Source organism: Nocardioides faecalis (genome assembly GCF_018388425.1).
Lineage (GTDB): Bacteria > Actinomycetota > Actinomycetes > Propionibacteriales > Nocardioidaceae > Nocardioides > Nocardioides faecalis.
Genome location: NZ_CP074406.1, coordinates 852,486 through 1,081,609, shown reverse-complemented (window position 1 = coordinate 1,081,609; position 229,124 = coordinate 852,486). Strand labels below are relative to the sequence as shown.

The 229,124-nt window shown below is 72.8% G+C and carries 203 protein-coding genes and 1 riboswitch (2 of these 204 cut by a window edge); of the genes, 62 read left to right on the top strand and 141 right to left on the bottom strand.

The annotated features are described in order from the left end of the window. The 7 genes in view from KG111_RS04955 to KG111_RS04925 are tightly spaced (at most 5 nt apart) and all read right to left on the bottom strand, a layout consistent with a single transcriptional unit that may run on beyond the window. Positions 1–457, bottom strand: partial view of a RidA family protein gene (locus tag KG111_RS04955; protein WP_205290485.1) — the 5' portion only. The gene continues 782 nt to the left of window position 1, outside the view; 457 of the gene's 1,239 nt are visible here — the first part of the coding sequence; the start codon lies at positions 455–457; its stop codon lies beyond the left edge, outside the window. Beyond that, on the bottom strand, positions 454–1,848 hold the full coding sequence (locus KG111_RS04950) for an MmgE/PrpD family protein (protein WP_205290486.1): 1,395 nt from the start codon (positions 1,846–1,848) through the stop codon (positions 454–456). Before KG111_RS04950 ends, KG111_RS04955 begins: the two co-directional genes overlap by 4 nt. Further along, positions 1,848–3,065: a CaiB/BaiF CoA transferase family protein gene (locus KG111_RS04945; protein ID WP_205290487.1), complete on the bottom strand. Its 1,218-nt coding sequence runs from the start codon at positions 3,063–3,065 to the stop codon at positions 1,848–1,850. Before KG111_RS04945 ends, KG111_RS04950 begins: the two co-directional genes overlap by 1 nt. Beyond that, the gene (locus tag KG111_RS04940; protein ID WP_205290488.1) at positions 3,062–4,096 is read right to left on the bottom strand and encodes an LLM class flavin-dependent oxidoreductase; all 1,035 of its coding nucleotides are present in this window, start codon (positions 4,094–4,096) and stop codon (positions 3,062–3,064) included. Before KG111_RS04940 ends, KG111_RS04945 begins: the two co-directional genes overlap by 4 nt. Before the next feature lie 5 nt (positions 4,097–4,101). Further along, positions 4,102–4,662 carry a MaoC family dehydratase gene (locus tag KG111_RS04935; RefSeq protein WP_205290489.1) on the bottom strand — a complete coding sequence of 187 codons (561 nt, stop codon included), beginning with the start codon at positions 4,660–4,662 and terminating at the stop codon, positions 4,102–4,104. After that, positions 4,659–5,363, bottom strand: a complete 705-nt coding sequence (locus KG111_RS04930) for an alpha/beta fold hydrolase (RefSeq protein ID WP_205290490.1) — start codon at positions 5,361–5,363, stop codon at positions 4,659–4,661. The genes KG111_RS04935 and KG111_RS04930 overlap by 4 nt, the downstream gene beginning before the upstream one ends. Then, complete coding sequence (locus tag KG111_RS04925) at positions 5,360–5,701, bottom strand: antibiotic biosynthesis monooxygenase family protein (RefSeq protein WP_205290491.1); 342 nt, start codon at positions 5,699–5,701, stop codon at positions 5,360–5,362. Before KG111_RS04925 ends, KG111_RS04930 begins: the two co-directional genes overlap by 4 nt. Before the next feature lie 45 nt (positions 5,702–5,746). Here KG111_RS04925 and KG111_RS04920 point away from each other — a divergent pair, with 45 nt between their 5' ends. Both KG111_RS04920 and KG111_RS04915 read left to right on the top strand, forming a co-directional pair. After that, positions 5,747–6,562, top strand: coding sequence for a hypothetical protein (locus KG111_RS04920; RefSeq protein ID WP_205290492.1), 816 nt, complete (start codon positions 5,747–5,749; stop codon positions 6,560–6,562). After that, a complete protein-coding gene (locus tag KG111_RS04915) occupies positions 6,559–7,401 on the top strand; it encodes an NAD-dependent epimerase/dehydratase family protein (RefSeq protein ID WP_205290493.1) in 843 nt (280 codons plus the stop codon). Before KG111_RS04920 ends, KG111_RS04915 begins: the two co-directional genes overlap by 4 nt. A gap of 154 nt (positions 7,402–7,555) precedes the next feature. Here KG111_RS04915 and KG111_RS04910 read toward each other — a convergent pair whose 3' ends face one another. The 6 genes from KG111_RS04910 to KG111_RS04885 all read right to left on the bottom strand — a co-directional run bounded on the left by KG111_RS04910 (position 7,556) and on the right by KG111_RS04885 (position 16,676). After that, positions 7,556–8,815 carry a hypothetical protein gene (locus tag KG111_RS04910; RefSeq protein WP_205290822.1) on the bottom strand — a complete coding sequence of 420 codons (1,260 nt, stop codon included), beginning with the start codon at positions 8,813–8,815 and terminating at the stop codon, positions 7,556–7,558. After that, positions 8,812–9,438, bottom strand: a complete 627-nt coding sequence (locus KG111_RS04905) for a neocarzinostatin apoprotein domain-containing protein (RefSeq protein WP_205290494.1) — start codon at positions 9,436–9,438, stop codon at positions 8,812–8,814. Before KG111_RS04905 ends, KG111_RS04910 begins: the two co-directional genes overlap by 4 nt. 9 nt (positions 9,439–9,447) lie before the next feature. Then, complete coding sequence (locus KG111_RS04900; RefSeq protein ID WP_205290495.1) at positions 9,448–12,354, bottom strand: branched-chain amino acid ABC transporter permease/ATP-binding protein; 2,907 nt, start codon at positions 12,352–12,354, stop codon at positions 9,448–9,450. Further along, complete coding sequence (locus tag KG111_RS04895) at positions 12,351–13,097, bottom strand: ABC transporter ATP-binding protein (RefSeq protein WP_205290496.1); 747 nt, start codon at positions 13,095–13,097, stop codon at positions 12,351–12,353. The genes KG111_RS04900 and KG111_RS04895 overlap by 4 nt, the downstream gene beginning before the upstream one ends. Beyond that, positions 13,090–14,406: an ABC transporter substrate-binding protein gene (locus KG111_RS04890; protein WP_205290497.1), complete on the bottom strand. Its 1,317-nt coding sequence runs from the start codon at positions 14,404–14,406 to the stop codon at positions 13,090–13,092. Before KG111_RS04890 ends, KG111_RS04895 begins: the two co-directional genes overlap by 8 nt. Before the next feature lie 140 nt (positions 14,407–14,546). Then, positions 14,547–16,676 carry a hypothetical protein gene (locus tag KG111_RS04885; protein ID WP_205290498.1) on the bottom strand — a complete coding sequence of 710 codons (2,130 nt, stop codon included), beginning with the start codon at positions 16,674–16,676 and terminating at the stop codon, positions 14,547–14,549. A gap of 59 nt (positions 16,677–16,735) precedes the next feature. Between KG111_RS04885 and KG111_RS04880 the strand changes: the two genes are divergently transcribed. Both KG111_RS04880 and KG111_RS04875 read left to right on the top strand, forming a co-directional pair. After that, positions 16,736–17,404: a class E sortase gene (locus tag KG111_RS04880; protein ID WP_205290499.1), complete on the top strand. Its 669-nt coding sequence runs from the start codon at positions 16,736–16,738 to the stop codon at positions 17,402–17,404. An 11-nt stretch (positions 17,405–17,415) separates the two neighbouring features. After that, positions 17,416–17,571: a hypothetical protein gene (locus KG111_RS04875; RefSeq protein WP_205290500.1), complete on the top strand. Its 156-nt coding sequence runs from the start codon at positions 17,416–17,418 to the stop codon at positions 17,569–17,571. A 95-nt stretch (positions 17,572–17,666) separates the two neighbouring features. Here KG111_RS04875 and KG111_RS04870 read toward each other — a convergent pair whose 3' ends face one another. From KG111_RS04870 to KG111_RS04805, 14 genes are all read right to left on the bottom strand, one after another. Beyond that, entirely contained in the window at positions 17,667–18,419 is a 753-nt protein-coding gene (locus KG111_RS04870) for a maleate cis-trans isomerase family protein (protein WP_205290501.1), read from the bottom strand. Then, positions 18,416–19,132 (bottom strand): hypothetical protein, encoded by a 717-nt coding sequence (locus KG111_RS04865; RefSeq protein ID WP_205290502.1) that lies wholly within the window; start codon positions 19,130–19,132, stop codon positions 18,416–18,418. Before KG111_RS04865 ends, KG111_RS04870 begins: the two co-directional genes overlap by 4 nt. After that, positions 19,132–19,944, bottom strand: coding sequence for an SDR family oxidoreductase (locus KG111_RS04860; RefSeq protein ID WP_205290503.1), 813 nt, complete (start codon positions 19,942–19,944; stop codon positions 19,132–19,134). Before KG111_RS04860 ends, KG111_RS04865 begins: the two co-directional genes overlap by 1 nt. Then, complete coding sequence (locus KG111_RS04855) at positions 19,941–20,897, bottom strand: calponin homology domain-containing protein (protein ID WP_205290504.1); 957 nt, start codon at positions 20,895–20,897, stop codon at positions 19,941–19,943. Before KG111_RS04855 ends, KG111_RS04860 begins: the two co-directional genes overlap by 4 nt. Next, positions 20,894–21,634, bottom strand: coding sequence for a hypothetical protein (locus KG111_RS04850; protein WP_205290505.1), 741 nt, complete (start codon positions 21,632–21,634; stop codon positions 20,894–20,896). The genes KG111_RS04855 and KG111_RS04850 overlap by 4 nt, the downstream gene beginning before the upstream one ends. Further along, positions 21,631–22,932, bottom strand: coding sequence for an aromatic ring-hydroxylating dioxygenase subunit alpha (locus tag KG111_RS04845; RefSeq protein ID WP_205290506.1), 1,302 nt, complete (start codon positions 22,930–22,932; stop codon positions 21,631–21,633). Before KG111_RS04845 ends, KG111_RS04850 begins: the two co-directional genes overlap by 4 nt. Before the next feature lie 14 nt (positions 22,933–22,946). After that, positions 22,947–23,954, bottom strand: a complete 1,008-nt coding sequence (locus tag KG111_RS04840) for an alpha/beta hydrolase (protein WP_205290507.1) — start codon at positions 23,952–23,954, stop codon at positions 22,947–22,949. 11 nt (positions 23,955–23,965) lie between these two features. Then, the gene (locus tag KG111_RS04835; RefSeq protein ID WP_205290508.1) at positions 23,966–24,778 is read right to left on the bottom strand and encodes a hypothetical protein; all 813 of its coding nucleotides are present in this window, start codon (positions 24,776–24,778) and stop codon (positions 23,966–23,968) included. A gap of 156 nt (positions 24,779–24,934) precedes the next feature. Further along, positions 24,935–26,374 carry an aldehyde dehydrogenase family protein gene (locus tag KG111_RS04830; protein ID WP_205290509.1) on the bottom strand — a complete coding sequence of 480 codons (1,440 nt, stop codon included), beginning with the start codon at positions 26,372–26,374 and terminating at the stop codon, positions 24,935–24,937. After that, positions 26,371–27,603, bottom strand: a complete 1,233-nt coding sequence (locus KG111_RS04825; protein WP_205290510.1) for an FAD-dependent oxidoreductase — start codon at positions 27,601–27,603, stop codon at positions 26,371–26,373. Before KG111_RS04825 ends, KG111_RS04830 begins: the two co-directional genes overlap by 4 nt. A 66-nt stretch (positions 27,604–27,669) precedes the next feature. Further along, positions 27,670–28,557, bottom strand: coding sequence for an isocitrate lyase/PEP mutase family protein (locus KG111_RS04820; protein ID WP_205290511.1), 888 nt, complete (start codon positions 28,555–28,557; stop codon positions 27,670–27,672). Further along, positions 28,554–30,068, bottom strand: a complete 1,515-nt coding sequence (locus tag KG111_RS04815; protein ID WP_205290512.1) for an aldehyde dehydrogenase family protein — start codon at positions 30,066–30,068, stop codon at positions 28,554–28,556. The genes KG111_RS04820 and KG111_RS04815 overlap by 4 nt, the downstream gene beginning before the upstream one ends. Continuing rightward, positions 30,065–31,405 carry an acyl-CoA dehydrogenase family protein gene (locus tag KG111_RS04810; RefSeq protein WP_205290513.1) on the bottom strand — a complete coding sequence of 447 codons (1,341 nt, stop codon included), beginning with the start codon at positions 31,403–31,405 and terminating at the stop codon, positions 30,065–30,067. The genes KG111_RS04815 and KG111_RS04810 overlap by 4 nt, the downstream gene beginning before the upstream one ends. Next, positions 31,402–32,703 (bottom strand): flavin reductase, encoded by a 1,302-nt coding sequence (locus KG111_RS04805; RefSeq protein ID WP_205290514.1) that lies wholly within the window; start codon positions 32,701–32,703, stop codon positions 31,402–31,404. The genes KG111_RS04810 and KG111_RS04805 overlap by 4 nt, the downstream gene beginning before the upstream one ends. Before the next feature lie 144 nt (positions 32,704–32,847). Between KG111_RS04805 and KG111_RS04800 the strand changes: the two genes are divergently transcribed. Further along, positions 32,848–33,552 carry a GntR family transcriptional regulator gene (locus KG111_RS04800; RefSeq protein ID WP_205290515.1) on the top strand — a complete coding sequence of 235 codons (705 nt, stop codon included), beginning with the start codon at positions 32,848–32,850 and terminating at the stop codon, positions 33,550–33,552. Positions 33,553–33,726: 174 nt separating this feature from the next. Here the strand turns inward: KG111_RS04800 and KG111_RS04795 are convergent, their stop codons facing one another. Next, complete coding sequence (locus KG111_RS04795) at positions 33,727–35,394, bottom strand: carbon-nitrogen hydrolase family protein (protein ID WP_205290516.1); 1,668 nt, start codon at positions 35,392–35,394, stop codon at positions 33,727–33,729. Between the two features lie 65 nt (positions 35,395–35,459). Between KG111_RS04795 and KG111_RS04790 the strand changes: the two genes are divergently transcribed. Further along, positions 35,460–36,875, top strand: coding sequence for an MFS transporter (locus KG111_RS04790; protein WP_205290517.1), 1,416 nt, complete (start codon positions 35,460–35,462; stop codon positions 36,873–36,875). Between the two features lie 100 nt (positions 36,876–36,975). On the opposite strand, the gene KG111_RS04785 is transcribed toward KG111_RS04790, so the two are convergent. The 3 genes from KG111_RS04785 to KG111_RS04775 are packed head-to-tail and all read right to left on the bottom strand — an operon-like array spanning position 36,976 to position 39,436. Continuing rightward, positions 36,976–37,563, bottom strand: a complete 588-nt coding sequence (locus KG111_RS04785; RefSeq protein ID WP_205290518.1) for a hypothetical protein — start codon at positions 37,561–37,563, stop codon at positions 36,976–36,978. Further along, complete coding sequence (locus KG111_RS04780; protein ID WP_205290519.1) at positions 37,560–38,225, bottom strand: isochorismatase family protein; 666 nt, start codon at positions 38,223–38,225, stop codon at positions 37,560–37,562. Before KG111_RS04780 ends, KG111_RS04785 begins: the two co-directional genes overlap by 4 nt. Before the next feature lie 8 nt (positions 38,226–38,233). Continuing rightward, positions 38,234–39,436 (bottom strand): CaiB/BaiF CoA transferase family protein, encoded by a 1,203-nt coding sequence (locus KG111_RS04775; protein WP_205290520.1) that lies wholly within the window; start codon positions 39,434–39,436, stop codon positions 38,234–38,236. Positions 39,437–39,498: 62 nt separating this feature from the next. On the opposite strand from KG111_RS04775, the gene KG111_RS04770 reads away from it, so the two are divergent. From KG111_RS04770 to KG111_RS04755, 4 genes are all read left to right on the top strand, one after another. Continuing rightward, positions 39,499–40,434, top strand: coding sequence for a hydroxymethylglutaryl-CoA lyase (locus tag KG111_RS04770; protein ID WP_205290521.1), 936 nt, complete (start codon positions 39,499–39,501; stop codon positions 40,432–40,434). Positions 40,435–40,462: 28 nt separating this feature from the next. Continuing rightward, positions 40,463–41,995 carry a class I adenylate-forming enzyme family protein gene (locus tag KG111_RS04765; protein WP_205290522.1) on the top strand — a complete coding sequence of 511 codons (1,533 nt, stop codon included), beginning with the start codon at positions 40,463–40,465 and terminating at the stop codon, positions 41,993–41,995. A gap of 152 nt (positions 41,996–42,147) precedes the next feature. Then, the gene (locus KG111_RS04760; protein WP_205290523.1) at positions 42,148–43,455 is read left to right on the top strand and encodes a DUF4437 domain-containing protein; all 1,308 of its coding nucleotides are present in this window, start codon (positions 42,148–42,150) and stop codon (positions 43,453–43,455) included. Beyond that, the gene (locus KG111_RS04755; RefSeq protein ID WP_205290524.1) at positions 43,452–44,249 is read left to right on the top strand and encodes a hypothetical protein; all 798 of its coding nucleotides are present in this window, start codon (positions 43,452–43,454) and stop codon (positions 44,247–44,249) included. Before KG111_RS04760 ends, KG111_RS04755 begins: the two co-directional genes overlap by 4 nt. A gap of 121 nt (positions 44,250–44,370) precedes the next feature. On the opposite strand, the gene KG111_RS04750 is transcribed toward KG111_RS04755, so the two are convergent. From KG111_RS04750 to KG111_RS04740, 3 genes are all read right to left on the bottom strand, one after another. Then, positions 44,371–44,604 (bottom strand): hypothetical protein, encoded by a 234-nt coding sequence (locus KG111_RS04750; RefSeq protein WP_205290525.1) that lies wholly within the window; start codon positions 44,602–44,604, stop codon positions 44,371–44,373. A gap of 36 nt (positions 44,605–44,640) precedes the next feature. Beyond that, positions 44,641–46,104, bottom strand: a complete 1,464-nt coding sequence (gene zwf, locus KG111_RS04745) for a glucose-6-phosphate dehydrogenase (RefSeq protein ID WP_205290784.1) — start codon at positions 46,102–46,104, stop codon at positions 44,641–44,643. A gap of 170 nt (positions 46,105–46,274) precedes the next feature. Next, complete coding sequence (locus KG111_RS04740) at positions 46,275–46,892, bottom strand: TetR family transcriptional regulator (RefSeq protein ID WP_205290526.1); 618 nt, start codon at positions 46,890–46,892, stop codon at positions 46,275–46,277. Positions 46,893–47,021: 129 nt separating this feature from the next. Between KG111_RS04740 and KG111_RS04735 the strand changes: the two genes are divergently transcribed. The 3 genes from KG111_RS04735 to KG111_RS04725 are packed head-to-tail and all read left to right on the top strand — an operon-like array spanning position 47,022 to position 48,975. Further along, positions 47,022–47,669, top strand: coding sequence for a biotin transporter BioY (locus tag KG111_RS04735; RefSeq protein WP_205290527.1), 648 nt, complete (start codon positions 47,022–47,024; stop codon positions 47,667–47,669). Further along, positions 47,666–48,367, top strand: coding sequence for an energy-coupling factor ABC transporter ATP-binding protein (locus KG111_RS04730; RefSeq protein WP_249666305.1), 702 nt, complete (start codon positions 47,666–47,668; stop codon positions 48,365–48,367). The genes KG111_RS04735 and KG111_RS04730 overlap by 4 nt, the downstream gene beginning before the upstream one ends. Continuing rightward, the gene (locus tag KG111_RS04725) at positions 48,364–48,975 is read left to right on the top strand and encodes a CbiQ family ECF transporter T component (protein WP_205290528.1); all 612 of its coding nucleotides are present in this window, start codon (positions 48,364–48,366) and stop codon (positions 48,973–48,975) included. Before KG111_RS04730 ends, KG111_RS04725 begins: the two co-directional genes overlap by 4 nt. A 4-nt stretch (positions 48,976–48,979) precedes the next feature. Here KG111_RS04725 and KG111_RS04720 read toward each other — a convergent pair whose 3' ends face one another. Next, positions 48,980–50,413, bottom strand: coding sequence for an amidase (locus KG111_RS04720; protein WP_205290529.1), 1,434 nt, complete (start codon positions 50,411–50,413; stop codon positions 48,980–48,982). Positions 50,414–50,457: 44 nt separating this feature from the next. Next, a complete protein-coding gene (locus KG111_RS04715; protein ID WP_205290530.1) occupies positions 50,458–51,003 on the bottom strand; it encodes an NADPH-dependent FMN reductase in 546 nt (181 codons plus the stop codon). 94 nt (positions 51,004–51,097) lie between these two features. Here KG111_RS04715 and KG111_RS04710 point away from each other — a divergent pair, with 94 nt between their 5' ends. Continuing rightward, a complete protein-coding gene (locus tag KG111_RS04710) occupies positions 51,098–51,688 on the top strand; it encodes a TetR/AcrR family transcriptional regulator (RefSeq protein ID WP_205290531.1) in 591 nt (196 codons plus the stop codon). A gap of 149 nt (positions 51,689–51,837) precedes the next feature. Here the strand turns inward: KG111_RS04710 and cimA are convergent, their stop codons facing one another. The 6 genes from cimA to KG111_RS04680 form a co-directional block, all read right to left on the bottom strand. Further along, entirely contained in the window at positions 51,838–53,469 is a 1,632-nt protein-coding gene (gene cimA, locus KG111_RS04705; protein ID WP_205290532.1) for a citramalate synthase, read from the bottom strand. A gap of 227 nt (positions 53,470–53,696) precedes the next feature. Beyond that, entirely contained in the window at positions 53,697–55,541 is a 1,845-nt protein-coding gene (locus KG111_RS04700; RefSeq protein ID WP_240195461.1) for a serine/threonine-protein kinase, read from the bottom strand. A gap of 35 nt (positions 55,542–55,576) precedes the next feature. Beyond that, the gene (locus KG111_RS04695) at positions 55,577–56,002 is read right to left on the bottom strand and encodes an MmcQ/YjbR family DNA-binding protein (RefSeq protein WP_205290534.1); all 426 of its coding nucleotides are present in this window, start codon (positions 56,000–56,002) and stop codon (positions 55,577–55,579) included. Positions 56,003–56,054: 52 nt separating this feature from the next. Continuing rightward, positions 56,055–57,131, bottom strand: a complete 1,077-nt coding sequence (locus KG111_RS04690) for a branched-chain amino acid aminotransferase (RefSeq protein ID WP_205290786.1) — start codon at positions 57,129–57,131, stop codon at positions 56,055–56,057. A gap of 80 nt (positions 57,132–57,211) precedes the next feature. Beyond that, on the bottom strand, positions 57,212–58,318 hold the full coding sequence (locus KG111_RS04685) for a 3-isopropylmalate dehydrogenase (RefSeq protein ID WP_205290535.1): 1,107 nt from the start codon (positions 58,316–58,318) through the stop codon (positions 57,212–57,214). Between the two features lie 11 nt (positions 58,319–58,329). Further along, complete coding sequence (locus KG111_RS04680; RefSeq protein WP_205290536.1) at positions 58,330–58,506, bottom strand: hypothetical protein; 177 nt, start codon at positions 58,504–58,506, stop codon at positions 58,330–58,332. A gap of 452 nt (positions 58,507–58,958) precedes the next feature. Between KG111_RS04680 and KG111_RS04675 the strand changes: the two genes are divergently transcribed. Then, positions 58,959–59,528 carry an O-methyltransferase gene (locus KG111_RS04675; protein WP_205290537.1) on the top strand — a complete coding sequence of 190 codons (570 nt, stop codon included), beginning with the start codon at positions 58,959–58,961 and terminating at the stop codon, positions 59,526–59,528. A gap of 37 nt (positions 59,529–59,565) precedes the next feature. Here the strand turns inward: KG111_RS04675 and KG111_RS04670 are convergent, their stop codons facing one another. The 11 genes from KG111_RS04670 to yczE all read right to left on the bottom strand — a co-directional run bounded on the left by KG111_RS04670 (position 59,566) and on the right by yczE (position 73,053). After that, the gene (locus KG111_RS04670) at positions 59,566–60,432 is read right to left on the bottom strand and encodes a double zinc ribbon and FHA domain-containing protein (RefSeq protein WP_205290538.1); all 867 of its coding nucleotides are present in this window, start codon (positions 60,430–60,432) and stop codon (positions 59,566–59,568) included. Beyond that, a complete protein-coding gene (locus tag KG111_RS04665; RefSeq protein WP_205290539.1) occupies positions 60,429–61,715 on the bottom strand; it encodes a vWA domain-containing protein in 1,287 nt (428 codons plus the stop codon). Before KG111_RS04665 ends, KG111_RS04670 begins: the two co-directional genes overlap by 4 nt. Further along, positions 61,708–62,958, bottom strand: a complete 1,251-nt coding sequence (locus KG111_RS04660) for a PP2C family protein-serine/threonine phosphatase (protein ID WP_307855879.1) — start codon at positions 62,956–62,958, stop codon at positions 61,708–61,710. Before KG111_RS04660 ends, KG111_RS04665 begins: the two co-directional genes overlap by 8 nt. After that, positions 62,955–65,357: a serine/threonine-protein kinase gene (locus tag KG111_RS04655; protein WP_205290540.1), complete on the bottom strand. Its 2,403-nt coding sequence runs from the start codon at positions 65,355–65,357 to the stop codon at positions 62,955–62,957. The genes KG111_RS04660 and KG111_RS04655 overlap by 4 nt, the downstream gene beginning before the upstream one ends. Further along, a complete protein-coding gene (locus tag KG111_RS04650; protein ID WP_205290541.1) occupies positions 65,354–66,484 on the bottom strand; it encodes a hypothetical protein in 1,131 nt (376 codons plus the stop codon). The genes KG111_RS04655 and KG111_RS04650 overlap by 4 nt, the downstream gene beginning before the upstream one ends. Before the next feature lie 20 nt (positions 66,485–66,504). Further along, positions 66,505–67,458 (bottom strand): glutamate ABC transporter substrate-binding protein, encoded by a 954-nt coding sequence (locus tag KG111_RS04645; protein WP_205290542.1) that lies wholly within the window; start codon positions 67,456–67,458, stop codon positions 66,505–66,507. Then, on the bottom strand, positions 67,455–68,768 hold the full coding sequence (locus KG111_RS04640) for a GlnX family signal transduction membrane protein (protein ID WP_205290543.1): 1,314 nt from the start codon (positions 68,766–68,768) through the stop codon (positions 67,455–67,457). The genes KG111_RS04645 and KG111_RS04640 overlap by 4 nt, the downstream gene beginning before the upstream one ends. Further along, a complete protein-coding gene (locus KG111_RS04635) occupies positions 68,765–70,540 on the bottom strand; it encodes an AAA family ATPase (protein WP_240195439.1) in 1,776 nt (591 codons plus the stop codon). Before KG111_RS04635 ends, KG111_RS04640 begins: the two co-directional genes overlap by 4 nt. Beyond that, positions 70,537–71,049, bottom strand: a complete 513-nt coding sequence (locus KG111_RS04630) for a hypothetical protein (protein ID WP_205290544.1) — start codon at positions 71,047–71,049, stop codon at positions 70,537–70,539. The genes KG111_RS04635 and KG111_RS04630 overlap by 4 nt, the downstream gene beginning before the upstream one ends. A 38-nt stretch (positions 71,050–71,087) precedes the next feature. After that, positions 71,088–72,314, bottom strand: a complete 1,227-nt coding sequence (locus tag KG111_RS04625; protein ID WP_205290545.1) for a toxic anion resistance protein — start codon at positions 72,312–72,314, stop codon at positions 71,088–71,090. 64 nt (positions 72,315–72,378) lie between these two features. Beyond that, positions 72,379–73,053, bottom strand: coding sequence for a membrane protein YczE (yczE, locus tag KG111_RS04620; RefSeq protein ID WP_205290546.1), 675 nt, complete (start codon positions 73,051–73,053; stop codon positions 72,379–72,381). Between the two features lie 96 nt (positions 73,054–73,149). On the opposite strand from yczE, the gene yczR reads away from it, so the two are divergent. Then, a complete protein-coding gene (gene yczR, locus KG111_RS04615) occupies positions 73,150–74,604 on the top strand; it encodes a MocR-like transcription factor YczR (RefSeq protein ID WP_205290547.1) in 1,455 nt (484 codons plus the stop codon). 17 nt (positions 74,605–74,621) lie between these two features. Next, on the top strand, positions 74,622–75,440 hold the full coding sequence (locus tag KG111_RS04610; RefSeq protein ID WP_205290548.1) for a hypothetical protein: 819 nt from the start codon (positions 74,622–74,624) through the stop codon (positions 75,438–75,440). Positions 75,441–75,578: 138 nt separating this feature from the next. On the opposite strand, the gene KG111_RS04605 is transcribed toward KG111_RS04610, so the two are convergent. The 3 genes from KG111_RS04605 to KG111_RS04600 all read right to left on the bottom strand — a co-directional run bounded on the left by KG111_RS04605 (position 75,579) and on the right by KG111_RS04600 (position 78,519). After that, a complete protein-coding gene (locus tag KG111_RS04605) occupies positions 75,579–77,747 on the bottom strand; it encodes a hypothetical protein (protein ID WP_205290549.1) in 2,169 nt (722 codons plus the stop codon). Between the two features lie 138 nt (positions 77,748–77,885). Continuing rightward, positions 77,886–78,152: a MerR family transcriptional regulator gene (locus KG111_RS18545; RefSeq protein WP_372440135.1), complete on the bottom strand. Its 267-nt coding sequence runs from the start codon at positions 78,150–78,152 to the stop codon at positions 77,886–77,888. Then, positions 78,133–78,519, bottom strand: coding sequence for a hypothetical protein (locus KG111_RS04600; RefSeq protein WP_205290550.1), 387 nt, complete (start codon positions 78,517–78,519; stop codon positions 78,133–78,135). The genes KG111_RS18545 and KG111_RS04600 overlap by 20 nt, the downstream gene beginning before the upstream one ends. A 903-nt stretch (positions 78,520–79,422) precedes the next feature. Between KG111_RS04600 and KG111_RS04595 the strand changes: the two genes are divergently transcribed. Genes KG111_RS04595 through KG111_RS04580 form a run of 4 tightly spaced genes read left to right on the top strand, consistent with a single transcriptional unit; the run spans position 79,423 to position 87,651 of the window. Continuing rightward, entirely contained in the window at positions 79,423–81,168 is a 1,746-nt protein-coding gene (locus tag KG111_RS04595) for a hypothetical protein (RefSeq protein ID WP_205290551.1), read from the top strand. Beyond that, the gene (locus tag KG111_RS04590; protein ID WP_205290552.1) at positions 81,165–82,109 is read left to right on the top strand and encodes a hypothetical protein; all 945 of its coding nucleotides are present in this window, start codon (positions 81,165–81,167) and stop codon (positions 82,107–82,109) included. Before KG111_RS04595 ends, KG111_RS04590 begins: the two co-directional genes overlap by 4 nt. Further along, positions 82,106–86,536, top strand: a complete 4,431-nt coding sequence (locus tag KG111_RS04585; protein ID WP_205290553.1) for a coiled-coil domain-containing protein — start codon at positions 82,106–82,108, stop codon at positions 86,534–86,536. Before KG111_RS04590 ends, KG111_RS04585 begins: the two co-directional genes overlap by 4 nt. Next, positions 86,533–87,651: a hypothetical protein gene (locus tag KG111_RS04580; RefSeq protein ID WP_205290554.1), complete on the top strand. Its 1,119-nt coding sequence runs from the start codon at positions 86,533–86,535 to the stop codon at positions 87,649–87,651. Before KG111_RS04585 ends, KG111_RS04580 begins: the two co-directional genes overlap by 4 nt. Positions 87,652–87,714: 63 nt before the next feature. Here the strand turns inward: KG111_RS04580 and KG111_RS04575 are convergent, their stop codons facing one another. Further along, positions 87,715–87,852 (bottom strand): hypothetical protein, encoded by a 138-nt coding sequence (locus KG111_RS04575; RefSeq protein WP_205290555.1) that lies wholly within the window; start codon positions 87,850–87,852, stop codon positions 87,715–87,717. 458 nt (positions 87,853–88,310) lie between these two features. Beyond that, entirely contained in the window at positions 88,311–89,909 is a 1,599-nt protein-coding gene (serA, locus tag KG111_RS04570) for a phosphoglycerate dehydrogenase (protein WP_205290556.1), read from the bottom strand. Between the two features lie 192 nt (positions 89,910–90,101). Between serA and KG111_RS04565 the strand changes: the two genes are divergently transcribed. After that, entirely contained in the window at positions 90,102–90,554 is a 453-nt protein-coding gene (locus KG111_RS04565) for a MaoC family dehydratase (protein WP_205290557.1), read from the top strand. 33 nt (positions 90,555–90,587) lie between these two features. Here KG111_RS04565 and KG111_RS04560 read toward each other — a convergent pair whose 3' ends face one another. Then, positions 90,588–91,226, bottom strand: coding sequence for a DsbA family oxidoreductase (locus KG111_RS04560; RefSeq protein ID WP_205290558.1), 639 nt, complete (start codon positions 91,224–91,226; stop codon positions 90,588–90,590). 141 nt (positions 91,227–91,367) lie between these two features. On the opposite strand from KG111_RS04560, the gene KG111_RS04555 reads away from it, so the two are divergent. Together KG111_RS04555 and KG111_RS04550 are read left to right on the top strand one after the other, a co-directional pair. Continuing rightward, positions 91,368–92,300, top strand: coding sequence for an ABC transporter ATP-binding protein (locus tag KG111_RS04555; RefSeq protein WP_205290559.1), 933 nt, complete (start codon positions 91,368–91,370; stop codon positions 92,298–92,300). Further along, positions 92,297–93,124 (top strand): ABC-2 transporter permease, encoded by an 828-nt coding sequence (locus KG111_RS04550; protein ID WP_205290560.1) that lies wholly within the window; start codon positions 92,297–92,299, stop codon positions 93,122–93,124. Before KG111_RS04555 ends, KG111_RS04550 begins: the two co-directional genes overlap by 4 nt. 8 nt (positions 93,125–93,132) lie before the next feature. Here the strand turns inward: KG111_RS04550 and KG111_RS04545 are convergent, their stop codons facing one another. The 9 genes from KG111_RS04545 to KG111_RS04505 form a co-directional block, all read right to left on the bottom strand. Then, a complete protein-coding gene (locus tag KG111_RS04545) occupies positions 93,133–93,591 on the bottom strand; it encodes a VOC family protein (protein WP_205290561.1) in 459 nt (152 codons plus the stop codon). A gap of 79 nt (positions 93,592–93,670) precedes the next feature. Further along, positions 93,671–94,522: a DUF4437 domain-containing protein gene (locus tag KG111_RS04540; protein ID WP_205290562.1), complete on the bottom strand. Its 852-nt coding sequence runs from the start codon at positions 94,520–94,522 to the stop codon at positions 93,671–93,673. 202 nt (positions 94,523–94,724) lie between these two features. After that, positions 94,725–95,750 carry a ketol-acid reductoisomerase gene (gene ilvC, locus KG111_RS04535; RefSeq protein WP_283770595.1) on the bottom strand — a complete coding sequence of 342 codons (1,026 nt, stop codon included), beginning with the start codon at positions 95,748–95,750 and terminating at the stop codon, positions 94,725–94,727. Between the two features lie 67 nt (positions 95,751–95,817). Then, positions 95,818–96,357: an acetolactate synthase small subunit gene (gene ilvN, locus KG111_RS04530; RefSeq protein WP_205290563.1), complete on the bottom strand. Its 540-nt coding sequence runs from the start codon at positions 96,355–96,357 to the stop codon at positions 95,818–95,820. Beyond that, entirely contained in the window at positions 96,357–98,117 is a 1,761-nt protein-coding gene (locus KG111_RS04525) for an acetolactate synthase large subunit (protein WP_205290564.1), read from the bottom strand. The genes ilvN and KG111_RS04525 overlap by 1 nt, the downstream gene beginning before the upstream one ends. A 271-nt stretch (positions 98,118–98,388) precedes the next feature. Further along, on the bottom strand, positions 98,389–99,111 hold the full coding sequence (locus KG111_RS04520) for a GNAT family N-acetyltransferase (RefSeq protein ID WP_205290565.1): 723 nt from the start codon (positions 99,109–99,111) through the stop codon (positions 98,389–98,391). Positions 99,112–99,147: 36 nt separating this feature from the next. After that, positions 99,148–100,146 carry a hypothetical protein gene (locus KG111_RS04515; RefSeq protein ID WP_205290566.1) on the bottom strand — a complete coding sequence of 333 codons (999 nt, stop codon included), beginning with the start codon at positions 100,144–100,146 and terminating at the stop codon, positions 99,148–99,150. A 44-nt stretch (positions 100,147–100,190) separates the two neighbouring features. Beyond that, positions 100,191–102,038 carry a dihydroxy-acid dehydratase gene (gene ilvD / locus KG111_RS04510; protein WP_205290567.1) on the bottom strand — a complete coding sequence of 616 codons (1,848 nt, stop codon included), beginning with the start codon at positions 102,036–102,038 and terminating at the stop codon, positions 100,191–100,193. A 71-nt stretch (positions 102,039–102,109) separates the two neighbouring features. Continuing rightward, a complete protein-coding gene (locus KG111_RS04505; protein ID WP_205290568.1) occupies positions 102,110–103,189 on the bottom strand; it encodes a WD40/YVTN/BNR-like repeat-containing protein in 1,080 nt (359 codons plus the stop codon). Positions 103,190–103,322: 133 nt separating this feature from the next. Here KG111_RS04505 and KG111_RS04500 point away from each other — a divergent pair, with 133 nt between their 5' ends. From KG111_RS04500 to KG111_RS04490, 3 genes are all read left to right on the top strand, one after another. Further along, on the top strand, positions 103,323–104,204 hold the full coding sequence (locus KG111_RS04500; RefSeq protein ID WP_249666303.1) for an EamA family transporter: 882 nt from the start codon (positions 103,323–103,325) through the stop codon (positions 104,202–104,204). A 135-nt stretch (positions 104,205–104,339) separates the two neighbouring features. Further along, positions 104,340–105,293 carry an alpha/beta fold hydrolase gene (locus KG111_RS04495; RefSeq protein WP_205290569.1) on the top strand — a complete coding sequence of 318 codons (954 nt, stop codon included), beginning with the start codon at positions 104,340–104,342 and terminating at the stop codon, positions 105,291–105,293. Further along, positions 105,290–106,495, top strand: a complete 1,206-nt coding sequence (locus KG111_RS04490) for a PQQ-dependent sugar dehydrogenase (protein ID WP_205290570.1) — start codon at positions 105,290–105,292, stop codon at positions 106,493–106,495. Before KG111_RS04495 ends, KG111_RS04490 begins: the two co-directional genes overlap by 4 nt. 17 nt (positions 106,496–106,512) lie before the next feature. Here KG111_RS04490 and KG111_RS04485 read toward each other — a convergent pair whose 3' ends face one another. The 9 genes from KG111_RS04485 to gatC form a co-directional block, all read right to left on the bottom strand. Further along, positions 106,513–107,352 carry an ECF transporter S component gene (locus KG111_RS04485; protein WP_205290791.1) on the bottom strand — a complete coding sequence of 280 codons (840 nt, stop codon included), beginning with the start codon at positions 107,350–107,352 and terminating at the stop codon, positions 106,513–106,515. 8 nt (positions 107,353–107,360) lie between these two features. Next, positions 107,361–109,103 carry an ABC transporter ATP-binding protein gene (locus tag KG111_RS04480; protein WP_205290571.1) on the bottom strand — a complete coding sequence of 581 codons (1,743 nt, stop codon included), beginning with the start codon at positions 109,101–109,103 and terminating at the stop codon, positions 107,361–107,363. Beyond that, positions 109,103–110,233: an energy-coupling factor transporter transmembrane component T family protein gene (locus tag KG111_RS04475; protein WP_205290572.1), complete on the bottom strand. Its 1,131-nt coding sequence runs from the start codon at positions 110,231–110,233 to the stop codon at positions 109,103–109,105. The genes KG111_RS04480 and KG111_RS04475 overlap by 1 nt, the downstream gene beginning before the upstream one ends. After that, positions 110,230–110,886 (bottom strand): hypothetical protein, encoded by a 657-nt coding sequence (locus tag KG111_RS04470; protein ID WP_205290573.1) that lies wholly within the window; start codon positions 110,884–110,886, stop codon positions 110,230–110,232. The genes KG111_RS04475 and KG111_RS04470 overlap by 4 nt, the downstream gene beginning before the upstream one ends. After that, positions 110,868–112,037, bottom strand: a complete 1,170-nt coding sequence (locus KG111_RS04465) for a prenyltransferase/squalene oxidase repeat-containing protein (protein WP_205290574.1) — start codon at positions 112,035–112,037, stop codon at positions 110,868–110,870. Before KG111_RS04465 ends, KG111_RS04470 begins: the two co-directional genes overlap by 19 nt. A gap of 78 nt (positions 112,038–112,115) precedes the next feature. Further along, positions 112,116–112,270, bottom strand: a riboswitch (cobalamin riboswitch). 416 nt (positions 112,271–112,686) lie between these two features. Continuing rightward, positions 112,687–114,066 (bottom strand): HNH endonuclease signature motif containing protein, encoded by a 1,380-nt coding sequence (locus KG111_RS04460; RefSeq protein WP_205290575.1) that lies wholly within the window; start codon positions 114,064–114,066, stop codon positions 112,687–112,689. A 233-nt stretch (positions 114,067–114,299) separates the two neighbouring features. Beyond that, positions 114,300–115,799 (bottom strand): Asp-tRNA(Asn)/Glu-tRNA(Gln) amidotransferase subunit GatB, encoded by a 1,500-nt coding sequence (gatB, locus tag KG111_RS04455; protein WP_205290576.1) that lies wholly within the window; start codon positions 115,797–115,799, stop codon positions 114,300–114,302. Between the two features lie 2 nt (positions 115,800–115,801). Next, complete coding sequence (gene gatA, locus KG111_RS04450) at positions 115,802–117,319, bottom strand: Asp-tRNA(Asn)/Glu-tRNA(Gln) amidotransferase subunit GatA (RefSeq protein WP_205290577.1); 1,518 nt, start codon at positions 117,317–117,319, stop codon at positions 115,802–115,804. A gap of 76 nt (positions 117,320–117,395) precedes the next feature. After that, positions 117,396–117,695 (bottom strand): Asp-tRNA(Asn)/Glu-tRNA(Gln) amidotransferase subunit GatC, encoded by a 300-nt coding sequence (gatC, locus tag KG111_RS04445; RefSeq protein WP_205290578.1) that lies wholly within the window; start codon positions 117,693–117,695, stop codon positions 117,396–117,398. Positions 117,696–117,738: 43 nt separating this feature from the next. Between gatC and KG111_RS04440 the strand changes: the two genes are divergently transcribed. Further along, positions 117,739–118,176, top strand: coding sequence for a hypothetical protein (locus KG111_RS04440; protein ID WP_205290579.1), 438 nt, complete (start codon positions 117,739–117,741; stop codon positions 118,174–118,176). Between the two features lie 36 nt (positions 118,177–118,212). Here the strand turns inward: KG111_RS04440 and KG111_RS04435 are convergent, their stop codons facing one another. Both KG111_RS04435 and ligA read right to left on the bottom strand, forming a co-directional pair. After that, the gene (locus tag KG111_RS04435; RefSeq protein ID WP_249666302.1) at positions 118,213–119,271 is read right to left on the bottom strand and encodes an alpha/beta hydrolase family protein; all 1,059 of its coding nucleotides are present in this window, start codon (positions 119,269–119,271) and stop codon (positions 118,213–118,215) included. Next, positions 119,268–121,379: an NAD-dependent DNA ligase LigA gene (ligA, locus tag KG111_RS04430; RefSeq protein WP_205290580.1), complete on the bottom strand. Its 2,112-nt coding sequence runs from the start codon at positions 121,377–121,379 to the stop codon at positions 119,268–119,270. Before ligA ends, KG111_RS04435 begins: the two co-directional genes overlap by 4 nt. Positions 121,380–121,479: 100 nt before the next feature. Between ligA and KG111_RS04425 the strand changes: the two genes are divergently transcribed. From KG111_RS04425 to KG111_RS04415, 3 genes are all read left to right on the top strand, one after another. Further along, positions 121,480–122,079 (top strand): TetR/AcrR family transcriptional regulator, encoded by a 600-nt coding sequence (locus tag KG111_RS04425; protein ID WP_249666301.1) that lies wholly within the window; start codon positions 121,480–121,482, stop codon positions 122,077–122,079. A gap of 25 nt (positions 122,080–122,104) precedes the next feature. Beyond that, on the top strand, positions 122,105–123,760 hold the full coding sequence (locus KG111_RS04420; RefSeq protein WP_249666300.1) for an MFS transporter: 1,656 nt from the start codon (positions 122,105–122,107) through the stop codon (positions 123,758–123,760). 95 nt (positions 123,761–123,855) lie between these two features. Continuing rightward, positions 123,856–125,577 carry an MFS transporter gene (locus KG111_RS04415; RefSeq protein WP_249666299.1) on the top strand — a complete coding sequence of 574 codons (1,722 nt, stop codon included), beginning with the start codon at positions 123,856–123,858 and terminating at the stop codon, positions 125,575–125,577. Between the two features lie 90 nt (positions 125,578–125,667). On the opposite strand, the gene KG111_RS04410 is transcribed toward KG111_RS04415, so the two are convergent. From KG111_RS04410 to KG111_RS04365, 10 genes are all read right to left on the bottom strand, one after another. Then, positions 125,668–126,681 carry a uroporphyrinogen decarboxylase/cobalamine-independent methonine synthase family protein gene (locus tag KG111_RS04410; protein WP_249666298.1) on the bottom strand — a complete coding sequence of 338 codons (1,014 nt, stop codon included), beginning with the start codon at positions 126,679–126,681 and terminating at the stop codon, positions 125,668–125,670. Then, positions 126,675–127,826 carry a tRNA 2-thiouridine(34) synthase MnmA gene (gene mnmA / locus KG111_RS04405; RefSeq protein ID WP_205290582.1) on the bottom strand — a complete coding sequence of 384 codons (1,152 nt, stop codon included), beginning with the start codon at positions 127,824–127,826 and terminating at the stop codon, positions 126,675–126,677. Before mnmA ends, KG111_RS04410 begins: the two co-directional genes overlap by 7 nt. A 15-nt stretch (positions 127,827–127,841) precedes the next feature. Continuing rightward, complete coding sequence (locus tag KG111_RS04400) at positions 127,842–129,017, bottom strand: cysteine desulfurase family protein (protein ID WP_205290583.1); 1,176 nt, start codon at positions 129,015–129,017, stop codon at positions 127,842–127,844. Between the two features lie 155 nt (positions 129,018–129,172). After that, positions 129,173–130,138 (bottom strand): type IV toxin-antitoxin system AbiEi family antitoxin domain-containing protein, encoded by a 966-nt coding sequence (locus KG111_RS04395; protein ID WP_205290584.1) that lies wholly within the window; start codon positions 130,136–130,138, stop codon positions 129,173–129,175. Between the two features lie 262 nt (positions 130,139–130,400). Beyond that, entirely contained in the window at positions 130,401–131,534 is a 1,134-nt protein-coding gene (proB, locus tag KG111_RS04390; RefSeq protein ID WP_205290585.1) for a glutamate 5-kinase, read from the bottom strand. After that, a complete protein-coding gene (gene obgE, locus KG111_RS04385) occupies positions 131,527–133,074 on the bottom strand; it encodes a GTPase ObgE (RefSeq protein ID WP_205290586.1) in 1,548 nt (515 codons plus the stop codon). The genes proB and obgE overlap by 8 nt, the downstream gene beginning before the upstream one ends. Positions 133,075–133,198: 124 nt before the next feature. Then, complete coding sequence (rpmA, locus tag KG111_RS04380) at positions 133,199–133,453, bottom strand: 50S ribosomal protein L27 (protein ID WP_205290587.1); 255 nt, start codon at positions 133,451–133,453, stop codon at positions 133,199–133,201. A gap of 36 nt (positions 133,454–133,489) precedes the next feature. Further along, positions 133,490–133,792, bottom strand: coding sequence for a 50S ribosomal protein L21 (rplU, locus tag KG111_RS04375; RefSeq protein ID WP_205290796.1), 303 nt, complete (start codon positions 133,790–133,792; stop codon positions 133,490–133,492). Between the two features lie 183 nt (positions 133,793–133,975). Further along, a complete protein-coding gene (locus tag KG111_RS04370) occupies positions 133,976–137,488 on the bottom strand; it encodes an Rne/Rng family ribonuclease (RefSeq protein ID WP_205290588.1) in 3,513 nt (1,170 codons plus the stop codon). A 300-nt stretch (positions 137,489–137,788) separates the two neighbouring features. After that, on the bottom strand, positions 137,789–138,508 hold the full coding sequence (locus KG111_RS04365; protein WP_205290589.1) for a TIGR03936 family radical SAM-associated protein: 720 nt from the start codon (positions 138,506–138,508) through the stop codon (positions 137,789–137,791). A 98-nt stretch (positions 138,509–138,606) separates the two neighbouring features. Between KG111_RS04365 and KG111_RS04360 the strand changes: the two genes are divergently transcribed. Continuing rightward, positions 138,607–139,404: a DUF4190 domain-containing protein gene (locus KG111_RS04360; RefSeq protein WP_205290590.1), complete on the top strand. Its 798-nt coding sequence runs from the start codon at positions 138,607–138,609 to the stop codon at positions 139,402–139,404. A 64-nt stretch (positions 139,405–139,468) separates the two neighbouring features. Here KG111_RS04360 and KG111_RS04355 read toward each other — a convergent pair whose 3' ends face one another. The 3 genes from KG111_RS04355 to KG111_RS04345 are packed head-to-tail and all read right to left on the bottom strand — an operon-like array spanning position 139,469 to position 142,507. Next, positions 139,469–140,047: an NYN domain-containing protein gene (locus KG111_RS04355; RefSeq protein ID WP_205290591.1), complete on the bottom strand. Its 579-nt coding sequence runs from the start codon at positions 140,045–140,047 to the stop codon at positions 139,469–139,471. A gap of 17 nt (positions 140,048–140,064) precedes the next feature. Continuing rightward, entirely contained in the window at positions 140,065–140,532 is a 468-nt protein-coding gene (locus KG111_RS04350) for a ribosomal protein L7/L12 (protein WP_205290592.1), read from the bottom strand. Between the two features lies 1 nt (position 140,533). Further along, positions 140,534–142,507, bottom strand: coding sequence for a TIGR03960 family B12-binding radical SAM protein (locus KG111_RS04345; protein ID WP_205290593.1), 1,974 nt, complete (start codon positions 142,505–142,507; stop codon positions 140,534–140,536). Between the two features lie 95 nt (positions 142,508–142,602). Here KG111_RS04345 and KG111_RS04340 point away from each other — a divergent pair, with 95 nt between their 5' ends. Both KG111_RS04340 and KG111_RS04335 read left to right on the top strand, forming a co-directional pair. Then, on the top strand, positions 142,603–143,790 hold the full coding sequence (locus KG111_RS04340; protein WP_205290594.1) for a calcium:cation antiporter: 1,188 nt from the start codon (positions 142,603–142,605) through the stop codon (positions 143,788–143,790). Continuing rightward, positions 143,787–144,686: a DUF8832 domain-containing protein gene (locus KG111_RS04335; RefSeq protein ID WP_205290595.1), complete on the top strand. Its 900-nt coding sequence runs from the start codon at positions 143,787–143,789 to the stop codon at positions 144,684–144,686. Before KG111_RS04340 ends, KG111_RS04335 begins: the two co-directional genes overlap by 4 nt. Positions 144,687–144,735: 49 nt before the next feature. Here the strand turns inward: KG111_RS04335 and KG111_RS04330 are convergent, their stop codons facing one another. The 9 genes from KG111_RS04330 to KG111_RS04290 all read right to left on the bottom strand — a co-directional run bounded on the left by KG111_RS04330 (position 144,736) and on the right by KG111_RS04290 (position 154,677). Further along, positions 144,736–146,394, bottom strand: coding sequence for a copper resistance CopC/CopD family protein (locus KG111_RS04330; RefSeq protein ID WP_205290596.1), 1,659 nt, complete (start codon positions 146,392–146,394; stop codon positions 144,736–144,738). 11 nt (positions 146,395–146,405) lie between these two features. After that, positions 146,406–147,149, bottom strand: coding sequence for a YcnI family copper-binding membrane protein (locus KG111_RS04325; protein ID WP_205290597.1), 744 nt, complete (start codon positions 147,147–147,149; stop codon positions 146,406–146,408). A 136-nt stretch (positions 147,150–147,285) separates the two neighbouring features. After that, on the bottom strand, positions 147,286–148,527 hold the full coding sequence (gene rodA / locus KG111_RS04320) for a rod shape-determining protein RodA (protein ID WP_249666297.1): 1,242 nt from the start codon (positions 148,525–148,527) through the stop codon (positions 147,286–147,288). Then, positions 148,524–150,653, bottom strand: a complete 2,130-nt coding sequence (mrdA, locus tag KG111_RS04315) for a penicillin-binding protein 2 (RefSeq protein WP_205290598.1) — start codon at positions 150,651–150,653, stop codon at positions 148,524–148,526. Before mrdA ends, rodA begins: the two co-directional genes overlap by 4 nt. Then, a complete protein-coding gene (locus tag KG111_RS04310; protein ID WP_205290599.1) occupies positions 150,653–151,243 on the bottom strand; it encodes a rod shape-determining protein MreD in 591 nt (196 codons plus the stop codon). Before KG111_RS04310 ends, mrdA begins: the two co-directional genes overlap by 1 nt. Continuing rightward, positions 151,240–152,199, bottom strand: a complete 960-nt coding sequence (gene mreC, locus KG111_RS04305; RefSeq protein WP_205290600.1) for a rod shape-determining protein MreC — start codon at positions 152,197–152,199, stop codon at positions 151,240–151,242. Before mreC ends, KG111_RS04310 begins: the two co-directional genes overlap by 4 nt. After that, positions 152,199–153,230, bottom strand: coding sequence for a rod shape-determining protein (locus KG111_RS04300; RefSeq protein WP_283770594.1), 1,032 nt, complete (start codon positions 153,228–153,230; stop codon positions 152,199–152,201). Before KG111_RS04300 ends, mreC begins: the two co-directional genes overlap by 1 nt. Before the next feature lie 199 nt (positions 153,231–153,429). Beyond that, positions 153,430–153,840 (bottom strand): nucleoside-diphosphate kinase, encoded by a 411-nt coding sequence (gene ndk / locus KG111_RS04295; protein ID WP_205290601.1) that lies wholly within the window; start codon positions 153,838–153,840, stop codon positions 153,430–153,432. Between the two features lie 24 nt (positions 153,841–153,864). Beyond that, on the bottom strand, positions 153,865–154,677 hold the full coding sequence (locus KG111_RS04290) for a MerR family transcriptional regulator (protein WP_205290602.1): 813 nt from the start codon (positions 154,675–154,677) through the stop codon (positions 153,865–153,867). 204 nt (positions 154,678–154,881) lie between these two features. Here KG111_RS04290 and KG111_RS04285 point away from each other — a divergent pair, with 204 nt between their 5' ends. Genes KG111_RS04285 through KG111_RS04240 form a run of 10 tightly spaced genes read left to right on the top strand, consistent with a single transcriptional unit; the run spans position 154,882 to position 166,558 of the window. Beyond that, positions 154,882–155,691, top strand: coding sequence for an MlaE family ABC transporter permease (locus KG111_RS04285; protein ID WP_205290603.1), 810 nt, complete (start codon positions 154,882–154,884; stop codon positions 155,689–155,691). Then, complete coding sequence (locus KG111_RS04280) at positions 155,688–156,545, top strand: MlaE family ABC transporter permease (RefSeq protein WP_205290604.1); 858 nt, start codon at positions 155,688–155,690, stop codon at positions 156,543–156,545. The genes KG111_RS04285 and KG111_RS04280 overlap by 4 nt, the downstream gene beginning before the upstream one ends. Positions 156,546–156,549: 4 nt before the next feature. After that, complete coding sequence (locus KG111_RS04275) at positions 156,550–157,686, top strand: MCE family protein (protein ID WP_205290605.1); 1,137 nt, start codon at positions 156,550–156,552, stop codon at positions 157,684–157,686. After that, positions 157,683–158,738 carry an MCE family protein gene (locus KG111_RS04270; RefSeq protein ID WP_205290606.1) on the top strand — a complete coding sequence of 352 codons (1,056 nt, stop codon included), beginning with the start codon at positions 157,683–157,685 and terminating at the stop codon, positions 158,736–158,738. The genes KG111_RS04275 and KG111_RS04270 overlap by 4 nt, the downstream gene beginning before the upstream one ends. Next, complete coding sequence (locus KG111_RS04265; RefSeq protein ID WP_205290607.1) at positions 158,738–159,721, top strand: MCE family protein; 984 nt, start codon at positions 158,738–158,740, stop codon at positions 159,719–159,721. The genes KG111_RS04270 and KG111_RS04265 overlap by 1 nt, the downstream gene beginning before the upstream one ends. Further along, positions 159,718–160,866 carry an MCE family protein gene (locus tag KG111_RS04260; RefSeq protein ID WP_205290608.1) on the top strand — a complete coding sequence of 383 codons (1,149 nt, stop codon included), beginning with the start codon at positions 159,718–159,720 and terminating at the stop codon, positions 160,864–160,866. Before KG111_RS04265 ends, KG111_RS04260 begins: the two co-directional genes overlap by 4 nt. A 38-nt stretch (positions 160,867–160,904) precedes the next feature. Beyond that, positions 160,905–161,861, top strand: a complete 957-nt coding sequence (locus tag KG111_RS04255) for an MCE family protein (RefSeq protein ID WP_205290609.1) — start codon at positions 160,905–160,907, stop codon at positions 161,859–161,861. After that, positions 161,858–163,024: an MlaD family protein gene (locus KG111_RS04250; RefSeq protein ID WP_205290610.1), complete on the top strand. Its 1,167-nt coding sequence runs from the start codon at positions 161,858–161,860 to the stop codon at positions 163,022–163,024. Before KG111_RS04255 ends, KG111_RS04250 begins: the two co-directional genes overlap by 4 nt. Positions 163,025–163,070: 46 nt before the next feature. Beyond that, the gene (locus KG111_RS04245) at positions 163,071–164,942 is read left to right on the top strand and encodes an AMP-dependent synthetase/ligase (RefSeq protein ID WP_205290611.1); all 1,872 of its coding nucleotides are present in this window, start codon (positions 163,071–163,073) and stop codon (positions 164,940–164,942) included. Further along, the gene (locus tag KG111_RS04240; RefSeq protein ID WP_205290612.1) at positions 164,939–166,558 is read left to right on the top strand and encodes a succinic semialdehyde dehydrogenase; all 1,620 of its coding nucleotides are present in this window, start codon (positions 164,939–164,941) and stop codon (positions 166,556–166,558) included. Before KG111_RS04245 ends, KG111_RS04240 begins: the two co-directional genes overlap by 4 nt. Here the strand turns inward: KG111_RS04240 and KG111_RS04235 are convergent. From KG111_RS04235 to KG111_RS04170, 14 genes are all read right to left on the bottom strand, one after another. Next, positions 166,536–167,675 (bottom strand): winged helix-turn-helix domain-containing protein, encoded by a 1,140-nt coding sequence (locus KG111_RS04235; RefSeq protein WP_349772014.1) that lies wholly within the window; start codon positions 167,673–167,675, stop codon positions 166,536–166,538. The genes KG111_RS04240 and KG111_RS04235 overlap by 23 nt on opposite strands. Positions 167,676–167,743: 68 nt before the next feature. Further along, positions 167,744–168,445, bottom strand: a complete 702-nt coding sequence (locus tag KG111_RS04230; RefSeq protein WP_249666295.1) for a response regulator — start codon at positions 168,443–168,445, stop codon at positions 167,744–167,746. 93 nt (positions 168,446–168,538) lie between these two features. Next, positions 168,539–169,171 (bottom strand): ribosome hibernation-promoting factor, HPF/YfiA family, encoded by a 633-nt coding sequence (gene hpf, locus KG111_RS04225; RefSeq protein ID WP_205290613.1) that lies wholly within the window; start codon positions 169,169–169,171, stop codon positions 168,539–168,541. 461 nt (positions 169,172–169,632) lie between these two features. Beyond that, a complete protein-coding gene (locus KG111_RS04220) occupies positions 169,633–170,391 on the bottom strand; it encodes a ComF family protein (RefSeq protein WP_205290614.1) in 759 nt (252 codons plus the stop codon). 103 nt (positions 170,392–170,494) lie between these two features. Further along, positions 170,495–172,252 (bottom strand): LpqB family beta-propeller domain-containing protein, encoded by a 1,758-nt coding sequence (locus KG111_RS04215; RefSeq protein ID WP_205290615.1) that lies wholly within the window; start codon positions 172,250–172,252, stop codon positions 170,495–170,497. After that, positions 172,249–173,970: an MtrAB system histidine kinase MtrB gene (mtrB, locus tag KG111_RS04210; RefSeq protein ID WP_205290616.1), complete on the bottom strand. Its 1,722-nt coding sequence runs from the start codon at positions 173,968–173,970 to the stop codon at positions 172,249–172,251. The genes KG111_RS04215 and mtrB overlap by 4 nt, the downstream gene beginning before the upstream one ends. Positions 173,971–173,982: 12 nt before the next feature. Beyond that, on the bottom strand, positions 173,983–174,705 hold the full coding sequence (mtrA, locus tag KG111_RS04205; RefSeq protein WP_205290617.1) for an MtrAB system response regulator MtrA: 723 nt from the start codon (positions 174,703–174,705) through the stop codon (positions 173,983–173,985). A gap of 162 nt (positions 174,706–174,867) precedes the next feature. Next, positions 174,868–176,307, bottom strand: coding sequence for an adenosylhomocysteinase (gene ahcY, locus KG111_RS04200; RefSeq protein WP_205290618.1), 1,440 nt, complete (start codon positions 176,305–176,307; stop codon positions 174,868–174,870). A 166-nt stretch (positions 176,308–176,473) separates the two neighbouring features. Then, a complete protein-coding gene (locus tag KG111_RS04195; RefSeq protein WP_205290619.1) occupies positions 176,474–177,427 on the bottom strand; it encodes a DUF808 domain-containing protein in 954 nt (317 codons plus the stop codon). A 96-nt stretch (positions 177,428–177,523) separates the two neighbouring features. Continuing rightward, positions 177,524–178,609 (bottom strand): acyltransferase family protein, encoded by a 1,086-nt coding sequence (locus tag KG111_RS04190; RefSeq protein ID WP_205290620.1) that lies wholly within the window; start codon positions 178,607–178,609, stop codon positions 177,524–177,526. Between the two features lie 30 nt (positions 178,610–178,639). Continuing rightward, positions 178,640–179,665: an SIS domain-containing protein gene (locus tag KG111_RS04185; protein ID WP_205290621.1), complete on the bottom strand. Its 1,026-nt coding sequence runs from the start codon at positions 179,663–179,665 to the stop codon at positions 178,640–178,642. 15 nt (positions 179,666–179,680) lie between these two features. Then, on the bottom strand, positions 179,681–179,875 hold the full coding sequence (locus tag KG111_RS04180; RefSeq protein ID WP_205290622.1) for a Trm112 family protein: 195 nt from the start codon (positions 179,873–179,875) through the stop codon (positions 179,681–179,683). Beyond that, positions 179,872–181,248 carry a phosphomannomutase/phosphoglucomutase gene (locus KG111_RS04175; RefSeq protein WP_205290623.1) on the bottom strand — a complete coding sequence of 459 codons (1,377 nt, stop codon included), beginning with the start codon at positions 181,246–181,248 and terminating at the stop codon, positions 179,872–179,874. The genes KG111_RS04180 and KG111_RS04175 overlap by 4 nt, the downstream gene beginning before the upstream one ends. A 92-nt stretch (positions 181,249–181,340) precedes the next feature. After that, the gene (locus KG111_RS04170; protein WP_283770612.1) at positions 181,341–181,706 is read right to left on the bottom strand and encodes a DUF3499 domain-containing protein; all 366 of its coding nucleotides are present in this window, start codon (positions 181,704–181,706) and stop codon (positions 181,341–181,343) included. A gap of 60 nt (positions 181,707–181,766) precedes the next feature. Between KG111_RS04170 and KG111_RS04165 the strand changes: the two genes are divergently transcribed. After that, complete coding sequence (locus KG111_RS04165) at positions 181,767–182,258, top strand: metallopeptidase family protein (protein WP_249666293.1); 492 nt, start codon at positions 181,767–181,769, stop codon at positions 182,256–182,258. Between the two features lie 73 nt (positions 182,259–182,331). Here the strand turns inward: KG111_RS04165 and KG111_RS04160 are convergent, their stop codons facing one another. The 3 genes from KG111_RS04160 to KG111_RS04150 all read right to left on the bottom strand — a co-directional run bounded on the left by KG111_RS04160 (position 182,332) and on the right by KG111_RS04150 (position 187,047). Next, complete coding sequence (locus tag KG111_RS04160; RefSeq protein ID WP_205290625.1) at positions 182,332–183,834, bottom strand: DUF5719 family protein; 1,503 nt, start codon at positions 183,832–183,834, stop codon at positions 182,332–182,334. Next, positions 183,827–186,721 (bottom strand): glycosyltransferase family 2 protein, encoded by a 2,895-nt coding sequence (locus KG111_RS04155; RefSeq protein WP_205290626.1) that lies wholly within the window; start codon positions 186,719–186,721, stop codon positions 183,827–183,829. The genes KG111_RS04160 and KG111_RS04155 overlap by 8 nt, the downstream gene beginning before the upstream one ends. A 71-nt stretch (positions 186,722–186,792) precedes the next feature. Then, positions 186,793–187,047 (bottom strand): WhiB family transcriptional regulator, encoded by a 255-nt coding sequence (locus KG111_RS04150; RefSeq protein WP_205290627.1) that lies wholly within the window; start codon positions 187,045–187,047, stop codon positions 186,793–186,795. 141 nt (positions 187,048–187,188) lie between these two features. Between KG111_RS04150 and cofD the strand changes: the two genes are divergently transcribed. The 3 genes from cofD to KG111_RS04135 are packed head-to-tail and all read left to right on the top strand — an operon-like array spanning position 187,189 to position 190,105. Then, complete coding sequence (cofD, locus tag KG111_RS04145; protein WP_249666292.1) at positions 187,189–188,250, top strand: 2-phospho-L-lactate transferase; 1,062 nt, start codon at positions 187,189–187,191, stop codon at positions 188,248–188,250. Then, positions 188,247–189,311, top strand: coding sequence for a coenzyme F420-0:L-glutamate ligase (locus KG111_RS04140; RefSeq protein WP_249666291.1), 1,065 nt, complete (start codon positions 188,247–188,249; stop codon positions 189,309–189,311). The genes cofD and KG111_RS04140 overlap by 4 nt, the downstream gene beginning before the upstream one ends. Positions 189,312–189,355: 44 nt before the next feature. Further along, entirely contained in the window at positions 189,356–190,105 is a 750-nt protein-coding gene (locus KG111_RS04135; protein WP_249666290.1) for a DUF3105 domain-containing protein, read from the top strand. A 141-nt stretch (positions 190,106–190,246) separates the two neighbouring features. Here KG111_RS04135 and KG111_RS04130 read toward each other — a convergent pair whose 3' ends face one another. Next, positions 190,247–191,326 carry a mannose-1-phosphate guanylyltransferase gene (locus tag KG111_RS04130; protein WP_205290628.1) on the bottom strand — a complete coding sequence of 360 codons (1,080 nt, stop codon included), beginning with the start codon at positions 191,324–191,326 and terminating at the stop codon, positions 190,247–190,249. A gap of 24 nt (positions 191,327–191,350) precedes the next feature. Between KG111_RS04130 and KG111_RS04125 the strand changes: the two genes are divergently transcribed. Then, positions 191,351–192,127 carry a TIGR03089 family protein gene (locus tag KG111_RS04125; RefSeq protein ID WP_205290629.1) on the top strand — a complete coding sequence of 259 codons (777 nt, stop codon included), beginning with the start codon at positions 191,351–191,353 and terminating at the stop codon, positions 192,125–192,127. 54 nt (positions 192,128–192,181) lie between these two features. On the opposite strand, the gene KG111_RS04120 is transcribed toward KG111_RS04125, so the two are convergent. The 8 genes from KG111_RS04120 to KG111_RS04085 all read right to left on the bottom strand — a co-directional run bounded on the left by KG111_RS04120 (position 192,182) and on the right by KG111_RS04085 (position 202,224). Further along, positions 192,182–194,371 (bottom strand): N-acetylmuramoyl-L-alanine amidase, encoded by a 2,190-nt coding sequence (locus tag KG111_RS04120; RefSeq protein ID WP_205290630.1) that lies wholly within the window; start codon positions 194,369–194,371, stop codon positions 192,182–192,184. Between the two features lie 228 nt (positions 194,372–194,599). Continuing rightward, positions 194,600–195,373: an ABC transporter ATP-binding protein gene (locus KG111_RS04115; protein ID WP_205290631.1), complete on the bottom strand. Its 774-nt coding sequence runs from the start codon at positions 195,371–195,373 to the stop codon at positions 194,600–194,602. Further along, positions 195,373–196,266, bottom strand: coding sequence for an ABC transporter permease (locus tag KG111_RS04110; protein ID WP_205290632.1), 894 nt, complete (start codon positions 196,264–196,266; stop codon positions 195,373–195,375). The genes KG111_RS04115 and KG111_RS04110 overlap by 1 nt, the downstream gene beginning before the upstream one ends. Beyond that, positions 196,263–198,302, bottom strand: coding sequence for a glycosyltransferase (locus KG111_RS04105; protein WP_205290633.1), 2,040 nt, complete (start codon positions 198,300–198,302; stop codon positions 196,263–196,265). The genes KG111_RS04110 and KG111_RS04105 overlap by 4 nt, the downstream gene beginning before the upstream one ends. Further along, positions 198,299–199,492 carry a UDP-galactopyranose mutase gene (glf, locus tag KG111_RS04100; protein WP_205290634.1) on the bottom strand — a complete coding sequence of 398 codons (1,194 nt, stop codon included), beginning with the start codon at positions 199,490–199,492 and terminating at the stop codon, positions 198,299–198,301. The genes KG111_RS04105 and glf overlap by 4 nt, the downstream gene beginning before the upstream one ends. A gap of 97 nt (positions 199,493–199,589) precedes the next feature. Beyond that, positions 199,590–200,498, bottom strand: coding sequence for a glycosyltransferase family 2 protein (locus KG111_RS04095; protein WP_205290635.1), 909 nt, complete (start codon positions 200,496–200,498; stop codon positions 199,590–199,592). After that, complete coding sequence (locus KG111_RS04090) at positions 200,495–201,403, bottom strand: glycosyltransferase family 2 protein (protein ID WP_249666289.1); 909 nt, start codon at positions 201,401–201,403, stop codon at positions 200,495–200,497. The genes KG111_RS04095 and KG111_RS04090 overlap by 4 nt, the downstream gene beginning before the upstream one ends. 56 nt (positions 201,404–201,459) lie before the next feature. Next, entirely contained in the window at positions 201,460–202,224 is a 765-nt protein-coding gene (locus KG111_RS04085; RefSeq protein WP_205290636.1) for a lysoplasmalogenase, read from the bottom strand. Positions 202,225–202,358: 134 nt separating this feature from the next. Between KG111_RS04085 and KG111_RS04080 the strand changes: the two genes are divergently transcribed. Further along, positions 202,359–203,126, top strand: coding sequence for an inositol monophosphatase family protein (locus KG111_RS04080; RefSeq protein WP_205290637.1), 768 nt, complete (start codon positions 202,359–202,361; stop codon positions 203,124–203,126). A gap of 20 nt (positions 203,127–203,146) precedes the next feature. Here KG111_RS04080 and KG111_RS04075 read toward each other — a convergent pair whose 3' ends face one another. Next, complete coding sequence (locus KG111_RS04075; RefSeq protein ID WP_205290638.1) at positions 203,147–204,502, bottom strand: LCP family protein; 1,356 nt, start codon at positions 204,500–204,502, stop codon at positions 203,147–203,149. Between the two features lie 134 nt (positions 204,503–204,636). Continuing rightward, positions 204,637–205,641 carry a threonine ammonia-lyase gene (locus tag KG111_RS04070; RefSeq protein ID WP_205290639.1) on the bottom strand — a complete coding sequence of 335 codons (1,005 nt, stop codon included), beginning with the start codon at positions 205,639–205,641 and terminating at the stop codon, positions 204,637–204,639. Positions 205,642–205,727: 86 nt separating this feature from the next. On the opposite strand from KG111_RS04070, the gene KG111_RS04065 reads away from it, so the two are divergent. Continuing rightward, positions 205,728–206,624 (top strand): LysR family transcriptional regulator, encoded by an 897-nt coding sequence (locus tag KG111_RS04065; RefSeq protein ID WP_205290640.1) that lies wholly within the window; start codon positions 205,728–205,730, stop codon positions 206,622–206,624. Here the strand turns inward: KG111_RS04065 and KG111_RS04060 are convergent. After that, positions 206,614–207,120: an acyl-CoA thioesterase gene (locus KG111_RS04060; protein ID WP_205290641.1), complete on the bottom strand. Its 507-nt coding sequence runs from the start codon at positions 207,118–207,120 to the stop codon at positions 206,614–206,616. The genes KG111_RS04065 and KG111_RS04060 overlap by 11 nt on opposite strands. Before the next feature lie 23 nt (positions 207,121–207,143). On the opposite strand from KG111_RS04060, the gene KG111_RS04055 reads away from it, so the two are divergent. Together KG111_RS04055 and KG111_RS04050 are read left to right on the top strand one after the other, a co-directional pair. After that, positions 207,144–208,412, top strand: coding sequence for an LCP family protein (locus KG111_RS04055; protein ID WP_205290642.1), 1,269 nt, complete (start codon positions 207,144–207,146; stop codon positions 208,410–208,412). A gap of 23 nt (positions 208,413–208,435) precedes the next feature. Next, the gene (locus KG111_RS04050; RefSeq protein WP_205290643.1) at positions 208,436–209,299 is read left to right on the top strand and encodes a crotonase/enoyl-CoA hydratase family protein; all 864 of its coding nucleotides are present in this window, start codon (positions 208,436–208,438) and stop codon (positions 209,297–209,299) included. Between the two features lie 40 nt (positions 209,300–209,339). On the opposite strand, the gene KG111_RS04045 is transcribed toward KG111_RS04050, so the two are convergent. Both KG111_RS04045 and KG111_RS04035 read right to left on the bottom strand, forming a co-directional pair. Continuing rightward, positions 209,340–209,483 (bottom strand): DUF1059 domain-containing protein, encoded by a 144-nt coding sequence (locus tag KG111_RS04045; protein ID WP_205290644.1) that lies wholly within the window; start codon positions 209,481–209,483, stop codon positions 209,340–209,342. A gap of 261 nt (positions 209,484–209,744) precedes the next feature. Beyond that, a complete protein-coding gene (locus tag KG111_RS04035) occupies positions 209,745–210,485 on the bottom strand; it encodes a class E sortase (RefSeq protein WP_205290645.1) in 741 nt (246 codons plus the stop codon). A gap of 115 nt (positions 210,486–210,600) precedes the next feature. Between KG111_RS04035 and KG111_RS04030 the strand changes: the two genes are divergently transcribed. Beyond that, a complete protein-coding gene (locus KG111_RS04030; protein ID WP_205290646.1) occupies positions 210,601–211,731 on the top strand; it encodes an acetate/propionate family kinase in 1,131 nt (376 codons plus the stop codon). A gap of 42 nt (positions 211,732–211,773) precedes the next feature. Here the strand turns inward: KG111_RS04030 and KG111_RS04025 are convergent, their stop codons facing one another. Next, entirely contained in the window at positions 211,774–214,137 is a 2,364-nt protein-coding gene (locus KG111_RS04025; RefSeq protein WP_205290647.1) for a phosphoketolase family protein, read from the bottom strand. A gap of 109 nt (positions 214,138–214,246) precedes the next feature. Then, positions 214,247–215,401, bottom strand: coding sequence for an acyl-CoA dehydrogenase family protein (locus KG111_RS04020; RefSeq protein ID WP_205290807.1), 1,155 nt, complete (start codon positions 215,399–215,401; stop codon positions 214,247–214,249). A gap of 103 nt (positions 215,402–215,504) precedes the next feature. Here KG111_RS04020 and KG111_RS04015 point away from each other — a divergent pair, with 103 nt between their 5' ends. Together KG111_RS04015 and KG111_RS04010 are read left to right on the top strand one after the other, a co-directional pair. Further along, a complete protein-coding gene (locus KG111_RS04015) occupies positions 215,505–216,194 on the top strand; it encodes a TetR/AcrR family transcriptional regulator (RefSeq protein WP_205290648.1) in 690 nt (229 codons plus the stop codon). Then, positions 216,191–216,613 carry a CoA-binding protein gene (locus KG111_RS04010; protein ID WP_205290649.1) on the top strand — a complete coding sequence of 141 codons (423 nt, stop codon included), beginning with the start codon at positions 216,191–216,193 and terminating at the stop codon, positions 216,611–216,613. Before KG111_RS04015 ends, KG111_RS04010 begins: the two co-directional genes overlap by 4 nt. A gap of 48 nt (positions 216,614–216,661) precedes the next feature. Here KG111_RS04010 and purE read toward each other — a convergent pair whose 3' ends face one another. From purE to KG111_RS03980, 6 genes are all read right to left on the bottom strand, one after another. Continuing rightward, complete coding sequence (gene purE / locus KG111_RS04005) at positions 216,662–217,159, bottom strand: 5-(carboxyamino)imidazole ribonucleotide mutase (protein ID WP_205290650.1); 498 nt, start codon at positions 217,157–217,159, stop codon at positions 216,662–216,664. 69 nt (positions 217,160–217,228) lie between these two features. After that, on the bottom strand, positions 217,229–218,416 hold the full coding sequence (locus KG111_RS04000; protein WP_205290651.1) for a 5-(carboxyamino)imidazole ribonucleotide synthase: 1,188 nt from the start codon (positions 218,414–218,416) through the stop codon (positions 217,229–217,231). Between the two features lie 9 nt (positions 218,417–218,425). After that, the gene (locus KG111_RS03995) at positions 218,426–218,767 is read right to left on the bottom strand and encodes a winged helix-turn-helix domain-containing protein (protein WP_205290652.1); all 342 of its coding nucleotides are present in this window, start codon (positions 218,765–218,767) and stop codon (positions 218,426–218,428) included. A gap of 100 nt (positions 218,768–218,867) precedes the next feature. Beyond that, a complete protein-coding gene (locus KG111_RS03990; RefSeq protein ID WP_205290653.1) occupies positions 218,868–219,830 on the bottom strand; it encodes an adenylate/guanylate cyclase domain-containing protein in 963 nt (320 codons plus the stop codon). Next, positions 219,823–220,344: a PH domain-containing protein gene (locus KG111_RS03985; RefSeq protein ID WP_205290654.1), complete on the bottom strand. Its 522-nt coding sequence runs from the start codon at positions 220,342–220,344 to the stop codon at positions 219,823–219,825. Before KG111_RS03985 ends, KG111_RS03990 begins: the two co-directional genes overlap by 8 nt. A gap of 38 nt (positions 220,345–220,382) precedes the next feature. Then, positions 220,383–221,219, bottom strand: a complete 837-nt coding sequence (locus KG111_RS03980; protein ID WP_205290655.1) for a biotin--[acetyl-CoA-carboxylase] ligase — start codon at positions 221,217–221,219, stop codon at positions 220,383–220,385. A gap of 65 nt (positions 221,220–221,284) precedes the next feature. Here KG111_RS03980 and KG111_RS03975 point away from each other — a divergent pair, with 65 nt between their 5' ends. Both KG111_RS03975 and KG111_RS03970 read left to right on the top strand, forming a co-directional pair. After that, positions 221,285–222,898 (top strand): acyl-CoA carboxylase subunit beta, encoded by a 1,614-nt coding sequence (locus KG111_RS03975; RefSeq protein WP_205290656.1) that lies wholly within the window; start codon positions 221,285–221,287, stop codon positions 222,896–222,898. Next, positions 222,895–223,146, top strand: coding sequence for an acyl-CoA carboxylase subunit epsilon (locus tag KG111_RS03970; RefSeq protein WP_205290657.1), 252 nt, complete (start codon positions 222,895–222,897; stop codon positions 223,144–223,146). Before KG111_RS03975 ends, KG111_RS03970 begins: the two co-directional genes overlap by 4 nt. A 71-nt stretch (positions 223,147–223,217) precedes the next feature. On the opposite strand, the gene KG111_RS03965 is transcribed toward KG111_RS03970, so the two are convergent. Continuing rightward, positions 223,218–224,432, bottom strand: a complete 1,215-nt coding sequence (locus KG111_RS03965; RefSeq protein WP_205290658.1) for a homogentisate 1,2-dioxygenase — start codon at positions 224,430–224,432, stop codon at positions 223,218–223,220. Between the two features lie 84 nt (positions 224,433–224,516). On the opposite strand from KG111_RS03965, the gene fahA reads away from it, so the two are divergent. The 4 genes in view from fahA to KG111_RS03945 are tightly spaced (at most 26 nt apart) and all read left to right on the top strand, a layout consistent with a single transcriptional unit that may run on beyond the window. Further along, entirely contained in the window at positions 224,517–225,737 is a 1,221-nt protein-coding gene (gene fahA / locus KG111_RS03960) for a fumarylacetoacetase (protein WP_249666288.1), read from the top strand. Further along, a complete protein-coding gene (locus KG111_RS03955; RefSeq protein ID WP_205290659.1) occupies positions 225,737–226,417 on the top strand; it encodes an IclR family transcriptional regulator in 681 nt (226 codons plus the stop codon). Before fahA ends, KG111_RS03955 begins: the two co-directional genes overlap by 1 nt. A gap of 26 nt (positions 226,418–226,443) precedes the next feature. Further along, a complete protein-coding gene (locus KG111_RS03950; protein WP_205290660.1) occupies positions 226,444–228,114 on the top strand; it encodes a DUF885 domain-containing protein in 1,671 nt (556 codons plus the stop codon). 19 nt (positions 228,115–228,133) lie between these two features. Beyond that, positions 228,134–229,124, top strand: the 5' portion of a protein-coding gene (locus KG111_RS03945; RefSeq protein ID WP_205290809.1) for a DNA glycosylase AlkZ-like family protein. The gene runs 104 nt beyond the window's last position; 991 of the gene's 1,095 nt are visible here — the first part of the coding sequence; its start codon is at positions 228,134–228,136; its stop codon lies off the right edge, out of view.

Here is a 229,124-nt window from a genome sequence, read left to right as displayed (position 1 = left end):
GCCAGGTGCCGGCCTCGCGTGCCTCGGAGGCCGCCCGCAGCTGCGCGCCGCCGCCCTTGACCGCGTGCAGCTCGACCTCGATCCACGCGGCGCGACGGACCAGGCGCTCGACGATGACGGTGCGCACGGTGGGGCGCTCGCCGAGCAGCTCCTTGCGCACGCCGGCGGCGTCGTCGTACGCCGCCAGGCCGGCGACGGTGATGTTCTCGCTGACCCGGGTGACGTCCTCGGGGCCGAACCCGGCGGCCTCCAGGATGGCCAGGCACTTGGCGTAGGCGATGCGGGCCTGGGTCTCCATGGAGCCCTCGACGGTCATCTTGCCGATGGCCTCGTCGTGCCGGGCGGAGGTGTGGCCCGAGGTCCAGGCCGCGTCACCCTCGCTGAGCCCGAGGCAGAACGTGAACCCCTCGTAGGGGAACCACTCGAACTTCGCGGGCTTGATGGCGGACAGCGTCATGCGGTGGTCTCCTCGGAGGGTACGACGGCCGCCGCGGCGGCCAGGGACAGGATCTCGGTGGCGTCGCCGGCGCTCGGCAGAGCGTCCACGGCGGCTCGCAGGCGCTCGGCGAGCCCGGTGTCGGCGACGTTGCCGGCCAGCTTGGCGAACAGGCCGTCCTCGGACAGCGGCGCCGAGCCGCCGCCGGGGCTGCGGTCCACGTGGCCGGTGACGGTGCGCCCGTCGGCCAGGGTGAGCACCACGTCGCCGGCGGCATCCGCGGCCACACCGGCGCCGGGGGTGAGGCTCCAAGTGATCCGGCCGGCGAGCTCGGTCAGCTCGGGCCGGGCCAGGTTGGCCTCGGCGTAGGTGTCGATGCCGACGGCACCGTCCACCAGGATCGCCGCCACGCTCCACGGCAGGCTGAACTTCGCCGCGTACGGGCTCGCGGGCCGGGTCAGGTCGCGGTCGGCGGCGCAGACCACCGACGCCGAGTCCGGGTGCACCTGCGCGGACACCGCGCGCACCGCCGAGGCATCGACGCCGGCCTGCGCCAGGGCCACCTGCGCGGCAGCCATCGTGGCGTGCGCCAGCTGGCAGGTCGGCCACGGCTTGATCCCGATCTGCGTGGTCTGCCACGTGGCAGCCTCGGTCGAGCCGAGGTCGCGCAGGATGAAGCCGGTGTCGACCTGACCGGTGGCCAGGGCGTCGTACACACCGTGCGGGCCGTCGAAGACGGTCTCCGGGCCGGTGGCGCCGGCGGCGGCGAGCCGCGCGGCGAGGATGCCGGACTGCGAGGCGAAGCCGGGGTGCAGCTGCTTGGTGCTGGCCCCGGTGGCGAGGAAGGCGAGCAGGCCGCCGGCCTGGCTGCCGGCGATGCCCAGCGCACTCGTCGTCGTCGCCGCGTCCAGCCCCATGAGCCGGGCCGCGACGGCCGCCGAGGAGAAGACGCCGGCCACCATCGTGGCGTGCAGGCCGCCGGCGTGGAAGCGGTGCGGCGCGGCACCGGCGACGCGGCAGGCGACCTCGTAGCCGACCACCGCGGCGTCGAGCAGGTCCCGGCCGCGGGCACCGACCTGCTCACCCACCGCGAGCACGGCCGGCAGCACGACGGCGGTGGCGTGCACCAGCCCGCCGGCGTGGGTGTCGTCGAAGTCCAGCGCGTGCACCAGCGTGCCGTTGGCCAGCGCGGCGGCCGGCGCGGAGACCCGGTCGGTGCAGCCGAGGATCGTGGCCTCCGCCGGGCCGCCGAGGCCGGCGGCGACGCTCACCGCCGGGGCCGCGGCGCCGGCGCGCGCACCGGCGACCGCGTTGCCCAGGCCGTCGAGCAGGTGTCGCTTCGCGGCGTGCTGCACCTCGGCGGGCACGTCGAGCTCCCCGACCGCCCAGGCGGCCAGGTCCGGCGCGATCATCAGCCCTCGACCGCCGGCACGTCCCCGAACGCGCCGGCTGCACGCAGCTCGGCGATCCTCTCGGCGTCGTACCCGGCGACCCCGGTGAGCACCTCGGTGAAGTGCTCGTTGCGCTGCGGCGCGCGGACGTAGTCGGGCACCTCGGCGCCGACCTTGACCGGCGAGGCGACCTGCTTGACCGTGCCGTAGCGCGGGTGGTCGGTCTCCACCAGCATGTTGCGCGCGATCAGGTGCTCGTCCTTGAGCGCCGCCTCGACGTCGTTGATCGGTCCGCACGGGATCGCGGCCGGGTAGCACAGCGAGAGCCAGTGCTCCACGGTGTTGGTCGCGAAGATGGCGTCGAGCTCGGCGATGAGCTCCTCGCGGCGCTCGTTGCGCCCCGAGAAGCTCGCGTACGGCGAGCCCTCCTCGGCCCACTCCGGGTGCCCGAGGACCTCGGCCAGCCGCTTCCAGAACTTCTCCTTGGCACAACCCACGACGAACCAGCCGTCGGAGGCCTCGAACGCCTGGAACGGCACCAGCGAGGGGTGCGCGGAGTGGCTGGTGCGGCTCGGGGTGTAGCCGGCGTTGAGGTGCCACGTCGCCGGGTAGGTCAGCATCGCCATCGCGGTGTCGTAGAGGCTGACGTCGCAGTCCATGCCGATGCCGTCGCGCTTGGCGGCGTGCAGGCCGGCCATCAGCGACAGCGCCGCGACGTAGCCGCCGGAGAAGTCGACCAGCGACAGGCCGGACTTGGTGGGCGGGCCGTCGGGCTCGCCGGTCAGCTCCATCCAGCCGGCCAGGCCCTGCAGCACGTAGTCGTAGCCCGGCTCCTTCATCCGCGGCCCGGTCATGCCGAAGCCGGTGAGCGAGCAGCACACGATCGCCGGGTTGAGGTGCTTGAGCTGGTCGTAGGTGATGCCGATCTTCTCCGGCACGTCCCCGCGCAGGTTGGAGTAGACGGCGTCGGCGTTGCGGACCAGGTCCTCGAAGACCGCGCGCCCGGCGGGGGTCTTGATGTCGAGCGAGATCGACTTCTTGTTGCGGTTGAAGGTCTCGAAGAACAGCGAGTCCTCTCCCGTGAAGTACGGCGGCACGTAGCGGCCCACGTCGCCACCGACGCTGGGGTCCTCGATCTTGATGACCTCGGCGCCGAGGTCGGCAAGGTGCACGCTGCCGAACGGGCCGGCGCCGTACTGCTCCAGCGAGATGATCCTGATGTCCTCGAGCGGCTTCACGGCCGACCTCCTGTGAGCGATGCGATGAGGCCGATGACCTCGTCCTGGCCGGCCCTGATCTCCGCGGGAGTCAGGCCGTGGGTGGGGGCGGAGAGCTTGACCGCGTCGGCGATGCCCTCGTAGGCGGCGAGCTGGGTCGCGACCCGGTCGCGGTCGCCGTTGAGGGTGACCGCGTCGACCATGTCGGGGGTGACCGCGGCGGCGAGGTGCTCGGCACCCGCGCCGGCACGGAAGGCGTCGATCACCCGCTGCTGGGCCTCGCCGAGGCCGTGGAAGCCGAAGAAGTCGGCGTAGGTGCGCACGCTGGCGTAGAAGCCGACGTGGCCGCGCACCCGGTCGACCGCGGCCGCCGGGTCGGCGGCGACGGAGCAGCAGGCGGAGACGACGAGCTCGATGTCGGAGCGCTCGCGGCCCTCGACGGCGTCGATCCCGGCGTCGATCTCGGGCAGGATCCGGTCCTTCAGGTACGACGGCGAGCACAGCTCGTGGCTGATCCAGCCGTCGGCGATCCGGCCCGCCAGGCGGGTCATCGCCGGGCCCATCGCGGCCAGGTAGACGGGGATCTCGGTGCGGCGCACCGGGTAGGGGCGCTCGTAGCCGCGGATCCGCATCGGCTCGTGCTCGCCGTCGAGCTCCATCGGCTCACCGCTGGTGGCGTTGGCGACGAAGTGCCGCACGTTGCGCACGGTCTCGCGGATGTGGGTGACCGGCTTGCCCCAGCGGGCGTTGTGCCAGTCCTCGTTGAGCCGCTGCACGCCCGTGCCCAGGCCGAGGACGAAGCGGCCGTCGGAGAGCTCGTCGAGGTCGAGCGCCTCGAGCGCGGTCACCATCGGGCTGCGGGTGAACGCCAAGGTGATGGCGGTGCCGACCTGGGCGGTGCTGGTGGCCTGCACCAGCGCGGCCGCGGTCACCGTCGCGCTGCGGTGCAGCTCGGGTGCCCACACGGCCTCGGCGCCGGCGGCCTCTGCCCGGGCGGCGGCGTCGGCCATCTCGGCCAGCGTCTCGCCCCACGGCGCGAAGGTGATCCGCATCGCCCTCAGGCCCCTGCGTCGGCGGAGTCGGCGGCGTCGGCGAGCGGGGTGCCTTCGGTGATCGGCCGCTTGCCCTCGGGGAAGATGCCCTCGAGCTGCTCGGCACCGGTCTTGTAGACGTAGAACGTCCGCTTGAAGGAGCAGACCTCGTCGCCGTTCTGGTTCAGGGTGCGGGTCTTGACGGTGACGATGCCGGCGTGCGGGCGCGAGGAGGACTCACGCTTCTCCAGCACGACCGACTCGCTGAACAGGGTGTCGCCCGCGAAGACCGGGTGGGTCATCCGGATCTCGTCCCAGCCCAGGTTGGCGAAGGCGTTCTGGGTGAGGTCGGTGACGCTCTGCCCGACCGCGATCGCGACGGTGAGGGTGGAGACGACCAGCGGCTTCTCGAACTCCGACTGCGCGGCGTAGACGGAGTTGAAGTGCATCTGGTTGGTGTTCATCGTCAGCAGCGAGAACGAGATGTTGTCGTACTCCGTGACCGTGCGACCGAGCGGGTGACGGTAGACGTCCCCCACGGTGAAGTCCTCGAAGAATCGGCCTTCCCAGCCGGGCTGCACGCTCATCCGTCGTTCCTTTCATCGTTCTCTGCGGCCGCGTCGAGCAGGAGCTCGGCGACCAGTTCGGGTGCAGAGAGTGGGGCGTCGTGACCGGCCACGAGCAGTCGGTAGCTCGTGCCGGCGGCGTCCAGGCGGGCCCGGACGGCTCTCGAGGGGTAGCCCTCGGGGGTCTGTGAGCAGAAGGCGTGCATCTCACGCACCTGCGGCGGTACGGCGACGACGGGGTCCAGCGCGACGGCGACCGGCGAGGCGGTGGTGCGCGCGTCCAGCCAGGCGGCCGTGGCCGGGTCGTGCTCGCCGGCGGCCGCGGCCGGCTGCGGCGGCACGTGGGTCTCGCGCGCGGGCAGCGCCGCGGGGGCGCCGAGCAGGTCGACGGCCCGCTGGCCGGGCAGCGGCAGCGCGGCGTCGAGGTGCACCAGCAGGCCGATCCGCTCGGGCACGGCCGCGGCCACACCCGTGGTGACCAGACCGCCCTGGCTGTGCCCGACCAGCACCACGTCGTACAGGTCCTCCAGCTCGAGCAGGCGGGAGACCTGGTCGACCCACACCTGCAGGCCGCTCACCGCACCGAGGTGGGCGGCGTGCTCGCCGGAGCCCAGCAGGCTCGGGGCGTGCACGTCGTGCCCGGCGGCGAGCAGCAGCGGGCGCACCCGCCGCCAGGCCCAGCCGCCGCGGAAGGCGCCGTGCACGAGGACGAAGGTGGTCACTGACCGACACCGCCGCGCTCGGGGGTGGGGTCGGGCTCGTCGAGGACGACCTCGAGGTACTCGCGGGGGTAGGACTCGTACGGCTGGAGGTGCTCGTACATCGCCTCGGTGTGGGCGACGTAGCCCTCCGCGGTGGTGCACGCCTCGTAGGCCTCGACGGAGTCGAACCAGCGCAGGTGGGTGAAGTGCCAAGGGTTCTCCACGCCGCGCAGCAGTCGCCGCCCGCGGAAGCCCGGCTGGGTCCGGAAGAACCGGCCGAATTCCTCGCTCAGCGCGACGTAGGCCGCGGCGTGTTCCTCCGACGGCTTGGTCCACGCTTGGCTGACGACGACGATCATGGGCACCTCCTGGCAGAATAGATCATATATCTATACGCTGGCTACGTGAGCAGCAGCACGCAGACCAAGACCATCCACGAGTTCCTGGCTGAGGCGCCCGACGTCGACAGCCACGATCTCTGGGCCCAATTCTGGGAGATCCTCAGCGAGGCGAAGGACAAGGTCACCGCTGCCCTGCCCGTCACCGCGCACCCCACCAGCGAAGGCCTCGGCTACTGGCAGACCGAGGACGGCAGCTACGAGGGCTCCCTCAACACGTTCACCGGAGACGCGGACAACGGCGCGGAGTGGCTGGTCCACTCCTGGATCGGCAACCGCAGCGCGTCCATCCTGGACATGAACCTCCAGGTCTGGCTCGGCCCGCACATCGACGTGCCGCACCTGATCATCGTCTTCGGCACGGTGCCGCAGGTCTTCCACTACAGCGACTTCGTCGCCCGCCGGGACCTGATGACCGACACCGACTACCTGGAGCGCTACTACAGCCCGCAGAACGAGGGCTGGCTGAAGCTCCGCGGCGACGACCGGTTCACCTGGTCGGTCAGCCACGGCACCTACATGCGCGCCTACACCTCGCCGGTCGCCAACTCCTACGTCGCGGACCGCTCCGACGACGTGGTGGCGGCGCTGCGCGAGGATGTCCACCGCCGCGTGGACACCTGGCTGGGCTGGGTGGCCGACGCCCAGCCGGTGCCCGCCGAGGAGCGCGCCGCCCTCCGCGAGCGCGACCACACGATCCGCACCAACGGCTACACGCTCGACCCGATGAATGAACTGTCCAAGCGATTCCTCGGCGCCGAACGCGTCGAGGAGCTGGTCGCGGTCCGTGCCGGACTGCGCCAGATGGAGGAGACCAAGTGAAGATTCTCGTGATCGGTGCCGGCTTCGTCGGCTCCGCCGCCGCCGAGCGCCTCAAGGAGCTCGGCCACGACGTGACCGTCACCGCCACCAGTGAGGAGAAGGTGGCCCGGCTCAAGGAGCGCTTCGGCAAGGCCGTCGTGCTGCGCGGCTCCGACGCCGAGACGGTGAACAGCGCGGTGGCCGGCATGGACGCGGTCGTCGTGACCGCCGGCCCGTCGGCGGCGAACTCGATGACGCCCGAGGAGCGCGCGGTCACCTACCGCGAGATCCTCGTGAAGACCGCCGAGAACGTCGTCGCGGCCGCTGGGCCTGAGACCAAGCTGGTCTCGCTCTCGTCGCTGTCGGTGTACGGCGACGCGGCGAACCACCTCGACGTGATCGACGAGGACTCCCCCGTCACCGAGTCCTCCGACCCGAGCCCGGCGAACTTCCTGCTCATGGAGGCCGCCTACGGCCGCGCCGGCGACCGGGCGGTCGTCCTGCGCTGTGGCGACATCTTCGGCGAGGGCGACCCGCCGATCGGCGAGAAGGTCGCGATGGCGCACAAGTACCTGGGCGGCTCCGTCCCGTTCTCCGGCGAGGCGCTGCTCTACCGGCTGCAGGTCAACGACGCCGCCGACGCCGTCGTGCACGCCATCGAGAACGACCTGAGCGGGGTCTACAACCTCACGCACCCCGAGCTGCCGCCGCGCAACGCCGAGCTCTTCGACCGGCTCTCGGCCGAGCAGGGCCTGCCGCCGCTGGTCTACCGCAACGAGATCGCCTCGCCCGCGAAGCCGATCTCGGTCGACAAGCTCAGCGCCACCGGCTTCAAGGCGGCGCGCTCGTTCACCTACTGAGTCCGCACCGCTGCTGCACACCGAGCCCCCGGGACCGCAAGGTCCCGGGGGCTCGTCGCATCTCGGGACGCCGGGCCCGAGGCGGCCGCGGGCAAAAAGAACTCGGCCCCCGCCGACCTTGCGGTCGGCGGGGGCCGAGGCGTTGCGAGCGGTGCTAGGCCTGGATGCGCGAGCGCGGGACCAGCAGGAAGACCGCCGCGCCGAACAGGGCCAGCGCACCCGCCCACAGACCGATGGCCGCGAGCGGCGCGCCGGCACCGGTGCCGGGCAGGGACGAACCGCCGGCCGCGGGAGTACCGCCGCCCGCGCTGCCGCCGCCGGCGACGTCGTCGCCGACCTCGTTGACAGCCTTCTCGCCGACACCGACGGTCATCCGGCTGAGCTTGCCGCCGCCCTTGCAGTCGGAGTAGACGGTCAGCCCGGACATCTCACCGAAGTCGAACTTGAAGGCGGTGATCTCGACCGGGACCTGGTCGTTGTCCGTCTCCACCGTCGAGGTCAGGGTCGGCACCGCGACCGTGCCGTAGGTGGGCGCGTTGACCGTCGAGGAGTGCGAGAACGAGACGTTCTTGCCGTCGATCTTGGCCGCGGCGGTGATCTTCATCGTGCCGTTCTCGATCGGGACCGGCGCCAGGCCGGGGATCTCGGAGAACTTCGCGCTGATGGAGACCTTGCTGTCGCCCTCCTTGGCGCGGGCGCCGGAGACGGTCACGGTCGGGTTGTACTTGAACGGGCTGCCGAGCGTCATCAGCTTGCAGTCGAAGCTCGCCTTGCCCTTGGCCGGCACGCCCTTCTTGGCACCCTGGGCCTTCGTCGGCGTCGACTCCGGCTTGGTCGGGGTGGGCGTGGGAGTGGGGGTGGGGGTGACCGTGGGGGTCGGGCTCGCCGTAGGCAGCGTGCCGGTCTCCACCGCCACCGCGCCCACCGCGCCCGAGGTCTCCGGCTTGCACTTGATCTCGATACCGGCCACCACCATGTCGAACGTGAGGATGGAGACGTCGATCGGATCCGTCGAGCCGGGGATCGACGCCGTGACGGTGGGAGCACCGACGGGAGCGTTCGAGGCGGCGGTGACGTTGCGCGTCCCCTTCATCGTGACGGACTTGCCGTCGACGTCGGCGACGAGCGTCCCGGAGATGTTCTGCTTGTTCACCGGGACCGGCGCCACACCCGGCATGTCGCTGAACGCCAGCGACAGCGACGTGTTCGTGCCGTCGGTGACGGCGCTCGCGGTGACCTCGGCGGTCCAGTCGAAGTCCCTGTTGAAGACCGGCAGCGTGCAGTCGATCTCCATCGTGACCTTCGTCGGCGCAGCGGAGGCCGGCGCGGTCAGCATCGGCAGCGGAGCGACCGCGAGGGCGGCGGCACCGGCGACGAGCGCGCCGCCGAAGCCGCGGCGGAACGCGGCCCTCATGCGACACCGCCCGGGCGACGGGTACCGAGACGCAGGCCGGCACCGGCGAGGAGCAGCACGAGCCCGGCCATCATGATCATCGGCAGGCTGTCGGCGACACCGGTCTTGGGCAGCTCGTCGTCGGTCGCGGCGCGCTCGTCGGCGGCCGGCGCGGCGGCGGGCGTCTCGGCGGGCGCCTCGGCGGCCGGCGCGCCACCGAAGGTGATCGGGATGATGACCTGGTTGGCCTTGACGGTGGCGGCGTCGGCGACGGTCGGCAGCGGGCCGGAGGCGAGGACGCACTTGACCTTGGTGCAGTCGTGGGCGCCGAACTTCTCCTTGACCACCACCGAGAACGAGCCGATGGAACCGCTGGCGTCTGCGTTGCGGAAGGTGGCGCCGCCCTGCAGGTTGCAGTGCGAGGGGCCGGTGTAGCCCTCAATGCACTGGCCGACCGCGATCTGCGTGAGGCCGGGCTTGTAGCCGCCTCCGCTGATGTCGATCTTCTGGCCGTCCTTGAGGTTCTGGCTGGCGCTGACCTCGAGCGTGGCCTTGGCGAAGCTCGGTGGCGCGGCCACGATCGTGACGACGAGCAATGCCGTCAAGCTCACGATCGCCTTCAACAGCGTCGATGCGTTCTTCACGGTCTCTCCTCAGTGGGTCGGCGGTACGCCGGGTTGGGACACTACTGCGGCAAGGGTGGTTCGGGTGGCGGATCGGTCGATCGCGGCCTGGTCGGATCCCAGGTAGGAACGGACGACCTCGGGGTGGTCGCGGACCTCGTCCGGGGTGCCGGCCGCGATGATCCGGCCCAGGTTCATGGCCACCATCCGGTCGCACAGGTGCGAGAGCAGCGGCAGGTCGTGCTCGATGACGACCATGGTGGTGCCGAGCTCGCGGCGGATGCCGAGCAGCAGCTCGCCGAGCGGCTCGCTCTCGCTCTGCGCGATGCCGGCGGACGGCTCGTCGAGCAGCAGCACCCGGGGCTCCAGGGCGAGCAGGCTGGCGAGCTCCACCACGCGGCGGGTGCCGGTGGACAGCTCGGAGATCGTGCGCAGCGCGAACGGCTCGAGCGCCATCCGCTCGATGAGCTCCTCGGCCTTCTCCGCCTTGCGCTTCTCCTCCGCACGCGATCCCACCGCGGAGGGCCACAGCCGTGAGGGTGAGGTCCGCTCCTGGGCCAGCATCAGCGTCTCGGTGACGGTGAGCGTCGGGAAGAGGGCGGCGTCCTGGAAGGAGCGGACCAGGCCGATGCTGGCCCGCTGCTCCGGCGTACGACGGGTGACGTCCACGCCGTCGAACCAGACCTGGCCGCGGTCGACCGCGGTGAAGCCCGCGATGATCTCGAACAGGGTCGTCTTGCCGGCGCCGTTGGGGCCGATGATGCCGACGATCTCGCCGTGGTCGGCCTCGAGGTCCACGCTGTCCACCGCGACCACGCCACCGAAGCGGCGGCCCACGCCGTTGACCGACAGGATGGGGGCCGGCCGGGACCCCTCGCCGTGGGCGGCGGGCTCCTCGACCTGGGCCCGTTGGGCACCGAGGCCCTCGAGCCGGATCCCGCCCGACAGCGGGGAGATCGCCGGCTTGTCGGAGCCGAGCCGCGCCCGCACCGGGTCGATGCCGGCCCGGCGGGCCACCCCGTCGGCCCAGTTGTCGCGCATCTTCGCGACGATGCCGCCGAGACCGTCGGGCAGCATGACCACCACGGCGAGCCAGGCGATGGCGAGCAGGGCGTCGCCGTACAGGTTGAGGCTGAACAGCGCCGGGATGCCGATGATGATCAGGGCACCCAGGATCGGGCCCCCGGTCAGCAGCAGGCCGCCGACGATCGCGATCGCCACCACGTCGATGCTGGCATCGGCCGGGAACGAGTTGACCGTCAGCTGGGACTGGCCGTGACCGATCACGGCCCCGCCGAGACCGGCGATGGCGCCGGAGAGAGCGAAGATCTGCATCTTGCGCAGCTTGCTGCGCACCGTGAAGGCCCGCGCGGCGTCCTCGTTGTCGCGCAGCGCCTGCCAGGCCCGGCCGAGGCCGGAGTGCCGCAGGTTGCCCACCACCCACATCGCCAGGATCAGCATGAGCAGGGCGAAGAGGTAGTAGTCGATGGCGAGCTCGAGCGCGTAGCCCCACCAGGTGGGCTTCGCGGGCTGCACGCCGAAGCCGAGGAAGCTGTCGAGCCGCAGCAGCCAGTTCGTCGTCGCCAGGGCGAGCGCCAGGGTGGAGACCGCGAGCGCGAGCCCACGTAGCCGCATGGCTGGGATGCCGACCAGCGCGGCCGCGCCGGCCGCGGCGATCACCCCGCACAGCACGCCGAGCACGAAGTTCCCGGTGCCGGAGACCGCGTGCACCGAGACGGCTGCGCCGATGCCGGCATAGGCGAACTGGCCGAGCGAGAGCTGGCCGGAGACGCCGGTCAGCAGGCCGACGCTGAGCGCGACCAGGGCGTAGCCCGCGACGCTGGTCAGCGTCGAGGCGGTGCCGTTGCTGACGACGTACGCCAGGCCCACGCCGATGCCGATGAGGACGGCCGACATGATCCGCGGGAACCAGCGCACCGCCCACAGGGCGCGGTACTCCTTGGGCAGCGGAGTCATGACGATCCGCGACCAGCCGGTCTGCTCGCGCACCGCGCGGCCGATCGCGGGCTGGCGCAGCAGGGCGACGACGATGATGATGCCCAGCGCCAGCGGCACCGCGGAGCGGGTGTCGGGGTTCGACAGCAGGACCTGCTCGAGCAGGCCGACGCCCAGCGACGCCACGACGGCGATCGGGATGGAGGACATCCGGGCGATGACGGCGCCCGCCAGGCCCTTGAGCAGCAGGTCCGGGCCGAGGGTGTCGATCGACTGACCGGCCGTCGTCGGGGTGACCAGCATGGCCGAGAAGGCGGCGATGCCGCCCGCCAGCGCCCAGGCCAGGGTCGCCATCCGCTTGGCGGGGATGCCGTCGAGCAGGGCCGCGTCGTTGTCGTCGGCCGCCGCGCGGATGGCGATGCCGACCCGGTGCTGACGCAGGAACCACGACAGCGCGACGAGCAGCGCGGGGCCGAGCAGGAACATCGCCACGTGTGCCGTGCCGAAGTTGGAGCCGCCGATCGAGAAGGTGGGCAGCAACGGCGGACGCGGGAAGGTGAAGCCGCTGACGCCGTCGGCGTTGATGATCAGCGCGAAGATCAAGATGAACTGCGACAGGCCGAGCGTCGCGATCATGCCGATGATCGTCGGACGACCGGTGAGCCGGCGGACCACGACCAGCTCGATGGCCGCGCCGAGAGCTCCGGCGACCACCAGCGCGAGCAGGAAGGAGAGCCAGTACGGCATTCCCCAGTCGGCGGCGAGCAGACCGAGGATCGAGGCGCCGAACGCCCCGATCGAGCCGTGGGCGAAGTTCACGAAGCGGCTGGATCGGTAGACGAGCACCAGGCCGATGGCCAGCAGGCCGTAGGTCAGGCCGGTGAACAGGCCGATCAGCAGGCGGTCGAGGCCGAAGTCGAAGCCGGCCACGGTGATCCGGGCGCCGGCCTGTGCGACCGCCGCGCTCAGCTGCGCGCTCATCCCGCCTCCGCCACGTGGCCACCCAGCATCAGGGTGCGGATTCGTTCCGGATCGGCGGCCAGCACTGCTGCGGACTCCTCAGCGATGATCTCGCCCTTCTCCATGACATAGGCGCGGTGCACGAGCGACAGCGCCACGTTGACCGACTGCTCCACGAGGAGCACGGACGTGCCGCGCTCGTTGAGCCGGCGGACCAGCTCCATCAGGCCGCCCACGACCACGGGCGCGAGCCCGAGGGAGAACTCGTCGATGACGAGCAGCTCCGGGTCGTTGACGATCGCCTTGGCCAGCGCGAGCATCTGGCGCTCGCCGCCGGACAGCGTCGCGGCCGGCTGGTTCCGCCGCGCGTTGAGGCGCGGGAAGATCATCAGCGCGGCCTCGACCGACTCGCGCACCCACTTCTTGTCGGCGTTCGCGTAGCCGTGCATCGTGAGGTTGTCCACGACGCTCAGGGAGCCGAAGGCCGACTGGCCCACGACCTGGCTCAGGCCGGCCTCGACCCGCTTGCGCGGGCTCCACGAGGTGGCGTCGATGCCCCCGATCCGCACCGTCCCGGAGTCGGGCCGCATGAGCCCGCCGATGACCCGCAGCAGCGTCGACTTGCCCACGCCGTTGGGGCCCATGAGGGCGACCATCTCGCCCTTCTCCACGACCAGGCCGGCGCCGAAGAGCACCTGGACCGGACCGTAGGAGGCACGGATCTCCTCCACGGCCAGCGCGGGTGCTGCGCGACGCTCACTCATCGGCGAACGGGACTTCGTCCCCCTCGTAGACGAAGCACCTGCAGTCGTCGGCGAACTTCAGCACCCGGTAGGCGCCGGCGGCGGCGTTGCCCTTGTCCAGGGCGTTGCCGAAGCCGGAGGCGGTCTGGAACTCCGCGCCGTGCTTCTTCACCGCATCCGCCCAGGTCGCAGCGTTCAGCTCGCCGTCGACGTTGTCACCGCCGAGCTTGAGCAGACGGGCGGCGTCGCAGTACGGCAGCGCCTGGCGCGCACCCTCGCGGGACTCGAACGTGATGCCGGCGGCCTCGAACACCGCGACGCACTCGGCCTCGGGGCCCTCCTCGGCCGGGAACGGCATCTGGTCGTCGGCGACGTCCTGCGGCGGGTGGAACCCGATGCCGACCATTCCGTCCATCGTGGTGGACGGCACCGTCTCCGGGTTGCCCAGGAAGAACGACGGGTTGTCGAAGCTGGAGATCGCGTAGCGGGGCGTGAACTGCTTGGACCCGGCGATCGTCGCGAAGATCGAGGCGAGCCGGGAGCCGCCGAGGAAGATCACCCGGTCGATGCCCTTGCCCGCCAGGGTCACCGCGGCCTGCTCGCCGCCGGTGTAGATGGTGCCGATGTCGGTGGTGTCGACCCAGGCCACCTCGCCCTTGATGCCGCGCTCCTTGAGCAGCGGCACGGCCTTGTTCTCCACGGAGCGGCGGTTGACCGGCGAGTCCGCGGCGATGATCGCGACCTCGTCGCGGCCCTCGAAGAAGCCCTGCTCGTCGAGCGCGGCGATGTAAGAGTTCACGAACGCGTCGTGCTCGGGGAAGCTCGGCGTCCACAGGTACGGCGCGAGCTCCTCGTAGATCGTCTTGTCGCTGGCGACCAGGGAGATGTCGAGCATCAGCGTCTTGCGCTGGGCGTAGCAGGGTCGTGCGTTCGACTGGTACTGGCCGAGCAGGACGACGGCGAAGGCCTGCTCGTCCTGGCTGACCTCGTTGCAGAGCTTCTCCTCGGAGGCCGGGGAGTCGGTCTGCGCGTCGTACATCTTGAAGACGGCGTCGAGCTTGCGCCCGCCGAGGCCGCCGTTGTCGTTGACCCAGTCCTCGAGGACCTGGACCTGCTTCTCGGGGTCGCCCACCGAGGCGGTCTTGAAGCCGGTCTGCTCCTTGACGGCGTCGAGGTCGACGCCGACGAACACCACCTTCACGGAGTCCTCGGTCACGCCCGGTCCGGCGCTCGTGCGGTCGACGCTCTGACCGCCGCCCGGCATCAGCACGCCGCAGCCCGCGAGGGCCAGGACCAGGCCGCCGGCAACGGCAGCGGACCGCAGGATCAAGGACCTATCGGCCCCGGTGTTTCGACGGCGCAGCTGCACAGGTCGACTCCTCTCGTTGGGCCGAACTATATACGATATCGACTTGGCCGGAAGGGGCTTTCTCGGCCAATTCATGAAGCCGTTACACAGGGCCCTGCGGGTCAGGACCTGGCGGGCAGGCGGTCGATCCAGCGCTCCACCGCGTCGATGTCGACGACGGCGTGACCGTCGTCCCCGGCGCCGATGAGGGTCTCCGGCGCCGCGGCCTGCATCGCCCACCAGCGCTCCAGGGTCTCGAGGTCGATGACGGCCTCTCCCCCACCGACGGGGCCACCGGCGACCGGCGCGCCGGTGGCGAGACCGGCGGGCGCGAGGGCGGCCACCACGCGGGGCGGGTTGCGCCGGCGCAGCCGACGCTCGACGGCCCACGACAGCAGCGCGATGCCCAGCACGTTGAGGACGATCAGGCCCCACGGGTAGGTCTGCCAGGTGAGGGAGAACGTGCCGGCCTCGCCGGTGCCCAGCTGTCCACTGATCTGGTAGGTGCCGATCGCCCCCACACCCAGCGCGATCGGCACCTCGATCCGCTCCACCGCTCCCGGCTCGATGGTGCCCAGCCCGTCGGAGCTGTAGATCGGCTCGACGTCGTCGGTGCGCCCGACCGAGATGGTGAGACCGGGGGCGCTCACCGCCACCTGGCCGACGTTCTCGACGTCGAGCCGCAGCACGCGGCGTGGCGAGGCTCCGAACATGTCGCCCAGGGTGCTCGACCCGGTGAGGGCGGCGTCGATGATGGCGAGCTCGCCCTGCTGCGCAGCGGCTGCGTCGCCGGGGGCGGTGACCTCGTTGACCGCGAGGTCGGCGGGCTCGGGGATCTCCACCGGTGCGGCCGTGACCGGGTCGGCCGTGACCGGGCCGGTCGTCGTGACCGGGGCACCGGAGGCCGGCGGCGTGGCATCGCCCGGCGCGTCCTGCTGCGGCGTCTCGGGACCGCCGGTCACCTCACCGCCGTCGAGGTCGGCCTCGACGACCAGGTCGCCGCCGGCGCGCTTCTGCTCGGCACGGACCGCGGTGACCGCGCGCTTGCCGACGTCGAGGCGACCCTCGATCCGGCCGCGCTCGTCCGCGGTGACGACGATCCGCTTGCCGATCGCGGCGCCGGAGGAGTCGAGCCCGCGCAGGGCGACCTTGCGCAGCGGGTCCCAGTCCCCACCGGCGACCTGGGCTGCGCGGTCCTCACCGGAGCCTTCCGAGGATGCCTCGGCCGTGGGGTCGCCGAGGACGAGCAGCGGCGTGGTGGCGCTGCGGAGCCCGGCCACCAGTCGCACGGCGCGGTCGCCGGCGGCGAGGCCGGACGGGAGCGCCGCGCTGGCCAGGTGCTCACCCGTGGGCGTGGTCTGGGTGGGGACCATCTGGGTGCAAGCCGTGGTGCCGTCGGGATCGCACATCTCGAGCGCACCGGCGGCGGCGGAGGGGAAGCCGGAGCCCTGCAGGGTGAGCGTGTCGCCGGCACGGGCCGCGTTGGTGACCGCCTGCGAGCTGATGGCGGTGACCTTGGCCGCCGTGCCGGCCACCGTGCGGTAGGTCGCAGTGACCGACGTCGCGACGGGCTCGGTCGCCGGGTTCACGCCGAGGCCCGGCAGCGTGCCCGGGTCTCCCTCGGTCTGGCCGTTGCAGACCACGCGCAGGCTCGGCGACTGCGGGACGCCGAGCGGCAGGTCGGGGCGGGGGACGTCGACGGTCAGCTGCTTGAGGATCAGGGCCGAGGTGGCGGCCGTCGCGATGGTGATCTCACCGGTGAAGGAGAGGGCCGGAACCGTGACCGGCGCGGCCGCGGCCGGGTCGGGCGCCGCGGGGGCGGGCTCGAGCTCCACCTCGGTGGTCACGGGCGGGAGCTCCGCGCCGTCGAGCAGCAGCACCGCGCTCGCCTTGAGCACGATCTTCTCGGCGGGCTGCTCGGTAGCGTCCGGGTAGAGCACGGGGCCGTTGGGGATCTCGAGGGCGAACGTCCGGGTGCCGCCGACCGCGGTGTCGCCGGCGGTGCTCAGCTGCACCTCGGCCTCCGCCGGAGCGAGCACCCAGGGCTCCAGCTCCGTGCTCAGCGGCGTGCCGAGGCGCGGAACCTCGGGCGTCGGCACGGCCGGCACGTAGCGCCAGCACCCGCCCCCGGGGTCGGTGCCGACCACGGTGTCCGCAGCACTGGCCGAGCCGGCCACCATGCCCAGACCGGGCAGGGCGGAGGCAGCGAGGACCGCCGTGGCCAATACTGTGCGCAAACGGGGCGTCAGCATGCGTTCGGATCCTCCTGCGGGCAGTCCGGGAGACGGATGCTAGATGATATATTAAATAGATGCCCGGTGTCTCGCGTCTGTCCATCAGGAGCGTGCTCAGCGTCCTCGCCGAGCTGCTGCTGACGGGCGCGGCCCTGCTGTTCCTGCTGGCCTTCTACCTGCTGGTGTGGACGAACGTACAGACGGACGCGGCGCAGCGCAGCCTGCTCGAGGATTTCCGTGCCCAGACCTTCGAGGGCGGCGAGGAGTCGCCGCGCACGCCGGACGTCGGCGACGGCCTGAGCGTGCTGCACATCCCCCGGCTCGGTGAGGACTGGGAGTGGGTCGTGCTCGAGGGCGTGGACAAGAAGACCCTCAACGACGGCCCCGGCCACTTCCCCGGCACCGCGCTGCCCGGTGAGGTCGGGAACTTCGCGGTCGCCGGCCACCGCGCCACCCACGGCGAGCCCTTCGCCCAGCTGGACAAGCTGAAGGAGGGCGACAAGGTCTACGTCGAGGCCGTGGACGGTTGGTTCACCTACCAGGTGACCTGGTCCCGGATCGTGCCGCCCACCGCGGTCGAGGTCATCGCCCCGGTCGCCGGCCGACCCGGCAAGAACCCGACCGTCCAGTCCCTGACCCTGGTCACCTGTCACCCGCGCTGGGCCTCCACCGAGCGCCTGGTCGTCGGTGCCCAGCTGGTCGAGTCCCGTGACCCCGCCGCGGGCCCGCCGCCCGCTCTGGGCTGAGGAGGTACGACGTGTACGCACTGCTCTGGCGCATCCTGCCCGGCTCCAGGCCGTGGAAGGCCGTGCAGCTGCTCGTGCTGCTCGCCGCGGTCCTGTGGCTGCTGATGTACGTCGTGTTCCCCGCGATCGAGCCGCACCTTCCGCTCGACGAGGTCGTCGTCGGCTGAGGCGGCTCGCCCCGCCCCCCGAGACCCCGCACGCAGCACGAAGCCCCGCCCACGGACCCGTCAGGTCGGTGGGCGGGGCTTCGTCGTCCAGCGGCTCAGTGCTCCCGGAGCAGCGTCCCGTAGCCGTGCATCTGGTCCTCGATGCCGTTGTCGCGCAGCGCCATCCACCAGGTGGCGGCGTTGATCGCGATGACGGGCTTGTCGAGCCAACGCTCGGCCTCGTCGGCGAGCTCGGTCATGCACAGGTTGGTGCCGCACTGCACGATCGCGTCGACATCGGAGTCGTTGATCTCGATCAGCGACTCCCGCAGGGTCTTCTCGGTGACCTGGGCGATCTCGACGGCGCTGTTGACGCACAGCCCCTTGATCTGGCCGACCTCGAAGCCCAGCTCGGTGAAGAACTTGCGGACGTTCGCGTCGCCGATGGGCGTGTACGGCGTGACGACGGCGATCTTCTTCGCACCGAACAGCTTCAGCGCCCGCTCGCAGCCCTCCGCGCCGGTGGCCACGCCGAGGCCGCCGGTCAGGTCCTGGATCTGCTTGACGAACTGGCGGTTGCCCTCGACGCCGTCCCAGAACGTCTCCGCGCTCATGCCCATGACCATGTAGTCCGGCTGCATGGTCATCAGGCTGCGCACGCAGTCGTCCATGTTGGCGCGGATCTGGACGAGGAGGTTCTCCATGCCCTCGTCGGTGGCGATCCGCCCGTCGGGGATGTAGATGCGGCCGTAGTGCGACGTGACGCCGGGGACGCGCATCATGTCGAACTCGGGCTGCACGATGGTGTTGGTGGAGGGCGCGATGACGCCGAACTTGCGACGCCAGCCCAACCGGTCGACTCCGCTCACGCGGGGACTCCTGTCTTCTCGCCGGCGCTCGTGGTGGGCGCCGGGCGGTTCATGTGCTCGCGCAGCCAGAGCGCTCCCAGCAGGAAGCAGAGCTGGACGCACGAGTTGGTGAGCTGCTCGGCCCACTGCAGCTCCAGCGACTGCTCGGGCTGGGCGGCCAGCGGGGGCAGGATGTTGGTGCCCAGGGTGTAGACGATGAACAGCACGCCCACCGAGGGCTTGCCGCCGCGGAACGCGGCGACGCAGAGGGTGATGCCGAGGAAGGACGCCCCGACGGCGGCAGCGATGAGCAGCGGCCAGTTGCGGTACTCACCGGCCGAGATGCTCATCCAGGCCGCGCCGATGCCCGCGGCGAGCGGGAACAGCACGAACCCCAGCGGCGACACCTTCCGGCCGCGGACCGCGCTGAGCACCGCCCAGGCCACGGCGGCGAAACCGAAGGCCAGGCACGGGAAGAGCAGCGACTCCAGCCACGGGTACTCCCAGCACCCGGTGGCCACCAGCAGCTTCCAGATCGCCTTGCCGAACCCGCCGGCCGAGACCAGCAGGCCGCCGAGCAGGGCCACCGGGTACGCCGAGGGCACCCGGGCACGCACCGCGCCGGCGAGCACGACGAACGCGGAGAGTGCGAGCAGGCAGGGCACGAAGTCCTCGACCGCGAGCGCCACGTCGTACTCGGTGCACACGTCGATGCTCGCGGCGAGGACCGACATCAGACGGCCTCGGCGAAGAGGTCGCGCTTGGAGAAGCCGGCGGTCATGAACCGGCGGGCGGCCTTGCCGTTGGTCAGCCAGGCCACGCGGGTACCGGACTTCTTGGCCGCGAGCACCCCTTCGGCCAGGTACGGCGTGACGGTCTCGACCTTGTCGCCGAGGATGTTGAAGATCTTCTTCGCCTTCTCGAAACCCTCGGGGTTGTCGTCGTAGTCGCCGACCAGCAGGTCGGTGACGACGATGCCCGGGGAGAGGAAGCCGATCTTCACGTCGGTGCCCTTGTGCTCCTTGACCAGCGACTCGGTGAGGTAGCGCAGCGCGCGCTTGGAGGCGCCGTACACCCCGATGCCGGCCTGGGTCCGCCCGTCGGAGCCGAAGCCCTCCATGTTCCAGATCCAGCCGCCGCCCGGCTGGGCAGCCATGCCCTTGCCGGCGACCGAGGAGCCGTTGACGACGCCGGCGACGTTGACGGCCAGGATGGCGTCCACATCGGCGGGGTCGGAGTCGACGATCGGTACGTTGGCAGAGGAGACGCCGGCGTTGTTCACCCAGACGTCGACCCGGCCGAAGCTGGCGACGGCGTGGTCCCACAGCGCCTGCACGGAGGCGCGGTCGCTGACGTCGGTGGCCAGACCGGTCGCCCGGTCGCCGGCACCGAGCGTGCTCAGCGCGTCGGCGACGGCGGCCTCGGATCGTCCGCAGACCACCACGCGGCAGCCGCGGACGAGGAGCTCGCGGGCCAGTCCGAGGCCGATGCCCCGGGTGCCCCCGGTGACGACCACGACGCGGCTGGGACCCGGGGCGGTGCTCATCGCGGCTCCCAGGCGAGCGAGCCGTGCACCCAGTGGGTGGTGGTCTCGCCGCTGATCAGCTGCCACACCACGGCCAGCTCGCGGGTGTCGGGGTCGATCAGGAACTCGCGTCCACGAATCTTCTCCACGCCCTTGGCGTCGGGGCCGACGAGGTGCTGCACGGTGAACAGCGCCCGGCCGTACGACGTGGCGTTGCCGAAGACCTCGGGGCCCTCGTACATGGTGCGCGCGCCGTCGCGGTAGCGGTCGAAGGTGTAGCTGCGCTCCAGGTCGCCGCTCCAGGTGATGGTGTGGCGCGCCGAGCGCAGCGAGGTCGGCTGGTGGTCGATGACCACGTCGACCTTGCCCGCGCTGGACTGGTCGGCGCCGTCGAGGAACAGGGTGCCGGTCCACGCGCCGGCCTGCTTCGTGGGCAGCACCTGGGGCCGCGGACCGCGCTCCTTCTCCAGCTCACGCCAGTCGTCGACGAGACGCTGGGTGGCGGGGTTGGTCTCCCGGTCCGTGGTGCGCTTGTAGACGCCGTTGAAGACCGCGCACACCGCCCAGCCGTCGTGCAGCACCGACGAGTAGACCTGCGTCTCGCCGTCGGGCAGCACCTGGTTCCAGGTGCGCAGGTCGGCCTGCCAGCCGGGCGAGTAGTAGTTCGCCTCGACGAACAGCCCGTAGGGCTGGCCGGTGCCGTAGAAGTCCGGTCCCGTGTAGACGCGGTTCTCGTCGGAGTCCACGACCCCGAAGTCGAACTGCGCGCCGAGCTCGAAGCGGTTGCGCAGCGGACCGGCACCGGACAGCTTGGAGTCCATCCAGTAGCGCGCGCCCTCAGCAGTGACCTCGCTGGCCCGAGCGATGTACTCGAAGCCGACGTGGTTGCCCTGGGCGTCGAAGAGCGCGGGGATCCCGTGCCACTCCCCCTCGATCCGCTTCTGCCACTCCGAGGTCTCGACCTCCGAGCTCATGCGCTGATCTGGTTGGAGGCCAGCTGCAGGCGCAGCTTCTCCGAGGTCTCCTCGCCGAGCAGGCGCGTCATCTGGGCCCACACCTTGTCGACGTCGGCACTGAACAGCAGCGCCCGGTTCTTGGCGTCGCGCACCGCGAGGTTTGTGTCCTCGATGTCGGCCAGCACCGCGGCCGGAACCTCGGAGTCGACCAGGGACAGCCAGTGCTCCAGGTAGGCGTTGACCGGACCATCGAGCTTCTCGAACGCCTCGGGGTTGGCCCGGTTGGCGACCATCCACGAGGACATCACGGTGAGCTGGCGCGGCTCGAGCTGCGCCTTGGAGAGGCCCTCGAGGGTGTTCAGCTCCTCGAACGCGGCGCTGATCGGGGTGTGCGCCCAGTCGTTGTAGACCATGTGGATGCCGGCGTCGACGCGCTGGATCAGGTCGAGGTGGAACGCCAGGTGACCGCCCGCGGCCACCGAGTCCAGCGTGAAGTGCGGGATCGGGGAGTCCTCGTGCCCGAAGGCGAACACCATGTGCGAGTCGAGACCGATCTGGGGCACCACGACGCCGATGTAGACGATCTTGGCGACCTTCTCGCTGGTCCAGATCCGCACGGACCCGACCGGGTCGGGGCCCATCACGGAGCCCAGCACCTGGAACGGGCCACCGTCGGGGCCGGTGACCTCCTTGGCGCCGAGTCGGTCGACGAGGGTGTCGACGGTGCGGTTGCAGAGTCCACCGGGGAGGCTCATGCGGTCACTTCCTTGTCCTTGGCGGTGGCCGGGGCGGTGGCACCGGCCTTGTTGGCGTCGGGCTTGGCGGCCGAGTCGTCGGCCTTGGCGTCGGTGCCGGGCTTCTCGGGGTCGTCCATCACCAGGCGCCGCTCCTGGCGCACCGGCGCCTCGCCGCGGCCGGCGAGGATCTCGCGGCTGCGGACCTCCTTGAAGTTCCACGCGCTGGCCAGCTCGGGCACCTCGCGGCGCACCGGCGAGGGGATCACGCGGGCCTCGACCCGGGCCGGGCCCTCACCGACGATGGTGTTGTCCTCCACGCCCCAGCCCATCTCCAGCAGCTGCTGGCGGCGTCGGCGGTAGAGCACCGCGTTGTAGTCGCTCTTGACGTGCAGCTCCGAGGAGAGGTCGAAGGGCAGCAGCTCGGGACGGACGGCGTCGACGATGCCCTGGTCCTCGTAGAGCACCTTGAAGACGCGGCGCAGAGCGTCGCGGTCGGCCCACTTGCCCTTGAAGAACGAGCGCAGCGCGACGAACTTGACCAGGGTGGTGTCCTCGTCGATCGGGATGTTGACGTCGAAGATCTTCATCGCGCCCATCGGGGTGCCGATCTCGAGCAGGATCATGTTCGGCAGCCACCAGGTCGTGGAGACCGGGACCGGCGGGCGGTTCGCGAGGTCCTGCTTGTTGGGGTTGATGACGCCCCACAGGCCCTTGGAGCGCGGCGGGTTGAGCTCGATGGAGATCTTGCAGTGCCACTCCGACTCCTCGACCACGAACTCCGGGACCTCGGGCTTCTCCGGGTTGCCGAAGACACCGCCGTGCACGAACGGGGTGTGCGCGACGTCGACGCCGTTCTCGAGGATGCGCTCGTAGTTCGACTTCCACAGGAAGGAGCCGCTCACCGCACGGAAGTTCTCGGTGTCGTCGATCGCGGACCAGTCCGGGATCGGCGGGCGCTCCTCCTCGGGGAGGTCGCCCATGTAGACCCAGATGAACATGTACTTCTCGACGACCGGGTAGGAGTCGATCCGCGCCTTGCGCGGGATGCCCTTGTCGGGGTGCGCGGGGATGCGGCTGACCACGCCGTCGGGCTGGAACTCCCAGCCGTGGTAGGGGCACACGATGCAGTCGCCCTTGACCGAGCCGTCCGACAGCGCGGCACCGCGGTGCACGCACAGGTCCGACATCGCGACGACGGACTTGTCGCTGTTCTTGCGGTAGAGCACCAGCTGCTGGCCGAGGATCTTGACCTTCTTGGGCTCACCGACCTTGAGGTCGGTGCTGAACTCGACCGCGTACCAGAAGTTCTTGAACATGGGGGGAATTCCTCCTAGCGGCGACGGATGTCGGCGATCTCGGGTCGGGGGTCATCGGCCAAGCCGGCCAAGACGGTGGTCGCAACGGCGTCGGTGCCGAGGCGGGAAGAGTAGAAGGCGACGAGCAGCTCGACGAGGACGCCGCGCAGGTGCTCGGCATCCGCGGTGAGGGGCTCCTCGAGGAAGCCGCGGGCCGAGGTGGGGTCCTCCGGCGCGGCCGGGAGCATGTGGCCCGCGCCCGCGAGCCGGACCAGCCACGCCTCGGTGTCGGCGGGCAGCGCCTCGACGAACGTGCGCTCGACCGGGTCGTGCGCCGGCGCGCCGGCCTCCTCGCCGTACCGGATGGCGCTCGCGGCGACGACGCCGTCGGCGGTGCCGGCCACGAGCATCACCGGCACCGAGACCGGCGCCGGCAGCAGGGTCCCGGCCGGGTGGCCGAGCTGCTGGGAGGCCATGGTGTGGGCGCCGTACGTCGCCACGGCGCGCACCTGCGGGAACCACTCGGCACGCGCGGACTGCAGGGCGACGGTGCCGCCGGCGGAGTGGCCGAAGAGCCCGACCCGGTCCAGGTCGAGCAGCCCGGCCAGGGGGCCCTCGGCATTGCAGGAGGCCAGGGCCTCCAGCAGCGGCGCGAGCACCGGGGTCGTCGGTGCGGTGCCGTAGGTCTCAGGGCCCACCACCGCGAGGTCCACGCCGGGGGTCAGGCCGTGCTGACCTGCGAAGAGCTCGCCCACCCAGTCGAAGGTGACCGCGACCATCCCCGCCTGCGCGAGCGCGACGGCGAGGTCGAGGTAGCCGGTGGAGGAGACGTTGACCCCAGGCAGCACCACCACGACCGGGTACGGCGCCCCGGTCGGGTCGGCGCGCAGCATGCCGCTCATCCGCTCGACGTCGCTGGCCGCCGGCAACGCCGGGTGGCGCAGCGTGACGTGCAACGTGTCGAACGGCGCGGCAGCGCCGGGCACCCGCACCGCGGTGCGGTGTGCCCGGACGAGCTGCGATGGTGCTGCGGTGACGGTCATGGTCGCCCTTGTCAGGCCTCGTGCGGACGCGGCAGCTCGCGGTCGCCGCCCCACAGGGAGCGCACGAGCTGCTCGGTCAGCTCCTTGCCGAAGAAGCGGTCGCCCATCTCGTTGGCGGGGTCGCGCTCGGCGACGTTGCGTCGGGTGGCGAGGTCGGCGGCGGCCAGGGCTGCCTGCTCCTCGGCCGGCACCTTCTCGGCCGCGTCGACCCAGCCCAGCCAGCGGTCCAGGTGGTCGTGGGCCAGCTTGGTGACCAGCTCGGTGGTCCGCTCGTCGATGGTGGCGGTGTAGGCATGGGCCATGGGCGACAGGCTCGCACGCACGAAGCCGCTGCGGCTGACGAACGGCTTGAGGAAGTCGTTCTCCTGCTGGACCTGCTCCCACTCGGCGTTGAGCGGACCGTAGTAGCGGTCGTAGGAGTCGGTGTCGACGAGCAGGTTGGTGCGCGGCACCGAGTCCACGAAGATCCAGGCCTGCGGGAAGGCGCCGAGGGCGAGGCCGAAGTGCGGCACCTTGACCTGGGGGCCGAGCCAGATGGTCAGGTGGATGTTGGCGAAGCCGACCTTGGCGTTCTCCATGTGGGAGTGGATCATCCAGTCGATCTCGGGGCCCACGTAGCCGCGGATCCGGCCGGTGGGGCCGCCGTTCTCGCCACCGAAGGACTCCAGCGGCAGCGTCGAGGGGTCGCGCTTGAGCTCGAAGCGGTCGGCCACCTTGTCCTTGAGGCCGTCGACGAGGTCCATCCAGGTGGCGAAGAGCTCGGAGATGTCGGTGGGCGGCGCCTCGTCGTAGAACTCGCGCACGGACTTCAGGGTCTGGCTCATGTGGTGTCCTCCTAGACGACTCACTGAAGAATATATTCTATCTACTCTGCTTTTGGGAGGGCGCCCCACAAAAATCCGACCTCGTACCCAGACGCTCGGCCGCCGCCCGACACTGCTCGGGTCGTGAACCGGCTCACACCGGGCGGCGAAAAGCCCTCAGGCGGTGGGGTACGCCGCGGCGCCCAGGCCCGAGCCGCCGGCCCGGAAGGCGCCGGGCGCGTTGATCACGCAGGGCTGCACGTACTCCATCAGCCCCTCGTCGCCGTACTCCCGGCCCCAGCCGGATCCCTTGATCCCGCCGAACGGCGCGTCCAGGGCCATGCCGGTGCGGTTGTGGGTGTTGATGAAGGTGAAGCCGGCCTCCAGCCGGGCGGCGACCTCGAACGCACGCTCCTCGTCGGCCGACCAGACCGAGGCCCCCAGGCCGAGGTCGGTGGCGTTCGCGCGCTCCACGACCTCCTCGACGGAGTCGAAGGCGAGCACCGGCAGGATCGGGCCGAACTGCTCGGCGGCGACCAGCGGGTGCGCGTCGTCGAGCCCGGTGACCAGGACCGGGCGCACGAAGTGCCCCCGCGAGAGGTCGCTGCGCGGGTTGACCCCGCCGAGCTCGATCGCCTCTCCCCCGTCCGCGAGGGCCGCCGCGAGCAGGGCCCGCAGCCGTTGCGCGGACTCCGCGGAGACCACCGGCCCCATCGTGCTGCCCTCGTGCAGCGGGTCGCCGACGCACAGCACCCGGTCCGCGGCCGCACGGATCGCGGCCAGCACCTCGTCCAGGCGTGAGCGGTGCACGTAGAGCCGCTTGATCGCCATGCAGACCTGGCCGGAGGTGGCGAACGCCGCCATCACCAGGCGCTCGGCGTCGGCCTCGCTCAGGGCGACGTCGTCGAGCAGCACCGCTGCGTCGTTGCCGCCGAGCTCCAGCACGCTGGGCACCAGCGCCTGCGAGGCCGTGGCCGCGATCGCGCGGCCGGCGACGTCGCCGCCGGTGAACGCGACCTTCGCGGTGCGCGGGTGGGTGACCAGCGCGGTCGCGGTCTCCGCGCCGCCCTGCACGACGGCGACGAGGCCTGCGGGCAGGTGGGTGGCGAGCACCTCGACCATCCGGGCCACCGCGACCGGGGCCAGCGGCGAGGGCTTGACCACCAGCGCGTTGCCGGCCACCAGGCCCGGCGCCAGCTTGAGCATGGTCAGGATCAGCGGCGCGTTCCACGGGGTGACCGCGGCGACGACGCCGTACGGGCGGTGCCGGACGACCAGGCGGCCGCGCTCGTCGTCGCGGACCTCCTCGGCCAGCAGCTCCGGCGCCCGGCCGGCGTAGAACCGCAGCACGTGCACCGCGAAGCCGGCCTCGCCCCGGGCGTCACCGAGCACCTTGCCGGTCTCGCGTGCCATCGCCTCGGCGATCGCGTCGACCTCCGCGGCCAGCGCGTCGGCGGCGGCGAGCAGCACCGCGGCGCGCTCGGCGACGGGCACCGCCCGCCAGGTGCGCTGGGCGGCGTCGGCGGCGGTGACGACCGCGTCGACGTCGTCGGCGGTGGCGACGGGGACCGTCGCGACCACCTCGTCGGTGCGCGCCGGGTTCTCCCGCTGGATCATCCGCTCGCCTTGACCCCGACCATGTCGACGACCTTGCCCGAGCGCAGCGAGTTGATCATCGAGGTGTTGAGCAGGTGCTTGCGCATCCGCTCCTTGTCGCCGGCCAGCTCGCGCAGCTCGTCGTGGTAGGCCCGGATCGCCTCCGGGTCGTCCTGACGCAGCTTCTCCCAGTTGTCGTGGGTGATGGTCTTGACGTAGGACAGCGCGACCTCGCGGCGCGCCTCGCACGCCTCGTCCAGCTCCTCCAGGGTGCCCTCGCCACGCAGCAGCGCCAGCAGGGCGTTGGTCTCGACGTGGGCGTCGTGGATGCCCGAGTTCATGCCCATCCCGCCGAGCGGGTTGTTGATGTGCGCGGCATCGCCCATCAGGATCAGACGGCCCTTGCGGAACTCGTCGGCGACCCGCTGGTGCACCCGGTACAGCGTCGTGTGCAGCACGTCCCACTCGCGGCCGAGGTCGGCGACGCCGGCGAGACGCTCCTGCACCCGGGCGGGGTCGCTCTCGACCTCGTCGGGGGTGTCCTGCGCGGTCGGGAACAGCACCCGCCAGTGCTCCGGCGTGCGCAGCAGCACCAGCCACTCGGTGGGGTCGAAGACGTAGTTGACCGCCGAGATGCCCGGCAGGATCGTGTCCAGGTCCTCGGTGGTGGAGGCGACCAGGAACCGCTCCGGGTAGGTCATGCCCTCGAAGGTGAACCCGGCGGTCTGGCGGACCTGCGAGTTGGACCCGTCGGCACCGAGCACCCAGTCCGCCGCGAAGGTCTCGCCCACCTCGGTGCGCACCACGCCCTGCTCCCCGGACGGACCGGAGACCGTCTCGGCGGCCACGACGCGCTGCCCGAAGCGGACGGTGACGTTGTCCAGGCCCTCGAGCACCTCGAGGAGGATCGGCGTCAGCTTGGACTGCTCGGCCTGGACCCGGAACGGGTACGGCGTGTCCTCGGCGAGCACACCGAGGTCGAGGTCGGCGATCGGGCCGGTACGGCGGTCGCGGTACTGGAACCCGGTCGAGACGATGCCGCGCTCCATGAGCGTCTCCAGCACGCCCAGCTCGGCGAGCATCTCCAGGCTCGGCGGGTGGAAGGTCGAGGCGCGCGACTCGGTGGCCAGGGCGTCCCCGGCCTCCAGCACGGTCACCTGCACACCGGCACGGGCCAGGATCAGCGCCGCGGTCAATCCGACCGGGCCTGCGCCGGCGACGATCGCCGAGCCAAGGGAAGCTGTGGTCATCTCAGGGCACCTCGTGTTGGGGATCTAGGGGGATCTGGGAAATCTGGGGGATCTGGGATCGGACGTTCAGCGGTGGGCGTAGGTCTGCTCGTCGCGCAGCAGACCGGGCAGGCCGACCAGGCCGGTCAGCTCCGGCCACGACATCCGCGGGACCTCGCCCGCGTGGCCGTCGGCGAGGATCGCGGCGTAGCTGCGTCGTACGGCGTCCGCGGCGGCCAGCAGCGCGGAGACCGGGTGGATCACCAGCCGCACGCCCGCGGCGGCCAGGGTGGCGTCGTCGGGGCCGGCCTCGACCGGGCCGCCGGCCTCGGAGCGGTTGTAGACCTGCGGCAGCGGGCGGCCGTCGGCGGCGAGCGCCTCGGCGACCGCGTGCAGGTCCGCCACGCCGGCGCCCTCGACGAACACGGCGTCGGCGCCGGCTTCGGCGAAGGCGCGGCAGCGGGTGACGGCCTCCTCGCGCCCCAGCACCGACAGCGCGTCGGTGCGGGCCACGACGACCAGGTCGGTGCCGGAGGCGACCGCGGCGGCGACGCGTGCGGCTGCCTCCTCGGCGCCGACGACCTCCTTGCCGCCCAGGTGGCCGCACCGTTTGGGCGCCACCTGGTCCTCCAGGTGCAGCCCGGCGATGCCGGCGGCCGCGTAGCTGCGGGCGGTGTGCCGGGCCTGCAGGGCGTTGCCGTAGCCGGTGTCGGCATCGGCGAGGACCGGCACGCCCGCGAGCGCGGGGACCAGCGAGGCCGCCCGCCGGGCGATGTCGGTGCCGTGCACGAACCCGAGGTCCGGCAGGCCCAGGTCGACCGCGGAGACGGCAGCACCGGACAGGTGCACCCCGCGGGCGCCGGCCGCGGCGGCGAGCCCGGCGCTCACGGCGTCGTGGACGCCGGGGAGCCGGACGACCTCGGAGCCCGCGAGCAGCTCCCTCAGCCGTCCGGCGGCGCTGGGCTCAGCGGTCATCGCCCGTGCAGGGCGTAGCCGCCCTCGACACCGACGACGCGGGCGCCGGTGAAGAACCGCATGGTCTCCACGGTGCCCTCCTCGCCCATGCCGGACAGGCCCCAGGCCGGCCGCGGGGTCATCAGGTGCAGGCTCATGATGGTCGAGCCGTTGACCTTGACCTCGCCGGCGCGCACCCGGCGGGCCACGTCCAGCGCGGCCTCGGTGTCGGTGCCCACGACGTACCCCTCGAGCCCGAAGGGCGTGGCGTTGGCCAGCTCGACGGCCTCCTCGAGGGTGTCGTAGGTGTGCATCGTGGCGACCGGGCCGAAGACCTCCTCCAGGGCGGCCTCGCTCGGCGTGCCGGAGATCAGCGTCGGGGCCAGGAAGGTGCCCGTCGCCGGCACCGCGGTCGGTGCCGTGAGGACACCGGCGTCGCCGGCGGCGGTGAGCCGGGCGTCGATCTCGGCGCGCAGCCGGGACAGGTGCACGGCGTGGATGATCGGGCCGAGGTCGGTGTCGTGGTCGAGCGGGTCGCCGGCGACCAGGGCGGCGAGCCGTTCCTCGACGCCCGCGCGCACGGCCTCGGCCAGCGCCGTCGGTACGACGAGACGACCCAGCGCACGGCACCACTGGCCGTTCAGCGTGGTCAGCAGGTCCACCGCGCGGCGGGCGGCGTCGGCCGGGTCGGCGTCGGGCATCACCAGCAGCGGGTTGTTGCCGCCGAGCTCGAGCTGGAGCGCGGTGAAGTTGGCCGCGCACGCCGCGGCGATCGCCCTGCCGCCACCGAGGCCCCCGGTGAAGGAGACCGCACGCACCCGCACGTCGTTGACCAGCTGACCGCCGACGGCCGGGCCGCCCTGGAGCAGCTGGAAGGTGCCGGCGGGCACGCCCTCGGCGTCCAGGACGTCGGCGACGATGCGAGCCAGCGCGGTGGTCCCCCACGGCGCGTACTCGCTCGGCTTGAGCAGGGTCGGTGCGCCGACGGCCAGCGAGCTGGCGATCTTGTGCGCGGCCATCGGGGCGGGGGCGTTGAACGGCACCAGCGCGAGCGCGGGGCCGAGCGGGAGCCGGTGCACCTCGACGGGGTTGCCGTGCTCGCCGGTGACGGTGTCGGCCAGCACGCCGTCGCGCAGCATCTGCGCGGCGAGGTGGAAGGCGCCGGGCACGATCATGCCGACGATGGAGGTCTGTGCGATCGGCACGCCGGTCGCGAACGACTCCAGCGCGGCCAGCCGCGGCACCTCGGGCGCCAGCGCCGCCCCGACGGCGTCGAGGATCTCCGCGCGGCGCTCGACGGGCACGCCGGCCCACGAGCCCTCGCGGTGCACGCGGTCGGCGGCGCTCAGCGCCGCCTCGACGGCGGCGCTGCTGCTGGCCACGGCGGTGCCGACGGGGGTGCCGAGGAACGGGTCGGCCAGCACCACGTCGAGCGTCTCGGCCGGGGTGGCCCAGGCGCCGTCGACGAGCTCGCCGACCTCGGGCAGGACCAGGGAGTCGCGCACGCTCACGGTCGAGACGGTCTCACTCACCGCGACGCGCCCTCGGCGCTCGCCGCGGCGGCCTGGGTGCCGGCCGCCGACGCGTCGGCCATCGAGTCGCGGGTGGTCAGGCCGGCCCAGCCCTGCTGCTCGACGACGATCTTGGCCAGGTCGAGCTTGCCGCGCTCGGCGGGGAACGCCTGCACGAGACCCATCGCGGTGTCGCGCATGGCGCGGCCGATGACGTTGTCCATCAGCGCACCGGAGGTGCCGCACATCTTGAGCGCGTCGGTGGCGACGGTGAAGGCACGCTCACAGATGGAGCCCTTGGCGAGCTTCCAGTGCGAGACGACCTCGTTCTTGGGCAGGATCGGCGGGTCGGACGCCTCGAGCTCGATCTGGCGGCGCAGCCACAGGTGGGCCTCGGCCAGCGCGGCCTCGCCGTCGCCGATGAGGACCTGGTGCATGGGGCTGGAGGCGATCGGCTTGCCGGTGTCGGCGAACTTGGCCGACATCGTGCGGTCCAGCGCGTAGTCCCACACGCCCTGGGCGATGCCGGCGTAGATCGCGGCGATGGCGATCTGGTTGCCGACCCACGAGCCGCGCGACATCTGGGTGGCGCGGGTGAAGGCGCCGGGGATCGCGAGCGCCTCGTCGTCGGGGACGAAGCAGTCCTCCATGATCAGGCCGTGGTTGTCCGAGGCCCGCATGCCCAGGCCGCGCCAGGGCGCCCGCGAGCGGGAGCCGGGGGTGTCGCGGGCCACGAGGAAGAGGCCGAGGCCGTCGATGCCGGCGATGTCGTCGCGAGCGGCGGTGACCAGGTAGTAATCGGCGGTGCCGGACAGGCAGCCGAAGGACTTCTCACCGTTGAGCATCCAGCCGCCGTCGACCTTGGTCGCGGTGGTGGAGATCAGCACGTTGGCGTTGCTGGCCTTGACGGCCTCGCTGGCGAAGTTGGCCAGCATCTTCTTCTCGGCGCCCATGCGGGTGAGCACCTTCTCGGCGAAGGCGCGCACCTCGGGCGCCTCCTCGTCGCTGTAGTGACCGGCGTCGAGCGCGGCGAGCGGCAGCATGCCGCGCGAGGAGGCCGAGCAGTGGAAGAAGAACGACAGGGCGGTGGAGCCGCACACGGTGCCGATCGCGTACGTCGTGGCCGCCAGGTCGCGCAGCCCGCCGCCGAGGCCGCCGTACTCCTCGGGGACGACGAGGCCGAGCAAGCCCGCGTCGGCGAGGAGCTTGACGTGGCCCGCGGGGAAGGCGCCGATGGCGTCCGCCTCCTCGGCAGCGGCGGCGACGGCGGGCAGGATCGACTCGACCCGCTCCATCCGCGCCCGCTCGGCGGGGGTCAGGTCGGTCAGCAGACGCTCTGCGGTCAGCTTCTCGGTCATCCTGCAGCTCCTACGATCTCGGTGGCGTCGGTCGACGCCGAAAGGGGCAAGTCGGGGGCGTCGGCGGCAGCGCCGGCGACGGTGGTGCGCAGCTCGCCGGCGAGGGCGACCAGGGCGGCGGAGTCGACGGAGGTGTCGACGTCGACCTCCTCCAGCAGGCGGATCAGGTCCTCGGTGGCGACCGCGCCGTCGAGCCCGGCGAGCGTGGTGTCGAAGTGCCGCACGCCGCTCTTGAGGGCGGTGATCGCCTTGACCAGGCCGAGGCGGTCGCGGTCGTGCAGGTTCATCCGCACCGGGACGGGGCGGGCCAGGGCGACGACCTCCTGCAGCAGCCCGCGCACCTGGAGCGGGGTGGCGCTGCCGGCGCTGTCGGGCAGCCCGATCTCGGCCACCCCGGCACGGCCGAGCGCACGCACCGCGGCCAGCACGGACTCGTGGCACTCGTCGGAGAACGGGTCGCGCAGGATGACCGCGGACCGGGCCTCGATGCCGGCCAGCGAGGCGAGGACCTCCTCGAGCGCCCCGGGAACGAGCGGGTCGAGCTCGCGCTCCACGACGGCGACCCCGGCCTCCAGGGCCAGGTCGGCCTGGGCGCGGTCGGCGACCAGGACGCTGGCGGCGTCGAGCGGGTAGGTGCGCGGCAGCAGCGCCTGCGCGTCCGCGGCGCTGGTGGCGGCGGTGAGGTCGGCGATGCGCACGCGCACGCCGGCCTCGGCCACGCCGGCTGCCACCGGAGCCGCGGGGACCCCGGCCGCCGAGCCGGCCACGCCGGCCACGACGCCGCTGTCGGACAAGGTGGCGATGTCGGGCAGCACGTCGGCGAACTGGCCCCAGCCGCGGGAGTGGAACAGCAGCGGCGCGGACTTGCCGGCGGCGTGCCCGGCGAGCACCTCGCCGACGAAGATCGTGTGGTCACCACCGGGGTAGGCGTGCACCACCCTGCAGTCGAACCAGCCGAGCGCGGAGTCCAGCAGCGGCACGCCGGTCTCAGCGTACGCCCACTGCTCGCCGGCGAAGCGGTCGGTCACGGTCGGGTCCATCCCGGCGAACCGGCGCCCGACCTCCTGCTGGTCCTTGGCCAGGACGCTGATCCCGAAGACGCCGCTGTTCTTGATCAGCTCGTGGGTGTAGAGCGTGGTGGTCAGGCAGATGGAGACCAGCGGCGGGTCGAGGCTGACGCTCGAGAACGAGCTCGCGGTCATGCCGTGCGGCGACCCGTCGGCGGCCAGCGTGGTCACCACCGTCACACCACTCGGCCACTGGGACATGACGTCACGGAACGTCGCTTGGTCGATCATCAGCACCACCTTTCGCTCATAGAATATACGATATCTACTCCGCAGGCGAGAGTCCCGACAGATCAATGCGGCCGATTCCGGCCGTGGAATATAGGATCTGAGCGAGAAGAGTCCGGGCAAGTGCCAAACTGGGGGGAAGTCGTCATGAGCCGTCGTGCCAGCGCAGCCAGCGGGGTCCGCCCGATCGCCCACCACTCCCTGGTGGACCGGGTCACCGACGAGCTGCACCGCGCGATCCTGAACGGCGACCTCGCCCCGGGATCGACCGTCTCCATCGTCGACCTGTGCGAGCGGTTCTCGATCAGCCACATCCCCGTCCGCGAGGCCCTGCGCCGGCTCGAGAGCGAGGGCGTGATCAGCCTGCGCCCCGGTCGCTCCGCCCTGGTCGCCACCGTGACGGTCGACGAGCTCACCAACATCTACCGGCTGCGCAAGCTGATCGAGGCCGACCTGTGCATGCGCGCCGCCGAGTCGATGACCGAGGAGCGCCTCGCCCACGCCGAGGAGGCGCTGGCGGAGTACGTCGGCATCGAGCGCGAGCCCGCCGCCCTGGCCGCCAAGCACCACGCGTTCCACGAGGCGATGCTGCTCGACGTGATCGGCCCCGCCGACGCCAACGTTCTGCGCGTGCTGTGGAAGGCCTCCGACCGCTACCTGCACCTGCTCATGGACGACCTCGACCACGCCCCCGAGACGCAGCAGCAGCGCATCGACGAGCACCGCGTGCTGCTCGACCTGGCCCGCGAGGGCAGGTCCGAGGAGCTCAAGGACGCATGGGTCGCGCACCTGGAGAACACCGAGAACGCACTCCTCAAGGCGTTCGCCGCCCGGGAGAACGCCGGCTCCTGAGGCAGGCTCGGCCGCCCACTCCCCCGCTGCGCCCTCCGGCACCCCTTCGGCCGGCACCCCTTCGGCCGGCACCCCTTCGGCCGGCACCCCTGCTGCCGCACTCTCGGCGTAGCACGACGAAGGCGGCCGGGCGCACCCTTCCAGGGCACCCGACCGCCTCCACGGCGTACGACGTCAGGCCGTCAGCACCGCCGCGAGCTGCCACGGGCGGCCGTCGACCACGTCGGTGCCGCGGCTGACGAACCTGTTGGTGGCGCACGCCGGGCGCAGCGTCGCCTCGGTGATCGCCCCGTCGGCGAGCACCGGCTCGGGGCAGCTGATCACGCCGGCGAACTCGCCCTCCCAGTCGCCCCACAGCGTGAAGTCGCCGGAGAGCGGGATGAGCGCACCGCCGCCGTGCTCGGGGTGCGGACGCGAGGCGACCGCGAGGTTGAGGCGGTTCTCCGCGGCGCGCTCGAGCAGGAGCAGGTCGACGTCGTGCTTCTCGGCGACCGTGAACGGCACCGCGACGACGTCGGCGTCGCCCAGCGCGGCGAGCCGGAAGGTCTCGGGGTAGAGGGCGTCGTCGCCGACCACCACGGCGAGGCGGCCCCACGGCACCTCGAGCACCTCGATGCCGTCGCCGTCGGGCTCGGCGAGACCGGCGTGGCGGGCACTGGCGTGCAGCTGCGGCTGCACCAGCTCGACACCGCCGGCGCCGAGGACCAGGCCGACGTGGGCGCCCGCGGCGTCGACCACGGAGGTGACCACGCGGACCGAGGTGCCCACCAGCCGGGCCGCGATGGCCTCCGGCGCGAGCGCGGGATCCGGGTCGCGCTGCGGGTCGGCGTCGGGGTGGGCGGCGAGCTCGGGCAGCACGACGAGGTCGACGCCACGCGCGACCGCCTCGTCGAGCAGGGCGCCGAGGTCGTCGCCGGGGCCGGGGGTGAGCACGACGGCGGCGACCTTCTCGGCGCCGGCGGGCGCCGTGCGGCCACGGGGCTCCTCGGCGATGGGGCCGTAGAGCTCGGGGCGCCGGGCGGCGATGATGTCGGTGCCGTCGGGACGGGTCTTGTCGCCGGCCAGGTCGAGGTCGATGTCGGCGACCACGACCGCCTCACCGGAGCGAGGGCCGACGGCGACCACGGTGCCGTCGGGGGCCACGATCTGGCTCTCCCCCGCGCCGTGCAGCCGGTCGACGGGCACGCCCACCTTCTCGGCGACGGCGGCGATGCTGTGCTCGGGCACCAGCGGGCCGACCTTGTTCGCAGCGACCACCCACACCTTGTTCTCCACGGCGCGGACGGGGACGTGCAGAGAGGCCTCGTCGAGGGCGAAGGAGTTGAGGCTGTTGAGCAGCAGCTCCGCGCCCTCCACCGCGTGCATCCGCGGGGTCTCGTAGATGACGCCGTCCATGCAGGAGTAGAGGCCGACGCGACCGATCGCGGTCTCCACGACGCCGGTGCGCTCGACGGCGGGGTCGACGTGGTCGCGCTCGGAGCCCATCAGGACCTGCTTGTCGCTGACCTCCAGCACCGCACCGTCGGGGCCGAAGAGGATGTTGCTGCCGGCGACCCGCCCGTCGGGGCGGTGCAGCGTGCAGTTGGCCATCACGTGGATGCCGTGCTCGGCGGCGCGCCGGCCCAGCGCGGTGACGAACTCCCCGTCCAGGTGCTGGGCCTGGGCCCGGGCGTGCTCGCGGCCGGAGTACCAGGAGACGTGGTTGGCGAACTCGGGCAGCACCACGACCTGCGCGCCCTCCGAGGCCGCGGCGTCGATCATCCGCAGGGCGGTCGCCAGGTTCTCCGCGACGTCCTCACCGACGGCGTACTGAACTGCGGCGACGCGAAGCATCCGGGCCATCGTTCCTCATTTCATATATCTTGTACGATCTGGCCCAGCCTACCCCCTCCAACCCGGGAGCGCTCGTGACGAACATCAAGCCTGCCTCAGATCCCGCCGACCCGGGGCTCGGGACCGCGACCCTCCAGGTCCACGCCCGCGGGGAGGCGCAGCAGGTCGACATCGGCCGCGACGCACCCTTCGGCTGGTGGCCCGCCATCGTCATCGCGCTGGTCGCGTTCATCGACCGCGTCGAGATCAACCTCATCGCCGGCGCGCTGCCGGCGATCCAGGACCACTTCGGGTTCAGCGACACCGTCGGTGGCGCCATCCCGACCGCCGCCAGCATCGCCGCGGCGGTGCTGCTGCTGCCCGCCGGACGGCTGGCCGACCGCGCCCCGCGCGTGGGCACCATCGCGATCGTCGTGCTGATCTGGTCGCTGTGCTCGGTGCTCAGCGGCCTCGCCTCGACCTTCTTCATCTTCTTCCTGGTCCGGATCGCGATCGGCGCCGCGGGCCAGCTGTACAACCCGCCCGCCTCCAGCCTGCTCGCCGACTACTACCCCAACCGCAGCCGCGGCAAGGCGTACGGCTTCGAGCGCGCCGGCTACTACATGGGCCTGCCCACGGGCGTGATCGTCGGCGGTGCCGTCGCCGAGGCGTTGGACTGGCGCGCCGTGTTCTTCATCGCCGCCATCCCGGGCCTGGTCGTCGCGGCACTGGTGCTGACCCTCAAGGAGCCCCGCCGCGGCCTGGGCGACGCGATCGACCGGCTCCGCGCCCAGCGCGGCGCCCCCGACGCCGGTGAGGCGCCGGTCGAGGAGCACGCCGCCCTCACCGGCAGCACCGCCGGCCTGCTCGCCGAGGCACGCAGCCTGCTCAAGGTCACCACCCTGCGCGGCGTGATCGCCGCCCAGGCGATCCTCGCCCTCGGCGTCGCCGGCCTCTTCTACTGGCTGCCGACGTTCCTGGAGCGCCTCGAGGGCCTCGACACCGACGCCGCCTCCGGGCTGGCCGGCGGCGTGGGCGGCACCGGCATCGTCATCGGCATCATCATCGGCTCCCGCCTCGGCGACCGCCGCGAGACCTCCGGGTGGCGGATCAAGCTGTCCACGGTGTGCCTGCTCGTCGGCGCCATCGGCCTGAGCCTGGCGGTGCTGCTGCCCGGCGTCGGGCTGCGGATGACCATGGTCGCGGTGGCCTGCGCCGGCTTCGCCGGCGCGATGCCGAACCTGACCGCCGCCGCGGCCAACGTGGTGCCCGCCGCCAACCGCGGCATGGGCTTCGCGCTGCTGCAGTTCCTCACCACCCTCGGCGGCGCCTTCGGCCCGCTGCTGGTCGGCGCCATGTCAGACCTGACCGGCGGCATCGGCAACGGGATGCTGTTCCTGATCCCGCCGCTGTTCATCTCGGTGCTGTGCCTGTGGCTGGTGCGCGACACCTACGACGCCGACGCGGTCCGCGCGGCGCAGTCGGTGACCGGCGGCCCCGCCCCGAGCTAGCAGCCCCGGGCCCCGGGCCCGTCGTACGACGAGAAGGGCGGCTCCCCCACGGGGAGCCGCCCTTCTCGTGTCTGTGCTGCGCGGTGCGCCCGTCGGTCGATCAGTCCCAGAGGTGGACGACCGCGAGCCCGGCGACGTCGGGCACGGTGGCGCCGGCGGGCACGAAGGCCCACTGGCGCGCCTGCGGCCACAGCACGTCCGCGTCGGCGGCCAGGACCGCTCCCGCGACGTCGGCACGGACCTCCAGGGTGCCGACGAGGCCGGCGGTGGCGCCGCGCACGACGCCCGGCTCCACCGGCAGCACCTCGACCTTGCCGGGCACCTCGGCCTCACCCTCGGCCCAGCCGCCACCGGCGCCGGAGAAGAACACCACGGCGCGGGTGCCGTCGTCGGTCGAGGTGGCCGAGCGGGTCACGTGCGGCTCGGCGACGAGGGCCTCGCCCGCGCCGCAGGACAGCCCGCTCATCCGGACCTCGCCGCTGAGCACGACCATCTCCTCGCCCGCCGGCTGGTTGCCGGTCGCGTCGCGTCGCCAGCCGTCGGGGAAGGCGACCAGCACGGTCCGGGTGCCGCGGGCGGCGTCGGCGCGCAGCATCGCGATGCGGGCCGGCTCCTCGGCGCCGGCGATCTGGTGCACCCCCCAGGTCAGGTCGCCGTCGAGGTCGAGGGGCGTGATCTGCTCGCTCATGCGAGGCCTCCCAGGTAGTCGATGATCTCGTCCTCGCCGAGCACGTCGGCGTACTTGGAGTCGAGGTCGAAGAGGTTCTGCTCCTGCACCACCTCGTCCCGGTCGCCGCAGGCCTCGCGGACGACGAGAGGGCGGAAGCCGTTCTGCAGGGCGTCCAGGGCGGTCGCGCGGACGCAGCCGCTGGTGGAGAAGCCCAGGACGATCGTGGTGTCGACGCCTTGGGCGCGCAGGGTGGAGGCCAGCGTGGTGCCGAAGAACCCGGACGCGTACTGCTTGGTCACCACGAGCTCGCCGGGCAGCGGGGATGGGGCCTCGGGGAACGCGCCCCACGGCGAGCCCGCCTCGAAGGCGCTCAGCCCGGGCACCTTGACCGCGAACCAGCCCGCGTCGGCGCCACCGGGCGCCAGCACGACCTGGGTGAACAGGACCGGGCGCAGCGCGGCACGGGCCGCGGCGACGACCCGCTCGGCGCTGGCGCGGGCGGCCTCGAACCGGCCGTCCGCGTCGGTGAACGGGCCGCCCTCGAGGTAGGCGCGGCACACGTCGACGACGATGACCGCGGGCGCGGTCCCGCCACCCACGCGTCCGCGGAAGCCCACGGCGGCGTAGTCCTCGGCCCGGTCGTCGGCCCGGTTCTTCTCGTCCTTCTCTGGGATGGACACGGCGGCGCTCAGATCACGCCGCGCGCGGCGAGGTCGGTCCGGGTGGCCTCGTCGAGGCCGAGCAGGTCGCCGTACACCTCGTCATTGTGCTGGCCGAGGGCGGGACCGGTCCAGCGGATCGAGCCGGGCGTGGCCGACAGCTTCGGCACCACGTTCTGCATCTTCAGCTGCCCGAAGGTGGCGTCGGGGACCTGGACGATGGACTCGCGGGCCGCGAAGTGCGGGTCGGCGAGCATGTCGGCGGCCTTGTAGATGCGGCCGGCGGGCACGCCGCCGGTGTCCATCATCTCCAGCAGGTCCTCGGCGTCGATGGTCGCGGTCCACTGCGAGATCAGCTCGTCGAGCTCGGTCTGTGCCTTGCCGCGGCCGACGTGGGTGGAGTAGGGGTGGCCGGGCTCGGACCACTCCGGCTTGCCCATCATCTTGAACAGCCGCGAGGAGACCGAGTCCTGGTTGGCCGCGATGAGGATCAGCTGGCCGTCCTTGGTCGGGTAGACGTTGGAGGGCGCGACGTTGGGCAGGATGGCGCCGGTGCGCTCGCGCTGGTAGCCCGCGACGTCCCACTCGGTGACCAGCGACTCCATCATCGCCAGCACCGACTCGTAGATCGAGGCGTCGACGACCTGGCCCTCGCCGGTGACGTTGCGCCGCTGCAGCGCGGAGAGCGCACCCACGGTCGCGTGCATCGCGGCGAGCGAGTCGCCGATCGAGATGCCGGCCCGCGAGGGCTGGCGGTCCGGGTCGCCCAGGATGTAGCGCAGTCCGCCCATCGCCTCGCCGATCGAGCCGTAGCCGGCGCGGTTGGAGTACGGGCCGGTCTGGCCGTAGCCCGTGACCCGGACCAGGATGATGCCGGGGTTGACCTCCTTGAGCCGCTCGTAGGAGAGGTTCCACTTCTCGAAGGTGCCGGCGCGGAAGTTCTCCACCACGATGTCGGCCTCGGCGACGAGCTTGAGGAACAGCTCCTGGCCCTCCGCCTCGCGCAGGTTCAGCGTCACCGCGCGCTTGTTGCGCCCCACGACGGGCCACCACAGCGAGGTGCCGTCGGTGCGGCCCCACTGCCGCATCGGGTCGCCGGCGCCGGGGGCCTCGACCTTGATCACGTCGGCGCCCTGGTCCGCCATCAGCGTGGCGGCGAACGGACCGGCGAGCAGCTGACCGGCCTCGAGCACACGGATGCCGGACAGCGAGCCTGCGGAGAAGTCAGTCATGGCAGAATCATATATCCGATAGGATGCGCCTGCTATCGGCTTCCCGAGGATTGGAACGACCTGTGACGGACCCCGCCACCCTTGTCGAGATCGTCGAGGTCTCTCCCCGCGACGGCCTGCAGAACGAGAAGCGACTGCTGCCCACCGACACCAAGATCGAGCTGGTCCGTCGCAGCGTAGCCGCGGGCCTGCGCCGGGTCGAGGTCACCGCGTTCGCCCGCCCCGACCGGGTGCCGCAGATGGCCGACGCCGAGGACGTGCTGGCCGGCCTCGCCGACGTCGAGGGCCTCTCCAAGATCGGCCTGGTGCTCAACCGGCGCGGCCTGGACCGCGCGCTCGCCGCCGGGTGCGACGAGATCACCGCGGTGGTCGTCGCCTCCGACGGCCTGGCGGTGCGCAACCAGGGCGTGGACACCGCCGCCCAGGTCGCAGCCTTCGCCGACATCGCCCGCGACGCCCGCGCCGCCGGGATGCCCACCACGGTCATCATCGCCGCGGCCTTCGGCTGCCCCTTCGACGGCGAGGTGCCCACCGAGCGCGTCCTCGAGGTCGCCCGGGGCGTGCTCGACGCCGGCCCGGACGAGGTCGCGATCGCCGACACGATCGGGGTCGGCGTACCCGCCCAGGTCACCGACATCGTCACCGGCATCCGCGCGCTCGACGCCGAGGTCCCGCTGCGCGCCCACTTCCACAACACCCGCAACACCGGCTACGCCAACGCCCTGGCCGCGGTCGCGGCCGGCGTCACCGTGCTGGACGCCTCCGCCGGCGGCATCGGCGGCTGCCCGTTCGCCCCCGGCGCCACCGGCAACATCGGCACCGAGGACCTGCTCTACCTGCTCGAGCGCAGCCGCATCGCGGTCCGCTCGAACCGTCCCGACGACGCGCCCGTCGATGCGCTCGCCGTCGCCGCCACCGGCACTTGGATCGCAACGGAGCTCGGGTTGCCCCAGGCTCCCGCGATGCTCGGTCGCGCCGGCTGGTTCCCCCGTCCCTGATCGACTCCCCCAGACCTCAGGAGAGCCCGTGGCCATCCAGACCGGCGGCGCACCGCTGTCCATCGTGAGCGGAATCCGTGAGTTCGCGGCCGCCACCCCCGCCGCCACCGCGGTGATCGACGGCGAGCGCACCCTGACCTACGCCGAGCTCGACCAGCGCGCCAGCCGGCTCGCCAACGCACTGACCGACCTCGGCCTGGGCCGCGGCGACCGAGTCGCGGTGCTCCTGGGCAACCGCCTGGAGTATCCCGAGGTGGCGGCCGGCATCGCCAAGGCCGGCCTGGTCATGGTGCCGCTGAACCCGCGGCTGACCTCCGCCGAGGCGCGCTACATCGTGGAGCACAGCTCGACCGGCGCCGTGGTGCTCGACGAGGCGCTCAGCGACATCGTCCGTGAGGCGTGCGAGGCACACGCGCTGCCCGCCCTCGTCCTCGACGGCAGCACGCTGGGCAAGGAGTACGAGGCCGCGCTGGCCGCGCAGCCGGCCACCGACCCGTTCCGCGAGACCGGCGAGCACGAGCCGTTCTGCATCGCCTACACCTCCGGCACGACGGGCAAGCCCAAGGGCGTGCTGATCTCGCACCGCAGCCGGGTGCTCACGTTCTACATGAGCGCGCTCGAGTGGGGCCTGGGCAGCGGCCGGGTCTCCGCCGCGGTCGCGCCGATGTACCACGGCGCCGGCTTCGCGTTCGGCTACGCCCCGGTCTTCACCGGCGGCACGGTGACCATGCTGCGCAAGTGGGACCCGGCCGGCTTCCTCGACCTCGTCGAGCGCGACCGCGTGCAGTCGGCGTTCCTGGTGCCCACGATGGCGATGGGCCTGCGCGCCCTGGGCGACGACGCGATCGCCGCCCGCGACCTGGACAGCCTCGACACGCTGTACTTCAACGCCGCGGCGCTGCCGTGGGAGCTCAAGCAGTGGGTGATGGCGACCTTCCCCGGCCGCGGGGTGCACGAGCTCTACGGCTCCACCGAGTCCGGCATCATCACCAACCTGCGCCCCGCGCACATGCGCGCCAAGCCCGGCTCCGTGGGCCACGCCTGGTACCTGACCGAGATCCGGATCGTCGACGAGGACGGCAACGAGGTGCCGCCGGGCACGCCCGGCGAGCTGTTCAGCCGCTCGCCGTACCTGATGAACGGCTACCTCGACAACGACGAGGCGACCGCGGAGTGCACCACCGAGGACGGCTTCGTCACCTGCGGCGACATCGCCGTGCGCGACGAGGACGGCTTCATCTCGATCGTGGACCGCAAGAAGGACCTGATCATCTCGGGCGGCACCAACGTCTACCCCCGCGAGATCGAGGAGGTGCTGGCCGGCCACGAGGGCGTGGTCGAGTCCGCGGTCGTGGGCGAGCCGGACGACACCTGGGGCGAGACCGTGGTCGCCCACGTCGTGCTGCGCCCCGGCCACGACCTGGACCCCGCGGCACTGGAGGAGCACTGCCGGGCGCAGCTGGCCGGCTACAAGGTGCCGCGCCGCTGGTACGCGACCCCGGCGCTGCCGCGCAACGCCGGCGGCAAGGTGCTCAAGCGCGAGCTCGCCCCGCCCACCTGAGTCCCGTCACGCCACCGACCCCAAAAAGTCGCACAATCTGTCTCGGAAAACCATTGACGAGACATTCTGTATCGATATCCTTCTGAGCAGCCCCAGCCGGCGTCGTCCGACGCCCCGACCCCCGGAGGTCCCCTGTGCGACCGCACGTTGAATTGATCCAGGAAGACGACTACGTCTGGCACGGCGCCGAGCTGCCGGGCGGCGAGGGCCGCGCCAGCGAGCGCCGCCTCTCCGTCGACGAGGAGGACGGCTCGTCCTCGCTGCGTGTCGACTTCCACACCTCGTGGGGCCGCAGCGCGGGCATCCACCACGCCAACACCGAGTACTACGTCCTCGAGGGCGAGATCGACTACGGCGGCCGCAAGATCGGCAAGGGCGGCTACGTCTACGCGCCCAAGGGCGTGCCGGTCGACTACATCAAGGTCGCCGAGGGCACCAAGCTCCTGCACTACCGCGAGTACGGCGACGCCGGCTTCGACGCCGTGGACAGCCTCGCCTCGGCCAAGCGCTGGGACGACGCGCGCGAGGACGTCATCGTCATCGACTCCGAGGCGATGCAGTGGGACGCCGTGCCGAACCCCGGCCCGATGCCCGGCCTGTTCATCAAGTACCTCCACGTCGACCCGGTGACCGGCTTCTACACCCGGCTCGTGCACGCCCAGGAGGGCTGGAGCGACCACCGCCTCGCGCACCACCCGTGCTACGAGGAGGCCTACACGACCCAGGGCCACATGGAGTACAACTTCGGCACCCTGGACCTCGGCACGTACTTCTTCCGCCCCGCGCGGGTCAAGCACGGCCACTTCACCACGATGGAGGGTGGCGCCACCTGGCTGCTGCGCTCCGACGGCGAGCTGAAGAACTGGTACACCCAGAACGAGTGGGTCCGCTGGGGCGGGGACGCGGTCAACTACTCCCCCGACGGCGTCATCGAGGAGCCGCACGCGCCGATCCGGCACTCGCACTCCACCCACGACATGGCCGAGCCGTGGCGCACCGAGGAGGACATGCGCCAGATGACCGCCGCGTGGCAGTTCCAGATCGACCAGGGCCAGCAGAACTCCCCGATCAAGCACCAGGGCACCGGCACCGACCCGTCGATCCGCGCGATCATCGCGGCGATGAAGAAGGCCGACGCCGAGCAGCTCCAGGGCGGTCACAGCGACGGCCACAGCCACGACCACGATCACGACCACAGCCACGACGACCACACGCACGACCACGCGCACGGCGACGACCACCACCACGGCGAGGAGACCCCCGCCCGGGAGCGGATCGACCTCGACTGGGGCTGGAGCGGTCGCGACACCGAGCACGCCGACGAGCGCACCGGCGCGCTGGCGCACAACTGGGGCGCCCGCGTCGCCTGGAAGGACGGCGACCCCGTCCCGGCCCCGATCATCTCCTCGCTGCCCGTCCGCAGCCGCTCGCGCGGCCGCTGGGACGGCGACGGGATGTGAGTGGAGCCTTGTCCCTGCTCGCTCCTCTGAGCGACGTCTCGCTCGCGGCGGTCGAGGTCTCCTCGGCCGCCGCGGGCGATCCCGTCGTCCACGGCCTGTCGATGTTCACCGTGGCGATCATCCTGCACATCGTGCTGTTCGTTTACTGGCTCGGCGGCGACCTCGGCGTCTACTACTCCAGCCGGTTCATCATCAAGCCCGAGCTGTCGCCGGAGACCCGGGCGATCGCGGCCAAGATCATGGTCGGCTGCGACATGGCGCCGCGCTTCTCGCTGATCCTCTTCGGCGCCAGCGGCGTGACGCTCATGTACTACGGCCCCCTCGGTGAGGAGTCGTTCCTCACCGGGTGGATGGTCGCCCTGGCGTGGGTCGCGACCCTCGTCTGGGCCTACCTGTCGCTGCAGGAGGCCCGCACCGGCGGCCAGCCCTCGCACGGTTTCTTCCACCGCGCCGACCTGGTCATCCGCCACGTCGCCGCCCTCGTGCTGGTGGCGATGGGCCTGTACGCCGTCGCCGTCTCGGACCCCTTCGGTGTGGAGACCAACCCGAAGTGGCTGGGCGCGAAGGTGGTGTTCTACGGGCTGTCGATCTTCTGCGGGATCATGATCCGCCGGGCGCTCAAGCCGTTCGGACCGTCCTTCGGCCGGCTGATGACCGAGGGCTCGTCACCGGAGGTGGAGGACGGCATCGTCGGCTCCATCCGGCGCTCCGAGCCGTGGGTCTACGCCATCTGGTTCTTCGTGCTCGCCGCGGCCGTCCTGGGCGTGATCAAGCCCGGCTACGTCGGCCTCTGACCTCTCAGGCGTCCCGAGCCGGACGCCGGAGACAAGAACCGCGCCGGACCCCCACGAGGGTCCGGCGCGGTCTGGGTTTTCTCCCCGGGCAACGCTGCCGCAGGGCTGCCTCAGCGCTGGCTCAGGCCGGCACCGGCACGTCGATGGTCTGGCAGCGGCGGCAGGTACGACGCAGCGGCGGCTGGCCGGGCGCGGGCGGCTTGCGCCAGCCGTGCCCGCGCAGGCGGCACGCCAGCGGGAGCGCGCCGTACGCGGTCGGCTTGATGGCGGGGCGCTGCATGTAGCCGTAGCCGGCGGCGGCACCGAGGCCGAGGACCCCGAGGGCGATCAGGACGGGACGGAGAGGACGACTCATGTCGATAGGATATATACCTACCCCGCATCGTGGGGGTCAGCCCGCATTCTCGTCCGGGTCGCGCCACTCCCGCTCGAACGGCAGGCGCCACGCGTACGGCGCGATGAGCTGGTGGACCTGGTTCGGTCCCCAGCTGCCCTGGCGGTAGGGCCGCACCACCGGCGGGTGCTCCAGCAGCGGCGCGGAGATCTCCCAGAGCCGCTCGATGCCCTCGGCGGAGTTGAACAGCGTCTGGTCGCCGCGCGCGGCGTCGTAGATCAGGCGCTCGTAGGCCTCCAGCACCGAGCCGGCCCACGAGGTGTCGTTCATCGAGAACTGCATGGACAGCTTGTCCAGCTTCATGCCCGGACCGGGCCGCTTGCCGTAGAAGGACAACGACATCTTCGCCTTGTCCGCGAGGTCGAAGGTCAGGTGGTCGGGACCGTGGTCGCCGATGCCGGAGTGCTCGGGGAACATCGAGCGCGGCGGCTCCTTGAACGCGATCGAGATGATCCGGGCCCCCTCGGCCATCCGCTTGCCGGTGCGCAGGTAGAAGGGCACGTTGGCCCAGCGCCAGTTGTCGACGTAGCACTTGAGGGCGATGAAGGTCTCGGTCTCGGACTCGGGTGCGACCCCCTCGATGTCGCGGTAGCCCTGGTACTGCCCGCGCACCACGTCGGCGGGGTTGATCGGCAGGATCGAGCGCAGGACCTTGTGCTTCTCCTCGCGGATGGCGTCGGGGTCCAACGAGGTGGGCGGCTCCATCGCCGTGAAGGCCAGCACCTGGAACAGGTGGGTGACCACCATGTCGCGGTAGGCGCCCGTGGCCTCGTAGAAGGAGGCCCGCTGCGCCAGTCCGAGCTCCTCGGGCACGTCGATCTGGACGTGGTCGATGTTGTTGCGGTGCCAGATCGGCTCGAAGAGGCCGTTGGCGAAGCGGAACGCCAGGATGTTCTGCGCGGCCTCCTTGCCCAGGAAGTGGTCGATCCGGTAGATCTGCGACTCGTCGAAGGTCTTGTGCAGCTCGTGGTTGAGGTGCCGGGCGCTGGCCAGGTCCACCCCGAAGGGCTTCTCCATCACGATCCGGCTGTGCTCCACCAGGCCGGCCTCCTCGAGGGTGCCGACCACCGAGAGCGCGGCCTTCGGCGGCACGCTGAGGTAGTGCAGCCGCACCCGATCGTCCGACAGGGTCCCGTCCTGGGCGCCCTCGGCCTTCTCCACCGCCGCGCGCAGCCCCGCCGGGCCTTCGGCGCCGGGCGCCCAGTGCAGCCGCTTGGAGAACTCCGGCCACACGTCCAGGTCGCCGTCGTCACCGGAGAACTCCGTCGCGGCCTCCAGCGCGAACGCCACGAACGTCTCGGTCGTGTGCTCGTCGAGCGAGGTGCCCACGATCTGCAGGTCGGGCAGCAGCCCGGTCTCGAACAGGTGGAGCAGCCCGGGAAGGAGCTTGCGTCTCGACAGGTCACCCGTCGCGCCGAAGAGCACCACGGTCACCGGTTGCTGAACCTGCTGCTGAGCCATGTCGTCCACAGTGCCTCCTCGGTGTTACGGCCACGATAACCACCGGGTCCCCACCCCGAGTCGCTCCTCGTGGCCCGTCGAACCACCCCTCGTGGCCCGCCGAATCACCTCCTGTGGTTTGCCGAATCACCCGTTGTGGTTCGCCGAATCACCCTCGGTGGCGCGGCGAGTCAGCCGTCGTGGTCCGCCGAGTCGTACGTCGGGGCGTGGCCGAGCTGCTCGGCCAGGCCCGCGAGCACCATGCTGAGGCCGAGGTGGAAGTCCTCGTCCGGGTCCGGCTGGGCGCCCTGGGTGTCGCCCGAGGCGTCCGCGGCGGCCGGTACGTCGACGGGGCCGACCTCGCGTCGTACCTGCTCCTCCACGACGTGGCCGAAGACGAAGTGCAGCAGGGTGCGCGAGCCGATCCGGGCCAGGTGCGGCTGCGCCCCGGCGCGGCCCAGGGCGTCGGACATCCGGCGCGCCGGCTCGGCGGCGCCGAGGCCCAGGGCGTGCACGCGGGAGACGAGGGCGGCACCGTCGCGCACGGCGAGCATGGCGTCGCGCAGCTCCACGCAGACCAGCCGCAGCTCGGACTCCCAGGTGACGATCTCGGTGCCGCGGCGCCCGCGGCGCAGCAGCTCGTCGGCCACCGCGGCCAGCAGGGCGTCCTTGTTGGCGAAGTGGTGGTAGAGCGCGGCGGGCTGCAGCCCGAGGTCGGCGGCCAGCTTGCGCATGGTCAGCCCGTCCAACCCGGTGGCGTCGAGCACCTCCAGGGCTCGTGCGACCACGTCGTCGCGGCGATAGCGCACCCTGGTCCTCCTCCGACCGCCCGGCGCGGTCCACTCGTCGGACCCACTCTGCCCGGTGCGCCGCCGCCGCCGTAACCTGAACACCGTTCAGTTCCGTGGCCGCGCCGTCGGCGCACTCGAGGAGAGCCGATGAACCGCCGCAGTCCCACGACCGACGTCGCCCTGATCGCCGGGTTCGCCGCGCTGATCGCGGTGTGCGCGATCCTGCCCGACATCAAGACCGGCGTGGGCGTGCCGTACTCGCTGCAGACCTTCGGCGTGCTCCTGGCGGGTGCGGTGCTGGGGCCGGCGCGCGGGGCCGCGGCGGTGGTGCTGTACCTGGTCGCCGGGCTGGTGCTGCCGATCTACTCCGGAGGCACCTCCGGCGTGGCGCACTTCAGCGGCGTCACCGCCGGCTACCTGGTGGCGTTCCCGCTGGCCGCGGCGCTGTGCGGCTACCTGGTCTACCGCAACGCCTCCCGCGCCACCGACTTCACCCTGGTGTTCACCTGCGGCCTGCTGAGCAGCTTCCTGTTCGTCCACACCCTCGGGCCGCTGAACCTCGCCTGGCGCGCGGACCTGAGCCTGAAGGAGGCGTTCCTCTACGACGCCGCCTACTTCCCCGGCGACATCGTCAAGAACCTCGTCATGGCGCTCGTGGCCACCTCCGTGCACCGCGCCTTCCCCGACCTGGTCGGTCGCCCGCGACGCACCCGGCGCGACCGCGGCGAGGCCACGGGCAGCCAGAGCCCGGGCAGCCAGGGCACGGGCAGCGTCACCCCCGGCGCCCCCGCGTGAGTCGCATCCAGCTCGAGCGGGTCGTCGTCCGGGCCGCGACGCCGGGCGGGCCGGCGCCCGAGGTCACCGTGCTGGACGAGACGACCCTCGACCTCACCGAGCACCGGGTGGCGTTGATCGGCCCCAACGGCTCGGGCAAGTCGACGCTGGCGCGCCTGGTCAACGGCCTCGTCGAGCCCACCTCCGGCCGGGTGCTGGTGGACGGCCTGGACGTGGCCAAGAAGGGCCGCGAGGTACGACGCCGGGTGGGTTTCGCGTTCACCGACCCCACCGCGCAGCTGGTGATGCCCACGGTCGCCGAGGACGTGGCGCTCTCGCTGCGGCACCGGGTCAAGGGCCGCGAGGCCCGGGACGTGGCCGCGCGCGAGGTGCTGGCCGGCTACGGCCTGGCCGAGCTGGCGGACCGCAGCGTGCACACGCTCTCCGGCGGTCAGCGGCAGCTGCTCGCGCTCGCCGGGGTGCTGGCCGTCGACCCGACGATCCTGGTCGCGGACGAGCCGACCACCCTGCTGGACCTGCGCAACGCCCGCCGCATCGGCGACCTGCTGCTCGGCCTGCCGCAGCAGCTCGTGCTCGCCACCCACGACCTCGACCTGGCACTGCGCTGCGACCGGGCGCTGCTGGTCGAGCACGGCCGGGTGGTGGCCGACGGCCCGCCCGCCGACGTGGTGGCGCACTACCGGGCGTCGGTCGGGTGAGCGCGGGGCCGATCGGCGACTACCAGCCCGGTGACACCGTGCTGCACCGGTTGCCCGTGGGACCGAAGCTGTTCGCGCTGGTGGTGCTCAGCGTGGTCGCGGTCGCCTTCCGCTCGGTGGGCACGACCGCGGGTCTGCTGGTGCTGGCGGTCGTGGTGTGCGCGGTGGCCGGGGTGCGGGTGGGCCGCGCCGCTCGCGCGCTGCGCGGGATCGCGATCGGGATGGCGCTGCTGGCCGGCTACCAGACCTGGCAGCGCGGCGCCGAGCACGCCTTCGTGGTGGTGGGGGCGTTCGTCGCGCTCCTGCTGATGGCGACGGCGTTCACGACCACCACGTCGGTCGACCGGCTGGTCGACACCGTCACCCGCTGGCTGGAGCCGACGCGGCGCTTCGGGGTGCGTCCCGAGCTGGTGGCGCTGGCGTTCTCGCTGATGATCCGTGGCATCCCGCTGACCCTGCAGATCGCCGCGGAGACCCGGGACGCCGCCCGCGCCCGGGGCCTGGAGCGCAGTCCTCGGGCGTACCTGACCCCGATGGTGATCCGGGTGGTCGCGCACGCCCGGGCGACCGGGGACGCGCTGCACGCGCGCGGCATCGGCGACGACTAGCGGCTCACCACAGCGGCGGGCGCCGGTCGCGCCACGGCGCGGCGGCCTCGACCTGTGCGGCCAGCGAGAGCAGCAGCTCCTCCTCGGCCGGCCGCGCGGCCAGCATGATCCCCACGGGCAGACCGTCGGCGGTCTGGTGCAGCGGCAGGGAGATCGCCGGCATCCCGGTCACGTTCCACGCCGAGGTCCACGGGGTGAAGCGCTTCTGCGCCTCGAAGTCCGCGGCCGGGTCGGCGTCGTCGCGCAGCGCGCCGACCGGCAGCGGCGGCGTCGCCACGGTCGGCGTCAGCACGGCGTCGTACGGCGCGAGCGCGACCAGCGCCTCGGCGGCGTGGCGCCGCAGCCCGCCGACTGCGAGGCCGAACTCCGGCCCCGACACGGCCTCGCCGCGCTCCCCCAGCCACCGGGTCAGCGGCCGCAGCGAGGCGCGCCGGTCCTCGTCCAGCGGCACCGTGGACAGCGCGGTGAGCACCGCCCAGCAGGTCTCGAAGACCGTGACCGCCTCACGGGGCAGCGGCACCGGGACGCCCTCCACCGAGTGGCCCAGCGAGCTCAGCAGCTCGGCGGCGTCGGTGTAGGCGCGGCGCACGTCGGGGTGCACGTCGGCATCGGCGATGACCGGCTCGTCGAAGCAGGCGATCCGCAGCCGGCCGGGGTCGCGGCCGACGGCGGAGAGGAAGGTGCCGGCCGGCTCGGGCGCCCAGAACGGGTCGCCGGCGCGGCGGCCGGCCAGCACGTCGAGCAGCGCAGCGGCGTCGCCGACACTGCGGGCGATCGAGCCGGGGACGGCCAGGCCGACCGGGTCGCCGTACATGGGGAAGCCGCTGATCCGGCCGCGGCTGGGCTTGAGACCGACCAGGCCGCAGCAGGAGGCGGGGATCCGGATCGAGCCGCCGCCGTCGGAGCCCTGCGCGAGCGGCACCAGGCCGGCGGCGACCGCGGCCGCCGCCCCGCCCGAGGAGCCGCCGGCCATCCGGGTGACGTCCCACGGCGTGACGGCCGGCGGGCGCCCCTCGGGCTCGGTGTAGCAGGGCGAGCCGAACTCCGGCGTGCTGGTCTTGCCGAGGCTGACCATGCCGGCGTCCTCGATCGCCAGGGTGACGCCGTCGGAGACCTCGGGCACGTAGCCGGCGAAGGCGGGCGAGCCGAACCCGGTGGGCACGCCCTTGGTCAGGTTGAGGTCCTTGATCGCCGTCGGTACGCCGGCCAGGGGCGAGGCGCCGTCCCCGACGGGACCGACGGCGGCCACCTCGCGGGCGCGCAGCCGGGCCGCGTCGGGGTCGAGGAACGCGAACGCGCCGCCGACGAACTCCGGGGAGTCCGCGGCGGCGCGTTCGATGCGGTGCAGGTAGTGCTCGGTGAGCTCGACGGCGGAGATCTCACCGGAGCGGATCAGCGCCCCCTGCTCGAGCGCGGTCAGGTCGTGCAGCTCGGTCACGACCCGACCGTAGCCCGTGGCGGTGCCGGGCGCTGGTGCCAGGCTCAGGCGGCGTCGGCGGGCTGCCCCTGGACGAGGGTGTCCAGGGCGGCGAGCAGCTTGGCGCGCGCCTCGGGGTCGGTGGTCGGGTCGACCTCGACCGCGGGCTGGGAGACGGTGACGTCCTCGATGACGACCGCGCCGGCGATCCGCGCGGAGCGGACGGTGTCCTCGTGGGCCCACTTGCCGCCGTACGGCGTCGGGGTGGCGCCGACGACACCGAACGGCTTGCCGGCGATGGCGCCCGCACCGTAGGGGCGCGAGAGCCAGTCGATCGCGTTGTTCAGCACCGCCGGCATGGTGCCGTTGTACTCGGGGGTCACGGCGAGGACGCGGTCGGCGGTGGCGACCCGCTCGCGGACGGCGGTGACGACCTCGGGCGCGGCGTCGGTGTCGATGTCCTGGTTGTAGAAGGGGAGCTGCTCCAGGCCCTCGACGAGGTCCAGGGTGACCCCGGCGGGAGCGTTGTCGCGCAACAGCTCGGCGATCTTGCGGTTCACGGAGTCGGCGCGGAGGCTGCCGACGAGGACGGCTACACGGGTGTCAGTCATGCAGGCTAAACGGACCACAGTCCGGTTCCTATTCCGCTCCTGGCGAACTTTTCTCACCACACGCCCGGCTACACCCGCCTAGGCTGGCCAGGTCATGCCCGAGTACATCCCCGTGCTCTCGTCCAGGCCGGTCGAGCGCAGCGACGCCGCACGCAACCGCACCGCGCTGCTGCAGGCCGCCGGCGAGCTGATGAGTGTGCACGGTGCCGCCGGGCTCACGATGGACGCGGTCGCCGCCCGGGCCGGCGTCGGCAAGGGCACCGTCTTCCGGCGCTTCGGCAGCCGCGAGGGGCTGATGGCCTCGCTGCTCGATCACCGCGAGGCCGAGTGGCAGGCCGCCGTGCTCAGCGGGCCGCCGCCGCTGGGCCCCGGCGCCCCCGCCCTGGACCGGCTGCTCGCGTTCGGTCCCGCCCGGCTGCGCCTCCACCGCGACCAGGGCGCGCTCATCGACGCCGCCGGCCGCGCCTGGTCGGAGAACGCGGCGGTGATCGGGTTCGTCGTCCTGCACGTACGAGTGCTGCTCACCGAGCTCGGCGTCGAGGGCGACCTGCCCTACCTGGCCAATGCGCTGGTCACTCCCCTGCACGTGCCCGTGCTGCGCCAACAGATCGACTCCGGCCAGATGACCGAGGAGCGCGTCCTCGCCGGCTGGTCCGACCTGGTCCACCGCGTCGTCGGTCGCTGAGCACCTACGCCGCCGCGGCACCCTGCCCGTCGTACCGGCTGGGGTGGCTGTGCGCCGACCACAACGGGTGACTCGGCGCGCCACAACAGGTGATTCGGCGAGCCACAACAGGTGATTCGGCGGACCACAGGGGGTGATTCGGCGAGGGGTCAGGGCTGGCGGTGGCGCAGCAGGCCGTAGGTGATGCTGTCCACCAGCGCCTCCCAGGAGGCCTCGATGACGTTCGCGCCGACCCCGACGGTGACCCACGAGGAGGCGCCGTCGCTGGTCTCGATCAGCACCCGGGTGATGGCGTCGGTGCCGTGGCCCTGGTCGAGGATGCGGACCTTGAAGTCGATGAGCTCGAAGCGCCCGATCTCCGGGTAGGCCTGCACGATCGCCGAGCGCAGCGCCTGGTCGAGGGCGTTGACGGGACCGTTGCCCTCGCCGGTGACGACGTACCGCACGTCCTCGGCCCTCAGCTTCACCGTGGCCTCGGAGACGGCCTCCTCCCCCGGCCGCGCGTGGGTGAGGGTCTCGGTGATCACCCGCCAGCTCTCGACGTCGAAGTACGACGGCCGCGCGCCCTCGGCCTCCTCGATGAGCAGCAGCTCGAAGGAGGCGTCGGCGGCCTCGAACGTGTAGCCGTGCGCCTCCATCTCCTTGACCCGGGCGGTGACCCGGGTGACCACGTCGGGGGCGTCGGAGAGGTCGAAGCCGAGCTCGCGGCCCTTCAGCTCGATCGAGGCCCGCCCGGCCATGTCGGAGACCAGCAGCCGCATGTCGTTGCCGACGTCGCCAGGGTCCATGTGCTGGTAGAGGTCGGGGTCGACCTTGATCGCCGAGGCGTGCAGGCCGGCCTTGTGCGCGAAGGCCGACGTGCCGACATAGGGCTGGCGCGCCGACGGCGGCACGTTGGTCACCTCGGCGACCGCGTGCGCGATCCGGGTGGCCTCGCGCAGCAGGCCCGGCGGCAGCACCTGCCGGTCCAGCTTGAGCTCGAGGTTCGCCACGACGTTGACCAGGTCCGCGTTGCCGGTGCGCTCGCCGTAGCCGTTGATGCAGCCCTGCACGTGGGTGGCGCCCGCCTCGACCGCCGCCAGCGTGTTCGCCACCGCGAGGCCGGTGTCGTTGTGGCAGTGGATGCCGACCCGCACCCCGGCGCTCTCGATGACGTCGTGCACCACGTCGGCCACCCAGCCGGGCAGCATGCCGCCGTTGGTGTCGCACAGCGCGGCGACCTCGGCCCCGGCGTCGTACGCCGTGCGCAGCACCTCCAGCGCATAGGCCCGGTCGAGCCGGTAGCCGTCGAAGAAGTGCTCGGCGTCGAGGAACACCTGCTGGCCCTCGGCGCGCAGGTGGGCGACGGTGTCGCGGATCATCGCCAGGTTCTCGGCCGGCGTGGTGCGCAGCGCCTTCTCCACGTGGCCCAGGTGGGACTTCGCGACCAGGGTGACCACGCCCGCGCCGGACTCGCGCAGTCCCGCGACCTGCGGGTCGTCCGCCGCGACAGCCCCGGCCTTGCGGGTGGCGCCGAAGGCGACCAGCCGCGCGTGCTTCAGGTCGAGCTCGGCCACCGCGCGGCGGAAGAACGCGGTGTCCTTGGGGTTCGCCCCCGGCCAGCCGCCTTCGATGAAGCCCACGCCGAGGCCGTCGAGGTGCCGGGCGATGGTCAGCTTGTCGGCGACCGTCGGGTTCAGGCCCTCCTGCTGCATGCCGTCGCGCAGCGTCGTGTCGTAGACGTGGAAGGCGCCGTGCAGGTCGAGGTCGGTGGGCGTGCTGGGAGTCGTGCTGGTGCTCATCTGGGATCACTTCTCGAAAGGTGGGGCTGGCGGGAGAAGGCCCCGAGATGCCAGGGCAAAACAAAAGCCCCCCGGGGCACGAGAGGCTGGCGCGTCCGGAGCTCGCGGACGCGCTAGGTAATGATCGTGGCGGTGGCCATGGGGCTCAGTGTGCCACGTCGCCGCCGCCGGGGATCGTGCGGACCGGCGGCTCCCGGTTGGCCCTCGGGCGGCCCCCGGGTGACGCCTCAGAGCCCGAAGGGCCCCTGGGGCCACGGCGTCCAGCTCACGCCCTGCCCGGCGACCACCAGCCCGAGCAGCACCGCCACCCCGAGCAGCGAGGCGCAGCCCACGAGCCACGGCAGCGGGCGGCGGCACACCGGCACCAGCACCCGGGAGAGCGGCGAGCGGAACCGGCTGGCGCCAGGGCCGGTCCACAGCGCCAGGCCGAGGGTGGCACCGCAGGCCAGCAGCGTGCTGGGCAGGTCGAGCGCCAGCGCGTAGCAGATCAGGCCCGCGGCCAGCCCGAGCCCAGCGCTCCAGGTCACCAGCACCACGGTGCCGGTCAGCGCGCGGACCAGGTGCCAGGGGCTGGAGACGACCAGCCCGGGGACGTCGTACCACTTGGGGCCGCGGGTGGCACGCCGCCCGGCCAGCGCGGAGCCGGTCAGCGAGCCGGTGCGCAGCAGCCACACCGCGAGCACCACGACCGCCGTGGCCACCCACGGTGCCACCGCGAAGCCGGTGCCGAGCACGACCGCGCCGAGCCCGACCAGCGTCCAGCGCCGCAGCCGCTCGGCCAGGGGCGCCTGCGGCGCCGGTCCGTAGGCCGGGTCGAACGCCGGGTCGTAGGCCGGGTCGAACGCCGGCCCGTGCGCCGGCCCGTGCGCCGGGTCGTACGACGCGGGCGCCGCGACCCCGTGCGCGCGGTCCCAGTCCTGCTCCATGCGCCGCACCACGTCCGGGGCCGGCGCCGGTGCCGTGACCGGCTGTGGCGCTGCGGCCGGCGCCGCGACCGGCGGCGGAGGCGGTGCGACAGGGGGCGGCGGTGCCGCTGCCCGAACCGGCGGCTGCGGCGGGGCGACCTCGGTGGGCAGGACCCGGGTTCCGGAGCTCGCGGGCTCGACCACCGTGGCGACGTCGTCGGTCGCCGGCGCCGCCGGAGCCGCCGGAGCCGCCGGTGTGGTGCGGTCGTTGCCGGAGGCCAGCGCGAGCGGCAGCGTGAAGTCGTCGTCGCTCGGCGTGCCCGAAGCGAACAGCCCTCCCGGCGGCGGCACGGGCGGCAGCTCGGGGCGGGTGCTGAGCGGGCGGAGCCAGGCGAGCAGCTCGCTGAGCAGCGGCCGCTCCAGGGGGTCGGGGTGCAGGGCGGCGGCGAGCACGTCGGCCAGCGGCTGCTCGATGCCGCGCAGGTCGTGCTGGCCGCGCCGGGTGCGGTCCATGATCGCCATCGCCGGGCCGCGGCCGTAGGGGGCGCGGCCGCTGGCGGCGTACGCCACGGTCGCGGCCCAGGCGTGCACGTCGGCGGCCGGGGTGGCCTCCTCGCCGTAGAGCACCTCGGGGGCCAGGTAGCCGGGGGCGCCGAGCAGCCAGCCGGTCTGGGTGAGCCGCACGTCCTCGGCGACCCGGGCCAGGCCGAAGTCGATGAGGATCGGGGTGCGGCCCTCCATCAGCACGTTGCCGGGCTTGATGTCGCGGTGCAGCACCCCGACCGCGTGCACCGCGGCGAGGCCCTCGGCCAGGCAGCCGGCGAGCCAGTACAGGTCGGGGCCGGTGACGGGGCCCTCGGCGGCGACGTGCTCGTGCAACGACAGCCCGGGCACGTAGCGGGTGACCACGAAGGGCACCTCGGCCCACGGGTCGGCCGTGATCATCTCGGCCACGTACGGGCTGCGCACCCGGCGCAGCGAGCCGACCTCGCGGGCCAGCCGGCCCCGGGCCTCCTCGTCGCCGACCACCTGCGGGCGCAGCACCTTCAGCGCCACCCGCCGCCCGTCGGGGCCGCTGGCCAGGTGCACGATGCCCATGCCGCCCTCCCCCAGCCGGGTGAGCAGGGTGTAGTCCCCGACCCGGACGGGTGCGTCGTCGGAGCGCATCGTCACAGCCCGAGGCTACCGGTGGACCACCTCGGTCAAGGCCCAGGCGGGGCCGAGCGGGCCTCGAGCTCGGCGAGCAGCCGCTTCGGTGCGACCCGCCGGTAGGAGGCGTCGACGAGCTCGGCGACCTCGTCCCAGTCGACGTCCGGACCCGCGAGGTCGATCGCCCGGCCGCCGGAGGGGCCGTAGTAGGCGGGCACGAAGAACCGCTCGTCGGCGTCGAGGGCGGGCAGGTCGACGGCGTCGGGGGTGAAGATCAGCGCGCTGGGCACCATGCGGTGCTCACCGGGGCGGATCTTCTCCGAGCCGCCGAACACCGCGAAGACCTTGCCGCCGGCACCGGCGCGGAAGATCGGCCGCCCGTGGCTGACCTTCTCCTCCGCGCCCGGGAACGTCAGGCAGATCCGGCGCAGCTCGCCCAGGCCGGGGTCGTCGTCGCTGAACATGACCGGGTGCGCCATGGCGCCCATTCAAGCACCTGGGCACCCCGGCCGCGATCGAACCTCGGGACGCTCAGATGCGGTGCATCCACCCGAAGGTGTCGTCGACCTTGCCGAGCTGCACCCCGACGAGCTCCTCGCGGATCCGCATGGTGAGGTCCTGGCTGGCGGGCGCCGGCACCTCGCCGCCGGCCCACTTCAAGGAGCCGACCGGCGTGACGACAGCGGCGGTGCCGCAGGCGAAGATCTCGGTGATCCGGCCGCTGGTGACGCCCTCGCGCCACTCGTCGATGCCGAAGCGGCGCTCGGTGACCTGGTGGCCCATCTTCTCGGCGAGCTCGATGATCGAGGCGCGGGTGATGCCCTCGAGGATGGTGCCGGTCTCCGGGGTGACGATGGAGCCGTCGTCGAAGACGAAGTAGGTGTTCATCCCGCCGAGCTCCTCGACGTACTTGCCCTCCTGGGCATCGAGGAAGACCACCTGGTCGCAGCCGGCCGCGGTGGCCTCCTGCTGCGCGACCAGCGAGCTGGCGTAGTTGCCGCCGGTCTTGGCCGCGCCCATGCCGCCGCGCCCGGCGCGGGTGTACTCCTCGGTCAGCCACAGGTTGACCGGCTTGATGCCGCCCTTGAAGTAGGCGCCGGCAGGGCTGGCGATCACCATGAAGGTGACGTGCTGGGCGGGCCGGACGCCGAGGAACTTCTCCGAGGCGAACATGAAGGGCCGGATGTAGAGGCTCTTCTCGCCGCCGTCGGCGTTGCCGGGCACCCAGCGGGCGTCGACCTTGACGAGCTCCTCGACCGCCTCGACGAAGTCCGGGACCTCGAGCACGGGCAGGGCGAGGCGCTGGCTGGAGCGCTTCATCCGCGCGGCGTTGGCCTCGGGGCGGAACAGCCACAGCGAGTCGTCGTCGTGGCGGTAGGCCTTCATCCCCTCGAAGGTCTCCTGCGCGTAGTGCAGCACCGCGGCGGCCGGGTCGAGCGTGATCGGGCCGTACGGCGTGATCCGCGCGTCGTGCCACTGCTTCTCCGGGGTCCACTCGATGGTCAGCATGTGGTCGGAGAAGTACTGACCGAAGCCCGGGTTGGCCAGGATCTCCGCCAACCGGGCGTCGTCGGTGGGGTTCGCAGAGAGCGTGGTGGTGATCTGCATGCTCATGAATCTAGTCCTCTGGGTTCGCGCGGGTGAGTGCTGGTCGGCTGCGCGCGGCGAGGGGAGGTCCCCGCGGGCGCTCAGCCGGCTACTCGCGCGGCGATCGCGTCGCCGACCTCGGGGGTACGACGCTGCGTGCCGGGCTCGCGCGCGGTCAGGTCGGCGAGCACGGCGGCCTCGATCTTCGCGGCGGCCTCGGGGTGGCCGAGGTGGTCGAGCAGCAGCGCGCCGGACAGGATCGCGGCGGTGGGGTCGGCGATGAGCTGACCGGCGATGTCGGGCGCGGAGCCGTGCACCGGCTCGAACATCGACGGCGCGGTGCGGTCGGGGTTGACGTTCCCGGAAGCCGCCAGGCCGATGCCGCCGGTGATCGCGGCGGCGAGGTCGGTGATGATGTCGCCGAACAGGTTGTCGGTGACGATCACGTCGAAGCGCTGCGGGTCGGTGGTCAGGTAGATCATCACCGCGTCGATGTGGGCGTAGTCGGTGGTGACGTCGGGGTACTCCGCGGCCACCTCGGAGAAGATCCGCCACCACACCGAGCCGGCGTTGACCAGCACGTTGGTCTTGTGGACCAGGGTGAGCTTGCGGCGCGGGCGCTTCTGGGCGCGGGCGAAGGCGTCGCGGATGACCCGCTCCACACCGAAGGCGGTGTTGACCGAGACCTCGGTGGCGACCTCGGCCGGGGTGCCGACGCGCAGCGCGCCGCCGTTGCCGGTGTAAGGGCCCTCGGTGCCCTCGCGGACCACCACGAAGTCGATGTCGCCCTTGGCGAGCACGTCGGCCGACAGCGGCGAGACGGAGCCGGGGAACAGGCGCGAGGGACGCAGGTTCACGTAGTGGTCGAGAGCGAAGCGCAGCTTGAGCAGCAGGCCGCGCTCCAGGATGCCCGGGGGCAGGTTGGGGTCGTTCGGCTTGCCGCCGACCGCGCCGAGCAGGATCGCGTCCTGCCCGCGGATCTCCTCGAGCACGCTGTCGGGCAGCACCTCGCCGGTGGTCAGGTACCGCTCGGCCCCGAGGTCGTAGCGGGTCTGGGCGAACTTCAGGTCCGCGGGCGCGGCGGCCTCGAGCACCTTGAGCGCCTCGACGGTGACCTCGCGCCCGATGCCGTCACCGGGGATGACGGCCAGGTTGACGTGGCCCGTCGAGGTGGTGGCGGATCCGGCTGCTGCAGAGGTGTCGGTCATGACGTAGGAGATTAGTTGTCGTCGGGACGGGCGTCGTCACCGTCTCGCAGGACAGCGACCCCCGCAGCGGTGTGGCTGCGCAGCGGGTGATCGGGGTCATGCTTGGCCGGCCCCCACTCGCGGGCGTTCTCGGCGGTGCGGGCGTGCGGGCGGGTGCGGGGGCGGGTCTGCAGTGCGGTGGTGTTCATGGCGGTCTCCGGGAGGTCTCGGTTCGGCGGTGTCGACTGCCCCGGGCTCTCCCATCGCGACGCGTGGGCGTCAGCGTGGGGGTCTCACGACCTCGACTGCGACGCGGGCTGCGGTCCGGTGCCGGGCGATGGTGCCGGCCGGTGGACCCGCCGACGTGCGTCGGAGATGCGCGGGGCTCGATGAAGATGGATCGAGAAGCCCACGCGGGATGGGAACGCCGCAGTCACCGCGGCGAGGTGGCCTCTCTCAGGCCCCGCCGCGGCGCACGATTACGAGAAGAGCGTTCCGCATGATGTGAGCAGCATAACCACAATCCTCGGGGCTTGTCTGCGTGGGGCGCGCGGGGCGCGCCGACGCGTGGACGCGCCGCGAGCCGTGGACGTCGTACGACGTGCCCGGCATCCGAGATGCGTCGAACGAGCCGCTCGCGCCCGGGTGGGACACTCGAGACATGAGCGCGCCCCCCGACCTGCCCGACGTGGTCAGCCGCGCGTTCGACGTGTGCCGTCGCGCCGGCTACGTCGCCTTCTGCCGCAACGAGACGGGGCGGCTGCTCGCCACCCTGGCCGCCACCCGCGAGGGCACGATGGCGGAGTTCGGCACCGGCTGCGGTGTCGGCACGGCCTGGTTGCGCTCAGGTGTGCGCAACGACAAGGCGCGGATCGTGACGGCGGAGCTGAACCCGAAGCTGGCGGCTGCGGCGACCGAGATCTTCGTCGCCGACCCGCTCGTCGACGTGCTGGCCGCGGACTGGTCGACGCTGAAGGACAAGGGCCCGTTCTCGCTGCTGTTCCTGGACTCCGGCGACCCGGACGCGGTGCGGGTGGACCAGATCGCCGACCTGATCGAGCCGGGCGGCATCGTGGTCCTCGACGACTTCGTGCCGTGCGAGATGTGGCCGCCGATCACCGGCGGTCGGGTCGACATCCTGCGCGAGGAGTGGCTGACCGACGAGCGGTTCACCACCGTCGAGGTGCTGGTGGCGACCGACGCCTCCGCGCTGATCGCCACCCGCCACTGAGCTACCCCCAGACCTCGCTGGCTCAGACCTCGCTGGCTCAGACCTCGCCGGGCTGTGCCCGGCGGATCACGATCCGCGTCCACGCACCCAGGTAGAGCCGGGCGTCGGGGCCGAGCTCGCGCTTCTCCCCCGCCGGCACCGGGGTGCTCGGCAGCGAGCCGAGGGTGGTGCCGAGGTAGGTGCCGTTGGAGGAGCCGAGGTCCTCCACCCACCAGCGTCGGCCGTCGGTGGTGAGCTGACAGTGCCGGCGGCTGATCCCGTTGTCGTTGGACAGGTCGATGTCGGGTGAGATCCCGCGGCTGCGCGAGGCGCGGCCGACGAGGATCGAGGTGCTGCGCAGCGCCACCACCGTGGGCACTCCGGCCGAGGGCAGGGGGTCGTCGGACTCCGCCTCGGCGTACCAGTCGGGATCGATCCAGACCTCGGCCACCCAGGCCTCGGTGAGCGGCGGCGCCACGCTCGGCGACGCGACCGGAGCGGACGGAGCCGAGGGAGCCGACGGAGCCGGGGAGCTGCCGGTGTCCGCCGGGGCGGGCGGCGTCGCGCCGGACAGGAGCGCGTCGAGGTCGAGGATCGACGGCGTGACCGGGCGCGGCATCGAGCCCGTGGTGAAGTCGTAGCCACAGGCTTCGCAGAACAGTGCGTTCGGCGGGTTGACGGCGTCGCAGTTCGGGCAGGTGGCGGCGTCCGCCGGCGAGCCTGCCGCATCACCTGCCGACGCACCTGACGACGCGCCTGCAGCCGAGCCCGCGGACGGTCCCGAGGGCGCCCCGGAGGCCGCCTCGTCCGGGCCGGCCGCGGCGGGAGCACCGCCGGCGGGAGCACCGCCGGGCGGGATGGGCAGGCCGCAGGTGTCGCAGTAGTCCTCGGCCTGGGAGGTGTGCCCTGACGGGCAGATGCTCATGAAGGCTCCTTGCGGATCCGGGTGGTCTTCGTGGAGGCGGTGTCGAGCGCCATCTCGTCGGCCTTGTCGACGGTGCGCTTGAGCCGGATGGTGCCGGTGGCCTCGTTGTCGATGTCGACGACCTTGCGCAGCTTGCTGGTGGCCTCGTCGTTGCCGGTCTCCGCGGCCAGCTGCACCGCGCGGCCCAGCTTGGTGGTGGCGGTGGCCTCGTCGCCGGCGGCCTTGGCGGCCAGGCCGTCCTGGATCGCCGCGGCGAGCTCGGTCTGGCCGGTGTAGTGGGCGACCTGCTGGTCGATGCGGGTGGTGAGCTCGGAGTTCGACGACCAGGTGGCCTTCACCAGGCCCTGGGTGACCACGTCGGAGCCGATCGCCAGCTGCACCCGGGCGGCGAGCTGCTCCTGGCCGACGGCCTTCGCCGGGACCCGGACGGCGACGTGGTAGTCGCGGGACTCATCTGCCCACGCACCCGTCGGGTAGTCCCCGGTGAGCGCGTTGACCGGGGTACGACGGTGGGTGAGGTCCTCGACGCTGGGCGAGACCTGCCGCACGAACAGCACCTGCGCGCCCTGCGGCGTCCACACCCGCAGCGAGGCGTCGGCGACGCCGCGCGACATCGCCTTGCGCATGATCTCCTGGAACTGCGCGCGCATCTGCTGGGGGGAGGGAATGATGTCGACGGTGCCGAGCAGCGCCTGGGCGATGCGGCGGATCTCGGCGACCTGCCAGTCCGTGCCGGCGCCGCGGCAGTCGGCCTGGTAGTAGCCGGTGGCCCGGTTGATCGCATCGTCGAGGCGGCCCGGACGCTCCCGGTTCTCCCCGTCGGTCAGCAGCAGCACGTGACGCTGGGTGACCTCGGGCACGGAGGCGAAGAGCTGGCCGGCGAGGTCGAGCCAGGTGCTGATCGCCGTACCGCCGGAGCCGACGAAGCGGCTGATCGCGGTGGCCGCCTCGGTGCGGGCGCGGGCGTCCATCCGGACCATGCCGGGGCCCGAGGAGACCTGCGGGTAGGCCAGCATCGCGCGGTCGGCGCCGGCCACCACGGCGAACCAGGTGCCGTCGACGATCTCGGCGAGCGCGGCCTGCGCGGCGTCCTTGGCGGCGGCCATCGTGGCCGGGCCCATCGAGCCGGAGGTGTCGACGATGATGATCTCGCCCGCCGCGCCCGATCCCGAGCGCCCCGCGGTGCCGGCGCCGCGGCACGTGATCGTGACGATCGCGTTGACGTCGGTCGCCCCGTCGGCGAGGAACTCGTTCTGGTAGACGGCGGCGCTGAACTCAGCCATCGCTCGGCTCTCCTCCTGCTGCGCCCGCGGGCGCGGTCTCGGTGGTGGTCTCGGGGATCGCGGTCTCGGGGGCCGGGCCTGCATCCTGCCCGAGGTCCTGCTCGCCGCCGGTGCCCAGCGGCGCGGAGCTGACCTCCACCCGGGCGAGGGCGACGGTGATGTTGTCCTGCCCACCGCAGTCGTTGGCGAACCTCACCAGGGCGTGGGCGAGGGCGGCCGGGTCGGTGGTGCCCGCGGCGTGCACCTGCTCGCGCAGCGCCTGCGGGGTGGAGGCGTAGTTCCACAGCCCGTCGGAGCAGGCGAGCAGCCAGCCCGACTCGTCCACCTCCAGCGACCCCACGGTGGGGGTGGGGTCCTCGGAGTCGCGGCCCAGCCACTTGGTGATGGCGTGCGCCTGCGGCCCGGCCTCGGCGACCTCGCGGGGAACCCCGCTCGCCATCTGCAGCTGGGCCAGGGAGTCGTCGACGGTCAGCTGCAGCGGCTCGCCGGCGTCGGGCAGCCAGTAGCACCGGGAGTCGCCGATGTTGCCCCAGCTGATCCGGACCCCCTCCAGCACCGCGACGGTGAAGGTCGCCGAGGCCGGGTTCGGCGAGTCCGGGTCGGTGACCGCGACGATCGCGGTGTTGGCGGCGGCCGCGGCGTCGGTGAGCACCTTGCGGACCGCGGCCTCGCGGCTGCCGGGCGTGGCCATCCCGACGGGCAGCGGCATCCGCAGCACCTCGCGTGCGGCCCGCGCGCCGGCCAGGGAGGCGACGTCGGAGTCGATGGAGTTGGAGACGCCGTCCAGCACCACCAGCACGGCCCGCGAGCCGGGCTCCTCGCCGGCGAGCAGGGCCATGGCGTCCTCGTTGCGGTTCTTGCGCAGCGCCCTGTCGCACACGCCGGCGACCCAGGAGGCGGGCTGCTCGACGAAGTGGTCGCGCTCGGTGGGCGCCTTGGTGCCGCACTCGGTGCAGTACCGGTCCGGGCCCACCTCTCCCCCGCACTCCGCGCACGGGCGCCGGCCCGCCTCCGGCGGGTCGGGCAGGGAGGCGGCCGGCCGGCGGGTCGGTGCGCTGATCGGTGCGTCCCCGACCGGTTCGGCGCCCCAACCGGCGTCGTACGGCGTGCTGGGCACCGTCACGTGCGCCTGCGGCGTCGCCGGTACGGCGCCGGTGACTCCCAGCGCCGCGCCGCAGCTCTCGCAGAAGCGCGCTTCCGCGGCCACGACGGCACCGCAGGACGGGCAGGGGGGACAGCTCACGTCAGGCTCCAGTTCCGGACCGAGTTGGCCTGGTTGACCAGGGCCACCCGCTCCTGCAGGTCGATGCTGTCACGGGCCAGGGCACGCAGCGCGCTCTCCAGCCCGTCGCGGACGTCGGTCTCGGTGGCACGCACCGAGCCGATGGTGGCCCCCGGGGGGACCTGGGTGCCGGGCAGCAGCCGCAGCGCCTCGGCGAGGATCCGCACCACGAGCCGGTGCCGGGCGCGGTCGTCGAGGCTGGAGGACTCGGCGGTGCGCATCGCCTGGTCGAGCAGGGCGAGGTCGGGGGTGCCGCCGGAGAGCAGCACCTCCGCGCGCAGCTGCCGGCTCTCGGTGTAGCCGCGGCTGGTGGTCGGCACCTGGTCGAGGGCGGCGACCGCGCCGGTGACGTCGCCGCGCTCGGCACGCACCCGGGCGACGCCGAAAGCCGCCGGTGACACGTAGGCGGCGTCGGTGGCCAGGCACACCGCGTAGAGACCCTCGGAGACCTCGGGCAGGCCGCCGCGCTCGCAGGCGAACGCCAGCGCCAGCTTGGGGGCGAGCTCGCCGGGCACCTGCTGGTAGACGGCGTTGAACGCGGCCTGGGCGGTGTCCCAGTCGCCCGCCTGGACCGCGGCGAGACCCTCGACCCACAGGGCCCGCCACTCCCACGGGTCGTCGGCCAGCAGCGCCTGGGCGTGGGCCTTGGCGGTGACCGGGTCGCCGAGCTCGAGGGCGGCGCGGGCGCGGGCCAGCCACACCTCGGCGCTGTCCTCCGGGGCGCGCTGCAGGTCGCTGAGCCGCTGCGCGGGGTCCTCGGAGCCGATGGTCGAGAGCCAGGCGGCCTGCGGGTCGGTGCTGTCCTCGCGCAGCCGCGGCAGCTGGTCCCATCCGCCGATCGCGCGGGCGGTGGCGGGCGCGGTGAACAGCACCGAGGCCGCCGACGTCGTCGCCGTGCCCTTGCGCTTGCGGGCGACCACCTCGCGCAGCACTCCCAGCACCTGGCTGCGCAGCTCGTCGACGGAGGCGAACCGGTCGGCCGGGTCGGGGGCACAGCACTTGGCCAGCAGGTGGTAGAGCGAGTCGTAGGTCTGGAACAGCGGAGTCGACTCCACCGGCGGCAGCGAGTGCAGGTAGGTGCCCTGGTAGCCGCGGAACTCCATGGTCAGCACGACCAGGGTGCGCCCGATCGTGTAGATGTCGGAGGCCACCGACGGGCCGACCTCGGCGACCTCGGGCGCCTGGTAGCCGACGGTGCCGTAGATGGCGGAGTCGTGGTCGTCGATGCGACGCACGCCGCCGAGGTCGATCAGCTTCATCGCGTCACCGACCTGGATCATGTTGTCGGGCTTGAAGTCGCAGTAGACCAGCCCGAGGTCGTGCAGGTACTGGAAGGCCGGCAGCAGCTCGAGGATGTAGGCGAGCGCCTGGTCCACCGGCAGCGGGTCGTAGGCGCCGTTGTTGGCGGCCATCCGCTGCTTGAGGATCTGCTTGAGCGACTTGCCGCCGACGTACTCCATGACGATGTAGCCGGCACCCTCGTGGGTGACGAAGTTGTAGATCTCCACGATCAGCGGGTGCTCGACCTGCGCGAGGAACTGCTGCTCGGCGATCGCGGCGGCCAGGGCGTCGGGGTCACCGGAGTTCAGCAGGCCCTTGAGCACGACCCAGCGGTTGGAGACGTTGCGGTCGCGGGCCAGGTAGATCCACCCGAGCCCGCCGTGCGCGAGGGCGCCGGCCACCTCGTACTGCCCGGCGACCAGGTCGCCGGGCTGCAGCTTGGGGGTGAAGGAGAACCGCTGCCCGCAGTTGGGGCAGAACCCCTCGCTGCGCCCGGGCAGGCCGTCGATGCTGCGGCCGACCGCGTTGCCGCACTTGGAGCAGTTCCGCTTCTCCTCGGGCACCTGCGGGTTCGCCATGATCGCGGCCGCGGCGTCCACCGGCGGCGCCGGCGGTACGACGGTCAGGCCGGCCCCGAGTCGTGCGGTGCGCATCCGCTGCGAGCCGGTGCGGGTGCGTCGGGTGGCGAGGCTGCCGGTGGCGCCGGCACGCCTGGAGCCGATCGCCGCGGACTGCACCCGGCTGGCGGAGGTGGCGGCGGTGCCGTCACGTCCCGACAGCGGCTGGGTCTCCTGCAGCGCGGCGACCTCGGCGACCCGGGCGCCGGGCACCGCGGGCGCACCGCACACGTCGCAGTAGCCGTCGAGGATCGTGCCGGTGCAGCCCGGCTTGGCGCAGCCTGCGCCGTCGGCGCGCGCCGGGGTGCGCAGGGTGCCGGTGCCCGCGCCGGGGACGACGTCGGCGGCGACGGCCGAGGCACCCGCCGCGGCAGTGCCCGCGGGTGCGGCACCGGGCATGCCGCAGATGTCGCAGTAGCCGTCGAGGATGGTGCCGGTGCAACCCGGTTGGGTGCATTTCATCGCGCGGTCTCCTTCGCGAGCCAGGTCTGGTACGTGGTCACCATCTGCCGGGCGACCGACAGCGGGCACGGCCGACGCGCGAGCACCGCGCGCGCGGCCTCCTCGCTGGCGCGCAGGTCGGGGTTGCCGGCGACGCCGGTGGCGCTCGCCTTGGCGACGTAGGCGTCGAGCAGGCCGACGAGCTCGGTGTGCTCGGCGAGCGCGTCGGAGTAGGCGTGCTGGGCGTGCTCCATGGCTTGGGCGACCCGGTCCAGCCGCTGCAGGTAGCCGCCGATCTCGTCGGGGGTCACCGGCACCGGGCCGAGCAGGTCGACGTCGGGCACGGCGTAGCGCGGCGCGGGGTCGACGGTGGCCACGCAGGTCGCGGCCAGCTTGGCCAGCGCCGCCTCCCGGGCCTCCAGGTCCGCCCGCAGCTCGCGCGCGGAGAGGATCTGGTCACGGGCGTCGCGGCGCCGGGCGTTGCCCACGATCAGGTCGCGCTCGAAGGTGGCCGCCTCCGACTCCAGCGGGCCGAGCAGGCCGCCGACGTCGGCACCGCGCTCGGCGCGGTCGGTGAGGTCGCCCAGGCGTGCCAGCAGCCCGGCCAGGGTCTGCACGGAGGCGTCGCGGAAAGTGGCCGGCTCCAGGGCGATCTGGTCCCGGATCCGCTCCAGCTGGGCGCGCAGGTCCCGGATCCGCGCCGCGGAGCGGTCGGCGCCGGGCACCAGCGCGAGGCGGTTGCGCAGCTGGCCGGTGAGCGCGTCGCACAGCCGTCCGGCCTCGGGCAGCGAGACCGCCAGGCCGCCGGGCAGCTCGGTGGCGCCGTCGAGGCGCCCCCAGATCAGCCCGGAGATGCGCTCGCGGTCCTGGGCCAGCACCCGGCCGCCGTCCCACGCCGCGAGGACCAGCTGGTAGCGGTCGGCGGTGGCCTTCCACAGCGCCAGCGCCAGCGACATGTCGCCGGCCAGCTCGCCGCCGCGGCCGGCGGCCAGCGCCGCCTGGTCGAGCTGGTCGAGCTCGCTGCGCCGACCACGCAGCCAGTCGTCGAGGTCGCCGAGGTAGCGCTGGATCGCGGCCGGGTCGAGGGCGTCGCCCAGCTTGCCGGGGCCGCTCGGCGCGGTGATGCTCTGCGGGTTCGTGTGGGGCATGGTGGTGGGTCGCTCCCCGATCAACGGCCGTAGACCGGCTTGGGCGGTGCGGCGTCGACCTTCAGGTAGGGCTTGAGCCAGGTCCCGTACAGGCGCCGCCAGGTGCCGTCGCCGCGCATCCGGTCGAGCACGTTGTTGATGAACGCCGCCAGGGCCCGGTTCTCGCGGGCCACGGCCAGGCCGTAGGGCTCATCGGTCAGCTTCTTCTGCTCCGGCACGACCGCGTAGGGGTCCTGGGCGACGAGGCCGGCGAGCACCGTGTCGTCGCCGGTGATCGCGTCCACCTCGCCGCGCTGGAACTTGATCAGGCAACCGGTGTGGTTGTTGGCCGGCACCGGCTTCACCTCGGGCTCGATGTCGGCGATGTTGGCGATGCTCGTCGTGCCGGCAGGGGCGCAGACCTTCTTGCCCGCCAGGCTCTGCGGACCCGCGTACGACGTCGCCGCGTCGCTGCGCACCAGCACCTTCTGCGTGGCGTTGTAGTAGACCGTGGAGAACGAGACCTCCTGCCACCGGGCGCAGTTCATCGTCATGTTGCGCGCGACCATGTCGATCTCGCCGCTCTCCAGCAGGCCGATCCGCTCGCCGGCGGAGATCACCCGCAGCTGCAGGCTCACCCCGAGCGCGTCGGCGACCTCGCGGGCGACGTCGATGTCGAAGCCCTTGAGCCGACTGTCGGCGGGGTCGGTGAAGCCGAGCTGGTAGGTGTCGCCGGAGACGCCGACGACCAGACGGCCGCGGTCGCCCAGCTGGGCGCGGGCCGCGACGGCGTCGTCGCTGGGGGCGAACGACTTCGTCGGGTCGTCGCACTCCACCTGCGACGCCGGCGGTGCCGAGGATGAGGCGGCCTCCGGCTTGTCCGGCAGCGGGGTGTCGTCGTACCCGCAGGAGGCGAGGGTGCCCAGGGCGAGGACACCGCTGAGCAGCACCCCGAGCCGGGCCCCGCTGCCGCGGCGCTGACGTGCGCGGGTCATGCGAACTCCTTCCGTCGCTCGCCGATCCCTCGGGCCACCGCCACGGCGGCGGCGACCCCCAGGAGCAGCGTGAGCACGCTGAACAACAGGGCGAGGGCCCGGCCGCTGCGAAGCTCCTCGATCGCGGTGTCGCTGTTGCTGGTCACGGACTTCGCCGCGGCGCTGTCGAAGGCGTCCAGGGTGGCGGTGGAGCCCTTCGGGGAGATCGCGAGCTCGACCGCCTCCTCCCACCGGCCGCTCTCGTCGAGCCCGACGATCTTGTCGTGGTCGGCGACGTAGGCGTTCCACTGGACCTCGTGGGAGGTGCCGGAGTCGGTGACCGCCTTCGAGGAGGCCTGCCAGGCCTCCTCGAACGTCGCGCCCGAGCCGCGCTTGATCAGCCGCAGGCTCTCGTTGGCCTTCGCGTCGTTCGCGGCGGTGCGGGCCGTCGCCTCGGACACGGCGGCCGCGAACTCGTCCTCACGCAGGCTGTCGTTGGCGGTGTCGCGGACTCCGGCGCCGATCACGCTCAGCGCGGTCACCACCGCCACGACCAGCACGGCCACGGCCACGCCCTTGTTGATCCGGCGCCGGAAGTGCCGGGCGAGCCGGGAGTTCAGCCACACCAGCACTCCCGCCACGGTCAGCCCGAGGAGCAGCAGGAAGACCGGGTGCTGCCCGCCCATCGCGTCCTCGGCCCGCTCGGTGTTGGCCTCGACGAGCTCGGCCAGGATCGGCAGGGCGTCGGCCCGCAGCGCCGTGCTGGCACCGGAGAGGTACTCCGCACCCAACGGGTAGCGCTGCCGGTTGTAGTCGCGGGCCTGCGCGACCCCGGTGGTGTACCGGTCGACCTCGACGTTGAGCGCGGCCAGCGCGTTGCCGTCGGCGGGCTGGGCCTCGGCCGCCGCCACGACCAGGCGCAGCACGCTCTCGATCGCGTCGTCGTACTCGGCGCGCTGGGCGGGGTCCTCCAGGCCGCCGGCCAGGAACGTGTTCGTCGCCAGCGCGTCGGCGCGCAGCAGCGAGGACTGGATCTCCTGCACCCGGACCAGCTGCTCGGTGTCGTCGGCGGCACGGCCGTCGGCCTGCCAGCCGCTGAACTGGAGCAGGGCGCTGAGCAGCCCGAAGACGATCGCGGTGCTCATCCCGATCAGCTGCCAGCGGTTGAGCAGGCCCGGGGTGTCGACGTACGGCGCGACCTGCCCCTGGCCCGGCTGCGCACCCGGCGCGGCCTGCATCGAGGTCGAGGCCCCGGGCTGCGTCCCCGGCTGCGCCGCGGCGGGGACGCCGCCGGGAGCGGGCACCACCTGCGGCTTGGCGGTCTGGCTCACGGTTCCTCCGTGCTCTCGGGCTGGGTCTCGTCCTCGGGCTGGTCCTCGGGCTGGTCCTCGGGCTGGTCCTCGGGCGGGTCCTCAGTCGGTGCCTCGAACGGCTCGACGGTGTCGGCGGGCAGCGGGTCGGCCGGTGCGACCAGCTCTCCGGTCTCACCGGGCTCACCGGGCTCACCGGGCGCGTCGGGGGCGTCGGGGTCCTCGTTGGGGTCCGCGACGAGGTCGGCGGCCTCCAGGGTGCGCAGCTGCTCCAGGGTGGGCTCGGCCACCTCCCGCAGCCGCCACGCGTGGTGCCCGATGGCCGCCTCGAGCAGGTTGCGCACGAACCGGGCGTTGCCGAAGGACGGACCGCGCTCGGTCGCGGCGAGGATCTCGCGCAGCCGGGCGAGCACGTCCTCGCCGGCGTCGTAGTCGGCACCGACCGCCATCGAGGAGAAGATCGCGACGAGCTCGTCGTCGGTGTAGTCGGTGAAGTCGATGGTGGTGCGGAAGCGGCTCTCCAGGCCCGGGTTCTCCGAGATGAAGACCATCATCGGCACCGGGTAGCCGGCGACGATGACCACCAGGTCGTCGCGGCGGTCCTCCATCTCCTTGACCAGGGTGTCGATGGCCTCCTTGCCGTACTGGTCACCGGAGAGCGAGTACGCCTCGTCGATGAACAGCACACCGCCGGCCGCCGACGCCACCACCTCCGCGGTCTTCGCGGCGGTCTGGCCGAGGTAGCCGGCGACGAGCTCGGAGCGGTCCACCTCGACCAGCTGGCCCTTCGAGAGCAGGCCGAGGGCGCGGTAGATGCCGGCGACCAGGCGGGCCACCGTCGTCTTGCCGGTGCCGGGGTTGCCGTTGAAGACGAGGTGCCGGGTGATGGTCGGCGTCTCCAGGCCGGCCTTCTTGCGCAGCCCCTCGACCCGCAGCACCGCGGCCTGGCGGTGGATCTCGGCCTTGACGGTCTTGAGCCCGATGAGCGCGTCGAGCTCGGCGAGCAGCTCCTCGACGCTCTTCGCCGGCTCCTGGGGTGCCTCCGGCTCCGCCTCGCTCACCGGCGGCTCGGCGGCCTGCGACTGCGCGGTGCCCGTCGGCGGACCGGCCGGTGCCCCGGGCGCGGAGTCGGTGGGCACGGAGTCGGTGGGCACGGGGGCGTCCGGGACGGCGGACGGGTCGAACGGACCGGCGTCCAGGCCGTTCTGCTGACCCGGCTGACCCGGCTGACCCGGCTGATCTGGCTGTCCCGGCTGCTGGCCCATGTGGCCGAGCTGGCGCCGTACCTGCTCGCCGACCCGGCGGACCTGCTCCAGCGCGCTGTCGGCCACGCCCGGCACCGGCTGTCGTTCCGGCAGGTCGAAGGCGCCGCGGCCCTGGGCGGGCAGGGTCGGCGCGCCGCCGCCGAGCTGGGCGGTGGTGACCGTGGTGGCGGCGCCGACGGCCGCCGGCCCACCCTCGCCGAGGCCGCTGCCGGCCAGCGCCACGTCGGCCAGTGCTCCGGCGTAGTCGGCGGCGTGGGTGGAGCGCTCCAGCAGCAGCTGGTTCATCAGCGGCGTGGGGCCGGCCCGGAAGCGGTTGCCGCGCTTGGCGGCGAGCGCGTGCTCCTCCGCGGAGCGCTCCCGACCGGTCTGCGCACACCAGTCGACGAAGGCACCGCGGGAGCGCTCGGAGACGGTCGCGGCGACCGCCTCGCCCTCCGCACGGGCCAGGGACTCCTCGAGACCCGCGGCGCGGGCGACGGCCACGAGGGCGTCCAGCGCCGAGGCCAGGTCGGAGGCGGACGCGGTCATGGCGCTCCCAGGTTCAGGTCGGGGCCACCCGCGGAGGAGTGGCCGAACTTCGCCTCGAGGAACCGGCCGTGGGCGACCAGTGCCTGGGCGTCGGCACGGTTGGCGGCATCAGCGATCTGGTCCATCGTCGCGGCCAGCAGCTCCAGCTGCTCGACGAGGATCAGCAGGGCCGTCTTGCTCCCGTCGATCGGACGGCTGTCGGCCCACTCACGCGGCAGCCGCAGGTAGGACTTGAGCGCCTCGGGCAGGTAGTCGGTGGCCGTGGCCACCACCGAGTAGCTCTCCTGGCTGCCCAGCCCGAGCTGGCTGAGCCGCGGCAGCGTCTGGTGGATGGTGCGCGCGATCCGCACCACCCGCGACGTCACCACCGGGGGTGCGTTGTTGGCGGTGAGCATCGCGTTCACCTGGTTCAGCGCGACGAGGATGTCCTGCTCCGTCGGCGCCGGCGGTACGACGTACTCAGGCTCCTCGGCACGCCCTCGGCTGCGCCACCACGACCTCAGTCCCACCCGTGCCTCGTCCTGTCGCTGCTCATCCGTCGCGGCACTCAGATGTCGAGCGTGCCGGCGGCGTTGCGCGCGTCGTGCTGCTGCACCCGGTCCAGGTAGGCCTTGGACTTGGTGACCTCGTTCTCCAGCACGCCGATGGTGGTGGACATGTTGTCCAGCGCCTTGAGCTTGAACTCGTCGATCGAGTCCATCGTGGCGTAGATGTTGGCGAACGCGGCCTGCAGCTGCTCCAGCCCGATGGTGGAGGAGGCGGCCTGCTCCTGGATCGCCGCGGAGTTCTCCTTCAGCATCTCCGAGGTGCGCTGGATCATCGACGACGTGGTGGTGTTGAGCGCCGTGATCTGGTCGAGGACCAGCTTCTGGTTGCTCAGCGCCTGGGCCACGATGACCGCGGTGCGCAGCGCGGAGATGGTCGTGGTGGAGGCACGGTCGACGCCCTTGATGAGCTCGATGTTGTTCTTGATGATGATGTCGATCGCCAGGTAGGCCTGGATCGACACCGCGAGCTGGGTGAGCAGGTCCTGGTGCTTCTGCCGGACGTAGAACAGCACGTCCTGGCTCAGCGCCTTCGCCCCCTCGGGGTCGCTGAGCTCGATCTCGGAGATCTTCGCCGACAGCTTCGCGTCGAGCCGCTCGGCGACGTAGATGTACTGGTTGAGCCGGCCCATCACGGCCCACAGGTTGCTCTTCTCCAGGTTGAGCGCGACGTTGTCACGCTGCAGCTCGTCCTGGCCGCTGCGCAGCGAGTGCAGGATGCCGTTGAGCTGGCTCTGCGCCGACTGGTACTTGCGGAAGTAGTCCTCGAGCTTGTCGTTGAAGGGCAGCTTGTTCCACCACTTCTTCGCCCCGGTGGCCTGGCCGGGGTCGAGGTCCTCGACGGTGCGGCGCAGCTCCAGCAGCGTGCGGCCGACGTTCGAGCCCTGCGCGAGCCCACCCTCCTTGAGGGCGGTGACCGGCTTGTCGAGCATCCGGTTGGAGGTCTCCGCGGCCTTGCGGATGTCCGCGTCACCCATGGTGCGCACGTTCTCGGCCTGCGCGGAGAACTCCGGGCTGCCCGCCTTGGTGCTGGTCAGCGCGGTCAGGAAGTTGTCCACCTTCGCGTCCAGCTCGGGAACCTTCTCGGCGTCGACGGCGGGCGCCATCTTCGGCGCCTGCGTCTCCACGACCGGGGCCGGCGCCTCCGGGGCGGTCAGCGTGATGACCGGCTCCGGCGGGGCGAGGGGGCTGGGCTCAGGGGCAGCGGCCTGGGAACCGTCGGTGCTCATGGGGCCGAGACTATCCATTCGTGGCAGGGCCCACACCCCGGCCGCCGAGCTGTTCGAGGAGTGATCAGCGTCGCGGCGCCAGGTCCACCAGGAACCAGGGCAGCATCCACTGCGCGAGCGGGCCGATCGCCAGCGCGTAGATCACGGTGCCCACCCCCGCCACGCCGCCGAGGACGAGGCCGATCAGCACCACGGAGACCTCGATCGCGGTGCGCACCGCGCGCAGCGAGATCCCCGTGCGCCGGTGCAGCCCGGTCATCAGGCCGTCGCGGGGGCCGCGGCCGAGCTGCGCGCCGATGTAGAGCGCGGTGGCCAGGCCGCAGAGCACCACGCCGCCGACCATCAGCGCGACCCGCCAGGCCAGCGCGTCGGGGGTGGGCAGCACCGCGAGCGCGGCGTCGGCAGAGAGGCCGACCACGACCGCGTTGGCGACGGTGGCCACGCCCGGCTTCTCCCGCAGCGGGATCCACGCGAGCAGCACCACGAAGCTGAACAGCACGACCGCCTGGCCCAGCGTCATCGGGACGTGCTCGACGAAGCCGGAGTGCAGCACGTCCCACGGCGCCAGGCCGATGCCGCCGGCGACCATCATCGCCAGGCTGACGCCGTACGCCACCAGCCCGACGGCGAGCTGGACCAGCCGCCGCGGCAACCGGCCGGCGCGCAGCTGAGCCAGTGGGCCCAGGTCGACGAGCTGGACGCGAGCCGCGGGCGCGGCGGAGGGAACGGCGATCGACATGCCTCCAGCCTGAGCCAGATTGGACCTTCGGCCAATAGCCAGTCCGCGGACAGTGGCCCTATCGTCAGAGGCCACCTCGAACCCTGGGAGCGGCCCATGTTGCAGACCACGTCGGTGTCGGCGACCCGGCTGGCGGTGCTGATCGGCGAGTTCGACCGGAGCCCGGCCTACGCCGGCCTTGCGCATGCGCTGCGCGAGCTGATCGGGGACGGCCGGATCGGGCACGGCACCCGGCTGCCCAGCGAACGGGACCTGACGGTGGCCCTCGGCGTCTCCCGGACCACGGTGACCCGTGCCTACGCCGCGCTGCGGGACACGGGGTTCGCCGAGGCGCGCCAGGGAAGCGGCACCTTCACCCGGCTGCCGGGCGGTCCGGTGCGTGCCCTGGACCGGGCGCTGTGGCCCACCGACGTCGGTGACGGCGTGATCGACCTGGTCTGTGCCGCGGCCACTGCCCCTCCCGGGATCGCCGCGGCGTACGCCGAGGCCGCGGCGGACCTGCCGGCCCACCTCGGCGGGCACGGCTACTTCCCGGCCGGGATGCCGGACCTGCAGGCCGCCATCGCCGCGACGTACGACGCCAGGGGGCTGCCGACCACGCCGGAGCAGATCATCGTCACCCCCGGCGCGCTGGCGGCGACCGCGGTCGTCGGCAGCGCGTTGGCCGGTCCGCGGGAGCGGGTGCTGGTGGAGTCGCCGACCTACCCGAACGCCGTGCAGGCGCTGCGCGCCGGTGGTGGCCGGCTGCTCTCGATCCGGCTGGACCCCTCCGGCTGGGACCTGGAGGCGGTCGAGGACGTGCTGGTCCGGCGCGGACCGCGCCTGGTGCACGTGATGCCGGACTTCCACAACCCGACCGGGCTGGTGATGACGGCCGCTGAGCGCGAGCGGTACGCGTGCGCGCTGGCCCGCCACGACGCGGTCGCCGTGGTCGACGAGGCACACCACCTGCTGCTGCTCGACGACGGCGAGGCGCTGCCGCCGTTCGCCACCTGGAGCAGTGAGTCGGTCAGCGTGGGCAGCGCCAGCAAGAGCGTGTGGGGCGGACTCCGGCTGGGCTGGATCCGGGCTCCGCACCGGCTGGTGGACCGGCTCACCCGGGCCCGAGTCGGCCTGGACCTGGGTGCTCCGGTGCTGGAGCAGCTGGTGCTGCTCCGGCTGCTGACCGGCGAGCACGACGCCATCGTCGAGCTGCAACGGCGGCGGCTGCGCGAGCAACGCAACGCGCTCGCCGAGGCGCTGGCGACGTCACTGCCCGAGCTCACCTTCCGGCTGCCGGCCGGTGGCATGGCGCTGTGGTGCCACCTGCCGGAGCCGGGAGCCACCGCACTGGCGATCGAGGCCGAGCGGCACGGCGTCCTGCTCGCTCCGGGGCCCTCGTTCGCCCCCGATGGTGGGCTGGACCGCTACCTGCGGCTGCCGTACGCCGTCGCCGCCGACGACCTGCGCACCGCGGTCGACCGGATCGCCGCCGCGTGGGCGGTGGTCCGGGCAGGTCGTGGCGGCCCTCCCCGGTCGGGCGGTACCTCGGACCCGGTGCTGGTGGCCTGAACGACCGGGACGGCTCGATGGACCCGCCCATGAACCTAGCTGTCGAGATGGCGCTGGTCGACGTCAACGGCGAGGTGAGCTGGGAGGAGACCGAGTCGACGCGGGCCGGGTACGGGCGCACCGAAGGGAGGGCGTACATCAAGGTGTCGGCCTACCGCCGTAAGGGGCAACGGGTCTCGGAGCTGTGGGCGCGAGTCCTTCCGGGTACACCGCCCTGGTGGCCTGGTGTGGAGGTACCGGTCAGGTTCGAGGAGGAACTCATGACCGGGGCTGGCGTGACCGTCCAAGCCGTCGAGGCGACGTGCCGCTCGGAGAAAAGGACCGGGGCGATCCTGCTGAGCGTCAGGGTGCGGGTGCAGGCTCCCGTCGGGGAGGACCTGTTCCTGCGCTACATCGCCCTCGACGAGGCAGGGATGCCGATGGTCGAGAAGGCCGAGTACGTCTTCCTCGACGAGGACCCGGACCAGAACGGCGAGTTCGTAGCCGCTGAGCAGATCGAGGTGAGTGAGGTCCCTGACCGGGTCATCGTCGCCCGCTCGGGAGCAATGCGCGAATGGGAAGCGGAGGAGCCGGAGAAGGGAGGTTCGAGCTTCCGGACCTGCCTGACGAGCAGTTTGAGGCCGATGTCGCCGACGAGAAGGCCTGGACGCCGAAGCGTTTGGTCCCGTTCTCCGCCCTCGACGATGGCCCGGACGAGACCGTCCAGCGGGTGGACCTGGAAACCCTCGATTACGACGACGAGCAGTTCTCACCCCGTCGTAATCGCCCCGCTGGGGCGCGACCCCGAGGGGGGGACACGGCTGGGTGGGGCCGGGCTGGTGCCGGCGGCACCGTGATGCGCGCAGGGCCGCCGGTGCGTGCCGGCGCTTGGATAGGGCAACTCGTGACGCCGATTCGGAGAGTCGAAGCCGGCCTGTTCCGCTCGCCACTTCCCGGGCGCAGAGGCGTCCAGGCTGAGCACAGGAGCGCTCAGATCAGTTGGTTGCCTCTGTGCGAAGGTGCGGCCCGATGTAACCGACGTACACGCAGCCGTCCTCCGCCGTGGCGTCGTGGAAGTGCATCCTCGGGGAGACCATGCCGAGCGTGCCTACCTTGAAGTGCGCTTCCATCGTCGCGGTCCCCCCTGCGCAGACCGTCTCGGGTACAGGGAAGATGCGCTCCGCTCCGAACTTGTTCATTGTCGAGGTCGATTCCTTCGGGGCGAACCGGTTCCGCGACACGACGGCATAGCCCGACGGCGGGTCGGTGAGGTACCCGAAAACCCCGCTCGCCACCTTCTCCTCGCGTTTCGCCTCCACATACCCGGCCAGCGCGAGCGCGCATTCCCACGTCGCGCGCACGAGCCGACCGGAGGCGTCATGGTCATCTAGCCCCCGCACGACGTCGGCATCACCGGTGAACAGCACGCCCGCCGGTTCCAAGTCCGCGAACCGGTCCAGCAGGTCGGCGAACGACTCGGGATAGCTCGTGAAGGCCTCCTGCGGGACGATGCCGTACGCGACGTCGTACTGGCCGGACGACTCCAACTGCTTGCGCAGCCATCGCGCTTCGTCAGCTGCCCGGCGGGCACGGAGGTCCGCGTCGTCGCGCAGTTCATCGGCAGCCGTCGCGTATTCGCGCAGGAAGTCTCCCTCGTCCTCCAGTTCCTCTTGCTGTTGACGACGCTGATCGAGCTCCTCCCGGGCGAGCTCGGCGACCTCTTGTGCGTGCGCGGCGCGCACCCTCGCCTCGTGGTAGTCGCGCCGCAACTCCCGCAGCGACTGCTCCGTAACCTCTTCGATGTCGAAGAGCTCGCGCAACACGTCCAAGAGACCGGCTGCAGCGGCCACCCCCGCCGCGGACCCCGCATCCTTGTGCCGCTCCCTATCCGCGCCCACAGCAGTGGTCTCGGGGGACCCTGGGACGTCAGAAGTCGAAGGCCTATCGACGACACGGGTGCCAGGCGACCCGGCAGGATTGGGCGCAGTGGGAGCCGTGAGCGCAACGCCGGAGCCGTCCTGTGCAGGCTCCGGTTCCAGTTCGGGCGCCATGGGCGTTGACTCGACCGCGGCCGTCACCGCATCCGGGGCGTCTACCTCCGGGCCCCCGTCGACGATCTTGGGTGCTGTGACTAGGTCAACGCGGCGACGGGCTTCTGGGTCGAAGATGCGATCGAGGACGAGACGGTCGAGAGCACGGCTCAGGTACCTGTCCACCGAGGCGACCGACGCGGGCAGGGGCCGTGACAGCGCATGCCCGCGCGCGGAGTGCCCCAGTGTCCGCGCCACGTCGGCGTCACGGGTGGTGTGGAGCCGTGCGGCACTGAAGATCCGGTGCCTGGGGGCGTCGGCGGCCCAGGCCGGATCCGGCTCCGGGGCATAGGTGCGGATGGACCAGAGCGGGATCCCGTGGGAGTCTCCCATCGCAGCGTTGAACTCCGCCGTTGCTCGAGGATCGAGGACGACGACCTGCGCGAGGCCTGTGACATCGCGCGCCCATCGGGTGGCCCGTTCGCGAAAATCTGCGACGGTCCGGCCGCGAATTGGGTCCTCCTCGGCAGTCGCCGCGACGAAGACCAACCCGTGACGATCCTCAGCACAGATCTGGTCGAGCAAGTCGTCGACGACTTCTTCACGGGCCAGGACCGGGGTTGAGGACATGACGAGATCCCCGTCGCGTGCTTCCAGTACGTCGAGCAGACGTGAGGCAAGACGCGGCGGAGCAGACTCGATGCCCTGGTCGTTGGCGACGCTCAAGGTAAGCCATCCTTGACCGCTGTCCGGCAGGTGCACAGTCAACGCTGACTCCCACCGTCCGGTCCTGGTCTGCTCGGCAAGCCGGATGCGAACGTCGTGGCACCGTGAGGATTCCCGATGGACGACGGTAAGCGCCTTGGAGTTCGACTCGTAGAGGGCCGACTCCTCCAGCGCCTCGTCGAACCCCTTCTCCCTCAGCCATGACGTGGCCTGCTGGAGGACCAAGGGCAACGACCCGTCGTCGGCGTCGAAGGTCAGGAACGATCTGTACTCGCTGCGCCTCTTCGCTCGCCGACGGTCCAGTCGCGCACTGCGGTCAGCATCGACGTGCGGGTCTCCCCCAGGGGTGGGTGGGCCGTCCGGGCGACGACGTTGCAGGCGGCGGGCCAGAACGGCTGGGGTGGTCACGGCGAGCAACCTCCGGACGTTGGTGCGTGATAGCAGGTGGCAGGAAGCCCAGTGTGCGGCAGACCCACGACAGAATCCGCCGATACGCAGAACTCCCCCACGGGTAACCCGCACCCGCTGGCGAACTCGCGGCGTACCTCAGCTGCGTGCGGCCCACCGGTCGACTTCGGCTTCGTGGTAGCGCGCGTGGCCACCTTCGGTCCGCTCGCAGTCCAGGTCGCCGGCGAGGGTCGCTCTGCGGAGCACTTCGTAGTCGACGCCGGCGCGTGCGGCCGCTGCTTTCGCCGTGAGGCGGGCGGTGCCTCCGCTGGCTGCCCATTCGACGAGTTCCTCGGACCGGAAGCGGTGGGTTCCGCCATCACTGAGGTGGCGGCGGAGCTTGCCCTCACGGACGGCCCTCCGGATCGCCCAGGGGTGCGAATCCGCGCGCCTCGGCGGCCTCGCTCATCAGGAGCAGGTCCGCCTGGTGGCGTGCGATCCACTCAGCGGGGAGCGCATCGGTTCCGGCCTTCGGGTCCTCGGCGTTGAGCACGGTGTGGGGCACGACGAGGCTGGCGTGCCCGGTGCGGCTGAGGTTCTTGTGCTCTATGGTCCCCAGCAGACCTGCCAGTGCGCGCTTGCGCAGGTAGTGCTCGGCGACGCCGGTGGCTTCGGCGACCTGGGCGAGGGTCAGGTAGTCATCGACGTCGCCGGATTGCGGTCGGGGCGAGGCTCGACGCAGGTCTGGGAGCCTGGGGTCGTTCATCGCTTCGGTGAGCACGGCCCCGGTCACTGCGTACTTCATCCCTCCGCGTCCGGTGATCCGCTGAACGGGCAGCGGGGCGTCGGCGTCATGGACCCATACGCGCAGGGCCCGGTCAGTGATGCCTAGGCGTTCAGCCGCCTCCTGGATGTTGACGACCGATCGGTGCCCGACAATGCGTCCGCTGGGACGGTACTGCGCGTCCCTGGTGGCGACAGTCGCTGATGCTGTTCGGAGGTTGGAGTGGACGGTGTCCGTGGGGCCGTTCCAGAGGGTGTCGACGTAGGTGGCCGGCAGTAGAAGTCGGCCAGGTCCGGGTCGGGCAACCGGTAGCAGCTCGGGCAGATCAGAGGTACGCCCCGTGGGGTGGTGGGGTTTGAGGGCTGGCGGCGAGGCGTGAAGACGTAGGCGGCCATCACCCGCGTACGCGTGTATGGGAAACCCGGAATCAGAGTCGGCGCACCCTTGCGCCCCATCGGGCAGCTCACCGCGTGGCTCAACAACCAGGCAGCCACCTCCCCCTTCTGACTCCGCTCACGGGCCTTCACGCGCCGCGGCCGACCAGAAGCCCGTACCCCCGACCTCAAGATTGGGACGCGAGAAGCGCGCAGCAACTCCCCACCCGCATCGAGCAGCCACCGCCCAAGGGACGGTCCCTCCAGCGCCACGTCCTCGGGCACAGGTCGCACTCACCGAGCCAAGCCCCTCGTCGGCTGACGCCAGCGGCTGGACCACCGCCGACCCCGGCACCCGGAGCCGACGCACGCTGAACGGCGGCTCCACTGTCGTTTGCAGGCGGGACATGAGCGGATCGCGACCGGCGCGAGACGGCTGATCCGGCGAATCACCGGTTTTGTGTCGGCAGTGGCTCCTAGCCTTCAGAGCGGGCCACGCGAGAGCCCGCACTGAAGCCGGTAAGGAGAGGGGTGCGTTGTGGACGACTTGGACTTCGACGGCCTCTTAGCCGCCGACTCCCTCGACGACGCCGACGTCCCGCCGGTGGTTCCTGCGCTCGAAGTGCGTGACGTCGTCCTGGACCCGACGTTCGGGAAGCGGCGGGACGCGCTCCTGCGCAGCGTCCCGGTTCACGATCTGGTCGACCGTGCCGGCAGGTCCGGTTCCGGCCTGGAGGCCTTCGACGTCCGCGCGCTCGTCCTTGCCGCGTTCGATGCCGTCATCGCCCGCCAGGGGTTCCCCGAACGGACCATGCCCGACCAGGTTGTCGACCTGCTGTCCGGGATTGCTGCCGTCCAGTCCCCCGCCGCCGGCGCACAGGCGTGTCGCGCCGCAGCCGCGCACGTCCTGGACGGGCTCACGAACCGGAGGATGCGGGAACGTCAGTTCTCCCTGCCGTCGATGGTCTACGCCGAAGGACCCAACGGCGAGGTGGCCGCCGCGTCGGTGCCGCGTTCGTTCTGGCTGCTGCGCGAAGCGGAGGACCCGCACACCGGGGTGGTGTACCTGGAGGCGTCCGCGGACGCGATCAACGCGCTCGTCAGTGGCCTGGACATCCCGATCGAGGACCAGCAGACCGCGCTGGAGACCGTCCTGGAACGCCAGCTGCACCGCGGCGAGCTGGACGCCGCCCACATGACCGCTCTCCAGGCTCGCCGCCTGTCCGCTGCCTACCTGGTCCAGATCGAGGAGCTGCTCGCCGAGACCGAGCGATACCTCCCCGGTACCGACTGGGCAGCCGCCGCGCCGCGCCTCATCAACGACGCCCTGGACCACCTCAACGAGTGCCTGACCCGCGAGACGCGGCTGCTCGACCACGTCGCCGGAGGGATCACCGAGAACGCCGCCGGCGACCGGGGAACGCCCGCGACCGCCGAGCGGCGCGCGAAGATCTCCGCCGCTCTGACCAGAATGCTCACCGAATCCCGGCACCTGCACACCCTGCTGCTCGAGCGTCTCGTCGGTGCCCGAGGCCGGTTCCTCGACGCGCAGGACGACCAGATGTTCCGGCCCCTGGCCGCGACCGTCGAGTTCGACCTGACCGACGACCTCCTCGTCCCGGCCCTTGGGTTGCACATCGCCGACGCCGAGCACGTCGCGGGCCTGTACCTGGCCGCCGTGATGGGTCCGGTGACCCCGGTCGTGCTGAACTGGGGCGACTTCGTCGAGGCGCTCATCCATCCGCGGCGCGCCAGCGACGAGGACGTCCGGGAGGCGACCGAGGAAGAGGTGGAGTTCCGCGACGACCCCACTCCTCTCGTCGACGCTGCCCTCGTCGACCGGGCGCACCGGGTCCTGGACCGCGTCCCGCTGCCGGCACGCCTGTCCACCCTGATCGCGGCCGCCGACCCGGCGGAGGGCACCGCAGCCGCCGTCGGAGACCTGTTCGTCGCCGCGGCGCTTCGGGGGTTCGACAACTCCAGCCGCGATTCGGACCCCGACCCGCAACCGGGCGGATGGGTCAAGGACGACGACCCGGCCGCGGCCGGACCCGGTACGGCTGCGTCCCCGCGGAGTCCGGCCGCGGCCGCCCACCTGCTCCACGTCCTGGGGCCCGGCGCCGCATGCGTCTCCGACGGGACGCCGCTCAAGGGAGACGGCTGGGACGGGGACGACCTGATCGTGTGCATGGACCGCGACAGCGCCGACGCGATCCTCCTCGGCGACGAGCCGGCGCCCGAACCGGCCGTCCTGCCCGACCACCTGCGAAGGGACCCCTCGTGACCGCCAGCTCCGATGCCCGCGACGCCGGGCAGCTCATCGCCTACGCGTTGCGGCCCAAGGCCCGACCCGGCGCGGACGGCGACTACGGCCGCCTCGTCGGCCGCTACCTGGACGAGACCATCTTCCGCTCCCTGGTGGAGGGGTTCCTGGACGGGATGAACCTGCGCGTCCTGCACGCCGGCGACCTCGGGCTGGTGCTCACCTCACGCCGCGAGTCGATCTTCGCCTACCGGCTCTCCGGGGAGGCAGCCACCTGGACCAAGGACAAAGCCCGCGTCCTGCGCGGCCTGGCCCACCTGGGCATCGCCGCGTACGCCTACCCGCACCCGGACGACCTGCACGACCCGTCGGTCCGCTACGTCGACGTGCTGCCGTGCGAGGACTTCATCCGACGCTCGTGCACCCAGCTGCGGGAACGGGGCGAGAAGGTGGCCCAGGACGCCTCCGGCGCCGGGGACCACATCGTCGACCTGTCCCTGGCAGCCGGCGTCGACACCGCCTGGTCCGAATGGGACCAGATGCCGGCCACCGACGTCGGCGGGAAGGGCCGCGGCGCCGGTCGGGTCTCGACCAAGTGCACCGCCTACTGGGTGTACCGAGCGTTGCAGGACCTGGTCGACCACGGTCTCGCGCGTCCGGTCGGCAAGGACGGCGACGGTCGGTTCCAGCTGCTCGAACGGTACCGGCACCAGGTCGCCTCCTCCGCCGCGCTCGAGGGGTACCAGGCGCTCGCTGCCCTGGCCCGCGTCGACGAGAAACTGCCCGACCAGCGTGACCCCGACGCCCGCTGGCCCGTCCCGGGCCGTCCCCCGTCTTTCGTCGACCCGGCCAGCACCCCCGGCGGCACGACGGGCTCGACGGGCAGCACAGCAACCGACCTGCCGGCGACCGCGCCGGCGCCTGTTCCCGCCGCCGGCGCTGCGGGCGAGGAGGACGCATGACCTGGCAGACGCTCGCGGTCCGCTACATCTCCATCGGGGAGAAGTCGGCCCGGTTCCGGGACCTGACGTTGCCGTTCAACGACGACGGGGAGCCGGTCGAAACCGTCATCTGGCTTCCCAACGGCGGCGGCAAGTCGTCGCTGATGTCACTGAAGTCCGCGGTCGTCCTTCCCGCGGCCCGCGACTTCACCGGCGCCGGCCGCGAGGACGGGGAGAAGCGGCCGCGCCGCCTCAACGACTACGTCGGGTCCGGCGACACCTCCCACACCGTCATCGAATGGGCTGCCGCTGACCAGACGCTGCTGGGTGGGCAGAACCGGCTGCTGACCGGCGCCGTCTACGAGTGGCCCGAACGGCGCCGACCGACGCTGGAGCAGGACGCGACCCTGAACAAGTTCTGGTGGTCCGCGGTCCCGATCCCCGGCGTGCTGGACCTGGCGACGCTGCCGGTCCGCGACGGGCGGCTGCTGACCCTCTCCCAGTTCCGGGACCGGCTCCGCGCGCTGAACGCCCAGCACCCCGAGCTGCAGGTCCGCATCGCCGGCACCCAGGCCGCATGGGAGGAGCAGCTCGACCTCCTGCGCATCGACACCGCCCTGTACCGCTACCAGGCACGGATGAACACCTCCGAAGGCGGGATCGCGAAGGTGTTCAACTTCAACACCGTCCGCGACTTCATCGACCTGGTCGTCGACGTCATCGCTGCCCCGAACCAGGCAGCCGACTGCGGGAAGGTCGTCACCAGCCACGCCAGGAACCTGTTCCGGCGGCCCGCCCTGCTAACCGAGCGGGCGTTCCTCACTGAGGCGACCGGGCTGCTCAGCGAGCTCGTCGCCGTCCACGACCAGTTCACCGGCGCACGCGCCGACCTGGCGCACACCCAGGCTGCCGCGTCCCGGCTGCGGGCATCGCTGGTCCAAGCCGCGGTCCGCACGGCCACCGCCGCCACGGTCGCCGCCGAGCAGGCCCGTGCGCTGGGTGAGCAGGTCAGCGAGGCGCGCCGCGAACGCGGCCGCGTCGACGGCCTGCGCGCCAAGCTCGCCCACCACGCCGCCGGACTGCGCCACACCGAAGCGGTTGCAGCGCACACGGCCGCGGCCAGGACTGCGAAGGAAGCCCACGCCGACGCACTCGCATGGGCTGCTGCCGGCCCGTTGGCCGAGGCGGCCGCGCACGACGCGGCGGCCGAGGTACTGCGCGAGCGGCTGGCACCTGAGCGTGCCGAACGCGCCGCGCTGCGCGAGCGCGTCGACACCTACGCCTCCGCTGTCCGCGACCTCCTCACCTCCGCTGCCGAGCAGCTCGAGAACCGCGCCGGGGACACCGAGCGCGAAGCAGGCGCGCACCGGGAAACAGCGTCCGGTCTCGGCGCCCGGCTCCGGGAGCTGGAGCAGGAAGGGAACCGGCTGCACGCACAACTGGCCAGCGCACGCGCCCTGCTGGAGCAGCACGGCCGCGAGATGGCCGCGGCGCGGCGCAACGGCGTCCTCGAGGCGGCCGAGGATCCGGCTTCCGCGCACCAGCGGCACAGTGATGCCGCCCAAGCGGCCGCCGGCGACGCGCGCCGGTTCGAGGAGGAGGAAGCTCGTGCCCAGCAGGCCTACGAGGCTGCCGCGGACGCGGTCGCCGAATCCGCCGGCGACCACGCCCGCCGGTTGGCTGAGGCGTCGCAGTCCGGCGCCGAGCTTGCCCGACTGCGCGTCGCGTACGGCAAGATCAGCGGGAACCCGCGGTTCGTCGCGCTCGCCGAGACCGACAACCCCGACGTGTGGGGAGACGCGTCCCGGGTGCGGCACGCGCTGGCCGCAGCCGCTCTCGACGCCGACGAGCACGCGCTGCGCGAAGCGGTCGCGGCCGCCGACGACGAGCGGCTCATCTCCGGGGTGGACGCCACCGGGCTGCTGCCCGCACCGGCCGCGACCAGCACCGCCGCCGACGAGCTCACCAGCGCTGGCGTGCCCGCCCAGCCGGCGTGGACCGTCCTGGCACGCGACTACCAGGAGGCCGAGCGCGCCACACTCGCCGCTGCCCGTCCCGACATCGCCTCCGGCGTCGTCGTCCAGGACGGAGCCGCACGCGACCGGGCCCTGGTCCTCCTGGCCTCCTCCCCCGTCCTCGTCCACGTTCCCGTCGTCACTGCGACCGAGGTGGCCGACGGTGCCCGCGACGCCGCCGACCCGGCGCCGATCCCGTCGGTGCCGCTGCACACCGGCCTGCACTCCCCGTCCGCGGCCGGAGCGGCAGCCGAGCAGCTGCGCTCCCGCGGCGAAGGGCGCCGCACCCGGCAGGCCACGCTCCAGCAGCGGGCCCGCGCCGACCGGCAGCTGCTGACCGAGCTGGCCGAGTTCCTCGCCGAATGGCCCGACGCGGACTCCCTGACCCGCGCCGAAGCCCTGACCCGCTCAGCGGCGGACGCCGTCGAGAACGCCCGGGTCGAGCAGGAGGCCCAGACCCAGGCCCGGGACCAGGCGAAGGAGGACCGGGAGGCTGCGAAGAAGGCCGCTGCCGAAGCGCGACGCCTCGAGCAGCAGCACCTCGGCCGCGCCGCGACCGCGGCGACGCTCACTGACTCCGAGAACACGATGTCCGGACACCGGACCTCCGCCGCCGAAGCGGAGGACGGCATCGCTGAGCTCACGCGGCAGGACACCCGGCTGCGTGAGGAGCAGGCACAGGAGCAGGGCGCGGCAAGCAAGGCCGAATTGCAGACCCAGCAGCTGCGCCTGGAAGCCGCCGCCCACCGCCGCGACCTGCTCCAGGTCGGCCTCGTCGAACCGGAGAGCCTGCCGGCCGGCCACCTGGTCGAGCAGGCGAAGGCCGCCGGCCTGGGCCAGTGCCGCGCCACCTGGGAGGTACTGCGCAACGAATGGAAGGCAGCCTCCTCCGGCTCGGTCCTCGAAGCTCAGCTTTTGGCGGAGGTGAACGCCGCATCGAGCGCCCGGCAGCGTGCCGACCAGGCGATCTCGCAGGCCGACGACCCCAGCGAGGTCCGCAACGACGCCGAAGCCCGTGCGGGTGAGTACACCGCGGCAGCGTGCGTGGATGAGCACGCGCGCTCCGACCGGCTCCACACCGGACTGGTTGCAGCCGCCGCGAAGGCCGAAGCCGCAGCCGACGCCGCGCTCCAGGTGCTGAAGGACGCGACCGAGGCAGCCGACCGTGCCCCGAAGGTGCCGGACGACGTGAGCGACCGCACCGCAGAGGAGGCGGAGGACGAGGCGGCCCGGCTGGAGACGCAGAGCGGAACCCTGAGCGCGACCGAGACCCGGCTCGGCAAGGAGAAGGAAGCCGCCGAGGGCCGGTCGAAGGAGTACGAGGCGCTGGCGGAGTCGCTGAACGACCAGGCGGGCCGGCTGCCGGAGCCGGACGGCGACGCGCCCGCCGACGCGGAGCCGTTCCTCGGGGACCTGGCCGCTGCGCGGCGGGAAGTCCTCACGGCCGTCGCCGATCTCAAGCGTGCCGGGGACGACGTGGATGCAGCGTTGACGCTGCGGGCAGCGTTGGCGGCCGAGGCGTTCAAGCTGGCGTCCCGTCCGGCGTACCAGCGTCTCCCGCTCAAGCTCAAGGACCGGCTCACCGACTCCGACCCGGCCGCCCTCGCCCAGCAGGCGTCGACGTACGCCGCGGAGGTGGCTGTACGGCTGCGGGAGGTGGAGGCGCTGCTGGATCAGATCTCCGGGGACGAGCAGCGGATCGCCCAGGTGGTATCCAGCCACGTACGGCAGCTGCTCAAGGGCATCTCCGCGGCGGCACGGGCATCGACGCTGCCGCCGGGGCTCGGGCAGCTCACCGACCAGCAGTTCATCAACCTGCGGTTCACCAACCCCAGCGACGAGGAGCTCGCAAGCCGCGTCACCCAGGAGATCGTCTCGATGCTCGACTCGACCAGCATGGAGGCGAAGAACCTCCCGACTGGGGAGACGATCCTGCGCCGTTGCGTGCACGCTGCCGTCGGAATGAAGGGCTTCACCGTCACCGTGCTCAAGCCGAACGAGCACATGGTGGCCCAGCGTGTCCCGGTGACCGAGGTAGCGAAGTTCTCCGACGGGGAGAAGCTGACCACGTGCGTCCTGCTGTTCTGCGCGTTCGCACGGATGCGCCAGGCCGGCCGGGCCGGCGGAGCGACCGGGACGCTGATGCTGGACAACCCGTTCGGTCGTGCCAGCAACGCGCAGCTGGTCGCGTTACAGCTCGCCGTCGCGAAGGCGCAGCGGGTTCACCTGGTGTACGCGACCGGCCTGGAGGACATGGGTGCGCTGCTGCAGTTCCGGCGCCTCATCCGGCTGCGTAACCGCAAGCCGGTCGGAACCACCGACGGGCACGTGCAACTGGAGGCGGCACCGGGTTCCCGAGTCGGAGAGGTCAGCGGGGTTACCGTCTCGCGGCCTTCTGCACCGGTTCCGATCGAACTCACGGCAACCCCATGACGAGCTTCGGAGACAACCGCGACACCCCGCCGGCGCCATCAAGCCGGAGCGAGCTGGGAGGTGGATCGCTGGTTGAACGACTCGCGGACGCGCTGGCCGTAGCGATCAATGCACACAAGGTCCGCAGGGTGCCGTTGCAGGTGCTCCGCGCCGCGCATGCCAGGCACGACCCAACAGGCTCGAGCGACTCCTCAGCCCGGGCCGACCTGGCGAACGCGATCGAGGTGCTGACCGGGCGCGGGACGGTGACCGTCCCGCGCAGCGCGCTTCGGTGGGAGCGGCACCTGGATCCGCCGCTGCCCTTCTGGGTGGAGCGACCGTCCGTCCAGCGGACGACGCGTACTCGTGGAACAGCTCGGGTCTGGCGTCCCGAGCTCGCCGTCGCCGGCGCCATGGCAGCGACCGACTCCGAGTTCGAGGTCCTCGAACGGCTCGAGCCTTTCCTCCGCGAGGGCGGCGCGGTCCGGCCCGTGGTGCCGCATCGCGAACGCTCGGTTGAGCTGTTCGGGAACGAGAAGCGGCTCGACTCCCTACTGCGGACCCGCCTGTTCACGTCGGGCGCGCTGACTCTTGACCTGCTGCGCTGTTACGTGGCACCCCTGCCGTTGACCGCCCAGCACACCGGGCCGCCGGGACCGGTCGTGGACCTGCTGATCGTCGAGAACCACGCAACGTACGCCAGCGTCCTCACCGTCGCCCGGGAACGCGTCCGTGGCGGCCGACCGGCGGTGGCGGTCGGATACGGCACCGGGAACCAACTGCCCGCCGCGATTGGTGGCGCAACTCAGCTGGATCCGCCACCGGACCGGCTGTGGTACTTCGGAGACCTGGACGCGGGCGGGTTGAAAACCGCTTCTGCAGCTGCAGTCGCGGCCACCGCGGCAGGGCTGCCTCCGTTGCGTCCGTCGCTGCCGCTTTACCGCGCGCTCCTAAGCGCCGGTGTCCGACAACCGGGGCAGACGTCCGTCCCCTCCGACGTCGCGCAGACCATGGCTCGCTGGCTGGAAGACGCGCAGGTGTGCAAGCAGGCCGCCGACCTGCTTGCTTCCGGGCATCGGCTGGCCCAGGAGAGCGTGGGCTACGAGACGTTGCGGGAGACGGTCAGCTGGTGGTGACGCAGACACGGGTCGCCATGAGCGAGCCTGCGAAGCCCCGAAGATCCCGAGATCCCGGCGGGTTCAGGCTTCCTCGGCGACGAGCCCCCGGTCCAGCGTCACCGATCCGTCACCGTCCTCGAGCAGCCTGAAGGCGCCGTGGAAGTTCTGCGCTCCAGCCGGTCGCGCGCCCAGGTCGAGGTTCTCGGCGCGCTCATGCACACGGGAGGCGCCGGACCAGCGCGGGCGTCATCCCGACACCCCGCCTGAGAAGGCCTGCCGGAGGAAAGGCGGGAGGAGCTGGTCTTCTGGGACAGCGACGCCCTGGAGGCGTTCGGGGTGGCGGTCGAATGGGAGGAGCTGACGCGCAAGCGCCTGGACCACGCTGAGGCATGGCAGCTGCACGTGCGGTTGCGGATGCCGCCGGTTCCGTAGCCGACGCGCTCGCGCGGTTTAACCCCGTCTTGCCGCCAGACCACGACAGGACCTACGAAAGCCAACCGCGGCGACGCGCTCGCGCAGTTCAGCCCCGTCTTGCCGCCAGACCGACTCAACTCCCTCGAAGGCAACCGCGAGCGCGGCAGCGCGTCGCCCGCGCCGCAGGCGCACGAAACCCCGCCCGCGGGCCCGAAGGGTCCGTGCGGCGGGGTCTCGTGACGACGCGGTCGCGCCGGGCTGGCTCAGACCAGGTCGACGGCGCGAATCGAGGTGGCCTCGATCGCGGTCTCGATCTCGGCGAGGATCGTGGCCGGGATGGCGGAGTCGACGGACAGCGCGACGAGCGCCTCGCCGCCCTTGGTCTCCCGCGAGACCTGCATGCCGGCGATGTTGACGTCGGCCTGACCGAGGACCTGGCCGACGGTGCCGACCATGCCGGGCCGGTCGACGTAGGTGAAGAACGCGATGTGGTCGGTCGGCTCGATGTCGATGTCGAAGCCGTTGACCTCCACCAGGCGCTCACGCTGGTTGATGCCGACCAGGGTGCCGCTGACGGAGATCTGGGTGCCGTCGGCGAGCGTGCCGCGCAGGGTGATCAGGTTGCGGTGGTCGGGGCTCTCGGAGTCGGTGACCAGCCGCACCGCGACACCGCGCTCGGCGGCGAGCAGCGGGGCGTTGACGTAGGAGACCTGGTCCTCCACGACGCTGCTGAACACGCCCTTGAGGGCGGCGAGCTCGAGCACCTTGACGTCGTGCTCGGCGATCTCGCCGCGGACCTCGACGTCGAGCTGCTGGGCGACCTCGCCGGCGATGCCGGTGAAGACCTGGCCGAGCTTCTCGGTGAGGCCGATGCCGGGCCGGACGTCCTCGGCGATGACGCCGCCCTGGACGTTGACCGCGTCGGGGACGAGCTCACCGGAGAGCGCGAGCCGCACGGACTTGGCCACGGCGATGCCGGCCTTCTCCTGCGCCTCGTCGGTGGAGGCGCCCAGGTGCGGGGTGGCGACGACGTTCTCGAGCTCGAACAGCGGGCTGTCGGTGCACGGCTCCTTGGCGAACACGTCGAGGCCGGCGGCAGCGATGCTGCCGGTCTTCAGCGCGTCGTACAGCGCGGCCTCGTCGACGATGCCACCGCGGGCGGCGTTGACGAGCACCAGCGAGGACTTGGCCTTGGCCAGCTCCTCGGCGCCGATCAGGCCGACGGTCTCGGGGGTCTTGGGCAGGTGCACGGACATGAAGTCCGACTCGGCCATCAGGGTGTCGAGGTCGACCAGGCGCACGCCCATCTGGGCGGCGCGGCCGGGCTGCACGTAGGGGTCGTAGGCGATGACGCTCATGCCGAACGCGGCCAGGCGCTGCGCGACCAGGACGCCGATGCGGCCGAGGCCGACGATGCCGACGGTCTTCTCGTACAGCTCGATGCCGGTGTACTTCGAGCGCTTCCACTCGCCGTTGCGCAGTGCGGCGTGGGCCGGCGAGACGTGGCGGGCGGCGGCGAGCATCAGCGCGACGGCGAGCTCGGCGGCGGAGACGATGTTGGAGGTCGGCGCGTTGACGACCATCACGCCGGACTGGGTCGCGGCCTTGACGTCGACGTTGTCGAGGCCGACACCGGCGCGGGCGACGACCTTGAGCCGCTTGGCGGCGGCAAGCGCCTCGGCGTCGACCTTGGTCGCGGAGCGGACCAGGATCGCGTCCACGTCGACGATGGCGGGCAGCAGCTCGGCGCGGTCGGCACCGTTGCAGTGGCGGATCTCGAAGTCCGGGCCCAGCGCCTCGACGGTGGCGGGGCTCAGCTCTTCGGCGATGAGTACGACGGGACGTGCAGACTGGGGGCTCACGGCGATGTCCTTCGCAGGATCGTGCGGTTCGGGAAGCGGACCTCACGGGGGGATCGCGGGTCTCGTGCACGACACTGTGCCGGTAGCCACCCTACCGCCAGCGGGCGATTGTTACTAACTTGTGAACGCCCCGCGGGCCGTCTCCGCGCGGGTCGGCGCACCGGCAGGTCACAGCACGAAGGAGGGTCCGCGATGCGGGTGTTCACGACGTTCGAGGAGCTCGCAGAGGCGGCGGGGACCGACCTCGGCAGCAGCGACTGGGTCACCATCGACCAGGAGCGGGTGGACCGGTTCGCGGACGCCACCGGCGACCACCAGTGGATCCACGTGGACCCCGAGCGTGCGGCGCAGGGTCCCTTCGGCGGCACCATCGCGCACGGCTACCTGACGCTCTCCCTGGTGCCGTGGCTGGGCGAGCAGATCTTCTCGCTGCAGACCCCGGGCGCGAAACTGAACTACGGGGTGAACAAGGTCCGCTTCCCCGCGCCGCTGCTCGTCGGCAAGCGGATCCGGTTGCACGTGCACCTCGCCGAGCTCCTCGACGTCCCGGCCGGCAAGCAGATGGTGGTCCGGCACACCGTCGAGATCGAGGGCGAGCCGAAGCCGGCCTGCGTCGCGGAGACCGTCGTCCTGCTGCTGCCCTGACCCGGACTCACTGGTCTCACTGGCCCGGCGGGGTCAGTCGCGCGAGGCCCAGGCCTGCTCGAGTGCCTGGGACAGGGTCTCCACCGGCTGCGCCCCGGAGATGCCGAACCTGCCGTCGACGACGTAGAACGGCACCCCGCTGGCGCCGTACGCGCGGGCCTGGGCGATGTCGGCCATCACCTCGTCGCGGAACTCGGTGCTGCCCAGCACCTGCTCGACGCGGGCGGCGTCCAGGCCGGCGCTCGCGGCGGCGCGGCGCAGCACGTCGTGGTCGCCGACGGACTCGCCGCGGGCGAAGTAGGCGGCCATCAGCTCCTCGAGCAGCTCCGGCTGCCGGCCCTGCTCGGCGGCCAGGTGCAGCAGCCGGTGCGCTGTCAGGGTGCGGGCGTGCAGCGCGTCGAGGTGCGCGAACTCCAGTCCCTCGGCGGCGGCGACGTCGTCGACGCGGGAGAGCATCTCCTTGGTGCCGGCCTCGTCGGAGCCGAACTTGCGGGCCAGCACCCTCACCGTGGGCTCGGTGCCGACCTCCGGGGCGAAGGGGTCAAGCTCGAAGGAGCGGTAGAGGAGCTCGACCTCGTCGCGGTGGGCGAAGCCCGCCAGCGCCTTCTCGAACCGCCGCTTGCCGATGTAGCACCACGGACAGACGACGTCGGCCCAGATCTCGATACGCACCCCCGCCGAACACCTCGAGAGCGCGTTTGCTTCCCCGAGGCCCCACCCAGGCTCCCCTGAGGTCGTCTCGGGGTCGGACGGGGGCCGGCCTGGGTGGCCTACCCGACGCGCCGGCGGCCCGTTCGCGGACAGGCTGAGGCCATGATCACCGTCGAGTCCCTGTCCAAGTCGTACGGCGGCTTCCGCGCCGTCGACGACGTCTCGTTCACCGCCCGGCCCGGCCGGGTCACCGGCTTCCTCGGGCCCAACGGCGCCGGGAAGTCCACCACCATGCGGGTGATGGTCGGCCTGACCGTCGCCGACGCCGGCGAGGTGCGGGTGACCGGTCGGCGCTTCCGCGAGCTGCCCGACCCCGGGCGCGAGGTCGGGGTGCTGCTGGACGCCTCCGCCCAGCACGCCGGGCGCACCGGCCGCGAGGTCCTCACCATCGCCGCGCTCACCATGGGCCTGCCCCGGGTGCGCGTGGAGGAGATGCTCGCGCGGGTCAGCTTGACCGACGACGAGGCGAGCCGGCGGGTGCGCAACTACTCCCTCGGCATGCGCCAGCGCCTCGGCATCGCCACCGCCCTGCTCGGCGACCCGGAGGTGCTGATCCTGGACGAGCCCGCCAACGGCCTCGACCCCGCCGGCATCCGTTGGATGCGCGACCTGCTGCGCGACTTCGCCGACGCCGGCGGCACGGTGCTGCTCTCCTCGCACCTGCTGCACGAGATCGAGGTGGTCGCCGACGACCTCGTCGTCATCGGCAACGGCCGGATCGTGGCGGGCGGCAGCAAGGAGGAGCTGCTCGCCGGGGCCGGCACCCTGGCCCGCGCCGCGGACGGCGCCGCGCTGGCAGCGGCCCTGCAGGGGGCCGGCATCACCGCCCGGCCGACGTCGGCGGGCGCCGTGCTGGCCGAGGCCGACCTGGCCCGGGTCGGTGCCGCCGCCTTCGCCGCCGGCATCGCCCTGCACGAGCTGCGCGCCGCCGACGGCGCCGGCCTGGAGGAGATGTTCCTGACGCTGACCGCCGGCAGCCAGCGCGAGGACGCCCCCACCCACAGCACCCGCAAGCACGAAGGAGCCGCAGCATGAGCACCACCGCCACCACCGCCACGGGGGCGCCGGCCCAGGACGTAGCCCGTCCCGCCGAGCGCCCCGTGCCCGCCCGCACCCCGTTCCCCCGGGTGCTGCGCGTGGAGCTGCGCAAGATGTTCAACACCCGCTCGGGATTCTGGCTGATGATGGGCATCGCCATCCTCGCTGCGCTCGCCACTATCGCCACGGTCGTGTTCGTGCCGGGCGAGGACCTGACCTACTCGGCCTTCGCCAGTGCCGTCGGCCTGCCGATGGGGGTGGTCCTGCCGATCGTGGCGATCCTGGCGGTGTCCAGCGAGTGGAGCCAGCGCACCGCGTTGACCACGTTCACGCTGGTGCCCTCGCGGGGCCGGGTGCTGGTGGCGAAGCTCCTGCTCACCGTCGCGATCGGCGCGGTCTCGATGGTGCTCGCAGCCGCCATCGGGGCGCTCGGCAACGTCGGGGGCAGCGCGATCGCCGGCGTGGACCCGACCTGGGACGTCGGCGTCGAGGCTTGGGGACGCGTCCTGCTGGCCCAGGTGATCGGGATGCTGTTCGGTTTCATGCTGGGTGTGGTGCTGCGCAGCTCGCCGGCCGCCATCGTGGGCTACTTCGTCTGCACGCTCGTGCTGCCGGGCGCCTCCGCCGCGCTGGGCGCCGTGCAGTCGTGGTGGGCCGAGCACGGCGCCTGGTTCGACCAGAGCTGGGCCACCACCCGCCTCTTCGACGAGGCCGCACCGAGCGCGCAGGCCTGGGCGCAGATCGGGGTCTCCAACGCGCTGTGGATCCTGCTGCCGTTGGCGTTCGGCACCCGGGCGCTGCTGCGCGCCGAGGTGAAGTAGCCGCCCGCTCAGCTCCCGTCGCCGGTGACGTCGTGGATGACGTCGCCGGTGACGTCGTGGGGGACGTCGTGGGGGACGTCGTGGGTGAAGAGGCAGAACGTGTGCCCGCCGGGGTCGACGTACACCCGCAGCGGCTCCTCGGGGTCGCCTGCCTGGTCCATCCGGAGCGTCGCGCCGAGCTGGAGTGCCCGCGCGTGCAGCTCGTCGAGGCCCGCGCGGGTGGCGAGCTGCCAGTCGAGGTGGATCTGCTGCGGCACCTGCGGGTCGGGCCAGGTCGTGGGCTCGACCCGCTCGGCCCGCTGGAAGGCGAGCCGGAAGCCGTCGGGCGCCACGAGCACCTGCCAGGTGGCGTCCTCGCGGTCGTTGTCGGGATGGAAGGACCAGTCGAGGAGGTCGCGGTAGAACCGCGCCAGCCGGGACACGTCGGTGGTGTCCAGGACGACGTTGCGCAGGGTGGGGCGGGCCATGGCCCCCCGGTGCCCGCCGCCGCCCGGGTGAGACGGGGCCGGCCGAGTCGGGTCCGGCCGAGTCGGGCCCCGCGCAGCCTCAGGCGAGCCGGGCGTCCCAGGCGCCTGCCGAGCGCGAGCGCAGCGGCAGCGTGGAGGGCCGCGGGCCCTGGGTGGCCGGGTCGTAGTTGACCGCGGTGCCGCCCCAGTCGATCCAGCTGTCGACGGTGTGCAGGTTCTCCAGCGCACCGTCGCACCGGATGATCCAGATCGTCTCCTCGAGCGTCTCGAAGTGGCCGTGCTTGATGTGCGAGGGACGGAACGTGTAGGTCCCCACCCCGGCGTCGCCGTGCAGCGACGCGGTGCGGCCGGCCAGCGTGTAGAACTCCTCGTACACGGGGTGGTGCAGCATCCGCGGCTCCGACCAGCCGACCGGCGCCTTGATCAGCCGTGTGTAGAAGCCCGTCTCCGGGTCGTGGTGGAGCATCTTGATGTAGAGCGGGCTCAGCGGGCCGGCGACGAACTCCAGCGTCGAGCGCCACTCCACCTCGCGCGGGTCGGTGAGGGTCACCTCGCCGCGGGCCTGCGGAGTGCGCGCACCGCCCACCGTGAAGCGGCTCGTGCCGTACTCGCGCCAGTGCAGCAGCCGGGTGCCGGCGGCGACCCGCATCTCGGCCATCGGCACGCCGGCCGGGACGTGGAGGTACTCCCACTCCCCCATCACCCGGTCGCCGTAGGTCATCGAGCCGCTCAGCACGAAGAACTCGGTGTCGGCCTCCGGGACGCCCGCCGGGCGCGAGAAGTCGGTGACGAACTCGAGCAGCAAGGACGAGGACCCGTCCTCCTCGTCGACCGAGAGCCGCTTCTCGACGGCCTCGCCGACGCCGCCCGGCAGCTCGGCGGGGTGCCAGACGTAGTCCTGCTCGTGGATCATCTCGACGTGCGGGCGCACGACGCCTCCTCCCATTATCGATACAACTTGTATCGACAATGAGCATAGGCGGGTGGCCTGATCCCGCGCAACCTTGATTGCACATTCTGTATCGGAAATCTCACCGGCTTGCGGCGGCGGTCCCCCAGCCAGGGCCGGAGAATGCGAGACGCCCCCGGATCCGTGCGGATCCGGGGGCGTCTACGACGTCGTACGGCGTGGCTCAGCGAGCGGCGGAGCCCTCGGTGTAGTCGTCGTCGCTCTGCTTCCAGGCGAACTGGGCGCGCAGCTTCTTGCCGGTCGCCTCGATCGGGTGGCCGGCCTCCTCCTCGCGGAGGCGGAGGAACTCGGCGCCGCCGTTGTCCTGGTCGTCGATGAACCGCTTGGCGAACGCGCCGGACTGGATGTCGGCGAGGACCGCCTTCATCTCCTGCTTGACCGCGTCGGTGACCACGCGCGGGCCGGAGACGTAGTCGCCGTACTCGGCGGTGTCGGAGATCGACCAGCGCTGCTTGGCGATGCCGCCCTCCCACATCAGGTCCACGATGAGCTTGAGCTCGTGCAGCACCTCGAAGTAGGCGATCTCGGGCTGGTAGCCGGCCTCGGTGAGGGTCTCGAAGCCCGCCTGGACCAGGTGCGACATGCCGCCGCACAGCACGGCCTGCTCACCGAACAGGTCGGTCTCGGTCTCCTCGGTGAAGGTGGTCTTGATGACGCCGGCGCGGGTGCCGCCGATGCCCTTGGCGTAGGACTTGGCGAGCTCCCAGGCCTGGCCCGAGGCGTCCTGCTCGACGGCGATGATGTCCGGGATGCCGCGGCCGGCGACGAACTCGCGGCGCACGGTGTGGCCCGGCGCCTTCGGGGCGACCAGGATGACGTCGACGCCCGCCGGGGGCTTGATGTAGCCGAAGCGGATGTTGAAGCCGTGGCCGAAGACGAGGGTGTCGCCCTCGGTCAGCGCGGGCGCGATGTCCTCGGCGTACAGGTGGCGCTGGACCTGGTCGGGGGCGAGGATGACGATGACGTCGGCCTCCTCCGCGGCCTCGCGCGGGGTGAGCACGCGCAGGCCCTGCTCCTCGGCCTTGGCACGGCTCTTGGAGCCCTCCTTGAGGCCGACCCGGACGTCCACACCGGAGTCGCGGAGGTTCAGCGCGTGGGCGTGGCCCTGGCTGCCGTAACCGATGACCGCGACGTGCTTGCCCTGGATCAGGGACAGGTCGGCGTCGTCGTCGTAGAACATCTCAGCCACTGGTGGCTCTCCTTGGTTTCGTGGGTTGGTGTTGTCGTGCGTGTCGAGGCGGCGGCGGGCGCCGGGCTCAGGCGTTGGCGGCGGGCGGAACCGGTACGGCGACCGGCTTGGTCCGCTCGGAGATCGACCGGGCGCCCCGGCCGATGGCGACCATGCCGGACTGCACGAGCTCGCGGACCCCGAAGGGCTCGAGCATGCGCAGCAGGTCGCCGATCTTGTCGGCGTTGCCGACGATCTGCATGGTGATCGCGTCGGGGGCGACGTCGATGACCTTGGCCTTGAAGAGCTGGACGATGTCGAGCACCTCGCGGCGGTTCTCCGCGGTGGCGCCGACCTTGACCAGGATGAGCTCCCGGGTGACCGAGGACGCCGGGTCGAGCTCCACGATCTTGATGACCTCGACCAGCTTGTTGAGCTGCTTGGTCACCTGCTCGAGCGGGGAGGCGTCGACGTTGACCACGATCGTCATCCGGGAGATCTCCGGGTGCTCGGTCGGGCCGACGGCCAGGGACGTGATGTTGAATCCGCGGCGGCTGAACAACGCGGAGATGCGGGCGAGGACGCCGGGCTTGTCCTCGACCAGGACCGACAGGGTGTGCTGGGCCATCAGAGGTCGTCCTCGTCGAACTTGGGCGCGAGGTCGCGCGCGTACTTGATGTCGTCGTTGCTGGTGCCGGCGGCGACCATCGGCCACACCATCGCGTCGCGGTGCACCCGGAAGTCCACCACGACCGGGACGTCGTTGACCTCCATCGCCTTGGCGATGGTGGCGTCGACATCCTCGGGCGAGTCGCAGGCCAGGCCGACGCAGCCGTAGGCCTCGGCGAGCTTGACGAAGTCGGGGATCCGCTTGGAGTGCAGGTCGGTGTTGGAGTAGCGGCTGTTGTAGAACAGCGTCTGCCACTGCCGCACCATGCCGAGCGACTCGTTGTTGATCAGCGCCACCTTGATCGGGATGTCGTTGATCGCGCAGGTGGCCAGCTCCTGGTTGGTCATCTGGAAGCAGCCGTCGCCGTCGACCGCCCAGACGGTCTGGTCGGGCATCGCGACCTTGGCGCCCATCGCGCCCGGCACGGCGAAGCCCATCGTCCCCAGACCACCGGAGTTGATCCAGGTGTTGGGGCGCTCGTAGCCGACGAACTGCGCGGCCCACATCTGGTGCTGGCCGACGCCGGCGGTGTAGATGGTGTCGGGGCCGGCGAGGGCGCCGAGGCGCTCGATCACGTACTGCGGGGCCAGGGCGCCATCGGCGGGCTTGTCGTAGCCCAGCGGGTACTTCTTCTTGACCCCGGCGCAGAACGCGACCCAGCCCTCGTAGTCGCCGGTGCGCCCGGCGTCGGCCTCGGTGCGCAGCGCGGTGAGCAGGTCGGTGAGCACCTCGCGGATGTCGCCCACGATCGGGACGTCGACGGGGCGGTTCTTGCCGATCTCGGCGGGGTCGATGTCGGCGTGGATGACCTTGGCGTGCGGCGCGAAGGTGTCCAGGTTGCCGGTGACCCGGTCGTCGAAGCGGGCGCCGAGGCTGATGATCAGGTCGCTCTTCTGCAGCGCGGCGACCGCGGCGACCGTGCCGTGCATGCCGGGCATGCCCAGGTGCTGCGGGTGGCTGTCGGGGAACGCCCCGCGCGCCATCAGGGTGGTGACCACCGGGATGCCGGTGAGCACGGCGAGCTCGGCCAGCTCCTTCGACGCACCCGAGCGGATGGTGCCGCCGCCGACGTAGAGGACCGGCTTGCGCGAGTCCAGCATGAGGCGCGCGGCCTCGCGGATCTGCTTGGCGTGCGGGCGGGTCACCGGGCGGTAGCCGGGCAGGGTGATCTCGCTCGGCCAGGCGAAGCCGGTGGTGGCCTGCAGCGCGGACTTGGTGACGTCGACCAGCACCGGGCCGGGGCGGCCGGTGGAGGCGATGTGGAACGCCTCGGCGATCTTGGTGGGGATCTCCGCGGGGTCGGTGACCAGGAAGTTGTGCTTGGTGATCGGCATGGTGATGCCGCGGATGTCCGCCTCCTGGAAGGCGTCGGTGCCGATCAGCGAGGCACCGACCTGGCCGGTGATCGCGACCATCGGGACGGAGTCCATGTGGGCGTCGGCCAGCGGGGTGACCAGGTTCGTGGCGCCGGGGCCCGAGGTGGCCATGCAGACACCGACACGGCCCGAGGCGGAGGCGTAGGCCTGCGCGGCGTGGCCGGCGGCCTGCTCGTGCCGCACCAGGATGTGGCGGATGCTGGAGTCCATCAGCGGGTCGTAGGCCGGGAGGATCGCGCCGCCGGGGATGCCGAAGATGTCGGTGACTCCGGCCGCCTCCAGCGACCGGACCAGGCTCTGCGCGCCGGTGATGGTCTCGCCCGAGCCCTGCTGCTCAGTCATCCGAGTTGTTCCTTGTCTCTGCTGGTGGGGTGGGGTGCCCCGGCGGAGCCGGGCGGCCCCGCGTCGGTCACGTGCTCAACAAAAAACCCCTCGGTTGCCGGGCAACGGAGGGGTGGACGCGCTGGTTGGGGTCTGACGTGGTGTCCGTCAGGCTCAGCCGGCGCGTCCGGTACGTACGAGAAGCTGGTCAAGCATGTTTCCACCGTACGCCGTCGCACGTCGTGCCGTCGAATAAGTGTCGCACGCCGTCCCAGATGACAAGACGGCCGTCTCAGGATGGGGCGGCTGCGACGTGGCTGCGCAGCGAGGAGCGCTGGGTGCCATCGGCGGTGAAGTTGCCGGGGTCCAGCCAGTGCTCGTGGGCCGCGCGCAGCGCCGGCCACTCGGCATCGGTGATCGAGAACCAGTCGGTGTCGCGGCTGCGGCCCTGGGTGACCATGTGGTTGCGGAACCGGCCCTCGTAGGTGAACCCGAGCCGGGCGGCGGCCTTGCGCGAGGGTTCGTTGAGGCTGTCGCACTTCCACTCCAAGCGCCGGTAGCCCAGGTCGTCCAGGGCGTGCCGGGCGAGCAGGTGCAGGGCCTCCGTCGCCGCCGTGGTGCGCTGCAGGTCCCGGCCGAGCAGCACGTGGGCGATCTCGACCTGGCCGTGCGCGGGCACGATCCGGGCGTAGCAGGCGATGCCCGCCGCCTTGCCCGCCGCCGGCCCGGTCTGCGGCACCAGGGCGAAGGGCACCAGGTCGGGCTCCTCCAGCAGCCCCGCCAGGTGCATCCACAGCTCGGCGAGCGAGCCCGGCCGCGGCACGGGTCGATAGGTCCACAGGTCGGCGTCGTCGGGTCCGCAGGTGGTCGCGAACAGGTCCGCGTAGCGCGCCGAGCCGAGCGGCTCCACCGTGACGTGCTGACCGGTCAGGGTGACCGGGGCGGGCCAGGGCCGCGGCTCCCAGCCGACGACGAGGTCGCCGACCTGCTGCCCCAGCTCGTTGTGCTCGGCCACGCCACCGCCTCCTGTGCTCGACCGGGCCCGGCCCGGCTACTGGTAGGACACGAAACGTACTCGCGGCCGGATCTTGCGCACCGCCGCGGCCCCCATCCGGTTCACGTCCTCGTCGTAGAAGAGCTTGAAGCCCATCGCGAACTGCTTGGGCCGGGCCACCGCGCGGTAGGTGGCGAGCTTCTGCCGGCGGTTGCCGAAGCCGTCGACGTGCTGGATCATCCGCAGCCCCGGGCGCGACACGATCCGGGAGATGCCGGGCAGCATCGAGGACCGGAACTGGTGCAGCACGAAGGCCTTCTCCGGCAGGTCGTGGCGCACGACGAGCCGGGAGAGCCACCTGCTGGTCCGGTTGACCTCGCGGGCACGGACCCGCCCGATGGTGCGGCCCGGCACCTGGTGGCGGCCCATCCGCCACTCGGGGTCCAGCGCGAGCCCGACGTGCGGCTGCAGCAGCGCCCAGCGCCAGCGCTTGGCGACCTTCAGGAAGTCCGAGCGGCCCGGCTGCAGGTCGAGCACCAGCAGCACGCCGAGCCTGCGGGCAGCGTCGACATAGCGTCGTACGTCGCGCTTGCGGACGTCGTGGCTGTAGTCACCGTCCTTGCCCGGGTGGGCGTCGGCGATCGTGACGATCAGCTCGAACACCTCGCGCACCGGGTGGCCGGGGCTCTCGAACGGCGCGGCGGCACGCCGCAGCCGCCGGAACGCACGCTCCGGCGAGGTCTCCCCCAGCACCCCGAGCGCGGGGGTGCGCGGCGCGCCGTAGTAGGCCACCAGCATCCCGTCCGGGGGCAGCACCCGCTCGGTGCGCCAGCGCGGACCGTCCCCGGACGCCGCTCCGGCCGACTGGGTGGCAGCCGGCTCGGTCGCGGCGGGCTCGCTGGTGGCGGGCTCGGTAGCGGGCGTCGGGCTCGGGTCGCGGTCCGTCTCGGTGACCGTCCGGTCCCGCCCGTCCTCCGGGCCGTCCGGCCCGTGCGGCAGGGCGGTGACCGCCAGCACGAGCGCGAGCACGGCGAGGACGAGCCCCAGTGCACGCACCAGGACCAGCCCACGCCGCCGTGGCGTCGGCGGCACGCCCGGGATCAGTCGGGGACGCGGCGGTAGGCGCCGTCAGAGGCCGAGGTGGCCATCGAGGCGTAGGCCCGCAGCGCCGCGGAGACCGTGCGGTCACGATCGGTCGGCGTGTACGGCTTGTCCCGCTTGTCCTGCAGCACCCGGCGCTCGGCGAGGGTGTGCTCGTCGACCTCGAGGGTGATGGAGCGGTTCGGGATGTCGATGGTGATGATGTCGCCGTCCTCGACCAGCGCGATCGTCCCGCCCGAGGCCGCCTCCGGGGAGGCATGCCCGATGGAGAGCCCGGAGGTGCCGCCGGAGAACCGGCCGTCGGTGATCAGTGCGCACTTCGCCCCCAGGCCGCGGCCCTTGAGGAACGAGGTCGGGTAGAGCATCTCCTGCATGCCCGGACCGCCCTTGGGGCCCTCGTAGCGGATGACGACGACCTGGCCCTCGACGACCTTCTTGCCGAGGATGCCGGCCACCGCGTCGTCCTGGGACTCGAAGACGATCGCGGGCCCGCTGAAGGTCCAGATCTCCTCGGCGACGCCGGCGGTCTTCACCACGCAGCCCTCGGGGGCGAGGTTGCCGTGCAGGATCGCCAGCCCGCCGTCGGCGGAGTAGGCGTGCTCGAAGTCGCGGATACAGCCGTCGGCGGCGTCGGTGTCCAGGCTGGCCCACAGGTTCTCGGTGGAGAACGCCTCGGTGGTGCGCACCCCGCCGGGCGCGGCGCGGAACAGGTCGAGGGCCTCCTCCGAGGGCGACTCGCCCCGGATGTCCCAACGACCGAGCCACTCGTCGAGGTCGGCTGCGTGGATCGAGTGCACGTCCTCGTTGAGGGCGCCGCCGCGGCGCAGCTCGCCCAGCAGGGCCGGGATGCCGCCGGCGCGGTGCACGTCCTCCATGTGGTACTTCGGGGAGTTCGGCGCGACCTTGGACAGGCACGGCACGCGGCGCGAGATCGCGTCGATGTCCTCGACGTGGAAGTCCAGCTCGGCCTCGCGAGCGGCGGCCAGCAGGTGCAGGATCGTGTTGGTGGAGCCGCCCATCGCGACGTCGAGCGCCACGGCGTTCTCGAACGCCGACCGGTTGGCGATGTTGCGCGGCAGGACGGACTCGTCGTCGTCGTCGTAGTAGCGCCGGCACAGGTCCATCACGATCCGGCCCGCGTCCTCGAAGAGGCGGCGGCGCTTGGCGTGCGTGGCCAGGGTCGAGCCGTTGCCGGGCAGGGAGAGGCCGATCGCCTCGGTCAGGCAGTTCATCGAGTTCGCGGTGAACATGCCCGAGCACGAGCCGCAGGTCGGGCAGGCGGAGCGCTCGATGGTGTCGAGCAGCTCGTCGCTGATCGCGTCGTTCGCCGAGGCCGACATCGCGTCGACCAGGTCGAGCTTGGGGTGCACCAGGCCCTCGACGGCGACCGTCTTGCCGGCCTCCATCGGGCCGCCGGAGACGAAGACGACCGGGATGTTGAGCCGCAGCGCGGCGAGCAGCATGCCGGGGGTGATCTTGTCGCAGTTGGAGATGCACACGATCGCGTCGGCGCAGTGCGCCTGCACCATGTACTCCACCGCGTCCGCGATCAGCTCGCGGCTGGGCAGCGAGTAGAGCATCCCGCCGTGGCCCATCGCGATGCCGTCGTCGACGGCGATGGTGTTGAACTCCTTGGCCACGCCGCCGGCCGCGGCGACCGACTCGGCGACGATCTTGCCCAGGTCGCGCAGGTGCACGTGGCCGGGCACGAACTCGGTGAAGGAGTTCGCGATCGCGATGATCGGCTTGCCGAAGTCCGAGTCGGTCATGCCGGTGGCGCGCCACAGGGCGCGGGCACCGGCCATGTTGCGACCCGAGGTGGACGTCGCGGAACGAAGGGTGGGCATGGCGCCAAGGCTACGCCGCTCGCCGTGCGCGCAGCGAGGCGATGCGCTGGCGCGGACGGCGGGTGCCCGGCTCAGACGGTGGCGGCGCGCACCGTGAGCACGTCCGGCAGGTTCGCGGCGACCTGCTGCCAGTGCTCGCCGGCGTCCGCGGAGGCCCACACCGAACCGTTGCGCGCCCCCAGGTAGAGCCCCGGGCTCTCGTGGTCGTCGGTGCACATGGCGTCGCGCAGCACGCAGACGTGGAAGAAGTCCGGCAGCCCCTCGCCGTACGACGTCCACGACTCCCCCGCGTCGTCGGAGCGCCACACCTGGGCGCGGGCGTCCGTCGGGTAGCGGCCCGCGCCGCCGCCGAGCGGGAACACCCAGATGGTGTCGGGCTGACGGGGGTGCACCACGATCGGGAACCCGAAGTCGCTGGGCAGTCCCTCGCCGATGTCGGTCCAGCTGCCGCCCTCGTCGTCGGAGCGGTAGACGCCGCCGTGGTTCTGGGCGTAGAGCCGCTCGGGGCGGTCCGGGTGCCGGGCGACCTTGTGCACGCACTGGCCGAACTCGGGGTAGCGCAGGTCCTCGGGCAGGAAGTCGGCGCGGATGCCCTTGTTGCGCGGATGCCAGGAGGCGCCGCCGTCGGTGGTGCGGTAGACCCCGCCGGTGGAGATCGCGGTGACGATCGAGTCGGGGTCGGTGGGGTGCGGCAGCACGGTGTGGAAGGCCTGCCCGCCGAAGCCCTCGTCCCACTCGGCGCGGTGCGGGTGGTCCCACAGCGCCTGCTCGAGGGTGAAGCTCGCGCCGCCGTCGGTGGAGGTGAACACCGCCCCCGGCTCGGTGCCGGCGTGCAGCACGCCCGGGCTGGTGCCCGGCACGAGCTGCCAGATCCGGGAGACGGTGGCGCCGGCGCCCTCGGGGAAGCGGATCGCGCCGTTCGGCGTCTCCTGCCAGGTGTGGCCGAGGTCGTCGCTCCAGCGCACCTGTGGGCCCAACCAGCTCGACGAGGCGCCGGCGAACAGGCGCGGGACGTCGCCGCGGGTGTCGACCAGGACGGAGTACACCTCCTCCATGTCGTGGTGCGGCCCGTCGAGCTTCCACTCGCGGCGGTCGTCGGACCGGGCGATCCACAGTCCCTTGCGGGTCCCGATCATCAAGATGGTCGCCATCGGTTCCTCCTCGTGCTCCGTACACGGTCGGCGCGCACGTGTCCTGCCCACTGTGACTCGGCGCAGGCAGGAAAGTCATCGGATCGCGGGGATCATTTCGGTGCCGTGGGCTGCGTGCTCCTAGCGTGTGTGCGTGCCGTCGTCCGTCGCCTCCCGTCCCGCGCCCGGACTGGGCGCCTCGATCGGGCTCGTCCTGCTGAGCATCGCCTCGGTCCAGCTCGGCGCCGGCTTCGCCAAGCAGCTCTTCACCGACGTCGAGCCGGACGGCGTGGTGTGGCTGCGCCTGGTCACCAGCGCCGCCGTGCTGCTGGCCTGGGCGCGCCCCGTCCTGCGCGGGCGCAGCCGCGCCGACTGGCTGGTCGTGCTGCGCTACGGCGCCTGCCTGGCGGTGATGAACTGGGCGATCTACCAGTCGTTCTCCCGGATCCCGATCGGCGTCGCGGTGACGATCGAGTTCATCGGTCCGCTGGCGCTGGCCGCGGCCGGGTTCCGCCGCGCACGGCACCTGGGCTGGGTCGGGCTGGCCGCTCTCGGGGTGCTGCTGCTCGGCTTCGAGCGCACCCACCTCGACCCGCTCGGCGTCGCCTACGCGGTGCTTGCCGGGGCCGCGTGGGCCGGCTACATCCTGTCCAGCGCCGCGACCGGGCGGCGGTGGGCCGGCATCGACGGCCTCGCCGTGGCCAGCGGCGTCGCGGTGCTGCTGCTCAGCCCGCTGCTGCTCACCGTCGAGGTCGGCGACCTGCTCGACGCCCGGGTGCTGGCGATCGGGGCCGCCGTCGGGCTGCTGAGCTCGGTGGTGCCCTACAGCGCCGAGATCGCCGCCCTGCGCACCCTGCCCGCGGCGACGTTCGGGGTGCTGATGAGCCTGGAGCCCGCGGCCGCCGCGCTCGCCGGGCTGCTCCTCGTGGGCGAGGACCTGGCACCGGTGCAGTGGGCCGCGATCGGCTGCGTCGTACTGGCCACCGTCGGCGCCACCCGGGCGACCCGGGCCCGGGTCCTTCCCGATGTCATCTGAGGCCTGGCGTGGTCGACCTGGTGCGGTTCACCAGCGCCGCGGGCCACGGCCTTCGTGGGCCCCTGGTCGGGCCCTCGGTCTCGCGACCGGCCTGAGCCGGCCCCGCCGCGCACGGTCTTCGGGCACAATCGCGGCATGTCGACCTCCGCTCCCCGGCCCGAGCAGCGCTCGGCGACCGCGTCGATCGCCTATCGAGACATCCTCTCCGACGACGGCACCCACCTCCGGGCCTGGACCAACGACCCGGACGGAGTGATCGACGGGCCCACCGTCGTGCTCTGCAACGGGCTGGGCACCAACCCGCACCTGTGGCCGTGGCTGCTGGACCCCGCCTGCGGCATCCGGGTGGTGTCGTGGAACCACCGCGGCGTCTGCGGCTCGGACCGTCCCCAGGACCGCCGGCACATCGAGGTCGAGCACTTCGTCGCCGACGGGCTCAGCGTGATGGACCACTTCGGGATCGGCTCGGCGGTGCTGATGGGCTGGTCGATGGGGGTCAACACCGCCTTCGAGATGACCTACCGCCACCCCGAGCGGGTGCGCGGCATCTTCGCGATGGCCGGCGTGCCCGGCGACACCTTCGCCACGATGCTGGCCCCGTTGCGTGTGCCACGGTTCGTGGCGCGGGCGCTGACGGTGAACCTGTGCCGGGTGGCGCAGTACAGCGGACCGATCACCAACCCGCTGGTGCGCCGGATCCCGATGAACGCCCAGGTGGTGCGGCTGCTCGGCCGCACCGGCTTCATGTTCGAGGTCGCCGACGAGGAGGCCGCCGCGGTCGGGCTCAAGGAGTTCCTGACCACGCCCGTGGACTGGTACGCCAAGCTCGCGCTGGCCACCTCCCGGCACCCCCGGGTGCGGCTGAGCCGGATCAACGTGCCCACCCTGTTCGTCGCCGGCAGCCACGACATCCTCGCCGGCGCCCGGGACATGGCCTCGGCCGCCGCCCGGCTGGCCGAACGCGGCCGGCCCACCGCGTACGTCGAGCTGCACGGCTCGCACTTCATCCAGCTCGAGCAGCCCGAGCGGGTGCTGGAGCTGCTCAGCGACTTCGTGCACGGCCTGGACCGAGCGGAGCACACCGCATGAGCCGCCGGCGTAGCGTCCGCGCGGGCAGCGCCGCGCTCGCCTGCGGCCTCCTGGCCAGCCTGCTCGCCGGCTGCGGCCAGGACGGCAACGAGGTCGACGTGGAGGTCTCCGCCACCGCCTCCGCGGCCCCGACCGGATCGGTGCGCGACGGCGAGGTGCTGTTCACCGTCGACGGGGTGCCGGACGTGGTCGGCACCGTCGCCACCGGGCTGGACACACCGTGGGGCATCGACTTCCTGCCCGACGGCCGCGCGATCGTCACCGAGCGCGACACCACCCGGGTGCTGCTGGTGACCCCGCCCGAGGTGGCCGACGGCAAGACGGCCGGGGAGGGCGAGGTGGTCGAGATCGGCCGGGTGCCCGAGACGGTGCCGCGGGTCGAGGCCGGCCTGCTCGGCGTGGCCGTCTCCCCCACCTTCGCCACCGACCGGCAGGTGTACCTCTACGTGTGCACCGCCGAGGACAACCGGGTGGTCCGCGCCGAGATCAGCAAGGACGACAAGCTCGGCGCGGTGGAGCCCGTGCTGACCGGGATCCCCACCGGCAACACCCACGACGGCGGCCGGCTCGCCTTCGGACCCGACGGGTTCCTCTACGTCGCCACCGGTGAGGGCGGCGACACCGAGCTGGCCCAGCGCAAGAAGTCACTCGGCGGCAAGATCCTGCGGATCACCACCGACGGCGACCCCGCGCCCGGCAACCCCTTCGACAGCCCCGTGTGGTCGCTGGGGCACCGCAACGTCCAGGGGCTGGCCTTCGACTCCGAGGGCTCGCTGTGGGCCTCGGAGTTCGGCCAGGACGACGCCGACGAGCTGAACCGGATCATCCCCGGCGAGAACTACGGTTGGCCGGAGGTGGAGGGCAGCGGCGGACCGAAGAAGTTCACCGAGCCGCAGCTGACCTGGGGCACCGACGAGGCCTCGCCGTCGGGCCTGGCCTACGCCGGCGGGTACCTGTGGATGGCCTCGCTCAAGGGCGAGCGGCTGTGGCGGATCAAGGCCGCCGGCGGGCAGGTCAGCGACCCGGCCGCCTACTTCGACGGCAAGCGCGGCGGGGACGCCGCCTCACCGGAGACCGGTTACGGCCGGCTGCGCACCGTCGTACGCGACCCCGACGGCAGGTTGTGGGTGTCCACCAGCAACACCGACGGTCGCGGCAAGCCTGGCGACGGCGACGACCGGATCCTGCTGATCGAGCCCTGACTCAGTCCGCTGCGGACTCAGTCCGCTGCGCGCGGCTCGGCGGGCGCGGCGGGCGCGGTGATCCGGGCGCGGCGCGCGGCCCGGCGCAGGGTGCTGAGCACCGCCGGCCCGAGCAGCGCCAGCGCCAGCGCGTTGGTGATCGCCCGGCCGGTGTCCCAGCCTCCGGTCGAGGTGAGCAGGGTGTAGATCGCGAAGTGGTGCAGGTTCTCGGCCAGCGGGGCGCCGGGCTCGTAGGACAGCTCGGTGGAGTCCTGGCCGGGCAGCTGGATGCCGGTCATGAACGGCCAGCCCTGCAGGTTCATCAGCGCGCCGTACAGGTAGGCGGCGAGGATGCCGTAGACGACGAGCATGGCGATCTCGCGGCGCCCGCGCATCCGGCGCGGCAGCAGGCCGGCGCCCATCCCGACCCACGCGGCCACGAGCATCTGGAACGGCAGCCATGGCCCGACGCCTGCGGTGAGCAGCGCGGAGGCGAACAGCGACGTGCAGCCGAGCACGAACCCGAAGCCCGCGCCGAACACCCGGCCGCCGAGGATGAGCAGGAAGAAGACGAGCTCGAGGCCGGCGGTGCCGGCGCTGAGCAGGCGCAGCACGGCGTTGACCGCGGTCAGCACGCCCAGGATCGCCAGCACCCGGGCGTCCATGCCGCCCTCGGACAGCTCGGCGAGCACCACCGCGAGGATCACCGGCAGCAGCAGCAGGAGCAGGAACGGCGGGTCGACCCGCTGGCCGGGCGCCGCGTCCACGTCGATGAGCAGCGGCCACGACAGCATCAGCACGCCGATCACCGACACGATCGCGAGCACGACCCCCGAGCGGGCGCGCAGGGGTACGGCGACGCGCCGCGGCTCACGCACCGGCGCGCTCATCGCAGCCCCTGCTCCACCGCGCCGCGCGCCAGCGCGTCGGCGACGTCGGCGACGGTGAGCCACCCCGGGCCGAGCACCTTCGTCACCTGCGGGGCGAAGGCGGGCGACTCGGTGAGCGCCTGGGCGACCGGGGCGGCGGAGACGATCTCGCCCTCGGCGAGCATGAGCAGCTCGTCGGCGACCTGGGCGACGAACTCCACGTCGTGGGTGGCCAGCAGCACCGTCCGCGGCGGGTCCGCTGCTCCTGTTCCGTTGCCGGCGGCCAGCTCGCGCAGGATCGCGGCGAGCGCCCGCTTGGCCGGGTAGTCCAGGCCGCGGGTCGGCTCGTCGAGCAGCAGCACGGGCGGGCGGGCGGTGAGCACGATCGCGACCGCGAGCGCCAGGCGCTGGCCCTCGGACAGGTCGCGTGGGTGGTGGTCGGGGGCGATGCCCGGCGCGAGCCGCTCGAGCAGGTCGGCGCAGGTGCCGGCCGGTGCGTCGGCGGAGGCGTCGGCGGCCGCGCACTCCTGCGCCACGGTCTCCAGGTAGAGCAGGTCGGCCGGGCTCTGCGGCACCAGGCCGGTGTGTGCGCGGCGCTGCGCCGCACTGAGCGCGGACGGCTCGGAGCCGGCCACCCGCACCGTGCCCGACGCGGGTGTGTGCCGGCCCTGCAGCGTCCACAGCAGCGTGGACTTGCCGGCGCCGTTGCGGCCCATCAGCGCCGTGACCGTGCCAGGGCGCAGGTCGAAGGAGACCTCACGGAGCACGGGGTGGCGGCCGTGGGCGACCACGAGGCGTCGTACCGACACCGACGGTGGGGCCTCGCCGGCAGGGATGTTCGGGATGGGGCTGGCCGGGGCAGGGCTGGCGGCGGTGGGCGTGACGGGGTGCGGCGGCGGGCCCAGGCGCGGGCGCAGGGTGGCGGCGGCGCGGCGGGCGTCGCGGACGGTGAGCGGCAGCGGGTCCCAGCCGGCGAGGCGGCCGAGCTCGACCAGCGGCGGGGCCACCGGCGCGTGCGGCAGCACCTCGGCGGGAGCGCCCGTGACCAGCCGGCCGCCTCGCAGCGGGTCGGCGCCGAGCACGCAGAGCTGGTCGGCGAACGGCAGCACCCGCTCCAGGCGGTGCTCGGCGACCAGGACGGAGACGCCGAGGTCCTGCACCAGGCGGGTCAGCGTGGCGAGGACGTCCTCGGCGGCGGTCGGGTCGAGCGCGGAGGTCGGCTCGTCGAGGACGAGCAGCCGCGGGTGGGTGGTGAGCACGCAGCCGATGGCGACCCGCTGCTGCTGGCCGCCGGACAGGGTGCGCAGGTCGCGGTGGCGCAGGTCGGCGATGCCCAGCACGTCGAGGGTCTCCTCCACCCGGCGTCGCATCGCCGCCGGGGCGACGCCGAGCTGCTCCATGCCGAAGGCCAGCTCCTCCTCGACGGTGTCGGTGACGAACCAGGTCGGTGGGTTCTGCCCGACGTAGCCGATCACGTGCGCGCGCTCGCGGGCCGGCAGGCCGGTGACGCGGACCCCGTCGAGCAGCACGTCGCCGCTCAGCGTGCCGCCGCTGAACGCGGGCACCAGGCCGGCGACGACGCCGAGCAGGGTGGACTTGCCGACGCCGGTGGGCCCGGCGAGGACGACGAGCTCGCCGTCGTCGATGGTGAGGTCGACCCGATCCAGCACCGGCGCCGGGGCCTGCGTGAGGGTCCGGTCGTCGCCGGTGTCGCCGGAGGGGTCGTCGTAGGAGAACGTGACGTCGCGAAGCTGGAGCATCAGGCGGCCACCTCCCGGGCCGGTTCCGGGCTCGGGGCGGGCGCCGCCCCGGGGTCCTGGGCGGTCGGCGGCGGCGGTGCCGCCCAGACCGGTACGACGGCGAGCAGCACGCCGAGCACCGCGGGCACCGTCAACGCCGGCACGACCAGCACGCCCGGGTGCGCGGTGTCGACGTCGGCGCGGCCCAGCGCCCACACGACGGCGCCCGCCCCGATGCCGCACAACGCCACCACGACCTCGGGCACGCGCCACCGGTCGGGCCGGTAGCGGGTGCGCTGCACACGGCGCCCGGCGGAGACGAACCCGACGAGGGCCAGCGCCATGCCGCCGGCCAGCATGGGCAGCGCGAGCAGGCGCGGCGCGGTGGCGTCGAGGAACGCGTAGACACCGACGCAGACCCCCAGCAGCCCGCCGATCATCAGGGCCCCGGTGCGGCGCCGCTGCTGCGCGGTGAGCTCACCGACGCGTCCGTAGCCGCGTGCGTCCATGCCGGCGGCGAGCGCCAGGGAGCGGTCGAAGGAGTCCTCCAGGATGGGCACCAGCAGCCGTCGGGCGCCGCGGATGCGGCGGAACCGGCCCGTGGGGCCGCCGCGCAGCTCCTGCGCGGCGCGGATCCGGCGGGCGCTGTCGGCCAGCTGCGGCACCACGTTGATCGCCACGGTCATCGCCGTGCCGATCTCGTAGAGGGCCGGCGGCAGCGACTTCATCAGCCGCTTCGGGTTGGCCAGCGCGTTGGCCGCACCCACGGCGATGATGATCGCCGCCAGGCGCATCCCCTCGTACAGCGCGGCGAGCAGCTCCTCGCGGGTGAAGGGGCCCAGCAGGGAGATCCCGGCGGCCACGTCGGGCAGGTCGATGGTGGGCAGGGTGAACAGCACGTGGCCGGGAGTGTCGCCGCCGAGCAGGACCCGGAAGAGGATCCGCACCGCCACGACGATCACGCCGATCCACACGTAGAGGCGGAACGAGCGGGCCCAGGGCTGGTCGGAGCGGCAGGTCAGCACGACCAGGCTCACCGCGGCCAGCAGCAGGCCGAGCAGGAACGGGTTGGTGGTGCAGGACGCGGCCACCGCGATCCCCACGGCCCACGCCCACCACGCGACCGGGTGCAGGTCCCGCGGCATCCTCATCGTGTCCGCCGCCGCAGGGGTACGACGGCAGCCGCCGCCAGCACGACGACCGCTCCGCCGATCAGCAGCCCGGTGGGCGGCCCGGAGTCGTCGTCCGCCGCGGGCGTCTTCGCGGCCGGCTGGTCGGCTGCGACGACCTCGTCGTCGGCGGTCGCCTCTGCTCCGGCCCCGGGAAGGGGCACGTCGGGCGGCGGCGCCTTGCCCTCGCCCTCGTGCCAGGCGAAGCCGACCCAGGCGCCGGGCTCGAGGTCGAGACCGTTCACCCCGAGGCCGGCGTACGCCCAGGTCGTCGTACCGGGGTCGGCCCACCACAGCGACCAGTAGGAGTCGCCGGCGACGCACCGCCCGTCCTCGGGCAGGCCGTCGATGCGGCACACGTAGCCCTGCATGCCCGGCGCGCCGGTGCCGCTGAGCTCGAAACCCGCCTCGTCGAAGACGTACGACGCCGTGCCGGCCGCCGCGCACGCCGTCCTGGTGGGGCCGCCGAGCTCGTTGGGGTCCACCAGCACGGTGACCTCGTCCGCGGCGCAGGCGGCCGGGGCCGCCGCCGCGACGCCGGCCGAGGCCGGGGCGCTCGGCGACAGCGGCACCGCCGCGAGCACCAGGCCCGCGGCGGCTGCCGACGTCGGCAGGCTCAGGAGCCGGCGGGGCACGGTGCCTCGTCCGCTCCGTCCGGGGTCGCGAGCAGTGCCGGCAGCGCCTGGATGGTCGCGGCCCGCCACTGGCCCTCCGTCGTCTTGGTCAGGCCCTTCTTGCCGGCGGCGCGCACCGCGGTGTCGTCGAAGGCGATCGCGCCCGCGTCGCGGGCGAGGACGCCCTCACACTCACCGAGCTGGCGGCCGCGGACCCAGGCGGCGGCCTGCGCGGCCGCCTCGTCCTCACCGGCCAGGTGCAGCGCCCAGCCCGCGAGCCCGGTGCTGTTGGCGTTCGGGACCACCGCTCCGTCGCCACCGGAGAAGGAGCCGTCCTCGGCCTGCTGGTCGAGGATGTAGTCGATGCCCTTGCGCAGCGCGGCGTCGAGGGTGGCGTCGTCCTCGGCGAGGTCGTGCAGCAGCACGTAGGCCAGGGCGGTGGTGTCCACCGGCTCCGGCGCGGCGCCCGCGCCGTCGCAGGTCTGGTCCGCAGCCGCGGCGTCGGGGAAGTAGAGCCGGAAGAAGCCGGCCGAGCACTGCTGCTGCAGCAGGTAGTCGCGGGCGGCCTCGGCCTCCTCGGAGCCGGCGAGGGTGAGGCCGCGGACGGCCCAGGCCTGGCCGAAGGAGTTGGCGTAGTCGCCGAAGCTGCTCTTGTCCTCGGCGCGGCCGGCGGTGGGGCCGGCGTCGGGACCGGCGTCCTCGATCCGCTCCTCCAGCTGGGCGAGGAGGTCGATGCCGGCGAAGTCGCGCGGGTCGGCGCCGGTGTCCGCGGCGAAGGAGAGGAGCTTGGCGGTGGACCCGGCGTAGACGTCCTCGCCCGGGCTGGCGTACTCCGCCGCGCCGGCGACCAGGACGTCGGCGATCGCCGGGAGGGCGTCGCTGTCGGGGTCGACGGCCCGCAGCGCGTAGGCGAGGTCGATGGTGGAGCCGAGGTCGTCGGTGCCGTACTGGCGGTTGCGCAGCACGCCGTCGGTCAGCTCACCCTCCAGCCAGCGGGCGCCGGCGAGCGCGGCCTGGGGCGTGCCGGGCTCGGCGCCGGACCCGGTGGCGGAGCCCGAGGCGGGGTCCGAGGCCGCAGACCGCTTGTCGTCGTCCTCCCGGCCGCAGCCGGTGAGCAGGAGCGCGAGGGACAAGCCGGCGGCCGAGAGCGTCCGGGCCGTCCGAGGGGACATGAGGGTCATGGTTCCTTCCCGCTGCACGAGCAGGAAGAGGGCTGTCCCCCCGACCTGCTGCTTTCCACGACAGCGTTGGTGTCAGGACGTCACGGGGCGGGTGCTCCGGCTCGCGCCTGCCCAGGACTCGGTCCTGGAATGACGCTCACGGTTGCGGGTCAGCGCCGGATTCGCACCGGCTTTCCCCACCAAGGACGTGGTGATGTTGTCCCGCGCAGCGTACTCCAGATCTGGCGCGGCGCCGCCATCGGTTCACGTTCCACCGGCCCGCCGGTGGAGGTGCGAACGACAGCGCGCCGGAGCGGGTCTGACTGGGGGTGTCCTTGTGCGGCGGCGGCGCGGATGGGCCGTCGGAAAGTGCGTCGGTGGGTGAGTCGCTCAGTGGGAGACAGGTTCGACGGTCGTCTTGTTCTGCCCGCAGACGATGTAGCGCGCGTACTCGGGCTCTGGCACGCACCGTCAACCAGTTCTCTGTCCCCGAGCGGCGCATCCCGTCGCACCTCGATGTCGTAGGAGACGCAGACGTCGTTTCAGGACCGGGCACGGACGGTCTCCCTCAAGACGTACCAGGCAGTCACGCTGACGACCCCGATCACGGAGGCAGCGGCGAGGACCGCCGGTGCGATAGGGGCACACCAGTGAGTGCAGGTCAGGCGGCGGGGTCGAGCCCGGGTTCGAGTGCCGGATCGGCCAGCGCGTCCGGCCAGTGCCCGGGTGGGTCGAGTGCCTGGGTCCCGTTCGGGCCGACGTGGAAGAACCAGCCGTGGGGACTTCGCCAGAGCAGGTGGCCCGGCATGAGGACGAAGTACCGCCATCCGGAGTGCGTCTTGGCGCGGTGGTGCCGGCGGCACAGCGGGTGCAGGTCACAGGGGCAGGTCGAGCCACCCTCGGCGTGCGGGATCCGGTGGTCGAGGTCGCAGCGCTCGGCGCGCCTGCTGCAGCCGGGGAAACAGCAGGTGGTGTCGCGCAGCTCGACCTGCTTGCGATGCCTCTGCGGGATCTCGTATCGGTCGACCGGGTCGCAGTCGGCCAGGTCGATCACCGGCTGCACGCTGATCGAGGTGGCCGTACGCAGCCACTCCCGGATCTGCTCCTTGAGCACCGGCCGACGTCCCTCGTGCCAGCGCCCGACCGAGTTCGGCTCGCCGCCGTCACCCACGACCTCGCTGAGCATGGTGTCGGTGAGGTGCACGGAGATCTCGGCCTTGCGACCAGCCGAGCGGACGACCATTTCTCCGGTCTCCTCGTCGGTGGTGAGCAGGTCCAGCTCGAGGTCGTTCCGCGCCAGCTCACCGACCGCGACAGCCCGCCGCACATCGAGCGACTCCTCGGAACCGAGCCGGCCCAGCAGCGTCGCCCGCCGGCCGACGGCGTCGTCGAGGTCGGCCGCGTCGGCGGCGTCGAGGAGACCACCGATCACGGCCAGCCCGTTCTCGTTCGCCGCGCCGACGTCGAAGTGCCGGTGATCGGCGGCCTCCTTCCGGCGGGCCTCAGCGGCCACAGGGTCATACCTGAGGACCGCGGTCGCCACGACGCGATCCATCTCCGCCCACCCCACGCGCCCGACCCGCGATGCGACCTGCCGGTCCACGAACGCCGCCGCATCCGGGTTGAGTGACCGCGTGAGGTCCGCGACGCGCTCGGCGCGCCAGGTGGCGACCTTCCCGGACATCACCTGGCCGTAGAGAAGAGGGAGCCGCCAGGCGCACTCGATGATCCGCCCGACGTAGACCCGGCCGCCGTCGGGTGAACGACCCAGCACGGCAATGAGCTCCATCAAGTGGAACTCCGAGACCAGCGGAGCACCGGGCCCCGCGATGGGGACACCAGTGTCGACGAACGAGTCGCGCACCGTGGCGGCGTGCTCGGGTGCGTCGACCACGTTCTGGTCGGCCCACGCGACGATCGCGGCCCACTCGTCGATCATCAGGTCGGCGCGGCGCCGGACGCCGGCGCTCAGCACGTTGAGCAGCTCGGCGACCGGACGGCCGTCGTGCTCCGCTGCTGCGGTGCTGCTCCTGAGATCCATACCTGGATTCTCCTCCGACCCTCCGACGGAACCCGGCCCCCGAAAACCGCCTGTGACCTGCAGAAACCACCTCGGTTGTCTCGCACAGGCTCGCCCACCGGGGTGGCACCGAGGAGGGCGAGCACGGTCCGGCGGGAGCGGAACATGAACCCGGCCCTACGCCGCCGGGACACAGCACCGCCCGCGACCAGCTGGCCGCGGGCGGTGTGGACGGGCTCAGGAGCAGGCGAGGCTCAGGCGAGCTTCTCCAGGATCAGCTCGCGCACCCGGCCGGCGTCGGCCTGGCCGCGCATCTCCTTCATCACCGCACCGATGAGGGCGCCGGCGGCGGCGACCTTGCCGTCGCGGATCTTGTCCGCGACGTCCGGGTTGGCCTCGATCGCCTTGTCGACGGCAGCCGAGAGCGCGCCGTCGTCGGAGACGATCTCCAGCCCGCGGGCCGCGACGATCTCCTCCGGGGTGCCCTCGCCGGCGATCAGGCCGTCGAAGACCTGACGGGCGAGCTTGTCGTTGATCCGGCCGGTGTCGACCAGCGCCTGCACGCCGGCCACCTGCACCGGCGTCACGCCGACCTCGGCCAGCTCGACGCCGGTGTCGTTGGCACGACGCGTCAGCTCGGAGAGCCACCACTTGCGGGCAGCCTGCGGGGCAGCGCCGGCGGCGACGGTCTCCTCGATCAGCTCGAGCGCCCCGGCACCGATGGTGTCGCGCATCTCGAGGTCGCTGAAGCCCCACTCCTTCTGCAGCCGGACCCGCTTCGCGGCGGGGTTCTCCGGCAGGGTGGCGCGCAGCTCCTCGACCCACTCCCGGCTCGGCGCGACCGGCACCAGGTCGGGCTCGGGGAAGTACCGGTAGTCCTCGGCGTCCGACTTCTCACGACCCGAGGAGGTGGTGCCGTCGTTCTCGTGGAAGTGCCGCGTCTCCTGCAGCACCGAACCGCCGGCGAGCAGGATGCCCGCGTGCCGCCCCATCTCGTAGCGCACGGCCCGCTCGACCGAGCGCAGCGAGTTGACGTTCTTGGTCTCCGAGCGGGTGCCCAGGCCGCCGGAGCCCTTCGGCGCCAGCGACAGGTTCACGTCGGCACGGATCGAGCCCTGGTCCATCCGGGCGTCGGAGACACCGAGGGCGACGATCAGGTCGCGGATCGCGGACACGTACGCCTTGGCCACCAGCGGCGCCTTGTCGCCGGTGCCCAGGATCGGCCGGGTGACGATCTCGATCAGCGGGATGCCGGCGCGGTTGTAGTCGACCAGCGAGTAGTCGGCGCCGTGGATCCGGCCGTCCGAGCCGCCGACGTGCGTGGACTTCCCGGTGTCCTCCTCCATGTGCGCGCGCTCGATCTCGACGCGGAAGGTCTCCCCCTCCACGTCGACGTCGAGGTAGCCGTCGAAGGCGATCGGCTCGTCGTACTGCGAGGTCTGGAAGTTCTTCGGCATGTCCGGGTAGAAGTAGTTCTTCCGCGCGAAGCGGCACCACTCGGCGATCTCGCAGTTCAGCGCGAGACCGATCCGGATCGCTGACTCCACCGCCTTGCGGTTGACCACCGGCATCGCGCCGGGCAGGCCCAGGCAGGTCGGGCAGACCTGCGTGTTGGGCTCCGCACCGAACGCGGTCGGGCAGCCGCAGAACATCTTGGTGTTGGTGTTGAGCTCGACGTGGATCTCCAGGCCCATCGCCGGGTCGAACTTCGCGATCACCTCGTCGAAGTCGACCAGCTCGGTCGTGGCGGCCATCGTCACTCACCTTCCTTGCGGTACGACGCGGGGGCGAGCGGGCCGCCCCACGTGGCCGTCAGCGCGGCCTCCAGCGCCGCGCCGACCCGGTAGAGCCGGGCGTCCTCGAGCACCGGCGCGAGGAACTGGATGCCGGTCGGCAGGCCGTCGGCGCTGCTGGTCCCCGAGGGGATCGAGATGCCGGGCACCCCGGCCAGGTTGGCGGGCAGCGTCGCCAGGTCCTGCAGGTAGTTGGCCAGCGGGTCGTCGGTCTTCTCCCCCAGCGCCCACGCGGTGGTCGGGGCGGTCGGGCTGACCAGCAGGTCGACGGACTCGAAGGCACGCTTGAAGTCCTCGATGATCAGCGTGCGGATCTTCTGCGCCTGGCCGTAGTAGGCGTCGTAGTAGCCGCTGGACAGCGCGTAGGTGCCGATCAGGATGCGACGCTTGACCTCGTCGCCGAAGCCCTCGTCGCGCGAGACCCGCATGACCTCCTCCGCCGACGGCGAGCCCTCGGGGGTGACGCGGCGGCCGTAGCGCATCGCGTCGAACTTGGCGAGGTTGGAGGAGCACTCGGCCGGCAGGATCAGGTAGTAGGCCGCCATCGCGTGCACGAAGCTGGGCAGGCTGACCTCGCTGATCTCGGCGCCGAGGCCCTTGAGGACCTCGATCGCCTCGTCGAAGCGCTCCACGACGGCCGGGCTCCACGCGTCACCCTGCAGCTCGGTGACGATGCCGATCCGCACCCCGCTCAGGTCGCCGGCGGCACCGGAGCGCGCCGCCTCGACGAGACCCTCGAGCCGGCCCGGCACCGAGGTGGAGTCCTTGGGGTCGTGCCCGCCGATGAGCTCGGCCAGCAGCGCCGCGTCGAGCACGGTGCGGGTGCACGGGCCGAGCTGGTCGAGGGAGTTGGCCAGCGCGATCACGCCGTAGCGCGACACCGAGCCGTAGGTCGGCTTCACCCCGACCGTGCCGGTCATCGCGCCGGGCTGACGGATCGAGCCGCCGGTGTCCGAGCCGATCGCCAGCGGGGCCTGGAACGCGGCCACCGCGGCGGCCGAGCCGCCACCGGAGCCGCCCGGGATCCGGGTGTGGTCCCAGGGGTTCTTCACCGGGCCGTAGGCGGAGTTCTCGTTGGCCGAGCCCATCGCGAACTCGTCCATGTTGGTCTTGCCGAGGATCGGCAGTCCGGCGGCCTTGAGCTTGGCGGTCACCGTGCCGTCGTACGGCGGGACCCAGCCCTCGAGGATCTTGGAGCCGGCGGTCGTGGGCAGGCCCTCGGTGGCCAGCACGTCCTTGATCGCGATCGGCACGCCGTCGAGGGCGTGCAGCGGCTCGCCGGCCGCGCGGCGCGCGTCGGAGGCCTTGGCCTGGGCGAGCGCACCGTCGGCGTCGACGTGCAGGAACGAGTTGAGCCCGTCGGGGCCGTCGTTGGTCGCCGCGATCTGGTCGAGGTGGGCCTGGACCAGCTCGACGGAGGTGACGTCGCCGGCGGCCAGGGCGTCGGCCTGCTCGGCGGCCGTGGCGTGGATCCAGCTCATGCGCGTCCTCGCTTCGCTCCGGGCGCGCACGAGGCACGCCCGGCGCTGTGTCGAATGGTTCGCTCGCTGCGCTCGCTCACTGCTCGTCCCCCAGGATCCGCGGGACCGCGAACTTCTGGTCCTGCGCCTCCGGGGCGCCGGCGAGTGCCTGCTCCGGGGTGAGGCTGGGGACCACGACGTCCTCGCGGAACACGTTGGTCATCGGGAGCGGGTGGGAGGTGGGGACGACGTCGTCGCCGGCAACTCCCTGGATCGACGCGACCGCCTCGAGGATGACGTTGAGCTGCGGGGCCAGGTGGTCCAGCTCGGCGTCGTCGAGGTCGATCCGGGCGAGGTCGGCCAGGTGGGCCACCTCCTCGCGGGACAGTTGAGACATGCCGACAATCCTAGGTGCCGGGCACGTGCCTAGAATCCGCCGGGTGCACCCCCTCACCCCGACACCGCCGCGGATCCCGCAGCGCGTGCTCGTCGTGGGGACGCCCGGGGTCGCCCTCACCAGCCTCTGCCAGCGCCTGGCCGAGGCCCTCGACCTGCCGCTGGTCGAGCCCACCGACCTGTCCGGGCCCGAGGACCTCGCACGGCTGGCCGCGTTCGAGGGCTGGGTGACCCCGATCGCCGACGAGGCCGGGCGGGCCGCCCTGCTCCCCCGCGCCGACCTGCTGGTGAACCTCGTGCACGAGGAGGCGGGCCTGCGCGGCCTGGTGAAGCGGACCGTGCGTCGCATCCGGGCCGAGCCCGGGCCGGACCTGGCCTGGCTCACCGACGTGCCGCGGATCCGCCCCGGCCTGCCGCTCGCGCGCCTGGAGCCGGCCGACGCGGCGGCCTGGGTCGCCGCCCTGGTGCCGCCCGCGCACTGATCGCTCAGCGCAGGGGCCCGCTCAGCGCAGGGGCGCTCAGCGCAGGTGGGTGCGCAGGAACGTCTCGGTGCGCTGCATCGCGTCCTCGAACTGCGGCCCGAAGGCGTGGCCCTCCCCCTGGTAGACCTCGAAGGTGACGTCCACGCCGGCACGGCGCATCGCGCGCACGGTGGCGCGGCTCCAGGCGATCGGGCAGGTGTCGTCGGCGGTGCCGTGGTGCACCAGCACCGGCTCGGTGAGGTCGACGAAGTAGGTCCGGGCACTGATCCCGTCCCAGAACGCGGGGTTGGCCGCCGGCTCGCCGTAGGTGCGCAGGATCCGGCGGGCCACCCCGCTGCGGGCCGGGTCGGGCCGGATCCACTGCTCGAAGTTGTCCTCCGCGCGCGAGCTGACCGGGGCGAACACCACCCCGGCGTCGACGAGCCCCGGTGCGACGACGAGCGCGTTGTAGACCACGCCGCCGCCCATGGAGCGTCCGACCAGGCCGATCCGCTCGTCGTCCACCGGGCCGTCCCAGGCCCGCAGCGCCTGCACGGCGCCGATCACGTCCTCGGTGTAGCCCATCCGCATGTCGAGCTCGCCGAGCGGCCCGTCGGCGGAGCCGGCGTGACCGCGGTAGTCCACGTGCAGCGCCACGTAGCCGCGCTCGCCGAACCAGGCCCGCTCCCGGGTCAGGCCCTGCCCGCCGGCGTAGCGGTCGGGATCGATGTAGCCGTGCGCGAGCACGACCACCGGGAACGGCCCGGGGCCCTCCGGTACGGCGATCCGGCCGGTCAGCCGCAGCCCGCCGGCGCGGTAGGTGACGTCGTACTGCGTGTGCCGCGGGGTGCGCAGCACCTCACGGCCCAGCCGCAGGCGGGACCCGGTGAGGTCGCCGGACTCGTGCCGGGCGCGCAGCGCGGGCAGCGACACCGGGTGCGGCGCGCTGGTCGGAGCCGTCGTCGACGAGTCGGTCAAGGAGCCGGCGGAGGAGTCGGTCGAGGCGGGCGGCGTCTGGGCGTCGGGAGGCTCAGGAGCATCAGCCTCCGAGCAGCCGGCGACGAGCAGCGCCAGGACCGCCGCCGTCGCCGCTGCCCGCCGCCATCGCCCTCTCACTCCTCCAGTGTCGTCTCGGGCGGGCCGTTGTCCAGCAGGGCGACGAACCCGTCCTCGTCGAGGATGGGCACACCGAGCTGCTCGGCCTTGTCCGCCTTGGAGCCTGCGCTCTCCCCGACCACGACGTAGTCGGTCTTCTTCGACACCGAGCCCGCCGCCTTGCCGCCGCGGGACAGGATCGCCTCCTTGGCGGAGTCGCGGGAGAAGTGCTGCAGCGAGCCGGTGACCACGATCGTGAGCCCCTCCAGGGTGCGCTCGACCGACTCGTCACGCTCGTCGGCCATCGCGACGCCGGCGGCGGTCCACCTGTCCACGATCTCGGCGTGCCAGTCCACGCCGAACCACTCGATCACGGCCGCGGCGATCGTCGGGCCGACCCCCTCGGCGGCGGCCAGCGCCTCCTCGGTGGCGGCGCGGATCGCGTCCATCGACCCGAACTCGGCCGCCAGGGCGCGGGCGGCGGTCGGCCCGACGTGGCGGATGGACAGCGCGACCAGGACCCGCCACAGCGGCACCTGCTTGCGGGCGCCGAGGTTGTCGAGCAGCTTCTGGCCGTTGGCGCTGAGCTGCGGGCCCTCCTCGCCCTTCTTGGGCGCGCGGGTGAACAGCGGCGTGGCCAGCAGCTTGTCGGCGTCGAGGTCGAAGACGTCGCCCTCGTTGCGGATCACGCCGGCGTCGAGCAGCGCCGTGGCCGCCTCGTAGCCCAGTCCCTCGATGTCGAAGGCGCCGCGGCCGGCGACGTGGAAGACCCGCTCGCGCACCTGCGCCGGGCAGTGCTCGTGGTTGGGGCAGCGGCGGTCCTTGTCGCCCTCCTTCTGCTCCACCAGCGGCGTGCCGCACGAGGGGCAGGCGGTCGGCATCTCCCACTCGGGCAGGCCCTCGGGGCGCAGCGCCAGCACCGGGCCCACGATCTCGGGGATCACGTCGCCGGCCTTGCGCAGCACCACGGTGTCGCCGGGGCGCACGTCCTTGCGCTTGACCTCGTAGCCGTTGTGCAGCGTGGCCATCTCCACCGTCGAGCCCGCGACGCGGACCGGCTCCATGACGCCGTACGGCGTGACGCGGCCGGTGCGCCCGGTGTTGACCTCGATGGCGAGCAGCTTGGTGTTGACCTCTTCCGGCGGGTACTTGTAGGCGATCGCCCAGCGCGGCGCGCGGCTGGTGGAGCCGAGCCGGCGCTGGGCGGAGACGTCGTCGACCTTCACCACGACGCCGTCGATCTCGTACGGCACGATCGAGTGCCGGTTCTCGCCGGCGTGGGCGACGTACTCCTCGACCTTCGCCAGCGAGTCGACGACGCGCACCTTGTTCGAGACCGGCAGCCCCCAGGTGGCCAGGGCACGGTAGGCCTCGGACTGCGCGCGCGGCTCGAAGCCCTCGCGGGCACCGATGCCGTGGCAGACCATGCCCAGGGCGCGGGAGGCGGTGACGCGGGGGTCCTTCTGCCGCAGCGAGCCGGCGGCGGCGTTGCGCGGGTTGGCGAAGGGCGCCTTGCCGGCCTCGGTCATGGTGACGTTGAGCGCCTCGAAGGCCTCGACGGGCAGGAACACCTCGCCGCGGACCTCGACCAGGTCGGGGACGGCGAACTCGTCGGTGCCGGTGAGCCGGTCCGGCACGGAGGCGATGGTGCGCACGTTGGGGGTGACGTCCTCGCCGGTGCGGCCGTCGCCGCGGGTCAGCGCCCGGACCAGGCGGCCCTTCTCGTAGAGCAGGTTGATCGCCAGGCCGTCGACCTTGAGCTCGCACAGCAGGGCCGGGTCCTGGACGCCGTCGCGGGCGAGCCGGGCGTGCCAGGCGCCGAGCTCGTCGAAGGAGAACGCGTTGTCCAGGCTCTCCATGCGCTGCAGGTGGTCCACCGCGGTGAACTCGGTCGACACCGCGCCGCCCACCTTCTGGGTGGGCGAGTCCGGGGTGCGCAGCTCGGGGTGCTGAGTCTCCAGCTCCTCCAGCCGGCGCATCCGGGCGTCGAAGTCGGCATCCGACAGCGTCGGGTCGTCGAGCACGTAGTAGCGCCACCGCGCCTGCTCGATCTCCTCGGACAGCGTTGCGTGCTCCTCGCGGAGCTCGTCCGGCACGACCGGTACGACGGGGGCGGAGTCGTCGCTCATGGGCGACATCTTCTCCTGTCCCTCCGACAGCCCGGCCGACAGCCCGGTGCACCGGAAAACCCCTTGACCGGCGATGGAACGGAACCGTACCGTTTCAATGGTGTCACCCCGGGAGATCATCGCCGTCGTCGGCCGTCCGCGCGTCTCGGGCGACCGGGAGCAGCAGATCCTCGACGCCGCGCTCGCCGTGCTCGCCGAGGTCGGCTACGACCGGCTCACGATGGACGCGGTCGCGGCCCGCGCCAAGGCGTCGAAGGCGACGCTCTACCGCCGCTGGGACGGCAAGCCCACCCTGGTGATCGACGCCCTGATCTCCCAGAAGACCCCGCTGGAGGAGGCCGCCGACACCGGCACCCTGCGCGGGGACCTGCTGGCCACCTTCTGCGCGGCCGGCGGCCTGACCGACGGCCACCAGACCTCGCTGCTGGGCAGCGTGGTCACCGCCATCTCACGTGACGCCGAGTTCGCCGCGGCCTGGCGGGAGCGGTTCATCGCTCCCAAGCTGGCGGTCTCGCGCGAGATCTACGAACGTGCCCAGGCGCGGGGCGAGCTGCGCGAGGGTGTTGACCTCGACCTCCTCGCCGCCGCCCTGCCCGGCATCGTCCTGCACCAGATCTTCATCGTCGGTGCCACCTCCACCCCCGACCTGGTCGCCCGCGTGGTCGACCAGCTCATCCTTCCGGCCGTCCAGCGCGGCTGACCCCACTCCTCAAGGAACGAGCGTCGTGACCCACCCCGAGTCTCTTCCGCCTGCCTCATCCACACCCGACACCGCCTCCGGCACCACGACCCGGCTGGGCTGGGCCCTGGTCGTCATCTCGGTCGCCCAGCTGATGGTCGTGCTGGACAGCACCATCACCAACATCGCCCTGCCGTTCATCGGCAACGACCTGCACATCTCCCAGGCCAACCTGACCTGGATCGTCACCGGCTACGCCCTGGCCTTCGGCGGGCTGCTGCTGCTCGGCGGCCGGCTCGGCGACCTCTACGGCCGACGCCGGATCTTCATGCTCGGCCTCGCGGTGTTCGCCCTCGCCTCGCTGACCGGCGGCTTCGCCACCACCGAGCTGATGCTGCTGGGCTCGCGGGCCATGCAGGGGCTGGGCGCCGCGCTCGCCTCGCCCGCGGCGCTGGCCCTGATCACCACCAACTTCCCGGCGGGTCCGCCCCGCAACCGCGCGTTCGCCATCTATGCCGCCATGTCCGGCGCGGGCGCGGCGGTCGGCCTGATCCTCGGCGGCTGGCTGACCGGCTTCGACACCTTCCTCGGCGTCGACATCCAGGGCTGGCGGCTGACCTTCCTGATCAACGTGCCGATCGGCCTGGTCGCCGCGGCGATGGCGCCGCGGGTGCTCGCCGAGTCCGAGTCCCACCCCGGCCAGATGGACATCCCCGGCGCGATCACCGGAACGCTGGGCCTGCTCGGCCTGGTCTTCGGCCTGTCCCGCGCCGGCGAGGAGGCCTACGGCTGGGGGCACCCGCAGACCATCGGGGCACTGGCCGCCGGCGTCGCGCTGCTGGCGACGTTCGCCGTCATCGAGTCCCGGGTCGCGCACCCGCTGCTGCCGGTGCGGATCTTCACCAACCGCACCCGCGCCACCAGCTTCGCGGCGATGATGCTCGCCCCGGCAGCGATGTTCGCGATGTTCTTCTACCTCAGCCTGCTGATCCAGCAGGTCGTCGGCTACAGCTCCCTGACCGCCGGCGTCGCCTTCCTCCCGTTCTCCGTGGGCATCGTGTTCGGCGCCGGCCTGTCCTCGAACCTGGTCAACCGGATCGACCCGCGCTACGTGTCCGGTATCGGCACCCTGATGGCGGCCACCGCGCTGTTCATGTTCTCCCGCGTCGACGTCGACGACTCCCCCGCCGCCGTGCTGAAGACACTGTCGGCGGGCGGCACCGCCGGCGAGGACCTCCACTACTGGACCGCGCTGTTCCCCTGGATCATCCTGATGGCGGTCGGCATGGGCATGGTCTTCGTTCCCCTCACCCTCACCGCCGTGCACCACGTCCAGGCCCAGGACTCCGGCATCGGCTCCGGGGTGCTGAACACCATGCAGCAGGTCGGTGGCGCCCTCGGCCTGGCGGCGCTGAGCACCGTGGCGCTGCACTTCACCAACAGCCGCGCCGCCGAGGTGGCCGGTCCGCTGAGCAAGGGCCTGGCCGCCGACGGGGGCGATCCGAGCGCCCCGGTCCCGGGGTCGGACCTGACCGTGCTCGATGCGGCGATCTATCAGAGCAGCTTCACCGAGGGCGCCACCCACGCCTTCGTCGTCGGAGCGGCCATGATGCTTCTCGCCTCGGTCGTCATCTGGCTGTTCCTCGACGTCAAGCACACCGAGCTGGCCACCGACAGCCCCGAGGGCGGCCACGTCGGGTGAGCCGAGCGTCCGCGCGCCGTCTGGTTCGTCGCGCGCCGTTCGAGATATATGATCTATCGTTTGTCCCGTTCGTGTACGACGACGCCAGGAGACCCGTGACCGACTCGACCAAGACCGACCCGGCGGGTTCCCCCGCGGTCGGCGCCAACCTGGGCCGCGCCCTCGTGCTGATCTCGGTGGCCCAGCTGATGCTGGTGCTAGACGGCACCATCACCAACATCGCGCTGCCGCACATCGCCCGCGACCTCGCCATGACCGGCGGGACGCTGACCTGGGTCGTCACCATCTACGCGCTGTCGTTCGGAGGCCTGCTGCTGCTCGGCGGCCGCCTCGGCGACCTGCTCGGGCGACGTCGTACCTTCACCGTCGGGCTCTCCATCTTCGCCTTCGCCTCCCTGCTCGGCGGGTGCGCCACCGAGGGTTGGATGCTGCTGGCGTCCCGCGCCCTGCAGGGCGTCGGGGCGGCGCTGGCCTCCCCCGCCGCACTGGCCCTGATCACCACGAACTTCCCGGTCGGGCCGCAGCGCAGCAAGGCGATGGGCGTCTTCGCCGGCATGTCGGGCATCGGCGCCGCGACCGGCCTGCTGCTGGGCGGGTTCCTGACCGGGCTGGACTCCATCTTCGGCATGGAGGTCACCGGCTGGCGCCTGACCCTGTGGATCAACGCCCCGATCGGTCTCGTCGCCGCGCTGCTCGCGCCGCGCTGGCTGCGTGAGTCCGAGCGGAGCAACGCCCGGCTCGACGTACCCGGTGCGGTGACCGCCACCGGCGGCCTGCTCGCGCTGGTCTACGGCCTCTCCCGCGCCGGCGAGGCCGAGCACGGCTGGGACGACCCGATCACGGCCCTCACCCTCGCCGTCGGCGTCGCGCTGCTGGTGGCCTTCGTCGTCACCGAGCGGCGGGTCGCCGCCCCGCTGATGCCGCTGCGCCTGCTGCTGGACCGCACCCGCGGGACCAGCTTCGGCGCGATGATCTTCGCAGCCGCCGCGATGTTCGCGATGTTCTACTTCAACGGCCAGTTCGTGCAGCGGATCATGGGCTACGAGCCGCTGCACGCCGGCGTCGCTTTCCTGCCCTTCTCGGTGGCAGTGATGACCGGCGCCGCCATCGCCTCGATCGGGGTGCGCAAGGTCAGCGTCCGCTACATCACCGGCACCGGCACCCTGCTCGCCTCCATCGCCCTCTTCGGCTTCTCCCGGTACGACGTCGACGACTCCGTCGAGGCGGTGCTGCGCAGCATGGCGCCGGGCGGCGAGCCGATCGGGGCGGGCGTGTCCTACCTGACCGACTTCCTGCCGTTCCTGGTGATGATGGGCATCGGCATGGGCATGACGTTCGTGCCGATGACGCTGACCGCCGTGCACGCCGTGCGCCGCGAGGACGCCGGCGTCGGCTCGGGGATGCTCAACACGGTGCAGCAGGTCGGCGGCGCCCTGGGCCTGGCCATCCTCGGCACGGTCTCGCTGCACTTCATCAACGACCGCACCACCGACATCTCCGGCCCGCTGCGCGAGGGGATCGCGGCAGGCGGTCTCGACCCCGACGCGTCCGTGCCGGGCGGCAGCCTGAGCTACCTCGACTCCGCGCTCTACACCGCGACCTACACCGAGGGCGCCACCCACGCGTTCCTCGGCGCCTCCGTGCTGATGCTCGTCGCCTCGCTGGTGATCTGGACGTTCATGCGGGTCAGCCCGACCGAGCTGACCGGCCCGCAGGGTGCCGGGCACGGCGAGGACGTCACCGGCAGCACTGCCGAGCGCACCGACGGCACCACCGACGGCAAGGCCGCCGAGGACGTGCCGGCGCCGCCGGTCTGAACGGCGCGCGGCCGCGTCTGATCCGCGGTGCTCCCTCCTGGCCCGTCCGGCTCGTCCGGGCGGGTCAGGCCGCGTTGCGGGCAGGTCAGGTCAGGTCGCGTTGCGGGCCGCGGTGCGCAGCAGCCTCAGCGACCCGCGCGCCCAGGCAGCGGAGGCACCGGCGGTGCCGCAGGACGGCGCCACCAGGAGCCGGTCCCCCACCCGCTCCGGGTCCAGGCCCAGCAGGTCCAACCAGCGCAGCACGGTGTCGGTGACCTCACCGTCGCCGGGCACCGCCTCGGGGTCCGTGCCCGGTACGACGCCGAGCACGACGCTGTCGCCGGCCTCGAGCGTCTCGGCCAGCACGTCCAGGTCGGCGGCGGCGAGTGCCGTGAGGTCGACGGCGACGCCGCGCGCGCCGGCGCCACGCAGCAGCCCGACCGGCACGTCGGGGGCGCAGCAGTGCACCCACGGCGTGGCACCGGCCCCGGCGATGGCGCCGAGCACCCACGCCAGCGCCTCGCTCGCCTCCGGCGGGTGCACCGTGCGGTGCCGGGAGAACCCGGACGCGGTCGGCACCGAGCCGCTCAGCACGGCGGGAAGCCCGGGCTCGTCGAGCTGGACGATGATCTCGGTGGCCGCGGGCAGTCGGCGGCGCAGGTCGGCGACGTGGTCGGCCACGCCCAGCGCGAGGGCCTGCGCGAGGTCGCGGCGCGCACCGTGGTCGGCCAGCAGCTTGTCGCCCCGCGGGCGCTCCACCGTGGCGGCCAGCGTCCACGGCCCCACCAGCTGCACCTTGAAGGCGCCGGCGTGGGTGCTCGCCTGCTCCTCCAGGGAGTCCAGGTCCTGGCCGAGCTGGCTCCGGGCCCGGCGCTGGTCCAGCGGCGGCGCGCCGGAGGAGCCGGTCAGGCGCCACCCGCTCGGCTGCAGGTCCGCGTCCAGCTCGCTGACCACGCCGAGGGTGCGGCCGGTCATCCCCGCCGGCGCGCCACGTCCCGGCACCTCCGGCAGGAACGGCAGCCCACGCTCGTCGGCGGCCAGCTCGTCCAGCACCACCGCCAGCGCGGTGTCGAAGTCGCGCTGGTGCTCGCCGGGGAACGAGCCGATGCCCGTCGCCCTCACCACGTCGGCTCCACCGGGCTGTCCGGCCCACCGGTCGCGCTGGTCGCGCGCCGGGTTGCGGTGATGGTGGCGGAGCCGACCACGCGCGAGCCGTCGTACACGACCGCGGCCTGGCCGGGCGCGATGCCCTCGGCGAGGTCGAGGAGCTCGATGTCCAAGGTGTTCTCGCCGACGCGGACCACGGCGCGGTGCTCGGCGCCGTGGGCGCGAAGCTGCACGGTGACGTCCGGGCCGTCGAGGATGGTGCCGGCGGGCAGGGCCGGGCCGCACCAGCGCAGCCGGTCGCCGGTGATCCGGTCCACCGCCAGCCGCTCGCGGGGGCCGACCGTGACGGTGCCGGAGACCGGCTCGATGTCGAGCACGTAGCGCGGGCGGCCGTCGGGGGCGGGCCGGCCCAGGCGCAGTCCCTTGCGCTGACCGATGGTGAACCCGAACGTGCCCTCGTGGTGGCCGAGCACCTCGCCGGTGGTCTCGTCGCGGATCTCGCCGCCGGTGTTGGGGGCGCGATCGCCGAGCTTCTCGCGCAGCCAGCCGGCGTTGTCGCCGTCGGCGACGAAGCAGATGTCGTGGCTGTCCGGCTTGTCGGCGACCAGCAGGCCGCGCTCAGCCGCCTCGCGCCGCACCTGGGTCTTGGGGGTGTCGCCGAGCGGGAACAGCGAGTGCCGCAGCTGGGCCTCGTCCAGCACGCCGAGGACGTAGGACTGGTCCTTCGCGCCGTCCACGGCGCGGTGCAGCTCGACCCCGGCCTCGGTGTGCACGACGGTGGCGTAGTGGCCGGTGGCGACCGCGTCGAAGCCCAGCGCCAGCGCCCGGTCGAGCACCGCGGCGAACTTGATCTTCTCGTTGCAGCGCAGGCAGGGGTTCGGCGTCTGCCCGGCCGCGTAGGTGTCCATGAAGTCCTCCACCACGTCGGTGTGGAACCGCTCCGAGAGGTCCCAGACGTAGAACGGGATGCCGATCACGTCGGCCGCCCGGCGGGCGTCGTTGGCGTCCTCGATGGTGCAGCAGCCCCGCGCCCCGGAGCGGTACGACTTCGGGTTGCGCGAGAGCGCGAGGTGGATGCCGGTGACGTCGTGGCCGGCCTCCTTCGCGCGGGCGGCGGCGACGGCGGAGTCCACCCCACCGGACATCGCGGCGACGACCCTCATCGCGTCGCCCCGGACTCAGGCACGGGCGGCACGGGCACGCTCCACGCAGGGCGCGATCGCGGCGGCGACGGCCTCGACGTCCGCGACGGTCGAGGTGTGGCCCAGGCTGAACCGCAGCGACCCACGGGCCTCCTCGGCGCTGCGCCCCATCGCGAGCAGCACGTGGGAGGGCTGCGGCACACCGGCCGAGCACGCCGAGCCGGTGGAGCACTCGATGCCGCGGGCGTCGAGGAGCATCAGCAGCGAGTCGCCCTCGCAGCCGGGGAAGCTGAGGTGCACGTTGCCGGGCAGCCGGTCGGTCGGCGAGCCGTTGACGACGACGTCGGGCACCTCGCGTCGTACGACGTCGACGAGGCGGTCGCGCAGCGCGGCGAGCCGTACGGCGTGCTCGTGCTGCTGCTTGACCGCCAGCTCGACGGCGGCGGCGAACCCGGCGATCGCGGGCACGTCGAGGGTGCCGCTGCGTACGTCGCGCTCCTGCCCGCCGCCGTGCAGCAGCGGGACCAGCGCGAGCTCGCGGCGCGCCAGCAGCGCGCCCACGCCCTGGGGTCCGCCGACCTTGTGGCCGGAGACGGTGAGGGCATCGACGCCACAGGCGGCGAAGTCGACCGGGACGGCACCGACGGCCTGCACGGCGTCGGTGTGCACCGGGATGCCGTGCTCGGCGGCCAGGGCGACGACCTCGGTGATCGGCTGCAGCGTGCCGACCTCGTTGTTGGCCCACATGACGGTGAGCAGCGCGACCGAGCCGGGATCGCGCTCGATGCCCGCGCGCAGCGCCTCCAGGTCCAGCCGGCCCAGCTCGTCGACCGCGACGTGCTCCACGTCGGCGCCCTCGTGCTCGGCCAGCCAGTCCACGGGGTCGAGCACCGCGTGGTGCTCCACCGCGGAGGCCAGCACCCGGGTACGGCGCGGGTCGGTGGCACGCCGGCCCCAGTACAGGCCCTTGACCGCCAGGTTGTCCGCCTCGGTCCCACCCGAGGTGAACACCACCTCGCCGGGACGGCAGTTCAGCGCCTGGGCCACCGTCTCCCGGGACTCCTCGACGACCCGGCGGGCGGCGCGGCCCGAGGCGTGCAGCGAGCTGGCGTTGCCGACCTCGCGCAGGCGAGCGGTCAACGCCTCGAACGCGACGTCGGTCATCGGCGTCGTCGCAGCGTGGTCGAGGTAGACCGTGGGGGCGTCCTTCATGTCCCTCCCAGCCTACCGGCGAGCCTCCCCCTCCCCCCGACTCGGGACTTCCCGTCCGCCGAGTTGTGAGTTTCCGTGCGCCGACTCGTGAGTCTCCGTCCCCCGAGTCGTCAGTTTCCGTCCGCCGACTCGTGACGTTCCGTCCGTCGGCAGGATCAGGCCGGTACGGCGGGGAGCGTCGGCCGCGGTCGGCGCGGCTGCCAGCGCTGCGAGGAGTACGGCGCCGCCAGCGCCGCCCGCAGGTCGTGCACCCACCGCTCCCCGTCCGCCCCACCGAAGTCGCCGCGGCGCACCACGATCCCGCGCCAGCCCTGCTCGCGCAGCACGGCGCGGCGCCGGCGGTCGTGGTCGCGCTGGGCCTGGTCCCGCTCGTGGGCGTCGAAGCCGTCGTACTCCACGTAGACGCGGCGGCGCAGGTAGGCGAAGTCGAGCCGGTAGGTCGGCACGCCGTCGACGTCCACCCAGTGCTGCAGGGTCGGGACAGGCAGCCCGGCGTCGTGGATCGCGAGCAGCGTCCAGGACTCGCGCTGCGACTCCACCCGCGGGTCGACGATGGCCAGCAGCGGACGCAGCTGCCGCACCCCGCGCCGGCCACGGAAGCGGGGCAGCTCGGCGACGAGGTCGCGCACGCTCAGGTCGTGGCGGTGCGCCAACTCGTTGATCGCGGCGTAGGCCTCGCGGCGGCGCAGGTGGCAGCCGAGGTCGAGGGCAGTACGCAGCGGCGTGGTGACCGCGACGCCGCCGATGTCGAGGACGTCGTACGGCGCGAGGTCGCGGGTCCGGCCGTCGATGCCGGCCAGCCGGGTCGGCTGGGCCCCGGGCAGGGCGCAGGTCTCCACCAGCGGGGTCGTCTCGAGCTCGGCGTAGGAGTACACGTCGACCCCGTGCACCCAGGCCGCGGTGCGGTCGCGCAGCACCTGGCCCTCGGCCATCACCAGCCCGGCCGCCCGTGCCCGCAGCTCGGGACCGTTCTCGACCCCGGCGGCGACGTACACACCGCGCAGCACCCGGTGCACCGCACCGTCCGCCACGAGCCGCCGCAGCCGGGTCTCGCTGAGCCCCAACCGGGGGAGGTCGTCGGAGCCGAAGGGGTACGACGGGAGGGCAGCACGCGGGTCCATGTCCCCAGGCTCCGCGGACGTCGTACGACGCGCGGCCGGTCCCGCTCGGGTTGTGGACGACGGACGCGGCGGACCTCCCTGTGGACGCGCCGCGGCCGGCACGAGCACCTCGTTCACCCCAACGCCCGAATCGACGGACGGAAACTCACGAGTCGGCGGACGGAAAGTCACGACTCGGCGGACGGAAGATCACGACTCGCGGGACGAGAACTCACAACTCGCGGTGAGGGGTGGAGCGGTCTGGGAGAGGAGAGCAGGAGGGTCAGAGGACGACGAGGTCGTCGCGGTGGACGACCTCCCGCTCGTAGGCGGGGCCGAGCTCACGCTTGAGCTCCTTGGAGGAGCGGCCGAGGAGGCGGGGCAGCTCGGCGGCGTCGAAGTTGACCAGGCCGCGGGCCACAGGGGTGCCGTCGGGGCCGCGCAGCTCGACGGGGTCGCCGGCGACGAAGTCACCCTCCACGCCGGTGATGCCCGCGGCCAGCAGGGAGGCCCGGCGCTCGACCACGGCGCGCACGGCACCGGCATCCAGCACCAGCGCACCGGCGACGTCGGCGGTGTGGCGCAGCCACAGCAGCCGGCCGGGCCGGCGCTTGCCGGTGGCGTGGAACAAGGTGCCCACCGGCTGCGCGGCGAGCGCCTCGGCGGCCAGCGGCGCGGAGGTGAGCACGACGGGGATGCCGGAGTCGGTGGCGATCGAGGCCGCGTCGATCTTGGTGACCATGCCGCCGGTGCCGACCCCGGCGGCGCCGGCGGAGCCGACGACCACGTCGGCGAGGTCGGCACGGGAGCGGACCTCCGCGATCCGCTGCGCCCCGGGACGGCTCGGCGGACCGTCGTACAGCGCGTCGACGTCGCTGAGCAGGACCAGCAGGTCGGCGCGGACGAGGTGCGCGACGAGCGCGGCGAGGCGGTCGTTGTCGCCGAACCGGATCTCACCGGTCGCCACCGTGTCGTTCTCGTTGACGATGGGCAGCACGCCGAGCTCGAGCAGCTTCGTGAACGTCTGCTGGGCGTTGCGGTAGCTGCCGCGGCGGGCCACGTCGTCGACGGTGAGCAGCACCTGCCCGACGGTGATGCCGTGGCGGCCGAGCTCCTCGGTGTAGCGGTGCACGAGCAGCCCCTGGCCCACGGAGGCGGCCGCCTGCTGCGCGGCGAGCCCGCGCGGGCGGCGCTTGAGGCCGAGCGGCGCCAGCCCGGCGGCGATGGCGCCGGAGGAGACCAGCACGACCTCGCTCCCCCGCGCCCGGGTCTCGGCGAGGACGTCGGCGAGCACCCGGAGCCGCTCGGGGTCGAGGCCGCCGGCGGCCGTGGTCAACGACGACGAGCCGACCTTGACCACGATCCGCCTGGCCGCGAGGACCTCAGGGCGCCCAGCGGCCGCGAGGTCGTCACTCACCGGGATCGTCCTCGAGCCAGGCCTCCTGCTCCACGTCGGGGTCCTCGGCCGAGCCGATCTCGTACGACGTGGGTCCGTAGACCTCCGGGCGGTCGATGCGGCGGGCCACGTCGGCGCGGGTCTCGTTCTCGGCGCGCTCGCCGAGCTTCTCCTGGATCTCGCGGCGCCGCTGCGCGGCGGGACGGTCCTCGGCGAAGCGGGCGTCCTCGCCGCGGCGCGAGAGGTTCTCGGCGCCGGCGTCGATGCCGGGCTTGAAGTCGAACACCACGGCGTCCTCGGTGGGCCCGATGAGCACCGCGTCGCCCTCCTCGGCACCGAGCTGCACCAGGCGGGTCTCCACGCCGAGGCGGTTGAGCCGGTCGGCGAGGTAGCCGACGGCCTCGTCGTTGCTGAAGTCGGTCTGGCGCACCCAGCGCTCGGGCTTGCGGCCCCGCACCCGCCAGCCGGCGCCGGTGCGGGTGACGGTGAAGCCGTCGTCGTCGACGGCCTTGGGCCGGACCACGACCCGGGCGGGGATCTCCGCCTCGCGGGCCTTGCGGGCCTCCTGCACGATCTCGGCCATCGCGAAGATCAGCTCGCGGGTGCCCTCGCCGGACACGGCGGAGATCGGGAAGACCCGGTGGCCCGCGGCGCGCAGCTCCTCGACGACCATGTCGGCGATGCCGCGGCCGTCGGGCACGTCGACCTTGTTCAGCGCGACCAGGCGCGGGCGGTCCTCGAGCCCGCCGTAGCGGCGCAGCTCGTCCTCGATGACGGCCAGGTCGTCGGCGGGGTTGCGCCCGGGCTCCATGGTGGCGGTGTCCAGGACGTGCACCAGGGCCGCGCAGCGCTCGATGTGGCGCAGGAAGTCGTGGCCCAGGCCGCGGCCCTCGGCCGCGCCCTCGATCAGGCCGGGCACGTCGGCGACGGTGAAGACGACGTCGCCGGCGGTGACCACGCCGAGGTTGGGCACCAGGGTGGTGAAGGGGTAGTCGGCGATCTTGGGCCGGGCCCGCGAGATCGAGGCGATCAGGCTGGACTTGCCGGCGCTGGGGAAGCCGACCAGGCCGACGTCGGCGACGACCTTGAGCTCGAGCACGACGTCGAGCTCCTCGCCGGGCTCGCCGAGCAGCGCGAACCCGGGCGCCTTGCGGGACTTCGAGGCCAGCGCGGCGTTGCCGAGGCCGCCGCGGCCGCCCTCGGCGATGACCAGCTCCGTGCCGGCGCCGACCAGGTCGGCGAGGACCTCGCCGTTGCGGAGCTTCACGACGGTGCCGTCGGGCACCCGGAGGATCATGTCGGCCCCGTGCGAGCCGTTGCGGCGGTCGCCGGCGCCGTGGCCGCCGTGCTCGGCCTGCCGCTTGGAGGAGTGGTGGTAGTCGAGCAGCGTGGTGACGTCGGGGTCGACCCGGAGGATCACCGACCCGCCCGGGCCGCCGTTGCCGCCGTCGGGCCCGCCGAGGGGCTTGAACTTCTCCCGGTGAACGGAGGCGACCCCGTTGCCGCCGCGACCGGCGGCGACGTGCAGCGTCACTCGATCGACGAAGGTGGGTACAGCCATGGGGTCACTCTTTCACTTGGGGTGGTGCGGGGGACGGGTCACGACCGACCCGCCGGAAAAGGCCGGAGGGCGTCCCGCAAACCGGGACGCCCTCCGAAAGCCTCGATCCAGTGCGAGCGTCAGCTCACTCGCCCGGGACGATGTTGACGACCTTGCGGCCGCGCCTGCGACCGAACTCGACCGCGCCGGGGATCAGCGCGAACAGGGTGTCGTCGCCGCCGCGGCCCACGCCCGAGCCGGGGTGGAAGTGGGTGCCACGCTGGCGGACGATGATCTCGCCGGCGTTGACCAGCTGGCCGCCGTAGCGCTTCACGCCGAGGCGCTGGGCGTTGGAGTCGCGGCCGTTCTTGGTAGAAGCCGCACCCTTCTTGTGTGCCATGTTTCAGTCCTTCGGAAGACGTGAACCCGCGGGGGCTCAGAGCGAGATGTCGGTGACCTTGACCTGGGTGTACTTCTGGCGGTGACCCTGGCGCTTCTTGTAACCGGTCTTGTTCTTGTACTTCTGGATGATGATCTTCGGGCCCTTGGTGGCGCCGAGCACCTCGACCGTCACCGCGGCCTTGTCCAGACCGGTGGCGGTCACGGTCTCACCGTCGACGGCGAGGACCACCGGCAGGGTGAGGGTGTCGCCCACAGGCGTGGAGACCTTGTCGATCTCGATGACGTCGCCAACGGCGACCTTCTCCTGCTTCGCGCCTGCGCGCACGATCGCGTACACCACCGCGGGCTCCTTCTCACGTCAACGTCTGGGTCTACGGCACACACAGCAAGGCCACTCCCCCACCAGGGTGGGGATGCGATCCTGCCGGGCGCCAGCAGAACGGCACTCCTTGGCGGCGCACCGACGGTCAATACTACGGTTCGGCCCGGTATCCACCAAAACGATGGCGACCGGGGTCGTTCAGCGCTTGCGGGCGCCCCTCTTCTTCACCGGCACGCGCTCCACGTGCGGCTCGGACTCGCCCTCCCCCGCACCGTCGGACGCCGCGTCGGAGCCGGCCGGCTCCTGTGCCGCGGGCTCGGTGGCCGCGTCCGCGCCGCTGGTGGCGGTGTCGGCAGCCGGCGGTCCCGCGGGACGGCTGGCGGCACGGCGCCGGGTACGGGTGACGACGGTCGTGGTGGCCTTCGGGGCCGGCTGCTCCACCGCCTGCTCGGCGGGCTGCTCGGCGGGCTGCTCGGCGGGCTGCTCGGCCGGTACGTCGACCGGCGCCGGCTCGACCGGCGGCTCTGCCGGTGCGGGCACCTGCGCGCCGGCGTCGGCGTCGGCAACCAGTTGCTCGACAGGCTGCTCAGCATCGGGCTTCTCGGCGGCGGGCTGCTCGGCGGCGGGCTGCTCGGCGGCGGGCTGCTCGGCGGCGGGCTGCTCGGCGGCGGGCTGCTCGGCGGCGGGCTGCTCGGCAGGCGGCTCGACCGTGCGCTCGGTGGACTCGATGACGGCCGCGACGGCCTCCTCGGCAGCCACCGGCGCCTCGACGCCGGTCTCAGCCGGCGTCTCGACCGGAGTCTCGGCAGGCGTGTCAGCGAACGTGTCGGCGGACGTGTCGTCAGGGGTCTCGGTCTCGTCGCCCTGCTCGGCCGGAGCCGGCTTGGCCATCGCCGCGACGTCCTTCGGAGTGGGCACCGGCTTGGCGACGGGCTCGGCAGGCGCGTCCTGGCCCTTGCCCTTGCCCTTGCGGCGGCCACGGCGCGGCTCCTCCTGGTCACCGCCCCGCTTGGGCTCCACCGGCATGTCGTGCACCTGGACCCCGCGGCCCTGGCAGTGCGAGCAGGTCTCGCTGAAGGCCTCGAGCAGGCCCGTGCCGATCCGCTTGCGGGTCATCTGGACCAGGCCGAGCGAGGTGACCTCGGCGACCTGGTGCCGGGTGCGGTCGCGGCCGAGGCACTCGACCAGCCGACGCAGCACCAGGTCCCGGTTGGACTCCAGCACCATGTCGATGAAGTCGACGACGATGATGCCGCCGATGTCGCGCAGCCGGAGCTGGCGCACGATCTCCTCGGCCGCCTCCAGGTTGTTCTTGGTGACGGTCTCCTCGAGGTTGCCCCCGGAGCCGGTGAACTTGCCGGTGTTGACGTCGACGACGGTCATGGCCTCGGTGCGGTCGATGACCAGCGAGCCACCGGAGGGCAGCCAGACCTTGCGGTCCAGGCCCTTGGCGATCTGCTCGTCGACGCGGTGCACCGTGAACAGGTCGGCGTCGCTGGGGTCGTGCTTCTCGAGGCGGTCGGCCAGGTCGGGGGCGACGTGGTCGACGTACTCCTTGACGGTGCTCCAGGCGTCGTCGCCCTGGACGATCAGCTTGGTGAAGTCCTCGGTGAACAGGTCGCGGACGACCTTGAGGGTCAGGTCGGGCTCGCCGTAGAGCATCTGCGGCGCGTTGCCCTTGGCGACCTTGGCCTCGATGTCCTCCCAGCGGGCCTTGAGCCGCTCGACGTCGCGGGTCAGCTCGTCCTCCGAGGCGCCCTCAGCAGCGGTGCGCACGATGACGCCGGCCGACTCGGGGACGATCTCCTTGAGCAGCGACTTGAGCCGCGCGCGCTCGGTGTCGGGCAGCTTGCGGGAGATGCCCGAGGTCGTGCCGTCGGGCACGTAGACCAGGAATCGGCCGGCCAGGCTGATCTGGCTGGTGAGCCGGGCGCCCTTGTGACCGATCGGGTCCTTGCTGACCTGGACCAGGATGGTCTGCCCGGACTGCAGGAACGACTCGATCTTGCGCGGCTGGCCCTCCTTGTGGCCCAGCGCGGCCCAGTTGACCTCGCCGGCGTAGAGCACCGCGTTGCGGCCCTTGCCGATGTCGATGAACGCAGCCTCCATGGAGGGCAGCACGTTCTGCACGCGGCCGAGGTAGACGTTGCCGATCAGAGAGGTCTGCGACTCGCGGGCGACGTAGTGCTCCACGAGCACCTTGTCCTCGAGCACGGCGATCTGGGTCAGGTCCTTGCGCTGGCGCACGACCATGACGCGCTCGACGGCCTCGCGGCGGGCGAGGAACTCGGCCTCGCTGACGATCGGCGCACGGCGGCGACCGGCCTCGCGACCCTCGCGGCGGCGCTGCTTCTTGGCCTCGAGGCGGGTCGAGCCGGCGACGGCCGTGATCTCGTCCTCGGGCGAGCGCGGCTTGCGAACGCGGGTGACGGTGTTCTCCGGGTCGTCCCCGTCGGCACCGCCGGAGCCGTCCCCGGAGCGGCGGCGGCGACGCCGGCGGCGCGAGGTGGACGAGCCGCCCTGGCCGTTGCCCTCTGCGGCGTCGCCCTCACCGGCGTCGTCTCCCTCGGAGTCCGCGGACTCCGCGTCCTCCCCCGCGGCGCCGTCGGCGCCGTCGGCGCCGTCGACACCGTCGGTCTGGGCAGCGGGCTTGGCGGAGCGGCCGCCGCGGCTGCGGCTGCGGCCCGAGCGCGCGCCGGTACCGGCGCCGGTCTCGGGGGCGGTCTCGGTCTCAGTCTCGGTCTCGGCGTCCGCGGACGCGTCGGCCTCCGCACCCTCGGAGTCGCTGTCGGAGTCGCCGTCGGAGTCGCTGTCACCGTCGGAGCCGGCACCGGCGGGCTTGCGGCGACGTCGGCCACCGCGGCGCCGACGGCGGCGGGCGTTGCCGGACGGCTGCTCGCCGTCCTCGCCGTCCTGGCTCTCCTCGTCGTCGTCCTCGGACTTGTCCTCGGTGGCGCCGGCCTCGGTCTCCTCGCCGGCCTCGGTCTCCTCGGCGGCCTCGGCCTCGGCGGCGGCGGCGTCAGCGGCGGTGGCCTCGACGAGGGCCTCGTCCTCAGCCTCCTCGGCGTCCGTCACAGCGGCCTCGGCCACGGGGGTGGGCTCGGGGGCCTGGAACACCACGGCGGCGGCGCGGCTACGCGAGGAGCGGGTCCGGGTGGTCACCTTGGGCGCGGCCGGAGTCGTCTCCGCGACGGGAGCCGCCTGCTCGGTGCTCTCCGCGGGAACCGCGGACTCGGCGGGAGCCGCAGCCTCGACGGGTGCCTCGGCGGGAGCGGTGGGCTCCTCGGTGAACGCGAGCTGCTCGGAGGCCGGCGCCGCGGTCTTCTTCGCGGCGGTCTTGCGGGTCGTGGTCTTCTTCGCCGCGGTCTTCTTCGCGGCGGTGCTCTTGCGCGCAGCCGTCTTCTTGGCGGGCTTCGCGGCGGCCTCACCCTCCGCGGCCTCACCCTCCGCGGCCTCACCCTGCACGGCCTCGGCAGCGGTCTCCGCAGGTGCTGCGGCGGCCTTCTTGGCCGGCGTCCGCTTCACGGCCGTCTTCTTCGCCGCGGTCTTGCGAGCAGCGGTCTTCTTGGCCGGCTTCTCAGCAGCGGCCTCGGGCGACGCGTCGGCCGGCGCCTCGGTGGGAGCAGGGGCGGCGCTGTCCGCGCCGGCGGCCGGTGTGGTCGCCTCCTGGTCCGGGGTGTTGCTCTGGTTCTCGGTGGGCGCGTCCGTCATGGCGGTACTCCTCCACCCGGCCCACTTCCGCGTGCCGGGGTGTCATCGACACCCGCCCGCGGGCGCGGTGTCGTAAGCCTTCGTGGGACGACACCCTCCGCAAGCGTCACTGGAGGTAGGGCTCCCACCTGCCGCGGTCGCGGTGTGCGTCGCGTCGGGTGGTGCCTGTCCTCCACCGTGCCGTCCGGTCAGTCTCCTGCCGGGCGGCGAGAACGTCGTCAGACCGCTCGGCGCGCTCCGGTAGGAGGCACTCGGGTGGTCTTGTGGCGAGTATCGCACACCCCGTTCAGCGCCGGGGTATCACCGGGGCGACAGCGGGTCGCCGATCTCCCCGGTCTCCCGATCGAGCACGCCCTGGCTCACCCGGGTCAGCAGCATGGTCGCCGGAGCCTCGAGCCCGGCCGTGGCGCGCAGGCCGGTGAGCACGTCGTCGGGCCGTACGGCGGGCACCGTGTGCTCCAGCACGAGGTCGAGCGCGCCGTCGGGTGCGACGTCGAGGGCGATGACCGCGGCCCGGCAGTCGAAGGTCCGCAGCCCCTTCTTCGTCATCCGCTCCACGGGGACCGACTCGACGGCGAGGAACGCCGCCACGGCGTCGCGGACCGCGTCCGGGTCCAGGTCGCCGAGCTCGATCCGCCAGCGGCTGGCGGTGAGCAGGTCCGACAGCGACCCGGCGCTGGAGCCGGCGGCGTCGACGCTGGCCACCACGTCCAGGCCCGCAGGCAGCGCCGCGTCCAGCGCAGCGCCGACGGCGGCCGGCTCCCGCACCTCGGCGAGGCCGAGCTCGACGTACTCCGACTCGCTGGCCGCGCCCGTCGGGGAGGCGCCGGCGTAGGAGATCCGAGGGTGCGGGTGGAACCCCGAGGAGTAGGCCATCGGGATCTCGGCACGGACCACGGCCCGCTCGATCGCGCGGCTGACGTCGCGGTGGCTGGTGAAGCGCAGCCGTCCGCGCTTGGCGTACCGGATCCGCACCTTCTGGACCGGGGGTGCCTGCTGGGCTGGCTGCTCACGACTCACGTGGGCTGATCCTAGTGCCCGGCGTGCCGGTACGACGCGCCAGCGGGCCCCAGACCATCCCCAGCACCTGACCAGCCGCCGCGGTTACTGTGAGCCCCGTGAGCGATCCCTATGGTCAGAACCCGAACCAGCCCGGCCAGGACCCGTACGGCCAGGGAGGCCAGCCGGGCCAGCCCGGACCCGGTCAGCCCGGCCCCGGCCAACCCGGCCAACCCGGCCACAGCCCCTACGCTCCCCCGCCCTCGGCCAACCCGTACGGCGCCCCGCAGGGCGGCGGGTACGGCCCGCCCTCAGGCGGCTACCCGGGCGGCTACCCGGGCGGCTATCCGGGTGGGGCGGAGTCCGGGCAGCCGAAGACCGACGGGTTGTCTGTCGCCGCGCTGGTGCTCAGCTTCCTGTGCTGCCTGGCGCCGGTCGGCCTGATCCTCGGGATCCTGGGTCTCTCCCGCACCAAGGGAGGCCAGCGCAAGGGCCGCGGGCTGGCGATCGCCGCGATCATCGTCGGCATCGTGATGACCCTGGCCTCGGCGGGCGTCGCCACGGCGGTCTTCATCTTCGCGGACTCGATCGTCACCCCTGGCAACGCGAAGGTCGGCCAGTGCGTGGACGTCGAGGAGGACGGCGGCACCGTCAACCTCCTGAAGAAGGACTGCACCGAGAAGCACGACGGCGAGATCGTCGGCGTGGAGAAGGTGACCGCCTCGAACCTGGAGGACATCGAGCAGTCGATGGCCGGCTACTGCGCCACCGCGATCGACTCCGACGACCTGGCCAAGCTCAGCGACTACCTCACCGACATCAAGGCCGTGATCGAGGACCCGAAGAACGTGAAGAAGGGCGACACCCTCGTGTGCTACGTGGAGCCCGAGGAGGAGCTCTCCGAGCCGCTCCTGTGAGAGCACCTTCGTGAGCCCCTGCGCTGCCGGCCTCGGCAGCGCAGGGTCACGAAGGACCTGGGCCTCAGAGGAACTGGGTCGGGTCGAACTCGTCGATCGGGATGATCCGGATCCGCGGCAGCCGCTCGTTGAAGGCCGCGACGTCGTACTCCAGGTCGTAGGTCTCCAGGCCGTCGTCGACCAGGTCGAGGAAGGACTGGTTGCGGAACTCGGTGAACCCGATGACGCCGACGCGCCGCTCGTCGTCCTCGAGCAGGCCGGCGACCTGCTCCACGAAGTCGCCGTCGTTGCTGACCAGCAGCGCGTCGGCCTCGCGGGTGCGCAGCTCGGCGAGCGTGCGCTGGATGGCGATGTCGACGACCTTCTGCCCGGCACCACCCGACAGCGGCACCGGCCGGTAGCCGATCGCCAGCAGCGCCTGGATGAACGACATCGGCAGCTCGTTGTTGGCCGCCAGGAAGAAGAGCCCCTGGGCGGGCTGGCCCCACTTGTCGCGGGCGAACTGCAGCAGCCGCTCCCAGCGGGGACGCTCCTCGGGCCGCGGGCGGCGTCCGAGGATCGAGGTGCCGAGAGTGGCGTCGATGTTCTCGCCGTCGACGAGGACGTACGTCGTGCGAGCTGCCGGGCGCGAGTCCTCGTCCATGGCGCAGAGCCTACGGCTCACCCGACCGGGTCGAGCACCCGGACCGTGGCGCCGGCCTCGGTGAGACGCTTCGCGACGGCCGCGGCGCTGTCCGCGCTCAGGTCCTCGACGACCACCGCGGGCACCTTCAGCAGCGCCTTGGCCTCGACCAGGTCGAGGTCGTCGACCTCACGCAGCGCCTTGATCACCTCGACGTGCCGCGGCCCGACGGCGACGAGCTCGACGCTGTGCTCGCCGGGCTGGCAGTACTGCGCCTCGACCCGCTCGGGAAAGAGTCCGGTGACCACGAAGCGTCGCCAGTCGGGGTCGAGCAGGCGGCCGGCGTTGAGCACGAAGAGAAGCGCGGCGACGATGCGCATCACGTTGGAGTCCGACGTCAGCGCGCCGACGGCGAGCACGACCATGAGGACCACGCGGGGTCCGCCGCGCAGGGCGATGCCGAGCGGGCCCTGGCGGGGCGGCCGGGCCGGGGTGAGGGCGCTCAACTCAGACCACGCTCAGCGGCAGCATCGGCCGTCCGGTGGGGCCGATCTGGATCTCGGTGCCCATCTCCGGGCACACGCCGCAGTCGTAGCAGGGGGTCCAGCGGCAGTCCTCGACCTCGACGTCGGAGGTGCCCTCGCCGACGGCGAGCGCGTCCTCCCAGTCCGCCCACAGCCAGTCCTTGTCCAGGCCGGAGTCGAGGTGGTCCCAGGGCAGGATCTCCTCATACGTCCGTTCCCGGGTGGTGAACCAGGACAGGTCGACGTCCACGCCGGCCAGCGCGGTGGTCGCGGCCTGCTCCCAGCGCTCGAAGGAGAAGTGCTCGCTCCAGCCGTCGAAGCGGCCGCCGTCGCGCCACACCTGCTCGATGATCGCGCCCACCCGGCGGTCGCCGCGGGACAGCAGTCCCTCGATGATGCCGGGCTGTCCGTCGTGGTAGCGGAAGCCGATGGCGCGGCCGAACCGCTTGTCGGCGCGCACGGTGTCGCGCAGCAGCTGCAAGCGGCGGTCGGTGGTCTCGGAGTCGAGCTGGGCGGCCCACTGGAACGGGGTGTGCGGCTTGGGCACGAACCCGCCGATGGAGACGGTGCAGCGGATGTCGTTGCGCCCGGAGACCTCGCGGCCGGTGGCGATCACCCGCTTGGCCAGCTCGGCGATCTGCAGCACGTCCTCGTCGGTCTCGGTCGGCAGGCCGCACATGAAGTAGAGCTTCACCTGGCGCCAGCCGTGGCTGTAGGCGGCGGCGACGGTGCGGATCAGGTCGTCCTCGGTGACCATCTTGTTGATCACCTTGCGCATCCGCTCGCTGCCGCCTTCGGGGGCGAAGGTCAGCCCGGAGCGGCGCCCGTTGCGGGAGAACTCGTTGGCCAGGGTGATGTTGAAGGCGTCGACCCGGGTGCTGGGCAGCGACAGCGAGACGTTGGAGCCCTCGTAGCGGTCGGCCAGCGCGGTGGCGACCTCGCCGATCTCGGTGTGGTCGGCGCTGGACAGGCTGAGCAGGCCGACCTCCTCGAAGCCGGTCTTGCGCACGCCGTTGTCCACCATCGCGCCGATCGTCTCGATGGAGCGCTCGCGCACGGGGCGGGTGATCATCCCGGCCTGGCAGAACCGGCAGCCACGGGTGCAGCCGCGGAAGATCTCCACGCTGAACCGCTCGTGCACGGTCTCGGCCAGCGGCACCAGCGGGTTGCGCGGGTAGGGCCACTGGTCCAGGTCCATCAGGGTGTGCTTGCGGACCCGCTCGGGGGCGTCGGGGTGGTTGGGCACCACCGCGGCGATCTCGCCGGTCGCGGCGTCGTAGGAGACGTCGTAGAAGCGGGGCACGTAGACCGAGCCGCTGACCGCGAGGCGGCGCAGCAGCTCGACGCGGCCGCCGGGGCGGCCCTCGCCCTTCCACTCGCGGGTGACCTCGGAGATCTTGAGGACGACCTCCTCGCCGTCGCCGAGGACGGCGGCGTCGATGAAGGCCGCGATCGGCTCGGGGTTGAACGCCGCGTGCCCGCCGGCGATGACGACGGGGTGGTCGTCGGTGCGGTCGACGGCGTGCAGCGGGATGCCGGCCAGGTCGAGGGCGGTGAGCAGGTTGGTGTAGCCCAGCTCGGTGGAGAAGCTGACGCCGAAGAGGTCGAAGGCGCCGACCGGTCGGTGGCTGTCCACGGTGAACTGCGGGATGTCGTGGTCGCGCAGCAGCTTCTCCATGTCCGGCCACACCGCGTAGGTGCGCTCGGCGAGGATCCACTCCCGCTCGTTGAGCACCTCGTAGAGGATCTGCACGCCCTGGTTGGGCAGGCCGACCTCGTAGGCGTCGGGGTACATCAGGGCCCAACGCACGGTCTCGCCACCGTCGGCCTGCGCGCCGCAGTCCCAGTCCTTGGCGACCATGTTGAGCTCGCCGCCGACGTACTGGATCGGCTTGGACACCGACAGCAGGTGCGGCTCCAGCCGGGGGAAGACGGACTCGACGGAGGTGGCGGACATGACGTCGATTCTAGGGGCGCGGCATGCTCGGCACCCCATCGTCGACCCTGCCCCGGCCCGTACCCGGAGGCCCGCCGAACCGTAGGATCGCGCCCATGAGCGCGACCACCGAAGGACGCCTGAAGTGGTCGGTCCTCACCCCGCCGGCAGCAGCCCTGGTCCTCGCGGTGTCCTGGGGCACCCATCCGCCGCCCCTGGTCAGCGCACTGATCGGCGTCGCGCTGATCGGTGCGGTGCTCTCCGGCGTGCACCACGCCGAGGTCGTCGCGCACCGCGTCGGGGAGCCCTTCGGCTCGCTGCTGCTCGCGGTGGCGGTCACCGTGATCGAGGTCGGCCTGATCGTGATGCTGATGGTCGGCGGCAGCGGGGACTCCTCCACCCTGGCCCGCGACACCGTCTTCGCGGCGGTGATGATCACCGTGAACGGCATCGTGGGGCTGTGCCTGCTGGTCGCCTCCGTGCGCCACCACCTCGCGGTCTTCAACCCCGAGGGTGCAGGCTCCGCGCTGGCCACGGTGATCACCCTGGCCGGGCTGACCATGGTGGTCCCGGTGTTCACCACCACCGAGGCGGGGCCGGTCTTCTCCGGCACCCAGCTGGCCTTCGCCGCGATCGCCTCCCTGGTGCTCTACGGCACCTTCGTGTTCACCCAGACCGTGCGGCACCGTGACTTCTTCCTGCCGGTGACCGCCAGCGTGCGGCGTCGCTCGCAGGAGGCGGGCGGCATCGGGGCCGGCACCGGCATCGTGGCCGCCGGCGGCATCGGCCTCGCCGAGAACGACGCCACCGAGGACGCCGGGGACCAGGCCCACGCCCAGCCGCCGACCACCCGCGAGACGGTCGTCAGCGCCGCCCTGCTGGTGCTTTCGCTGGTCACCGTGGTCGGCCTGGCGAAGGTGGAGTCCTACGCCATCGAGGACGCCGTCTCGTGGCTCGGCTTCCCCCAGGCCGTGGTCGGCGTGGTGATCGCGATGCTGGTGCTGGCGCCGGAGACGATCGCCGCGGTGCGCGCCGCCGTGCTCGACCGGGTGCAGACCAGCCTGAACCTGGCCTACGGCTCCGCGATGGCCTCCATCGGGCTGACGATCCCGGTGATCGCGGTCGCCTCGATCTGGCTCGAGGGCGACCTGGCGCTGGGGCTGGAGCCGCTGCAGCTGGCGCTGCTGTTCCTCTCCGCCGTGGTCGGTGTGCTGACCGTGGTGCCCGGTCGCTCCAAGCCGATGCACGGCGTGGTGCACCTGGTGCTCTTCGCCGCCTTCCTGTTCCTGACGGTCGCTCCGTGACGCTGCGCCGCAGCGGGTCGGCGCGGGCCGGCACCGTCGCGCTGGCGCTCGTGTGCGCGACCGCGCTGGCCGCCTGCTCGACGGAGCCGGCGCCGGCCGAGACCGAGCGCATCGTGCTCTCCCCGCTGCCCGAGGGTGAGGACCACGTGCACGCCCCCGGCCAGGAGCACGGCGGCACCCCGGTGGGTGACGGCACCTGCGCCGAGGCCGGCGGGTACCGGCTCGCCGACGTCACGCTGCCCGCCGCGGGTGCCCCCGGTGAGATGTCGTTCCGGGTCCTCGACGACCGCGGGGAGCCGCTGACGTCGTACACCCCGGAGCAGACGAAGGAGCTGCACCTGTACGTCGTGAGGGCCGACCTCGCCTCCTTCCGGCACCTGCACCCCACCCGGGACGACGACGGGACCTGGCGGGCCCGGATCGACCTGGACACCCCCGGCGAGTGGCGGGTCGTCGCCGAGCTCACCCCCGAGGGCGCCGCGCAGGCGGTGGTGCTCGGCAGCACGCTGCGGGTGCCGGGCGAGTGGACGCCCGTGCCCGCCCCGCGCGGGCCGCAGGCTCGGGTCGGCGACGACGGCGTGGTCAAGGTCCGGGTGGACGGCACCGGCGAGGTCTCCGGCAACGGCCGGCTGCGGCTGCTCGTCACCGACACCGACGACCGGCCGCTGACGCTGGGCAGCTACCTGGGTGCCAGCGCCCACCTGACCGGGTTCGGCATCGGCCCCGACGGCGGGTTCGTCCACGTGCACCCGTTCGGCTCCCCGGAGGTCACCGACGAGGGCACGGCGCTGACCTTCCACACCACGTTCACCACACCCGGCGACCTGCGCCTGTTCGTGCAGGTGCGGGTGGCGGGCCTGCTGCACCAGGTGGCCGTCACCGCGACGGTCGCCTGAGCCCCGCTCCCCCGCCGCCGCACCCTTCCCGTGGCCCCGTGCCCGGCTGCTAGTCGACGACCACCTCGAGGGTGGTCACCGGGCTGGTGAACTCGTCGGTGCGCACGGCGACCTGCGCCGTCCAGGTCCCGCCGCGCGGGAAGACGACGTCGGCGGTGTAGGTGCCCGCACCGGTGGCGGTGAGCGGCACCCGGCCGAGGTCGACGTCGCCGCTGCGCAGGGTGAGCGCCGGGGCGTCGTAGGCGTCGACGGGCTCGCCGGTGGCGTCCTGCACCTGCACGATCAGCCGTCGCTGCAGGCCCTCGCGTGCGTCGAGCACCGCCAGCACCCGCAGGTCGTCGCTGGTGGCACCGCTCGCCACCCCGGTGTCCGCGGTGCCGGCCGTCGCCGGCACGGAACCCGCCGGCGGCTCGGTGGTGAGGAAGCCGGTCACGCCGAGCACGGCGAGCAGCAGCGCCGACTCGGCGACGACGGTGCGGCGTACCAGGCCGGCGGCTCGGCGCTGGTGGTCGTGGCCGACGTCGCCGGCCACCCGCGGCACGAGCCGGTAGCGGTTCCAGGCAGCGGCGATCACGACGAGGAGCACCAGCGCGACCTTGACCAGCAGCAGCCGGCCGTAGGCCTGCTCGAGCAGGAGCGGCAGGGACCCCAGGATCCGCCACCCGAGCAGCAGGCCGGAGAGCGCCAGCACCGCCAGCAGCACCGCGGCCAGGCTGCCGAACCGGGTGAGCACTGCGGCCGCCTCCCGGGGCCGGCCGACGAGCGCGGGCAGGCACAGCGCGAGCCCGACCAGCCCGCCGAGCCAGACCGCGGCGGCGCTCAGGTGCAACGCGTCGGTGAGCACCAGCAGCGCGGCCGGCTCGTAGGCGCGGGTGTGGCCCACCAGCGCGGGCGACCACACCGCGAGCGCGGCCAACAGCCCGGTCGTCAGCCCGACGCCGCCGAAGGCTCCGCGACCGCGCAGCACCGCCCAGGCCGCGGCGGCCATCCCGGCCGCCTGCAGCACCAGCACCGTCAGGTCGTCGCCGACCAGGCCGGGGTCCAGCGACGCGGTCTCGAGGACCCCCGCCAAACCGGCGCCCCGCTGGTAGGCACCGGAGAGCGGCACGGCCAGCGCGGCGCTGGCGGTGGCCACACCGGCGGCGCCGAGCAGCAGCCGGACGAGCAGGGTGCGGCGGCGCGGGTCGAGCCGGACGCCGCGCAGCGTCCAGCCGAGGAAGACCAGCAGGCCGCCGGCGAGCAGCAGGGCGATGTAGTTGACGCCGTGCACCAGTGCCTGGCTGCGCGAGACGCCACCGCTCTCGGCGTCGCCGAGGTCGGGCTCGGCGAGGGTGGCGCTGGGTGCCCCGACGTGGAAGGTCAGCGACCCGGCGATGGGGTGGCCGTCGGCGGACACGACGCGCCAGGTGACGACGTAGCTGCCCTCGGCCAGGGACTGCGGCAGCCCGGCGGTGAGCCTGACCCCGCGCGTCGTGGCGCTGACGGTGAGCTGGGTGCCGGCGGCGTCGAACACGAGCAGGCCGCCGGGCACCAGCCGCACCGGCTCGTCGAAGGTGAAGGTGACCTCCTCGGGTGCCGCCGGCAGGATCGCGCCGTCGGCGGGGTCGGAGGAGACCAGGCTGGCGTGCGCCGACGCCGGCCCGGCCGTCCCGAGCAGCACCAGCAGTGCCATCGAGACGGCCAGGAGCAGCGCCGGCACCCGCTTCATCCGCGCGGTCCTCAGGCGCGTCGCGTGCGGGCCAGAGCGAGCGCACCGAGCGCGAGCCCTGCCAGGCCGGCGACGAGGCCGCCGACGGCCAGGCCGGTGGCCGGCGCTGCGTCGTCGTCCGCCTCGGCACCCTGACCAGCACCCTGGCCGGTGTCCTGGTCGGTGTCCTGGTCGGTGTCCTGGCCGGTCCCGGTCGCCGTGCCGTGGCCGTCACCGGTGGTCTCGGTGAGCGTGAGGGTGGGCGCGGGGCTCTCCAGCTCCGCGACGGCCGCGCCCTCGGCGGCGGTCTCCACCCAGCCGGTCTCGCCCTCCACGCAGCTCTGCACGACCGGGAAGGCGAGGGTCTCGCCCGCGGCGTCGGGCAGCATGACCGACAGCTCGACGGTGTCGCGGTAGCCGTCGGCCAGCGGGGTCTCGGCGGTGTAGACGACCCGGGTCACGCGCTCGGTGATCTCGTTGCCGTGGGAGTCGGTCACCGGCTCGGCGAGCTTCTCGGTCACCTTCTCCACGCTCCAGCCGGCCTTGACGGTCGGGGTGACGGTGGGGATCTCCTCGGGCAGGGCGATCGCGAGACCTGTGGTCGGCGAGCCCTCACAGCCGTGGCCGACGCTGAACGTCAGCACGGCGTAGGAGCCGGCGGCGGTGGTGTCGGGGGTGACGGTGACGTGGGCGCCGGCGGGGACAGCACTCACGGTGACGCCGGCCAACGCGGCCGTGGTCGCCAGGGCGGGCAGGACGGTACGACGGACGTTCATGTGTCTTGGTTGCTCTCTGCGGTGGCTCGTCGGCGATGGACGATCAGGGGTCGAGGGGGCGCGGCCAGCCGGCACCGCCCCCACTCCGACGAGGAGCGGGCAGGCGTCGGCCGGCCCCATCCTGCCTGAGCGGCGCTCAGCCGCGGACGAGCACCCGTCGCTGCGGAGCCAGCCGGGACGCCGGGGCGCTGAGGGTGCGCAGGTGGATGTTCTGCAGCAGGCCCACGGCGAGCAGGCCGGCGAACATCGAGGAGCCGCCGTAGGAGACGAACGGGAGCGGCACACCGGTGACGGGCATGATGCCCAGGCACATGCCGATGTTCTGGAAGGCCTGGAAGCCGAACCAGCAGGCGATGCCGGCGGCGACGATGCGGCCGAAGAGGTCGTCGGTGCGGGCCGCGATCCGCAGCGTGCGCCACAGCACGACGCCGAGCAGCGCGACGATCGCCGCCGCGCCCACCAGCCCGAGCTCCTCGCCGGCGACGGTGAACACGAAGTCGGTGTGCTGCTCGGGCACGAAGCCGGACTGGGTCTGCGAGCCCTGGAACAGGCCCTGACCGAAGGTGCCGCCGTTGCCCACCGCGATCCGGGCCTGCTCGACGTTGTAGCCGGCGCCGCGGGGGTCGAGGTCGGGGTTGGTGAAGGCCATGAACCGGTCCACCTGATAGGGCTTGAGGAACCCGCTGATCACGGCGAACGCGGCGACGCCGATCCCGCCGGCGGCGAGCCCGCCCAGCCAGGAGCGGTGCGCTCCGGAGGCGGCGATGACACCGAAGACGGTCGCGGTGAGCACCAGCATGGTGCCGAGGTCCGGCTGGGCCAGGATCAGCACCGCGGGCACGGCCGCGACCGCGAGCATGAGCAGCACGTCGAGGGTGCCGACACGGTCGCGCCAACGGCCCTCGCTGCGTTCCGCGACGACCAGGGCCATCCCCAGCACCACCGCCAGCTTCGCCAGCTCCGCCGGCTGCAGCGACATGCCGCCGATCATCAGCCACGACCGGGAGCCGTTGATGGTCGAGCCCATCACCAGCACCAGCACCAACCCGACGACCGCGAGCAGGTAGCCGATCGGGGCGAGGATCCGCACCCACCGGTGGTCGGTCATCACCACGGTCGCCATCAGCACCAGGCCGAGCGCGACGTTGATGCCCTGCTTGACCAGGTACTCCCGGCTGTCGCCACCGGTGAGGTCGTCGCGCTCCAGGGTGGCCGACCAGATCAGCAGGCAGCCGATCAGCGAGAGCAGCAGGACGGCGCCGAGCAGCACCAGGTCCATGTCGGCCCAGCGCAGCAGCGAGACCCGGCGCGAAGCGGTGGTGCGCTGGGGGCGCCCGCCGCCGGCCGACGCCCGGGTGACCCGGATCCGGTTGCTCACCGCTTGCCCTCCTCACGGTGGGCCGGGGGCAGGATCGACCCGTCCTCGTCGAAGACCGGCAGCTCGCTCGGCGGCGTGGTGCCCGGGATGGCTGCCTTGGAGGGCCGGACCTCGCCGTCGACGACGCCGTAGAGGGCGTCCCAGATGGCGCGCACGCTGTCGCCGACGGAGCCGGAGCCGGTCCCGCCCTGGGTCATCATCATCACCACGACGTAGTCCTCGGTGTAGGAGGCGACCCAGCCGCTGGACTGCTTGCCGTAGACCTCCGCGGAGCCGGTCTTGGCCCGGATCTTCACCTTCTCCAGCGGGAACCCGCCGAGCTTCCAGGCCATGGTGCCGCGGGTGGAGACGCCCTGGAGCGCCTCGTCGACGTACTTCAGCACCTGCTTGCTCGCCTTGATCCGGCGCTCCTTCTTCGGCGCGATCTCGCGGATCACCTTGCCCTCGGGCGACACGATCGCCTTCGCCACCCGCGGCTCGTACAGGATGCCGCCGTTGGCGAGCGCCGCGTAGCCGCGGGCCAGCTGGAGCGGGGTGACGATGGTGTCGCCCTGGCCGATGGCGAAGTTCGCCGAGTCCGGCAGCCGGTACTTCCAGCCCTCCACGCAGAACTCGCGGGAGAACTTGTAGACGAAGTCGGAGGTCTTCGCGTCCTGCGGCTTGCCGGCGATGCCGCAGTAGTAGTCCTTCATCGACTCGTAGTAGTCGCGCTTCCAGCGCCGGTCCGCGACCCGGCCCGAGGCCTCGCCGGGCAGGTCGAGCCCGGTGCGCTCGCCGAAGCCGAAGGCCTGGGCCTCCTCGACCAGCGGGTCCTTGGCGTCGGTGTCGTCGGGGTCGGAGCCGAAACGCTGCCAGAACTTCATCCCGACCTGGTAGAAGAACGTGTTGCAGGAGACCTCGAGGGCGCGGGCGAACGTGACCGAGCCGTAGGCCGAGGACTCGTGGTTGTGGAAGGCGCGGTTGCCGATCTGCACCGACGAGGGGCAGCCGAGCACCGTGTCCGGCGCGTAGCCGTTGCGCAGCGCCCCGACCGTCATGAACGGCTTCCACGTCGAGCCCGGCGCGAACTGGCCCTGGAACGACCGGGCGAGCAGCGGGTTGCCGGCGGCCTCGGAGTAGAGCCGCTTCAGCTGCTTCTCGCTGATCCCGCCGACCCACACCTCGGGGTCGTACGTCGGCTGGCTGGCCATCGCCACGATCCGGCCGGTATGCGCCTCCATCACGATCGCGGCACCCGAGTCGGCCTCGAAGTTGCGCTTGGTGACCGGGTCGCGGGTGGCGCGCTGCTTGGCGATCGCGGCGGCCAGCTGCTCCTCCACCACCGACTGCACCTTGGCGTCGATGCTGGTGACCAGCGTGTCGCCGGGCTGCGCCTGCAGGTCGGAGACGTCCTGGCGCACCCGGCCCTTCGAGTCGACCGCGACCTTCTGGTAGCCGGGCTGCCCGCGCAGCCACTCGTCGTAGCCCTTCTCGACGCCGGCGCGGCCGACCACGGAGGCACCGTTGACCGAGCTGTCGCCGGCCTCCTTGGCCTCGTCGAGCTCATCGGAGGTGATCGGGCTGACGTAGCCGAGCACGTGCGCGGCGTTGACGCCGTACGGCGCCGGGTAGGCCCGCACGCTCTGCTGCTCGACCACGACGCCGGGGAAGTCCTCGGGCTGCTCGAGGATCCGCAGCGCGGCCGCCTCCTCGACGCCGGAGGCGACCGGGACGGGCTGGAAGGGCGAGCCGTTCCAGCACTCGCCGGCCACCGCGCCGGCGTCGCCGCACAGCAGCAGGCGGCGCTCGATCTTCGCGACGTCCACCGAGATGGCCTCGCCGGTGCGCTCCAGCAGCCCGGCTCGGTCGGCCTCGCTCATCTTGCCGAGCAGGGTGCGGTCCACCGAGACCACCCAGGTGAGCCGGTTGGTGACCAGCGGGCGGCCCATCGCGTCCACGACCAGGCCGCGCTGCGGCTGCACCACGATCTCGCGCACCGACTGCGAGGCAGCCTGCCCACGGTAGGTCTCCCCCGAGATGACCTGCAGGTAGTACAGGCGCACGCCGAGGGTGGCCAGCAGCGAGAACACCAGTGTCTGGATCACGATCAGCCGCAGCCGGCTGCGGTGCGAGGCGCCCTGGGTCATCAGGCCCGCGCCCACAGGCCCGCAGGGCCCCGTTCGGTCCCGATCCGGCGCAGCAGCCAGGCCAACGCCGGCACCACCACGAGGGCGGCGAGCACGTCGAGCAGCAGCGCGACCAGCGCCACCGGAAGCAGGTCGCTCACGCCCGCGGCGGCGTCGTCGAGGAACACCCCGGTCAGCGCGAACACCGAGGTGCCCACGAACGAGCCGCCGGCCGCGGCGGCGAGCACCAGCGGCAGCGGCACCCGCCGGACCACCTCGGGCGCCAGCTGCGGCGCGTCGGTGGTGTGGTCGTGGGCCAGCCGACCGATCACGTAGCCCACGACGGCCAGGGCCAGCGCCCAGCGTCCGGCCAGGTGGTCGGCGGGCGGCGCGAGGTCGAGCAGCAGGCCGGCGAAGAAGCCGGTGAGGGTGGCGTAGCGGGTGTCGGTCAGCAGGGCGACGCCCACCACGACGAGCAGCAGCAGGTCGGGCACGACCCCCAGGCCGCGCACCTGCCAGGCGAAGTGCGGCAGCACCGTGACCTGCGCGAGCAGGGCGAGCAGCACCGCCAGAAGCACGGCGACCAGACGTCCTGACGAGCTGACCCTCATCGCAGGCTCCCGTCCGCCTCGATGACCCGGCCGCCGGTACCCGAGGGCACCACGACGCCCACCAGGTCCAGGGCGGTGAAGTCGACGCCCGGCTCGATCACCGAGCGGTAGCTGGTCTCGCGCAGCGACTCGTACACCTTGGTCACCTTGCCGATCGGCACCCCGGCGACGTACGGCGCACCGCCCTCGCTGCCCCACGTGACGACCTGCTGGCCGACCTTGGGCACGACGTTGCGGTCGGTCAGCTCCATCTCGAGCCGGTCGTCGGTGCCGAGCGTGCCGTTGCCGCGGACGAACCCGAGCTCGAGGTTGTCGCCGATCCGCCCGCCGACGGCGGAGGTCTGGTCCACGATCAACAGCACGGTGGCGGTGTGGCGGGTCACCGACGTGATCCGGCCGACCAGGCCCTCGGCGGCCACCACGGTCATGTCGGGCGCCAGGCCGGCCTCCGAGCCCGCGTCGATGGTGACCGTGCTGGAGAAGGACTGCGCGGCACCGATCGCGATCACCCGCGCCGGGACGAGGGCGTAGCCCAGGTCGCCGGCCACCGCACGCAGCCCCTCGAGCTGCGCGGCGCGGGCGGCGTCGTACCCGGCCTTGTCGAGGCGGGCGCGCAGCGCGGCGTTGTCGGCCTCGAGCGTGGAGACCTCCTCGCGCAGCGAGGAGTTGGTGCGCAGCGCGGAGGGCAGGTCGGCGACCGGGCGCACCACGGTGGCCACCCCGGCCTGCACCGGGCCGAGGACCTCGCCGGCGACCTGGCGCAGCGGCGCGACCGGCGAGTCGTCGCCGCCGGCCTTGTCCACCACCATCAGCGCGGCGCAGGCCAGCACGATCGCCAGCACCAGCGAGCGCGACGGCCGGCCGCCGCCGTCGTCGGGACGGTTGCCGGAGCGGGTGGGGCCCGCCGGGCGGGGGGTACGGCGCGAGGGGCGCACGGGCCGGGTGTCGATCGCCATCAGAACCGCCGCTGGTTGCTGACCAGGACCTGCTGCAGCGCCTCGAACTCCTCCACGCACCGTCCCGCGCCCATGGCGACGGAGACGAGCGGGTCCTCGGCGACGTGCACGGGCATGCCGGTCTCGTGCCGGATCCGCTCGTCGAGGCCGCGCAGCAGGGCGCCGCCGCCGGTGAGCACGATGCCGCGGTCCATGATGTCGCCGGCCAGCTCGGGCGGGGTCTGGTCCAGGGTCACCCGGACCGCGTCGACGATGGCGTGCAGCGGCTCCTCCAGCGCCTTGCGGATGTCGGCACTGGACACCACGACGGTGCGGGGCAGGCCGGTGACCATGTCGCGGCCACGGACCTCGCCGTCGGGCTCGCCGGGGCGCGGGAACGCGGAACCGAGGTTGATCTTGACGTCCTCGGCGGTGCGGTCGCCGAGCATCACGCCGTGCTCCTTCTTCATCCACGCCACGATGGCGGCGTCGAGGTCGTCGCCGGCGGTGCGCACCGACAGCGACGTGACGATGCCGCCGAGCGAGATGACGGCGACCTCGGTGGTGCCGCCGCCGACGTCGACGATCATGTTCCCGGTGGCCTCGTGCACGGGCAGCCCGGCGCCGATCGCGGCAGCCATGGGCTCCTCGACGACGTAGACGCGGCGGGCGCCGGCCTGGTATCCGGCCTCCTTCACCGCGCGCTGCTCCACCGGGGTGATGGAGCTGGGCACGCAGATGACCATCCGCGGCTTGGCGAAGTAGCGGCGCCGGTGCACGCGGGCGATGAAGTGCCGCAGCATCTGCTCGGTGGCCTCGAAGTCGGCGATGACGCCGTCGCGCAACGGTCGCAGCGCGGTGATGTTGTCCGGGGTGCGGCCCAGCATCTGCTTGGCCGCGTGGCCCACGGCGATGACCTCGCCGGTGGAGTCGTTGATCGCCACGACGCTCGGCTCGTCGAGCAGCACGCCCCGGCGGCGGACGTAGACGAGCGTGTTCGCAGTGCCGAGGTCCACGGCCATGTCACGGCCGATGATGGAGTTCGCCCTCACGCATCCTCGCAGCACGTCGCCGGACCGCCCGAAAGCAGCCCGCTCGTGCGCGTCCTGGGGAAGCCGGCTCGTGAGCCGGGGTGGTCACCGGGCGCACGATCCGAGGGCCACCGCTTGCGAGACTAGGTAAGGAAGTCCGCGCGGTGGCGCAGGCACGCCGCAGCGGCGCGGCGCGTGTCTCGCCGCCGGGCCGCCAGGCTCAGGCCAGGTGGGGGAACCAGAGCGCGATCTCGCGCGCGGCGGACTCCTCGGAGTCCGAGCCGTGCACCAGGTTCTCCCGGTTCGACAGCGCGAGGTCGCCGCGGATGGTGCCGGGCGCGGCCTTGCGGCCGTCGGTGGCGCCGTTGAGCGTGCGGACCACCTCGATCGCCTGGTCGCCCTCGAGCACGAGCGCCACGAGCGGTCCGCTGGTCACGAAGTCGCGCAGCGGCGGGTAGAAGTCGCGCTCGACGTGCTCGGCGTAGTGCGCGTCGGCCTGCGCGGCGTCGATGTGACGCTGCTCCATCGCGACGATCCGAAGGCCCTTGGCCTCGAACCGGGCGAGCACGGTGCCGACGAGGCCACGGCGGACCGTGTCGGGCTTGAGGAGGACGAGGGTGCGTTGGCTCACGTTGTCCGAGCCTAGTCGGTCCACTCAGCGGCGAGCCAGGGACCGCGCGATCAGGTCGTTGGCCGAGCGCTGGAAGCCGCGCACGATCGCGTCCAGCGTCAGCTGGCGCAGCGTGGCGATGGTGTGCTCCAGCCGGGCAGCGCTCTCCCGGTCGCTCTCCCGGTCGCTCGCGCCGTCGTCCTCCCGGTCGCTCCCGGTGCCGGTCTGCCGCGCGCGACGCCAGGGCTCGACGACCTCGTGGTGCAGCACCTCGGTGAGCTCCTCGGCCAGGGCGGCGGTGTGCCGGCCGATCGCCTCCCCCGCGCGCCGCATGCCGGGGACCGGGATGTCCAGGTCGAGCAGCTGCACGGTGACGTCGAAGCCGTGCATCGGGGTGAACCGGATCAGCCCGCGGGAGTCCGTGCCGCGGCGCACCATGCCGAGCTCCTCCAGCAGCGCGACCTCGTCGTCGGACAGCGCCCGACCGGCGTGCGCGTCGAGCTGGCGGCGGGTGAGCTCCTGGGGCGGGGCGACCGTCCAGGAGGTGAGCATCGCCCGCTGCACCGCGAGGTCCTCGACGCCGACGCCCTCGGGCAGCGAGGCCAGGTAGCCCTCGATGGCCTGCAGGGTGAACCCGTGGGACTGCAGCGCCCGGATCATCTCCAGGCGGGCGAGGTGGGTCTCGTCGTACCAGGCCACCCGGCCGCGCCGGGCCGGCGGCGGGAGCAGCCCGAGGCTGGCGTAGTACCGGGTGGTGCGCACGGTCAGCCCGGCGGCCGCGGCGAGCTCGTCGACGGTGCGCAGGCCCGCGTCGTCGTCGGCCGGTGAACCCGATTCCACCCTGGCCAATGCGCTCATGACTGTCACAGTACGACTGTCATCGACACAGGCGCAACGCGGGTCGGGCGACGCATCCAGGCGCGGATCTCGTGACCTGGAACAGGTTGCAGCGTTGGGGTTGACGTAGATCACACTCGGGGCGACAGTACCGGGTGTGACAGTCCAACTGTCATTGTTCGCCCCGGCCCGCTCCCGGTCGGGGACCCGGAGCAGGAGGCGCCAGTGTCGGCCAGCAGCGCCATCCGCGTGCTTCCCGCGCTCGCCCGGCCGCTCACGGAGACGGTGGCGCTGCTGGTCTTCTCCCGCCGTGTGTTCGCCGCGCTCGTCGGCTCGCTGGCCGCGCGCCGGTTCCCGCTGGCCGAGTGCGTCGTGCAGACCTGGTACGCGATCCGGGTGTGCACGCTGCCCGCGCTGGCGGTGTCGATCCCGTTCGGCGTCATCCTGGCGCTGCAGGTGGGGGTGCTGGCCCAGGAGGTGGGCGCGGTGGCGTTCACCGGCGCCGGCAACACCCTCGCCGTGGTGCGGCAGGCCTCCCCGCTGATCACCGCCCTCATGCTCTCCGGCGTCGCCGGCTCCGCCATCTGCGCCGACCTCGGCTCGCGCCGCATCCGCGAGGAGATCGACGCGATGGAGGTCATGGGCATCTCGGTGGTCGAGCGGCTGGTCGTGCCGCGGATGCTCGCGATCATCTTCGTCGCGGTGCTGCTCAACGGCGTCGTCATGTTCTTCACCATCCTCACCACGCTCAGCATCAGCGTGGTGCTGCAGGACCTGCCGCCGGGCAGCTACCTGGCTTCGGTCACCACGCTCGCCCAGCCCTCCGATCTCTACCTCTCCCTGACCAAGGCCGCCGTGTTCGCGGTGATCTGCGCGCTCGTCGCCTCCTTCAAGGGCCTGCGCGCCGAGCGCGGGCCGACCGGCGTCGGGGAGGCGGTGACCAGCGCCGTGGTGACCAACTTCGTGCTGCTGTTCGCCGCCAACTTCGTCATCTCCCAGGTGCACAGCACCTTCGCGGGAGGTCCGATCGGATGAGCACAGCCTCTCGTGCCACCGCACGGGCCACGGCGCCCGCCGCCCTGCCGGGCGTCGTGCTCGGCCCGGCAGCCGGGATCGGGCTGCAGCTCGTCCTCGCCTGGCGGGCGGTGGCCGGCCTGCCGCTGGCCGCGACCCGCTACCGCAAGGAGGTCACCCGGGTGCTCGCCGAGGTCACCCTCGGCTCCGGGATCTTCCTGGTCGGTGGCGGCGTGGTCGGCGTCGTGCTGCTGCTCTCGACGCTGACCGGGACCGAGGTCGGCCTCGAGGGCTACCAGGGGCTCGACGTGATCGGCCTGGCCCCGCTGACCGGCTTCATCTCCGGCTACGCCAACACCCGCGAGCTCGCGCCGATGGTCGCCGCGCTCGGGTTCGCGGCGCGGATCGGCTGCGGGTTCACCTCCCGGATCGGCGCGATGCGGATCAGCGAGGAGATCGACGCGTTGGAGTCGATGGCGATCCGGCCCATCCCCTACCTCGTCAGCACCCGCCTCATCGCCGCGTGGATCATCGTGCTGCCGCTGTTCTTGATCGGCCTCGTCGGCACCTACCTGGCCACCGACTTCATGGTGACCACCTTCTACGGCCAGTCCGCCGGCACCTACGAGCACTACTTCCGCACGTTCGTGGCGCCGATCGACGTCATCTACGCAGCGATCAAGGTGGTCGTGCTGACCACCGTGGTCACCCTCATCCACTGCTACCACGGGTTCACCGCCAGCGGCGGCCCCGAGGGCGTCGGCCGGGCCACCGGACGCGCGATCCGCGCCAGCATCATCTCCCTGACCATCGTGGACATCCTGCTGACCCTGCTGCTGTGGGGCGCGGACGCCCAGGTCCAGATCTCGGGGTGAGGCAGTGAGCGACGTCCTGTTCCCCCACACCCGGCTCTCCCCCGGCGCGCTGCGGCTGCGCCTGGCCGCCGTCGGTGGGCTCGGCGCCCTCGCGTTGACGCTGCTGATCGGGATGCTGGGCCTGCAGACCCTCGGCGTGCTCAGCGGTGACTACCGGCTCACGGTGCAGCTGCCGGTCGTCGGCGACACCCTCGGCACCAGCTCCGACGTGAAGTACAACGGCCTGCGGGTGGGCCGCGTGGTCGAGGTCGACCCCGTCGCCCGGCCGGGTGAGACCGGCTGGGACGGGCCGACGGCCACCGTCCTCGTCGACCCCGACCACGCCGCGGCGATCCCCTCCGGCGTCGTCGCGCGGGTACTGCCGGGCACCCTGTTCGGCAACGAGTACGTCGACCTGGTGGTGCCCGACGCACCGGCCCCGGCCGTCCGACCGGCCGCGGCCGGAGCAGGCCGCGCGCACCTGGCCGACGGGGACGTCGTACCGGCGGACACCTCGCGGGCCACGCTGCGGCTGATGGACACCTTCGAGGCCACCCAGCGCCTCCTCGGCGCGGTGGACCCCGCCCAGTGGGACGTCGCGCTCTCCCAGCTGGCCGCCGCCCTCGAGGGCCGCGGCACCCGGATCGCGGAGATGATCCGCGACGGTGACGCCTTCGTGGGCCGGTGGACCGAGCTGCGCCCGCAGGTGCAGCGCGACCTCGACCTGCTCACCACCGACGCCCGGCTCGCCGGTGACGTCGAGCCGCAGCTCATCGCAGCCCTGAAGGACACCCGGCCCCTGACCCGCGCCCTGGTGGAGCAGGAGCGGGAGCTGCGCACCCTGCTCACCGCGCTCCCGGAGCTGCTGGACGGCAAGGACGGGGTGACGGCGTTCCTGCGCGCCAACGGCGCGCTCAGCGCGCGGCTGCTCAACGCCACCGCCGCCAACCTGGAGGTCTTCGCGGCCCGGCACCCCTCGTTCGCGCTGATGCTGCAGAAGGTGCCGCAGCTGCTGCGCAACGGCGCGGCAGCGGTCAAGGGCGGCCGGATCCAGATGGAGGGCGTCATCGCGCCGCAGCTGCTGGACCCCTACGACTCCGCCGACCCGGCGGACTGCCCGACCTACCGCGGGCTGCGCGGCGCGTGCGGAGGTGCGCGATGAGCCGGCAGCTGAGCGAGCTGCGCCGCCACCGCGGTGCCGTGCTCGGGGTCGTGGTGTTCGCCCTGGTCGGCGCGCTGCTCACCTCGATGGTGGCCGGCACCCTCTCGCGCAGCCAGCGCGGCGACACGATCACCCTCACCGGCGTCTTCCGCGACGCGACCGGCCTGCGCGCCGGCGACGACGTACGGGTGGCCGGGGTCCGGGTCGGCCGCGTCGCCGAGACCCGCGTGGGCACGGGCGAGGAACGCGGTCTCGCCGTGGTCACCATGAGCGTGGAGGCCACACAGCCGCTGCACACCGACGTGGTGGCGAGCATCGACTACCTCAACCTGATGGGCCAGCGCTACGTCGACCTCTCCCGCCCCGACCGCGAAGCCCAGGCCCCGCGGCTGCGCGACGGCCACCGGATCCCGCTGGAGCGCACCCGGCCGGCGCTGGACCTCAGCGCGATGTTCAACGCCTTCAAGCCGGTCTTCGACCTGCTGCAGCCCGGCGACGTCAACGAGCTCGCCGGCAACATCGTCGCCGCGCTGCAGGGCCAGGGCCCCACCCTGGACCACCTGCTCGCCCAGACCGCCGAGCTCACCGCCGGGCTCAGCGACCGGGAGGAGACCCTGGCCCGCGTCGCCGACGACGTGACCCTGGTGCTGCAGACCACCGACGAGCACCGCGAGGAGGTGACCTCGCTGGTCACCGGCCTCGACTCGCTCACCCGCGGGCTGGCCCGCGACCGCGACCGGATCGCCACCAGCCTCGACTCCATCGCCCGGCTGAGCGCCACCACCGCCGGGCTCGTCGAGCAGGCCGGACCGGCGGTGAGGGACGTCACCACCTTGAGCCGTGACTGGTTCGACTACCTCGCCGAGCGCAAGCAGCTGCTCGCCGACACCGGCGCCTCGCTGCCCCGCCAGCTCGAGGTCTACCTGCGCACCCTGGGCTACGGCAGCTATCTCAACGTCTACGTCTGCACGCTGTCGGCCGGCCTGTCCGGGGTGCCGAACAGCATCGACCTCGGCGTCACCGGGGACCAGCACTCCCGGAGGTGCCGCTGATGGTCCGGATGATGCGCCGGCTGGGCTGGCCGTTGCGGGTCGTGGTCGTCCTCGTCCTGGCCGGCCTCGTGCTGCTGGGCGCGCGCGCCGTGGCCGGCGAGGCGAGCTACCACGCCCGGCTGCACCACGCGGCCGGCCTGAAGGCCGGGGACGACGTGCGGATGGCCGGGCTGAAGGTCGGCAAGGTGCTGGCCGTGGAGGCCGACCGCGACGAGGTCGACGTCCGCTTCTCGCTGGTCTCCGCACCCGAGGAGCTCGGGGTCACCGAGGAGTCCACGGTGGAGGTGAAGCTGCTGTCCATCCTCGGCCAGCGGTTCCTCGCGCTGTCCCCGGGCGCCGGCACGCCGCTGGCCTCCGGTGGCACCATCGCCGCCGAGCAGGCCCAGGACAGCTACACCATGGAGCGGTTCTGGCTGGACTCCACGCCGCAGGTCGAGGCGCTCGACCTGCAGGTGATCCAGGACGCCGTCGACGTGCTCGCCACCGACCTCGCCGTCGAGCCGACCGCGCTGCGTGACGCCCTGGACGGCATCGCCGGCGTCTCCGACATCGTCACCGACCGCGAGGAGCAGCTGGACGAGCTGCTCACCTCCACCAAGGCGGTCACCCGGCTGGTGCTCGACCAGACCGAGCGGCTCGACGACGTGCTCGACAACGGCACCAAGGTGCTGCTCACCGTCGCCCAGCGCCGCGAGACGCTGCGGGTGCTGCTCGCCGACGCACAGCGCTTCGCCACCGGCCTGGCCACCCTGGTGCGTCGTACGGCGCCCGAGCTCGCGCCGGCGCTGGCCGACCTGCGCGAGGTGGTCGAGGTCCTCAACGAGCAGCGCAAGGACCTCGACCGCACCCTCGCGCTGGCCGGGCCCACGATGCGGGTCTTCACCAATGCCACCGGCGACGGCCCGTGGCTCGGGGTCAACGCTCCCTGGGCGGTCGTGCCCGACGACCTCGTCTGCTCGATCACCCCGGAGGACTGCAAGTGAGCCGCCGACGTCTCCTGCTGCTGGCGCTGGCCGGCGTCCTCGTCCTGACCGCCGTCGTCTCCGGAGCCCGGCTGGTCGGGTGGCTGCGCGGGGAGGACCCCGACGCGCTCGTGATCACCGCGGATTTCGCCGACACCACGGGCGTCTACGTCGGCAACGACGTCACCTACCTCGGCGTGCAGGTGGGCGAGATCGTCGAAGTCGTCCCCCGCGGCACCACGATGCGGGTGCGGATGCAGCTCGAGCCGGGCACCCGGGTCCCGGCCGACGCCGGGGCCCAGGTCCTGCAGGGGTCGCTGGTGACCGACCGCTACATCGAGCTCGGCCCCGCCTGGCGCGAGGGACCGACGCTGGCCTCCGGCGCCCACATCGACGTCGAGCACACCCGCGCGCCCGCGACCATCGACCGGATCGCCGCCGCCATCGACGACCTCGTGCTGGCCCTGGACGCCGACCTCGGCGCCGGGAACGAGGGCGGGGGCCGCAAGGACCTGGGCGACGCGCTGGCCGTCACCGCCCGCACCCTCGACGGCAACGGCGCCCACCTGCGCCGGGCCCTGGCCCGCAGCCGCGACGCGCTGGCCGTCATCAACGCCAAGGACGCCGACCTCGGCGCGGTCACCGAGAACCTGCTGGAGCTGTCCACCACGCTGGCCGAGCGCGACTCCCGGCTGCGCACGTTCACCTCCGCCGCCACCGAGACCACCGCGGTGCTGGCCGACCAGCGCACCGAGCTGGTCGCCGCCCTCGACAGCCTCGACAAGCTCACCCGGCTGTCGGAGAAGTTCCTGCGCAAGAACGGCGACGTGCTCGCCGAGGACCTGCGCGGCATCACCGACGTGGTCTCCCTCGTGCGCACCCACCAGGGCTCGCTGGCCGAGGCGTTCGACGTGATGCCGACGACGGCGGAGAACTTCAGCCGGGCCTACGACTGGGACCTGGGGCGGTTGCGGGTGCAGTTCGCGTTCAGCGCCGGCCCGTTCTCCGCCGCCTTCCGCGACCACACCTGCCGGGTGCTGGTGGACGGGCTCGCCGGGGATGCCGGCACCCGGCTGTGCGGGGCGCTGTTCACCGGGGCCGGCACCGGGTTGCTCGACCCCTTGCTGGACGGCCTGTACGACGCGATCCCGGGAGGCGTCCCGTGAGCCGGCGGAGGCCCGGGGGGCGGCGCGTCGCGTGGCCGGTGACGCTGCCGCTCGCCGTCGCCGCGGCCCTGCTGTCGGGCTGTGGACTGTCCCTGGAGGACCTGCCGCTGCCCGACCTGGTCGACGGCGAGACGTACGCGATCACCGTCGAGTTCACCGACGCGCTCAACCTGCCCGTCGACGCGCCGGTCAAGCTGGACGGCGCCACCGTCGGCCAGGTCAGCGCCGTCGAGGCCGGCGAGTACGTCGCCGAGGTGGAGCTCGCCGTCTCCGCCGACGTCGAGCTGCGCGAGTCCACCCGCGCCGAGATCCGGCTGACCTCGCCGATGGGCACCGCCTTCGTCCAGCTCTGGCCGGGCGAGGAGGGCGCGGTGCTGGCCGACGGCGCGGTCGTGCCCGCGGCCGCGACCGGCACCGCACCCGACGTCACCGACCTGCTCACCGCCCTGTCGACCGTGGTGACCGGCGGTTCCTTCACCGACATCTCCACGATCATCAAGGAGCTCAACACCGCCCTGCGTGACAACAGCGGCAGCACCCGCCGCCTGCTGCGCCGCCTGGACCGCGCGGTCACCGACCTCAACGACGACTTCCCCCGCGTGGACCGGCTCACCGCCGCGCTGGACCGGCTCTCCTCCCGCCTCGTCGACGACCTGCCGCAGATCACCCGGTCGCTGACCGACCTCACCGAGCTGGTCACCTCCCTGGACTCCCAGCGCGGCGACCTCGTCACCGCGATGGCCTCGCTGCGCTCCCTCGACATCGTCGCCACCCCGCTCGCCGACGCCGTGCGTGAGGACCTCGTGGCCCAGCTGGAGGACATGCGCCCCGTGGTCCGCACCCTGCTGCGCAACCGCAGGAGCATCGACGGCGTGATGGCCGGTCTGGTCGCGTTCGCCGAGGGCAGCGACACCGCCGCGCCCGGTGACTACGCCAACTTCGACCTGACCTTCCTCCTCGACCTCGAGGCCCTCACCGTGACGGGGCCGCGATGAGCACGCCGAGTCGAGCCACCCGCGCCAGCGCAGGCGATGCCGGTGCGGGTGCGCGCCGCTGGCAGCGCCGGGCGCGCACCGCGCAGGCGCTGATCCTCATCATCCTCGTGGGCGGTGTGGTCTACGTGACCGACGCCGTGGTCGGCGGCTCGCTGTTCCGCGACCCCGACGTCCTACGCGTCGAACTGCCGCAGGCGGCCGGGCTGCATGCCGGCTCGGTCGTCACCTACCGCGGCCAGCGGATCGGCGAGGTGCGCGAGGTCCGGCTCGGTGACGCCGAGGAGGCCGCGACCGGTGTCGGCGCGGTCGCCACCATCGAGATCGAGTCCGACATCGACGTGCCTGCCGACAGCGCGGTGGAGGTGCGCAACCTCTCCGCCGTCGGCGAGCAGTACCTCGAGGTGCTGCCGCGCACCGCCGCAGGCCCCTACCTCGCAGAGGGCGACACCGTGCCGCTGGCGCAGACCTCCGTACCGCGCGCCGTGCCCGACGTGCTGGCGCACGCCCAGCACCTGATGACCGGCCTCGACCTCGAGGACGTGCGGACCATCACCGCCGAGACCTCCGCGGTCTTCGGCGACTCCGCCGACGACGTCGACCTGCGGGCGCTGGCCATCGAGCTGGAGTCGGCGTTCGCGATGCTGCGCCGGCTCGAGCCCGACCTGACCGCGCTGGCCCGCACCGCCGAGACACCGCTGCGCACCTTCGCCGACCTCGGCCCCGAGGTGCGCCGCCTGGCCGCCGACCTGGAGGCGGTCGCCTCCTCGCTGGCCGCCGCCACCCCCGACGTACGACGCACGGTGACCACCAGCATGGACCTGCTGCCGCGGCTGGACCGGTGGTGGCGCAGGTCCTCCCCGCAGCTGCGCCGGCTGCTGCGCGACGGCGTGCCGGTCACGGAGATGGCCGCCGGTCACCTCCGCGGGCTGCAGCACTGGCTGGACTGGGTGCCGGTGCAGGCCGACGTGATGGCCGGCAGCACCCGCGGCGGCAGCGGCCGGGTGCTGCTCGTGCCCCGGGTGCTGAAGAACTGCGTCTACGACCGCACGGTGCAGCGCGACGTGCAGGAGGTGCGCAAGCGCGCGCCGCAGACGCACGTGCGGTGCACCGACCCGCCCCCGCAGACCCAGGGCCGCGGCTCGGCCCGGGTGCCGAGGCAGTAGCCCGCTGGCTTCCGCAGTGATCCGCCCCAACCGAGAGGAATCCCCCATGAGCAGCGACATCGAGGCCGTGCGCGCCGAGATCGAGGAGTCGATCGCCGGTCTGACCCTGCCGATCGCCCTGGCGCGCACCGTCGAGGCCGAGGGCGACGCCCCGGCGTACTCCGACAAGGTCGGCATCGACCTGTCGGGGGGCTACGCACCGGGCTGGCGCACCATCGGCTGGCGTGAGGTGCGCGAGCGGGCGCTGGACGTCGCGGGTGCGCTGCTCGCGGCCGGGGTGGACAAGGGCGACCGCGTCGCCCTGATGGCCAGCAACCGGATCGAGCACGTCGTCGCCGACCTCGGCGCGGTGCACGCGGGCGCGGTGTCGATGTCGGTCTACAACACCCTCTCCCCCGAGCAGGTGGCCTACGTGGCGAGCCACTCCGAGCCCACCGTGGTGGTGCTGGAGAACGCCGACCACCTCGCCCGCTGGGAGCGCGCGCTGACGGAGTCCACCTCGATCCGCGTGGTGGTGCTGGTCGACGCCGCGGTGCCCGAGGGCGACGAGCGGTGCGTCACCTGGGACGCGTTCGTCGCCGACGGCGCCGCCTGGCGCACCGAGCACGCCGCGGAGCTTCAGGCCCGGACCGCGGAGGTCACCCCCGAGGACCCGCTGACGATCCTCTACACCTCCGGCACCACCGGCAACCCGAAGGGCGTGGTGCTGACCCACCACGCGGTGCTCTACGAGTGCATCTGCTCGCTCAAGGTCGCCAACAACACCCAGCACAACGAGTTCATCTCCTACCTGCCGTTCGCCCACATCGCCGAGCGCACGCTGGGCATGTACATCCCGCAGATCCACGGTGGCCACATCCACCTGATCGCCGACCCCGCCCTGCTGCTCGGCGCGCTCGGCGAGGTCCACCCCACGCGCTTCTTCGGTGTGCCGCGGGTGTGGGAGAAGATCAAGACCGGTGTCTCGGCCAAGCTCGCCGCCGAGACCGACCCGGAGAAGAAGGCGCAGGTCGAGGGCGCCCTGGCGATCGGTCTGGAGTACGTCGAGGCCCAGCAGCTCGGTCACACCGTCTCCCCCGAGCTCGAGGCGAGGTTCAAGGCCGCCGACGAGGGCCTGCTCGCCTTCCTGCGCGCCCTGCTCGGCCTGGACCGCTGCGAGTGGGCGGCCTCCGCGGCCGCGCCGATGCCGCTGGAGGTGGCGCGGTTCTTCGCCGGCCTCGGCATGCGCATCTACGACGTCTACGGCATGACGGAGACCTGCGCGGCCGTCACCGCGGGCGGCCCGGAGCAGTTCCGGCTCGGCACCGTGGGCCGCGCGCTGCCCGGCATCGAGGTCACCCTCGCCCCCGACGGCGAGATCCTCGCCCGCGGCCCGGTGGCCTCGAAGGGCTACTACAAGCAGGAGGACGCCACCGCCGAGCTGATCGACGCCGACGGCTGGGTGCACACCGGCGACATCGGGGAGATCGACGCCGACGGGTTCCTCAAGGTGGTGGACCGCAAGAAGGAGATGATCATCACCTCCTCGGGCAAGAACATCGCGCCGTCGAACATCGAGAACTACCTCAAGGAGAGCCCGATCGTGGGCCACGCCCTGGTGTTCGGCGAGAGCCGGCCGTACGTCGTCGCGGTGCTCACCCTCGACCCGGAGATCGCGCCGCTGGTCGCCGCGCAGGTGGGCATCGCGCCGGGCACCGACCTGGCCGAGATCGCCGCCCACCCCGCCATCCAGGCGATGGCGCAGCAGGCCGTGGACGCCGCGAACGAGCGGCTCTCCCGACCCGAGCAGGTCAAGGCGTGGGAGCTGCTGCCGGTGGAGTGGACCGCGGAGTCCGAGGAGCTGACCCCGACGCTGAAGCTCAAGCGGCGTGTGGTGCACGCCAAGTACGCCGACGTGCTGGAGAGGCTCTACGCGTGAGCGCCACCGCGACCGACGCCGGGGCCGCGGGCACCGGCGTGCGGCCGGCGTGGGTCAGCGACGAGCGCCTCGCCGAGTGGTGCACGTGGGTGGCCCGCGACCCCGCCGGCACCGCGACCAGCACCGCCGTCGCGCCGTACGACGGGCTGGTGACCGCCACCGTGCCGGCCAGCACCGCCGAGGACGTGGCCACGGCCATCGCGGGGGCGCGCCGCGCGCAGCGCTCCTGGGCCCGGTTGCCGTGGGGCACGAAGGCGGCGATCGTGCTGCGCTTCCACGACCTGCTGGTGCAGCGCCAGGACGAGGCGATCGACCTGGTCCAGTGGGAGATGGGCAAGGCCCGGTTCAGCGCCTGGCAGGAGATCCTGCAGGTGGCCACCATCGCGCGCCACTACGCCCGGCACGGCCGGCACTACCTGGCCGACAACAAGGTGCGCGGGGCGATCCCGGGCCTGACCAAGGTCCGCGAGGTGCGAGTGCCCAAGGGTGTCATCGGGATGATCTCGCCGTGGAACTACCCGCTCTACCTCGCGGTCGGCGACGTGCTGCCGGCGCTGCTGGCGGGCAACGGCGTGGTCTCCAAGGCCGACTCCCAGACCCCGCTGACCCTGCTGTGGGCTCGCGCCCTGATGGCCGAGGCCGGGCTGCCGCGTGAGCTGTGGCAGGTGGTGGTCGGCCCCGGGTCGGTGGTCGGTGACGCGCTGATCGGGCCGGTCGACGCCTCCGCGGAGGGGGTGGACCACATCTGCTTCACCGGCTCCACCGCCACCGGCCGCGGAGTGGGTCGGCGCGCGGGCGAGCGGCTGATCGCGGCCTCGCTGGAGCTGGGCGGCAAGAACCCGCTGCTGGTGCTTCCCGACGCCGACGTGGAGAAGGCCGCGGCGGGCTGCGTGGCGGCAGCGTTCGCCAACACCGGTCAGATGTGCATCCACGTCGAGCGGGTGATCGTGCACACCGACGTGTACGACGCCTTCCGCGACGCGCTCGTGGCGGCGACCGCGGCGCTGCGGGTGGGCCAGTCATTCGACTACTCCGTGGACGTGGGCTCGCTGGCCTCGCCGGCCCAGCTGGAGACGGTGCGCTCGCACGTGGAGACCGCGGTCGCGGCGGGCGCGCAGGTCCTCATCGGGGGCCGGCACCGACCCGACCTGGGGCCGCTGGTCTACGAGCCGACGGTGCTGGAGGGTGTCACCGAGGAGATGCCGGTGTGCGCCGAGGAGACCTTCGGGCCGGTCCTCTCGTTGTACCGGGCGGTGACGGAGGCCGACGCCCTGGCGAAGGCCAACGCGGGGCGCTACGGGCTGTCGGCCAGCATCTGGTCGCGGGACACGGCCGCGGCCGAACGGCTGGCCACCTCCGTGCGGGCCGGATCGGTCAACGTCAACGACGGTGCGGCCGCGGCGGCCGGGTCGATCGAGGCACCGATGGGCGGCATGGGCGACAGCGGCCTGGGCCGGCGGCACGGCGCGGAGGGGATCCGCAAGTACACCGAACAGCAGACCATCGCCACGCAGCGGCTGATGCCGCTGGGTCCGCCGCCGTGGATGCCCGTGGAGCGGTTCGTCGGGATCGGCAACGCGCAGATGCGGCTGCTCAGGTCGCTGCGGATGCGCTGAGCACGGCACGCAGGGACGGGGCGAGGTCGCCGCGATCGGCGACCTCGACCTCGTCCAGGCCCAGCCAGCACGCCAGCCGGCGCAGCTCGGCAGCCAGCTCGTCCGGGGTCTCCTGCGGCGCGTCCGGCTCGGACCAGGCGGCCGGCACCCGCAGCGTCCGCGTGCGCCGGTCGGCCTTCAGGTCGAGGCGGGCGACCAGCCGGTCCCCCAGCAGGAACGGCAGCACGTAGTAGCCGTGCACGCGCTGGGCCGCCGGCACGTAGATCTCGATGCGGTAGCGGAAGCCGAACAGCGCCTCGGTCCGGCTGCGCTCCCAGACCACGGGGTCGAACGGGCTGAGCAGGGTCCGGGCCCCGATCCGGCGCGGCAGCCGGGCGTCGCGGTGCAGGTAGGCGGGGCGGCGCCAGCCGGCCACCTGGACCGGCTCGACCTCACCGGCCGCGACGAGCTCGGCGAGCGCGGCCCGGGCGTCGGTGAGACCGAGGCGGTAGTAGTCGGCGAGGTCACTGGCGGCGGCCACGCCCAGGGAGCGGGCCGCGCGGCGGACCAGCTCGACGTGTGCCTGCGCGGCGCTGGGGACCGGTGCGTCCAGCACCGCCGCGGGCAGCACCCGCTCCGGCAGGTCGTAGCGGATCTCGAACTGGCTGGTGCGTCCCGCGATCGCCAGGTCGCCGACGCTGTAGAGGAAGTCCAGCACCCGGCGGGTGCGCGACCAGTTCCAGCCCCAGTGCTCCTTGCTGCGCGGCAGCCCGTCGTCGAGCTCCCGGGCGGTGCTGGCGCCCCGAGCGGCGACCTCGGCGACCAGCGCGCGCTCCAGGGTGGCGTCCTCGGGCACGAACGACCACTTGCCGCGCCGCGCGCGGTAGTGCTCCATCCGGTGCCGCATCACCGGCCACAGCTCGACCGGCATGAACGCCTGCACGTGCGCCCAGTACTCCACCACCCGGCGCCGGGGCCCTGAGGCCGCCCGGTCCAGCAGGCCGGTGTCGTAGGGCCCCATCCGGGAGTACAGCGGCATGTAGTGGGCGCGCTGGAGGACGTTGACGCTGTCCACCTGCAGCACGCCGACACGGGCCAGCGTGCGGTCGAAGGTGCGCAGCGTCGGCCTCGCGTGCAGCGGGTCGACGAACCCCTGGGCCGCGAGCGCGATCCGCCGGGCCTGCGCGAGGCTCAGCGACTGGGTGCTCAGTCGAGCTCCACCAGCTTGGCGCGCACGGCGTACATCACGGCCTCCATCCGGGAGTGCAGCTGCAGCTTCTCCAAGATGTTGCGCACGTGGTTCTTCACGGTGTTCTCGCTGATCGCGAGCTGGCCGGCGACGTCGCGGTTGCTCAGGCCCTTGGCGACCAGGCGCAGCACCTCGAGCTCGCGCTCGGTGAGCTTCAGCGCCGGACCGGTGGCCCGCTCGGGGGCCGACATGGTCTTGAACTCTTCGATCAGCTTGGCCGCCATGGACGGGCTGATCAGGGACTGTCCGTCGGCGACGACGCGGATGCCCTGGGCGACCTCCTCGATGGAGGAGTCCTTGAGCAGGTAGCCCGAGGCCCCGCTCTTGACGGCCTCGTAGAGGTCGGCCTCCTCGTCGGAGACGGTGAGCATGATGATCTTCGTGGTCGGCACCGACTCCTTGATGGCCACGCAGGCCTCGATGCCGGACTTCTTCGGCATCCGGACGTCGAGCAGCACGACGTCGGGCGCGGTCTTCACGGCGAGCTCGACGCCCTCGACGCCGTCGCCGGCCTCTCCGACGACCTCGATGCCCGGCTCGATGCCGAGCAGCATCGTCAGGCCGCGCCGGAAGAGCTCCTGGTCGTCGACGACCGCGACCCGGATCGGTCCGCTCACCGCGTGCGCCGCCGATCCGTTGGCCGCTGTCGGGTTCCCCACGCAGGCATCATGGCATGTCCAGCGGGACCGCCGGAGGTGCAGACCGACTGGTGGCGCTCGGGAGCACGGCCGGTCTGCACCTCGGCGTCGGCCTCAGTCCTCGGTCTCCTCGAGGTCGAGCGCGATCACGCCGTAGTCGTAGCCGCGGCGGCGGTAGACCACCGAGGGCCGCTCGCTCTCCTTGTCGACGAACAGGTAGAAGTCGTGGCCGACCAGCTCCATCTCGTAGAGGGCCTGGTCGAGCGTCATCGGCGTGGCGTGGTGCGTCTTCTCCCGCACCACCAGCGGGCCGTCGCCGGTCACGGTGATCGGACCGACCTGGCGCTCGACGGGGCCGTCGTCGGCGGTGTCGGTGCCGGCGTCGTCGGCGGTGGGCAGGTCGGCCAGCGCCCGACCGACCGAGACCGGCGCACGACGTCCGCGGTGCACGCGGCGGCGGTCGGCGGCCTTGCGCATCTGGGCGGCCATCTTGTCCAGGGCGAGGTCGAGGGCGGCCATCTTGTCGGGGGCGGCGGCCTCGGCGCGGATCACGGGTCCCTTGGAGTAGGCGGTGAGCTCCAGGTGGACGGCTTGGTCGTACTGCCTGGGATTGGGCTCACAGTCGACCTCGACGTGGACCCGCATGATCCGGTGATCATGCTTCTCGAGCTTGGACAGCTTCTCGGCTGCGTGTGCACGGAACCGGTCCGTGATCTCGCAATTCCGTCCGGTGACCACAACGTCCATCAGTTACCTCCAGTGGTTGGTGTGATGGGTCTCCCGCCACGGTGGGCGGGATGTCTCGCGCTGGCACGGTTCTCGACCAGCGATGGGCTCGGGAAGAGGCTGAGGGGACCGCGCCGATCGGCGCGGCGGGCGCGGCTCGGCCGCGCATGGTGCGTGGGCCCGGCACCGGGCTCACGGGGTGCGGGAGGAGTCCGCCCGGCCGACCTGGTCTTCGACCCCACACCCGCCTGCTGAGGCTCTCGCAGCTTGGTGCCACTACCCACCTTCTCCCGACGTCGGACACATCTGGCGTCCGGGCCGAGGCAGGGCTTACTGCTAAGCCGCACCGTGATCATCGCTGCGGACAGCGACTTACGTGGACCGTTTCGCCTGCGACTGGCATCGGCTTGCTCCACCACGTCGGGCTCGCACCCGCGTGGTGCTGCGCAACCACGGACCCGGGCGGACTCCATGGAAAGACGTTAGTCCGTCGCCGAGTCCGGCAAAAGGGCACCCCTCCCTTCGGGCGCCGCGACCCGGCGGCGGGTGGCTGCGACCGCCGCTGCGGCGAGCACGGGCACCCCGGCCGCGGCCAGTGCGCGCTGTGCCTCGCGCAGCGTGGCGCCGGTGGTGACCACGTCGTCGCACACCAGGACGCGGGCCTGCGGCACCCGCACGGCGAGGCGTCGTACGGCGTCCGCAGGGGCGGCCATGGAACCGGCGAGGTTGGCCGCGCGGGCCCGGCGGTCGAGGCCGGCCTGGTCCACCAGCCCCGGTCGGGTGCGCAGCAGCCGGGCGGTGCGCACGGTCCCGCCGAGCGCTCGGGCGGCGGCGAGCGTCATCGCCCGGGTGGGGTCGTGGCCGCGCTGGCGCACGGCGGCCGGCCGGGACGGCACCGGCACCAGGACCACGGGCTCGCCCGCGACGTGGGCGTCGTCGAGCGCGGCGGCCACGGACTGCGCGAGCAGCCCGCCCAGCGGTGCCGCCAGCGCCAGCACCCGGCGCTCCTTGTGCGCCAGCACCATCGCCTTCAACGCACCGTCGTAGGCGCCGGTGGCGTACGGCGGCACCAGCCCGGCGGGCGTGGGGCTCGGCCAGCACGGCGCGGCGCCGACGGGCAGCCGGGCGCGGCACGCTGGGCACAGCGCCCGGCCGGGTCGGGTGCAGGCGACGCAGCCGGAGCCGAGGACGAGGTCGAGGAAGCCGTCGGCGAGCTGCGGCAGCACGCGGGGCCGAGTCACGGTGTCATCCGAGCAGTCGTGCCCACGGGGCACAACGGCCCCTGCGTGCCCTGTGGAGACCCCCTGGGGAGCCCCCTGGAGAGCCCGTGTGGCGACCGGCGGCTCAGCCCGGGTAGTCGAGCTCGGTGAGCCCGGCGGGGACGTCGTGCTCGCCCTGGGTGACGATGTCGAGCAGCCGGTCGCCGAGGACCGCGAGGATGGGGCTGGTGCCCGAGGGGTCGGCGGCCAGGCCGATCACGTCGCCGGCGACGATGGTGGACAGCTCGTCGCCGCCGGTGGCGCCGTCGGCGGAGGCGACGTCGATCTCGGACAGCGTGCCGGGCACGGTCGGGGTCAGCAGCGCGATCCGGCTGGGGCCGGTCCAGGCGAGGTCGCGGATGCGGGTGCCGCGGGCGGGGCGCAGCACGAACGGGGCGACGGCCCGGGCGACGGCGCCGCGCGGGTCGAGGACGACGCGGGCACCGACGACCCGGTCTCCGGCGGCGCCGCGCACCACGGCCACCAACCGGGTGCCGTCGCGAGAGACCAGGAGCTGCCGCGCGGACCGCCCGGAGATCCCCGGCACCCGCACCTTCCGGGCGCCACGGTCGTCGACGACCCAGACCACGGCCCGCCCGCCGCGCTCCTGGAGCACCCACAGCCGGCCCGCGGCGTCCCACGTGGGCCGGCGCAGGACGCCACCGGACAGCACGGTGCGCAGCGACGGGCCCACGGTGTCGCGGACGCCGCCGATGCGGAGCCGGGAGCCGCCGGAGTCCACGACCGCGACGACCGCGCCGTCGGGGCGGGCGGCGACCGTGACGAGGCCGCGCTCCTTCGCTCCGAGCACCCCCTTGGCGACGGCCAGGTTGTCGCTGGGACCCCAGACGAGCCGGCCGTCGGCGACGCCGTACAGCAGCCGGGTGGCGTCCGCGCCGGCCGGGTCGAACGCCTCTCCCCTGTCAACGGGGTAGTCCGCGCCGCCACCGGACAGCGGCAGGTCCGCGCCGTCGACGGTGACCCGCAGCGCCCGCACGGCGGAGTCCTGGCGCAGCGTCCAGGCCAGCTGGGCGAGCATCAGCTCGGCCTCGCCGGCGGTCAGCCGTGGCGCGGCGCCGACGAGCGCGATCCGGGCGATGCCGGCGGCGTCGACGGGGACCGAGAGACCCACGCTGAGCCCGTCCGGCACGAAGGTGCGTACGACGCCGCGGGCCTGGGGCGGCGGCCCTGCCAGCAGGCCGGCGACGAGGCTGGTGGCGAGCTGCTCGCCGACGGGCACGAAGACGGGCTCGGGCACCAGGATCTGCGCCAGCGGGTCGAAGAAGTACAGCGAGACCTGCCGGTAGCGCTGCTGGAACCAGCGGCTGGGCACCACGAGCGCGTCGACGGGGTCGGCGATGCGGTACTCGCCGTCCTCGACGGTGACCCGGAAGTCCAGGGTGAGGTCGTCGCCGGCGAGCGGGCCGCGCCAGGCGCCGGCGGAGTCGAGGCTGGAGGCCGACGTCAGGGGGACGGTCACGGTGCCGCCGCTCTCCCGGGCGGGCTGGGTGTCGCTGTAGACGACGGTGCCCTGCTCGGGGTCCCACTGCTCGGCGGCCGCGACGGTGAGGTACTGCTTGGCGACGCCGGTCTGCACCGGCCACGCCGTCATCGCGTCCAGGAAGCCGGAGACGACCTCGGAGCGCGACGCTCCGGCGACCGGCGGGCGGGCGTCGATGTCGCTGGCCCGGCGCATGTCGGCGGACTGGCTGGCCCGGCTCTCCACCACGGGCCCGGTGGTGGGCAGGTGGGCGCAGCCGGACGCGACGAGCGCGACGAGCAGGCCCAGCAGCAGGCCGGGCACCAGGACCGGGGACCCCGCGCGGGACGGGCGGCGGGTCACCTGTCCTCCTCCCCTGCGCTGCTCGCCACCGGCCGCGGGCCGCGGTCCGGCTCGCGGACGGGGGTGTCGCGGGTGGGGGCGGCGCCGGTCGGGATGGGGGCGGTGTCGGGGATGAGCGGGAGCGGGCTGTGCCGCAGCGCCGTGCCGGGGTGACGCGGCAGGGTGAGCCGGAACAGCGCCCCCTCACCGGTGCGGCCCCACGCCTGCAGCCAGCCACCGTGCAGGTGCGCGTCCTCCTGGGCGATGGCCAGGCCCAGACCGGTGCCGCCGCTGGTCCGGGCCCGGGCCGGGTCCGAGCGCCAGAACCGGTTGAACACCATCGCGGCCTCGCCCGGCGCGAGACCGACGCCGTTGTCGCGCACGGTCAGCGCCGCGGCGTCCTCGTCCGCGGCCAGGCGCACCACGACCGCCCGCGCCGGGTGCTCGACGTCGGCGTGGTCGATGGCGTTGGTGACCAGGTTGCGCACGATCCGTTCGACACGTCGTACGTCGGCCTCGGCGGTGACCGGACCCTGCGGCGGCTCGACCCACACCTGCACGCCGCGCTGCTCGGCCAGCGGCCGGGCGGCGGCGACGACCCGCTCGGCGACCTCGGCCAGGTCGACCTCCTCCACGGTCAGGACCGCCGCGCCCGCGTCGAACCGGCTGATCTCGAGCAGGTCGACGAGCAGGGCCTCGAACCGGTCGAGCTCGGCCTGCAGCAGCTCCGCGGCCCGGGCCGCGGAGGGGTGGAAGTCCGCGCGGGCGTCGTGGATCAGGTCGGAGGCCATGCGGACCGTGGTCAGGGGGGTGCGCAGCTCGTGGGAGACGTCGGAGACGAAGCGCCGCTGCACCCAGCTGAGCTCCTCGAGCTGCCGGATCTGGCGCTGCAGGTTGGTCGCCATCTGGTTGAACGAGTACGCCAGCCGGGCGATGTCGTCCTCGCCGGTGACCTCGAGCCGCTCCTGGAGCCGTCCGGCCGCGAGCCGCTCGGCGACCTGGCGGGCCAGCCGGACCGGGGTGACGACCTGCCGGGTGACCAGCCAGGTCACACCGGCCACCAGCGCCATCAGCAGCCCGGCAGCGGTGAGCAGGGCGCGGGTGACGAGCCCGAGGGTCTCCTCCTCCTCGGTGAAGGGGTAGAGGAAGTAGAGGGTGTAGGTCCTGCCGTCCGAGGGCAGCTGGATCTGCGAGCCGACGACGACGCCGGCCCGGGTCTGGGCCTCCGCGGTGCTGGCGATCTCGGTGTAGGTCCAGGCCGTGGTCCGGTTGACGCCGTCGAAGTGCGACTCGAGGCTGCGCGGGATGCTGAGGAGGTCCAGGCCGCTGGTGTACTCGCCGCCGCCGTCGCGCAGCGAACGGCCCTCCCCCGCCGGCCCGGCCAGCGCCACGCTGTAGCCGCGTCCCCGGCCGCGCTCGATGATCGGGTCGACCAGGTCGCGCTGCTGGCGCGAGGCGTTGCTCTCGGTGCCCGACGCCGCCGCCAGCCGGGCCCGGGCGTCGCGCATCTCCGCGTCGACCTCACCGAGGACGACCTCGACCCGGTGCTCGAGGAGCCCGTTGCGGGTCTGCTGGAGCAGCAGGAAGGAGACGCCGGCGACGACGAGCGCGGACAGCAGCACCGTGCTGACCACGACACGCGCCTGGATGGAGCGGCGCCAGACCGTCAGGGCGCGACGCGCCCGCGGCGCCACGCGCGCCCACAGCGCACGGAGCCTGGAGCGCACCTCGCCGGCCATCGCCGATGGCTCCTACGCCACGCCGGACTTGTAGCCGACTCCGCGGACCGTCAGCACGATCTCGGGGTGCTCGGGGTCGTGCTCGACCTTCGAGCGCAACCGCTGCACGTGCACGTTGACCAGCCGGGTGTCGGCGGCGTGGTGGTAGCCCCAGACCTCCTCGAGCAGCTGCTGGCGGGTCAGCACCTGCCCGGGGCGCCGCGCCAGCGCGAGCAGCAGGTCGAACTCCAGCGGGGTCAGTGAGATCTCGACGCCGTCGCGGGTGACCGCGTGCCCGGCGACGTCGATGTCGATGTCGCGCACGGTGAGGGTCTCCGGGCCGACGTTGTCGGTACGGCGCACCCGGGCCCGGATCCGGGCGATCAGCTCCTTGGGCTTGAACGGCTTGACCACGTAGTCGTCGGCGCCGGACTCCAGGCCGACGACGATGTCGACGGTGTCGCCCTTGGCGGTGAGCATCACGATCGGCACGCCGGACTCGGCGCGGATCTCCTTGCACACGTCGATGCCGTCCTTGCCGGGCAGCATCAGGTCGAGCAGGACGAGGTCGGGCCGGTAGTCGCGGAAGGCGGCCAGCGCGGTGTCCCCGCGGGGGCAGATCCGGCTCTCGAAGCCCTCGGATGACAGCACGATGGCGAGCATCTCCGCGAGCGGGGCGTCGTCGTCGACCACGAGCACGCGTCCCCGGGTCAGCGGGTACGACGTCGCTCCGGGCGAGGGACTCATGCCCGCCATCCTAGGCACCGCGCGCCGCGGCTACCTACTCGCCAGTAGCGGCGCGACGGCACGGCGACCGAGGAGACGACCGACAAGACCACCGGGAAGACGACCGGGAAGACGACACGAGCGCGACACCCGGCACGGGGCCGGAGTGTCGCGCTCGTGGTGGCCGGAGGCTCAGTAGCGGTAGTGGTCCGACTTGTAGGGACCCTCCACCGGCACGCCGAGGTACTCGGCCTGGGCGGGGGTGAGCTCGGTGAGCTCGACGCCGAGGGCGTCGAGGTGCAGCCGGGCGACCTCCTCGTCGAGGTGCTTGGGCAGCACGTAGACGCCGGTCGGGTACTCGTCGGTCTTGGTGAAGAGCTCGATCTGGGCCAGCACCTGGTTGGTGAAGGAGTTCGACATCACGAACGACGGGTGGCCGGTCGCGTTGCCGAGGTTGAGCAGGCGGCCCTCCGAGAGCACGATGATCTTCTTGCCGTCGGGGAAGATCCACTGGTGGACCTGGGGCTTGATCTCGTCCTTGACGATGCCGGGGATCTTGGCCAGGCCGGCCATGTTGATCTCGTTGTCGAAGTGTCCGATGTTGCCGACGATCGCCTGGTGCTTCATCTTCTCGAAGTGCTCGACCCGGATGATGTCGAAGTTCCCGGTCGTGGTGATGAAGATGTCGGCGGTCTCGACGACCGACTCCAGGCGACGGACCTCGAAGCCGTCCATGGCCGCCTGCAGGGCGCAGATCGGGTCGATCTCGGTGATGATGACGCGGGCGCCCTGGCCGCGCAGGGACTCCGCGGAGCCCTTGCCGACGTCGCCGTAGCCGCACACGACCGCGACCTTGCCGCCGATCATGACGTCGGTGGCGCGGTTGATGCCGTCGATCAGGGAGTGGCGGCAGCCGTACTTGTTGTCGAACTTCGACTTGGTGACGGAGTCGTTGACGTTGATCGCCGGGAAGAGGAGCGAGCCCTCCTTGAACCGGTCGTAGAGGCGGAGCACCCCGGTGGTGGTCTCCTCGGAGACGCCCTTGATGGAGTTGGCGATGGTGGTCCAGCGCTGCGGGTCGTTCTCCAGCGATCGGGCCAGGACGCGCAGCACCTCCTTGAACTCCTCGTTGTCGGTGGAGTCCTGGCCGGGCACGGCGCCGGCCTTCTCGAACTCGACGCCCTTGTGCACGAGCAGCGTGATGTCCCCGCCGTCGTCGAGCAGCATGTTGGGGCCGACCAGGTTGCCCGCCTCGTCGGTGAAGTCGAAGACCTTCTCCGCCAGGTCCCAGTACTCGGCGAGGGTCTCGCCCTTCCAGGCGAAGACCGGGATGCCCTTGGGGTCCTCCGGCGTGCCGTCACCGACGACGATCGCGGCGGCGGCGTGGTCCTGGGTGGAGAAGATGTTGCACGAGGCCCAGCGCACGTCGGCGCCGAGGGCGACCAGGGTCTCGATCAGCACACCGGTCTGGATCGTCATGTGCAGCGAGCCCGCGATCCGCGCGCCGGCGAGCGGCTTGGCGTCGCCGTAGCGCTCCCGCAGGGACATCAGCCCGGGCATCTCGTGCTCGGCGAGCGCGAGCTCCTTGCGGCCGTACTCGGCCAGGCTCAGGTCGGCAACGTTGTAGTCCATCAAGTGATCCTCGAGGTTCGAGTGTCGGGTCCTGCGGCGCATCTGCGCATCGTCGGGGTCTCCCGCGCATGACCTGGACCACCCTACAAGCGCGCTGACGGGCGCGGGCAATCCCGAAGAAGGACCCTCCGGCGCCCGCCAGGCCCCAGCTCGGACCTGGCCGAGGTCAGGCGTGCGCGTCCTGCTTCTTCTTCCCGAACGGCAGCACCGCGAGCACGGCGACGACGACGGAGCCGACCACGATCCCGATCACCGCGGAGATCCCGGTGTTGGCCAGCCAGCCCAGCACGGACCCGAGGAAGCCGTGGACGGCGTGCGCGATGTCGTGCTCGAGGTCGTGGACCCACTCGTACGGCGCGTCCCACCAGCCCGCCTCGTGCACGTTGACCAGCAGGATGTGGCCACCGACCCAGAGCATCGCGACGACGCCCACGACCGAGATCACCGACAGCAGCCTGGGCATCGCGGAGACCAGGCCGCGGCCCAGCCGCTGGGCGAACGCCGAGGAGCGCTGGGCGAGCAGCAGGCCGGTGTCGTCCATCTTCACGATGGCAGCGACCACGCCGTAGACCACGAAGGTGATGGCGAAGGCGACGACGACCATGATCGCCAGCCGGGACCAGAAGCTCTCGTCCTTCACCGAGTCCAGGGCGATCACCATGATCTCGGCCGAGAGGATCAGGTCGGTGCGCACGGCACCGCCGATCATCTCCTTCTCGGCCTCCGGGCCGACCTCGGTGACCGGCGCGTCGTGCTTGTCGTGCCCGCGCAGCGCGTGCCACACCTTGTGGGCGCCCTCGTAGGCCAGGAACGTGCCGCCGGCCAGCAGGATGATCGGCAGCACCCCGGGGAGGAACTCGCTGAGCAGCAGCGCCGCCGGCAGGATGAAGAGCAGCTTGTTGCGGATCGAGCCGAGGGCGATCTGCTTGATGATCGGCAGCTCGCGCTCGGCGGCGACGCCGTGCACATACTGCGGGGTGACGGCGGTGTCGTCGACGACCACGCCGGCCGCCTTCACGGTGGCGCGGCCCGCGGCGGCACCCACGTCGTCGATGGAGGCAGCGGCCAGGCGGGCGATCGCCGCGACGTCGTCGAGCAGGCCGAACAGGCCGGCGCTCACGAGCGCCCCCGCAGGACGGGGACGGAGACGCTGGACGACGCCATGGACGACGCGGTGGACGACGCGGTGGACGACGCGGTGGACATGGTGCGAAGGCTACCGGCCCGCGGCGGCCTGTCGGGCCACGTCCGGCACCGGGTGCAGCGGCCCGGCCTCGGCCTCGGCCACCACCGCGGTCAGTGCCACCGCCTCGTCGACCTTCTTCTGGGCGGTCGCGAACGGGTCCACGACGTGGCCGAGGAGGCGGCGCACCGGGGGCGAGCCGAGCAGCAGCGCCAGGCCGGCGCCGAACGCCGTCGCCACCACCATGCCCAGCCACGGCCGGCCCTCGAGACGGGTCATCAACTCGGAGTAGTCGAGCCACTTCACCGCGAAGCCGTGGAACAGGTAGACCACCATCGTGGCCGCTCCCATCCGGGTGAACCAGCCGTCGACCCGCGGGACCAGGGTGAGCCAGGCGTACGTGCCCAGCAGGCCGACGCCGATCATCACCAGCCGCACCAGCATCGACCCGGTCTCGGAGGTCTCCATCGCGTCGTACGTGCGGTAGTAGAGGTGCGCCCGCTCGCTCCAGTGCTCCAGGTTGACCGCGACCACGGCGACCACGGCACCCGCGGCGAGACCGAGCAGGACCGGGACCCGCCCGCGCAGGCGCTGGAGCGTCTCCGGGGTGGTCTTGAGGCCGAGCACGAAGAACGGCAGGAAGCCCAGGAGGCGGGGCAGGTCGAGCCAGCGCGCCCAGTCGTCGGCCAGGAAGCCACTGGCCAGGCACAGTCCGACGGCCACCAGCGCGGCGCCGGGCAGGGGCCGCAGCACCGGCGTGGCCAGCCGCCAGACGACCAGCGCCAGCAGGTACCACATCGGGAAGTGTGGATCGAGCCACAGGTCCTGCAGCTCCTCGTCACCGAGCTGGAGCCGGAACCAGCCGAGCAGTCCCTCGAAGAGCAGGTACGGCACCAGCAGGGTGCTCACCAGCTGCCACATCCGGCGCGAGTCGTAGGCGAAGCTGCGCGAGAGGTAGCCGGAGAGGAACACGAAGGCCGGCATGTGCCACAGGTAGAGGAAGTCGTACAGGTGGCCGGCGGGGCCGTCCAGCGGCAGCATCTCCCACGCGTGACCGACGACGACGAGCAGGACGAGGCCTGCTTTCGCGTTGTCGAGCCACGGATCACGGGAAGCCATGATCCGCCCGTTACCCGGGGACCGGGAGGCTCAGTCCTCGACCAGCCCCAGCCGCAGGTACTCGGCCGCGTAGGTGCCGCTGAGCAGCAGCGAGGCGTAGCGCGAGACCTCTCCCGGCGCCTGCGAGGTCACGTGCTCCACACGCACGTCGTGGGCGGCGGCGGCCTGCTCCAGGCGGCGGCGCTGGTCGTGCGCGACCGGGTCGTCGGCGCCGTCGTCGAGCAGCACGAGCACCGGTCGACGGCCCGAGGCGTCGTCGGCGAAGGGGTCCGCGAAGACGTTGCGTGGGCGGGCCGCCTCGATGACGGGCAGCAGGTGCTCGGCGTCGCCGGCGAGCGCTGTGCGCCCCGACGTACGACGGATCGACTCCGCGATGCGCCGGGCCGCGCGGGCGGACAGCACCGAGCCGCCCCACAGCAGCGGGTTCGCGTCGGCGAGCGAGATGGCCAGCATCTTGGCCGGGTTGATCGAGATGTCGCGCAGCGGGGAGCACTCGATCGCCACCACGTCGAGCGCGTCGGCGACCGCCTCGGGGTCGGTCGTGGGGCCGAGCTGGACCTGGTGCAGGAAGCACAGCATCGCCACCGCGACGGCGAGCGGGTCGGAGGTGCCCGTGGGCAGCAGCGTGGTCCAGCGACCGGTCGCGTGCTCGGCGACCAGGGAGTCCGGGGGCGTGGCGACCACGAGCTGGCAGCCGCGGCGCACGGCCTCGGCGACCGCGGAGGCCGTGCCGGGGTCCGACCCCTCCGGGGCGAGGACGACGACGAGGTCGAGGCTGCCGGCCCAGCCGGGCAGGGCCGGCGCGGGCCAGGCGACGAACGGCACCGGGCAGGACGGCTCCAGCACCGCCCGCAGCAGCCGGGAGTCGGGCCCGGCGGCGATCACGGCCCGCGGTCGGCTCTCACCGGCCCGGGCCACGGCCTCGGCGATCGCCGGAGCCGCGTCGCCCGCCTCGCGTCGGACGCGGGAGCCGGCCTCGGCGAGCGTGCGCAGCCGCAGGTCGGCGGTGCCGAGCGCGCGCTCGTCGTCCAGCCGGGACTCGTCGAACCAGACCATGGGTGGCGCCGGCGCTCAGACGGGCTTGCGGGCCTCGTCCACGAGCAGCACCGGGATGCCGTCGCGCACGGGGTAGACCAGGCCGCAGCCGGAGCAGGCCAGCTCGACCGGCTCGGCGTCCGCGTCGGAGCCGGTCACGGACAGGTCGCCCTTGCAGGCCGGGCACACGATGATCGCGAGCAGCTCCTCGGAGAGCTGCGGGGCACTCACCGCTCGCTCCGGATGACGGCGAGGACCTCGTCGCGGACTCGGGTCATGGTGGGCTCGTCCTTCCCTTCGGCGTTGAGCCGCAGCAGCGGCTCGGTGTTGGAGGCACGCACGTTGAACGCCCAGTCGGCGTGGCTGACGCTGAGGCCGTCGAGCTTGTCGATGCTGACGCCCTCACGAGAAGCGTAGGTGCTCTCCAGCTCGGCGAGCACCGCGCCCTGGTCGGCCACGGTGCTGTTGATCTCGCCGCTGAGCGGGTAGCGCTCGTAGCTCGAGAGCAGCTGCGAGAGCGGCGCGTCGGTCTCGGCGAGCGCCGCCATCGCGTGCAGGGCCGCCAGCATGCCGGAGTCGGCGCGCCAGAAGTCGCGGAAGTAGAAGTGGCCCGAGTGCTCGCCACCGAAGATCGCGTCGGTCTCCGCCATCGTGGCCTTGATGTAGGAGTGGCCGACCCGGGTCCGCACCGGGGTGCCGCCGAGCTCGGTGACGATCTCGGGCACCGCGCGCGAGGTGATCAGGTTGTGGATCACCGTGGAGCCGGGCTCCTTGGCCAGCTCACGGGCGGCGATGAGCGCGGTCAGGGTGGACGGGGAGACCAGCTCGCCGCGCTCGTCGACGAGGAAGCAGCGGTCCGCGTCGCCGTCGAAGGCCAGGCCGATGTCGGCGCCCTCGGCCAGCACGCGGGCCTGCAGGTCGACGAGGTTCGCGGCCTCGATCGGGTTGGCCTCGTGGTTGGGGAAGGTGCCGTCGAGCTCGAAGTACATCGGGACCATCTCCACGGCGTCGCCGAGCCGGGCGAAGACCGCGGGCGCGGTGTGCCCGGCCATGCCGTTTCCGGCGTCGACGACGACCTTGAGCGGTCGGCCGGAGACCGGGGCCAACGAGATCAGGTGCGCGGCGTAGGCGTCGAGCACGTCGGTCTCGCTGATGCTGCCCGGCGTCGCGGCGGTGGCGGGGGCGCCCGCGGCGACCCGGTCCCGGATCTCGGCCAGGCCGCTCTCCACGCCGACGGGCTGGGCGTAGGCGCGGCACATCTTGATCCCGTTGTACTGCGCCGGGTTGTGGCTGGCAGTGAACATCGCGCCGGGCAGGGCGAGGTGGCCGGAGGCGAAGTAGAGCTGGTCGGTGGAGGCCAGGCCGATCATCGTGACGTCCGCACCGGCGGCGGTGGCGCCCTCGGCGAAGGCACCGGCCAGCGACGGGGAGCTGGGCCGCATGTCGTAGCCGATGACCAGCGCATCGACGCCCAGCACCTCCACGTACGCGGCACCGGTGGCCCGGGCGAGGTCCTCGTCGAGCTGCTCGCCGACGATCCCGCGCACGTCGTACGCCTTGAAGATCTTGCTCAGGTTGTCCGGGGAGGTGGTGGCGCTCGGCATGACCCGGACCCTAGTGGACGCCACCGAACGCGGGGCACGAGGCGGGCGAGGCCCGGCCCACGAGGGGCGTGAGGCTCCTCACTCAGCGGTCCTCACTCGGTGGAGAGCATCCTCAGGTGGCCCTTGCGCGAGACCTCGCGGCCGGTCTCCCGCGGCTGCTCCACGACCCGCTGCACGGGTCGGGCCGCCTCGCGCACGGCGTCGGCCAGGGCGAGCAGGTCGTCCCCGCTGGGGCCCGAGGGCCGCGTGCCCAACGACAGCCGCACGACCTCCCACCCACGGGGCGCCGAGAGCCGCTCGCTGTGCTGCTCGCACAGGTCGTAGGCGTGCGGCTCCGCGAAGGTGGCCAGCGGGCCCAGGACCGCGGTGGAGTCGGCGTAGACGTAGGTGAGCGTCGCCACGGCCCGTGCCGAGCAGGCAGTGCGGGAGCAGGTCCGAACCCCCTGCTGTGCCGGAATCGCGCTCACGGCGCAGACGGTACCGCGTGCACGCCGCGGTGGTGACTAGGCTCGCTGATCGTGCACCGAGAACAGTCCGGACCGCCGACGCCTGAGGGCCGCCAGCGCCGCCGCCGCGACCGGCGTGGACGCGGCGCGCGGGGGCCGGCCGTGCTGCCGCTCGGCGCTCCGGTGCCCGGTGATGGCTGGGCCTCGCAGCCTCGCCCGCCGCGGCCCCGGACCCGGCGCGAGGTGTTCGACCGGATCATGCTGGACCTGGTCAGCGACCTCGACGAGCGTTGGGCGGACCGCCTCGGCCTGCTGGAGTACGCCGTCGAGGACACCCCGCAGCTGCCGGAGGACTGGGACTCGAACCGGGTGCCGTTGTCCTCGCTGGTGCGCGGCACGGGCACCACGCCGTCGCGGCTGGTGGTGTTCCGGCGACCGTTGGAGCACCGCGCCTCCGACCGTGCCGACCTCGAGGCGATGCTGCTGACCGTCGTGGTGGAGCAGGTGGCAGAGCTGCTCGGCATCCCGCCGTCCGAGGTCGACCCCCGCTACCTCGACGACTGAGCGGCGGCTGGGCTGCGGCTGGGCTGCGGCTGGGCTGCGGCTGGGCTGCGGCTGGGCTGCGGCTGGGCTGCGGCTAGGGCTGCAGCTGGTCCGGGGCGACCACGGGGATCCGCGCACGCAGCTCGGCGGGACGCAGCCGCACCGTGGCGAGCGAGGTCGGGGCCTGGCCCGGCAGCGACACCACGCCCGAGATGGGGGTCTCACGCGGCTCCACCTGCACGCTCACCGCCGCCGACGGCAGGCGCAGCGTGGCGGCGGTGTCGGTGCGGACGTCGACGGACTTGTCCGCGAGCTCGGCACCGTCGGCGCCGTAGGAGCGGACGCGGACCACGCCGGCGCGGGTCGCGCCGGCCAGCTGCAGCGTCTTGGCGCCGCGCGGCACGACCGTGGTGGTGGGCTCGCGCAGCTGCGGCACCGGCGCCAGCAGCGCCAGGTCGCTGCCGACGGTGAGCCGCAGCGAGGCGACGGTGGCCGTGGTGGAGGTCAGCCGCAGGCCCACCGCGCCCTCGGCAGCGTCGTCGCGCAGCAGCTCGTCGAGGCGGACCTGCACCGCCGAGCGCGGCGGCACGGTGATCTCCGGGGCCCCGACCGGGGCGAACGTCGCCTCGGCGGTGACCAGGCGCGGCGTCACGCGGGCCTCGTCGGCGCCGGGGTTGGCGACGACCAGCATCGCGCTGCCGGGCCGCTGCGGCAGGCCCAGGATCAGGCTGTCGGTGCTCGGCGCCGCGACGGCGGGCAGGAAGTCGGTGCTCACCACACCGCCGCCCAGCGGGTCGCGGGTGGTGGGCGCGCTCGTGACGACCCGGCCGCGGACCGAGGTCACGTGCGCCGCGGTGAGCGCGGTGCGCGGGGCGATGCGGGACAGGTCGAGGCGGCGCACGCTGTGGCCCGGCACCTGCACCCCGCGCAGCCCCGGCTCCTCGAGGATCCCGTCGGGCCCGTGCAGCACCACGTCGACGACCGCGTCGCCGGGATCGGGATTCACCAGCTCCAGGGTGCTCGCGTAGCGGGCCGACGCGCCGAGCCCGACGAACCACTCGTCGTACGACGGCGCACGGCACTCGGGCACCGCGGCGGCCCGCTCGGTGCGCCCCGCCACCAGCCCCGGCGCGGCCTCGCCGTCGGCCGACAGCGCCACCGCCCCGGAGGCATCCGGCACGGCGACGCTGCCGCGCGCCGGCACGTCGAGGTCGCCGGCGGACTCCAGCCGGGCCCGGGCCTGCGCCGGCCCGGCGGGGTCGGCGAGACGCACCTGCACGGTGCCGCCGGGAACCTCCGGCGCCCGGGCCGCACGCACCCCGGCCCCGCGGGTGGCCACGGGGCTCGGGCAGACGAGGGAGAGGGAGGTGAGCGCGGCGTCGGTGGGCGGGCTGCCCGCGGGCGCGGTGCGCTCCTCCTCCCCGATCACGACCAGGGCGATCGCGGTCACCGCGGGCAGCACGACGCCGAGCGCGACGAGCAGATCGACGCGGCGCCCTCGGCGCAGCGCGGCGCGGCGGCCGGTGGCGGCGGAGTCGGCCTGGGGGTCGGTGGCGCGTCGTGAGCGGCGCCCCGGCGGGGTCGGCGTCTCAGTCATCGCGGCTCCTTCGCAGCGGCGGGAGGGACAGCACGACCAGGACGCACACGGCGCCGGCCTGCACGAGCAGCAGCAGCCAGCGGCCCCAGCCCCACCAGCCGGGCTCGGAGTCGAACGCGTCCGGGGCGGGCGCCACCTCCCAGGCGCGGGTGCCGCGCGGCGCGCTGGCCTGCTCCAACCCCGAGGTGGCGTCGAGCCGGGTGGCCACGGAGCCGTCGACGGGCGCCGGCTGCACGACGTAGCGGATGCCGAGCTCGCGCAGCGTCTCCACCGCGTCCACGTCGGGCGAGGTGACCAGCGCCGCGATGGCCTCGGTGGCGGCCTCGTCCTCGGGCGTCAGCGCGGCGACCTCGTCCTCGCCGACGCGGAGCCCGTCGCCGCGGTAGACGGTGTAGCGCAGGCCGTCGGCGACGCTCCCGCGCAGCACGAGCACGCCGTTCTCGGGTGCGTCGGCGGCCCGTTGCTCCATGTAGACGGGCACGTCGGAGCCCTGCTCCTGCTCCAGGTCGTCGCCGCCCCAGCCGGCGAACCAGACCAGACCGACGAGCGGGGCGAGCAGCGCGACGACACCGCCGAGCAGCAGCAGCGCCTGCATCGGCCGGGGTCGGCCGGCCAGGTCGCGCAGGGACAGCGCACCCAGCAGCGCGGCGCTCAGCCAGGCGCCGTGCAGCACCAGCAGCACCGCACCCAGGCCCGGCTGCTGCTCGGTGCCGCCGGGGAGCTCGACGCTGACCAGCGCCAACGGCACCGCGACCAGGGCGGTCACGGCGGCGACCAGCCAGCACAGGACGACCGGCACCCGGGTCGCCGGCGGCACCAGCGCCCCCAGGGCGAGCAGCGGCAGCACCAGGCCGACCCAGGCGGGGGCGCCGAGGTCGCCGAAGCGGCCCGCGAGCAGGTCCCAGCCGGTGGTGGCGGCGGTGGGCCAACGGCCGACGTCCAGCAGCGTGGCCGCGGCGCCACCCTCCAGCACCGACGGCAGCCACCACGGGGCGAGCACGACCAGCGGCACGGCCAGCGCGGCCAGCGGCGGCAGCCACAGCGAGCGATCCCGCAGCAGGCCGGGCACCACGCGCGCGGCGGCGCCGACGAGCACGACACTCAGCACGAGGCACAGCAGCCATGCCGGCGGCACGAAGGCGACCAGCAGGCTCAGCGCGAGACCGGTGCGCCACGCTGCGCGCCAGCGACGCTCGGCGGCGGGGTCGACGAAGCCGAGCGCGGCGTGGGCGAGCCAGGGCAGCACGGCCGCACCGACCACCACTCCCCAGCGCCCGCCGCCCCAGGCACCGGAGGTCAGTGGCACCAGCGCCCACGCGACCGAGCCCCACAGCAGCAGCCACCGGGGGGCGCCGTACGGCGTGGCGAGCCGGCCGACGACACGCAGGAAGCGCCAGGCCCCCCACAGCGCCAGCGGCGCGGAGAGCGCCATCAGCGCCGACATCAACAAGGTGGGGCCGAGGACGCTGCCGCCCAGCGCCAGCGGCAGCACGTACGGCGGTGCGGGGACCTGGCTGCCGAAGCCGAGCGGGTGCCAGGCCTGCAGGTGCAGCCGCCACCAGTCGCCGGCGGAGTCCGGCGCCGGGCTGAGCGCGCCACCGCTGACCCCGCCGAGGACGTCGCGCACGCCGACCAGCAGGGCGATCACGGTGAGCGCGGTGGCGAGCGCGACGGGGCTGGTGAAGAACCGCACCGCGAGGCTGTTGTCCGCGAACTCGTCCTCCTCGTCGCGGTGCCGGGCCACCGGCGGCGCCTCGCCCCGCTCGATGGCGGCGGCACGTCGCCGCTCGGCCACGTCGGCGGCCTGGTGGGTGGCGGCGGCGAGGAGGTCGCCGAGCACGTCGAGCCCGTGCCGGTAGGGCAGCCACCAGGGCGCCAGCAGGCGGCGGGTCCGGGCCCGGTCCGGGCCGGCGTCCCCGCGTTGGGCGGCGATCGCGGCGGAACGGGAGCGGCGGGCCGCGCGGATCCGGCCCGGGTGGCGCAGCACGGAGACCAGCGCGGCGGCCTCGTCGAGGGCCTCGCCGACGGCGCGGGCGCACAGCAGGCCGAGCATCCGCAGCACGGTGCCCAGCACGAGCCGGACGACCTTGAGCCCCAGGGTGGGGCCGCGGCCGTTGGCGAGCAGGGTGAACAGGGCGGCGCGACGCTCGGCGAAGTGGGTGTGCCGACCGGTCAGCGGCGTGCGCCGCAGCCCGCGGTGGGCGGCCTCGGCGTGGAAGACCACTGCGGCGGGCACCGCCAACGTGGTGCGGCCGGCGGCGGCGGCGCGCCAGCCGAGGTCGAGGTCGTTGCCGAAGACCGGCAACGCGGGGTCGAGGCCGCCGAGCGCGACGAGCGCGCTGCGGCGCACCAGCATCCCGGCGGTGTTGACCGCGAGCACCTCGCGGACCTGGCTGTGCTGGCCCTGGTCGTACTCGCCGCGCTCCAGACCGGTCTCGCGGCGCCCGGTGCCGCTGATGGTGACGCCGACCTCCAGCAGCCGGCGCAGCGAGGGCCACTCGCGCAGCTTGGGGCCGAGGATGTCGGCGTCGGGATGGCGCGCGGCCGCGTCGAGCAGGGCGGCCAGGGCGCCGGGGGCGGGCCGGGAGTCGTCGTGCAGCAGCCAGATCCACTCCGGCTCGCGGCCGGCAGACTCCAGGGTCGCCAGGGCGTCGGCGACGGCGTCGGGGTAGCTGGTGTCGCGGGGCAGGGCACGTGCCAGCAGCGGCACGCGGGGCTCGAGGGCGGTGCGGACGAGGGCGGCAGAGTCGTCGCGGCTGCCGGTGTCGACGGCGACGACGACGTCGGCGGGACGGGTCTGCTCGAGCAGGCCGTCGAGGACGCCCGGCAGCCACGACGAGCCGTCGTGGCTCACCAGGACTACGGCGACCCCGTCATGTTTCGGCACGACGTCAGACCCTACGACCGACGGCCCGAGGGGGCGAACCGCCGGCGGCGCAGGGCCAGTGGGTCAGCGGCTCAGACGGCGCGCTTCTTCAGCTTGCGGCGCTCCCGCTCCGACAGTCCGCCCCAGATGCCGAACCGCTCGTCGTTGCCCAACGCCGCCTCGAGGCACTCGACCCGCACCTCGCAGGTCTGGCAGACCTTCTTCGCCTCCCGGGTGGAGCCACCCTTCTCCGGGAAGAACGCCTCAGGGTCGGTCTGCGCGCACAGCGCGCGCTCCTGCCACCCGAGCTCTTCCGACTCCGCTTCGACCAGAAACAGTTCCCTCATCGACTTCGCCCCTCACAGCTCGACCCCGTGCCCGAACGACACACTTGGAATTACATACGTGTCATACCCAAAGAGTCAAGGTCGGCTCTGCTATACAGACCCGGCTCGGCACCGCAAGGGCCGACAGGGCAGAGTGGTGCCGTGGAGACGACACAGCCCACGCCCGCCGCCACCGGGGGCCCGCTCCGCCGACTCACCGTGCTGTCCGGCGGCATGGGCGGCGCGAAGTTCATCCAGGGACTGCTGCACGGCATCGCCACCGGCTCGCTGCCGGGCGTGGCCCCCGACGCGCAGGTCACGGTGATCGCCAACACCGCCGACGACTGGTGGATCCACGGCCTCAAGGTCTGCCCGGACCTCGACACCGTGATGTACACCCTCGGCGACGGCATCGACCCCGAGCGGGGCTGGGGCCGGCGCGCGGAGACCTGGAGCGTCAAGGAGGAGCTGGCGTCGTACGGCGTCGAGCCCACCTGGTTCGGCCTGGGCGACCGCGACGTCGCCACCCACTTGGTCCGCACCCAGATGCTGGACGCCGGCTACCCGCTCTCCGCGGTCACGAAGGCGCTGTGTCGGCGCTGGCTCACCCCGGTGCACGGCGACACCGTGACGCTGCTGCCGATGAGTGACGACCGGGTGGAGACCCACGTCGCCATCCCCGCACCCGAGACCCCGAGCGGTCGCCGCGTCGTGCACTTCCAGGAGTACTGGGTGCGCCTGCGCGCCGAGCTGCCTGCCGAGGCCGTCGTGGTCGTGGGCCTGGACAGCTCCACTCCCGCCCCCGGTGTGCTGGAGGCCATCGCCGAGGCCGACGTGGTGCTGGTGCCGCCGTCGAACCCGGTGGTCTCGGTCGGCACGATCCTCGGCGTGCCCGGCGTGCGCGACGCCGTCCGCGCGACCACCGCGCCGGTCGTCGGCCTCTCCCCCATCGTCGGCACCTCGCACGTGCGGGGCATGGCCGAGCAGATGCTGACCGCGATCGGCGTGGAGGTCAGCGCGGCCGGGGTGGGCCTCAACTACGGCGCCCGGTCCGGCGGCGGCGTCCTCGACGGCTGGCTGGTCGACGAGCGCGACCGCGACCAGGTGGACCGCCTCACCGCGGCCGGCCTGCGCGCCGCGGCCGTGCCGCTGATGATGACCGACCACGACGCCACCGCCGCGATGGCGGCCGCCGCGCTCGCGCTGGTCGTGGACCCCGCGTGAGCCGCTCCGAGGAGCTGCGGGTGCTGGCACCCGGCGGCCTCGGCGAGGTCCGCGCCGGCGACGACCTGGCCGCGCTGCTGCTGGCGGTGCTCCATCCCGACCACCACCCCGACGACGGGGATGTCGCCGACGCGGCGGCGGGCCTGCGCGACGGCGACATCGTGGTCGTCACCTCCAAGGTGGTCAGCAAGGCCGAGGGCCGCGTGGTCGCTGGTGAGCGGGAGCGGTGGATCGACGCCGAGACCCAGCGCGTCGTCGCCACCCGCGGCGCTACCCGGATCGTGCGCAACCGGCTCGGCCTGACCATGGCCGCCGCGGGCGTGGACGCCTCCAACGTGGCCGCGGGCTCCCTGGTGCTGCTGCCCGAGGACCCCGACGCCTCCGCCCGCGCCCTGCGCACCGCGATCGCCGAGCGCACCGGTCTCAACGTCGGGGTGATCGTCACCGACACCGCCGGCCGGGCCTGGCGCGAGGGCCAGACCGACATCGCGATCGGCGCCGCCGGGATCCTCGTCCTGGAGTCCTTCGCCGGCGTCCTCGACGCGCACGGCAACGAGCTCGCCGTGACCGCCCCGGCGGTCGCCGACCAGATCGCCTCCGCGGTCGAGCTGGCCCAGGGCAAGCTCGGTGGCCGGCCCTGCGGCGTCCTGCGCGGGCGCGCCGACCTCGTGCTGCCGCCCGGCGAGCACGGCACCGGCGCGGCCGCGCTGGTGCGTGCCGAGGGTGGCGACCTGTTCGGGTACGGCGCCCGCGAGGCGATCGTGCGCGCCGTGGCCGGCGCTGCCGCCGACCAGGCCCCCTTCGGCGCGCCGGTCACCGCCGAGGAGCTCCTCGACGCACTGCGCCGCGCCGGGCTCGAGGGCCACGTCGTCGGCCCCGACGAGGTCCGCTCCCCCGCGGCCCGCGCAGACCTCGCCGCGGTGGTGGCGTTCGCGCACGGCTGGTCGCCGGTCGAGGCACCCCTGGGGGCACCGGCGGGGACACCGCTGGGGACACCGCTGGGGACACCGGCGCGCGACGTTGCTGGCGCCGATCTCCGGCTACGGCCCGGCAGTCCGTAGACTCCCCCCGTTCTGTCGTACTCACCAGACGAGGTCCCCGAGCCGTGGTCAAGTCCACCAAGTCCGAGAAGTCGGACCGCCGACAGGTCATCGATGACATCCGGCGCAAGCAGCGGAGCGCTGACAAGCGCCAGGGCATGGCCATCGTGGGGGTCTGCGTGGTGGTCGCGCTGTTGATCATCGGCGCCGCGGCGTACAACCCGGTGAAGACGGCGATCCAGAAGGCCCGCTACTCCGGCACCCCGCTCGCCGAGATCGGCGCCAGCGCCGAGGTCTGCGGCGAGATCACCGAGAAGTCCGCCACCGGCAGCGGCGAGCACGTCCCCACCGGCACCCAGGTCGAGTACGACGACGCGCCGGTCGCCTTCGGCGCGCACTGGAACGAGGCCGGGGTCGCCCCGGCGCCGATCACCGACCGGTTCTACACCAAGGACTCGCGCCCCGAGCTCGAGTCGCTGGTGCACAACCTGGAGCACGGCTACTCCATCCTGTGGTACGACGAGACCATCGCCGACGACTCCAGCCAGATCGCCGCGATCAAGGCCATCGCCGCCTCCCTCGATGCCAGCGACACCAACCAGCGCCTGAAGTTCAAGGCCGTGCCGTGGACCAAGGCCGACGGCAAGGCCTTCCCCAAGGGCCAGCACATCGCCTTCACCCACTGGCGCCTCGAGCCGGGCACCGAGGAGCAGTACGGCGCGTGGCAGTACTGCTCCGAGACGAGCGGCGAGGCGCTGGAGTCGTTCATGAAGAAGTACCCGTTCACCGACTCCCCCGAGCCCTACGTCCCCTGATCACGGCGTGAGCGCCCGACCGATCGCTCGCACCTTCGAAGCCCCGCCCGCGGAACCCCGCGTGGCGGGGCTTCGTGCGTGACGGGCGAGCGACGTAGGACGTCGGCGGCCCGGAGCCGAGCGCGGCACTCGCGCCCTCGCTCAGGTGAGGTCGGCGCGGCCGATCTCCTTGAGCGTGGCGACGATCGCCTTGACGTCCTGGGCGCGGCTGCGGGTGGTGACGAGCAGCGCGTCGGGGGTGTCGACCACCACGACGTCGTCGAGGCCGACGACGGCGACGACGCGGCCGGAGCCGGGCACCACCAGGCCGCTGGCGCCGGTGGCCAGGACCTGACCGGGGTCGCCGAGGACCTGGCAGCCCTCGGCGTCGCCGAGCAGCCCGGCCAGGGAGTCGAAGTCGCCCACGTCGTCCCAGGTGAAGCTGCCCGGCACCGTGGCCACCCGGCCCTGCGCGGCGGCCGGCTCGGCGATCGCGTGGTCGATCGCGATCTTCGGCAGCGTCGGCCAGAGCTCGCCGAGCCGCTCGGGCTCGGCGGCGATGGCGCGCAGGGTGGCGGCGAAGGCGGGGTCCTGCTCGGCGAGCAGGTCGAGCAGGACGGAGGGGCGGACGACGAACATGCCGGCGTTCCACCGGTAGCGCCCGGTCTCCAGGTACTGCTGGGCGACCGGCACGGACGGCTTCTCGACGAACTCGACCACCCGGCACACGCCGGGGTGGTCGTCGAGCTCCTCGCCCTGGTGGATGTAGCCGAACGCCGAGGACGGGAAGGTCGGCTCGATCCCGATGGTGACCAGCCAGCCGTCGGCCGCAGCGGCCGCAGCAGCGGCCACCGCCGAGGCGAACTCCTCGGCGCCGGTGATGACGTGGTCGGCGGCGAACGAGCCCATCACCTCGGCGCCGCGGCGCTCCAGCACGGCGGCGGCGAGCCCGATCGCGGCCATGGAGTCGCGCGCCGAGGGCTCGGCGAGCACAGCCTCGGGGCCCAGAGCGTCCAGCTGGCGTCGTACGGCGTCCTGGTGGGCCTCGCCGGTGACCACCAGCAGTCGGTCGCCGGCGATCGGGGCCAGCCGGTCGCGGGTCTGCTCCAGCAGGGAGCGCCCGGAGCCGGTGAGGTCGTGCAGGAACTTCGGCGAGCCGGCGCGCGAGAGCGGCCACAGGCGGGTGCCGGCGCCGCCGGCGGGAACGACGGCCCAGAAGCCGGGGATCTCGTCAGCGACCATGCGCGGCACCCTATCCTCGTGCCGATGAGCACCTTGAGCGAGACCACCTTCCCGTCCGTGCTCGACCGCAGGCTGCGCAGCGACCCGGGCCGGCCCCTGGTCACCTTCTACGACCACGCCACCGGCGAGCGGGTCGAGCTCTCCGCCACGACCTGGGCGAACTGGGTGGCCAAGGCCGCCTCGCTGCTCGTCGACGAGCTCGGGCTCGAGCGCGGTGACCGGGTGGGCCTGGACCTGCCCACGCACTGGCTGGGCACGGTCTTCCTGGGTGCGGCGTGGAGCGCAGGCCTGGTGGCGGTGCCGCTGGTGGCCCCCGAGGAAGCCGCCGATCCAGGCGCCGGTACCGCAGCGGCCGACGGGTTGGCGGCGGTGGTCTGCGGCCCTGCCACGTTGCCGGCCTGGGCCGAGCGCACCGGCGACCTCGAGGTGCTCGCCTGCGCCCTGCTCCCGCTCGGCGTCCGCTTCGCCGAGCCGGTCCCGGACGGCGTGCACGACGTCGGTGCGGTGATCTGGTCGCAGCCGGACGCGTTCGTGGCCCTCGACCCGCCGACCGGCGACGACGTGGCGCTGGAGCTGGCCGGGCGCACGGTGAGCCAGGCCGAGCTGTGTCGGGAGGCGGCCGCCGGAACCCTGGTGGGCGGCGGCCGCCTCCTGTCGGTCGCGAACCCCTTGCTGGAGCCCGCGACCCTGAGCGAGCCGCTCACCCAGGGCGGCTCGCTCGTCCTGGTCGCCCGGGCCGAGCAGGGCCGGCTCGAGGCGACGTACGTCGCCGAGCATGCCACTGCCCGCTTCCCCGCCTGAACGACCAGGACAGCTGGTGCTCCGGGCACCCTCGCGGGTGCCCGGAGGCCGGTCTCAGCCGGCAATGTCGTAGGTGTTGCGGATCCCGAGGCGGTGCCGCTTCTTCCACGTCTCGCCGTTGCCGATCAGCAGGAACAGCTCGCCGTTGGACTTCTTGCGTCCGACGAAGTCCGAGCGGGCGTCACCGTCGACCCGGCCCACCCCGATCAGCCAGTCGTAGCCCCGGGTGCTCTTCTCCACCACGCGCTGGCTGCTCCAGCCACCCGGGCCGTTGCCGGTGTAGAGCACCGTCTTGGTGCCGCGGCGGACCAGGGCGTCCGGCGCACCGTCGGCGTTGACGAAGCCGGCGGCGACCACGTCGGTGCCGGTGACCTTGCCGTAGGCGGCATAGCTGGTCGGCAGGTTGTCGCGGGAGGTGCCCAGGCCCACCGCGCCGCGGCCGGGGTAGATCCGCATGGAGCCGCCCTTGGGCTGCGCCATCAGGTCCGGGTAGCCGTCGCCGGAGACGTCGCCGGGCGCCGAGATCAAGGTGGCGGTCTTCAGCTTGTCGCTGAGCACCTGGTGCCCGTGGAACGTGCCGTTGCCCTTGCCGCGCAGCAGCAGCAGCACGCCGTTCTTCTTGCGGGCGATCAGGTCGTCAGAGCCGTCGCGATCCCAGTCACCGGCCCGCATGATCGAGACGACGTTCTTGCTCAGCGTGCGGCCGCTGTCCACCTTGCGGGCCACCTTCCACACGCCGGCGGCCGACTGCTTGATGACCAGCGTGATCAGGCGGTTGTCCCGGTCGCGCCGCACGATGACGTTGGTGGCGCCGGACTTCACGAAGCGGCCCGTGGCCTCACGGCCCAGGTCGACCCGCTGCGCGGCGGCGGCCAGCTGCCGGATCCGCGGGATCTTGGCGTAGAGGTGCTTGCCCGGGCAGGCGGTCTTGCCGGCGTCGCGGTGACCGCTGATGGCGGGGAACGTCTTGGAGCCGATCCGCTGCGCGGTGCTGGCGGCGGAGACGCCATGCAGCGACAGCTTCCAGGCGAGCAGCGAGCCGTAGGCGTTGATCAGCTTGCTGGTCGGCTTGGCGGTCTCGAAGTTGCCGATCGCCGACGCGGCGAACGCGTAGTTGTTGTAGCCCTGGGTGTGGGCACCCACCACGGCACGGTCGACGCCGCCCGCGCGGCCCTCCCAGATGCGGCCGAAGCGGTCGATGAGGAAGTTGTAGCCGATGTCGCTCCAGCCACGGGTCTTGGTGTGGTAGGCGTAGATGCCGCGGATGATCGAGGGCACCTGGGCGGCGGTGTAGTCGTTGGCGTTCACGGTGTGGTGCACGAAGCCGCCGTGCACCTCGTAGTAGGCCAGGGACCTCGCGTCCCGCAGCTTCTCGTTGGCCCCCCACTGGGCGCGGGAGTAGATCATCGGCTTCGGGGTGGGCGTGCTGGCCTGCAGGTCCAGCGAGTCGGTGCCGGGGGCCGGGTCGGGCTGCTCGACGGGCTCGTCGTCCTCGCCGGGCGCCGGGGTGGCGGGGCTCGTCGGCGAGGCCGGGGTCGCGCTGCGGGCGGTGTCGATGGCCGGCATCTGCTTGGTGGTCGCCGTGGCCTCACCGGGGGCGACGACCGCGATCTTGAGGTCGGCCGGGGCGGACTCCTCGGTCGCGACCTTGACCTGGACCGCGTCGACGTCGCCGACCAGCAGGGCGTCGGTGCCCGGGCGGGCCTTCTTGCCCTCCTCGGTGGAGGCGTCAGGTCCGTGCTCGTCGTGGTACTCGGCCTCGGTCCACTCCGACCACTCGTCGCCGGTCCGGGTGCGCACCTCCACCGCGATCTTGTCGTCGCCGACCCGGTCCTCGGGCGACCACGTGACGCCGACGGTGCCGTAGCCGTCGACGGGCAGCTCCTCGCTGGTGATCGCCTCGCCGTTCTCAGCGTGCGGCTCGACCTCGGCGGCCACCGTCGCGGGCTCCGTGGCGTCCGTGGCCTCGGTGGCCTCGGTGGCCTCAGCGGCCTCCGTCAGCGCGTACTCCTCGACCGCGGGCTCGACGGTGCCGGTCGGCACCTCGGAGGGGAACGCCGCGGCCTGCAGGCCCACGGCGTTCGCGTCGATGTCGAGCGGCTGCGCGGGGCGCACGTCCATGGTGACCGTGCGCGCCGCGGGGGTGAGCACGGCGACGACGACGGCGAGGGCAAGCAGCTGCTGGCACAGGGTGACGAAGCGGAACCGGCGGGTGCGCTCGGGGACGTCGTTCGCGTACGGCATGAAGAACTCCAGACATGTGCGTGGACCGGGGAAGTTGTCACACGAGAAGCAACTTTCACACGAGTCACACCAGCCTGGGAAGACGTCGTGAGTAACTACAACGATGTAATTTCCACTCGCCACGCCGACAACATGAAGATTGTCACGATTTCTGTCCGGTCCCGGCCCGACACGCAGAAAGGGGCGGCCGGGCCCGATGGCCCGACCGCCCCTTGCGAGGCGATGCGTTCAGACGTCGTTGCCGATCTCCTCGTCGGCCACTTCGTCCTCGTCGTTCGCGGCGCCGTACTCCAGGAAGCGGATGCCGTCCGCGGTGGCTCCGTCGAAAGCCAGCTTTCCCTGCTCGAGCACGATGACGCGGTCGCACATCTTCTTGACCGACGCCGCGGAGTGACTGACGTAGAACAGCGTCCGACCGGAGTCCCGGATCTCCCGCATCCGGGCCATGCACTTGACCTTGAACGGCTTGTCACCGACCGCGAGGACCTCGTCGGCGAGGAAGATGTCGGAGTCCACGTGCACGGCGATCGCGAAGCCGAGCCGCGCCTTCTGGCCCGACGAGTAGTGGCCGACCGGACCGTCCAGGGTCCGGCCGAGCTCGGCGAACTCGACGATGTCGTCGAACTTGCGGGCGATCTCCCGCTCGGTCATGCCGAGGATGGCGGCGTTGAGGTAGAGGTTCTCCCGGCCGGTCAGCTGGGGGTGGAAGCCGGCACCGGTGGCGATCAGACCGGCGATGCGGCCACGGGTGAGCACGGAACCCTCGTCGGGGCGCATCACTCCGTTGATCATCTTCAGCAGGGTCGACTTGCCGGACCCGTTGAGGCCCATCAGGCCGATCGACTCCCCCTGCTCGACGGTGAAGCTGACGTCGTCGATCGCCTTGAAGGTGTCGCCCGTCTGCTGCCCGCGGAGCTTGGCGACGGTGACTTCCTTGAACGTGCGGTGGTAGCGCAAGGTGAAGTACTTGGAGACGTTCTCCGCCACGATCGAGTGCACCATCACAGACGCTCCGGGATCTTGTTCTCGAGCCGGCTGAAGATCAGCTGGGACACGCCCAGCACGACCACGCTGCCGAGCAGCGCGAGGAAGCCGATCCCGATCAGGTTGTCGGGCAGGACGATCCGCTCCTGCTCCGCGGGGGTGGCGGTCCCGTACCAGAACGCCCGCTGCAGCAGCAGCACCGCGTCGGCGATCGGGTTCAGCAGGTAGTACGGCGCGAACGAGCCGAACCGGTCCTGGACCATCGCGTACGGGTACATCATCGGCACGCCGAACCGGACGAAGTTCGTGAGCACGTTGACGGCATTGCCGAAGTCGCGGAAGAACACGTTCGCCGCGCTGAACATGAGCGCGCCGGCGGTGCCTAGCACACCGCTGATGGCGAGCGCGAGCACTCCGGCGAGCACGCCGGTGGCGTCCGGCGTCCAGCCGGACGCGATGACGGCGACGAGGAGGATCACCAGCTGGGGCACGACGTGGTAGAGCGAGACCAGCATGGTCGCCACGGGGAACATCTCGCGTGGCATCGCCATCTTCACCACGAGCGCTCGGTTCCGCACGATGGAGCGGGTCCCGGCGCCGAAGGTCTCGGTGAAGAAGTGGACGATGATCAGGGCGCAGAACAGGTGGATCGCGAAGTTGGGCACGTCGGTGTGCAGCTGGAACAGGAACCCGATCACGAACCAGTAGATGACGAACTGGGTCAACGGGTTGATGTAGGACCAGATCAGCCCGAGGAACGAGCCCTGGTACCGGGCGCTGATCTCGCGGGTCACCAACAGCTTGAGCAGGTAGCGGCGCTTGAAGACCGCGAGCAGGCCGTTGTCCGCCGTGGGCGGCCGGAGCGGCGGGAGGTCCTTCTCCGGGTCCTCCTGCACCACCGACGCGCTCATCGTTCGTCCTCGCCGGTCCACGGGGCGAAGGTCTGCTCCCAGGTCTGCGGCGAGGTGATCTCACCCAGCGCGGCGCGGTACTGCGCGGCGATGTCGTCCCAGTCACGGCGGAAGCGTCGGTGCAGCTCGAGGCTGCGGCGGACCAGGGCCTTGTAGCGCTCCCGGTCGCGCACGTAGAGCGCGGCGGAGGTGCCGTCGTTCATCGACACCACCGCGGAGTCGAAGTTGGCGATGCGGTACCACTTCGCGTCCATCGCCCGGATCTCGACCTCGGGGAACTCACCCGCCAGCGAGCGCGGCTTGCGCAGCTGCCGGATCGGGGCGAGGCCCGCGGTGACGAGCTTGGACAGCCGCCCGGGGACGTCGGCCATGTCCTTGCCCTTGCGGGGCGGCTTCTCGCGGCGAACCGGCGGGAAGTCGTCGGGGTCGGCGTGCAGCTGGGCGTCGGTGAACTGCTTGCGCAGCGCGTTGATCTCCCCCAGCCGGTCCGGAAGCATCCCGTGCAGGCCGTGCGGCCCGGCGAGGACGTCCTCGAGCGCTTGGAGGCGCAGCTCGACGGTGGAGTACTGCATGGAGACCAGGTGGGCCAGGTCGAAGGCGACGCTCTCGCCCAGCAGTCCCCCGCCCTTGGGGTAGCTGGAGTGCAGCAGCGCGGCCACGAAGCGGTTGCGCTGGTGGAAGTAGGCCTGCCAGTCGACCGCGTCGTTCTTGTCGGTCCACGGCACGTGCCACACCGCGGCGCCCGGGAAGGTGACCGTCGGGAAGCCGGCGGCCTTGGCGCGCAGGCCGTACTCGGAGTCGTCCCACTTGATGAACAGCGGCAGCGAGAGCCCGATCTCCTCGAGCACGCGGCGCGGGATCAGGCACATGAACCAGCCGTTGAAGTCGACGTCGGCGCGCTTGTGCAGCCACCGCGCCGAGCGCAGGTTCCTCGCGCCGAAGTCCCAGTCGTTGTAGGAGTCCTTGGGCGACATCCACCAGAACCGGTACGGCTGGACGATCTCACCGAAGCTGTGCAGCCGGCTCTTGGCGAAGAGGCTGAACATGTGGCCGCCGACGATCGTGGGGCGGCGGGCGAGATCGGCGAAGGTGACCGCGCGGATGATGCCCTCGGGCTCGCAGACGACGTCGTCGTCCATCATCATCGCGTAGGTCGCGGTGCCCTTGCGGACCGACTCCAGCTGCCCGCGGGCGTAGCCGCCGGAGCCGCCGAGGTTGCCCTGCTCGATCACGCGCAGCTTGTCGCCGAGGCCGTCGCGGGCGGCGGGGAAGGCCGGGCTGTCGGCGACCTTCTGGGTGCCCTGCTCCATCACGAAGACGGAGTCCAGGTAGTCGAGCAGCTCGGGGGTGCCCAGCTGCGCGAGCAGGTCGGCGCAGAAGTCGGGGCGGTTCATCGTGGTGATCGCCAGGTCGACGGTGCCGTGCTCGGCGCGGTCGGCGGGGACCAGGGCGGACCATTCCGCAGAGGTGACGGTGACGTCACCCTGGCCGGCCAGGACGTCGTACCAGTACCAGCCGCCGTCGATGAACGGGCCGAGCGGCAGCTCGAAGGTCAGCGTGGTGTCGCCGTCGCTCTCGGTGACCGCACTGTCGACCTTCTGCTGGCGGCCGTTGGCCATCGACTTGTTGACGATCACGGTGGCGCCGGCACCGCGGACGGTGACCTGCAGGGTGACCGCGGTGACCACGGTCCAGCGCCGCCAGTAGCTGGCCGGGAAGGCGTTGAAGTAGGTGCCGAACGAGATCTTGTCGCCGCGCGGGATCTGCAGCGCGGTCCGGGACAGCACCTGGTCGGGGCGCACCCCGCGACCCGAGGAGGTCTTCTGCCGGATGGAGGCGGCGTTCAGCTCCTTGGCGCCCCGGTTGCCGCCGACGACGTACTTGTCCTCGTCGAGGACCGCGTCGTCGGGGTCGAGGTAGAGCGGGAGCACGTCGACGTCGCTGTCCAGCGGCAGGATCTGGCGCTGCAGCACCCGGCGCACCGTGGCGGCCCCGGCATCCGTGCTCGCAGTGGTCGTGCTGGTCACGGTGCTCATGCGTCCACCCCACCACTCTTGAGCTCGGCGCCGTCGACGAAGTGCGGCTTGAGCTTGTTGTCGAACATCGACAGCGCGGAGGCGATCGCCATGTGCATGTCGAGGTACTTGTAGGTGCCCAGCCGGCCACCGAAGAGCACCATCGGCTCCTGCTCGGCCAGGTCGCGGTAGCGCAGCAGCTTGGCCCGGTCCTCGGCGGTGTTGATCGGGTAGTACGGCTCGTCGTCCTCGGTCGCGAACCGGCTGTACTCGTGCACGATCACCGTCTTGCCGGGCAGGTAGGTGCGCTCGGGGTGGAAGTGCTTGAACTCGTGGATCCGGGTGAACGGCACGTCGGCGTCGTTGTAGTTCATCACCGCGCAGCCCTGGAAGTCGTCGACGTCCTTGACCTCGGCGGTCAGGTCGACGGTGCGCCACGACAGCCGGCCCTCGGAGTTGTCGAAGTACTCGTCGACCGGACCGGTGTAGACCACCGGCACCCGACCCTTGAACTGCTCGGCGACGCCGTCGGCGAGGAAGTCGGTCTCGAGCACGACCTCGATGTTCGGGTGGTCCGCCATCCGCTCCAGCCACGCGGTGTAGCCGTCGACGGGCAGGCCCTCGTACTTGTCGTTGAAGTAGCGGTTGTCGAACGTGTAGCGCACCGGCAGCCGGGTGATGATGTCCGCGCTCAGCTCGGTGGGGTCGGTCTGCCACTGCTTGGCGGTGTAGCCCTTGACGAACGCCTCGTAGAGCGGGCGGCCGATCAGGCTGATCGCCTTCTCCTCGAGGTTCGTGGCGTCCTCGGTACGGATCTCGCTGGCCTGCTCGGCGATCAGCGCCCGCGCCTCGTCGGGGGTGAAGTACCGGCCGAAGAACTGGCTGATCAGGCCGAGGTTCATCGGGAACGAGTACACCTGGTCGGCGTACTTGGCGAACACCCGGTGCTGGTAGCCGGTGAACGACGTGAACCGGTTCACGTACTCCCACACCCGCTCGTTGGAGGTGTGGAACAGGTGCGCGCCGTACTTGTGCACCTCGATGCCGGTCTCCGGCTCACGCTCGCTGTAGGCGTTGCCGCCGAGGTGGGACCGCCGCTCGATGACGAGGACCTTGAGGTCCAGCTCGGTGGCGCAACGCTCCGCCACGGTCAGGCCGAAGAAGCCCGACCCGACGATGACGATGTCGGGGTTCGACGAGGTGAGTGACACGGCAGGTGAGTCTACGGACACCGGCGCGCCATCCCCATTCGGGCGCGCTGTGGCGCCGGCCGCCCCGGCAGCACGGAGAGCGTGCGGGCGCCTCGGTTCAACGGGCCGGAGGGGTCCGCATCCGCCGGGCGTCACGCAGCGCCCGGACCACGTTGCGCGCCTCCGCCCGACCGCCCCGCAGCGGGCTGAGCAGCACCACGACGGCGGCGAGGAGCCACGGCTTGGCGCGCACGAGCGCATTCTCACCGTAGCGGAAGTGCACGACGAAGAGGTTGCGGTACATGTAGTACCCCTTCCACCCGGCGAGGTCGTGCTGCTGGTCGAACTCCAGCTGGCGGACCAGGACGGCGTCGCGGACGGCCACGATGGGGAACCCGGCCCGGCGGGCGCGGATCGCGTAGTCGACGTCGTCGTAGAAGATGAAGAACGACGCGTCGGGCAGCCCGATCGTCTCCACGACCTCGCGGCGCACCAGGAAGCCCTCGAACGCGACGTTCTCCACCGGAACCGTCGCAGGCATCGCCGCCCGGGAGGGGTAGGTGGAGTCGACGCTGGCGGTCTTGGGCCGGATCGCGAGCGGGTTGCGCAGGTCGAAGCGGACCGCGGCCTTCTCCACCAGCGCCCCGCTGCGGTCCTCGCGGACCGCGGCGAGGCAGGAGCCGTCGACCTCGAGCAGCCGGGTCAGGCAGTCCGGGGCGGGCACGACGTCGTCGTCCATCAGCCACATCGCGTCATGGCCGCGCTCGAAGGCGGTGCGCAGGCCGAGCCGGAAGCCGCCGGCGCCGCCGAGGTTCTCGGTGCTGCGGATCGTGACCAGGCCCGGCAGGGTGCTCGCGGCGAGGACCTCGCGGGTGTGGTCGGTGCTCGCGTTGTCCACCACGTAGACGGCGTCCGGTGCCCGGTCGAGGCCGGCGAGGCCCTCGAGCATCCGCTCCAGGAGGTCGGCCCGGTTGTAGGTCACCACGACGACGGCGACCGACTCGGTGCGGGTGTGGGTGCGGCTCACCGCAGGTACCGCCGGTGGCCGGTGAAGTCGCCGCGCAGCCCCGCCGCCGCGGCGCGGGCGCTGAGCAGCACCCGCCGCGGCTGGGGCCGGGTGAACAGGTAGAACCACACGGTCTTGAGCCAGAACGCCAGCACGTGGCCCCAGCCGCGGTAGGCCCGCAGGTTGAGGGTGTTGTTGCGCGCCATGCAGTAGTGCTTGAGGTCGCTGGGCGTGTGGTTGTACGTCGTCCGGCCGCCCATCATCGGCGTGCCGAGGTCGTCGGTCGCGGGATGGGCGAAGCGGGCGGCGACGACGGTGGCGATCCGGGCACCGGCGCGCTCGGCGCGCCACAGGTACTCCACGTCGTCGCCCCAGATGAAGAACTCCTCGCGCGGCAGGCCGATCCTCTCGACGAGCTCGCGGGTCACCAGCACGCCGTTGAACGGGATCACCACGTCGTCGATGAGGCCGTCGCGGGCGGCGAGCTCGACCTCGGCCATGCCGTGCACGACGCTGGTGGTCCCGGGCAGCCGGATCGGGAAGCAGAGCCGGCTCGGGTCCTGCTCGGCGAGCACCGCGGGACCGCAGAAGTCGAGGGAGTCACGCTGCTGCCGCTCCAGCAGCACCGCCAGGCAGTCGGGCTCCGGCAGCCCGTCGTCGTCCATCAACCAGACCAGGTCCGCGCCCTCGCGCACCGCCCACGCCAGGCCGTGGTGGAAGCCGCCCGCGCCACCGGTGTTGCTCGGCAGCGTCTCGTGCGCGACGACGTCGGCGCCGAGGCCGGCCAGCCACTCCCCCGTGCCGTCGGTGGAGGCGTTGTCGACCACCAGGATCCGGTCGAGGTCCGGGGTCTCGCGCAGCCGCGCGACGAGCCGTTGCAGCATGGCGAGCCGGTTGAACGTCACCACCACCGCTGTCACCCGCACGGCCTAGACCCTACTGACCACCTCCGGGCACAGCAGCGCCCGGCTCGACGCTCGGCTCAGAGGGCGCCGGCCACGCCGCGGGCGATCAGCCCCTGGCCCGCGGTGTAGGTCGCCATCACCAGCGCATCGAGCGCCGGGCGCCGCTCGGGCAGGAGGAACTCCTGCACGCCCAGGACGGTGTCGGAGGCCAAGAAGAGCGCCGTGCCGGCCTGCAGGTTCCGGCGAGCCTCGGCCGGCAGCGCGGGGTCGAGCATCCGGGAGGCGGCGAACATCGCGGTCAGGATCGTCGCGTAGGCGGCCACCGGCAGGCGCAGGGTCGGGTCCTGGCGTCCGGCGGCCGCGCCGAGCGTCGGAGCGGCGACCAGCCACGTCGCCGCCGCGACCCGCAGACCGGTGGTGTCGTGCTCGCCCGCCTGCCCACGCACCGCGAGGAAGCCGGTCAGGTAGGCGACGTGCGCGCCGAAGAAGGACCCGACCCCGGTGAGGAAGGCGCGCTCGCTGCGCCCGAGCAGCGCCACGTCGCCGGCGAAGGAGAGCACCTGCGCGGAGGCGGTGGCCTTGCGCAGCCGGCTGGCCGCAGGGTGGGCCGCAGGGTGGGCCGCGGGCTGGGCTGCAGGATGGGCCGCCCGGCCGCGAGTGCCGTCCAGGAACGCCACGGCCAGCGTGGGCATCAGCGCGGGCTTGAGCAGCCGGCGGGCCCGCCGGGCGCGCTCGCCGCGGCCGGCGGCCACCGTGTCCGCCACCGCGAGGGCGGCGTAGGCGGCGCCGGGCAGGAGCCTGCGCAGGACGGACGGCGTGATGGAGGGCGTGCTCGAGGACATGGCGCACATCCTGACCCCTCGGTCCCGTCTCGGTCGTTCCGCCGCGCCGCCGCCCGACGTGCGGGCACGTCGGGCGCGGGTCGCGTGGCACGACCCGGCCGAGCGCCTCCCACCCGTCCCACTACGGTGGTGGCGTGGACACCGACGCCGTGCTCGCCCTGCTCCGCGACGTCGCCGCGGAGGTGATCACGCCCCGCTTCCGGGCCCTGGCCGCCTCCGAGATCGCCGAGAAGAACCCCGGTGACCTGGTCACCGTCGCCGACCGCGAGTCCGAGGAGCTGATCACCGCGGCACTGCTCGCCGCCTACCCCGACGCCGTGGTCCTCGGCGAGGAGGCGGTGGCGACCAACCCCTCGCTGCTGGACCGCTTCGAGGATGCCGAGCACGGCTTCACCGTGGACCCGGTGGACGGCACCAAGAACTTCGTGCACGGCTCGCCCGACCACGCGGTGATGGTCGCGGAGGTACGACGCGGCGAAGTCGTGCGCGCCTGGATCCACCAGCCGCAGCACGAGGTCTCCTACGTGGCCGAGCGCGGAGCCGGCGCGTGGCGCAACGGCGAGCCGCTGCGGGTCGCGGCCGACACCGACGCGCCGTACCGGACCGCGCGGCGACAGTGGGTGGGACGCGAGCTGCCCGGGCTGGGCACCCTCGAGCTCACCTGGGCCTGCTGCGGCGTGGACTACCCGCAGCTGATCGCCGGAGCCGCGCGCGCCCTGGTCTACAACCGGTCGATGCCCTGGGACCACCTGCCCGGCGGCCTGATCCTCACCGAGGCCGGCGGCGTCCTGGGCGACCACGACGGGCAGCCGTTGGGGGCCGGCAAGCTCGGCGGCGGGATCGTCGCCGCGCCCGACCGGGCGACGTACGACGCCGTGGTGGCCGCGCTCGCCGCCGACTGAGCCCTCAGCAGGCCGCGCCCTCAGCAGGCGGCTGCGACGTCGTCCGTCGCGTTGGCCACGTAGCCCTGCTTGCGGGAGCCCAGCGATCCGCCGGTGACGCTGCGGGGGGCCGGCTTCTTCGCCGTCACGGTCTCCCCGTCCTTGTCGGTGGCCTTGCCGCTGGCGCGCTCGAGCGCCCCGTCGACCATCGCGTGCACCTTGTCGATGTCGGGCTTGGCGGTGTTGACGTGCGGTGGCACCAGGGAGATGGTGGCCAGCTTCTGGGTCCGCACGCGCAGGGCGAGCTCGACGAAGTCGTTGAGCGCACCGCCCGGGATGTCGGTCTTGATCATCGCGCTGGAGGCCCGGGCGATCTCCTGGAAGTTGGTCAGCGCCTGCCGGGGGCTGACCTGGGCGAGCATCGCGGACATCACGCACTTCTGTCGCGCCATCCGGGAGTAGTCGTCGCTGCCCTCGCGGGCCCGGGCGTACCAGAGCGCGTCGTGCCCGTTGAGCTTGCGCTCGCCGGCCTCGATGTAGCCGGTGACGTCGCGGCCCAGTCCGCCGACGGGGATGCGCTCGCGCACGTTGAGCGTGACGCCGCCGAAGGCGTCGACCAGGCGCTCGAAGCCGCGCATGTTGACCATCACCCAGTAGTTGATGTCCAGCCCGGTGATCCCCTCGACCGCCATCACGGTGGCGTCGATGCCGGGCGTGGTGGAGTCGAAGAGGCCGGTGTGGTCCTCGGCCCAGGTGCTCACGCCGTTGAGGTAGCAGCCGTCGCAGTCGAAGCCCTTCGGGAACTGCTCGGCCATCACCGAGCCCTTGGCGAAGGGGAAGTTCTGCATGTTGCGCGGCAGGCCGACCATCACGGTGCGCCCGGTGCGGGCGTCGACCGAGGCCACGGTGAGGGAGTCGGGCCGCAGGCCCCAGCGGTCGGCGCCGGAGTCGCCGCCGAGCAGGAGGATGTTGTAGCGGCCGTCGTGGGCCGAGCCGAGGTCGCCGTCGACGAAGCTGGTCAGCCACTCGCGCTGGGTGTTGGCCAGGTGGGCGCCGAAGAGCAGGGTGCCGGCCACCGAGAAGCAGAGGATGCCGTTGATGCCGACCACGGCGCGGCGCTGCGGCAGCCGCAGCGTCAGCGGCTGGCCGATCCGCCAGGCGTCGACGAACAGCGCGGCCCAGGCGACCGCACCCACGAGCAGGTAGAGCCGGATCGCCAGCATCACGTTCGGGTTGAAGGTGAGCCAGTAGGCGAACGGCGGGTGCACCGCGGCGGTGACGGCGACGCCGAGCAGGGTGGCCAGGCTGATCAGCCACACACGGATCGCGGTCCGGCCGACGTCGCGGTTGCCGGCGAGCAGCTGGGCCGACCCGGGCAGGAGCAGCGTGAAGGCCATGAGAGTGAGGGCCCGGCGGAACCGAACTCGCGCTGCGCGCTCGGCTACGGCGATCTGGGACACGGGCCAAGTATCACCAGTCCCAACCGCCCCAGGGGTCGCGACGCGCCGGGGGTGTCGCCCAGCCCACGCTCTCAGGCCGCGCTGACGGCGACCGCGGCTTCGACCGCCGCCCCGGCGGCGAGGCGGGCGATCTCCTCGGGGCTGGCGTTGGCGCCGGTGCACATCACCGCGACCCGGCCGGCCGGGGCCCGGTGTGCGGCCAGGTCGGCGCGGAGCCCGGCGAGCGCAGCGGCGCCGGCCCCCTCGGCGAGGGTGTGGGCGCGGGTGGCCAGCAGCCGGGCTGCCTCGTCGATGGCGTCGTCGGTGACGAGGACGAAGTCGTCGAGCCGTCCGGCCAGCACCTGCTGCGGCAGCGGGTAGCCGGTCGTGGTCGCCAGGCCGGAGGCGCGGGTGCGGGCCGGTGCGGTCTCGATGCGTCCGTGGCGCCAGGAGCGCCAGCCGGCCGGCGCCGCCGCCGACTGCACGCCGACGACCCGGCAGCCCGGCGCGAGGGCGTCGCGCACCAGGCATGCGCCGGCGGCGCCGGTCCCGCTGCCGATCGGCACGTAGACGGCGGCCAGCTCGGGCTGCTGCTCGAACAGCTCGAGGTAGCCGGTGGCATGCCCGAGCACGATCCGTGGGTCGGTCGGGCAGATGAACGAGGCACCCGACTCCGCGGCCAACGCCCGGGCCGCGGCCGAGGCCTCCCCCAGCGTGTCGCCGGCGACGACCACCTCGGCACCGAGCGCGGCGACCGCGTCGCGCTTGACCTGCGGCGCGATCGACGGCATCACGATCGTCGCCGGCACCCCGGCGAGCCCGGCACCGTAGGCCACCGACTGGGCGTGGTTGCCGGTCGAGCAGGTGACGACGCCGTGGGCGCGCTCGGCGGCGGTGAGGTTCGCGGCCAGGTGCACGCCGCCGCGGACCTTGAACGAGCCGGTCGGCAGCACGTGCTCGTGCTTGACGACCACCTCGACGCCCAGCGCGAGGTCCAGCAGCGGGTGCCCCTGCACGGGGGTCACAGGCAGCTGCGCCCGGACGAGGGCGGCGGCACGACGGACGTCGGCGAAGGTGAGGGCGGCGCTGGCGGTCATGCTCCATGCTCGCCCGCGCAGCATGCATCGGTCCAATAGTTCTTGTCGCCGATTCCCATTGATGCTGTCGATCTATAGTGGGTGCCGTGATCGACGTACGACGCCTCGAGGCGCTGGTCGCGGTGCACCGCACGGGCTCGGTCTCCGCCGCCGCCGAGCAGCTGCACTACGGCCAGCCCACACTGTCGCACCACCTGCGCCGACTGGAGGCCGAGACCGGCGCGGTCCTGCTGCAGCGGGTCGGGCGCGGCGTGCGGCTGACCGCCGAGGGCCTGCGCCTGGCCCAGCGCGGCGAGGAGATCCTGGGCCTGCTGGCCCGCGCGGAGACCGAGCTCGCCGCGACGACGAGCCTGCAGGCGGGCCGGGTCCGACTGGCCGCCTTCCCCTCCGGTGCCGCGACCGTGGTGCCGGCCGCGATCGCGCTGCTCGCCGAGCGCCACCCCGGCATCGAGCTGGACCTGCTGGAGGCCGAGCCGCCGGAGGCCCACGAGCTGCTGCGCGCCGGCAGCGCCGACCTGGCCCTCACCTTCAGCTATCCCGACCAGCCCGAGCCCGAGCACATCACCACGGTGCCGGTGCTCGACGACCGGTTGCACCTGGTCACCCCGGCGAGCACCGAGGCCCCCAACGCTCACCACGACCCCGTCGAGCTGGCGGCGTGGCGCGACGCGGCCTGGGTGACCGGCTGCGAGCGGTGCCGCAGCGAGCTGCTCGCGCTGTGCGAGGCCGCCGGGTTCACGCCGCGGATCGCCTTCGCCAGCGACGACTACGTCGCCGTGCAGGCGCTGGTCGCCGCCGGCACCGGCGTCACCGTGCTGCCCGGCCTGGCGCTGCGCGCCCACACCCACCCCGGCGTCGTACGACGGCCGCTGGCGGCGCTGCGCCGGGTCCAGCTGGCCAGCTACGGCTCCCCGCCCCGCCCGCCGGCGGTGGACGCGGTGGCCGGGGTGCTCGCCGCGGCGGCGGCCGGCCTCAGGGACTGAGCCGCGACTCCTCGATCTCGCGCCGGCGGGCCAGCCGGTGCGCCCGGCGGATCCGCGCCTCCGCCATCCGGCGGCGGTCCTCGTCGGTCTCCGGCTCGAGCGCGGGCACCCGGCGGGCGCCGCCCGAGGAGTCCACGGCGACGAAGACGAAGTAGGCCGAGCCCACGTGGCGCGGCTCCTCGGGCGCGTCCCACGGTTCGGTCTCGATCCGCACCCCGATCTCCATCGAGGAGGTGCCCGCCCAGTTGACCTGGGCGTAGGTGCGCACGATGTCGCCGACGTGCACCGGGGCCAGGAAGGCCATCTCGTCCAGCGCCGCGGTGACGGCCGGTCCCCCGCTGTGCCGTTGCGCCACCACCCCGGCGGCGGAGTCGGCCAGCTTGACCACCTCTCCCCCGTGGACGGTGCCGAGCAGGTTGGCCTGGGAGCGCGCGGTGACGCTGGCCAGGGCGATTCGGGAGTGGGACGGCGTGCGCGCCGCGACGATCTCGCTCACCCGCTGACGGTAGCGTCGTTTCCATGGCAGGGCGTGGCGGCGACGACAAGGGCGCCGGGGGCGACGACTTCGACTGGATCTACGGCTCCCCGGGTTCGGGCTCCGGCTCCGGTGCCGGCCGACCTTCCGGGCCCGGCGGAGCCGGCGCGCCGGGTCGGTCCGACCCCGAGCCCACCCGCCGGATCCCGGTGCAGCGCCAGCGTCCGACGCCCGCGCAGCCGGACCCCGGACGCGCCCCGGCACCCGGCACTCCGCCGCCCGGATCCCCGCCACCCCGCCAGCCGCGCCCTCCCCGTCCGCCGTCGCAGCGACGCCAGGAGCCCGCACCCGCCGCCCCCAAGCGCGGGCGGCGGCCGCGCCGCCGCTCCTGGCGCCGGATCGTGCTGGGGCTGCTGGCGCTGTGGCTGGTGTTCCTGGTCGCGGTGCCGCTGGTGTCGTGGAACCGGGTGGAGAAGGTCCCCTTCGAGCCCGACGGCGAGCGTCCGGGCGACCAGCCCGGGATGACGTACCTGCTGGTCGGCAGCGACTCCCGCGCCGGGCTGAGCAAGGAGGAGCGCGAGCAGCTCACCACCGGGGACGCCACGAGCAACCTGACCGACACGATCATGCTGCTGCACACCGGCGACGGCCCCACCACCTTGATCTCGATCCCCCGCGACTCCCCGCTGGAGATCCCCGGCCGGGGTCGGGCGAAGGTCAACTCCGCCTACGCCCGCGGCGGCGCGCCGCTGCTGGCCGCGACGCTGGAGAACGCCACCGGCGTCCGCATCGACCAGTACGTCGAGATCGGGCTGGGCGGCCTGGTCGGCGTGGTGGACGCCGTGGGCGGGATCGAGATCTGTCCGAAGCGCCGGATCCGGGACAAGCCCTCGGGGCTGGACGTGCGCAAGGGCTGCCAGGAGGTCGACGGGGTGACCGCGCTGGCCTACTCCCGGGCGCGCAAGTACAGCCCGATCTCCGACCTGGCGCGGGTGCAGCAGCAGCGTGAGGTCGTGGCCGCGGTCGGCGAGAAGGTGCTCTCCCCGTGGACCGTGCTGAACCCGGTGCGCTGGTGGAAGCTGAACAACGCCGTGCCCGACTTCTTCCGGTTCGGCGAGGGCATGAGCCCGGTGACGGCGGCCCGCTGGGCGCTGGCGATGACCTCGGTGGAGAAGTCGTGCACCGTCCCGCTGGCCGGTGCGAACGCCTCGTGGGACGAGGAGCGCGCCAGCGGCCTGTTCGCCGCTGTGGCCGAGGACCGTACCGGCGACATCACCAAGGCCCAGTGCACCGCCACCGGCCTCGCCGACTGAGCGCCGCGACACCGAGGAGAACCGTGTACCAGACCCTGTCCGTCGACGTGGACGGCGACGGCGTCGCCACCTTGACCCTGTCGCGCCCCGAGGCGCTCAACGCCTTCGACCTGACGATGGCGCGCGAGCTGCTGGCCTTCTTCACCACCGACGCCCACGACGACGCGATCCGGGCGATCGTGGTCACCGGCGCCGGCCGGGCCTTCTGCGCCGGCATGGACCTCTCCACCGAGGGCAACGTGTTCGGCCTCGACGAGTCCCTGCAGCCCACCCCCGAGGAGCTGCGCGCCCACCTCACCGAGGAGCCGTACGACGAGGGCGTGCGTGACACCGGTGGCAAGGTGACGCTGGCGATCCATGCGCTGCCCAAGCCGGTGATCGCCGCCATCAACGGCCCGGCCGTGGGCATCGGTGCCACGATGACGCTGGCGATGGACCTGCGCCTGGCCTCGGAGAAGGCGCGGATCGGCTTCGTCTTCGGCCGGCTCGGGATCGTGCCGGAGGCGTGCTCGACGTGGTTCCTGCCGCGCATCGTCGGCATCGCCCAAGCGCTGGAGTGGGTCTACTCCGCCGACATCCTCACCGCCGAGCAGGCGCTGGCCGGCCGGCTGGTGCGCAGCGTGCACCCGGCCGAGGAGCTGCTCGGCACCGCACAGGAGCTGGCGCGCTCGTTCGTGGTGGACCGCTCACCGGTGGCGCTCGGGCTGGCCAAGCAGATGCTCTACCGCAACAGCGCAGCCGCCGACCCGCTGGAGGCCCACCTGAGCGACTCGCTGGCCATGTTCTGGACGTCGCTGGCCGACGGCAAGGAAGGCGTGGCCGCGTTCCTGGAGAAGCGCACACCGCGCTTCACCGGCAAGGCCTCGCAGCTGCCGCGGGTGTTCTGAGGCCACCCGCGGGCAGAGCCGTAGAGACCCTTGCCCGGCCTCACATGGCCATGAAGAGGATCTCCTCGCGGGAGTACTCCCGGCCCGGGTGCTCCGCGGCGAGGTGCTCCTGCACCGTGGCCACGAGCTCGTCGTCGTCGGCACCACGCAGGGTGACCGCACAGGGGCAGCGCAACGAGGGCATGGGGACCTCCCGGGGTCGACGAGAACAGGTTCCACCCGAGCCTAGTCGCAGCTCGGTGGCGACGGCCGGATGCGTGCGAGCCGTCAGGCCGCGGACTGGCGGCGACGGCCGTAGCCGACCCCGCCGGCGCCGGCAGCGACGAGCCCGCTGCCCAGGAGCAGCCACATCATGCTCGGGCCACCGGCGTCCGGCAGGCCCGGGCCGCCCGGGTCGCCGGGCGAGCCGGCGGAGGGCGCCCTCAGCGTGACCTCGATGTCGCCCTCAGGGGGCCGGTCCGGCGGGCGACTCGTCGGCCGGGATGGTCTCGACGAGGTGACCGAAGACGACCGAGCGGTTCTCGGTGTAGAAGATCTCCGAGCAGGTGACCAGGGTGATCAGCTGGTCACCGACGCCCGCAGGCGGCTGCACGCCGCCGGCGCGCGGGTTGACGGGACGCTCGTCGAGCACCCAGGAGGCGGTGAACGGCACGACCAGGTCGGTGCCGCCGGTGTCCAGCACGTAGGTGTAGGTCGCCTCCCGGGTCTGCACGTGCACCTCGTCCCCGGGGCGCAGCTCGGGCAGGTCCGCGAACGGTTCGCCGTGCGTGACCCGGTGCCCGGCCAGCACGTAGTTGCCGACCCCGCCGGCCTCCGCGGTGTCGCTCATGTGGCCCACCCCGGCGGCGAGCACCTGGTCGGTGGAGCCCTCCAGCACCGGCACCGAGAAGTCCGCGCCGAAGCGCGGCACGCGCAGGATCGCGCTGGCGTTGCCGAACTCGGTGCGCACGACGTCCTGGCCGTCGCTCCAGCCGTCCTCGAGGGAGGACCGGACGTCGTCGTGGCGCTGCGCGGAGAGCCAGTTGGTGCCCCAGAGCTGCCAGGCGACCCAGCCGAGCACGGCCAGCCCGGCGGCGATCAGCCCGCAGCCGAGCCAGAACGAGACCCGGCGCCCCGTGCGCCGCGGACCCTGCGCCGCCGGGCGGGTACGACGGCGTCGTACCCGGGTGGGGACGTCGGTGGTCATCGCTCTCCTCTCCTGTGCACCGCGGCAGCGCCTGTGCGGCGGCTCGGCGCCTATCCAACGCCACCTCCCGCCGTCGCGTCGCGCCGGGCGGGGCGCAAGCGGTTAGTGTCGGAGGATGAGCCGAGCCGACGACCTCGTCCTGGTCCTGAACGCCGGCTCCTCGTCGCTGAAGTACCAGGTGCTCCGGATGCCCGCCGGCGAGGTCCTGCTGCGCGCGCACGTCGAGCTCGTCGAGGCCGGCGGCTGGGGGCAGGCGCTGGCGGACGTCACCACGGCCGTCGACGGCGCCGGCCTGTCCGGCCGGTTGAGGGCGATCGGCCACCGGGTGGTGCACGGCGGCACCCGGCACACCAGCCCGGCCGTGGTGGACGACGCCCTGATCGCCAGCGTCGAGGAGCTCGCCGAGCTGGCCCCGCTGCACAACCCGCCCGCCGTCTCCGGCATGCGGCACGCGGCCGCCGCGTTCCCCGACATCCCCCAGGTCGCCGTCTTCGACACCGGGTTCTTCGCCGACCTGCCCGAGGCCGCGGCCCGCTACGCCATCGACGTCGAGCTGGCGGACGCGGAGGGGATCCGGCGCTACGGCATGCACGGCATCAGCCACGGCTACCTCGTCCAACGCACCGCCGACCTGCTCGAGCGGCCTCTCGCCGAGCTGTCCCTGATCACCCTGCACCTGGGCAACGGCGCCTCCGCGGCGGCGGTGCAGGGCGGCCGCCCGCTGGACACGAGCATGGGGCTGACCCCGGTGGAGGGCCTGGTGATGGGCAGCCGCAGCGGCGACCTCGACCCGGGCGTCCTGCTGCACCTGCTGCGCCACCGCGGGTACGACGCGGACGGGCTCGACGACCTGCTGAACCACCGCAGCGGCCTGCGCGGCCTGTACGGCTCCACCGACGTGCGCGACGTGCTGGCCGCGGTGGCCGCCGGCGACCCGCGGGCCCTGCTGGCCCATGAGATCTACTGCCGCCGGATCCGCAAGTACGTCGGCGCCTACCTCGCGCTCCTGGGGGGCGCGGACGCGATCGTGTTCGCCGGCGGGGCCGGCGAGCACCAGCCGAAGGTGCGCGCCGACGCGCTGGCCGGCCTGGCCGGGCTCGGCATCGAGGTCGACCCCGAGCGCAACGACGCCGTGGTGGCCGAGGCGGGCGTGATCAGCCCCGACGGCGCCGGAGTCACGGTGCTCGTCGTACCGACCGACGAGGAGCTGGCGATCGCCCGGGAGGCGGTCGCCCTGCTGGGCTGAGCGCGCTCCCGGGCCGATCACTCAGGACGATCGAGACGGCCCTCAGGGCGACGTCGGCGACGTCGGCGACCACTGCCACCCGGAGACCTCCGGCAGGTCCTCGCCGTGCTCCCGGGTCCAGGCCCGCGCCCGGCGCCGGGTGTCCATCATGAGCTGACGCACCCCGGCGGCCCGCTGCCCCAGTCCCTCGACCCGGTCGATCACGTCCATCACCAGGTGGAAGCGGTCGAGGTTGTTCATCATCACCATGTCGAACGGCGTGGTGGTGGTGCCCTCCTCCAGGTAGCCGCGCACGTGGAAGTTGGAGTGGTTGGTGCGGTGGTAGGTCAGCCGGTGGATCAGCCACGGGTAGCCGTGGTAGGCGAAGATCACCGGCTTGTCCGCGGTGAACACGGCGTCGAACTCCCGCCCGGACAGGCCGTGCGGGTGGTCGCGCTCGTCCTGCAGGCGCATCAGGTCGACCACGTTGACGAACCGGACGGACACCTCGGGCAGGTGCTCGCGCAGCAGCCCGGCGGCGGCGACCGCCTCCAGCGTGGGCACGTCACCGGCGCAGGCCAGCACCACGTCGGGGTCGTCGCCGCCGGTGGAGGCCCAGTCCCAGATGCCCAGACCGCGGGCGCAGTGCAGGTCGGCCTGCTCGGCATCCAGCCAGTCGTACGACGGCTGCTTGCCGGCGACGATGACGTTGACGTACTGCGTGCTGGCCAGGCAGTGCTCGGCCACCGAGAGCAGCGTGTTGGCGTCCGGCGGCAGGTAGATCCGCACCACCTCGGACTTCTTGTTGACCACGTGGTCGATGAAGCCCGGGTCCTGGTGGGAGAAGCCGTTGTGGTCCTGGCGCCACACGTGCGAGGTGAGCAGGTAGTTGAGCGAGGCGATGCGCGCGCGCCACTCGATCTCGTTGGTGGTCTTGAGCCACTTGGCGTGCTGGTTGAACATCGAGTCGACGATGTGGATGAACGCCTCGTAGCAGCTGAACAGCCCGTGCCGGCCGGTGAGCAGGTAGCCCTCGAGCCAGCCCTGGCAGGTGTGCTCGGAGAGCATCTCCATCACCCGGCCGTGCGGCGCCAAGTGCTCGTCGGAGTCCAGGATCTCCCCGGCGAACACCTTGTCGGTGACCTCGTAGACGGCGTCCAGCCGGTTGGAGGCGGTCTCGTCGGGGCCGAAGATGCGGAACCGGTCGGCGTTGTGCCGCATCACCTCGCGCAGGTAGTGCCCGAGCACCCGGGTCGGCTCGTGCATCGACGCGCCGGGCGCCTTGACCTCGACGGCGGCGCTGGCGAACGGCGGCAGCTCCAGCGGCCGGCGCAGCAGCCCGCCGTTGGCGTGCGGGTTCGCGGAGGTACGACGGTCCCCGTCCGGCGCGAGCGCCTGCAACCGCTCGACCGGGCGACCGTCCTCCTCGAAGAGCTCCTCCGGCCGGTAGGACTTCAGCCACTCCTCCAGCTGGGCGCGGTGCTCCACGTTGTCCCGGGTCCCCGCCAACGGCACCTGGTGGGCCCGCCAGGTGCCCTCCACCTGCTTGCCGTCGACCACGGCCGGACCGGTCCAGCCCTTGGGGGTGACCAACAGGATCATCGGCCACGGGCGTCGTACGAGGTCGCCGTCCTCGCGGGCGGCCCGCTGGATCTCGGCGATCCGGTCGTGGGCGGCGTCCATCGCCTCGGCCATCTGGCGGTGCACGTCGAGCGGGTCGTCGCCCTCGACGGTGAACACCTCGTGGCCGTAGCCGACCAGCAGGGCCTCGAGCTCCTCGCGCGGGATCCGGGCCGGGACGGTGGGGTTGGCGATCTTGTAGCCGTTGAGGTGCAGCACCGGCAGCACCGCGCCGTCGTTGACCGGGTCGACGAACTTGTTGCAGTGCCAGGACGTGGCGAGCGGACCGGTCTCGAACTCACCGTCGCCCACCACCGCCACCGCGACGAGGTCGGGGTTGTCCAGCACCGCGCCGTAGGCGTGGGAGAGCACGTAGCCGAGCTCGCCACCCTCGTGGATGGAACCGGGCGTCTCGGGCGCCACGTGGCTCGGTATGCCGCCGGGGAAGGAGAACTGCCGGAACAGCCGGCGCATCCCCTCCAGGTCCTGGCCGACGCGGTGGTAGACCTCGGTGTAGGTGCCCTCCAGCCAGGCGTTCGCGACGGCCGCCGGGCCGCCGTGCCCCGGCCCAGCGAGCACGATCGCGTCGACGTCACGCTCGCGGATCAGCCTGTTCAGGTGCGCCCAGATCAGGTTCAGTCCCGGCGTCGTACCCCAGTGCCCGAGCAGCCGGGGCTTGATGTCCTCGGCCTCCAGCTTCCGCTGGACCAGCGGATTGTCCATCAGGTAGATCTGCCCGACGCTCAGGTAGTTGGTGGCTCGCCACCACGCGTCGATGTCCAGCAGTTGTTCACGGGAGTGGGGCATAGGGACCCCTCCTGTTCCGGAGTCGAAGGTCCTCCCACCCTGCCACCTGGTCCCCGGAACGTCACGGGGCGTCCTTCAGGGTTCCCCTCCCGGCCCGCAGCCCACGGGCTCAGAGCTCGGACTGCACCCCCGCGAGGAGCTGACGTGCCATCACGATCCGCTGCACCTGGTTGGTGCCCTCGTAGATCTGGGTGATCTTGGCGTCGCGCATCATCCGCTCGACCGGGTAGTCGCGGGTGTAGCCGTAGCCGCCGAGGACCTGCACCGCGTTGGTGGTGACCTCCATCGCGACGTCGGAGGCGAAGCACTTGGCCGCGGCACCGAAGAAGGTCAGGTCCTTCTCGCCGCGCTCGGAGCGGCCGGCGGCGGCGTAGGTCAGCTGGCGGGCGGCCTCGATCTTCATGCCCATCTCGGCGAGCAGGAACTGCAGGCCCTGGAAGTCGGCGATGGACTTGCCGAACTGCTGGCGCTCCTTGGCGTAGCCGAGCGCGTAGTCGAGCGCGCCCTGGGCGACACCGACGGCCTGGGCGGCGATGGTGACCCGGGTGTGGTCGAGGGTCTTCATGGCGTACTCGAAGCCCTTGCCCTCCTCGCCGATCAGCCGGTCGCCGGGGATGCGCACGTTGTCGAAGTAGACCTCGCGGGTCGGGGAGCCCTTGATGCCGAGCTTCTTCTCGGGCGCGCCGAAGGAGACGCCCTCGTCGGACTTCTCGACCACGAAGGCGGAGATGCCGCGGCTGCGCTTCTCGGGGTCGGTCATCGCGAGCACCGTGTAGAACTCCGACTCGCCGGCGTTGGTGATCCAGCGCTTGGTGCCGTTGAGGATCCAGCCGTCGCCGTCGCGCACCGCACGGGTCTTCTGGTTGGCCGCGTCCGAGCCGGCGTCGGGCTCGGAGAGGCAGTAGGAGAAGCCGCCCTGGCCCGAGGCGAGCGCGGTGAGGTACTTCTTCTTCAGCTCCTCAGAGCCGCCGATCATCACCGGCAGCGAGCCGAGCTTGTTGACCGCCGGGATCAGCGAGGCGGAGACGTCGGCGCGGGCGACCTCCTCGATGACGATCACGGTGGCGAGCGCGTCGGCGCCGGCGCCGCCGTACTCCTCGGGGACGTGGGGGGCGTGGAAGTCCGCCGCCTGGAGCGCCTCGGCCGCCTCGCGGGGGTAGCGGGCCTCCTCGTCGACCTCGGCGGCGAACGGCGCGACCTTGGCGTCGCAGATCGCGCGCACGGCCTCGCGGATGGCCTGCTGCTCCTCGGAAAGGGCGTACATCGGGTAGTCGCTCACAGGGGCTCCTCGGGTCGGACGGTCGGCAGTAGAAGTGGCACTGAGTATCGTACTGGCGGAACTGAGTGCCGTCGAGCTAGCCTGAAGCGTGCCCACCTCCTCCCGGACTCGTCTCGTGGCCGCCGCCTTCGAGCTCTTCGAGCGCCAGGGGTACGACGCCACGACGATCGACGACATCGCCGGCCTCGCAGGCACCGGCCGCAGCACGTTCTTCCGCCACTTCCGCGGCAAGGAGGACGTGGTGCTGCCCGACCACGACGTGGTGCTGGGCCGGGTCGCCGACCGGCTCGCGGTGGCCTCGCCCGAGGGCCGGGAGATCGCGCTGCGCGAGGCCACCGGCGTCGTGCTGCACCACTACCTGGCCGAGGGCGCCACGGCCCGGGCCCGCTACCGGCTGGCCAGCACCGTGCCGGCGATCCGCGACCGAGAGATCGCCTCCGGCCAGCGCTACCTGCGGCTCTTCGTCCGCTACGTGCACGAGTGGCTCGACGCCGAGCCCAACGGTCCGCTGCGCGCCGAGATGGTCGCCGCCGGGGTGGTGATCGCGCACAACCACGTGCTGCGCCGCTGGCTGCGCGAGGAGATCGACGACGAGGGGGCGACCCGCGAGCTGGACCAGGCCCTCGACCTGGCACTGGTCCACCTGCACGCCTCCCCGGCGGGCGCGGCCGGTCCCCCGACCGTGGTGATCACCCACGACGGCGCCGCCGTCGAGCACGTGCTGCGTCGGGTGCGCGACGCACTCACCGCGCCGTCGCCGGGTACCGCAACCCCATGACCGCTGCCGCCCACCTCGACCCCGCCGCGATCGACCTGATGCTCGACGACTGCCCCACCTGGGCGGTCGTGGGCCTGTCGGGCAATCCCGCGCGCACCGCGTTCCGCATCGCCCGGCTGCTGCACTCGCACGGCAAGCGGGTCGTGCCGATCCACCCCGACGCGCCCGTCGTGCTCGGCGAGCAGGGCTACCCCACGCTGGCCGACGTGCCCTTCGCCGTCGACGTGGTCGACGTGTTCCGCCGCTCCGAGGCCGCCGGCGAGTTCGCCGACCAGGCCGTGGCGATCGGGGCGCGCGGCGTGTGGTTCCAGCTCGGCGTGGTGGACCACGCCGCCTTCGCCCGCACCCGGGCCGCCGGCGTGCCCATGGTGATGGACACCTGTCCCGCCATCGAGTGGAGCCGGCGCCACCAGAGCTAGACCCCCGGAGCGAGACCCCCGGGGCCAGGCCCCGGAGCCAGGTCCGGATCAGGCCTGCGCGGCCTCGCGCACGACGGCGCCCTTGGCGTGCGCCGCGGACCTGAGCTCGGCCTGGAACGCGACCATCCGCTGCTGCAGGCCTGCGTCGGTGGCGGCGAGGATGCGGACCGCGAGCAGGCCCGCGTTGCGGGCACCGCCGACGGCGACGGTCGCCACCGGCACGCCGGCCGGCATCTGCACGATCGACAGCAGCGAGTCCATGCCGTCCAGGTACTTCAGCGGCACCGGCACACCGATCACCGGCAGCGGCGTGACCGCCGCGAGCATCCCCGGCAGGTGGGCCGCACCGCCGGCACCGGCGATGATCACCGACAGCCCGCGCTCAGCCGCGGACCGGCCGTAGTCGAGCATCTCCTCGGGCATCCGGTGCGCGGAGACCACGTCGGCCTCGAAGGCGACGTCGAACTCGCCCAGCGCCTGTGCCGCCGCCTGCATCACCGGCCAGTCGGAGTCCGACCCCATCACGATGCCCACACGCGCGCTCATGGCGCTCAGCCTAGGGCGCCGGGCCTCGGGCTCCTGGCTCCGGCACCGGGCGTGGACTCCGGGCGGCGGCTACTCGCTCTCGTTGCCGAGGTCGCCGCGGAACCAGGCCGCGGCGTGCCGGGCCCGCTCCAGGCAGTCGTCCAGGTCGTCGCCGTAGACGTTGACGTGGCCGACCTTGCGGCCGGGACGCAGCGCCTTGCCGTAGAGGTGCACCCGCAGCCGCGGGTCCCGGGCCAGGGCGTGCGGGTAGCCGTCGTACAGCCGCCCGACGGCCTCGTCCTCGCCGCCGAGGATGTTGACCATGACCGTCCACCGCGCCCGCGGCTCCGGGGAGCCCAGCGGCAGGTCGAGGGCCGCGCGCAGGTGGTTCTCGAACTGGCTGGTGACCGCACCATCCTGGGTCCAGTGGCCGGTGTTGTGCGGTCGCATCGCCAGCTCGTTGACGAGCACCCGGGTGCCGCCCTCGACGTCGGGGTCGGGCGCCTCGAAGAGCTCGACCGCCAAGATGCCGGTGACGCCGAGCTCGCCGGCGATGCGCAGCGCCAGCTCCTGCGCGGAGGCGGCCAGCGCGGGGTCCAGGTCCGGCGCCGGCGCGACGACCTCGCGGCACACGCCGTCGACCTGCAGCGTCGCCACCACCGGGTAGGCGGCCGCCTGGCCGCTGGGGGCGCGGGCCACCAGCGCGGACAGCTCCCGGGTGAAGTCCACCAGCTCCTCGGCCAACAGCCGCACCCCGGTGCGCTCGGCGACGGCCAGCGGCTCGGCGGCGTCGGCGATCTCGCGGACCACCCACACGCCCTTGCCGTCGTAGCCGCCGCGGCTCACCTTGAGCACGCAGGGCAGCCCGAACGCCTCGACGTCGGCGGTGTCGGCGACCACCGCCCAGCGCGGCTGCGGTGCGCCGAGACGACTCATCGCCTCGCGCATCACGATCTTGTCCTGCGCGTGCACCAGTGCCTCCGGCCCGGGGTGGGCCACCACGCCGTCGGCGGCCAGGGCCCGCAGGTGCTCGGTGGGCACGTGCTCGTGGTCGAAGGTCACCACGGCGCAGCCCTCGGTCACCGCCCGCAGGTCGTCCAGGTCGCGGTAGTCACCGACCCGGCTGTCGGCGATCACCTGGTCGGCGGAGACGCCCTCGGCCTCGGCCAGCAGTCGCAGCGGGACGCCGAGCGCGATCGCCGGCTGGGCCATCATCCGGGCGAGCTGGCCGCCCCCGATGACGGCGACACGAGGAGCAGAGGGATCGGTCGTCGACACGGACGAACCCTATGCAATCGGCTCCTGGACGGATGCGTCGAGGTCGGCGTCGACATTGGTCTCGAAGCGCAGCCCGCGGCCGCGGATGGTGCTGATCAGGTAGGGCCGGCGCGGGTCGTCGCCCAGCTTGCGGCGCACCCAGCCGAGGTGGACGTCGATCGTCTTGGACGAGGTCCAGAACGTCACGCCCCACACGTCGCGCATCAGCTCCTCGCGGGTGACCACCGACCCGGCCCGAGCGATCAGCGCGTGCACGAGGTCGAACTCCTTGCGGGACAGGGAGAGCTCACGCCCCCCGCGCCACGCGCGGCGCGTCGTCGGGTCCACCCTGACGTCCTGCACCTCGATCACCGGATCAAGGTAGGGACCACCTGACCGGCCCCGCGGCGGAATGGACAGAATTTTGCCGACGGCCGGGCGTGCCCGCTCGGCGCCGCCCGTGCGGGCTGTCTCAGGCCCGTCGTACGGCGACCGGCTCGACGACCCCGAAGCCGCGCACCGGGCGCGGGGGCAGCGGGCGCGACTCGATGAGGTCCTTGGGCAGCGCGTCGGCGGTGGCGTGGTCGACGATGATGCGGTTGCGGCGCGCGACCTGGGTCAGCCGGGCGGCCATGTTGACCGGTGGGCCGAACACGTCGCCCATCCGCATCACCACGCCGCCGGTGGCCAGGCCGACGCGGACATCAGGCATCCGCGGGTCGCGGCCGATGACGTTGATGATCCCCTCGGCGGTGGTGAAGGCGGCCATCGCGTCGTCGTTGACGAACAGCACCGCGTCGCCCATCGACTTGATCAGCCGGCCGTGCTCGCGGTTGATCACGTCGGCGCAGCGCGCCTCGAAGATCTCGACCAGCTCCCCGATCCGCTCCCGGGTGACCTCGTTGGACAGCGCGGTGAACCCGACGATGTCGGCGAACCCGACGCTGAGGTCGGTGGTGTGCGGGTCGGAGTCGATCGCCCGGGCGGCCTGCACCCTCACGACCGCGGCGTTGAGGTGGCTGCGCCAGGCGTAGAGGAGCAGCTCCTCGAAGCGAGGTCCGAAGCGCTCGATGGCCCACGTCGCGGGCTGCACCGACGCCGCCTCGGCCTCCTCGGCGTACCGGCCCTCGAGCAGGTGCGCCAGCTCGCCGACCTCCCAGTCGGCCAGCCGAGCCATGGTCAGCCCGACGCCACGCACCACGTTGAGGGCGACGTCGAAGCTGATCACCCCCTCGTCGAGCAGGGAGGCGACCACGCGCAGGGCGTCGGCGTCGGCACGGGTGTAGGCGGCCTCGTCGCCGTGCTCGGGGAAGCCGAGGATGCGCCACAGCTTGCGCGCCCGCTCCAGCGACAGGCCGGCGTGCTCGGCGACCTGGGCAGCGGTGAACTCGGGCGCCTCACCCAGCAGCGTGCGCTCGGCGGACTCCTCAGACACCTTCGTCCCGACGCTGGTTGCGGACCTCGTGGACCTCGTGCATGAGCGCACTGAGCCGGCGGTGGCTGGCCTCGGCGTGCGGGATGTCGTTGAGCCGCACCTTGCCGCCGTCGGCGGCGTTGGTGACGATCAGCGAGCCGCAGCCGAACGGCCGGTCGATCAGGTTGATCTCGATGGAGATGTCGCTGACCCGGTTCAGCGGGATGTCGTGGCCGTTGCGGGTCAGCACGCCCCACCGCGAGATCAGGCGCCGGTCGGTGAAGGCGTGCACCGTGGTCAGCCAGGTGATGAACGGGCGCACGCTGAACCACAGGATGCCGAGCGCGGCCAGCACCCACACCACGTAGGTCAGCACGCGGGAGAAGCCGTCGTCGGCCAGCCACACCTGGGCGAGCACCGCGACGGCGAGGAACAGCACGAGCATCAGGATCGGCACGAACAGCGCCTTGGGGTGCTGCCGGGTGCTGATGATGACCTGCTCACCTGGGTTGAGCAGCTTCTTGGAGATCGCCACGCCGCGATCATCCCACTCCGACGGTGCCGTGGGGGTGCTCAGTCCGCGTCCGGCGCGGGACGCACGTGCACGACGTCGCCCGCACCGACGCTGCGCGGCCCCTCGGAGGTCTGCACCACCAGGCGGCCGGAGCCGTCGATGTCGACCGCCCGGCCGAGCAGCTCGCCGCCGCCGGGCAGGTCGACGCGCACCTGCCGGCCGATCGTGGCGCAGTGGGCGCGGTAGGAGCTCGCCAGCCGCTCGGTGCCCTGCTCGCCGCCGGCCTGCCACACGTCGTACCCCTCGCGGACGGTGGCGACGGCCTCCAGCAGCACGGTCTCCCGGTCCGGGGCCACCCCCGCGGCGTCGATGGCCAGGCTGGTCGCGGTGTCCACCGGCAGCTCGGCGGCCTCCTGGGCCACGTTGATGCCGACCCCGACGATCGCGGCCGGGCCGGCGGGGGTGTCCACCCGCTCGACGAGGATGCCGGCGACCTTGCGGCCGTCGGCCAGGAGCACGTCGTTGGGCCACTTCAGCGAGGCCTCGTGGCCCAGCGCGGTCAACGCCTTGGCGACGTTGTGGCCCACCAGCAGCGGCAGCCAGGGCCAGCAGGCGGCGGGGACGCCGGGGCGCAGCAGCAGGGAGAAGGTCACCGCGGTGCCCGGCGGCGTCTGCCAGGTCCGGTCCAGCCGACCCCGGCCCGCGGCCTGGTGGTCGGCGAGGACGACCAGGCCCTCGGGCGCGCCCTCGGCCGCACGCTGCGCGGCGACGGCGTTGGTGGAGGCGGCCTCGGCCAGCAGCTCCAGCGTCAGGTCGGGGTACGGGGCGAACGCCTCCGCGAGCCTGGAGGCGTCGAGGGGTCCACGGTGAGGGCGCTGGCTTGAGCCGGTGGTCACGGGCACTACCCTGTCGCAGCAGACGCTCCGAGGAAAACCCCGGGTGTCGCGAAGGAGGAGGCATCGTGACCGCTCAGCCCGACCCGGCAACCGCACCGCAGCCGGACATCCACACCACCGCAGGCAAGCTCGCCGACCTCGAGCGACGCACCGACGAGGCGGTACACGCTCCCGCGGCCAAGGCACAGGAGAAGCAGCACGCGAAGGGGCGCAAGACCGCCCGCGAGCGCATCGAGCTGCTCTTCGACGAGGGTTCCTTCGTCGAGCTCGACGAGTTCGCGCGGCACCGCTCCACGGCGTTCGGCCTGGAGAAGAACCGCCCCTACGGCGACGGCGTGATCACCGGCTACGGCACGGTCGACGGCCGCCAGGTCTGCGTGTTCTCCCAGGACTTCACCGTCTTCGGCGGCTCGCTCGGCGAGGTGTACGGCGAGAAGATCACCAAGGTCATGGACCTGGCGATCAAGACCGGCTCCCCGATCATCGGCATCAACGAGGGTGCCGGTGCCCGGATCCAGGAGGGCGTGGTCTCGCTCGGCCTGTACGGCGAGATCTTCAAGCGCAACGTGCACGCCTCCGGCGTGATCCCGCAGATCTCGATGATCCTCGGCAACTGTGCCGGTGGGCACGTCTACTCCCCCGCGGTCACCGACTTCACGATCATGGTCGACCAGACCTCGGCGATGTTCATCACCGGCCCGGACGTCATCAAGACGGTCACCGGCGAGGACGTCACCATGGAGGAGCTGGGTGGCGCGCGCACCCACAACACCAAGTCGGGCAACGCGCACTACATGGCCCACGACGAGGACGACGCCTTCGAGTACGTCAAGGCGCTGCTGTCGTTCCTGCCGCAGAACAACCTCGACGAGCTGCCGGCCTACGACGAGGTCGCGAGCCTCGAGCCGAACGACGCCGACATCGCGCTGGACACGCTGATCCCGGACAGCCCGAACCAGCCCTACGACATGCACGACGTCATCAAGACGGTCGTCGACGACGAGGACTTCCTCGAGGTGCAGGCGCTGTTCGCGCCGAACATCATCGTCGGCTTCGGCCGGGTCGAGGGTCGTCCGGTCGGTGTCGTGGCCAACCAGCCGATGCAGTTCGCCGGCACCCTGGACATCGACGCCTCGGAGAAGGCAGCGCGGTTCGTGCGGTTCTGCGACGCGTTCAACATCCCGGTGCTCACCTTCGTCGACGTGCCCGGCTTCCTGCCCGGCACCGACCAGGAGTGGACCGGCATCATCCGCCGCGGCGCGAAGCTGATCTACGCCTACGCCGAGGCCACCGTGCCGCTGGTCACGATCATCACCCGCAAGGCCTACGGCGGCGCGTACGACGTGATGGGCTCCAAGCACCTCGGTGCCGACATCAACCTGGCGTGGCCGACCGCCCAGATCGCGGTCATGGGCGCCCAGGGCGCGGCCAACATCGTGCACCGCAAGACCCTCCAGGCCGTCGCCGACGAGGGTGGCGACGTCGAGGCCCGGCGCGCCGAGCTGATCGACGAGTACGAGACCACGCTGGCCAACCCCTACATCGCGGCCGAGCGTGGCTACGTGGACGCGGTCATCAAGCCGCGGCTCACCCGCCGCGAGGTGGTCAAGGCGCTGCGGCTCCTGCGCACGAAGCGGGAGATCCTGCCGCCGAAGAAGCACGGGAACATCCCGCTGTGAGTACCGAGGAGGGCGCGGAGCAGACCCCGGTGCCCGCCGCTGCGCTGCTGCGGGTGATCACCCGGCACACCAGCCCGGAGGAGGTGGCCGCGATCGTCGCGGTCCTCTCCGCCCTCGGTGGCGGCGAGCCGGCACCGAAGCCGCCGCGCTCGGAGTGGGCGCACCCGGCGCGGGCGGCGCGCACCTCGCTGGTGCGCAGCCTGCCGCACGGCCGCGGCGCCTGGCGCTCCAGCGGCCTGCCGCGCTGAGGCGGTCCCCTCCGCGACACGCACGCACCTCGGCCCCTCCCTGTGCAGGGAGGGGCCGAGGCGTTTTTCGGCTACTGCCCGCCCTGCGCCCAGGTCCACGCGTAGTCGGGGTCCTCGACCGCCAGCCCGCCCTCGCCGAGCTCGAGCGGGGCGAAGGTGTCGACCATGACCGCGGTCTCGTCGAAGGCCTCCGCGCCGAGCGAGGCCTCGATCGCCTCCGGCTGCGGGCCGTGGGCGTGCCCGCCGGGGTGCAGCGAGATCGAGCCGAGCCCGATGCCGGAGCCCTTGCGCGCCTCGTAGTCGCCGGCGACGTAGAACATGACCTCGTCGGAGTCGACGTTGGAGTGGTAGTAGGGCACCGGTACCGCGAGCTCGTGGTAGTCGACCTTGCGGGGCACGAAGTTGCAGACCACGAAGTTGCGGCCCTCGAAGACCTGGTGCACCGGCGGCGGCTGGTGCACCTTGCCGGTGATCGGCATGAAGTCGGCGATGTTGAGGGTGTAGGGGTACAGGCAGCCGTCCCAGCCGACGACGTCGAACGGATGGGTGGCGTGGGTGTAGCGGGTGCCGACCACCCGACCGCCCACGCGGTGCTTGACGAGCACGTCGACGCCGGTGCTCTCGCCCGTGCCCTGGACCGTGCTCTCGGTGGGCGCCGCGAGGTGCACCTCGGTGGGGCCGTGCAGGTCGCGCTCGCAGTACGGCGCGTGCTCGAGCAGCTGGCCGTAGCGCGACAGGTAGCGCTTGGGCGGGGCGATGTGGCCGTTCGCCTCGATCACGTACAGCCGGGACGCCTCGGCCGGCACCCAGCGGTGGGTGGTGGCGCGCGGGATGACCACGTAGTCGCCGGTGCGGTAGGCGAGCACGCCGAAGACGGTCTCCACGGTGCCGGAGCCGGACTCGACGTACACGCACTCATCACCGGTGGCGTTGCGGTAGAGCCCGGTGGCGGACTCGGGTCCGCCGGTGCGCACGTAGCCGATCCGCACGTCGGCGTTGCCCAGCAGCAGCCGGCGGTCGGTGACCGCGTCGGTGCCGGTCTGGAGCTCGTGCAGCCGCAGGTGCCGGGGCAGCAGCGGGTGGTTGGGTGCCAACCCCTGGTCGGGCAGCTCCCAGGTCTCGGCGGCGGTGATCGCGGACGGCACGCCGCGGTGGTAGAGCAGGGAGGAGTCCGAGGAGAAGCCCTCCTCCCCCATCAGCTCCTCGCGCAGCAGCGCGCCCGCGGCGTCGCGCAGCTGGGTGTGCCGTTGCCGCGGGACCTCGCCCACCTGCCGGTAGTACGCCACCTCGGGCCTCCCTCGCACCGCCTGGTGATCGATAAACGATCTCAGGTCGTTCTGATTTCGGACGCTACTCGCTAGGCTGCGCGGGTGTCCATCCCCCTCCCCCGCACCTGGGTCCGCGACGCCGACGGCAGCCCGTACGACGTCGACAACCTGCCGTACGGCGTCGTGTCGACCCGCGGCACCGGTGGCGACGCTGCGCGGGTCGGGGTGCGGATCGGTGACCGGGTGCTCGACCTCGGGGCCGCGGCCCGCGAGCTGCGGCCGGAGTGGACGCCGCTGCTCACCGCCCCCGAGCTGAACCCGCTGCTGGCCGCCGGGCCCGCGCGGTGGGCCGAGGTGCGCGCCTGGGTCCGCACGCTGCTCACCGACGTCGCCCACGCCTCCAAGCTGCGGCTGCTGGGCCTCGACGAGGTGACCTGCCACCTTCCGGTGCGGGTCGGTGACTACGTGGACTTCTACGCCTCCGAGCACCACGCCACCAACATCGGGCGCATCCTGCGCCCCGACGGCGCCGCGTTGGCGCCGAACTGGAAGCACCTGCCGGTCGGCTACCACGGCCGGGCCGGCTCGATCGTCGTCTCGGGCACCGGGGTGCGCCGGCCGACCGGGCAGCGCAAGGCCCCCGAAGCCGACGCGCCCACCTTCGGCCCCAGCACCCGACTCGACATCGAGGCGGAGCTGGGCTTCGTGGTCGGGCGCAGCGTGCCGTGGGGCGAACGGGTGGCGGTGAGCGACTTCGAGCGCACCGTCTTCGGCGTCGCCGGCATCAACGACTGGTCCGCGCGCGACATCCAGGCCTGGGAGTACGTGCCGCTGGGCCCGCACCTGGGCAAGTCGTTCGCCACCACGATGAGCGCGTGGGTCACCCCGCTGGCGGCGCTGGCCGTGGCCCGGGTGCCGGTGCCGGGTCAGGACGTGGCGCTGGTGGAGTACCTGCGCGAGGACGAGCCGCAGGGCTACGACATCACCGTGGAGGTCGAGCTCAACGGCACGGTGGTGGCGCGGGCGCCGTACCGCAGCATGTACTGGTCGCCGGCGCAGATGCTGGCCCACCTCACCGTCAACGGCGCCTCGCTGCGCGCCGGCGACCTCTACGCCTCCGGCACCATCAGCGGCCCCGAGCCGGACCAGCTCGGCTCGTTGATGGAGCTGTCCGCCGGCGGCACGCGGCCGTTCACCGCCGGCGGCGCGCAGCGGACCTTCCTGGCCGACGGCGACGAGGTGGTGCTGCACTACTCCGCACCCGGTGCCCGGGGCCGGATCGGGCTGGGCGAGGTCCGCGGCACGATCCTGCCGGCCCGCTGATGGCCGCGGAGTCGGGCTCGCAGACCCTGGAGCGGGGCCTGGCGGTGCTGGTGCAGCTGAGCCGGCACCCCGAGGGCCTCACCGTGGCCGAGGCCGCCGCGGCCACGGGCCTGCACCGCTCGATCACCTACCGGCTGCTGGTCTCGCTGCACCGCACCGGCTTCGCCGCGCGCGACGCCGAGGGCCGCTACACCGTCGGCGGCACCGTGGCCGACCTCGCCGAGCACAGCCGCCCCCGGCTGCGCGACGTCGCCGAGCCGGTGCTGGCCGAGCTGGCCCGCGAGCTCGACGCGACCGCGAGCCTGGTGGAGGTGCACGGCGACGCCGCCGTCACCACGCTCGTCGCCGAGCCGCCCAGCGACGGGCCGCGGTTCACCTACCGGCTGGGCAACCGCGACCCGCTGGACCGCGGCGCCGGCGGCCTGGCGGCGCTGGCCTCGGGCCCGCGGCGGGCCGGGGAGCCGGAGCGGGTCGCCCGCGTCCGCACCGCCGGGCACGTCACCACCTCGGGCGAGCTCAACCCCGGCGCGCACGGCATCGCCGCGCCGCTGCCCGGCTGGCACGTGCTGGCTGCGGTCAACGTGGTCACCGCGCGCGCCGAGCTGCTGACCACGGCCCCGGAGGCGGTGTTGCGCGCGGCACGCGCCATCGGCGCCGCCACCGGCGCCACCCTGGGCTGAGCCCACCTCGGCGCTAGGTTGAGGCCATGACCCGCGAAGTCGACCTCCGTTCCGAGAGGTTCGTGGAGGACCTCGCCGCGCTGGACCCGCTCGCCGCGACGTTCGCCGGCATCGCCGGTCACGACCACGAGCTGCCCGACCTCTCCCCCGACGGCTTCGACGCCATCGACGAGCTGCACCGCCGGGCGCTGGCCGAGGTCGGCGCGCTGCGCCCCGTCGACGAGCGGGAGCAGGTCGCCAAGGACGCCTTCTGCGAGCGGATCGGCCTGGCCGTCGAGCGCAGTGAGGCCGGGATCGACCGCAGCGAGGTGTCGGTGATCAGCAGCGCCGCGCACGCGGTGCGTGAGGCCTTCGACCTGATGCCGACCGAGACGCCCGAGGACTGGGAGGCGATCGGGTCCCGGCTCGCCGCCGTCCCCGCGGCGCTGGCCGGCTACCGCACCACCCTGCTGGACGAGGCCCGGCAGGGCCGGGTCTCCGCACGCCGGCAGTACGTCGAGGTCGCCGCCCAGATCCGCGGCTGGACCGGGCAGGAGGGCACCTCGGGTGACTACTTCGCCCGCACCGTCGCCGACGCCCCGGCCGAGCAGCGCGAGTCGCTGCGCGCCGCGGCCGCCGCGGCCTCGAGCGCCTACGCCGAGCTCGGCGAGTTCCTGACCACCGAGCTGGCGCCGGGCGGCCGAGAGACCGACGGCGTCGGCCGCGACGCCTACGCGCTCGCCTCCCGCTCCTTCCTCGGCGCCACGGTGGACCTGGAGGAGACCTACCGCTGGGGCTGGGAGGAGCTGGCGCGGATCGAGGCCGACATGGCGGCCACGGCGCGGCGGATCGTGCCGGACGGCTCGGTCGACGACGCCGTCGCCGTGCTCGACGCCGACCCTGCCCGCGACTGCGGCAGCCGGGAGGCCTTCGCCGCCTGGATGCAGCAGAAGTCCGATGCGGTGCTCGCCGACTTCGACGGCGTGCACTTCGACATCGCCGAGCCGATCCGCACCCTGGAGTGCAAGGTGGCGCCGATCAACGACGGCGGCGCCTGGTACTCCCCTCCCGCCGAGGGGTTCGCCCGGCCCGGCACCATGTGGTTCTCCTTCACCGACGACCACACGACGTTCTCCACCTGGCGCGAGACGACCACCGTCTTCCACGAGGGCGTGCCCGGCCACCACCTGCAGTGCGCGCAGGCGGTCCACCAGGCCGAGCTGCTCAACCGCTGGCAGCGGCTGATGTGCTGGGTCAGCGGGCACGGCGAGGGCTGGGCGCTGTACGCCGAGCGGCTGATGGACGAGCTGGGCTACTTCGCCGACGCCGGCGACCGGCTCGGCTTCTTGGACATGCAGGGCTTCCGCGCGGCCCGGGTGATCGTCGACATCGGCGTCCACCTCGGCCTGAGCATCCCCACCGACAACCCGTTCGGCTGGCGGCCGGGCGAGGTGTGGGACGCGGACCGGGTCGGTGAGTTCATGCGCGCCCACTCCCGGATGGACGACGGCTCGCTGCGGTTCGAGGTGAACCGGTACCTCGGCTGGCCGGGCCAGGCTCCGTCGTACAAGGTCGGGGAGCGGATCTGGCTGGAGGCCCGGGCCGCCGCGCAGGCGCGGCACGGCTCGGCCTTCGACCTCAAGGCGTTCCACACCGCTGCGTTGAACCTCGGCTCGCTCGGGCTCGACCCGCTGCAGGCGGCTCTGGGGCGGCTGTGAGCGACGCGAGGAGGCGGCGCTGAGGCGGCTCGACGCGGACACCGCCCGCCGGGTCGCGGTCCGCGCACAGCTGCTCGACGCCCGGTGCAGCCGGTCGGTCACCGAGGTGGTCGAGGAGCTCGGGGTGCTGCAGGTCGACCCGACGACGGCGATCGCCCCCAGCGTCGACCTGGTCCTCTTCTCCCGGCTCGGCGCCGACTACGACCACTCCGACCTGAGGTTCGCGCTCGAGACCGAGCGCAGCCTCGTCGAGCACTCCTCCTTCGTGCGGCCCGTCGACGACGTGGGGCTGGCGATCGCGGTCGCCGGCGAGGACCTGCACCCCCGCATCCGGGAGTGGGCAGAGGCCAACGCAGGCTTCCGCGCGGACGTGCTGGCGCACCTGGCCGGCGAGGGGCCATGCACCGTCGCGGAGATCCCGGACACCTGCCAGGTGCCGTGGCGATCGGGCGGCTGGAACGACGCGCGCAACGTGAACCGGCTGCTGGAGGTCCTCGCCCTGCTCGGCGACGTCGCGGTCAGCGGCCGCCGAGGCCGGGCCCGGGTCTACGACCTGGCCGAGCGGGTCTACCCGCCCGACCTCGAGGTGCCCGCTCCCGGCGAGGCCCGCCGCCTGCTGGACGAGCGCCGCCTCGCCTCGCTCGGCATCGCCCGCCCCAGCGCCAAGGACAGCTCCGGGGAGCAGGTGGGAGCGGGCAGCGCCGGGGTCCCGGTCCTCGTCGCCGGCACCGAGGGCGAGTGGCGGGTCGACCCCGGGGCCCTCGAGGCGCTCGATGACGACACGGCGCCCTTCGCCGGCCGCTGCGCCCTGCTCTCGCCGTTCGACCGGATGGTGAACGACCGGGACCGGGTCCGAGACCTGTTCGGCTTCGAGTACGTGCTGGAGATGTACAAGCCCGCCGCACAGCGGCGCTGGGGCTACTACGCGCTGCCGGTGCTCGTCGGCGACCGGCTCGTGGGCAAGCTCGACGCGAAGGCCGACCGGCGCGCAGGGGTGCTGCACGTCCATG

Excerpts from the sequence above, each read along its gene's own strand:
- KG111_RS04525 (WP_205290564.1), bottom strand. The coding sequence starts at position 98,117 with ATGACTGAGCAGCAGGGCTCGGGCGAGACCATCACCGGCGCGCAGAGC.
- KG111_RS04830 (WP_205290509.1), bottom strand. The coding sequence starts at position 26,374 with ATGATCCAGCGGGAGAACCCGGCGCGCACCGACGAGGTGGTCGCGACG.
- rpmA (WP_205290587.1), bottom strand. The coding sequence starts at position 133,453 with ATGGCACACAAGAAGGGTGCGGCTTCTACCAAGAACGGCCGCGACTCC.
- KG111_RS04175 (WP_205290623.1), bottom strand. The coding sequence starts at position 181,248 with ATGCCGAGCGCCACCACCTCCCCGGACAACCTGAGCAAGATCTTCAAG.
- KG111_RS04715 (WP_205290530.1), bottom strand. The coding sequence starts at position 51,003 with ATGACTGACACCCGTGTAGCCGTCCTCGTCGGCAGCCTCCGCGCCGAC.
- KG111_RS04045 (WP_205290644.1), bottom strand. The coding sequence starts at position 209,483 with ATGCCCTCGTTGCGCTGCCCCTGTGCGGTCACCCTGCGTGGTGCCGAC.
- KG111_RS04355 (WP_205290591.1), bottom strand. The coding sequence starts at position 140,047 with ATGGACGAGGACTCGCGCCCGGCAGCTCGCACGACGTACGTCCTCGTC.
- KG111_RS04685 (WP_205290535.1), bottom strand. The coding sequence starts at position 58,318 with ATGACCGACACCTCTGCAGCAGCCGGATCCGCCACCACCTCGACGGGC.
- KG111_RS03950 (WP_205290660.1), top strand. The coding sequence starts at position 226,444 with ATGACCCGCGAAGTCGACCTCCGTTCCGAGAGGTTCGTGGAGGACCTC.
- KG111_RS04805 (WP_205290514.1), bottom strand. The coding sequence starts at position 32,703 with ATGATCGACCAAGCGACGTTCCGTGACGTCATGTCCCAGTGGCCGAGT.
- KG111_RS03955 (WP_205290659.1), top strand. The coding sequence starts at position 225,737 with ATGGCCGCGGAGTCGGGCTCGCAGACCCTGGAGCGGGGCCTGGCGGTG.
- gatC (WP_205290578.1), bottom strand. The coding sequence starts at position 117,695 with ATGTCTCAACTGTCCCGCGAGGAGGTGGCCCACCTGGCCGACCTCGCC.
- KG111_RS04695 (WP_205290534.1), bottom strand. The coding sequence starts at position 56,002 with ATGGCGCACCCGGTCATGTTCAGCGACGACGACCCCGGCCTGGGCGAG.
- KG111_RS04185 (WP_205290621.1), bottom strand. The coding sequence starts at position 179,665 with ATGGTCTGGTTCGACGAGTCCCGGCTGGACGACGAGCGCGCGCTCGGC.
- KG111_RS04820 (WP_205290511.1), bottom strand. The coding sequence starts at position 28,557 with ATGACCGCTGAGCCCAGCGCCGCCGGACGGCTGAGGGAGCTGCTCGCG.
- KG111_RS04655 (WP_205290540.1), bottom strand. The coding sequence starts at position 65,357 with ATGAAATGCACCCAACCGGGTTGCACCGGCACCATCCTCGACGGCTAC.
- mtrA (WP_205290617.1), bottom strand. The coding sequence starts at position 174,705 with ATGGCGGGCATGAGTCCCTCGCCCGGAGCGACGTCGTACCCGCTGACC.
- KG111_RS04855 (WP_205290504.1), bottom strand. The coding sequence starts at position 20,897 with ATGAGCTCGGAGGTCGAGACCTCGGAGTGGCAGAAGCGGATCGAGGGG.
- obgE (WP_205290586.1), bottom strand. The coding sequence starts at position 133,074 with ATGGCTGTACCCACCTTCGTCGATCGAGTGACGCTGCACGTCGCCGCC.
- ilvD (WP_205290567.1), bottom strand. The coding sequence starts at position 102,038 with ATGCCCACCCTTCGTTCCGCGACGTCCACCTCGGGTCGCAACATGGCC.
- KG111_RS04635 (WP_240195439.1), bottom strand. The coding sequence starts at position 70,540 with ATGACCGCGTCCGCCTCCGACCTGGCCTCGGCGCTGGACGCCCTCGTG.
- ilvN (WP_205290563.1), bottom strand. The coding sequence starts at position 96,357 with ATGGCCCAGCACACCCTGTCGGTCCTGGTCGAGGACAAGCCCGGCGTC.
- KG111_RS04880 (WP_205290499.1), top strand. The coding sequence starts at position 16,736 with ATGCCCGGTGTCTCGCGTCTGTCCATCAGGAGCGTGCTCAGCGTCCTC.
- KG111_RS04850 (WP_205290505.1), bottom strand. The coding sequence starts at position 21,634 with ATGAGCCTCCCCGGTGGACTCTGCAACCGCACCGTCGACACCCTCGTC.
- KG111_RS04075 (WP_205290638.1), bottom strand. The coding sequence starts at position 204,502 with ATGGCCTTCACGCTGCTCCTGCCCGGGTCGGCCCAGCTGCTCGCCGGC.
- KG111_RS04475 (WP_205290572.1), bottom strand. The coding sequence starts at position 110,233 with ATGAGGATGCCGCGGGACCTGCACCCGGTCGCGTGGTGGGCGTGGGCC.
- KG111_RS04070 (WP_205290639.1), bottom strand. The coding sequence starts at position 205,641 with ATGACCGCCAGCGCCGCCCTCACCTTCGCCGACGTCCGTCGTGCCGCC.
- KG111_RS04400 (WP_205290583.1), bottom strand. The coding sequence starts at position 129,017 with ATGAAGGACGCCCCCACGGTCTACCTCGACCACGCTGCGACGACGCCG.
- KG111_RS04665 (WP_205290539.1), bottom strand. The coding sequence starts at position 61,715 with ATGGCTGAGTTCAGCGCCGCCGTCTACCAGAACGAGTTCCTCGCCGAC.
- KG111_RS04120 (WP_205290630.1), bottom strand. The coding sequence starts at position 194,371 with ATGCCGTACGCGAACGACGTCCCCGAGCGCACCCGCCGGTTCCGCTTC.
- KG111_RS04545 (WP_205290561.1), bottom strand. The coding sequence starts at position 93,591 with ATGGCCCGCCCCACCCTGCGCAACGTCGTCCTGGACACCACCGACGTG.
- KG111_RS04860 (WP_205290503.1), bottom strand. The coding sequence starts at position 19,944 with ATGAGCACCGCCCCGGGTCCCAGCCGCGTCGTGGTCGTCACCGGGGGC.
- mtrB (WP_205290616.1), bottom strand. The coding sequence starts at position 173,970 with ATGGCCGGCGAGGTGCGCTCCAGGCTCCGTGCGCTGTGGGCGCGCGTG.
- KG111_RS04950 (WP_205290486.1), bottom strand. The coding sequence starts at position 1,848 with ATGATCGCGCCGGACCTGGCCGCCTGGGCGGTCGGGGAGCTCGACGTG.
- gatB (WP_205290576.1), bottom strand. The coding sequence starts at position 115,799 with ATGGCCGCCACGACCGAGCTGGTCGACTTCGACGAGGTGATCGCGAAG.
- KG111_RS04675 (WP_205290537.1), top strand. The coding sequence starts at position 58,959 with ATGAGCGCGCCCCCCGACCTGCCCGACGTGGTCAGCCGCGCGTTCGAC.
- KG111_RS04810 (WP_205290513.1), bottom strand. The coding sequence starts at position 31,405 with ATGACCGAGAAGCTGACCGCAGAGCGTCTGCTGACCGACCTGACCCCC.
- KG111_RS04280 (WP_205290604.1), top strand. The coding sequence starts at position 155,688 with ATGAGCACAGCCTCTCGTGCCACCGCACGGGCCACGGCGCCCGCCGCC.
- KG111_RS04625 (WP_205290545.1), bottom strand. The coding sequence starts at position 72,314 with ATGAGCACCGACGGTTCCCAGGCCGCTGCCCCTGAGCCCAGCCCCCTC.
- KG111_RS04710 (WP_205290531.1), top strand. The coding sequence starts at position 51,098 with ATGCCCGAGTACATCCCCGTGCTCTCGTCCAGGCCGGTCGAGCGCAGC.
- KG111_RS04030 (WP_205290646.1), top strand. The coding sequence starts at position 210,601 with ATGAGCCGAGCCGACGACCTCGTCCTGGTCCTGAACGCCGGCTCCTCG.
- KG111_RS04825 (WP_205290510.1), bottom strand. The coding sequence starts at position 27,603 with ATGACCACAGCTTCCCTTGGCTCGGCGATCGTCGCCGGCGCAGGCCCG.
- KG111_RS04130 (WP_205290628.1), bottom strand. The coding sequence starts at position 191,326 with ATGGTCGCTGACGAGATCCCCGGCTTCTGGGCCGTCGTTCCCGCCGGC.
- cimA (WP_205290532.1), bottom strand. The coding sequence starts at position 53,469 with ATGAGCACCAGCACGACTCCCAGCACGCCCACCGACCTCGACCTGCAC.
- KG111_RS04900 (WP_205290495.1), bottom strand. The coding sequence starts at position 12,354 with ATGAGCGCGCAGCTGAGCGCGGCGGTCGCACAGGCCGGCGCCCGGATC.
- KG111_RS04750 (WP_205290525.1), bottom strand. The coding sequence starts at position 44,604 with ATGAGTCGTCCTCTCCGTCCCGTCCTGATCGCCCTCGGGGTCCTCGGC.
- KG111_RS04020 (WP_205290807.1), bottom strand. The coding sequence starts at position 215,401 with ATGTACGCCCTTTCCGAGGAGCAGCAGGCCATCCGCGAGGCCGTGCGC.
- KG111_RS04835 (WP_205290508.1), bottom strand. The coding sequence starts at position 24,778 with ATGAGCCAGACCCTGAAGTCCGTGCGCGAGTTCTACGACGAGGCGCCG.
- KG111_RS04550 (WP_205290560.1), top strand. The coding sequence starts at position 92,297 with ATGAGCACCACCGCCACCACCGCCACGGGGGCGCCGGCCCAGGACGTA.
- yczR (WP_205290547.1), top strand. The coding sequence starts at position 73,150 with ATGTTGCAGACCACGTCGGTGTCGGCGACCCGGCTGGCGGTGCTGATC.
- KG111_RS04650 (WP_205290541.1), bottom strand. The coding sequence starts at position 66,484 with ATGCCCCACACGAACCCGCAGAGCATCACCGCGCCGAGCGGCCCCGGC.
- KG111_RS04940 (WP_205290488.1), bottom strand. The coding sequence starts at position 4,096 with ATGCGGATCACCTTCGCGCCGTGGGGCGAGACGCTGGCCGAGATGGCC.
- KG111_RS04250 (WP_205290610.1), top strand. The coding sequence starts at position 161,858 with ATGAGCACGCCGAGTCGAGCCACCCGCGCCAGCGCAGGCGATGCCGGT.
- KG111_RS04160 (WP_205290625.1), bottom strand. The coding sequence starts at position 183,834 with ATGACTGAGACGCCGACCCCGCCGGGGCGCCGCTCACGACGCGCCACC.
- KG111_RS04345 (WP_205290593.1), bottom strand. The coding sequence starts at position 142,507 with ATGTCCGCCACCTCCGTCGAGTCCGTCTTCCCCCGGCTGGAGCCGCAC.
- KG111_RS04190 (WP_205290620.1), bottom strand. The coding sequence starts at position 178,609 with ATGGCTTCCCGTGATCCGTGGCTCGACAACGCGAAAGCAGGCCTCGTC.
- KG111_RS04700 (WP_240195461.1), bottom strand. The coding sequence starts at position 55,541 with ATGCGCTCCGACGACGCACCCGTCCGGGTCGGGGACTACACCCTGCTC.
- KG111_RS04460 (WP_205290575.1), bottom strand. The coding sequence starts at position 114,066 with ATGGATCTCAGGAGCAGCACCGCAGCAGCGGAGCACGACGGCCGTCCG.
- KG111_RS04370 (WP_205290588.1), bottom strand. The coding sequence starts at position 137,488 with ATGACGGACGCGCCCACCGAGAACCAGAGCAACACCCCGGACCAGGAG.
- KG111_RS04395 (WP_205290584.1), bottom strand. The coding sequence starts at position 130,138 with ATGGACCCGCGTGCTGCCCTCCCGTCGTACCCCTTCGGCTCCGACGAC.
- KG111_RS04565 (WP_205290557.1), top strand. The coding sequence starts at position 90,102 with ATGCGGGTGTTCACGACGTTCGAGGAGCTCGCAGAGGCGGCGGGGACC.
- KG111_RS04845 (WP_205290506.1), bottom strand. The coding sequence starts at position 22,932 with ATGTTCAAGAACTTCTGGTACGCGGTCGAGTTCAGCACCGACCTCAAG.
- mnmA (WP_205290582.1), bottom strand. The coding sequence starts at position 127,826 with ATGAGGGTCGTCGCCGCGATGTCCGGTGGGGTGGACTCCGCCGTCGCC.
- KG111_RS04800 (WP_205290515.1), top strand. The coding sequence starts at position 32,848 with ATGAGCCGTCGTGCCAGCGCAGCCAGCGGGGTCCGCCCGATCGCCCAC.
- KG111_RS04270 (WP_205290606.1), top strand. The coding sequence starts at position 157,683 with ATGAGCCGGCAGCTGAGCGAGCTGCGCCGCCACCGCGGTGCCGTGCTC.
- purE (WP_205290650.1), bottom strand. The coding sequence starts at position 217,159 with ATGAGCGCGCGTGTGGGCATCGTGATGGGGTCGGACTCCGACTGGCCG.
- KG111_RS04035 (WP_205290645.1), bottom strand. The coding sequence starts at position 210,485 with ATGACCACCGACGTCCCCACCCGGGTACGACGCCGTCGTACCCGCCCG.
- KG111_RS04865 (WP_205290502.1), bottom strand. The coding sequence starts at position 19,132 with ATGTCGGTCCTCGCCGCGAGCATCGACGTGTGCACCGAGTACGACGTG.
- KG111_RS04585 (WP_205290553.1), top strand. The coding sequence starts at position 82,106 with ATGACCTGGCAGACGCTCGCGGTCCGCTACATCTCCATCGGGGAGAAG.
- KG111_RS04310 (WP_205290599.1), bottom strand. The coding sequence starts at position 151,243 with ATGAGGGTCAGCTCGTCAGGACGTCTGGTCGCCGTGCTTCTGGCGGTG.
- KG111_RS04330 (WP_205290596.1), bottom strand. The coding sequence starts at position 146,394 with ATGAAGCGGGTGCCGGCGCTGCTCCTGGCCGTCTCGATGGCACTGCTG.
- KG111_RS04910 (WP_205290822.1), bottom strand. The coding sequence starts at position 8,815 with ATGAGGGCCGCGTTCCGCCGCGGCTTCGGCGGCGCGCTCGTCGCCGGT.
- KG111_RS04325 (WP_205290597.1), bottom strand. The coding sequence starts at position 147,149 with ATGAACGTCCGTCGTACCGTCCTGCCCGCCCTGGCGACCACGGCCGCG.
- KG111_RS04290 (WP_205290602.1), bottom strand. The coding sequence starts at position 154,677 with ATGAGCGCATTGGCCAGGGTGGAATCGGGTTCACCGGCCGACGACGAC.
- KG111_RS04680 (WP_205290536.1), bottom strand. The coding sequence starts at position 58,506 with ATGAACACCACCGCACTGCAGACCCGCCCCCGCACCCGCCCGCACGCC.
- KG111_RS04105 (WP_205290633.1), bottom strand. The coding sequence starts at position 198,302 with ATGAGCACCGTGACCAGCACGACCACTGCGAGCACGGATGCCGGGGCC.
- mrdA (WP_205290598.1), bottom strand. The coding sequence starts at position 150,653 with ATGACCCAGGGCGCCTCGCACCGCAGCCGGCTGCGGCTGATCGTGATC.
- zwf (WP_205290784.1), bottom strand. The coding sequence starts at position 46,104 with ATGGCTCAGCAGCAGGTTCAGCAACCGGTGACCGTGGTGCTCTTCGGC.
- ahcY (WP_205290618.1), bottom strand. The coding sequence starts at position 176,307 with ATGGACTACAACGTTGCCGACCTGAGCCTGGCCGAGTACGGCCGCAAG.
- KG111_RS04495 (WP_205290569.1), top strand. The coding sequence starts at position 104,340 with ATGTCGACCTCCGCTCCCCGGCCCGAGCAGCGCTCGGCGACCGCGTCG.
- KG111_RS04010 (WP_205290649.1), top strand. The coding sequence starts at position 216,191 with ATGACCGCTGCCGCCCACCTCGACCCCGCCGCGATCGACCTGATGCTC.
- KG111_RS04775 (WP_205290520.1), bottom strand. The coding sequence starts at position 39,436 with ATGACTGACTTCTCCGCAGGCTCGCTGTCCGGCATCCGTGTGCTCGAG.
- KG111_RS04505 (WP_205290568.1), bottom strand. The coding sequence starts at position 103,189 with ATGGCGACCATCTTGATGATCGGGACCCGCAAGGGACTGTGGATCGCC.
- KG111_RS04025 (WP_205290647.1), bottom strand. The coding sequence starts at position 214,137 with ATGCCCCACTCCCGTGAACAACTGCTGGACATCGACGCGTGGTGGCGA.
- KG111_RS04895 (WP_205290496.1), bottom strand. The coding sequence starts at position 13,097 with ATGAGTGAGCGTCGCGCAGCACCCGCGCTGGCCGTGGAGGAGATCCGT.
- KG111_RS04245 (WP_205290611.1), top strand. The coding sequence starts at position 163,071 with ATGAGCAGCGACATCGAGGCCGTGCGCGCCGAGATCGAGGAGTCGATC.
- KG111_RS04610 (WP_205290548.1), top strand. The coding sequence starts at position 74,622 with ATGGACCCGCCCATGAACCTAGCTGTCGAGATGGCGCTGGTCGACGTC.
- yczE (WP_205290546.1), bottom strand. The coding sequence starts at position 73,053 with ATGTCGATCGCCGTTCCCTCCGCCGCGCCCGCGGCTCGCGTCCAGCTC.
- KG111_RS04840 (WP_205290507.1), bottom strand. The coding sequence starts at position 23,954 with ATGACCGTCACCGCAGCACCATCGCAGCTCGTCCGGGCACACCGCACC.
- KG111_RS04645 (WP_205290542.1), bottom strand. The coding sequence starts at position 67,458 with ATGACCCGCGCACGTCAGCGCCGCGGCAGCGGGGCCCGGCTCGGGGTG.
- KG111_RS04340 (WP_205290594.1), top strand. The coding sequence starts at position 142,603 with ATGAGCGCGACCACCGAAGGACGCCTGAAGTGGTCGGTCCTCACCCCG.
- KG111_RS04925 (WP_205290491.1), bottom strand. The coding sequence starts at position 5,701 with ATGATCGTCGTCGTCAGCCAAGCGTGGACCAAGCCGTCGGAGGAACAC.
- KG111_RS04670 (WP_205290538.1), bottom strand. The coding sequence starts at position 60,432 with ATGAGCATCTGCCCGTCAGGGCACACCTCCCAGGCCGAGGACTACTGC.
- KG111_RS04265 (WP_205290607.1), top strand. The coding sequence starts at position 158,738 with ATGGTCCGGATGATGCGCCGGCTGGGCTGGCCGTTGCGGGTCGTGGTC.
- KG111_RS04150 (WP_205290627.1), bottom strand. The coding sequence starts at position 187,047 with ATGAGGGAACTGTTTCTGGTCGAAGCGGAGTCGGAAGAGCTCGGGTGG.
- KG111_RS04690 (WP_205290786.1), bottom strand. The coding sequence starts at position 57,131 with ATGCAGATCACCACCACGCTCTCTGCGAACCCCACCGACGACGCCCGG.
- KG111_RS04480 (WP_205290571.1), bottom strand. The coding sequence starts at position 109,103 with ATGCTCCAGCTTCGCGACGTCACGTTCTCCTACGACGACCCCTCCGGC.
- KG111_RS04115 (WP_205290631.1), bottom strand. The coding sequence starts at position 195,373 with ATGGTGCACTCGATCGTGGCGGAGAACGTCTCCAAGTACTTCACCTTG.
- KG111_RS04795 (WP_205290516.1), bottom strand. The coding sequence starts at position 35,394 with ATGGCCCGGATGCTTCGCGTCGCCGCAGTTCAGTACGCCGTCGGTGAG.
- KG111_RS04935 (WP_205290489.1), bottom strand. The coding sequence starts at position 4,662 with ATGAGCGTGCAGCCCGGCTGGGAAGGCCGATTCTTCGAGGACTTCACC.
- hpf (WP_205290613.1), bottom strand. The coding sequence starts at position 169,171 with ATGGACGTTGTGGTCACCGGACGGAATTGCGAGATCACGGACCGGTTC.
- KG111_RS04490 (WP_205290570.1), top strand. The coding sequence starts at position 105,290 with ATGAGCCGCCGGCGTAGCGTCCGCGCGGGCAGCGCCGCGCTCGCCTGC.
- KG111_RS04085 (WP_205290636.1), bottom strand. The coding sequence starts at position 202,224 with ATGTCCTCGAGCACGCCCTCCATCACGCCGTCCGTCCTGCGCAGGCTC.
- mreC (WP_205290600.1), bottom strand. The coding sequence starts at position 152,199 with ATGGCGATCGACACCCGGCCCGTGCGCCCCTCGCGCCGTACCCCCCGC.
- KG111_RS04735 (WP_205290527.1), top strand. The coding sequence starts at position 47,022 with ATGAACCGCCGCAGTCCCACGACCGACGTCGCCCTGATCGCCGGGTTC.
- KG111_RS04580 (WP_205290554.1), top strand. The coding sequence starts at position 86,533 with ATGACGAGCTTCGGAGACAACCGCGACACCCCGCCGGCGCCATCAAGC.
- KG111_RS04555 (WP_205290559.1), top strand. The coding sequence starts at position 91,368 with ATGATCACCGTCGAGTCCCTGTCCAAGTCGTACGGCGGCTTCCGCGCC.
- KG111_RS04785 (WP_205290518.1), bottom strand. The coding sequence starts at position 37,563 with ATGAGCGAGCAGATCACGCCCCTCGACCTCGACGGCGACCTGACCTGG.
- KG111_RS04125 (WP_205290629.1), top strand. The coding sequence starts at position 191,351 with ATGAGCACCTTGAGCGAGACCACCTTCCCGTCCGTGCTCGACCGCAGG.
- KG111_RS04055 (WP_205290642.1), top strand. The coding sequence starts at position 207,144 with ATGGCAGGGCGTGGCGGCGACGACAAGGGCGCCGGGGGCGACGACTTC.
- ligA (WP_205290580.1), bottom strand. The coding sequence starts at position 121,379 with ATGAGCGACGACTCCGCCCCCGTCGTACCGGTCGTGCCGGACGAGCTC.
- KG111_RS04110 (WP_205290632.1), bottom strand. The coding sequence starts at position 196,266 with ATGAGCGCGTCGGTGGTGCAGGAGGACCCGGAGAAGGACCTCCCGCCG.
- KG111_RS04885 (WP_205290498.1), bottom strand. The coding sequence starts at position 16,676 with ATGCTGACGCCCCGTTTGCGCACAGTATTGGCCACGGCGGTCCTCGCT.
- gatA (WP_205290577.1), bottom strand. The coding sequence starts at position 117,319 with ATGAGCTGGATCCACGCCACGGCCGCCGAGCAGGCCGACGCCCTGGCC.
- KG111_RS04465 (WP_205290574.1), bottom strand. The coding sequence starts at position 112,037 with ATGTCCCCTCGGACGGCCCGGACGCTCTCGGCCGCCGGCTTGTCCCTC.